Source organism: Enterobacter sp. Ag1 (assembly GCA_000277545.1).
GTDB lineage: Bacteria > Pseudomonadota > Gammaproteobacteria > Enterobacterales > Enterobacteriaceae > Cedecea.
The window spans coordinates 1-226,137 of record AKXM01000034.1 but is presented as its reverse complement, the minus strand read 5'-3'; the positions used below and the strand labels follow the sequence as shown (position 1 = coordinate 226,137).

General features: G+C 56.0%; 211 protein-coding genes and 6 pseudogenes (1 of these 217 only partly in view). 110 read left to right on the top strand and 107 right to left on the bottom strand.

The window, feature by feature from the left end; translation table 11 throughout:
• On the top strand, window positions 1-3,071 hold the 3' portion of the coding sequence (gene hrpA / locus A936_RS14795; protein WP_034809324.1) for an ATP-dependent RNA helicase HrpA. It extends 829 nt beyond the left edge of the window; the window shows 3,071 of its 3,900 coding nt (coding positions 830-3,900); its start codon lies beyond the left edge, outside the window; it ends in the stop codon at window positions 3,069-3,071.
• Window positions 3,072-3,104: 33 nt separating this feature from the next.
• On the opposite strand, the gene A936_RS14790 is transcribed toward hrpA, so the two are convergent.
• Both A936_RS14790 and A936_RS14785 read right to left on the bottom strand, forming a co-directional pair.
• Window positions 3,105-3,761, bottom strand: a complete 657-nt coding sequence (locus A936_RS14790) for an O-methyltransferase (protein ID WP_008459204.1) — start codon at window positions 3,759-3,761, stop codon at window positions 3,105-3,107.
• 66 nt (window positions 3,762-3,827) lie between these two features.
• Complete coding sequence (locus tag A936_RS14785) at window positions 3,828-6,125, bottom strand: FdhF/YdeP family oxidoreductase (protein ID WP_008459202.1); 2,298 nt, start codon at window positions 6,123-6,125, stop codon at window positions 3,828-3,830.
• 186 nt (window positions 6,126-6,311) lie between these two features.
• On the opposite strand from A936_RS14785, the gene A936_RS14780 reads away from it, so the two are divergent.
• The 9 genes and pseudogenes from A936_RS14780 to cybB all read left to right on the top strand — a co-directional run bounded on the left by A936_RS14780 (window position 6,312) and on the right by cybB (window position 13,931).
• Entirely contained in the window at window positions 6,312-6,854 is a 543-nt protein-coding gene (locus A936_RS14780; RefSeq protein WP_008459201.1) for a GNAT family N-acetyltransferase, read from the top strand.
• 397 nt (window positions 6,855-7,251) lie between these two features.
• Complete coding sequence (locus A936_RS14775; RefSeq protein ID WP_008459199.1) at window positions 7,252-7,503, top strand: HTH domain-containing protein; 252 nt, start codon at window positions 7,252-7,254, stop codon at window positions 7,501-7,503.
• 106 nt (window positions 7,504-7,609) lie between these two features.
• A complete protein-coding gene (locus tag A936_RS14770; protein WP_008459197.1) occupies window positions 7,610-9,259 on the top strand; it encodes a putative bifunctional diguanylate cyclase/phosphodiesterase in 1,650 nt (549 codons plus the stop codon).
• 164 nt (window positions 9,260-9,423) lie between these two features.
• Window positions 9,424-11,118 carry a methyl-accepting chemotaxis protein gene (locus tag A936_RS14765; RefSeq protein ID WP_008459195.1) on the top strand — a complete coding sequence of 565 codons (1,695 nt, stop codon included), beginning with the start codon at window positions 9,424-9,426 and terminating at the stop codon, window positions 11,116-11,118.
• 124 nt (window positions 11,119-11,242) lie between these two features.
• The gene (locus tag A936_RS14760) at window positions 11,243-11,521 is read left to right on the top strand and encodes a VF530 family protein (protein ID WP_008459193.1); all 279 of its coding nucleotides are present in this window, start codon (window positions 11,243-11,245) and stop codon (window positions 11,519-11,521) included.
• A gap of 2 nt (window positions 11,522-11,523) precedes the next feature.
• Window positions 11,524-11,922, top strand: a pseudogene (fos, locus tag A936_RS23615) (fosfomycin resistance glutathione transferase); the annotation flags it as partial.
• On the top strand, window positions 11,914-12,369 hold the full coding sequence (locus tag A936_RS23230; protein ID WP_083845857.1) for a GNAT family N-acetyltransferase: 456 nt from the start codon (window positions 11,914-11,916) through the stop codon (window positions 12,367-12,369). The pseudogene fos and the gene A936_RS23230, both read left to right, overlap by 9 nt.
• Window positions 12,370-12,455: 86 nt before the next feature.
• Window positions 12,456-13,250: a YdcF family protein gene (locus A936_RS14750; protein WP_008459188.1), complete on the top strand. Its 795-nt coding sequence runs from the start codon at window positions 12,456-12,458 to the stop codon at window positions 13,248-13,250.
• 144 nt (window positions 13,251-13,394) lie between these two features.
• On the top strand, window positions 13,395-13,931 hold the full coding sequence (cybB, locus tag A936_RS14745; RefSeq protein WP_008459186.1) for a cytochrome b561: 537 nt from the start codon (window positions 13,395-13,397) through the stop codon (window positions 13,929-13,931).
• Between the two features lie 10 nt (window positions 13,932-13,941).
• Here cybB and A936_RS14740 read toward each other — a convergent pair whose 3' ends face one another.
• Window positions 13,942-14,838 (bottom strand): AraC family transcriptional regulator, encoded by an 897-nt coding sequence (locus A936_RS14740; protein ID WP_008459185.1) that lies wholly within the window; start codon window positions 14,836-14,838, stop codon window positions 13,942-13,944.
• A gap of 124 nt (window positions 14,839-14,962) precedes the next feature.
• Between A936_RS14740 and A936_RS14735 the strand changes: the two genes are divergently transcribed.
• Entirely contained in the window at window positions 14,963-15,850 is an 888-nt protein-coding gene (locus A936_RS14735) for an SDR family oxidoreductase (protein WP_008459183.1), read from the top strand.
• A 41-nt stretch (window positions 15,851-15,891) separates the two neighbouring features.
• On the opposite strand, the gene A936_RS14730 is transcribed toward A936_RS14735, so the two are convergent.
• The 5 genes from A936_RS14730 to A936_RS14710 form a co-directional block, all read right to left on the bottom strand.
• Entirely contained in the window at window positions 15,892-18,159 is a 2,268-nt protein-coding gene (locus tag A936_RS14730; protein WP_008459180.1) for a TonB-dependent receptor domain-containing protein, read from the bottom strand.
• A gap of 90 nt (window positions 18,160-18,249) precedes the next feature.
• Window positions 18,250-20,358 carry a S9 family peptidase gene (locus A936_RS14725; protein ID WP_008459178.1) on the bottom strand — a complete coding sequence of 703 codons (2,109 nt, stop codon included), beginning with the start codon at window positions 20,356-20,358 and terminating at the stop codon, window positions 18,250-18,252.
• Between the two features lie 81 nt (window positions 20,359-20,439).
• Window positions 20,440-21,228, bottom strand: a complete 789-nt coding sequence (tolA, locus tag A936_RS14720) for a cell envelope integrity protein TolA (RefSeq protein WP_008459176.1) — start codon at window positions 21,226-21,228, stop codon at window positions 20,440-20,442.
• Window positions 21,229-21,234: 6 nt separating this feature from the next.
• Window positions 21,235-22,107 (bottom strand): ChaN family lipoprotein, encoded by an 873-nt coding sequence (locus A936_RS14715; protein WP_008459175.1) that lies wholly within the window; start codon window positions 22,105-22,107, stop codon window positions 21,235-21,237.
• Window positions 22,108-22,316: 209 nt separating this feature from the next.
• On the bottom strand, window positions 22,317-23,114 hold the full coding sequence (locus A936_RS14710) for an SDR family NAD(P)-dependent oxidoreductase (RefSeq protein WP_008459173.1): 798 nt from the start codon (window positions 23,112-23,114) through the stop codon (window positions 22,317-22,319).
• Window positions 23,115-23,231: 117 nt separating this feature from the next.
• Here A936_RS14710 and A936_RS14705 point away from each other — a divergent pair, with 117 nt between their 5' ends.
• The 4 genes and pseudogenes from A936_RS14705 (at window position 23,232) to A936_RS14695 (ending at window position 25,547) form a co-directional block, all read left to right on the top strand.
• Window positions 23,232-24,176, top strand: coding sequence for a GlxA family transcriptional regulator (locus A936_RS14705; RefSeq protein WP_034809322.1), 945 nt, complete (start codon window positions 23,232-23,234; stop codon window positions 24,174-24,176).
• A gap of 71 nt (window positions 24,177-24,247) precedes the next feature.
• On the top strand, window positions 24,248-24,799 hold the full coding sequence (locus A936_RS14700) for a dihydrofolate reductase family protein (protein WP_008459168.1): 552 nt from the start codon (window positions 24,248-24,250) through the stop codon (window positions 24,797-24,799).
• An 81-nt stretch (window positions 24,800-24,880) separates the two neighbouring features.
• Window positions 24,881-25,072 (top strand): annotated as a pseudogene (locus A936_RS22890) (antitermination protein Q); the annotation flags it as partial.
• A gap of 142 nt (window positions 25,073-25,214) precedes the next feature.
• Window positions 25,215-25,547 carry a hypothetical protein gene (locus tag A936_RS14695; RefSeq protein ID WP_008459166.1) on the top strand — a complete coding sequence of 111 codons (333 nt, stop codon included), beginning with the start codon at window positions 25,215-25,217 and terminating at the stop codon, window positions 25,545-25,547.
• On the opposite strand, the gene A936_RS14690 is transcribed toward A936_RS14695, so the two are convergent.
• The 3 genes and pseudogenes from A936_RS14690 to A936_RS23780 form a co-directional block, all read right to left on the bottom strand.
• Window positions 25,532-26,329, bottom strand: a complete 798-nt coding sequence (locus A936_RS14690) for a DUF4225 domain-containing protein (protein ID WP_008459164.1) — start codon at window positions 26,327-26,329, stop codon at window positions 25,532-25,534. The genes A936_RS14695 and A936_RS14690 overlap by 16 nt on opposite strands.
• Window positions 26,330-26,515: 186 nt before the next feature.
• Window positions 26,516-26,752: pseudogene (locus A936_RS22885) on the bottom strand (integrase core domain-containing protein); the annotation flags it as partial.
• Window positions 26,736-26,864 (bottom strand): annotated as a pseudogene (locus A936_RS23780) (transposase); the annotation flags it as partial. The pseudogenes A936_RS22885 and A936_RS23780, both read right to left, overlap by 17 nt.
• A gap of 190 nt (window positions 26,865-27,054) precedes the next feature.
• On the opposite strand from A936_RS23780, the gene A936_RS14680 reads away from it, so the two are divergent.
• On the top strand, window positions 27,055-27,330 hold the full coding sequence (locus tag A936_RS14680) for a metal/formaldehyde-sensitive transcriptional repressor (protein ID WP_008459160.1): 276 nt from the start codon (window positions 27,055-27,057) through the stop codon (window positions 27,328-27,330).
• A 28-nt stretch (window positions 27,331-27,358) separates the two neighbouring features.
• Complete coding sequence (locus A936_RS14675; protein ID WP_008459158.1) at window positions 27,359-28,477, top strand: S-(hydroxymethyl)glutathione dehydrogenase/class III alcohol dehydrogenase; 1,119 nt, start codon at window positions 27,359-27,361, stop codon at window positions 28,475-28,477.
• Window positions 28,478-28,551: 74 nt separating this feature from the next.
• Here A936_RS14675 and katG read toward each other — a convergent pair whose 3' ends face one another.
• The 3 genes from katG to A936_RS14660 form a co-directional block, all read right to left on the bottom strand.
• Entirely contained in the window at window positions 28,552-30,726 is a 2,175-nt protein-coding gene (katG, locus tag A936_RS14670) for a catalase/peroxidase HPI (protein WP_008459157.1), read from the bottom strand.
• Between the two features lie 264 nt (window positions 30,727-30,990).
• Complete coding sequence (gene speG, locus A936_RS14665) at window positions 30,991-31,548, bottom strand: spermidine N1-acetyltransferase (protein ID WP_008459155.1); 558 nt, start codon at window positions 31,546-31,548, stop codon at window positions 30,991-30,993.
• A 65-nt stretch (window positions 31,549-31,613) separates the two neighbouring features.
• On the bottom strand, window positions 31,614-32,012 hold the full coding sequence (locus tag A936_RS14660; RefSeq protein WP_008459153.1) for a DUF1283 domain-containing protein: 399 nt from the start codon (window positions 32,010-32,012) through the stop codon (window positions 31,614-31,616).
• A gap of 103 nt (window positions 32,013-32,115) precedes the next feature.
• On the opposite strand from A936_RS14660, the gene A936_RS14655 reads away from it, so the two are divergent.
• Window positions 32,116-32,442, top strand: coding sequence for a YnfA family protein (locus A936_RS14655; RefSeq protein ID WP_008459149.1), 327 nt, complete (start codon window positions 32,116-32,118; stop codon window positions 32,440-32,442).
• A gap of 78 nt (window positions 32,443-32,520) precedes the next feature.
• On the opposite strand, the gene ydfG is transcribed toward A936_RS14655, so the two are convergent.
• Complete coding sequence (gene ydfG / locus A936_RS14650; protein ID WP_008459146.1) at window positions 32,521-33,270, bottom strand: bifunctional NADP-dependent 3-hydroxy acid dehydrogenase/3-hydroxypropionate dehydrogenase YdfG; 750 nt, start codon at window positions 33,268-33,270, stop codon at window positions 32,521-32,523.
• A gap of 135 nt (window positions 33,271-33,405) precedes the next feature.
• On the opposite strand from ydfG, the gene dcp reads away from it, so the two are divergent.
• On the top strand, window positions 33,406-35,454 hold the full coding sequence (dcp, locus tag A936_RS14645; protein WP_008459143.1) for a peptidyl-dipeptidase Dcp: 2,049 nt from the start codon (window positions 33,406-33,408) through the stop codon (window positions 35,452-35,454).
• Window positions 35,455-35,687: 233 nt separating this feature from the next.
• Here the strand turns inward: dcp and A936_RS14640 are convergent, their stop codons facing one another.
• Window positions 35,688-36,344, bottom strand: coding sequence for a methyltransferase (locus A936_RS14640; RefSeq protein WP_008459141.1), 657 nt, complete (start codon window positions 36,342-36,344; stop codon window positions 35,688-35,690).
• Between the two features lie 98 nt (window positions 36,345-36,442).
• A complete protein-coding gene (locus A936_RS14635) occupies window positions 36,443-37,111 on the bottom strand; it encodes an epoxyqueuosine reductase QueH (protein WP_008459139.1) in 669 nt (222 codons plus the stop codon).
• Window positions 37,112-37,213: 102 nt separating this feature from the next.
• Here A936_RS14635 and A936_RS14630 point away from each other — a divergent pair, with 102 nt between their 5' ends.
• Complete coding sequence (locus A936_RS14630) at window positions 37,214-37,765, top strand: AAA family ATPase (RefSeq protein WP_034809428.1); 552 nt, start codon at window positions 37,214-37,216, stop codon at window positions 37,763-37,765.
• Window positions 37,766-37,797: 32 nt separating this feature from the next.
• Here the strand turns inward: A936_RS14630 and A936_RS14625 are convergent, their stop codons facing one another.
• On the bottom strand, window positions 37,798-38,187 hold the full coding sequence (locus tag A936_RS14625) for an acyl-CoA thioesterase (RefSeq protein ID WP_008459134.1): 390 nt from the start codon (window positions 38,185-38,187) through the stop codon (window positions 37,798-37,800).
• A 117-nt stretch (window positions 38,188-38,304) separates the two neighbouring features.
• Here A936_RS14625 and A936_RS14620 point away from each other — a divergent pair, with 117 nt between their 5' ends.
• Window positions 38,305-38,493, top strand: a complete 189-nt coding sequence (locus tag A936_RS14620; RefSeq protein ID WP_008459131.1) for a YdiH family protein — start codon at window positions 38,305-38,307, stop codon at window positions 38,491-38,493.
• Between the two features lie 43 nt (window positions 38,494-38,536).
• Here the strand turns inward: A936_RS14620 and A936_RS14615 are convergent, their stop codons facing one another.
• Together A936_RS14615 and A936_RS14610 are read right to left on the bottom strand one after the other, a co-directional pair.
• A complete protein-coding gene (locus A936_RS14615) occupies window positions 38,537-39,160 on the bottom strand; it encodes a LysE family translocator (protein ID WP_008459129.1) in 624 nt (207 codons plus the stop codon).
• A 79-nt stretch (window positions 39,161-39,239) separates the two neighbouring features.
• Complete coding sequence (locus A936_RS14610; RefSeq protein WP_008459127.1) at window positions 39,240-40,103, bottom strand: LysR family transcriptional regulator; 864 nt, start codon at window positions 40,101-40,103, stop codon at window positions 39,240-39,242.
• A gap of 88 nt (window positions 40,104-40,191) precedes the next feature.
• Between A936_RS14610 and A936_RS14605 the strand changes: the two genes are divergently transcribed.
• From A936_RS14605 to A936_RS14595, 3 genes are all read left to right on the top strand, one after another.
• Window positions 40,192-40,647, top strand: coding sequence for a multidrug/biocide efflux PACE transporter (locus A936_RS14605; protein ID WP_008459125.1), 456 nt, complete (start codon window positions 40,192-40,194; stop codon window positions 40,645-40,647).
• Between the two features lie 102 nt (window positions 40,648-40,749).
• Window positions 40,750-42,168: an aldehyde dehydrogenase family protein gene (locus tag A936_RS14600; RefSeq protein WP_008459123.1), complete on the top strand. Its 1,419-nt coding sequence runs from the start codon at window positions 40,750-40,752 to the stop codon at window positions 42,166-42,168.
• A 1-nt stretch (window position 42,169) separates the two neighbouring features.
• On the top strand, window positions 42,170-43,099 hold the full coding sequence (locus A936_RS14595) for an AraC family transcriptional regulator (RefSeq protein ID WP_008459121.1): 930 nt from the start codon (window positions 42,170-42,172) through the stop codon (window positions 43,097-43,099).
• Here A936_RS14595 and tam read toward each other — a convergent pair.
• Window positions 43,096-43,854, bottom strand: a complete 759-nt coding sequence (tam, locus tag A936_RS14590; protein ID WP_008459119.1) for a trans-aconitate 2-methyltransferase — start codon at window positions 43,852-43,854, stop codon at window positions 43,096-43,098. The genes A936_RS14595 and tam overlap by 4 nt on opposite strands.
• A gap of 66 nt (window positions 43,855-43,920) precedes the next feature.
• Here tam and A936_RS14585 point away from each other — a divergent pair, with 66 nt between their 5' ends.
• The gene (locus tag A936_RS14585; protein ID WP_008459118.1) at window positions 43,921-44,211 is read left to right on the top strand and encodes a hypothetical protein; all 291 of its coding nucleotides are present in this window, start codon (window positions 43,921-43,923) and stop codon (window positions 44,209-44,211) included.
• Between the two features lie 39 nt (window positions 44,212-44,250).
• Here the strand turns inward: A936_RS14585 and ydfZ are convergent, their stop codons facing one another.
• The gene (gene ydfZ / locus A936_RS14580; RefSeq protein ID WP_008459116.1) at window positions 44,251-44,454 is read right to left on the bottom strand and encodes a putative selenium delivery protein YdfZ; all 204 of its coding nucleotides are present in this window, start codon (window positions 44,452-44,454) and stop codon (window positions 44,251-44,253) included.
• Window positions 44,455-44,724: 270 nt separating this feature from the next.
• Between ydfZ and A936_RS14575 the strand changes: the two genes are divergently transcribed.
• Together A936_RS14575 and A936_RS14570 are read left to right on the top strand one after the other, a co-directional pair.
• On the top strand, window positions 44,725-45,627 hold the full coding sequence (locus A936_RS14575) for an alpha/beta hydrolase (protein ID WP_008459115.1): 903 nt from the start codon (window positions 44,725-44,727) through the stop codon (window positions 45,625-45,627).
• Window positions 45,628-45,775: 148 nt separating this feature from the next.
• Entirely contained in the window at window positions 45,776-46,033 is a 258-nt protein-coding gene (locus A936_RS14570) for a MafI family immunity protein (RefSeq protein ID WP_008459113.1), read from the top strand.
• A 45-nt stretch (window positions 46,034-46,078) separates the two neighbouring features.
• Here A936_RS14570 and A936_RS14565 read toward each other — a convergent pair whose 3' ends face one another.
• From A936_RS14565 to ftrA, 3 genes are all read right to left on the bottom strand, one after another.
• Entirely contained in the window at window positions 46,079-46,438 is a 360-nt protein-coding gene (locus tag A936_RS14565; RefSeq protein WP_008459111.1) for an RcnB family protein, read from the bottom strand.
• 192 nt (window positions 46,439-46,630) lie between these two features.
• Window positions 46,631-46,726 carry a protein MgtS gene (gene mgtS, locus A936_RS23310; RefSeq protein ID WP_008459108.1) on the bottom strand — a complete coding sequence of 32 codons (96 nt, stop codon included), beginning with the start codon at window positions 46,724-46,726 and terminating at the stop codon, window positions 46,631-46,633.
• 121 nt (window positions 46,727-46,847) lie between these two features.
• On the bottom strand, window positions 46,848-47,852 hold the full coding sequence (gene ftrA / locus A936_RS14555; RefSeq protein ID WP_008459105.1) for a transcriptional regulator FtrA: 1,005 nt from the start codon (window positions 47,850-47,852) through the stop codon (window positions 46,848-46,850).
• Between the two features lie 65 nt (window positions 47,853-47,917).
• Here ftrA and A936_RS14550 point away from each other — a divergent pair, with 65 nt between their 5' ends.
• Window positions 47,918-48,307, top strand: a complete 390-nt coding sequence (locus A936_RS14550) for a rhodanese-like domain-containing protein (protein WP_008459102.1) — start codon at window positions 47,918-47,920, stop codon at window positions 48,305-48,307.
• On the opposite strand, the gene A936_RS14545 is transcribed toward A936_RS14550, so the two are convergent.
• Together A936_RS14545 and A936_RS14540 are read right to left on the bottom strand one after the other, a co-directional pair.
• On the bottom strand, window positions 48,304-49,047 hold the full coding sequence (locus A936_RS14545; RefSeq protein ID WP_008459100.1) for a sulfite exporter TauE/SafE family protein: 744 nt from the start codon (window positions 49,045-49,047) through the stop codon (window positions 48,304-48,306). The genes A936_RS14550 and A936_RS14545 overlap by 4 nt on opposite strands.
• Window positions 49,040-49,399, bottom strand: a complete 360-nt coding sequence (locus A936_RS14540) for an antibiotic biosynthesis monooxygenase family protein (protein WP_008459098.1) — start codon at window positions 49,397-49,399, stop codon at window positions 49,040-49,042. Before A936_RS14540 ends, A936_RS14545 begins: the two co-directional genes overlap by 8 nt.
• A 75-nt stretch (window positions 49,400-49,474) precedes the next feature.
• Here A936_RS14540 and A936_RS14535 point away from each other — a divergent pair, with 75 nt between their 5' ends.
• Window positions 49,475-50,155 carry an ArsR/SmtB family transcription factor gene (locus A936_RS14535; RefSeq protein ID WP_008459096.1) on the top strand — a complete coding sequence of 227 codons (681 nt, stop codon included), beginning with the start codon at window positions 49,475-49,477 and terminating at the stop codon, window positions 50,153-50,155.
• A 103-nt stretch (window positions 50,156-50,258) separates the two neighbouring features.
• Here A936_RS14535 and A936_RS14530 read toward each other — a convergent pair whose 3' ends face one another.
• Together A936_RS14530 and A936_RS14525 are read right to left on the bottom strand one after the other, a co-directional pair.
• Complete coding sequence (locus A936_RS14530; RefSeq protein WP_008459094.1) at window positions 50,259-51,176, bottom strand: bestrophin family protein; 918 nt, start codon at window positions 51,174-51,176, stop codon at window positions 50,259-50,261.
• A gap of 124 nt (window positions 51,177-51,300) precedes the next feature.
• Window positions 51,301-52,839 (bottom strand): methyl-accepting chemotaxis protein, encoded by a 1,539-nt coding sequence (locus tag A936_RS14525; protein WP_008459092.1) that lies wholly within the window; start codon window positions 52,837-52,839, stop codon window positions 51,301-51,303.
• A gap of 194 nt (window positions 52,840-53,033) precedes the next feature.
• On the opposite strand from A936_RS14525, the gene A936_RS14520 reads away from it, so the two are divergent.
• Both A936_RS14520 and A936_RS14515 read left to right on the top strand, forming a co-directional pair.
• A complete protein-coding gene (locus tag A936_RS14520; RefSeq protein ID WP_008459090.1) occupies window positions 53,034-54,371 on the top strand; it encodes an esterase-like activity of phytase family protein in 1,338 nt (445 codons plus the stop codon).
• A gap of 144 nt (window positions 54,372-54,515) precedes the next feature.
• Window positions 54,516-55,274, top strand: coding sequence for an alpha/beta fold hydrolase (locus A936_RS14515; RefSeq protein WP_034809423.1), 759 nt, complete (start codon window positions 54,516-54,518; stop codon window positions 55,272-55,274).
• Window positions 55,275-55,469: 195 nt separating this feature from the next.
• Here A936_RS14515 and A936_RS14510 read toward each other — a convergent pair whose 3' ends face one another.
• From A936_RS14510 to A936_RS14495, 4 genes are all read right to left on the bottom strand, one after another.
• The gene (locus A936_RS14510; protein WP_008459085.1) at window positions 55,470-57,206 is read right to left on the bottom strand and encodes an ABC-F family ATP-binding cassette domain-containing protein; all 1,737 of its coding nucleotides are present in this window, start codon (window positions 57,204-57,206) and stop codon (window positions 55,470-55,472) included.
• Window positions 57,207-57,636: 430 nt separating this feature from the next.
• Entirely contained in the window at window positions 57,637-59,778 is a 2,142-nt protein-coding gene (locus A936_RS14505; protein WP_008459083.1) for a virulence factor SrfC family protein, read from the bottom strand.
• Window positions 59,775-62,747 carry a virulence factor SrfB gene (locus tag A936_RS14500; RefSeq protein ID WP_008459081.1) on the bottom strand — a complete coding sequence of 991 codons (2,973 nt, stop codon included), beginning with the start codon at window positions 62,745-62,747 and terminating at the stop codon, window positions 59,775-59,777. The genes A936_RS14505 and A936_RS14500 overlap by 4 nt, the downstream gene beginning before the upstream one ends.
• A gap of 2 nt (window positions 62,748-62,749) precedes the next feature.
• Complete coding sequence (locus tag A936_RS14495) at window positions 62,750-64,126, bottom strand: SrfA family protein (protein WP_008459079.1); 1,377 nt, start codon at window positions 64,124-64,126, stop codon at window positions 62,750-62,752.
• A 279-nt stretch (window positions 64,127-64,405) separates the two neighbouring features.
• Between A936_RS14495 and A936_RS14490 the strand changes: the two genes are divergently transcribed.
• From A936_RS14490 to A936_RS14475, 4 genes are all read left to right on the top strand, one after another.
• On the top strand, window positions 64,406-64,957 hold the full coding sequence (locus A936_RS14490) for a flavodoxin family protein (RefSeq protein WP_008459077.1): 552 nt from the start codon (window positions 64,406-64,408) through the stop codon (window positions 64,955-64,957).
• A gap of 146 nt (window positions 64,958-65,103) precedes the next feature.
• Window positions 65,104-65,562, top strand: coding sequence for a MarR family winged helix-turn-helix transcriptional regulator (locus A936_RS14485; RefSeq protein WP_008459074.1), 459 nt, complete (start codon window positions 65,104-65,106; stop codon window positions 65,560-65,562).
• Window positions 65,563-65,610: 48 nt separating this feature from the next.
• Complete coding sequence (locus tag A936_RS14480; RefSeq protein WP_008459072.1) at window positions 65,611-66,672, top strand: HlyD family secretion protein; 1,062 nt, start codon at window positions 65,611-65,613, stop codon at window positions 66,670-66,672.
• A complete protein-coding gene (locus tag A936_RS14475) occupies window positions 66,662-67,723 on the top strand; it encodes a DUF2955 domain-containing protein (RefSeq protein ID WP_008459070.1) in 1,062 nt (353 codons plus the stop codon). Before A936_RS14480 ends, A936_RS14475 begins: the two co-directional genes overlap by 11 nt.
• 2 nt (window positions 67,724-67,725) lie before the next feature.
• Here the strand turns inward: A936_RS14475 and A936_RS14470 are convergent, their stop codons facing one another.
• The gene (locus tag A936_RS14470) at window positions 67,726-68,244 is read right to left on the bottom strand and encodes an Lrp/AsnC family transcriptional regulator (protein ID WP_008459067.1); all 519 of its coding nucleotides are present in this window, start codon (window positions 68,242-68,244) and stop codon (window positions 67,726-67,728) included.
• Window positions 68,245-68,334: 90 nt separating this feature from the next.
• Between A936_RS14470 and A936_RS14465 the strand changes: the two genes are divergently transcribed.
• The 14 genes from A936_RS14465 to A936_RS24085 all read left to right on the top strand — a co-directional run bounded on the left by A936_RS14465 (window position 68,335) and on the right by A936_RS24085 (window position 86,763).
• Complete coding sequence (locus tag A936_RS14465) at window positions 68,335-69,534, top strand: MFS transporter (protein WP_008459065.1); 1,200 nt, start codon at window positions 68,335-68,337, stop codon at window positions 69,532-69,534.
• A gap of 89 nt (window positions 69,535-69,623) precedes the next feature.
• On the top strand, window positions 69,624-70,343 hold the full coding sequence (locus A936_RS14460; protein WP_008459063.1) for a glutamine amidotransferase: 720 nt from the start codon (window positions 69,624-69,626) through the stop codon (window positions 70,341-70,343).
• Window positions 70,344-70,478: 135 nt separating this feature from the next.
• Window positions 70,479-72,077: an ABC transporter substrate-binding protein gene (locus A936_RS14455; RefSeq protein WP_008459062.1), complete on the top strand. Its 1,599-nt coding sequence runs from the start codon at window positions 70,479-70,481 to the stop codon at window positions 72,075-72,077.
• A 129-nt stretch (window positions 72,078-72,206) separates the two neighbouring features.
• Complete coding sequence (locus tag A936_RS14450; protein WP_008459060.1) at window positions 72,207-72,440, top strand: DUF2526 family protein; 234 nt, start codon at window positions 72,207-72,209, stop codon at window positions 72,438-72,440.
• Between the two features lie 12 nt (window positions 72,441-72,452).
• The gene (locus A936_RS14445; protein WP_008459058.1) at window positions 72,453-73,325 is read left to right on the top strand and encodes an NAD(P)-dependent oxidoreductase; all 873 of its coding nucleotides are present in this window, start codon (window positions 72,453-72,455) and stop codon (window positions 73,323-73,325) included.
• A gap of 209 nt (window positions 73,326-73,534) precedes the next feature.
• Complete coding sequence (gene atzF, locus A936_RS14440) at window positions 73,535-75,331, top strand: allophanate hydrolase (protein WP_034809313.1); 1,797 nt, start codon at window positions 73,535-73,537, stop codon at window positions 75,329-75,331.
• Window positions 75,332-75,342: 11 nt separating this feature from the next.
• Window positions 75,343-78,963, top strand: a complete 3,621-nt coding sequence (gene uca / locus A936_RS14435; RefSeq protein WP_008459053.1) for an urea carboxylase — start codon at window positions 75,343-75,345, stop codon at window positions 78,961-78,963.
• Window positions 78,964-79,171: 208 nt separating this feature from the next.
• Window positions 79,172-79,852 carry a GntR family transcriptional regulator gene (locus tag A936_RS14430; RefSeq protein WP_008459051.1) on the top strand — a complete coding sequence of 227 codons (681 nt, stop codon included), beginning with the start codon at window positions 79,172-79,174 and terminating at the stop codon, window positions 79,850-79,852.
• A 32-nt stretch (window positions 79,853-79,884) separates the two neighbouring features.
• Entirely contained in the window at window positions 79,885-81,156 is a 1,272-nt protein-coding gene (gene urtA / locus A936_RS14425) for an urea ABC transporter substrate-binding protein (protein WP_008459049.1), read from the top strand.
• 184 nt (window positions 81,157-81,340) lie between these two features.
• Window positions 81,341-82,912 (top strand): urea ABC transporter permease subunit UrtB, encoded by a 1,572-nt coding sequence (gene urtB / locus A936_RS14420; protein WP_008459048.1) that lies wholly within the window; start codon window positions 81,341-81,343, stop codon window positions 82,910-82,912.
• Window positions 82,912-83,985: an urea ABC transporter permease subunit UrtC gene (gene urtC / locus A936_RS14415; RefSeq protein ID WP_008459046.1), complete on the top strand. Its 1,074-nt coding sequence runs from the start codon at window positions 82,912-82,914 to the stop codon at window positions 83,983-83,985. Before urtB ends, urtC begins: the two co-directional genes overlap by 1 nt.
• Entirely contained in the window at window positions 83,985-84,782 is a 798-nt protein-coding gene (gene urtD / locus A936_RS14410; RefSeq protein WP_008459044.1) for an urea ABC transporter ATP-binding protein UrtD, read from the top strand. The genes urtC and urtD overlap by 1 nt, the downstream gene beginning before the upstream one ends.
• A gap of 9 nt (window positions 84,783-84,791) precedes the next feature.
• Window positions 84,792-85,490 carry an urea ABC transporter ATP-binding subunit UrtE gene (gene urtE / locus A936_RS14405; protein WP_008459042.1) on the top strand — a complete coding sequence of 233 codons (699 nt, stop codon included), beginning with the start codon at window positions 84,792-84,794 and terminating at the stop codon, window positions 85,488-85,490.
• A 94-nt stretch (window positions 85,491-85,584) separates the two neighbouring features.
• Window positions 85,585-86,763 (top strand): GNAT family N-acetyltransferase, encoded by a 1,179-nt coding sequence (locus A936_RS24085; protein ID WP_008459039.1) that lies wholly within the window; start codon window positions 85,585-85,587, stop codon window positions 86,761-86,763.
• Between the two features lie 14 nt (window positions 86,764-86,777).
• Here A936_RS24085 and A936_RS14395 read toward each other — a convergent pair whose 3' ends face one another.
• Window positions 86,778-87,989: an MFS transporter gene (locus A936_RS14395; protein ID WP_157141421.1), complete on the bottom strand. Its 1,212-nt coding sequence runs from the start codon at window positions 87,987-87,989 to the stop codon at window positions 86,778-86,780.
• 198 nt (window positions 87,990-88,187) lie between these two features.
• Here A936_RS14395 and eamA point away from each other — a divergent pair, with 198 nt between their 5' ends.
• Window positions 88,188-89,090 (top strand): O-acetylserine/cysteine exporter, encoded by a 903-nt coding sequence (gene eamA / locus A936_RS14390; protein ID WP_008459035.1) that lies wholly within the window; start codon window positions 88,188-88,190, stop codon window positions 89,088-89,090.
• Window positions 89,091-89,133: 43 nt separating this feature from the next.
• Here eamA and marB read toward each other — a convergent pair whose 3' ends face one another.
• The 3 genes from marB to marR are packed head-to-tail and all read right to left on the bottom strand — an operon-like array spanning window position 89,134 to window position 90,232.
• The gene (marB, locus tag A936_RS14385) at window positions 89,134-89,346 is read right to left on the bottom strand and encodes a multiple antibiotic resistance regulatory protein MarB (protein ID WP_008459034.1); all 213 of its coding nucleotides are present in this window, start codon (window positions 89,344-89,346) and stop codon (window positions 89,134-89,136) included.
• 38 nt (window positions 89,347-89,384) lie between these two features.
• Entirely contained in the window at window positions 89,385-89,777 is a 393-nt protein-coding gene (gene marA, locus A936_RS14380) for an MDR efflux pump AcrAB transcriptional activator MarA (RefSeq protein ID WP_008459033.1), read from the bottom strand.
• 20 nt (window positions 89,778-89,797) lie between these two features.
• On the bottom strand, window positions 89,798-90,232 hold the full coding sequence (marR, locus tag A936_RS14375) for a multiple antibiotic resistance transcriptional regulator MarR (RefSeq protein WP_008459031.1): 435 nt from the start codon (window positions 90,230-90,232) through the stop codon (window positions 89,798-89,800).
• Between the two features lie 187 nt (window positions 90,233-90,419).
• Between marR and A936_RS14370 the strand changes: the two genes are divergently transcribed.
• Window positions 90,420-91,088, top strand: coding sequence for a MarC family NAAT transporter (locus A936_RS14370; RefSeq protein ID WP_008459029.1), 669 nt, complete (start codon window positions 90,420-90,422; stop codon window positions 91,086-91,088).
• Between the two features lie 46 nt (window positions 91,089-91,134).
• On the opposite strand, the gene A936_RS14365 is transcribed toward A936_RS14370, so the two are convergent.
• Entirely contained in the window at window positions 91,135-92,334 is a 1,200-nt protein-coding gene (locus A936_RS14365) for a sugar transporter (protein ID WP_008459027.1), read from the bottom strand.
• 196 nt (window positions 92,335-92,530) lie between these two features.
• On the opposite strand from A936_RS14365, the gene A936_RS14360 reads away from it, so the two are divergent.
• Both A936_RS14360 and A936_RS14355 read left to right on the top strand, forming a co-directional pair.
• A complete protein-coding gene (locus tag A936_RS14360) occupies window positions 92,531-93,322 on the top strand; it encodes a PhzF family phenazine biosynthesis protein (RefSeq protein ID WP_008459025.1) in 792 nt (263 codons plus the stop codon).
• A 122-nt stretch (window positions 93,323-93,444) separates the two neighbouring features.
• Entirely contained in the window at window positions 93,445-94,281 is an 837-nt protein-coding gene (locus tag A936_RS14355; protein WP_034809311.1) for an SDR family oxidoreductase, read from the top strand.
• Here the strand turns inward: A936_RS14355 and ptrR are convergent, their stop codons facing one another.
• On the bottom strand, window positions 94,282-95,151 hold the full coding sequence (gene ptrR / locus A936_RS14350) for a putrescine utilization regulator PtrR (protein ID WP_008459022.1): 870 nt from the start codon (window positions 95,149-95,151) through the stop codon (window positions 94,282-94,284).
• A 101-nt stretch (window positions 95,152-95,252) separates the two neighbouring features.
• On the opposite strand from ptrR, the gene sad reads away from it, so the two are divergent.
• The 3 genes from sad (at window position 95,253) to glsB (ending at window position 99,444) form a co-directional block, all read left to right on the top strand.
• Window positions 95,253-96,644 carry a succinate-semialdehyde dehydrogenase gene (gene sad, locus A936_RS14345; protein ID WP_008459020.1) on the top strand — a complete coding sequence of 464 codons (1,392 nt, stop codon included), beginning with the start codon at window positions 95,253-95,255 and terminating at the stop codon, window positions 96,642-96,644.
• 202 nt (window positions 96,645-96,846) lie between these two features.
• Window positions 96,847-98,448, top strand: a complete 1,602-nt coding sequence (locus A936_RS14340) for a methyl-accepting chemotaxis protein (protein WP_008459018.1) — start codon at window positions 96,847-96,849, stop codon at window positions 98,446-98,448.
• 69 nt (window positions 98,449-98,517) lie between these two features.
• Window positions 98,518-99,444 (top strand): glutaminase B, encoded by a 927-nt coding sequence (glsB, locus tag A936_RS14335; protein ID WP_008459016.1) that lies wholly within the window; start codon window positions 98,518-98,520, stop codon window positions 99,442-99,444.
• A gap of 9 nt (window positions 99,445-99,453) precedes the next feature.
• Here the strand turns inward: glsB and A936_RS23920 are convergent, their stop codons facing one another.
• The gene (locus A936_RS23920; protein WP_254902675.1) at window positions 99,454-99,576 is read right to left on the bottom strand and encodes a hypothetical protein; all 123 of its coding nucleotides are present in this window, start codon (window positions 99,574-99,576) and stop codon (window positions 99,454-99,456) included.
• Between the two features lie 316 nt (window positions 99,577-99,892).
• On the opposite strand from A936_RS23920, the gene A936_RS14330 reads away from it, so the two are divergent.
• The 5 genes from A936_RS14330 (at window position 99,893) to A936_RS14310 (ending at window position 104,845) form a co-directional block, all read left to right on the top strand.
• A complete protein-coding gene (locus tag A936_RS14330; RefSeq protein WP_008459015.1) occupies window positions 99,893-101,374 on the top strand; it encodes a GGDEF domain-containing protein in 1,482 nt (493 codons plus the stop codon).
• Window positions 101,375-101,458: 84 nt separating this feature from the next.
• The gene (locus tag A936_RS14325; protein WP_008459013.1) at window positions 101,459-102,511 is read left to right on the top strand and encodes a diguanylate cyclase; all 1,053 of its coding nucleotides are present in this window, start codon (window positions 101,459-101,461) and stop codon (window positions 102,509-102,511) included.
• Window positions 102,512-102,568: 57 nt separating this feature from the next.
• Window positions 102,569-103,036 carry a GGDEF domain-containing protein gene (locus A936_RS14320; RefSeq protein WP_008459011.1) on the top strand — a complete coding sequence of 156 codons (468 nt, stop codon included), beginning with the start codon at window positions 102,569-102,571 and terminating at the stop codon, window positions 103,034-103,036.
• A gap of 257 nt (window positions 103,037-103,293) precedes the next feature.
• Window positions 103,294-103,818 (top strand): GNAT family N-acetyltransferase, encoded by a 525-nt coding sequence (locus tag A936_RS14315; protein ID WP_008459009.1) that lies wholly within the window; start codon window positions 103,294-103,296, stop codon window positions 103,816-103,818.
• Window positions 103,819-103,909: 91 nt separating this feature from the next.
• Window positions 103,910-104,845, top strand: a complete 936-nt coding sequence (locus tag A936_RS14310; protein ID WP_008459006.1) for a zinc-dependent alcohol dehydrogenase family protein — start codon at window positions 103,910-103,912, stop codon at window positions 104,843-104,845.
• A gap of 3 nt (window positions 104,846-104,848) precedes the next feature.
• On the opposite strand, the gene dsbG is transcribed toward A936_RS14310, so the two are convergent.
• The gene (gene dsbG / locus A936_RS14305; RefSeq protein WP_008459005.1) at window positions 104,849-105,613 is read right to left on the bottom strand and encodes a thiol:disulfide interchange protein DsbG; all 765 of its coding nucleotides are present in this window, start codon (window positions 105,611-105,613) and stop codon (window positions 104,849-104,851) included.
• A 110-nt stretch (window positions 105,614-105,723) separates the two neighbouring features.
• On the opposite strand from dsbG, the gene A936_RS14300 reads away from it, so the two are divergent.
• The 3 genes from A936_RS14300 to A936_RS14290 are packed head-to-tail and all read left to right on the top strand — an operon-like array spanning window position 105,724 to window position 107,312.
• Window positions 105,724-106,206: a GNAT family N-acetyltransferase gene (locus A936_RS14300; protein ID WP_008459002.1), complete on the top strand. Its 483-nt coding sequence runs from the start codon at window positions 105,724-105,726 to the stop codon at window positions 106,204-106,206.
• Window positions 106,207-106,217: 11 nt separating this feature from the next.
• Window positions 106,218-106,859 carry an ECs1377 family protein gene (locus tag A936_RS14295; protein WP_008458999.1) on the top strand — a complete coding sequence of 214 codons (642 nt, stop codon included), beginning with the start codon at window positions 106,218-106,220 and terminating at the stop codon, window positions 106,857-106,859.
• A gap of 60 nt (window positions 106,860-106,919) precedes the next feature.
• Window positions 106,920-107,312: a VOC family protein gene (locus tag A936_RS14290; protein ID WP_034809394.1), complete on the top strand. Its 393-nt coding sequence runs from the start codon at window positions 106,920-106,922 to the stop codon at window positions 107,310-107,312.
• A gap of 9 nt (window positions 107,313-107,321) precedes the next feature.
• On the opposite strand, the gene A936_RS14285 is transcribed toward A936_RS14290, so the two are convergent.
• Complete coding sequence (locus A936_RS14285; protein WP_008458996.1) at window positions 107,322-107,792, bottom strand: SRPBCC family protein; 471 nt, start codon at window positions 107,790-107,792, stop codon at window positions 107,322-107,324.
• Window positions 107,793-107,848: 56 nt separating this feature from the next.
• The gene (locus A936_RS14280) at window positions 107,849-109,252 is read right to left on the bottom strand and encodes a DHA2 family efflux MFS transporter permease subunit (RefSeq protein ID WP_008458994.1); all 1,404 of its coding nucleotides are present in this window, start codon (window positions 109,250-109,252) and stop codon (window positions 107,849-107,851) included.
• Window positions 109,253-109,392: 140 nt separating this feature from the next.
• On the opposite strand from A936_RS14280, the gene A936_RS14275 reads away from it, so the two are divergent.
• The 3 genes from A936_RS14275 to A936_RS14265 all read left to right on the top strand — a co-directional run bounded on the left by A936_RS14275 (window position 109,393) and on the right by A936_RS14265 (window position 111,788).
• Window positions 109,393-110,334 (top strand): LysR family transcriptional regulator, encoded by a 942-nt coding sequence (locus A936_RS14275; protein WP_008458992.1) that lies wholly within the window; start codon window positions 109,393-109,395, stop codon window positions 110,332-110,334.
• A gap of 170 nt (window positions 110,335-110,504) precedes the next feature.
• A complete protein-coding gene (locus A936_RS14270) occupies window positions 110,505-110,891 on the top strand; it encodes a VOC family protein (protein ID WP_052154801.1) in 387 nt (128 codons plus the stop codon).
• Between the two features lie 447 nt (window positions 110,892-111,338).
• Complete coding sequence (locus tag A936_RS14265; RefSeq protein ID WP_008458988.1) at window positions 111,339-111,788, top strand: hypothetical protein; 450 nt, start codon at window positions 111,339-111,341, stop codon at window positions 111,786-111,788.
• A 39-nt stretch (window positions 111,789-111,827) separates the two neighbouring features.
• On the opposite strand, the gene A936_RS14260 is transcribed toward A936_RS14265, so the two are convergent.
• From A936_RS14260 to A936_RS14250, 3 genes are all read right to left on the bottom strand, one after another.
• A complete protein-coding gene (locus A936_RS14260) occupies window positions 111,828-112,838 on the bottom strand; it encodes a glycosyltransferase family 9 protein (RefSeq protein WP_008458986.1) in 1,011 nt (336 codons plus the stop codon).
• 286 nt (window positions 112,839-113,124) lie between these two features.
• On the bottom strand, window positions 113,125-113,784 hold the full coding sequence (locus A936_RS14255) for a DUF1345 domain-containing protein (protein ID WP_008458984.1): 660 nt from the start codon (window positions 113,782-113,784) through the stop codon (window positions 113,125-113,127).
• A 287-nt stretch (window positions 113,785-114,071) separates the two neighbouring features.
• Window positions 114,072-115,382 carry a serine hydrolase domain-containing protein gene (locus tag A936_RS14250; protein ID WP_008458982.1) on the bottom strand — a complete coding sequence of 437 codons (1,311 nt, stop codon included), beginning with the start codon at window positions 115,380-115,382 and terminating at the stop codon, window positions 114,072-114,074.
• A 142-nt stretch (window positions 115,383-115,524) separates the two neighbouring features.
• On the opposite strand from A936_RS14250, the gene A936_RS14245 reads away from it, so the two are divergent.
• Window positions 115,525-116,436, top strand: a complete 912-nt coding sequence (locus A936_RS14245) for a LysR family transcriptional regulator (protein ID WP_008458980.1) — start codon at window positions 115,525-115,527, stop codon at window positions 116,434-116,436.
• Window positions 116,437-116,817: 381 nt separating this feature from the next.
• Window positions 116,818-117,711: a LysR family transcriptional regulator gene (locus A936_RS14240; RefSeq protein WP_008458978.1), complete on the top strand. Its 894-nt coding sequence runs from the start codon at window positions 116,818-116,820 to the stop codon at window positions 117,709-117,711.
• A 34-nt stretch (window positions 117,712-117,745) separates the two neighbouring features.
• On the opposite strand, the gene A936_RS14235 is transcribed toward A936_RS14240, so the two are convergent.
• The 3 genes from A936_RS14235 to A936_RS14225 form a co-directional block, all read right to left on the bottom strand.
• The gene (locus A936_RS14235; protein WP_008458976.1) at window positions 117,746-118,735 is read right to left on the bottom strand and encodes an aldo/keto reductase; all 990 of its coding nucleotides are present in this window, start codon (window positions 118,733-118,735) and stop codon (window positions 117,746-117,748) included.
• Window positions 118,736-118,760: 25 nt separating this feature from the next.
• Complete coding sequence (locus A936_RS14230) at window positions 118,761-119,612, bottom strand: aldo/keto reductase (protein ID WP_008458974.1); 852 nt, start codon at window positions 119,610-119,612, stop codon at window positions 118,761-118,763.
• 1,073 nt (window positions 119,613-120,685) lie between these two features.
• Entirely contained in the window at window positions 120,686-121,408 is a 723-nt protein-coding gene (locus tag A936_RS14225; protein ID WP_008458971.1) for a CDP-diacylglycerol pyrophosphatase, read from the bottom strand.
• A 463-nt stretch (window positions 121,409-121,871) separates the two neighbouring features.
• Here A936_RS14225 and A936_RS14220 point away from each other — a divergent pair, with 463 nt between their 5' ends.
• Window positions 121,872-122,150, top strand: a complete 279-nt coding sequence (locus A936_RS14220) for a cystatin family protein (RefSeq protein ID WP_008458969.1) — start codon at window positions 121,872-121,874, stop codon at window positions 122,148-122,150.
• A gap of 69 nt (window positions 122,151-122,219) precedes the next feature.
• Here the strand turns inward: A936_RS14220 and A936_RS14215 are convergent, their stop codons facing one another.
• The 4 genes from A936_RS14215 to leuC are packed head-to-tail and all read right to left on the bottom strand — an operon-like array spanning window position 122,220 to window position 126,144.
• The gene (locus A936_RS14215; RefSeq protein ID WP_008458967.1) at window positions 122,220-123,155 is read right to left on the bottom strand and encodes a LysR substrate-binding domain-containing protein; all 936 of its coding nucleotides are present in this window, start codon (window positions 123,153-123,155) and stop codon (window positions 122,220-122,222) included.
• A gap of 19 nt (window positions 123,156-123,174) precedes the next feature.
• The gene (locus A936_RS14210) at window positions 123,175-124,098 is read right to left on the bottom strand and encodes an alpha/beta fold hydrolase (RefSeq protein WP_008458965.1); all 924 of its coding nucleotides are present in this window, start codon (window positions 124,096-124,098) and stop codon (window positions 123,175-123,177) included.
• Window positions 124,099-124,104: 6 nt separating this feature from the next.
• Complete coding sequence (leuD, locus tag A936_RS14205) at window positions 124,105-124,719, bottom strand: 3-isopropylmalate dehydratase small subunit (RefSeq protein ID WP_008458963.1); 615 nt, start codon at window positions 124,717-124,719, stop codon at window positions 124,105-124,107.
• Window positions 124,720-126,144 carry a 3-isopropylmalate dehydratase large subunit gene (leuC, locus tag A936_RS14200; RefSeq protein WP_008458961.1) on the bottom strand — a complete coding sequence of 475 codons (1,425 nt, stop codon included), beginning with the start codon at window positions 126,142-126,144 and terminating at the stop codon, window positions 124,720-124,722.
• Window positions 126,145-126,447: 303 nt separating this feature from the next.
• Here leuC and A936_RS14195 point away from each other — a divergent pair, with 303 nt between their 5' ends.
• A complete protein-coding gene (locus tag A936_RS14195) occupies window positions 126,448-127,773 on the top strand; it encodes a glycoside hydrolase family 10-like protein (RefSeq protein WP_442892832.1) in 1,326 nt (441 codons plus the stop codon).
• Between the two features lie 50 nt (window positions 127,774-127,823).
• On the opposite strand, the gene A936_RS14190 is transcribed toward A936_RS14195, so the two are convergent.
• The 3 genes from A936_RS14190 to A936_RS14180 form a co-directional block, all read right to left on the bottom strand.
• The gene (locus tag A936_RS14190) at window positions 127,824-128,384 is read right to left on the bottom strand and encodes an RNA polymerase sigma factor (protein ID WP_034809284.1); all 561 of its coding nucleotides are present in this window, start codon (window positions 128,382-128,384) and stop codon (window positions 127,824-127,826) included.
• 5 nt (window positions 128,385-128,389) lie between these two features.
• Window positions 128,390-128,866 (bottom strand): hypothetical protein, encoded by a 477-nt coding sequence (locus A936_RS14185; protein WP_008458955.1) that lies wholly within the window; start codon window positions 128,864-128,866, stop codon window positions 128,390-128,392.
• 79 nt (window positions 128,867-128,945) lie between these two features.
• The gene (locus tag A936_RS14180) at window positions 128,946-129,500 is read right to left on the bottom strand and encodes an NAD(P)H-dependent oxidoreductase (RefSeq protein WP_008458953.1); all 555 of its coding nucleotides are present in this window, start codon (window positions 129,498-129,500) and stop codon (window positions 128,946-128,948) included.
• An 88-nt stretch (window positions 129,501-129,588) separates the two neighbouring features.
• Here A936_RS14180 and A936_RS14175 point away from each other — a divergent pair, with 88 nt between their 5' ends.
• Window positions 129,589-130,476: a LysR family transcriptional regulator gene (locus A936_RS14175; RefSeq protein WP_008458951.1), complete on the top strand. Its 888-nt coding sequence runs from the start codon at window positions 129,589-129,591 to the stop codon at window positions 130,474-130,476.
• Between the two features lie 6 nt (window positions 130,477-130,482).
• On the opposite strand, the gene A936_RS14170 is transcribed toward A936_RS14175, so the two are convergent.
• A complete protein-coding gene (locus tag A936_RS14170; protein ID WP_034809281.1) occupies window positions 130,483-131,538 on the bottom strand; it encodes an NAD(P)H-dependent flavin oxidoreductase in 1,056 nt (351 codons plus the stop codon).
• A gap of 91 nt (window positions 131,539-131,629) precedes the next feature.
• Here A936_RS14170 and A936_RS14165 point away from each other — a divergent pair, with 91 nt between their 5' ends.
• The gene (locus tag A936_RS14165) at window positions 131,630-132,478 is read left to right on the top strand and encodes a LysR family transcriptional regulator (RefSeq protein ID WP_008458946.1); all 849 of its coding nucleotides are present in this window, start codon (window positions 131,630-131,632) and stop codon (window positions 132,476-132,478) included.
• Here A936_RS14165 and A936_RS14160 read toward each other — a convergent pair.
• The gene (locus tag A936_RS14160; protein ID WP_008458945.1) at window positions 132,461-133,636 is read right to left on the bottom strand and encodes a YbfB/YjiJ family MFS transporter; all 1,176 of its coding nucleotides are present in this window, start codon (window positions 133,634-133,636) and stop codon (window positions 132,461-132,463) included. The genes A936_RS14165 and A936_RS14160 overlap by 18 nt on opposite strands.
• Window positions 133,637-133,757: 121 nt before the next feature.
• Window positions 133,758-136,442 carry an ATP-binding protein gene (locus A936_RS14155; RefSeq protein ID WP_083845855.1) on the bottom strand — a complete coding sequence of 895 codons (2,685 nt, stop codon included), beginning with the start codon at window positions 136,440-136,442 and terminating at the stop codon, window positions 133,758-133,760.
• 108 nt (window positions 136,443-136,550) lie between these two features.
• On the opposite strand from A936_RS14155, the gene A936_RS14150 reads away from it, so the two are divergent.
• Window positions 136,551-137,762 (top strand): MFS transporter, encoded by a 1,212-nt coding sequence (locus tag A936_RS14150; RefSeq protein WP_008458940.1) that lies wholly within the window; start codon window positions 136,551-136,553, stop codon window positions 137,760-137,762.
• A gap of 48 nt (window positions 137,763-137,810) precedes the next feature.
• On the opposite strand, the gene A936_RS14145 is transcribed toward A936_RS14150, so the two are convergent.
• Window positions 137,811-138,830, bottom strand: a complete 1,020-nt coding sequence (locus A936_RS14145; RefSeq protein WP_008458937.1) for a Ppx/GppA phosphatase family protein — start codon at window positions 138,828-138,830, stop codon at window positions 137,811-137,813.
• Window positions 138,831-139,007: 177 nt separating this feature from the next.
• Here A936_RS14145 and A936_RS14140 point away from each other — a divergent pair, with 177 nt between their 5' ends.
• Window positions 139,008-139,814, top strand: a complete 807-nt coding sequence (locus A936_RS14140; RefSeq protein ID WP_008458935.1) for a 5'-nucleotidase, lipoprotein e(P4) family — start codon at window positions 139,008-139,010, stop codon at window positions 139,812-139,814.
• 109 nt (window positions 139,815-139,923) lie between these two features.
• On the opposite strand, the gene A936_RS14135 is transcribed toward A936_RS14140, so the two are convergent.
• The gene (locus A936_RS14135; protein ID WP_008458933.1) at window positions 139,924-140,559 is read right to left on the bottom strand and encodes a DUF421 domain-containing protein; all 636 of its coding nucleotides are present in this window, start codon (window positions 140,557-140,559) and stop codon (window positions 139,924-139,926) included.
• A 9-nt stretch (window positions 140,560-140,568) separates the two neighbouring features.
• Window positions 140,569-141,015 carry a DUF3290 domain-containing protein gene (locus A936_RS14130; RefSeq protein ID WP_008458932.1) on the bottom strand — a complete coding sequence of 149 codons (447 nt, stop codon included), beginning with the start codon at window positions 141,013-141,015 and terminating at the stop codon, window positions 140,569-140,571.
• 208 nt (window positions 141,016-141,223) lie between these two features.
• Between A936_RS14130 and A936_RS14125 the strand changes: the two genes are divergently transcribed.
• Genes A936_RS14125 through A936_RS14110 form a run of 4 tightly spaced genes read left to right on the top strand, consistent with a single transcriptional unit; the run spans window position 141,224 to window position 144,257 of the window.
• The gene (locus A936_RS14125) at window positions 141,224-141,613 is read left to right on the top strand and encodes a RidA family protein (RefSeq protein WP_008458929.1); all 390 of its coding nucleotides are present in this window, start codon (window positions 141,224-141,226) and stop codon (window positions 141,611-141,613) included.
• Between the two features lie 23 nt (window positions 141,614-141,636).
• On the top strand, window positions 141,637-142,611 hold the full coding sequence (locus tag A936_RS14120) for a threo-3-hydroxy-L-aspartate ammonia-lyase (RefSeq protein ID WP_008458927.1): 975 nt from the start codon (window positions 141,637-141,639) through the stop codon (window positions 142,609-142,611).
• A 20-nt stretch (window positions 142,612-142,631) separates the two neighbouring features.
• Complete coding sequence (locus tag A936_RS14115; RefSeq protein ID WP_008458926.1) at window positions 142,632-143,279, top strand: helix-turn-helix transcriptional regulator; 648 nt, start codon at window positions 142,632-142,634, stop codon at window positions 143,277-143,279.
• A 33-nt stretch (window positions 143,280-143,312) separates the two neighbouring features.
• Window positions 143,313-144,257 (top strand): dienelactone hydrolase family protein, encoded by a 945-nt coding sequence (locus A936_RS14110; protein ID WP_008458925.1) that lies wholly within the window; start codon window positions 143,313-143,315, stop codon window positions 144,255-144,257.
• Here the strand turns inward: A936_RS14110 and A936_RS22450 are convergent.
• From A936_RS22450 to A936_RS14095, 3 genes are all read right to left on the bottom strand, one after another.
• On the bottom strand, window positions 144,250-145,071 hold the full coding sequence (locus A936_RS22450; RefSeq protein ID WP_008458921.1) for a helix-turn-helix transcriptional regulator: 822 nt from the start codon (window positions 145,069-145,071) through the stop codon (window positions 144,250-144,252). The two genes, A936_RS14110 and A936_RS22450, sit on opposite strands and share 8 nt — an antisense overlap.
• Entirely contained in the window at window positions 145,049-145,618 is a 570-nt protein-coding gene (locus tag A936_RS14100; RefSeq protein ID WP_008458919.1) for a YbhB/YbcL family Raf kinase inhibitor-like protein, read from the bottom strand. Before A936_RS14100 ends, A936_RS22450 begins: the two co-directional genes overlap by 23 nt.
• A gap of 91 nt (window positions 145,619-145,709) precedes the next feature.
• Window positions 145,710-146,624: a LysR family transcriptional regulator gene (locus A936_RS14095; RefSeq protein ID WP_008458916.1), complete on the bottom strand. Its 915-nt coding sequence runs from the start codon at window positions 146,622-146,624 to the stop codon at window positions 145,710-145,712.
• A gap of 124 nt (window positions 146,625-146,748) precedes the next feature.
• On the opposite strand from A936_RS14095, the gene A936_RS14090 reads away from it, so the two are divergent.
• From A936_RS14090 to A936_RS14080, 3 genes are read left to right on the top strand one after another with little or no spacing between them, the layout of a single operon-like run.
• On the top strand, window positions 146,749-147,486 hold the full coding sequence (locus A936_RS14090) for an SDR family oxidoreductase (protein WP_008458914.1): 738 nt from the start codon (window positions 146,749-146,751) through the stop codon (window positions 147,484-147,486).
• A 25-nt stretch (window positions 147,487-147,511) separates the two neighbouring features.
• Complete coding sequence (locus A936_RS14085) at window positions 147,512-148,408, top strand: SDR family NAD(P)-dependent oxidoreductase (protein ID WP_008458912.1); 897 nt, start codon at window positions 147,512-147,514, stop codon at window positions 148,406-148,408.
• A gap of 60 nt (window positions 148,409-148,468) precedes the next feature.
• On the top strand, window positions 148,469-148,729 hold the full coding sequence (locus A936_RS14080) for a hypothetical protein (protein ID WP_008458909.1): 261 nt from the start codon (window positions 148,469-148,471) through the stop codon (window positions 148,727-148,729).
• A 102-nt stretch (window positions 148,730-148,831) separates the two neighbouring features.
• Here the strand turns inward: A936_RS14080 and A936_RS14075 are convergent, their stop codons facing one another.
• Window positions 148,832-149,353 (bottom strand): phospholipase D family nuclease, encoded by a 522-nt coding sequence (locus A936_RS14075; RefSeq protein WP_008458908.1) that lies wholly within the window; start codon window positions 149,351-149,353, stop codon window positions 148,832-148,834.
• Window positions 149,354-149,498: 145 nt separating this feature from the next.
• A complete protein-coding gene (locus tag A936_RS14070) occupies window positions 149,499-150,407 on the bottom strand; it encodes a LysR family transcriptional regulator (protein ID WP_008458905.1) in 909 nt (302 codons plus the stop codon).
• A gap of 110 nt (window positions 150,408-150,517) precedes the next feature.
• On the opposite strand from A936_RS14070, the gene A936_RS14065 reads away from it, so the two are divergent.
• Window positions 150,518-151,732 carry an MFS transporter gene (locus A936_RS14065; RefSeq protein WP_008458904.1) on the top strand — a complete coding sequence of 405 codons (1,215 nt, stop codon included), beginning with the start codon at window positions 150,518-150,520 and terminating at the stop codon, window positions 151,730-151,732.
• Between the two features lie 33 nt (window positions 151,733-151,765).
• Here the strand turns inward: A936_RS14065 and A936_RS14060 are convergent, their stop codons facing one another.
• A complete protein-coding gene (locus tag A936_RS14060; protein WP_008458903.1) occupies window positions 151,766-152,107 on the bottom strand; it encodes a VOC family protein in 342 nt (113 codons plus the stop codon).
• Window positions 152,108-152,267: 160 nt separating this feature from the next.
• Here A936_RS14060 and A936_RS14055 point away from each other — a divergent pair, with 160 nt between their 5' ends.
• The 3 genes from A936_RS14055 (at window position 152,268) to A936_RS14045 (ending at window position 155,188) form a co-directional block, all read left to right on the top strand.
• Entirely contained in the window at window positions 152,268-153,047 is a 780-nt protein-coding gene (locus tag A936_RS14055; protein ID WP_008458901.1) for an alpha/beta fold hydrolase, read from the top strand.
• Between the two features lie 75 nt (window positions 153,048-153,122).
• Window positions 153,123-153,800, top strand: a complete 678-nt coding sequence (locus A936_RS14050) for a heavy metal response regulator transcription factor (protein ID WP_008458900.1) — start codon at window positions 153,123-153,125, stop codon at window positions 153,798-153,800.
• Window positions 153,797-155,188 carry a heavy metal sensor histidine kinase gene (locus tag A936_RS14045; protein ID WP_008458898.1) on the top strand — a complete coding sequence of 464 codons (1,392 nt, stop codon included), beginning with the start codon at window positions 153,797-153,799 and terminating at the stop codon, window positions 155,186-155,188. Before A936_RS14050 ends, A936_RS14045 begins: the two co-directional genes overlap by 4 nt.
• 9 nt (window positions 155,189-155,197) lie before the next feature.
• Here A936_RS14045 and A936_RS14040 read toward each other — a convergent pair whose 3' ends face one another.
• The 6 genes from A936_RS14040 to cscK all read right to left on the bottom strand — a co-directional run bounded on the left by A936_RS14040 (window position 155,198) and on the right by cscK (window position 162,321).
• On the bottom strand, window positions 155,198-155,806 hold the full coding sequence (locus tag A936_RS14040) for a GNAT family N-acetyltransferase (RefSeq protein WP_008458896.1): 609 nt from the start codon (window positions 155,804-155,806) through the stop codon (window positions 155,198-155,200).
• Window positions 155,807-155,843: 37 nt separating this feature from the next.
• Window positions 155,844-156,851, bottom strand: a complete 1,008-nt coding sequence (locus tag A936_RS14035; protein ID WP_008458894.1) for a LacI family DNA-binding transcriptional regulator — start codon at window positions 156,849-156,851, stop codon at window positions 155,844-155,846.
• Between the two features lie 30 nt (window positions 156,852-156,881).
• Entirely contained in the window at window positions 156,882-158,291 is a 1,410-nt protein-coding gene (locus A936_RS14030) for a sucrose-6-phosphate hydrolase (protein ID WP_008458892.1), read from the bottom strand.
• Window positions 158,288-159,661, bottom strand: coding sequence for a sucrose-specific PTS transporter subunit IIBC (locus A936_RS14025; protein WP_008458891.1), 1,374 nt, complete (start codon window positions 159,659-159,661; stop codon window positions 158,288-158,290). Before A936_RS14025 ends, A936_RS14030 begins: the two co-directional genes overlap by 4 nt.
• A gap of 63 nt (window positions 159,662-159,724) precedes the next feature.
• Window positions 159,725-161,242, bottom strand: a complete 1,518-nt coding sequence (locus tag A936_RS14020) for a carbohydrate porin (RefSeq protein WP_008458889.1) — start codon at window positions 161,240-161,242, stop codon at window positions 159,725-159,727.
• A 155-nt stretch (window positions 161,243-161,397) separates the two neighbouring features.
• A complete protein-coding gene (gene cscK / locus A936_RS14015) occupies window positions 161,398-162,321 on the bottom strand; it encodes a fructokinase (protein WP_008458886.1) in 924 nt (307 codons plus the stop codon).
• A 221-nt stretch (window positions 162,322-162,542) separates the two neighbouring features.
• On the opposite strand from cscK, the gene A936_RS14010 reads away from it, so the two are divergent.
• Window positions 162,543-164,240 (top strand): NAD-dependent malic enzyme, encoded by a 1,698-nt coding sequence (locus A936_RS14010; protein WP_008458885.1) that lies wholly within the window; start codon window positions 162,543-162,545, stop codon window positions 164,238-164,240.
• Between the two features lie 52 nt (window positions 164,241-164,292).
• Here the strand turns inward: A936_RS14010 and A936_RS14005 are convergent, their stop codons facing one another.
• Window positions 164,293-165,180 (bottom strand): LysR family transcriptional regulator, encoded by an 888-nt coding sequence (locus A936_RS14005; protein WP_008458883.1) that lies wholly within the window; start codon window positions 165,178-165,180, stop codon window positions 164,293-164,295.
• 109 nt (window positions 165,181-165,289) lie between these two features.
• On the opposite strand from A936_RS14005, the gene A936_RS14000 reads away from it, so the two are divergent.
• Window positions 165,290-166,267 carry a saccharopine dehydrogenase NADP-binding domain-containing protein gene (locus A936_RS14000; RefSeq protein WP_008458882.1) on the top strand — a complete coding sequence of 326 codons (978 nt, stop codon included), beginning with the start codon at window positions 165,290-165,292 and terminating at the stop codon, window positions 166,265-166,267.
• 188 nt (window positions 166,268-166,455) lie between these two features.
• Window positions 166,456-166,908, top strand: a complete 453-nt coding sequence (locus A936_RS13995) for an SgcJ/EcaC family oxidoreductase (protein WP_008458880.1) — start codon at window positions 166,456-166,458, stop codon at window positions 166,906-166,908.
• A 97-nt stretch (window positions 166,909-167,005) separates the two neighbouring features.
• On the opposite strand, the gene A936_RS13990 is transcribed toward A936_RS13995, so the two are convergent.
• Window positions 167,006-168,115, bottom strand: coding sequence for an ABC transporter substrate-binding protein (locus A936_RS13990; protein WP_008458879.1), 1,110 nt, complete (start codon window positions 168,113-168,115; stop codon window positions 167,006-167,008).
• A gap of 246 nt (window positions 168,116-168,361) precedes the next feature.
• Between A936_RS13990 and tyrP the strand changes: the two genes are divergently transcribed.
• The 4 genes from tyrP to A936_RS13970 all read left to right on the top strand — a co-directional run bounded on the left by tyrP (window position 168,362) and on the right by A936_RS13970 (window position 173,606).
• Window positions 168,362-169,573 (top strand): tyrosine transporter TyrP, encoded by a 1,212-nt coding sequence (gene tyrP / locus A936_RS13985; protein ID WP_008458877.1) that lies wholly within the window; start codon window positions 168,362-168,364, stop codon window positions 169,571-169,573.
• 191 nt (window positions 169,574-169,764) lie between these two features.
• Window positions 169,765-171,906 carry a TonB-dependent siderophore receptor gene (locus A936_RS13980; protein ID WP_008458875.1) on the top strand — a complete coding sequence of 714 codons (2,142 nt, stop codon included), beginning with the start codon at window positions 169,765-169,767 and terminating at the stop codon, window positions 171,904-171,906.
• A gap of 1 nt (window position 171,907) precedes the next feature.
• Window positions 171,908-173,005: an ABC transporter substrate-binding protein gene (locus tag A936_RS13975; RefSeq protein WP_008458872.1), complete on the top strand. Its 1,098-nt coding sequence runs from the start codon at window positions 171,908-171,910 to the stop codon at window positions 173,003-173,005.
• A 103-nt stretch (window positions 173,006-173,108) separates the two neighbouring features.
• Window positions 173,109-173,606, top strand: coding sequence for a P-loop nucleotide/nucleoside kinase family protein (locus A936_RS13970; RefSeq protein ID WP_008458870.1), 498 nt, complete (start codon window positions 173,109-173,111; stop codon window positions 173,604-173,606).
• Window positions 173,607-173,633: 27 nt separating this feature from the next.
• On the opposite strand, the gene pptA is transcribed toward A936_RS13970, so the two are convergent.
• The 4 genes from pptA to betI all read right to left on the bottom strand — a co-directional run bounded on the left by pptA (window position 173,634) and on the right by betI (window position 177,755).
• Window positions 173,634-173,864, bottom strand: coding sequence for a tautomerase PptA (pptA, locus tag A936_RS13965; RefSeq protein ID WP_008458868.1), 231 nt, complete (start codon window positions 173,862-173,864; stop codon window positions 173,634-173,636).
• Between the two features lie 102 nt (window positions 173,865-173,966).
• A complete protein-coding gene (gene betA / locus A936_RS13960; RefSeq protein ID WP_008458866.1) occupies window positions 173,967-175,652 on the bottom strand; it encodes a choline dehydrogenase in 1,686 nt (561 codons plus the stop codon).
• A 19-nt stretch (window positions 175,653-175,671) separates the two neighbouring features.
• A complete protein-coding gene (betB, locus tag A936_RS13955; RefSeq protein WP_008458864.1) occupies window positions 175,672-177,144 on the bottom strand; it encodes a betaine-aldehyde dehydrogenase in 1,473 nt (490 codons plus the stop codon).
• Window positions 177,145-177,161: 17 nt separating this feature from the next.
• Complete coding sequence (gene betI, locus A936_RS13950) at window positions 177,162-177,755, bottom strand: transcriptional regulator BetI (RefSeq protein ID WP_008458862.1); 594 nt, start codon at window positions 177,753-177,755, stop codon at window positions 177,162-177,164.
• 291 nt (window positions 177,756-178,046) lie between these two features.
• Between betI and A936_RS13945 the strand changes: the two genes are divergently transcribed.
• Window positions 178,047-180,089, top strand: coding sequence for a choline transporter (locus tag A936_RS13945; protein ID WP_008458860.1), 2,043 nt, complete (start codon window positions 178,047-178,049; stop codon window positions 180,087-180,089).
• 3 nt (window positions 180,090-180,092) lie between these two features.
• Here the strand turns inward: A936_RS13945 and A936_RS13940 are convergent, their stop codons facing one another.
• Entirely contained in the window at window positions 180,093-181,046 is a 954-nt protein-coding gene (locus tag A936_RS13940) for a GlxA family transcriptional regulator (RefSeq protein WP_008458857.1), read from the bottom strand.
• A 113-nt stretch (window positions 181,047-181,159) separates the two neighbouring features.
• Between A936_RS13940 and A936_RS13935 the strand changes: the two genes are divergently transcribed.
• Entirely contained in the window at window positions 181,160-181,801 is a 642-nt protein-coding gene (locus tag A936_RS13935; protein ID WP_008458856.1) for an HD domain-containing protein, read from the top strand.
• A 415-nt stretch (window positions 181,802-182,216) separates the two neighbouring features.
• Here A936_RS13935 and A936_RS13930 read toward each other — a convergent pair whose 3' ends face one another.
• Together A936_RS13930 and A936_RS13925 are read right to left on the bottom strand one after the other, a co-directional pair.
• On the bottom strand, window positions 182,217-183,029 hold the full coding sequence (locus A936_RS13930) for an arylamine N-acetyltransferase family protein (protein WP_008458854.1): 813 nt from the start codon (window positions 183,027-183,029) through the stop codon (window positions 182,217-182,219).
• Window positions 183,030-183,104: 75 nt separating this feature from the next.
• Window positions 183,105-183,722: a glutathione S-transferase family protein gene (locus A936_RS13925; protein WP_008458853.1), complete on the bottom strand. Its 618-nt coding sequence runs from the start codon at window positions 183,720-183,722 to the stop codon at window positions 183,105-183,107.
• Between the two features lie 71 nt (window positions 183,723-183,793).
• Between A936_RS13925 and A936_RS13920 the strand changes: the two genes are divergently transcribed.
• On the top strand, window positions 183,794-184,873 hold the full coding sequence (locus tag A936_RS13920) for a LacI family DNA-binding transcriptional regulator (RefSeq protein WP_008458851.1): 1,080 nt from the start codon (window positions 183,794-183,796) through the stop codon (window positions 184,871-184,873).
• A 110-nt stretch (window positions 184,874-184,983) separates the two neighbouring features.
• Complete coding sequence (locus A936_RS13915; RefSeq protein ID WP_008458849.1) at window positions 184,984-188,055, top strand: beta-galactosidase; 3,072 nt, start codon at window positions 184,984-184,986, stop codon at window positions 188,053-188,055.
• Window positions 188,056-188,148: 93 nt separating this feature from the next.
• Here the strand turns inward: A936_RS13915 and kduD are convergent, their stop codons facing one another.
• The 4 genes from kduD to A936_RS13895 all read right to left on the bottom strand — a co-directional run bounded on the left by kduD (window position 188,149) and on the right by A936_RS13895 (window position 191,790).
• On the bottom strand, window positions 188,149-188,910 hold the full coding sequence (gene kduD / locus A936_RS13910) for a 2-dehydro-3-deoxy-D-gluconate 5-dehydrogenase KduD (protein ID WP_008458846.1): 762 nt from the start codon (window positions 188,908-188,910) through the stop codon (window positions 188,149-188,151).
• Window positions 188,911-188,937: 27 nt separating this feature from the next.
• Window positions 188,938-189,774: a 5-dehydro-4-deoxy-D-glucuronate isomerase gene (gene kduI / locus A936_RS13905; RefSeq protein WP_008458844.1), complete on the bottom strand. Its 837-nt coding sequence runs from the start codon at window positions 189,772-189,774 to the stop codon at window positions 188,938-188,940.
• A 113-nt stretch (window positions 189,775-189,887) separates the two neighbouring features.
• The gene (gene kdgT, locus A936_RS13900; protein WP_008458842.1) at window positions 189,888-190,880 is read right to left on the bottom strand and encodes a 2-keto-3-deoxygluconate transporter; all 993 of its coding nucleotides are present in this window, start codon (window positions 190,878-190,880) and stop codon (window positions 189,888-189,890) included.
• Between the two features lie 112 nt (window positions 190,881-190,992).
• Window positions 190,993-191,790 (bottom strand): IclR family transcriptional regulator, encoded by a 798-nt coding sequence (locus A936_RS13895; protein WP_008458840.1) that lies wholly within the window; start codon window positions 191,788-191,790, stop codon window positions 190,993-190,995.
• A gap of 307 nt (window positions 191,791-192,097) precedes the next feature.
• On the opposite strand from A936_RS13895, the gene A936_RS13890 reads away from it, so the two are divergent.
• Window positions 192,098-192,568, top strand: coding sequence for a NanQ anomerase/TabA/YiaL family protein (locus A936_RS13890; protein ID WP_008458839.1), 471 nt, complete (start codon window positions 192,098-192,100; stop codon window positions 192,566-192,568).
• 45 nt (window positions 192,569-192,613) lie between these two features.
• Here the strand turns inward: A936_RS13890 and A936_RS13885 are convergent, their stop codons facing one another.
• From A936_RS13885 to A936_RS13845, 9 genes are all read right to left on the bottom strand, one after another.
• Entirely contained in the window at window positions 192,614-192,964 is a 351-nt protein-coding gene (locus A936_RS13885; RefSeq protein ID WP_008458837.1) for an MmcQ/YjbR family DNA-binding protein, read from the bottom strand.
• Window positions 192,965-193,047: 83 nt separating this feature from the next.
• Window positions 193,048-193,950 (bottom strand): DMT family transporter, encoded by a 903-nt coding sequence (locus A936_RS13880; protein WP_008458836.1) that lies wholly within the window; start codon window positions 193,948-193,950, stop codon window positions 193,048-193,050.
• 135 nt (window positions 193,951-194,085) lie between these two features.
• On the bottom strand, window positions 194,086-195,456 hold the full coding sequence (gene etsC, locus A936_RS13875) for a macrolide efflux RND transporter outer membrane subunit EtsC (protein WP_008458835.1): 1,371 nt from the start codon (window positions 195,454-195,456) through the stop codon (window positions 194,086-194,088).
• A gap of 3 nt (window positions 195,457-195,459) precedes the next feature.
• Complete coding sequence (locus tag A936_RS13870; RefSeq protein WP_008458834.1) at window positions 195,460-197,400, bottom strand: MacB family efflux pump subunit; 1,941 nt, start codon at window positions 197,398-197,400, stop codon at window positions 195,460-195,462.
• Window positions 197,397-198,584, bottom strand: a complete 1,188-nt coding sequence (etsA, locus tag A936_RS13865; RefSeq protein WP_008458833.1) for a macrolide efflux RND transporter periplasmic adaptor subunit EtsA — start codon at window positions 198,582-198,584, stop codon at window positions 197,397-197,399. Before etsA ends, A936_RS13870 begins: the two co-directional genes overlap by 4 nt.
• A 191-nt stretch (window positions 198,585-198,775) precedes the next feature.
• Window positions 198,776-200,179 (bottom strand): heavy metal sensor histidine kinase, encoded by a 1,404-nt coding sequence (locus tag A936_RS13860; protein WP_008458832.1) that lies wholly within the window; start codon window positions 200,177-200,179, stop codon window positions 198,776-198,778.
• The gene (locus A936_RS13855) at window positions 200,176-200,862 is read right to left on the bottom strand and encodes a heavy metal response regulator transcription factor (RefSeq protein WP_008458831.1); all 687 of its coding nucleotides are present in this window, start codon (window positions 200,860-200,862) and stop codon (window positions 200,176-200,178) included. The genes A936_RS13860 and A936_RS13855 overlap by 4 nt, the downstream gene beginning before the upstream one ends.
• A gap of 2 nt (window positions 200,863-200,864) precedes the next feature.
• Window positions 200,865-203,921 carry an efflux RND transporter permease subunit gene (locus A936_RS13850; protein ID WP_008458830.1) on the bottom strand — a complete coding sequence of 1,019 codons (3,057 nt, stop codon included), beginning with the start codon at window positions 203,919-203,921 and terminating at the stop codon, window positions 200,865-200,867.
• Window positions 203,918-205,045 (bottom strand): efflux RND transporter periplasmic adaptor subunit, encoded by a 1,128-nt coding sequence (locus A936_RS13845; protein ID WP_008458829.1) that lies wholly within the window; start codon window positions 205,043-205,045, stop codon window positions 203,918-203,920. The genes A936_RS13850 and A936_RS13845 overlap by 4 nt, the downstream gene beginning before the upstream one ends.
• A 210-nt stretch (window positions 205,046-205,255) precedes the next feature.
• Here A936_RS13845 and ansP point away from each other — a divergent pair, with 210 nt between their 5' ends.
• The gene (gene ansP, locus A936_RS13840) at window positions 205,256-206,704 is read left to right on the top strand and encodes an L-asparagine permease (RefSeq protein WP_008458826.1); all 1,449 of its coding nucleotides are present in this window, start codon (window positions 205,256-205,258) and stop codon (window positions 206,702-206,704) included.
• An 82-nt stretch (window positions 206,705-206,786) separates the two neighbouring features.
• On the opposite strand, the gene A936_RS13835 is transcribed toward ansP, so the two are convergent.
• The 3 genes from A936_RS13835 to A936_RS13825 are packed head-to-tail and all read right to left on the bottom strand — an operon-like array spanning window position 206,787 to window position 208,601.
• Window positions 206,787-207,446 (bottom strand): anti-sigma factor, encoded by a 660-nt coding sequence (locus tag A936_RS13835; protein WP_008458824.1) that lies wholly within the window; start codon window positions 207,444-207,446, stop codon window positions 206,787-206,789.
• Complete coding sequence (locus A936_RS13830) at window positions 207,443-207,997, bottom strand: RNA polymerase sigma factor (protein WP_008458822.1); 555 nt, start codon at window positions 207,995-207,997, stop codon at window positions 207,443-207,445. The genes A936_RS13835 and A936_RS13830 overlap by 4 nt, the downstream gene beginning before the upstream one ends.
• 43 nt (window positions 207,998-208,040) lie before the next feature.
• Window positions 208,041-208,601 (bottom strand): fasciclin domain-containing protein, encoded by a 561-nt coding sequence (locus A936_RS13825; RefSeq protein WP_008458820.1) that lies wholly within the window; start codon window positions 208,599-208,601, stop codon window positions 208,041-208,043.
• A gap of 227 nt (window positions 208,602-208,828) precedes the next feature.
• Here A936_RS13825 and pqqU point away from each other — a divergent pair, with 227 nt between their 5' ends.
• Complete coding sequence (pqqU, locus tag A936_RS13820) at window positions 208,829-210,976, top strand: TonB-dependent receptor PqqU (RefSeq protein WP_008458818.1); 2,148 nt, start codon at window positions 208,829-208,831, stop codon at window positions 210,974-210,976.
• Window positions 210,977-211,023: 47 nt separating this feature from the next.
• Complete coding sequence (locus A936_RS13815) at window positions 211,024-211,479, top strand: GNAT family N-acetyltransferase (protein WP_008458817.1); 456 nt, start codon at window positions 211,024-211,026, stop codon at window positions 211,477-211,479.
• Here the strand turns inward: A936_RS13815 and A936_RS13810 are convergent.
• Window positions 211,456-212,355, bottom strand: a complete 900-nt coding sequence (locus tag A936_RS13810) for a LysR family transcriptional regulator (RefSeq protein WP_008458812.1) — start codon at window positions 212,353-212,355, stop codon at window positions 211,456-211,458. The two genes, A936_RS13815 and A936_RS13810, sit on opposite strands and share 24 nt — an antisense overlap.
• Window positions 212,356-212,469: 114 nt before the next feature.
• Here A936_RS13810 and A936_RS13805 point away from each other — a divergent pair, with 114 nt between their 5' ends.
• The 3 genes from A936_RS13805 (at window position 212,470) to yidZ (ending at window position 215,320) form a co-directional block, all read left to right on the top strand.
• Window positions 212,470-212,982 (top strand): SRPBCC family protein, encoded by a 513-nt coding sequence (locus tag A936_RS13805; RefSeq protein ID WP_008458810.1) that lies wholly within the window; start codon window positions 212,470-212,472, stop codon window positions 212,980-212,982.
• A gap of 204 nt (window positions 212,983-213,186) precedes the next feature.
• Entirely contained in the window at window positions 213,187-214,371 is a 1,185-nt protein-coding gene (locus tag A936_RS13800; protein ID WP_008458808.1) for an MFS transporter, read from the top strand.
• Window positions 214,340-215,320, top strand: coding sequence for an HTH-type transcriptional regulator YidZ (gene yidZ, locus A936_RS13795; protein ID WP_008458807.1), 981 nt, complete (start codon window positions 214,340-214,342; stop codon window positions 215,318-215,320). Before A936_RS13800 ends, yidZ begins: the two co-directional genes overlap by 32 nt.
• Window positions 215,321-215,394: 74 nt before the next feature.
• Here the strand turns inward: yidZ and A936_RS13790 are convergent, their stop codons facing one another.
• Window positions 215,395-215,970, bottom strand: a complete 576-nt coding sequence (locus A936_RS13790) for a PadR family transcriptional regulator (RefSeq protein WP_008458805.1) — start codon at window positions 215,968-215,970, stop codon at window positions 215,395-215,397.
• Between the two features lie 11 nt (window positions 215,971-215,981).
• Window positions 215,982-216,746 (bottom strand): siderophore-interacting protein, encoded by a 765-nt coding sequence (locus tag A936_RS13785; protein WP_008458804.1) that lies wholly within the window; start codon window positions 216,744-216,746, stop codon window positions 215,982-215,984.
• Between the two features lie 261 nt (window positions 216,747-217,007).
• Between A936_RS13785 and A936_RS13780 the strand changes: the two genes are divergently transcribed.
• The gene (locus tag A936_RS13780) at window positions 217,008-217,229 is read left to right on the top strand and encodes an HP1242/YdcH family protein (protein WP_008458803.1); all 222 of its coding nucleotides are present in this window, start codon (window positions 217,008-217,010) and stop codon (window positions 217,227-217,229) included.
• Window positions 217,230-217,279: 50 nt separating this feature from the next.
• Here A936_RS13780 and A936_RS13775 read toward each other — a convergent pair whose 3' ends face one another.
• The 3 genes from A936_RS13775 to A936_RS13765 all read right to left on the bottom strand — a co-directional run bounded on the left by A936_RS13775 (window position 217,280) and on the right by A936_RS13765 (window position 220,328).
• The gene (locus tag A936_RS13775; RefSeq protein ID WP_008458802.1) at window positions 217,280-218,668 is read right to left on the bottom strand and encodes a hypothetical protein; all 1,389 of its coding nucleotides are present in this window, start codon (window positions 218,666-218,668) and stop codon (window positions 217,280-217,282) included.
• Between the two features lie 106 nt (window positions 218,669-218,774).
• On the bottom strand, window positions 218,775-219,086 hold the full coding sequence (yqfB, locus tag A936_RS13770; protein WP_008458801.1) for a N(4)-acetylcytidine aminohydrolase: 312 nt from the start codon (window positions 219,084-219,086) through the stop codon (window positions 218,775-218,777).
• A gap of 39 nt (window positions 219,087-219,125) precedes the next feature.
• Complete coding sequence (locus tag A936_RS13765) at window positions 219,126-220,328, bottom strand: NAD(P)/FAD-dependent oxidoreductase (protein WP_008458800.1); 1,203 nt, start codon at window positions 220,326-220,328, stop codon at window positions 219,126-219,128.
• A gap of 172 nt (window positions 220,329-220,500) precedes the next feature.
• On the opposite strand from A936_RS13765, the gene A936_RS13760 reads away from it, so the two are divergent.
• From A936_RS13760 to A936_RS13750, 3 genes and pseudogenes are all read left to right on the top strand, one after another.
• Window positions 220,501-221,007 carry an RrF2 family transcriptional regulator gene (locus tag A936_RS13760; protein ID WP_008458799.1) on the top strand — a complete coding sequence of 169 codons (507 nt, stop codon included), beginning with the start codon at window positions 220,501-220,503 and terminating at the stop codon, window positions 221,005-221,007.
• A gap of 265 nt (window positions 221,008-221,272) precedes the next feature.
• Window positions 221,273-222,232: pseudogene (locus tag A936_RS13755) on the top strand (PLP-dependent cysteine synthase family protein); the annotation flags it as partial.
• A 22-nt stretch (window positions 222,233-222,254) separates the two neighbouring features.
• Window positions 222,255-223,397 (top strand): trans-sulfuration enzyme family protein, encoded by a 1,143-nt coding sequence (locus tag A936_RS13750; protein WP_008458797.1) that lies wholly within the window; start codon window positions 222,255-222,257, stop codon window positions 223,395-223,397.
• A gap of 123 nt (window positions 223,398-223,520) precedes the next feature.
• On the opposite strand, the gene A936_RS13745 is transcribed toward A936_RS13750, so the two are convergent.
• A complete protein-coding gene (locus A936_RS13745) occupies window positions 223,521-224,177 on the bottom strand; it encodes a GntR family transcriptional regulator (protein WP_008458796.1) in 657 nt (218 codons plus the stop codon).
• A gap of 184 nt (window positions 224,178-224,361) precedes the next feature.
• Here A936_RS13745 and A936_RS13740 point away from each other — a divergent pair, with 184 nt between their 5' ends.
• Both A936_RS13740 and A936_RS13735 read left to right on the top strand, forming a co-directional pair.
• Window positions 224,362-225,855 (top strand): ABC transporter substrate-binding protein, encoded by a 1,494-nt coding sequence (locus tag A936_RS13740; RefSeq protein WP_008458793.1) that lies wholly within the window; start codon window positions 224,362-224,364, stop codon window positions 225,853-225,855.
• Window positions 225,852-226,137 (top strand): annotated as a pseudogene (locus A936_RS13735) (ABC transporter permease); the annotation flags it as partial. The gene A936_RS13740 and the pseudogene A936_RS13735, both read left to right, overlap by 4 nt.

The following is a 226,137-nucleotide window of genomic DNA, read 5'->3' as shown; positions in this document are numbered from 1 at the left end:
TTTTCGACGCGGTGGATGAGCTGGGCCACGAAAGTTCGGGCGATATCCTGATCTTTATGAGCGGCGAGCGTGAAATTCGCGACACCGCTGATGCGCTAACTAAGCTCAACCTGCCGCATACGGAAATTCTGCCGCTCTATGCACGTCTGTCCAACAGCGAGCAGAACCGCGTTTTCCAGGCGCACGTCGGGCGGCGCATTGTGCTGGCGACCAACGTCGCGGAAACCTCGCTGACGGTGCCGGGGATTAAATACGTTATCGACCCAGGTACGGCACGTATTAGCCGCTACAGCTACCGCACTAAGGTTCAGCGCCTGCCGATTGAGCCCGTGTCTCAGGCTTCGGCCAACCAGCGTAAAGGCCGCTGTGGCCGCGTATCGGAAGGGATCTGTATTCGTCTTTATTCCGAAGATGATTTCCTGTCGCGCCCGGAATTTACCGACCCGGAAATTCTGCGCACCAACCTGGCGTCGGTCATTCTGCAAATGACGGCGCTGGGCCTGGGGGATATTCAGGCGTTTCCGTTCGTAGAGGCGCCGGACAAGCGCAACATTCAGGACGGCGTGCGCCTGCTTGAAGAGCTGGGCGCCATTACCAGCGATGAAGACCATAGCGTTTACAAACTGACGGCCTCTGGCCGCCAGCTTTCGCAGCTGCCTGTCGATCCGCGCCTCGCTAAAATGGTGCTGGAAGCGCAGAAATTTGGCTGCGTGCGTGAGGTGATGATCATTACTTCCGCGCTGTCGATTCAGGATCCGCGCGAGCGGCCGATGGATAAACAGCAGGCATCTGACGAGAAACATCGCCGCTTCCACGACAAAGAGTCTGATTTCCTGGCCTACGTGAATCTGTGGAATTACCTCGGCGAGCAGCAAAAAGCACTCTCTTCGAACCAGTTCCGCCGCCAGTGCAAGCTGGACTTCCTCAACTACCTGCGCGTCCGCGAATGGCAGGATATTTACACCCAGCTGCGCCAGGTGGTGAAAGAGCTTGGCCTGCCGGTGAACAGCGAGCCGGGGGACTTCCGCTCGGTGCACTCGGCGCTGCTGACGGGGCTATTGTCCCACATCGGGCAAAAGGACACGGAAAAGCAGGAATACACAGGGGCGCGCAACGCCAGATTTTCCATCTTCCCTGGCTCGGGCTTATTTAAAAAGCCGCCGAAGTGGACGATGGTAGCCGAGCTGGTGGAAACCAGCCGCCTGTGGGGGCGCATTGCCGCCCGGATAGACCCGGAGTGGATTGAGCCGCTGGCACAGCATCTGATTAAGCGCTCCTACAGCGAACCGCACTGGGAGAAAGCCCAGGGCGCGGTAATGGCGCAGGAAAAAGTGACTCTGTATGGGCTGCCGATTGTGGCGGCGCGGAAAGTGAATTACAGCGATATCGATCCGGCGCTGTGCCGTGAGCTGTTTATTCGTCATGCGCTGGTTGAGGGCGACTGGCAAACTCGTCACGCGTTCTTCCGCGATAACCTCAAGCTGCGGGCAGAAATCGAAGATCTGGAGCATAAATCCCGCCGCCGCGACATCCTGGTGGATGACGAAACGCTGTTTGAGTTTTATGACCAGCGCATCGCCCATGATGTAATTTCCGCACGCCACTTCGACAGCTGGTGGAAAAAGACCAGCCGCGAAACGCCGGATCTGCTGAACTTTGAAAAAAATATGCTGATCAGGGAAGGCGCGGAGCAGGTCAGCAAGCTGGACTATCCGAACTTCTGGCATCAGGGCAACCTCAAGCTGCGGCTGACTTACCAGTTTGAGCCAGGTGCGGACGCCGACGGCGTGACGGTGCATATCCCGCTGCCGCTGCTGAACCAGGTTGAAGAGTCAGGTTTTGAGTGGCAAATCCCCGGCGTGCGCCGGGAGCTGATTATTGCCCTGATCAAATCGCTGCCGAAGCCGGTGCGCCGCAATTTTGTGCCGGCCCCGAACTATGCGGAGGCGTTTTTAGGCCGGGCTACGCCGCTGGAACTGCCGCTGCTGGACAGCCTGGAGCGCGAATTCCGCCGCATGGCGGGCGTCACCATAGACCGGGAAGACTGGCACTGGGATCAGGTACCCGATCACCTAAAAATGACCTTCCGCGTGGTGGACGAGCACAACAAGAAGCTCAAAGAGGGCAAAAACCTCAGCGAGCTGAAAGGCGGCCTGAAGGATAAAGTGCAGCAGACGCTGTCCGCCGTGGCGGATGACGGCATCGAGCAGAGCGGGCTGCACATCTGGAGCTTCGGCTCGCTGCCGGAAAGCTATGAGCAGAAACGCGGCAATTACCGGATGAAAGCCTTCCCGGCGCTGGTGGATGAAAAAGAGAGCGTGGCGATTAAGCTGTTTGATAACCCGCTCGAGCAGCAGCAGGCGATGTGGCGCGGGCTGCGCCGTCTGCTGTTGCTGAACATCCCGTCGCCGGTGAAATATCTGCACGAAAAGCTGCCGAATAAAGCCAAGCTGGGTCTTTATTTTAACCCGTACGGAAAGGTGCTTGAGCTTATCGACGACTGCATTTCCTGCGGTATTGATAAGCTGATTGCGCAAAACGGTGGGCCGGTCTGGAGTGAAGAAGGCTTTGCCGCGCTGCACGAGAAAGTGCGCGCCGAGCTGAACGATACGGTGGTTGAGATTGCCAAACAGGTGGAGCAGATCCTCACCGCGGTCTTTAACATCAACAAACGGCTGAAAGGGCGTGTGGACATGACCATGGCGCTTGGCCTGTCGGATGTTAAGGCGCAGATGAGCGGCCTGGTCTACCGAGGTTTTGTCACCGGCAACGGCTATAAACGCCTGGGCGACACGCTGCGTTACCTGCAGGCAATCGAAAAACGGCTGGAAAAAATGGCTATCGAACCGCACCGCGATCGCGCGCAGATGCTCAAGGTGGAAAGCGTGCAGCAGGCCTGGCAGCAGTGGCTGAACAAGCTGCCGCCGGCCAGCCGCGAAAACGAAGAGGTGCAGGAGGTCCGCTGGATGATCGAGGAGCTGCGCGTCAGTTATTTTGCTCAGCAACTTGGGACCCCGTACCCGATTTCCGATAAGCGTATTTTGCAGGCCATGGAGCAGGTCGCACTTTGAACCCAGGCCCTTTCCTCAGGAAAGGGCCTGCCGCTATTTCACTCTTGCCAGCGTAAAACCATCCCAGCCTTTACTGCCGACCGTTTGGAGTGCGGTGGCAGAAAGGCGCGGGTTGTTGCCCATCAGTTCAATAAAGGTGCGTACACCCTGGACGCGGTCATCAGTGCTTTCGGGGTTGGCAACCTCGCCGTCGCGGACCACGTTATCACCGATGATTAACGTCCCGGGACGCGAATATTTCAATGCCCACTCCAGATAAACCGGGTTGTTCGGCTTATCGGCATCAATAAAAATCACATCGAACGGTGCGTCGTGGCCTAAACCGGCCAGCGTTTCTGCCGCTGGGCCAACATGCAGGCCAATCTGTTTTTCCAGCCCGGCAAGCTGAATGTTCCTTTGCGCAACTTCGGCATGATGAGGGTCGGCTTCAAGGGTGATTAGCTTCCCGTCAGCGGGCAATGCTCTTGCCATCCAGACGGAGCTGTACGCGCCCAGCGTCCCAATTTCCAGAATCTTTCTCGCGCCGGTCATCTCCACCAGCAATTGCAGGAATTTCCCCTGGTTCGGGGCCACATCGTGGGCAGGCAGCCCGGCGGCATGATTATTGGCCAGAATTTGCTGGAAAACAGCATCGGAAGGGATCAGGGAATGAACGAGGTACTCATCAACATCGGACCATTTTTTCTGCATCGCTTACTCCATGTTTAGAGATAACGTTTCCCTCTCGCTTTGCGGGAGAGGGAATGGGATATCCGATCAGGCAATACGCTGCGTATGCTCCGCTTCGCTGCGGGTGATTTTCACCGGCACGGATTTTGACGTCGGCGTGCCCGTACCGTCCCCGACGCTGCCGAGCGGCACCAGCGGGTTGGTTTCCGGGTAATAGGCCGCGAGATTACCGCGCGGGATATCATAGGCCACCAGCTTAAAGCCGCTAACTTTACGGGTGATACCGTCATGCCAGATGGTTTCTATATCGACCTTATCGCCATCGTTCAGACCGAGTTCACCCATATCATCAGGGTGAATAAACAGGATTTCACGCTGGCCGTACACGCCGCGATAACGATCGTCGAGGCCGTAAATCGTGGTGTTGTACTGGTCGTGAGAGCGCATCGTTTGCAGCGTGAACGGGGCTTCCACACCTTGCCACAGCGAATCCGGCAGCGGGGCATTGCTGAACTCAGCCTTGCCGCTTGGCGTATTAAAGCGCAGTTCTGCCGCCGCGTTGCCCAGGTAGAATCCCCCAGGTTCTTCGCAGCGCTGATTGAAATCTTTAAAGCCAGGTAATGTGGCGGCGATGCGATCGCGAATCAGGTTGTAGTCGTCGGCCAGCGCCAGCCAGTCCAGTTTGCTTCTGCCCAGAACGGCATCAGCGATGCTGGCCACAATCGCGGTTTCAGAGCGCTGGGTGTCCGCAATCGGCTTGCCGATGCCTTCGGAGGCGTGAACCATGCTAAAGGAGTCTTCGACGGTGACAAACTGGCGGCCAGAAACCTGCATGTCTTCTTCGGTACGGCCAAGCGTCGGCAGGATCAGCGAGGCTTGACCCGGCACCAGATGGCTGCGGTTCAGCTTGGTGCTGATGAACACGGTCAGGCCGCAGCGGCTGATGGCTTCTTCCGTGCGCGGGCTGTCTGGCGCCGCAGCGGCGAGGTTGCCGCCAAGCGCAATCAGCACTTTGATTTCGTCGCGCAGCATCGCAGCCAGGGCTTCAACGGTATTGTGGCCATGTTCGCGCGGAGGCGTAAAATCAAAGTGTTTGGCCAGGTTATCGAGCAGGCTTACCGGCGGCTTTTCATCGATCCCCATCGTGCGGTTACCCTGCACGTTACTGTGGCCGCGCACGGGGCAAAGGCCCGCACCCGGACGGCCTAAATGGCCGCCCAGCAGCTGCAGGTTAACGATTTCCCGCACGGTATTCAGCGAGTGTTTGTGCTGGGTGATGCCCATAGCCCAGGTGAAAATCACCCGCTTTGAATGCTGCCAGATAGCCGCGGCGTCGCGAAGCTGGAGTTCGCTCAGGCCGGACTGCCGGGTAATTTTCTCCCAGCTGGTTTCATCGATGGCGGTAAACCAGGCTTCAACGCCGTGGGTATGGGCATCGATAAACGCCAGGTCAAACACGCCGTCTTCACCTTCGGTGATGAGGCAACGATGGGTTTCCAGCAGGGCTTTTGCCATGCCGCGTACCGCCGCCATGTCGCCGCCCAGATTTGGCTGGTAGTAGTTGGTGCTGATGGTGCCCGCCAGCGGGGTGATCACTTCCAGCGGTTTTTGCGGATCGGCGAAGCGTTCCAGGCCGCGCTCGCGCAGCGTATTGAAGGTGACTATTTGCGCCCCGTTTTCTGCCGCATGGCGCAGGCTGTGCAGCATTCGCGGGTGGTTGGTGCCGGGATTCTGACCAAACACAAAAATGGCATCGGCTTTGTCGAAATCATCCAGCCGAATAGTGCCTTTCCCGACGCCGATACTGCGTTTTAGCCCGCTGCCGCTAGCTTCATGGCACATGTTTGAGCAATCCGGGAAATTGTTTGTACCCAGCATGCGGCCAAAAAGTTGATAAAGATAAGAGGCCTCATTGCTGGCGCGGCCGGAGGTGTAAAGTTCAATCTGGTTGGGGTTATCCATCGCCTGAATATGTTGCGCAATCAGGCTCAGCGCGCTGGCCCAACTGATAGGCTCGTAGCGATCGGTTTGTGGATTGTAGCTGAGCGGTTCAGTCAGGCGGCCCTGATATTCAAGGAAGTAGTCGCTTTGCTGATAGAGTTTGCTGACGCTGTGCTGGGCAAAAAAATCGCTGTCGATAAAGCGGCGAGTCGCTTCCCAGGTGACTGCTTTGGCGCCATTTTCGCAGAAGCTAAAGGTGCTTTTGTTATCATCCCCCCAGGCGCAGCCCGGGCAATCAAAGCCTTTGGCTTTGTTCATGCGCATCAGGTTGCGCAGGTTTTTCAGGGCATGTTTGCTGTCGATGACGAAGCGGGTGGTCGCTTCGAGAGAACCCCAGCCGCCCGCTGCGGCCTGGTAAGGCTTAATCGCCGATTTGAATTTCATATGGCAGGTGTCACTTGTTATGGTTGATTGCGCAATAACACAGATGAGTTGCTTACCTTTAGTTTACTCCTGATTAACATTTGTGGAAGCGCTAACGTCAATCGGCCATCAACGAAACGGCCAGGATTCACGGCAGCAGGCTGTTAAAATGTCTGGCATTAATGCCAATCAATGAAGGGAATACTGATGTTGTATGCCAGTGATATTAGGGATATTGAAGAGCTGCAGCGCGTTGAGACAGCCGCTGCGCACCGCTTTCTTGCCGTGCCTGAACTGGCTTTTTTAGCCTCCGCTGGGGTAACGAGCAAGCAGACTCACGCCTCTGCCATCGAAAATAAGCTCGCCTGGAAGGTCGTCGGGAGCGACGGCAGGATCCAGGGTTTTTGCTATTGCGAGCGGCACGAGGATTCGCTTTATCTGGCGGAGATATCTACCCACCCGGATTTTCAGCGTCAGGGCGTAGGGGCTATGCTGCTGGCTGAGGTCAAACGCATGGGGCAGGCGCTTGGCGTAAGCCAAATCACGCTGACAACTTACAGAGATGTGAGCTGGAATGGCCCCTGGTATGTACGCCACGGTTTTGTCGTTATAAATGATGCGGAGTTAACGCCGGCGCTTGCTTGCTGCCTTGCGCACCAACGCGAAGAAGGCCTGATGATTTTACCCCGTTGCGCAATGCGGTATTTACTCGGGGAGGGGAAGCCCCCGGTCGGTAAACCATTTTTGTAGCCGCGTGAGCTGGCGGATGTGGTAGCCGATGGCCAATTCTTCGTACAGCGTTGAGGGAGGCGTCAGCGGCGCGACATCGGGTCTGCCGCTCAGGATGGCCCGTCGTGCCTGACGCCAGGCCCGTTGTTTCATCTCAATTTCATCTGGCCTTGTTACCCGATGTTTACTCACGGTCATAGTCTGCCTACTTATTGTGAGGCGCGATTATACCCTGCAAAGCCGTCAATATGTTGTCCGATCTCCACGTGTGTTAATTTTCGTTCAAAAAAATCTAGTCTTGTCATAATGTTGCGTAATAATTACCCAGCAGACGCGCGATATATTCTGTCAATGGCTGACACGACCTGTCATTTGTTCGCGCTAACATTCCTGACACCGACTTGCAGGAGAAACACTCATGACCCCCCCCGAAAAAAGCACGCAGCTTGCCAACAGAATTGCCGGTATTTTTTGTGAAATGCTGAGCTGTGAGCGCGTGTCCCGTCATCAACTGGCCAGTAAATTTGGCGTAAGCGAACGGACGATATACCGGGATCTCCGGCGGCTAAGCAACTATGTTTATCATGTGGGGGACGATCAGTATGCCCTCAGCCTGGAAGTCACTCAGCAACTGGAAAACTATCTGCAACGAGTGAAGCGGGAAAAATGATCGGCTACAGGCGATAACGGGCTTAAAGCTTCGTGGCTCCGACGCCGATAATGCGATAAATTATTCTTTTTATTAACAAAATAACCACAATTAACTCAAGGGTAAGATGCGTACTGAAAGCTTAACTGATATCGCCTATCGTCACTTTGTGGAGAGCGTAAAAGATTACGCTATCTACATGCTGAACGTTGATGGCACCGTAGCCACCTGGAACGAGGGGGCGCTGCGAGCGAAGGGATATCTGCGCGAGGAGATTGTGGGGCAGTTTTTTGGCGTTTTCTACAGCGATGCGGAGCAAAAAAACGGGCTGCCCGAGCGTAATCTGAATATCGCACTTAAAAATGGAAAATTTGAAGGTGAAGGCTGGCGCTATCGCAAGGATGGCAGCCGGTTTTGGGCTCATGTGGTGATTGATGCCATCTATGATGAGCATCACACGTTGTTGGGCTATGCCAAAATTACGCGGGATATTAGCGAGCAGAAGGTCGTGATCGACAAAATCTCGTGGCTTGCTCGCTATGATGCGCTGACCGGGCTCCCTAACCGAGTCGAATTCTTCAGTTTTGTGGAGAAACTGTTCGCTGAGTCTGACTATAACCACATTGCTATTTGCACGGTTGATCTCGATAAATTCAAAGAGATCAACGATACCGAAGGGCATCTGGTGGGTGACCAGCTTTTGCAGCGGGTTTCGTCCTCAGTGCTTAAAGCGATGGAAAAAGATGAGATAGTTGCCCGCTTTGGTGGCGACGAATTTGTCGCCGCGAAGCCTTACAACCACGACGACGAACTGCGTAATTTCACCGAGCGCTTGCACAGCTGTTTTGTCGGCAAACAGATTTTTGCCCACAGCGAAATTACCGTTAGCGCCAGTATCGGCGTGTCGGTTTACCCGGATGACGCCACGGACATCAATACGCTTATCAGCAATTCAGATCTGGCGATGTACCGTGCCAAAGCTAATCTGGATAACAAGATCTGCTGGTATGAAAAAGACATGGACGAAAAAACGCGGCTGCGTAACCTGATGGCCGCGGATATTCGCCGTGGGATCAAAGAAGGGCAGTTCTTCATTCATTACCAGGAGAAACGCTCGCTGAAAGATAAGGCGATTACCGGCTATGAAGCGCTGCTGCGCTGGAATCACCCGGAGCAAGGACTGATTCCACCTGATGAATTTATCCCTATTGCCGAGGAAAGCGGGGCCATTGTTCCGCTGGGCTATTGGGTGATTGAAACGGTATGTAAAGAGTCGCTTGCCAACAAGCTGGACAAAAAAATCTCGATCAATATTTCTCCAGTGCAGCTGCGTAATCTCAGCTTTATCGACAATGTCCGTGACATTCTCATGCGAACGGCGTGGCCAATAACGCTGCTTGAGTTTGAGGTGACGGAGACGGCGTTCATTATTAATAAAAAGCTGACGTTTAATATCCTGCATCAGTTCCAGAAAATGGGGATCAGCATTGCGCTGGATGATTTTGGTACCGGATATTCTTCTTTGAGCACGCTGCGGGAGTTCCATTTTGACGTTATTAAACTGGATCGTAGCTTCCTGACGAACGTTGAAAGTAACTTCCAGGCGCGTTCCTTCGTTCGGGCGATCATTTCGCTCGGCAACTCCATCAATACGCCGCTAATCGCCGAAGGAGTGGAAACCAACGAGCAGCTACGTATTCTGGAGGAAGAAGGGTGTACCGAAATTCAGGGCTTCCTGTTTGGACAGCCGGTTGATATCAAAAATATTCATCGCTGAAAGGGCGGGCAGAATAGCGGCTGGCACAAACCTGTGATCCACTTAACTCTCCGGGACTTCTGTGAGCTTCATTAACGCAAATCTGTGACGTGGCGCGTAATGTTTTTCTGCGCCGGGGCCGATGACCTTTGAAGGGAATTCCCCATACAAAGAGAGTCACGGACATGTCGATAAAAACTCTGACCCCACAAAACGGCGTGCGCTTCTGGCATCACATCCGGCTGGTGCCGCTGTTTTCCTCTATCCTCGGCGGCATTCTGCTGCTGTTTGCGCTATGCATCGGTTTCGCCAGCTATTTTCTCATTCAGAGTGACCGTGCGCTTCAGGACGTCACCGAAGAAATCCAGGTGCGAATGGGGCTGGCGGACAGCGCCAACCACCTGCGTACGGCACGTATCAATCTGATCAACGCCGGAGCCGCAAGCCGCGTGGCGGATATGGATCAGGTTAAGCAGAACGTGGCCAATGCCGAAGGGCTTATCAAACAGGCGCAGGCTGGCTTCAGCGCCTATATGGCCCGCAAGGTAAAAACGCAGGCAGACCAGGCACTGGACAAAGTGCTGCAGGATGACTTTGCCGCCTACCTTGAAAAAGGGATGAAGCCAATGCTGAAGTTCGCCAAAAACGGCATGTTTGAGGCGATCATCACCCATGAAAGCGAAGTGGTGCGCAAGCTGGACGGCGATTACGATGCCAAACTGCAGCAGGCCGTCAATATTCGCACCGACCGCGCAAACGCCCTGAGAGAACAGGCCGACAGCCGCACCCGCACCAGCGTGGCGTTGATGGCCGGGGCCTTTGCGATTGCGTTGTTTATGACCGTGTTCACCTTCATCATGCTACGTCGCGTGGTGATTGGCCCGCTGCAGCGCGCCGCGAAGCGAATCGAGCACATCTCCGGGGGTGATTTGACGCTGCCAGCAGAGGCGACCGGCAACAGCGAAATTGGCAAACTCAGCCAGCACCTGCAGCATATGCAGCAGCAACTGGTCAGCACAGTCAGCACGGTGCGCGAAGGTGCCGAGGCTATCTATCAGGGCTCGAGTGAAATTTCCGCCGGCAATACCGATCTCTCTTCCCGCACCGAGCAGCAGGCGGCGGCCATTGAACAGACCGCCGCCAGCATGGAGCAGTTGACCGCCACGGTGAAACAAAACGCCGACAACGCCCACCACGCGACAAAGCTTGCGGAAGATGCCTCCCAGAAAGCCAGCGACGGCGGGCGTATTGTGTCGGGCGTGGTCAGCACCATGGACAACATTTCAGCCAGTTCGAAGAAAATCTCTGAGATCACCGCGGTGATTAACAGCATCGCTTTCCAGACCAACATTCTGGCGCTGAACGCCGCTGTGGAAGCGGCAAGGGCGGGGGAGCAGGGGCGAGGTTTCGCCGTGGTGGCAAGCGAGGTGAGAACGCTCGCACAGCGTAGCGCCCAGGCGGCAAAAGAGATCGAGGGGCTTATCAGCGAATCCGTGTCGCTGATCGACAGCGGCTCTCGCCAGGTGGCGCAGGCTGGCACCACGGTGACCGGAATTGTGGAGGCCGTCCGCCGCGTGACCGATATTATGCTGGAAATTGCCGCTGCTTCGGATGAGCAAAGCCGAGGCATTCAGCAGGTTGGGCAGGCGATACACGAAATGGATAACGTCACGCAGCAAAATGCCTCACTGGTGGAGGAGGCGTCAGCCGCCGCCGTTTCTCTGGAAGAGCAGGCCGCTCGCCTGACTGAGGCGGTCGGTACCTTCCGGCTGACGACAAGCTACGCCGCTGCGCCGCAAAAACATCCCGTTATTTCTTCCCCAACATCTGCCCCGCCGCGCCCGGCGACGGCGTCTGCCGATAACTGGGAAACCTTCTGATTTACCTCTCGCGGCTCAGCAATGGGCCGCCTCTCACTTCTTTTAGTTTCGCTCCGCACGCTGTTGCGCCATGCCTTTAGAATCAGTAAGGTGTGCGCAAATTGACGAAATAGCCGGAAAAAACATGAGTTCAAAAGATCCGCTGCACGGCGTGACGCTTGAAGCGTTGCTTAACGCTCTGGTCGAACGTTACGGCTGGGCCGAAATGGCGCGGCAGGTAAATATCAACTGCTTTAAAAGCGATCCCACCATTAAGTCCAGCCTGAAGTTCCTGCGCCGTACGCCCTGGGCGCGCAAAGAAGTGGAAGAGATGTACATCGCTTCTCTGGATGAGCCAGAGACCAGAAACGACGCACCGGCGGACAGCCCCTGGGCCAACTGGCAGGCCAAAAATAAGGAATAACCATGCTAACTGGCCTGAATCACTTGACGCTTGCGGTGCGAGACCTGGCGCGGAGTCTGGCGTTTTATCAAAGCCTGCCGGGCATCAGGCTGCATGCGCGCTGGGAGGCCGGGGCTTATCTTTCCTGCGGTGACCTATGGCTGTGTCTTGCTCTGGACGCAAAGGCCGGTGAGCGGCCCGCGCATTATACCCACTACGCGTTCAGCGTGAGCGCAGAGGCCTTGCCCCGAACGGTTAAGGCGCTGGAACAGCAAGGCGCGCGGGTCTGGAAAGACAACCGCAGCGAAGGGCATTCCTTCTACTTTCTTGACCCGGACAACCACCAGCTTGAGCTGCACGTCGGGGATTTAGCCAGTCGGCTTGCGGCCTGTCGGGCAAAACCTTATCAGGGTATGACTTTTCAGGGCGTTAGCCTGACGGTGCGGCATGCCTCGCTGGAGGAGATCCTCGCGCTTTACCACCGCCTGCCCGAATTTGATGATTGTAAAAGCGTGGCGGATCTTCAGACTCGTCTCGCAACGAACCAAACCAGCCAGCTTATCGCCTGTGTCAACGGCGTTCCCGCCGGGTTTAAGCTCGGCTACGCGCTCGGTGAGACGGCGTTTTACAGCTGGCTCGGCGGCGTTTTACCTGAGTTCAGGCGGGACGGCGTCGCTCAGGCTTTACTGGTCGAGCAGGAAAAATGGGCGATGGAACAGGGCTTCTGCACGCTGACCGTGAAAACTCGCAACAAATTTCGCGGCATGCTAATGATGCTGCTTAAAAACGGCTATCAGCTTATTGAGATTGAGCCGAAGGGCGACACGGACGATTACCGCCTGCTGCTGCGCAAGTCGCTGGCAGCCTGAAACAGCCCTTTCAGTCGCATCTGATTGGCGTATAGCCTTGACCGGGCTAGGCTACACGCTGGTTTTTAACCGGGAGGATCCCGCTCATGATGACATCTCCAACCTTGAGTCAGCCGACAATTCAGGCCGTTAATACGCTCGGCCAGTGGCTGGCGCAAAGCGATTTTACAGGCGCGCCGCAGGCACAGGATGCCGATCTGATTATCCTGGCCGGTAACGCCGTGATCCCAACCCTCGAGGCCGCGTGTGAGTTTGCCGCCAACAGTGAAAAACCGCTGCTCATCGCCGGCGGCATAGGCCATTCCACAACATACCTCTACGCGGAAATTGCTCGCCACCCGCGCTACAACACGATTCCAACCACCGGCCGTGCCGAAGCGGAGATCATCCAGGACATTGCCCACCAGTTCTGGAAAGTCCCGAACGAGAAAATTATCACCGAAGAGAAATCGACCAACTGTGGGGAAAACGCGCGGTTTAGCGTGGAGAAAATGGCCGAACATGGCCTGAGCCCCGAGCGTGTGCTGATTATTCAGGATCCGACCATGCAGCGCCGCACCGTGGCGACTTTTGCTCGCGTTTGGCAGGGCGACGCGCAGGCGCCGGAATGGCTAAGCTGGCCCGGTGTGGCTCCTGAATTAGTCGAGGGAGAACAGGGCACTGTTTTTGCCGGAGAAGCTGAAGGTTTATGGCCGATTGAGCGCTACGTTTCGCTGGCGCTGGGTGAGATCCCTCGCTTACGTGACGACGCAACCGGCTATGGCCCGCAGGGGCGGGACTTTATCGTTCACGTCGATATTCCCCCGCAGGTGATGGCCGCCTGGCATGCGCTCCAGCAGGACATGGCGCTAAGCGCATTGATTCGCCAGCGGGGGCTGTAATCCCTCGATCTTGCCCTGATAAACGTTATGGCTAAAAAATCACACGCTGAAACAAATTAACGCCCATAATATGTTGATGTTAATACTCTTTTAATGTTTCTTCGTTATCCTGGCATTCAACGTAATTTCAGGGCAGGGTCTCTCATGCGGACTAAATATACCTCGGTACAGATTTCGATCCACTGGCTGGTTTTTCTGCTGGTCGTGGGGGCTTATTGCGCCATGGAGCTGCGTGGCTTTGCCCCGCGCAGCTACCGGCCACTGATCAACGCCATTCATTTCACCTGCGGCATTTCCGTGCTGGGGTTGATGGTTGCCCGTCTGCTGATGCGCATCAAATACCGCGCCCCGGCCATTGTGCCAAAGCCGCATCCGGCGGTGATCGGCATCTCTCATCTGGTCCACACGATTGTCTATCTGATGTTTATTGCGCTGCCGGTGCTGGGCTTCCTGGCAATGTACTATCGCGGCAGTGACTGGGTGGCCTTTGGGTTAAACATGCCGGTGGCGGCGGTGCCGGACGAAGACATGGAGTTCAGCCTCAAGTCCTGGCATGAACTCCTCGCCAACACCGGCTATTTCGTGATTGGCATCCACGCCTTCGGCGCGCTGTTTCACCATTACGTCTGGAAAGACAATACGCTGCTGCGGATGATGCCCGGCAAGCGCCAGCGGCCCTGAGCGCCAGCCGCTAGCCTTTTGAATACTGCCGGGGTGAGCAGCCCATCACCCGCTTAAAAGCTTTACCGAACGCGCTTTCAGATTCATACCCCAATGCCACCGCAATACGCGCCAGGGAATCACCCGACTGGCGCAGCCTGTCGCAGGCCAGCATCATGCGCCAGCGCGTCAGGTAATCGATAGCGGATGCGCCCGTCACCGCTTTGAACCGGGCGGCAAACGCCGACCGCGACATTCCCACGCGCTCAGCCAGTTTTTCCAGCGTCCAGTTGAAAGCGGGCTCTTTATGCATGCAGGTCAGGGCCAGACTAAGCTGTTTATCCGCCAGCGCATACAGCCAGCCCACGGCGGGTTGCTGAGCTAAGTGCAGCCTCAAAGCCTGAATCAGCAGCATCCACGCAAGCTGCTGAATAATAAGCGCGCTACCGGGGCGAGGCTGGCGGACTTCATCGGACATTTGATCCAGCGCCCAGCGCATGGCGGCCTTACTTTCAGGTTTCTGAATGCAGACCACCGGCGGCAAAGAACTCAGCAGCAGATCGGCCGCTTCCCCGCTCAGCACAAAATGGCCGCCGACCAGGAAACAGCTTTCCTGCTGGCCGGGGACAACGTCAGGCCCCAGCTTGCCCGCCTGGCGCAGCGTGTAGAAATCTACAGGTGCGGCATCAAGCCCGGTCGCGAGGCAAAAAGGCGGCCCCGGCGGCAGGAGATAACAGTCCCCCGCCTGCAGCAGCAGCGGCTCGTTCATACCCTCAACCGAAAGCCAGCAGCGGCCTGACACCACGGCATAACACTTGATGCCGGCATGCTCAGGCCACTGAATGGCCATACCTTCATGCAGCGCCACGCCGCCGGAGGCATAGCTCTGGGGTTTCAGCAGAGAAAGCAGTTCAGACAGCGGATCCATAGCAACTCCAGACGATGAGACCAAAAATGGCGACTTTTGAACATTGTTCGTCTTTCTTCCCCTGTTTACAGTAAATCCCGTCGGACGGCAACTCAGTCCTCAGTGACGGTTTGGGGTAATGACTATGCGTATTTTTGTCACCGGTGCGACCGGTTTTCTTGGCTCGGCCATCGTGCAACGGCTGCTCGCCGCCGGGCATCAGGTACTGGGGTTAACGCGTTCTCAGCGCGGAGCCGAGGCTTTATCAGCCTGGGGCGCAAAAGCACATTATGGCGATCTGGATGACCTCGCCAGCCTGCAGCACGGGGCAGATCTTGCTGATGCCGTGATTCACACTGCGTTTAATCATGATTTCTCTAACTTTGTCGCCAACTGCGAGGCGGACGGGAAAGTGATTACTGCCATGGGGGACGCGCTGGTGGGCTCGGCTCGCCCGGTAGTGATCACCTCTTTTGTGGCAATGGGCGCCACTGAACCGGGCCAACCGGCGACGGAAGCGGGGTATAACCTTCAGACGCCAAACCCACGCAAGGCCACGGAAATTGCCGGTGCCAGCCTGCTTGAGCGAGGCGTTAACGCCTCTTTTGTACGCTTGCCGCAGGTGCATGACACCTTCAGGCAGGGGCTAATTACGCCGCTTATTGAGCTGGCTCGCGACAAAGGCGTGGCGGCATATGTTGACGAAGGCAAAAACCGCTGGTCGGCGGTGCATCTGAGCGATGCTGCCCGTCTGTATGTTCAGGCGGTGGAGAGAGGCGTGGCCGGGGAGCGCTACAACGCCGTGGCGGAAGAAGGGATCGCGACTAAAACGATCGCCGAAACGATCGGGCAGGGGCTTGGTGTGCCGGTACGCAGCATTGCCGCCGACAAAGCCAGCGATCATTTTGGCTGGCTGGGAAATTTTGCCGCCCACGACATGTCGGCCTCCAGCACCATCACGCAGCAGAAAACAGGCTGGCGGCCATCAGGACCCGGTCTGATTGAAGACTTGCAGAAGATGAAATACCGCTAATTACCCATCGCCCGGCCTAAAACCGGGCGATGGGCTGACAATCAGAAGCGAACTTCGCCACCAAAAATCCAGGTTCTGCCGCGGGCGGTATTCGCCCGGCTGGCGTCATCTCCAGGTCCGGGCATCATATTGAGCTTGTTCAGCGCCTCGGAGTAATCCCGGTTCATCAGGTTTTGTACCGTGAGTTTCAGCATCAGATTGCGGTTCACCTCATAAGTGCCGTAGAGGTCGATAATCGTCGGGATCTGCGGTAAATCCTCTTTAACGATGGCCCCGGTACGCTCATCGGTTTCGAAATCAGGCGACAGCCGCCGTGCTTTACCGGTGTACTTCACTATCGTCCCGAGGGTCAGAGCCTTATCGAAGAAGCGCACGCCGGCATCCAGCGTCATGTATTTCCGTGGCAGCTCGGTAATATCCCCCGCGCCAAAGTAGGTGCTGGCGATAGACGTGGGCTGGTCGGTCTGCTGCTGGCTGAAGGAGAGGCGACTAAAGGCGAAGCCTGCGTCGTAGTCCATCTCCAGTTCCACGCCGTGAGCGGTGACGCCGGTGGCCGAGTTCACGTAAATGTACATATTGTCGCTGTACTCGTCGCTGATGTCCGCCCAGTCATTGCCCAGCACCTCGGTCATATTGCATTTTCTACCGCCGGTGCAAACCTGATAAGACTCGCTGAAGATATAGTTCTGGATCCTGCTGCGGTAGGCCAGCGCCTTAAAGCGCAGCGAGTCCTGCTGAACGAGCAGATCTTTGGTGTCGATATTAAATCCGGCCTGCCAGGTTTCCGCGCGTTCAGGTTTTAAGAACGGGTTCATGGATGCGCCGCCGGAGTTGGAGAAAAACATCTCCTGAATATTTGGCGCACGCATCGATTTACTGTAGCCGACAAATGGCTGAAGCCACGGCGTAGCCTGGGCCGACAGCTGGACCGATGGGTTAAAACCGCTTTCTCGTTGGTCAACGTCGTAACTTCCCTGGGGGACGCAGACAACGCGTTCGTCACAGGGCGGCTTATGCCCGGTAATTCGGTTGCGCGTGTAGTTGAGGTTAAGATCTGCCTGCCAGATACCGCGCGTCACCTGCAGTCCGGTGTATAACGCCGAAATATCCTGCCGCCCGGAAGGTGCGAATGGATTGTTTTCTATAGCCTCCTGGTTGGTTTTCTCATCCCCTGCGGCGGCATTAATAAACCTGGTGTAACGGGTGCGCATTAGCTTGCTGCCCAGCGTAAATGCCAGATCGTTATCGCCCAGGCTAAAACGGCTGGTATTGTTTATATCCAGCGCATCGGAACGGTTTTGCGCGGAGGTGCTGTAAAAAGTAAACAACGAATCATCCCGGTATTTCTGATCGCCGCGGCTGGTGCTGGCCGTGACGTTAAAATCAATTAGCTCAGAGAACGGGGCATAGTGATATTTAATATAATAATCGTCGCTGGTGATGTCCCGGCGGGAGAATTTATTTTCATAGGTTCTCGCCGACAGTTCGACACTATTAAATTCGTTGGGCTTAATGTCCATTTTATAAAGCTGGGATTTCGGGTTCTGCTTCATAAATTTATCGTAACCAAACTCTTCACTATTAATGCCTGAGCCGTTCGAGAAATTAGAATAAATAGAACTGCCGCTGATGGCGGCCATTGCGCCAAAGCTCCCGGTATCGCTAAAGGCGTCTGTTCTTCCGGCCGTCGCAATCATCCCGCTGCGCCCGATCCCGTTGCTGCCCACCGAGAAGCGCGACCGCAACCCGTAATCATTCCCCTTAAAAATCACGTCATCGACGCCGAGGGTGCGCATGTTTGCGCTGCCGGCAAGGGCGTTGATTCCCGCGGAACCACTGCTGTCCCCACGCGTAACGTCCACGCCGACCAGGAAATTCGGGTCGATAAGCACCCCGGCCTGGTTGTTAGTGGAGCCGTGAACGGTAGTGCCGGACGTTGTGGTGCCGTAAAAGCTTTGGGTAATGCCGTCCACCATCGTGTTAACCCGGCCAAAACCGCTCATCCCGCGAATGTTCACGCTCACCGTCCCCTGGCCAGGATCGATTTGGGTATAGGTGCCAGGCATACTGCGGAGCGTGGCATCCAGAGATTGCAGGTTTTTATCCGTGGCGCGGGAGCTGGTTGCGCCAGGTTTTTCCAGCGCCTCTTGTTCGCGGGTAATATTTCCGGCGGAAACATTAAGTGGGCTAAATACCGCCGAGCCTTTTTTGTCCCCGTTAGTTATTTCATCACTATTTTTTGCCAATCCGCTGGCGCTGAGCAATAACATGCCCGAGCCGAGAGTTACGGCCAGTTTATTAACGTTCATACGTGTCCTTGAAGTATTGTAATAAAATAAAAGTTATTTTTATTATTATGTTGCCTGAGTAGGCCTTCCCATTAAGGGAAGGCTTCCAGGTTAGTGCTGTTTATCTGCCTCCAGAATAAAACTGTATTCGAGGGCGGTATTCTCCAGGCGTTTTATTCGGCCTGATTTACCGCCGTGCCCGGCCTGCATCTCGGTCATCAGAAGGATTTTGCCGGAGCCCCGCTGGTTTTCACGCAGCTTCGCGACCCACTTCGCTGGCTCCCAGTATTGCACCTGCGAGTCGTTGAGGCCGCTGGTCACCAGCAGATTTGGGTAGTGCGAGGGCTTAACGTTGTCGTAAGGACTCCAGGATTTGAGCCGCAGATAGTCTGTCTTACGGTGCGGGTTGCCCCATTCGTCATATTCTCCCACCGTGAGCGGCAGGGATTCGTCCAGCATGGTTGTCACCACGTCCACAAACGGCACCTGCGCCACCACGGCATTGAAGAGTGTGGGCTGCTGGTTAATCACGTTGCCCATCAGCAAGCCGCCAGCGCTTCCGCCCATGGCGTAAAGTCTGCCAGCCTGCCCGAAGCCCAACTTAACCAGGCCGTGGGTCGCATCGAGAAAATCATTAAAGCTGTTGGGCTTGTTTTCCAGCTTCCCTTGCTGATACCAACGCTGGCCAAGCTCACCCCCGCCGCGAACGTGCACAATAGCGAACACAAAACCGCGGTCCAGAAGGCTGAGTCTGTTGGCGCTGAAGGCCGGATCCATGCTCATTCCGTAGGCACCATAGCCGTAAACCAGCAGCGGGCTGTGGGCCGGTTTGAACATTTTTTTGTTATACACCAGCGAGACAGGCACCTTCACGCCGTCGCGGGCGGCGATCCAGATCCGCTCGCTGTGGTAATTCTCCGGCGAGGTGTTATTGACCTCCTGGCGTTTTAGCAGGGTACGTTCGCCGCTGGCCAGATCCCATTCATAAGCGCTGGTGGGCGTGGTCATCGAAGAGTAGCCATAGCGCAGCTTGCCGGCCTGTGGCTCCGGGTTATAGCCGAGCCAGGCCATATAGCTGGCGTCATCAAACTGTAGCGTCTGCTCACTGTGGTTCAGCCAGTTAATCTTGCGTATCTGGCTCAGCCCGTCCCGGCGTTCAGCCACCACCAGCCAGTCTTTAAACAGGGTGAATCCTTCCACCATTTTATTGGATTGGGGCGCAACCACCGCCTGCCATTTGTCGCCGGGTGCGTGGCTTTTATACAGCCCAAAATTGGCGCTTTCCTGGTTTGCACGCAGGTAGAACTCCCCCTCAAAATGGTCGAGATAATATTCAATCCCCGGCCTGCGGGTGACGAAAAGTACCGGGGGTGTTTCGGGTTTATCCGCATCGATCAGGCGGGCTTCTGATGAGGTGCTGGCACTGAGCGTGATGATTAAATAGCGGTCCGAAGCCGAACGGGAAAGCCCAAGATAATAGCCGCCGTCAGCCTCTTGATAGACCAGCACGTCCTCGGCAACAGGCGTGCCGGGACGATGCCGCCAGACCTGCGAGGGCACCAGGGTTTGTGGATTATTGCGGATATAAAACAGGTAGCGCCCGTCATTAGACCACACCATATTCCCGGAGGTGTTTTCGATCGCATCCGGGAGCCATTTTCCGCTGTTCAAATCGCGCAGCGAGAGGCGATACTGGCGGCGGCCCGTCGTGTCCTCGGCAATCGCCATCATCTGATTGTCCTGACTGACGACCAGGCCATTTAGCTGGTAATAGGCCTGGCCTTTGGCACGCAGGTTGCCGTCCACCAGCGTTTGCCAGTCACCTTCGCCCCCGACGAGCTGCCGCTGGCTGACGGCGTATTCTTGCCCGGCCAGATAAACATCCTGATAGCGATAACCGTTGCGCTGGAAGGGCACAGAGCGGTTTTCCTGGCTCATTCGCGCCACCATTTCCCGATACAGCGTGTCCGTTAACGCTGCGGACGGCTTCAGTACCTCGCGGGCGTAATTATTCTCCTCCTCAAGATGACGCAGCACTTTCGCGTCGCTGCGGCTGTCATCCCTGAGCCAAAAATAGTTATCCACGCGAACATCGCCATGCTCAATAAGCTGGTGGGGAATTTGGGGCGTAGCCGGGGGCTGCGGCGCGTCGGCGATTGCCCAACGGGCAGATAGCGAACAGACGAGGAGCAGCGGGGTGGCTTTCCATAGTTTTTCCATGAGGCGTCCTTAATGTCGGGCGATGGGGCACCCTGCCGAATATTCAGCATAAAGTTAACGTTCAGGTTGTGGGGCTTAGCGCTAGCTTCGGCTAAGTTCCGTCAGGTCGAAATTGATTGGCATCGTGACGTTATACACGCCTCCTTTTAAGCGCTCGACGGGGGGCTTTGGCAGCGGCTGGGCACGTTCTAAAACGGCCACGGCTTCCCGATCAAGCGAGCGCGTTCCCGATGAACCGGTTAGAGAACTGGCAACAATTTTGCCCGCAGAATCCACGGTAAACGTCACCACTGCGATGCCCGTTCTGGCACGCTGACGGGCGTCGCCAGGGTAGCGTTTGAAGCGGTTGAGATGGCCTTTGACCCGGCTCTCCCAGCTATCCTGCTGGCTGTGTTGTTTCTCCGCATCACTGTGGTAAGGCGCGGCAATACGCGAGGACACCACGCTGGGCTGAGGAGCGGCATTGGTCGAGATGGCCGCCTGGCTGCTGTCGCTGGTTTGCTCCCTGACGTTGCGCGGTGGGCGAGGTTTTTTCTTTTCACCTTCGGCAGCTTTTTTCCGACGAGTGACTTCAATCACCGCATCTTTGGCTATCGGCAAAGGCTGCTGTTGCTTGTCTTCAGCCTGCTGCTTTTCTTCTGCTGCCGCTGACTCCTGCTGGGCAATGCCCACCGGAAGCGGGACTGGCGTCGGCGGGGCTTCGATATCGTCGGCCCATTGCAGCATCACTGCGGGCGCAGGCTCCAGGGCAGAGGGCGTGTCAGACACCTGCCAGATTAGCGCTAAAAAAAGGCCTCCGTGGAGAAGCAGAGACAGCGTAAAACCCGTGCCGCTTCTGCCCGCCAGAGAAGGAGTCAACGTGTCTGTCATCGACGGTTACCGTTTTGCCGGAGCAGGCGCAACAAACCACACATAATCAGCCTGATCTGCCGTGATATTCATGCCTTTTTCCGCCAGCATCAGCACTACCGGCTTCGAGGCGGGAGACAAGTCCTCCATATGCAGCGGCACGCCGATGCTCCTGGACGCATGATATCCGCCCGCAATCAGTAAAGCGGGCGTTGGGGCGCTCAGCAACTGTTGGGCCATATAGCGATCGCGCTGCTGCTGAATCGCCAGCATTGACGTCAGCTGTTGGCCTTCGATGCTGCCCCCGTGCATGGCAATAATCGTTTCTTTCAGCGCGGCCTGTACGGCGGGCGCGGTTGATTTTTTCCCTTTCGGGAAGCGCGGGTCTTTATAAAGACGCATTATCTCATCGCGGTTGATATTGGCGTTGAGTAAAGGTGAGGGCGCGCGCAGGGCTTCGGTCACGACGCCGCCATACATCTCCCACGGCCAGCCTTTCTGCCAGTGAAGCAGTTCCTGAATGCGGCTGTCCCGCACCTGCGGCTCCTCTTTGAGCCAGGCCTTCACCTGGGTGACGCGCGGCTGTTGGCTGGCGGTTAGCATCTCCAGCAAGACGCTGCCCTGAGGACGCTCTTTTGGCAGATTCTGCAGCAGCCAAAGCTCAATCTGGTGATGTTCGGCGTTATCGTGCTTTTCGCCGACGATAAGCCGCTGAGCGCTGGCGAGTTTGGCCAGCAGCTGTCGTTCTGTCAGCGTTTCGCCACTTTGTAAATCAATGATTTGCCCATGCGTGACGGCGACATGGCTTGCCGCTTGAGGCGAGGGAGAGGTTTGGCTGCAGGCGCTGAGGCCCAGGCTGGCTAACGCTATCAAAGACGTAAGGATCAATTTTTTATGCATATCTTTTGCCCGGAGGTAGCCTTCACTGGCTGTTAGTCTTGATGTCGATCAATTTACCGCGGGCAGGATGTTAACAAATAAAATATTTAAATGATACTCATTATCATTTAAATATTCTTACAGGCAGGTGATTTGAGCGACAGTTAGCGTTGATAACAGCAAAAATGCCGCCTGATGGCGGCATCTGTAGAGCAAAATAGCGTGATTGATTAGCGAGTGTAACGCGGCGCTGGCTGAGAAGCGCTCAGATGCGAGCTAATCACCCGGCGTTCAGCCTCCCAGTTATCCCATTCGCGGCCATCCTGCAACGAAGGAATGGTCACCTTTTCACCGGCATCAAGGCCGACCAGCGCGGCATCCACCATATCTTCGGTACTCATCACCCAGCTTTGCGGCAGATTTTCGTGCCCGCCCACGCCGGCAATATTCCAGAAATCCGTGGCCGTGGCGCCAGGCAGCACGGCCTGAATGCGCACGCCGGACTCCGCCAGCTCCTGCTGCAAAGAGTGACTCAATGCCAGCACGAACGCTTTACTGGCCCCGTAAACACCGTTCAGCAATTCAGGGGCAATAGCGACGACCGAAGCAATGTTAATAATGGTGCCGTGCCGGCGGGTAGCCATTGCCGGGGCCGCCGCATAGGTAAGGCGAGTTAACGCAGTCACGTTGAGGTCTATCATCGCAGTCATTTCATCCACTCTGGCTTCCAGCACGCTTTCTTTTGAGCCAAAGCCCGCGTTATTCACCAGCAGCGTAATAGACTCGTCGTTTTTTAGCCGCGTTTCGATCTGCAGCAGCTCTGTCGCGTTACCCAGATCGGCGGGAACAACCTCCACCGATTGCCCGCTTTCTTCACGAATGCGCCGGGCGACCTGGTTCAGACGGCCCGTGTTGCGAGCCACCAGAATCAGGTTATAACCGCGTTTAGCCAGGCGGGCCGCGTAGACGGCGCCGATCCCGCCGGATGCCCCGGTGACGAGGGCTGTGCCTGTAGATGTGTTGCTCATTGTGTAGCTCCTGAAAAGGGGGTTAATTGACGAAAGCAACATTAACACTGGCTTTTTGTGTCTCAAATGTCATATAACCGTCTTTTTATGACACCATCAATCACGGCGGTCTGCCACATGCAAAAGGTCGGTTTTGTTGTTACCCCCGGGTATTCCACCATGGGATTCGCCGTCATTACGGCATTTGAAGTGGCTAACCTGATGGCGAGCGAGCCGGTGTATGAGCTGCATTTGCTGTCTGAGCAGGGCGGCGGGGTGCCTACGTCGGCAGGGTTTGAGGTGATGACTGAGTCAATGGCGGATACGCAGTACGATCTCCTGCTGTTCGGCGCCACGATGGAACAGGCTTCCCCCGCGACGATTGATTTTGTTCGCCAGGCGGCGGTCTATGCGCGCCGCGTGGCCGCCGCCTGCCTCGGGACCTTTTTATTGGCCGAAGCCGGGTTGCTGGAGGGCCGGCGGGCCACCACGCACTGGATGTATGCGCGAGATCTGCAGCAGCGTTTTCCGGGCATCAGCGTGGAAGAAGATAAGATTTTTATTTGCGACGGGCCTTACTGGACCTCTGCGGGGATGACGGCGGCCATCGATCTTGCGCTGGCGCTGATTGAAGACGATCTTGGGGCAGATATCGCGCGCACCATCGCCCGGAAGCTGGTGCTCTATCACCGCCGTTCCGGTGGCCAGTCGCAGTTTTCCTCCCTGCTCGAGCTGGAGCCTAAATCGGACCGCATCCAGAAAGTGATGACATACGCCCGCTCGCACCTGGAAAATGCGTTGAGCGTGGAAGAGCTGGCGGCGGTGGCGAATTTATCTCCCCGCCAGTTTAGCCGCAGCTTTCAGGCTGAAACCGGCCAGTCGCCCGCTCGCGCGATCGAACATTTGCGCCTGGAGTCCGCCCGTATGCTGCTTGAAACCAGCGCCCGCTCCATCGACGAAGTGGCCCGGCAAACCGGGTTTGGCGAGCGGGACAGAATGCGCCGGGCGTTTCTTCGCGCCTACGGCCAGCCGCCGCAGGTGATACGCCGCCAGGCGCGAGGAGATGAAGAACCGCAAGCCTAAAATTGGCAGTGGCGATGTGTGTTTATCTCTGTATTATCAGGCGGATAATTGTCTGACAGAGAGAGAAAAGTATGGCCAATTTAGTCTATTACGTCGCCGCGACGCTGGATGGTTACATTGCCGACCAGCAGCATCAGCTGGACTGGCTAATGAACTTCCCGCTGGGGGATGACGCCACGCCATACGATGAGTTCTATCAGACCGTTGGGGCGGTGATCATGGGGGCGGAAACCTACAGCTGGATTCTGGAAAACTCGCCAGAGGCCTGGCCCTATGCCGATGTCCCGGCATTTATCGTCACGCAGCGTTCGCTATCGGTGCCTGAAGGGCAAAATATCACGCGGGTACAGGGCGAAGCCGTCGACATTACCGCGCAAGCCCGCGAAGCCGCCAAAGGCAAAGATGTCTGGCTGGTAGGCGGAGGTAAAACTGCCGCCTGGTTCGCCGAAGCCGGAGAGCTGCAGCGCCTGTTTGTCACCCAGATCCCGGTCGTTATCGGGGCGGGGATCCCGCTGCTGCCGGTGAGCCAGGCGTTGAGTTTTTCTACAGTGAATCAGCGCGTGCTAAAGAGCGGGGCCATCGAGTTTATTGCTGACGTGAAAATAGTATCGGAAGCCATCTAGTCGAAGGGCTTTTTTTTCGATAGAGCCGGCCATTAGGTTGGCGGGACAGAATACGCCGTCGGAGATGATACGCCTTTAGGTGCGGGAAACGGGGTCAGCGTCGTATCGTCAGCTACCGTTCACCGGGCAATACTGAAACGCCTGCCGGATCTTCACCAGTCTTCATGGTCGCGTAACTGGAAGCGGTTTTATGAGGGGCTGGTGAATGTCTGTTGTGTAGAAGAGGAAAAGGCCGAGACCGCTTTTAGGGTTGTGGCGCGATCAGAATTCTGAATTTGCTTTCTGATGCTGCGAAGAATGGAACCCTGCCGCATTACGGAGGTTTTTTGCTGATTAAGTTGCAGTCAAAAACGCTACATTTCATTATAATAACACGTTACTATATAGTGTTATTTTATAAAGGGATATAGCTGTCATGGACAAAGAAGAAATTCGAACTGTTTTATTCTCGCGTGGCTTTACCAAAAAGGAAAGTGCATTTATAGCGCATTGGGTAGAAAAGGAGGGCGTATCTTATATTGTTATATTGAGGCAGTTAAGAAGAGCATTTTTGGGGGGCGTTTTCTTGAGGCTTTTAATTTTAGCCTTCTGTGTTGTTAGTTACATCAATGATGGTGTCGATTCGTTCTATGGGATTATTTTTGTTGGTGTCTTTTCATTTTTTGCTCTTGAGATTTTCGCCCCTTTTAAGGTAGGGGCGAAGATTTTTTTAAATTATAATAAAATTATAAATCAGTTAGATTTATAGCTATCCGCAATTGATTTGAGTGCAACTCCATCACCGGCTCCTTCAATAAGTAATGCGGTTGTGCTCATATTTTTATAGTTTCTTACGAAATCAGACGGTAAATGCCTGAATAATCGCCATGCATCAGCTTTCATGATTTGTCTTGCCAGGCCGTATCCAGACAAGGCCAGATCCATACCGCTGTATGCCAAGAGTCCTGCCTTGTCACTAAATCCCATAAACTCAGCGACTCTTACATAGCCTTTTTTTACTGCACCAGTCGTGTCAGATCGCCCTGTCGAGATATTCGTTACCCCCTCATAAAGTCCATTAACCCCATGTAAAATCAGTAGCGAACCAGCAGTAAGCCCTATCATATTTCCATGAGTTATAGATGCGATAGTGATGCCAGCCCCTGCAATTACCTGAAATCCGCTCAGAACAACCCCAACCCCATTAATCACATAGCCCCACGCATCCAGTTTATTCACCAGTTCTGCGGAAACAACGATTTTAGTGCTACCCATTTTTAGTTCGGTATTTTGTTGCTCGATAAGTCTTTTTTCTTCCCTGATATTAAATAAGCACTCTTTACATTCACGTTCATTCTTTGCAGTTGTTATCTGTTTTATTTGTGCGTCAATAAATTTATCAATTTCATTATTGAAGTTAAGTCGGGGAACTAAGGTTTTAAGATGTAGTGATGAAATCTGTCTGGCGTAGCGCTGGAGGCTATTTGCTTCTCGCTGTGCAAGCATAAGGTAATAGTTGTTAAATCGTTTTTTATCCAGATAGTTATCCATAACGCAAATCCTGTAACATCGTTTGTTTGGAGTTGAAAAAGGTTGCAACGGTATAACACAATGAAAAGGGGAACGGTGCAGTCAAAATGGTTGACTTTGCATAATATTGGCGTGTAGGGTTCAAATTATGGAATGTCTCGCCCGCAGGTAATTAACCTTCGAAACCCTGCTGTAAGCACACCCGTTTTAGTTGATCGCACTTTTTGAGATTTCCGGGTTTTCAGTTATCAGCCGGTATTCTTCCGGCGTCAGGTTATTCAGGGATTAATGAGGGCGCTCGCTGTTATATTCAGCCAGCCAGCGTTCTGTAATTTCCCGTCCTTCATTCAGCGTTCTGAACAGATAAAAATCCAGTATTTCTGTCCTGTACGTGCGGTTGAACCGTTCGATAAAGGCATTCTGCGTGGGCTTGCCAGTTGTAATCCGAGGCTTCAGAGATCCCGGCCTCGCGGCAGATATCCTTAACGGTGCGCCCGGCTTCGATGGACTTCAGAACGGCGATGATCTGGTGTTCGGTGAATCGGGCTTTGCGCATGGCGATCTCCTCCGGGGACATAATCGGTATCCCTGAAGATCTCTAAATGTGAATGGTCCGGTTTGCCGGGATGCCTCCATATGTCTTTTAATGTGAGTCCTTAATTCATTGAAATTTAAATAATATTTAAAATTGTCAATAAGTTAAAAATTACGTTACTATACCCCCCTACAGTATCAGGGAGGCGGTTATGCCACACTCTCCGGAAGATAAAAAACGTATTTTGACCCGCGTCAGGCGCATTCGCGGCCAGGCCGAGGCGCTTGAGCGCGCGCTGGAAAACGGCGATCCGTGCCTCGCCATTTTGCAGCAGATCGCGGCCGTTCGCGGGGCAGCCAACGGCCTGATGGGCGAAATGATGGAAATTCACCTTAAAGACGAGCTGGTCACCGGCGACACCTCCGAAGAGCAGCGCGCGCTGCGGATGGCGGAAGTCGGGAATTTGCTGCGCTCTTATCTAAAATAAAAACACCCCCACCAAAAGGAACAAAACAATGAAATCACGTGCTGCGGTGGCCTTTGGGCCGGGTAAACCTCTAGAAATTGTTGAAATCGACGTTGCGCCCCCGCAAAAAGGTGAGGTGCTGGTGAAAATCACCCACACCGGCGTTTGCCATACCGATGCTTTCACGCTGTCCGGCGACGATCCGGAAGGCGTATTCCCGGCGGTGCTGGGCCACGAAGGCGGCGGCATCGTGGTGGAAGTGGGCGAGGGCGTGACCAGCCTGAAGCCGGGCGACCACGTTATTCCGCTCTACACCGCAGAATGCCGCGAGTGTAAGTTCTGTAAATCCGGCAAAACTAACCTCTGCCAGGCCGTTCGCGCCACGCAGGGCAAAGGCCTGATGCCGGATGGCACCACCCGCTTCTCCTACAACGGCGAGCCAATTTATCACTACATGGGTACCAGCACTTTCAGCGAATACACCGTAGTGGCGGAGATCTCTCTGGCTAAGGTTAATCCTCAGGCGCCGCTGGATAAAGTGTGTCTGCTTGGCTGCGGCGTGACCACCGGCATCGGCGCGGTGCACAACACGGCAAAAGTGAAAGAGGGCGATACCGTGGCGGTATTTGGTCTCGGCGGGATCGGCCTGGCGGTGATTCAGGGCGCGGTGCAGGCTAAGGCCGGGCGAATCATTGCCGTTGATACCAATCCGGAGAAATTCACCCTCGCGCGTGAAATGGGCGCCACCGACTGCATTAACCCGAAAGATCACGAGAAGCCGATTCAGGATGTGATCGTTGAGCTGACCGACGGCGGCGTGGATTACAGCTTCGAATGTATCGGCAACGTGAACGTGATGCGTTCCGCGCTGGAATGCTGCCACAAAGGCTGGGGCGAGAGCGTGATTATCGGCGTGGCCGGGGCGGGGCAGGAAATTAAAACCCGCCCATTCCAGCTGGTGACTGGCCGCGTCTGGCGTGGCTCAGCGTTCGGGGGCGTTAAAGGCCGCACTCAACTGCCGGGCATGGTAGAAGATGCAATGGCGGGCAAAATCAATTTGGATCCGTTCATTACTCACCGCATGCCGCTGAACAAGATCAACGAAGCGTTTGACCTGATGCATGAAGGAAAATCGATTCGCACCGTGATCCACTTCGGCGAAGAGTAAGCAGTAAAAAGGGAAGGCGAAATGCCTTCCCATATAGCGTTAAACCAGGGGAGGCCAAAAGCCTCCCTTTCGTTTTACTGCTGCAGGTCGAAACGGTCGAGATTCATTACCTTTGTCCATGCGGCGATAAAGTCTTTGACGAACTTCTCTTTGGCGTCCTGGCTGGCATACACTTCCGCCAGGGAGCGCAGCACGGCGTTAGAGCCAAAGACCAGATCGGCGCGGGTGCCGGTGTATTTTACTTCTCTGCTAAGGCGATCGCGGCCCTCAAACACTTCGGAGTCCGCATCGGCGGCTTTCCACTCGGTACGCATATCCAGCAGATTGACGAAGAAATCATTCGTCAGCTCACCCGGGCGAGAAGTCAGCACGCCGTGCTGGCTTTCATCGTAGTTAACGCCCAGCGCGCGCAAACCGCCGATTAAGACTGTCAGCTCAGGAGCCGTCAGCGTCAGCTGCTGCGCCTTGTCGATCAGCAGCGCTTCGGTTGAGGTGGCATTCGCAATGCGGCGATAGTTTCGGAAGCCGTCAGCGGCCGGTTTCAGCAGCTCGAAGGACTCGATGTCGGTCTGCTCCTGAGTGGCGTCCACGCGCCCCGGCGTGAACGGTACTTTGCTGTGGCTGGCCTTCTCAATGCCTACCACACCGGCTAGCACGATGATGTCCGCCAGCGACGCTTTGCCGGATGCCTTCTGAATTGCTTCAAGCACAGGCAGAGCACGGGCCGCCACGGCGTTCACTTCCCAGCCGCGCTGCGGAGCAAGTGCCAGCCGCGCCCCGTTGGCACCGCCGCGTTTGTCCCCGCCGCGGAAGGTTGAGGCTGATGCCCATGCCACCGAAACCAGCTCGCTGACGGACAGGCCGGAATCCGCAATCGCTTTTTTCAGCGCGTCGATATCGGCGCTGGACGGCGCGTGGGTAGCTTTCGGCAACGGATCCTGCCAAATCAGATCTTCTTTTGGCACTTCCGGGCCGATGTAGCGCGCTTTTGGCCCCATATCGCGGTGCGTCAGTTTATACCAGGCGCGGGCGAAGGCTTCGTTGAAGGCCTGCGGATCGTTCAGGAAGCGGCGAGAAATTTTCTCGAACTCTGGATCGAAGCGCAGCGTCAGGTCAGTTACCAGCATCGTTGGTTTACGTTTTTTGGACGGATCAAACGGATCGGGAATGATATCCGGGCCGTTGGTCGCCTCAAACTGAATGGCGCCTGCCGGGCTGCGGGTTTGTACCCAGTCGTAGCCGAACAGGTTTTCGAAGAAGTAGTTGCTCCACTGGGTTGGTGTTTGCGTCCAGACCACTTCGAGGCCGGAGGTTATGGCATCCGCGCCGACGCCGCTATTGTAGCTGTTTGCCCAGCCAAGCCCCTGCGCCTCAAGCGGAGCATCTTCCGGGTCTGCGCCAACGTGGGTGGCGGCCGCAGAGCCGTGGGTTTTACCGAGCGTATGGCCCCCGGCAATCAGGGCGACAATCTCTTCGTCGTCCATCCCCATGTTGCCGAAGGTGGCGCGAATAGCAGGCGCTGCGGAAAGCGGGTCGCCGCTGTGCTCAGGGCCTTCCGGGTTGACGTAAATCAGACCCATTTCGGTCGCACCGAGCGGAGCCTGTGCCAGAGATTCCGGGTGGCGGTGCTCAAGCCACTCTTTCTCAGCCCCCCAGTTAACGTCGAGATCTGGTTCCCAGACATCTTCGCGCCCGGCACCAAAGCCGAAGGTGCGGAAGCCCGCATTTTCCAGCGCCACGTTACCGGCGAGAATAATCAGGTCTGCCCAGGAAATTTGCTGACCATATTTTTGTTTAATGGGCCAAAGCAGCCGACGGGATTTATCGAGGCTGACGTTATCCGGCCAGGAGTTAAGAGGCGCAAAACGCTGTTGACCGCGTCCGGAGCCACCGCGACCGTCGCGGGAGCGATAGGTTCCTGCACTGTGCCACGCCATACGGATAAAGAGACCGATATAGCTGCCCCAGTCGGCAGGCCACCAGGATTGAGAATCCGTTAACAGCGCTTTGATGTCGCCTTTCAGGGCGTAATAATCGAGTTTGCTAAATTCTTTGCGGTAGCTGAAGTTTTCATCCAGCGGGTTGGAGCGATTGGAGTGTTGATTCAACAGGTCGACGCGCAACTGGTGCGGCCACCAGTCCTGGTTGCTGGTTCCCTCGCCGGCAATGTCCGTGCTCTGGCCGTGGTTAAATGGGCACTTTCCTGCGCTCGCTGAGGAAGCATTGTGTAAGTCAGTAGAATTGCTCATTTTGCTCTCCGTTATATGTATGCCCGATAACGATAATCTGTACGATCAATAATTAATATCTGGATGGGCCTACGAATTTGATAGCCGTTGCCTTTTAAACGCAAAATTTTACAGCCCTATTATTTTAGTTCTGATTGAGTGGTTTGCAGGAAAAACCCGTCTGATTGTCTGGAAAATAGACGAAGCGGCAAGAAGGCTGGCGGGAGATACAGGAGAAGGACAGATGAACGCTCACGCAGGGCGGCATTCATCTGTGAAAAGCGGTTACTGAGCCGTCGGCTTCAGCAGGGTTTTTTCCGGGGTTTTCTGCGCCAGGAACTGCTGCTGGAAGATGCACATCCGAATGGCGTCGCGGTACTGGCCGTTAATGAAGAACTCGTGGATCAGCTCGCCTTCCACGATAAAGCCCAGTTTTTTATAAATATGTACCGCTTTTTCATTCTCTTTATCGACAATCAGGTAGAGCTTATAGAGATTGAGCACGGTAAAACCGTACTCCATGGCCAGTTTGGCCGCGCGCGAGGCGAGCCCTTTGCCCTGGAACTCCGGCGTGATAATTATCTGAAACTCCGCCCGGCGGTGGATGTGGTCGATTTCGACCAGCTCAACCAGCCCGGCATTCACGCCGTTGCAGTCGATGACAAAGCGGCGCTCGCTCTGATCGTGAATATGTTTGTCATACAGGTCAGACAGCTCCACGAAGGCTTCGTAAGGCTCTTCAAACCAGTAGCGCATGACGCTGGCGTTATTGTCCAGCTGGTGGACGAAGCGGAGATCTTCGCGCTCAAGCGGGCGAAGACGAATAGGCAGTTCGTTACTCATAGCAAATCCTTGCGCTGATGATGGTGAGGCTTCTTAAGCAGAAGCCTCGTTTGAGAGTGGGACTATTATGGATTGATCGCGCGGCCGGTGCGGCGATCCAGGCAGCGCAGGGTGTTCGGCTCCCAGTAGGCGTTCACGTTGGCGCTCTGCTGGCATTTGTCGAAGGTATCTTGGGCGGCATCTTGTTTGGCCCAGTCTTTGTCCCCGCGCGCCGACTCACGGTCGAACACTTTTTCGTTATGGCGGTTGATCTTCTGGCGCAGGGTACGGGTGTCATTCCACTGCTCTTTTTCTTCCGCTGCGCGCTGGCGGGTCAGGGAGTTCTCCTGACCACCGACGCCGTTCGTTCCGCCCGGAACAACGATCACGTTAGTATCGGCCTGGGTTGGCATAGAAACCATGAATGCAGCTCCCAGCAAGGCTAACGGCATCCATGACAAAGACTTACGAAGGATTGAGTTCATTGCGATTTCCTTTTTAGTTTAATAAAACTAATCATATCATTGAGGCTGATTCGCGCCTAATGTCAGAGTTAGTGGGCATCATTATTACTGAAGAAAAGACAATATGATCAAAACAACGTTGCTATTTTTTGCCACCGCTTTGGCGGAGATTATTGGTTGTTTTCTGCCCTGGCTATGGCTTAAACGCAACGGCTCTCCGTTGTTATTGCTGCCAGCGGCGCTGTCGCTGGCGATTTTTGTCTGGCTTTTGACGCTGCATCCGGCGGCCAGCGGGCGCGTCTATGCGGCCTACGGCGGGGTTTATGTGGTGACGGCGTTGCTCTGGCTGCGCGTGGTCGACGGCGTGAAGCTCAGCGTTTACGACTGGACCGGAGCGGCCATTGCTTTCTGTGGGATGCTGATCATCGTTGCTGGCTGGGGCCGGGCCTGATCGCTCCGCATTTTAGCGTGCCGTAAGATGAAAAAACGGGGCTGCAAAGGCCCCGTTTCACTATGACTTTCGCCAGAGTTACCCTTCGCGATGGACACTCAGACCGGCAAACGTCTGGCTGACCGGCATCATTTCCAGGGTGTTGATGTTGACGTGTTTCGGTAACGTCGCCACCCACCAGACGGCTTCGGTAACGTCTTCCGGCGTCAGCGCGTTGGCGTTTTCGTAGGTTTTGCCGGCTTTGTCATCGTCGCCCTTAAAGCGCACGTTGGAAAACTCGGTGCCGCCCACCATGCCCGGTTCGATGTCGGTCACGCGAACGGCCGTTTTATGCAGGTCGGTGCGCAGGTTCAGGCTGAACTGGCGCACGAAGGCTTTGGTCGCCCCGTAGACGTTGCCCCCGGCGTAAGGCCAGCTGCCCGCGGTGGAACCGATGTTAATAATGTGGCCGCGATTGCGCTCGACCATGCCCGGCAGCACGGCGCGGGTCATATAAACTAGGCCTTTGTTGTTGGTGTCGATCATGTTTTCCCAGTCATCGACGTTGGCTTTATGCGCAGGCTCCATGCCCAGCGCCAGCCCGGCGTTGTTGACCAGGATATCAATCTGTTGCCAGTCGGCCGGCAGGGAAGCCAGCGCTTCTTCTATTGCCGCGCGATTGCGCACATCCAGCTGCAGCGTAAACAGGTTGTCACCCAGCTCTTCTTTAAGCTCGAGCAGGCGTTCCTGACGGCGGCCGGTGGCAATAACCTTATGGCCATTCTTAACGAAACGGCGGGTAATGCTTTCACCAAAGCCCGCGGTAGCACCCGTAACCAGTACAATCATCTCTCTGTTCCTCAACGCTTTTGTCCGGCACTACCTTAGCACGCTAACGGGCCACGGTAATCTTAGTTTTTCTTTTAAGAAACGAAGCTAAATGCGCTATAACTAACCCACATTTCAGGTCACCGGGAGTAGAGGATGTTGCAGAGCAACCCGTTTTTCCAGCCGAGTTTATTGCCTTATCAGGCCCCGCATTTCGACGAGATAACTAACGACCATTACCGACCGGCTTTCGATGAAGGTAAGCGCATCAAGCGTGCAGAAGTCGCCGCCATTGCCGGTGATCCGGCTGAGCCTACGTTTGAAAATACTTACCTGGCGCTGGAGAAAACCGGTGCGATGCTGGGCCGCGTGACTACCGTGTTCTACGCCATGACGTCGGCGCACACCAGCGATTTCCTGCAGCAGCTTGATGAAGAGTTCTCCACCGAACTGGCTGAGCTTGCCGATGAAATTCGCCTGAACGATACCTTATTCGCCCGGCTGAATCGCGTTTATCAGCAGCGCCACGACCTCAATCTGGATGCGGAATCCCTGCGGCTGGTGGAGGTGACCTGGCAGTCGTTCAAGCTGGCGGGCGCCACGTTAAGCCAGCAGGATAAAACGCAGCTGAAAGCGCTGAACAAAGAGAGCGCCCAGCTCACCAGCCAGTTCAATAATCGTCTTCATGCGGCGGATAAAGCCGGTGGTCTGGTGGTTGACCACGCTGAGGCGCTTAACGGCCTGACCAGTGCGGAAATTGCGGCTGCGGCGCAGGCTGCGGCTGACAAAGGCCTGCCGGGTAAATGGCTGCTTCCGCTGCTGAATTTTACCCAGCAGCCGGCTTTACAAAGCCTGAGCGACCGCGCCACGCGAGAAGCGCTCTTTGAGGCTGGCTGGACGCGTGCCCAGCGCAACGATGCGAACGATACTCGCGCCATCGTCGCTCGCCTGGCTACGCTGCGGGCTGCACAAGCTCAGCTTTTGGGCTTTGAAAACTACGCGGCCTGGAAAATGGCCGACCAGATGGCGAAAACCCCCGATGCGGCGCTGCGCTTTATGCGGAACATCGTCCCTGCGGCCACCGGGCGGGCGCGCCGCGAACTGAAAGACATTCAGGACGTTATTGATGCCCAGAACGGGGGATTCCAGGCCACGGCATGGGACTGGCAGTTTTACGCCGAGCAGGTGCGTAGTGCGAAGTACGATCTCGATGAAGGGCAGATTAAACCGTATTTTGAACTCAACGGTGTGCTGACTAACGGCGTATTCTGGGCCGCCAGCCAGCTCTTCGGGCTGCGTTTCGTAGAACGTTTTGATATCCCGACTTACCACCCGGATGTGCGCACCTGGGAGATTTTTGATAACGATGGGAGCGGCATGGTGCTGTTCTACGGTGATTTCTTTGCCCGAGACAGCAAAGGCGGCGGGGCGTGGATGGGGAACTTTGTCGATCAATCCACGCTGTTTGACGCCATGCCGGTGATCTACAACGTATGCAACTATACCAAACCGGCCAGCGGCGAGGCTGCCATGATTTCATGGGACGATGTCATAACGCTGTTTCACGAGTTCGGCCATACGCTGCACGGCCTGTTTGCTACCCAGCGCTATGCGAGCCTTTCGGGGACCAACACGCCGCGAGATTTTGTGGAGTTCCCTTCGCAAATTAACGAGCACTGGGCGAGCCATCCCGAGGTCTTTGCCAATTATGCCCGGCATCACCAGACCGGTGAGCCAATGCCGGAGTCGCTCCGCAGCAAACTGTTCCGCGCCGCGCAGTTTAACAAAGGCTATGACATGACCGAGCTGCTGGCGGCGGCGCTGCTGGACATGAACTGGCACAGCCTGGCACCAGACACGGCTATTGACGATGTGGCGCGCTTCGAAGCTGAAGCGCTGGAAAAAGAGCACATCAAGCTGGCCGAGGTGCCGCCTCGCTACCGCAGTAGCTATTTTGCCCATATTTTTGGCGGCGGCTACGCGGCGGGTTATTACGCCTATATCTGGACGCAAATGTTAGCGGACGACGGCTATCAGTGGTTTGTGGAGCAGGGCGGGCTCAGCGCCGCAAACGGCCAGCGCTTCCGGGAAGCGATTCTCTCAAGAGGTAACAGCAGCGATCTGGAAGCGTTGTATCGCGACTGGCGAGGACACGATCCGCACAGCGAACCGATGCTGAAAAACCGCGGGCTGGCGGAGCAATAATGGCAAAGAAAGCGCTCTCACTAGTGTAGCCGCAGTGAAATCGCACTTAACGCAAACTGCAAAGCCCTGATTTGCGTTAAGTGCCTTAAAAATCAAACAGAATATATCCGTGCAATGTCCAGGGTTGCTGGCTATAAATTTCAAACCTGCTCGGGAAAATGCAGGGTACTTCTGGGTTACTTTGAACGATTACGGGGCCTGATCGATGTCGGCAGGCTCCCGGATTTTCCCTCTTAATCGCGGCGTCCGCTGGCGGTAAATAACGCGACTGTACCTTCAATTTTTACGTCGACCCGTTCGAATCTCGCGGTCAAAACATCCCTGAGCAGTCCTGCTGAATCCTGCCGATTAGAAAAGATCCCTTTCTTGTTATAAACGTTCATTAGCTTGCGGCCAAAAGCATTGTGCGCCACGCCTTCACCCAGAATCGTCGCGCCAAAGAGCGTGCCTTCTGTTTTAAGCGCACGGGCAATGTTATCTATCGCCAGCGCTTTGTCGTTTAGCGAGCCGGGCAGGCAATGCAGTAAATAGAAAAGTGAGATGGAGTCAAAACGATCGTGCCAGCTCTGCGGCAGGGGCTTAAAAACGTCATGCTGCAGATGGTCTTTGATTCTGTGGCCCGCTTTCGCCGAGGCCGCCTGCAGGCTGCTGGTGTTCAAATCCATCAGGGAAAGTTCAACGGTAGCAGGCAGGTGAGGCAGGTAATAGCCCGTTCCCACGCCGATATCCAGATGATTTTCGCCGGTGTGGACCTTGAAATGCGGGAGCAAAACGGTGTCTGTCGGGCAACGCCAGGCGTACTGATTTGAGATCTTTAACACCCACCAGTCGTAAAGTTTTAGAGTGATAGGGTTGTAAGCCCTGACGCCAGCGTGAGTATTATTTTGCATAGTTCCCTCTGGTAATAATTTAAAGAGGAAATTAAAACAGCTGCCCTTACTACGGGCAACCGTTAATTAATGCAAAAATGTGTCAACCATTCAGTGGGTTAAGCCTGAGATGACTCGTCGTCCTTGCCATAGAACAGCTTGCCGATTTTAATCATCGGCCGGTTATTGGCTTTCCGGTGCAGGTTGGTGTCGCGCAGGGAATAGACGCAGCCGCAGTATTCCTGCTGGTAGAACTGTTCGCGCTTGCTGATTTCAATCATGCGAGCGGAGCCACCCTGTTTGCGCCAGTTGTAATCCCAATAGCTCATGCCTTCATAAGGCGCGGCGGCGCGGTGCCCGCAGTCGTTAATCTGCTGCATGTTTTTCCAGCGGGAAATCCCCAGCGAACTGCTGATGACATTAAATCCGTGCTCATGGGCGTAAAGTGCTGTACGCTCGAAACGCATATCAAAGCACATGGTGCATCTCACTCCACGCTCCGGCTCCCACTCCATCCCTTTCGCACGCTCAAACCAATTATCGGTATCGTAATCCGCATCCACAAACGGCACGCCGTGCTGTTCCGCAAAGCGAATGTTTTCATCCTTGCGCAGTAAATACTCTTTCTGCGGGTGAATGTTTGGGTTGTAGAAGAACACGGTGTATTCGATACCGGACGCGTGTATGGCCTCCATGACTTCACCCGAGCAGGGGGCGCAGCAGGAGTGCAGCAGCAGTTTCTTCTCGTTGTTAGGCAGGTTCAAAACCGGCCGGATAAATTCTTGCATGCGGGTGATCCTAAGTCTTATTCACTTTTTTGCCAGAGGGTAGCAGGAACGAGGGCGTGGAATCACCATAAATCAGTAAAGAAAATAATGTTTGGGAGGTTTATGAACAATATTCAGGTGAAACGCGTGGTGCTTACCGGCGGGCCAGGTTCCGGGAAAAGTACCCTCATTAATGAGCTCAAGCGCCGGGGTTTTGATTGCCAGCCGGAGGCCGGGAGGAGCATTATTCAGCACCAGCAGCAAATTGGCGGGCACGCCTTACCCTGGCAGGATCCTGCGGCATTTGCTGAGCAGATGCTTGGGTGGGAAATGCGCTCCTGGTATGGCGCAGACGAAAAACAGACTTATTGTTTTTACGATCGCGGCGTGCCGGACATCCTGGGTTATCTCGCCCTGATGCAGTTGCCCATTCCCGATCATCTGTTGGAAGCCGTTAGACGGTTTCCCTACCATTCTGATATTTTCCTGGCACCGCCCTGGAAGGCTATTTATGCCGGGGATGCAGAAAGAAAGCAGAGCTGGGAAGAGGCGGTGCAGACGGCTGCAATCATGGCTGACACTTACGGCAAGCTGGGGTATCGGATAATCGTGTTGCCGGAGGGGAGCGTGGAGTGGAGAACAGATTACATCCTCCAGGCGCTGGAGGAAGGCTAGCGAAGAGCGCGGTTACCCTTCGCTAATCGATGTTAGAGCTGTTCCAGTGCGTTCAGTACGGCTTCCGGCATGGAAGGGCGGCCATTGGCCAGGCAGGTGGCGACAAACGTCGCTTCGGCATAAACCACGCCATCAACTTTGATCTGCTGCGCGAAGTTCACGCGGTTGCGTTTTTCGTTGCGCTCAAGCTGGCAGGTGACCTCAACGTTGTCGCCTTTCTGCAGGCTCTTACGAAAGCGCAGGGAGTATTCCAGTACCATATAGAGTTTGCCCTGGCGGAACTCTTCCTCGATATCAATACCGAGCGCCTCGCGCATGTAGGCGTGGCGCGTCCACTCCATGTAAAACGGATAGTACAGGCCGTCGACTACGCCCTGAAAATCAATATGGCTTTCATCCACTTCATAATGCTTAGAAAACATGTTTCAGTCCTGATGTTGTTATAAAAGTTAAGCGCCAGAAATCCTGCTCTGGCTGTTTTTTGAACAGCGCGTTGGTGGTACAATACTGTCGATTTCACAACCCAACAGAGGATTACCATGGACACCGAGATAACCCCAACCACCTTAGCGTTTGAATTTCTTCGTCGTGAACAAGAGCAGTTAACCCCCGCGCAATTCCTGATCCGCCTGCAGCAGCTCAAGCTGGAGTTTGCCGATCTGCTGGGTTTAACCCACCTCGAACTGCGTGAAGAGATTTTCCATGCGCACCGGTTGGGGATTCACTGATCCCACTCTGTCTGAGCCACCGCTTGCGGTGGCTTTCTGTTTTTTAGCGTGAGAAGAAAATCAGCTTCAGCCCCAAAATCCCCATCACGCCGCCCGCTAAGCGGTCAATCACAGTTTTAAAACGCAGGTAGGCATTGCGCGGTTTCTCGGAAGAGAGCACCAGCGTGACAATTGAATACCATCCCGCATCAATCACAAAGCACAGCACCGGCAGCACGACGTAGTAGAATGCCGGGATCTCGCGCGGCAGCAGCGCGGTAAAAATACTGGCAAACACGACGGCGGTTTTCGGGTTGCTCAACTGGGTGAACAGCCCGTCACGGAAGGTAGCTATCATGCTTTTATCGCTTTTTCCCACGGCGCCCACGTGCAGCGGCTCGCGAGAGTGTTTGATTATCTTATAAGCCAGCCACAGCAGATAAAGCCCGCCGGCTATCTTGATCCCGGTATAGGCCACCGGCACCGCCAGCAGAAAAGCCTGTAAACCCAGCAGCGCCATCAGCGAAAATGCCGCCGCCCCGACGCCGGTTCCCAGCGCGGTCACCAGCCCATGCGCGCGTGAACGCGCTACGGCATTTTGAGCGACATAAACAAAGCTTGGGCCGGGGCTCATGGCGCCCAGCGCGATGGTGGCGGTAATAGCAAAAAGGGGAGTGATAACGCTCATTTACGGGATCCTGTTGGTGGAATAACGTTTTTTAACCTGAAAGCCATGCGGGTGACAACCGCAAGCGTGTGCCGAGTTATTACCGCCGCTCGCGTAGTCGGTCGATCAACCAGCGGCCAGCCGGGCCGGGCGGCGTTTTGTTCGACCAGGCGACATCCACCTCAAGATTTTGCGGCCAGCCTTCCACCTTCAGCGGCTTAAGCACGCCGTGTCCAAATTGGTTAACCAGCCAGCTCGGCAAAATTCCCCAGCCAAAACCCTGTTCCGCCATCTCAAGCAGCAGCAGTAAAGATGGGGACGACCAGATAGGGCCGCGTGCGGCGACCTTACCGGGGCGCACAAAGGTTTTAAGCACCAGTTGCCGCACGGTATGTAGCTCATCCATCCGCACCTCTGTCTGCTTCGCCAGCGGGTGATCGCGATGAAAAAAAATGGTCATTTCTGCACCAACCTGAAGGCGGGCAACGGTGATATCCGGCGGGTAACTCTCCTGAACCCGCAGGACGCCGACGTGGGCGCGGCCAATCTGCAGACTATCAATCACGTCTTCATCCTCAGCAATAATGCATTCAAATTCGATGTCCGGGTAACGCTCGGAAAACTGCTGCAGGATGGATTCGTGGTGGGCGGTTTGCCACATGTCGGAAAGCACAAACGTCAGGCGCGGCTCGACGTTGTCCGCCAGCCTGACGGAAACTTCATCCAGCCGCTCGCTGGCGGCAAAAATAGCCTGTACATAGGGCAAAACGCGCTGCCCGTGCGGGGTAAGCGTGGGCTGCCTGGCGTGGCGATCGAACAGCGTCACGCCAAGGTCAGCTTCCAGGTTGGCAATAGCGCTGCTGATGGTGGACTGGCTCTTTTTCAGCTTGCGTGCGGCGGCGGAAAAAGAACCCGTTTCAACGGCCTGTAAAAAGGCTTCCAGTGATTCCGGGGAGTAACGCATAAACTATCGCTTTTATCGATGGCTGTTAGCTATATTATATCAATAATTGCGATGATAATGGCGACCTTGTGAAAAAGGAGTTATCAAAATGAAATCGCAAAACAACAGAAGCCTGTCTGAGCGCATTGTGCATGCCGTCGGCTTCGAGGCTATCGCCATCGGTATCTGTGCGCCAACCGCCGCCTGGCTAATGAACAAACCGCTTTTCCAGATGGGTGCGCTGGCTATCATGCTGTCCACCGTCGCGATGGTCTGGAACATCATTTACAACGCCGGGTTTGATAAATTTTACCCGCCGTCACTCAAGCGTGGTATGGGCTTGCGCGTTGCGCACGCGCTGGGCTTCGAAGGGGGCTTTATTCTGATTGGCCTGCCGCTTGCCGCCTGGATGCTGAATGTCACGCTGCTGCAGGCGCTGATGGTAGAGATTGGTTTCTTCCTGTTCTTCCTGCCGTACACCGTGGCTTATAACTGGTGCTACGACTGGCTGCGCGCCAGACGCTTTCAAAACGTGGCCAGCAGAGAGATGAAAAAGCAGTCCTGATTTGCAGGATTGTGCAAGCATCAAACAGGATTGCGCTACAGGAAAACGGCCGCGTTCGACGACACTTTAAGCCGTCAGACACAACCCCCTGGAGCGCAATAAATGAAAACCATCGACACCCTATATATTAACGGTCAGCACGTCACGCCCCACGGCACTGAGGTGCTGACCTTAATTCATCCCGTCAGCGAACAACCTGTCGCTCAGGTTCGCCTGGCAGACGAAGAAGACACCCGCCTCGCCATTGCTGCGGCAAAAGCCGCATTTCCGCAAATGCGCCTTTCCAGCCGCGAACAAAGAATGATTTGGCTGCAGCTGCTGCACGACGCCGTGAAAGCGCGTGAAGACGAGCTGGTGGAAACTATGGTGGATGAATACGGCTGCCCGATAGCTTTTGCCCAAAGCACCGTGGCTCGCTCGTACAACAGCTTCCTCCAGGCAATCGATCTGCTGAAAGACTACTCTTTTGAATCTCAGGCGGGGATGGCGAAAGTGGTCATGGAGCCGCTGGGCGTGGTGGGGCTCATTACCCCCTGGAACGCTAACTACGGCTTTATCGCGGGCAAACTGTCGATGGTGATTGCCTCCGGCAGCACAGCGGTTATCAAGCCCAGCGAGCTCAGCGCCCGTCAAACGGAGATCATCACGGAATGCCTGCATGCCGCCGGGCTGCCCGACGGCGTGATTAATATCGTCACCGGCCTGGGCAATGTGGTTGGTGCGGAAATCACGCGCCACCCGGACGTGGCTAAAATCTCGTTCACTGGCTCAACGGCGGTGGGCAAAACGATTGCCCGTGACGGGGCGGCAACCATGAAGCGCGTCACCCTTGAACTGGGCGGCAAGTCTGCCAACGTGCTGCTGGACGATGCCGATCTTGATACCGCTATTCCGCTGGCGCTGCAGGTCATGAGCTGGAACAGCGGCCAGGCCTGTATCGCAGGGACTCGCCTGCTGGTGCCAGAAAGCAGGCTGGCCGAGGTCAAAGCGCAAATTCTCAAACATCTGGCTATTCTGGTACCAGGCAACCCGCGGGATCCGAAAACCAACATCGGGGCCGCCGTGACCGCCCGGCAGTACCAGCGCGTGCAGGAGTATATTCGTAGCGGGATTGCCGAAGGGGTGGAGCTGCTTTGCGGCGGAGAAGGGCGTCCCGAGGGGCTGGCCAGCGGTTACTTTGTGAAACCGACGGTGTTTGTGAACGTGCGCAACGACATGACCATTGCCCAACAGGAAATTTTTGGCCCGGTGCTGTCGGTGATTACCTACCGCGATGACGCCGAAGCAGTGCAGATCGCCAATGATACGGTTTATGGCCTGCAGGCCTACGTTAGCGGGAAAGATACTGTGCGCACGGCGGCCGTTGCCCGGCAGCTTATCGCGGGGCGCGTGTTCGTCAACGGCGTTTATGACGAACCGCTCGCGCCGTTCGGCGGTTTTAAACAGTCCGGTCTTGGCCGCGAATTTGGCACTTACGGGCTGGAAGCGTATCTTGAACCCAAAGCCATCATGGGGCAGTAATATGCAACCAACCGAGCGGCCTTCGGGCCGCATTATTGACGAACTGCACCAGCGTGTCGCCCGTCGTTACCCGGCGGGCGGCGGCGGGGTGAAGGAGCTGAGCTGCGCGCTGCCGTGGCTGAGCTTTATTCGCATCGAACAGCCGACGCTGCTCAATCGCGGGATGCTTTCTCCGTCCATGTGCATGGTGCTGCAGGGCAGCAAAAAAATGCTTATCGGTGACAACGTCACGGAGTACGGTCCCGGCAGCTATTCGCTGGCAGCCGTGGATATGCCGGTGTCCGGGCAGGTGACCCGCGCCAGCGAAGCCGAGCCTTACTACGGCGTGCGCATCGACCTTGACGGGAAAGAAATTGCCGACCTGATCATGAACATGAACGTGGTGCTGCCGGACGGCAACGGGGAGAAAACCGGGGCCTGGGTCGCCGCCGCGGAAGAAGAGCTCCAGGGCGCTTTTCTGCGCCTGGTCACGCTGCTGGACAGCCCGCAGCATCTGCATGCCCTCGCGCCGCTCATCAAGCAAGAAATTCTCTACCGGTTGGTCATCGCTCCCGCCGGGGCTTCATTCTGGAAACAGGCGCTGGGCTGGGCGCAGGGCAAAGGCGTGGGGGAAGCCATTAACTGGATCAAACAGAATTATGCCGAGCCGCTGGTCATTGATGAGCTGGCGAAGCGCGTCGGCATGAGCGCTTCCAGCCTGCATCACCGCTTCAAAGCTCTGACGATCATGAGCCCACTGCAGTACCAAAAACAGCTTCGCCTGCTGGAGGCCCGCCGGCGTTTATTGAGCTGCGAAGGCGATGTGGCCAGCGTCGCCTGGAAGGTGGGCTATGATTCCCCCTCCCAGTTTAACCGGGAGTATCGCCGGGCATTTGGCGCGTCGCCGCTGCAGGACATTGATGCCCTGCGTCAACAGGGCACTTCATTCTAGGCCGTTTTTCGCGCCACAATAAACAGGCGGGGGAACGGCATCAACACGTTGCCGTCATGCTGCTTGCGGTAGGCGCGCTGCAGCAACTGGTGATAGCGCTCAAGAAACGCTTCCTGCTGCATGGCGTCCAGCCCGTGCAGGTAAGGGCGCAGGCCCGTCGAGCTTAACCATTCAATGATGGCGCGGGCAGAAGGCATAACGTGGAAATACGTCGTGCGCCAGATATCCACCGTGCAGCCGCTTTCGGCCAGCAGATCGTAATATTCCTGAGCCGTTAGCAAGGCTTCGCGGCTCGAGCGCGAGATCCCCAGTTCGTCGGCAACCTGGCGCATTAATGTATGCGTGGGCTCCTGCCAGTTATCGGGCATTTGCACCGCCAGCACGCCGCCGTCTGCCAGCTGTGCCGCCAGGTGTGGGAAGACCTGCTTATGGTTGGCTATCCACTGCAGCGAAGCGTTGGCGAAAATCACATCCTGTTTCACGGCGGGCTGCCAGGTGGCGATATCCGCCTCTTCAAAGCGGCAGTCTGGCAGTGCGGCACCGGCTTTGGCGAGCATCGCGGGAGAGTTATCCAGCCCGGTAATCGAAGCTTCTGGCGCCAGATTACGCAGCAGCGCCGTGGAGTTGCCGGGGCCGCAGCCCAAATCGGTAAAGGTGTTTGCGCCAGGGTGGTTAATTCGGGCAACCAACTCAGCGGCCGGGCGGGTACGTTCAGCTTCAAACTGCAAATAGAGCGCGGGGTTCCAGTCCTGCATCGTTTTATCCTCGTTGCTTTGCTAACATTGCCGACAAATTATTTTATACGCTATTGAAGGTAACGCATGGCTAAACATCCGGTTGGCAAATATTTGAGACTAGAGCTCACCCATAACGACAATGATCTGCTGATTTATGTGGTGAAGGGCAGCCGCATCGAAGACATGCCGCCTGACGAGGATGAGGATTATCCGGGGGAAATGCACCTGGCGATGCCGAAAATGAACCGGGAGCTGGACGCCGAGCTGGCGCGTTTGCTGGAGGAAGCATCCGGTGGCGACGTTATCGTGATCATCTGTGCCGCTGACAGCGTGTTTGAGCACGGTTTTTCGCAGGTCAGGGCACTGCGTAAATAGCATCCGTTACCCGGCGGCAGGCCGGGTAACTTTTAGCCATCAGTGTAAGCCCAGGCGGAATAATTCCGTCGGTTCAAATTGCCCTTCACAACCTTCCACTTCCACGCATTTGCTGCGGCGAATTTGCTCGGCATTTTTACCTTCACCGTGAATGGCTTTAATTAGCCCGGTTTTGCCTGTGCCGTTAATCAAAACGCGGCTGCCGGTGGTAATGGAATTCCTGTTGCGGTCCCAGGTCATCATCATGTTGAGCACTCCTCTTAACGAATGAAACAGTTTGACCGGAGCCTATTTAAGGCCGATACGCGGCAGGATTCATTAATCAAAATCAAATTGTATGATGAATTGATTGTTATTTTGCGATGCGTAAAGTGGACAGAATGATTTCCACCAGGCGGTTTTTCTCCATAATTAACTCAAGCGAAACGGCTGGTTACGTATTGCTGGTTTAGAATATGACTTTAGACACACTCTTTTGGCATAGTGATTAACCTGTATTGTCAGGAGTTTACTATGGATCGTCGCCATTTTATTACCTGTGTTACCGCCGGATTGCTCGCGGCTAAAGTGGGCGTCTCGTTTGCTGCATCAGGCGTGAAGCGTTCGGCTATTCCGCTGTGGAAAGGCACGCCACCGGGCGGTGGTGGGCCGACAGGGAGTATTCAGACGTCGGCGCGCGGGGCGCAGAGCAATATTGCGCTCCCGATTCTGACCGTGATTGAACCCGAATCACCTAATGGCCAGGCCGTGCTGGTGGCGGCGGGCGGGGGCTATAAGCGCATTGAAATGGGGTCAGAAGCCTGGCCCGCGGCGGAATGGCTGGTGGCGCGGGGATATACCGCGTATGTGCTGAGCTACCGTTTGCCGTCGGAAGGATGGACTGATGGCAATCTGGTTGCCTTGCAGGACGCGCAGCGCGCGTTAAGAATCGTGCGCGATCGTGAACATAACGTCAGCGTGCTGGGCTTTTCCGCCGGTGGGCATCTGCTTGGCCTGGCCGCCACGCGACCCGATTACCGCTCGTATCCAAAGCAGGATCGTTTAGACGAGAAACCCGCCTTTGCCGACCGTGCGGCGTTAATTTATCCGGTCATTACGCTGGAAAAACCTTATGAGCACACCTCTACGCATAAAATTCTGGTCGGCAAAGATGCTTCATCAGCCGAGAACGCCGCCTGGTCCGTGCAGAATTATGTCACCCCGCATTCGCCGCCGTTTTTCCTGGTCCAGGCCGAAGACGACCCAATTTCCGACCCGCAGAATACGTTAATTATGGCCGCGGCCTGTGAGCAGCAGCATGTGCCGGTAGAAATGCACCGCTACAGCAGCGGCGGCCACGGTTTCGGCATGGGCAAACCTGGCACACCGACCGTGAAATGGCCCGATCATTACGCGAAATGGTTGGCGAAAAGTTAGTGTCGGATCGTTATCTGAAATAAGTATTACGCACGCCCCTCAAGAAATTTCCCCGCAATCCGATATCCATAGGGATGTATTTCGGCAGGATGCCGTTTCCCATTCCCAATGATGGCACGCAAATAACAATTAACTTTACGTGGTCAATATGGATATCAACGAAAAAATCAAAACCTTTGGTGAGGCTCTTAAAAACCGGCTCGATTCGTCACTCATTGACTTCGCGCTGGAATATATCGACTTCTCAGAAAATGTACTGGCTTTTGAAACGCTGTGTGGACATATCGCAAATTATCAGGTGCGTATTAGCCCTGATGAGTACAGGCAGGTACTGGATATTGCGGGGTTACTGGAGATCGACAATCAATATACTGAAATCGATCCCCTGAGAAATTTATTAAATTAAACCCTTTCGCTGTTAAGGATATCCAGCCTCAGGGTTGGATTATCCTTAGTGCTGATAAAATATATCGCCAGCCATTGCCTGAAGGATCTTTCCTTCGGCGTCGGTAATTAAGACATAATTGCCGCCCATGTAGGTCCAGTGGCTACCGGCCTGTGGCGCAGGGAGATGGCGAAGCTGCCAGCTTTTGATGTTATAGGGTTCGGTCCGGTAGATGTCGGGCGCAATGTCGCCGATCTTGTACATTTTGAAATCTGAGGAGAATTCTTTCAGTTCATAGGACTGTGCCGACGTGCCCGGTGCCGTCGCCTTTAGCTGCTTATCACCTGAATAGGCAAAGGCCAGAGAGGGCAGCGCGCCCGCGAGCCATACCGCTGTTAATACCGCTACTTTTGTTGACTTGCGCATAAATTCTCCAGAGTGAATCCAGTCTGCTTTTGTTGATTCCGTATAGGAAGACAACAAATTGTGCCGATTTACTCATTACGCGCTGTATTTTTTTGTTAGCAAATCCTCCACCGCAATGGAGCAGAAATGAAAACGCCTCCCGGAAAGTTTATTTCGCGAGAGGCGTCGTAGGTGGGGGAAGGTCACCGTTCATTAGTCATCCCATTTGTGGCTAAACCAGGCAGCAAGAAAACCGGAAAATAAGATGAATCCCAGTACTGCCATAAATACGTTCATGTTCCCTAACATAGTTAATCCTCCAGATTACTGCATTTCTATAGAAATACCTCGCGTGATAAAAAAGGGTTTACTCAGATGAGTGGAGCTATCATACCGTACACAACTTAAACAATCCCTAACCGCAGGTAAATTATTCGTTTTGTGAAGTAAATGCGTTTCTGTATGTGGCGGGAGACGTTCGAAGATGTTTCCGGAAATGATGACGCAGCGTCGCCGCTGAGCCAAATCCCGTCTGTTCGGCAATATGCTCTATCGGCAGCGTGCTGTTTTCCAGCAGCTCCCGGCAGCGTTTAAGGCGGGTTTGCAGCAGCCAGGCGGCGGGCGTGAGGCCCGTCGCGGCTTCGAAGCGGCGTAAAAAAGTTCTCGTGCTCATGCCGACATAGGCGGCCAGGCTTGCCACGGAGTGCCGCTCGCTTAAATGACGCTGCAGGTGATCAAACAGCGGCGCAAACCGCTCACCTTCGTACTCTACGGGGACTGCTTGTTCGATAAACTGCGCCTGGCCGCCCTCGCGATGAGGCTGCACGACTAAGCGCCGGGCAACGCTGTTGGCCGCTGCGGCACCAAAATCCCGGCGCACCAGATGCAGGGCGAGATCGATGCCCGCCGCGCTGCCCGCCGAGGTCAAAACATCCCCGTTATCCAGATAAAGCACGTCCGGGATCACTTCGATCGCCGGGTAACGCGCCTGCAGCGCTTCCGTGTAGCGCCAGTGGGTGGTTGCCCGCTGGCCATCAAGCAGACCAGTTGCCGCCAGCACAAACACGCCGGAGCAAATGGACATCAGGCGTGCACCGCGCGCATGTGCCGCCCGCAATGCCGCAATAAGTGACTCTGGCACGGATTGATCGATCCCGCGCCAGCCAGGAACCACGATCAAACTGGCTTCAGCCAGCAAATCCAGCCCGCCATCAACCGCCAGGCGAATACCGCCCATCGCCCGCAGTTCGCCGGGCTCAATGCCGGCGACGGCAAAGCGATACCAATTCTCACCCAGCTCGGGGCGCGGCAGGCCGAAAATTTCTACGGCAACGCCGAATTCGAACGTGCAAAGGCCGTCGTAAGCCAGCGTGACGACAAGAGGGTTTTTAGGCAAGGGGGCTAATTTTGTCATGATATTTACGCTAATCGTCATTCGTGCCAGCTGTCAAGCCTCCGTCGCGGCGTCAGAATCAAAGCTCAAACCAAAAGGAGATAAACATGAGCTACGTGACTGACCACCCTGCGGCAGCCTCAGAAACCGTCGCCGCGCATTACCTGCACAAACTGTCGCTTGAAACCGACTGTGCCGACGTCAACGCGGCGATCCAGAGCGGCGATCCAGATTTTGTGCTGCTGCACGTGGTGGGTTCTGATGAAACATTTGCCCGACGGTACCTGCCGGGGGCTATTCATTTACCCCATCGGCTGATCACCGAATCCCGCATGGCCGAATGGCCCGAGGACACGCTGTTTGTGGTGTACTGCGCCGGGCCGCACTGCAACGGTGCCGACCGGGCGGCCCTGAAACTGGCACAGCTCGGCAGGCTAGTGAAGGTGATGCCCGGCGGCATCACCGGCTGGGAAGATGAAGGTTTGCCTTTCGCCTAAATCAGCGCGCGGAGCACCATATCACCGCCAAGCAGAACGAGGCAGATCAGGAAGCCGCGCTTGAAGGCTAATGGGCTGATGCGCCTGCGGATACGCTGGCCTGCAAACAGGCCGATAAGCGCGGCGACAACCGCCATGACGGACGTGCTAATGGCTATTTCCTGCAGCGCGCCGTGCCACCAAAGCCCGGCGGCCAGTGCAAGGGTTGAAAAGGTAAAGGACAGCCCGAGCGCCTGCACCAGTTCATCGCGCTCAAGCCCAAGCGACTGAATATAGGGCACGGCGGGGATCACAAACACGCCCGTGCCACCGGTCAATAAACCGGTGAGGAGGCCGATCAGCGGCGAGAGCCAGCGCTCGTGGCGGGCGGGAAGGTGCAGCGGCCTGGCAAACAACGTCCATAAGGCATAGACGATCAGGGCAATGCCCAGCGCCACGGTGGTTGCATGACTACTGCCCGAGGCCAATAAACTGCTGCTGCCAAGGGTACCCAGCACAATGGTTAGCATCATCGGCCACAGGCGTTGGAGCAATGCCGCCAGGTTGCCCCCTTCATAAAGCTGGAAAATATTGGTCAGGAAAGAGGGTAAAAGCAGCATGCCCGCCGCCGCCACCGGGGAAATCAATGACCCCAGAATCCCCATGGCGACGGTAGGTAACCCCATCCCCGTGACGCCCTTGACGGTGCCAGCGAGAACAAAAGTAGCGGCAATGGCAAGGCTCAGGCTGAGATCATTCATTCGTGTTTTCCTTATGTGCGTTGCGGCTATCCTGCGGAGCCTGTTCGCGCTCAAACATGCCGTAATTGCGGATCACGTCCGCCACCCTGAGCCGGTAATCGCTAAAGACCGAGTGGCGGCCCTGGCGCTGAACGCTGCGGTGTAATTCCTGATTGCGCCATTGCAGCACGGCGGCCTCATCGCGCCAGAACGAAAGCGACAGGATTTTTCCAGGTTCGCTAAGGCTTTGAAAACGTTCAATGGAAATAAACCCATCAATATCGGCAAGCAGGGGTTTTAGCTCTGCCGCCAGTTCAAGATAGCGGCTATAGTGTCCTTCTGCAGGCAGGACTTCAAAGATTACGGCGATCATCAGGTTGCTCCTTATTGTTATCTCCTGCTAACCCTAATCCATCGTCAGACAGGACGCTTCGCTGAGCATCGAAATATGGAAACAGATTTTCTCGAAACCCGGCTTGCCGCCGTTGCCGCCGCCATTGCGGACAAAACACGGGCCAGCATGCTGTGCGCGTTAATGGATGGCCGGGCCTGGACGGCAACTGAACTGAGCATCATGGCTAATGTGGCACCGTCCACGGCCAGCAGCCATCTGGCAAAGTTAATGGAGCAATCGCTGATTGCCTGCGTGCAGCAGGGGCGACATCGTTACTACCGGCTTCACAGCAGCCAAATTGCCGGAGCGCTGGAAGGATTAATGGGGCTGGTTGGCCGCGATGACGCGACTATGCGCACCAAAACCCCCGGCAATCTTCGCTACGCCAGAACCTGCTATGACCATATGGCGGGAGAGATCGCCGTGGCACTCCATGACGCATTATTTCGCCTTCGCTGGCTGGAGGGGGAAGAGTATGTGGTCACCGCCAGGGGGGAAGAACAATTGCTGCTTCTGGGAGTAAACGTGGAAAGCGGGGCCTCGCGCCGGCGCTACGCCTGCGGCTGTCTGGACTGGAGTGAAAGACGCGAACATCTGGGAGGACAGCTAGGCAAAGCGTTGCTGCACACCTGCGAACAAAAAGGGTGGATGCGGCGGGATCTGGTCAGTCGTGAGCTGCACGTGTCCGAGAGCGGGAAGCGTAAGCTGGCAGGATTGTTTGGGGTGGCGTTTTGACAGAGTTTTCACCTCTCCCCAAAGGAAAAGGGAGAAAATAGCCGACGGGGAGCATGAGTGATCCCCTCTCCCTTTGAGGGAGAGGGTTAGGCTGAGGGTAAAATCAGCTCAGCCGATAATGCCTGTTCGGCTGCAGCGCCTCTGGCTTCTCCGCCTCATCGTTCATATCCCGTAAATCACGCTCCATCGCCACGCAAATAGCATCCAGCGGCAGGTCGTTGTCCTCGGTACCAAACGGATCTTCCAGCTCTTCGGCCAGCGAGTCGAGGGAAATAAAGGTATACGACACAAACACGGAAACAAACGGCGTCATGTAGTGGAGGTCGGTCACCAGAGCAAACGGCAGCATGATGCAGAAGATATACACCGTGCGGTGCTGAATCAGGCTATAGGCGAAGGGCATCGGCGTAGTAATAATGCGTTCGCAGCCGCCGGACACCGCCGACAGTTCGTTCAGATGATTGTCCAGGCTGCGCCATAGCACGTCTGAAATCACGCCTTGCTCGCGCTGCTGGTTCAGCCAACTGCCCATCAGCATCAAAATACGGTTACACGGCGCATGACTTGCGCTGACCCAGGCCAGATCCTGCGGGCTAAGGTAACGACTAAGCGTTTCCTGCTGCGGCTTTTTGCGCAACGTCATGCGCAGGCTGTTGCAAAAGGCGACCTGTAAATTCACAAACCGCTGCACCGTTTCGGGCTGATCTCCCGCCAGCGTTTTCACCTCGCGTAACAAAGAGCGCGACGTGATGGCCAACTGGCCCCACAGCAGACGCGCTTCGTTGAAGCGTGCGTAGCAGGCGCTGTTGCGGAACCCGAGAAAAATGGCGATAGCCACGCCGAGAATGCTGAATGGCGCGATGGTGAGCTTGATTCCGAGGGTTTCGTACCACGGCAGGAAAAAAATAACGCTAATAGAAAGCAGCAGATTCAGCAGCAGGCGGGAATAAATCTTTTCCAGCACTGAGCCGTGCCAGACGAAGAGGCGAGCCAACCAGTGTTGATGCGGGCGAACGATCATGATGAGTAACAGACTAGTAACAAGAGACTGTATTTAACGGCAGACTGTGACGCAGATCAATCTTTATCGCTACAGAAACTTAACAAAGGCTACCTCAAAGCGCGTTGAGGTAGCCCCAGGGTTATCAGGCGAGTTTAAACACTGAAACCGACTCATTGAGCCGCTGCGACTGATCTTTTAGGGAATGCGCGGCGGCAGAGGCCTGCTCAACCAGCGCGGCATTTTGCTGGGTGACCACGTCCATTTGCAGCACGGCCTGATTAATCTGCTCAATACCGCGGCTCTGCTCATCGGTAGAAACGGCAATCTCAGCCATCAGCGTGGTGACCTGGGTAATCGACGTAAAGATACGTTTCATGCTTTCCCCGGCCCGGTTGACCAGCTCGCTGCCGTTGGTGACCTGCTGGCCGGACAGCTCTATCAGCTCTTTAATTTCTTTTGCCGCCACGGAAGAACGTTGGGCGAGATTGCGTACCTCCGCTGCGACCACCGCGAAACCGCGACCTTGTTCCCCGGCTCGTGCGGCTTCAACCGCCGCGTTAAGGGCAAGAATATTGGTCTGGAAGGCGATGTCTTCGATGATGGAAATAATGCTGTCGATTTTGCCGGAACTGGTTTCGATATTGCGCATAGAGCCGATGACCTGGTCGACGATTTGCTGACCTTCGCTGGCCGCCGCGCGCATACCGTTAGCCAGCGTATTGGCCTGATGCGAGCTTTCTGAGGTCCGTTTAACCGTGACGGTCAACTGTTCCATGCTGGCCGCCGTTTCACCCAGCGATGCCGCCTGCTCTTCGGTGCGAGCGGACAGGTCGGTATTGCCCGCCGCAATCTCTTCTGATGCATAGCCGACGGTGGTGCTGGACTCGCGTACCTGGCTGATGATTTCGGTGAGCGACAGGCGCATTTGCTCGAGGCTGTGCATCATCTGGCCGATTTCATCATTGGATTTGATATCAATGGAACGGTGCAGCAGGCCGTTGGCAATTTCAGCGCAGTGTGCCTTCGCGGTGTCCAGCTCTTTGAGGACGCGAACTTTCAGCAAAACAAACACGGCGGCAAGAATCGCGATAAACAGCGCGGCAAACAGGCCGATGGCGACAAAACTCGACTGAAAACCTGCCTGTGCGTCGGCGTTGAGCTGGTGTGCGTGTTGCTCCCGGAATGCCAGCAGCTTATCCAGCGTAATTTCGAACCCCCGATCGAGCGCCGGGATGGTACCCGTGACCAGTTCCGCGCTGCGGGCTTTGTCATTGGCCTGGGCGGCCTCTAACAGAGGCAGCAGCCCTCCGTCACGATAGGCGAGCCAGGCGGCTTTATAGTCATCGGCGAGCGCTTGTTCCCCGGACTGCTTCGTCGCTTCAAGATAAGCCTTAAAGCTGGTGTCTGCTTTACCCAGCGCTTCTTTTGCCCCAGCCAGGCTCTGGCTAGCCTGCTCGGCGTTGCCGGATTCCATCTCCTGAATGGCCTGCATGGCGCGAACGCGCATCGTGCGGCTGTGGTTAATGGGGTCAATGACGGATAACACTACGCGTATTTCGCTGTTGACGTCATTGAGGGCATGGTTGCTGCGGGTAAGAGACCAAATATTGGACGCCGTGCTGGCGAGAAAAATAAGCAACAGCGTGCTGAAAACCAAAATCGAAAAACGCCTGACTGACATACTAAATCCTTAAGTCGGTGAAATATTCTTATCCCAGCCGCGCTGAAGAGCATTCAACACTGCTGGCTGTAGGGTTATCGGCAGCTGAAAGGGGATATTTACCGGGCGGGAAATTTAGAGCACAAAGTGTAATCTTACTGTCATCTGGCTATTTTATAACTCCGGTACCTCAACCACCGATATATATAAAAACCATGAAATTAAAAACACTTGCCTTACTTTGCAGTACCGTATTCCCTCTGGCTGGTCACGCTGCGGATGCGCAGGTTGACCGTTACGTTGTCACGTTCCCGCAAGGGGACAGCGTGGCCTACACAGGTGAATACGCCGCTAACTTCCCGCACGGACTGCCGGTAGGCGTTGGCTCGGGCCTGACCTTTATGGGCAAGCAGGGCGACGACCTGATCTTTACTACCGTGACGGATCGCGGGCCCAATGCTGACTCGCCGAAAGCCGGGAAAAAAGAATCCAAGATTTTTGCAAATCCTGACTTCACGCCGCTGCTGATGACCATCCGCGTGAGCAACGGTAAAGCCGAAGCTATCGACGCGAAGCCGCTGCATGATGCGCAGGGGCCGATTAGCGGGCTGCCGCTGCCGGAAGGGCTGATTGGCGCAACCAATGAAATTGCCCTGAGCGATACGCTCCAGAAGTTGAAGAGTGACCAGCGCGGGCTGGACACCGAAGGGATCACGCCGGACGGCAAGGGCGGTTACTGGCTGTGCGACGAGTACGGCCCGTTCGTTATCCATGTGGATGCTGACGGCAAAATCCTGAAAAAATATGGCCCGCAGGCTGAGCACGGTGAACAGGGCGTGGCGGGCGGATTGCCGAATATTGTCAAATGGCGCCAGCCTAACCGTGGGTTCGAAGGCATCACCCGCATGCCGGATGGCCGGATTATTGCGGCGGTGCAGAGCACGTTGGATATTGACGGCAAAACCAAAAACAGCGCGCAGTTCACGCGTCTGGTCAGCCTCGAACCGGCGACCGGTAAAACCGAAATGTACGGCTACCCGATCGACGTGGACGTCTATAAAAAAGCCAAAGATGCCAAAATTGGCGATATCGTGGCGCTGGACAACCACCGCCTGCTGCTGATTGAGCAAGGCGGTGACAAAAACAAACAGATGCGCAACCTGGTCTACGTGGTTGACCTGAACGGCGCGTCCGATCTGGCCGGGTTCGATAAAGAAAAAGCCCCTGAGTTTGATGATGCTGAGCAACTGAAGGCGCGTGGCATCAAGCTGGCGAGCAAAAAAGAGGTTGTCGACCTGCGCAAGCTGGGCTGGCAGCAGGAAAAAGCCGAAGGCATGGCGCTGATTGATAATCAGACGATTGCCGTGATCAACGACAACGATTTTGGCCTGCAGGCCGTGCTGGCGAACGCCGATGACTACCAGGTGGACGGCAAAGGTCACCTGCTGAAAGACGGCGCGGAAGTGGCGACCAAAATTGAGCTGAAGCCGCTGGAAAAACCAGAATCACAAAACGATTTCTGGGTGATTAAGCTGCCCGAACCCCTGAAGTAATTTTTGCCCTTGCTCCTTTGTCGCCTGCGGCAGAGGAGCAAGCCAATGATGCCAGGCGGGCCAGGCGCATTTTAGAGAAAGGAGTGGCAGGAAAATACGGTATACTGTATATAAACACAGTTATTGTAAGAAAAGGGAATGCTGATGCAAAACTTCTTCTCCGCCACGGCGCAATGTCGGGTGCGCTATCTGGATTTACCCGGCGGGGGTGTGCCGCTCCTGTTCATTCATGGTCTTGGCTGCGCTTCCTCTTATGACTATCCCCGCGTGGTCAGCGATCCGGCATGGAGTTCCCGGCGTAGCATTCTCATCGATCTCCCCGGCAGCGGGTACAGCGACAGGCCGCAGTCTTACGGCTACAGCACCCGTGAACAGGCAAGTGTCGTGGGCGAACTGGTGGAACATTTAGGGTTAAATCGCTTTTTTCTTTACGGGCACAGCATGGGCGGCAGCATCGCCATTGAAGTGGCGGCGTCGATGCCGGGGAAAATCGCAGGGTTGATGGTGTCGGAGCTCAATTTCCGCGCCGGCGGCGGGATGTATAGCCGCATGATTGCCGCGCAGACCGAAGACGAATTCGTGGCTCATGGTTACCAAAAAGCAATCGCGGCTAACGCGGAAAATCCGTGGTCCGGCAGCTTGCAAAATAGCGATCCCAGTGCTCTATGGCGCGCCGCCGTTAGTCTGGTAAGCGGCATCGAACCGGACTGGTATCAGCTTTTTGCTCAGCTAAAAATCCCCAAAACGCTTATTTTCGGTGAGCTTTCGCTGCCGGATGAAGATTTTACCGCATTCCAGCAGGCCGGGGTGACGACCACCATCGTACCGAGCGCCGGGCACGCTATGTCCTGGGAAAACCCCGCCGGGCTAGCCAGGGTGCTCGCCGAGCAGTGCAGGGCGTAATAAAAAAGCCATCCCGAAGGATGGCTTTTGGTGACAGACGAAGAGGAAAAAAGCGTGGTTTTTTCCTCTTCGTGGTTATCAGCCGAAAATCAATGAATTGATTTTCCTGTTTCTTTTGACGGATCGTCTGGTATTTCTTCTATTGATAGAGGTTTGTCAGCGGCCTGAAAGCCATCCCGAAGGATGGCTTTGGCTTTAAATCGCTAACTTTTTATTTAACGCCTCAATTTCTTCCCGCCACTGTTTTTGCAGCGCCGGTTTCTGGTGCTTTTCCTTGCGCGTCACGTCCTCCGCCAGCTTTTCCTCCAGCTCGATAAGCCGTTCCAGCAGCGCATCGCTTTCTCTATAGTGCGGTGCTTGCTGGATGACTTGCTCTGGCTGGGATTTCACTTCGGTCAGCGGCAGCCCGCTTTCCTCTGCTGTCAGCAGGGCGTACAGCGCGTCCAGGTCGTGCCATTCGCTCAGCACGCCGTTGTTCACCAGCCAGAAGCGGTTGCAGCCTTTGGCTATCAGCTCGCGGTCGTGGGTCACTAACAGCACGCCACCTTCAAAGGTTTGCAGCGTTTCCGCCAGCGCCTCTTTGCCTTCCATGTCCAGGTGGTTGGTCGGTTCATCCAGCATCAGCAGGGAGTAGCGGGCCAGCGTCAGGCCAACGAACAGCAGACGCGAACGCTCTCCGCCGCTCAGCGTACTGACGGCTTGCTGGTGTCGCAGCCACGGAAATCCGGCGCTGATTAACGCCATTTTCCTGTCCTGCTCGCTGAGCGGGGCAAACGGCTCCAGCGCCTCCAGCAGCGAATCACCGTCGTTAAGCTGATGCAGCGTCTGGTCGTAATACCCCAGATGCACCCGAGGATGCAGGCGAATAGCGTCCTCACGCTCTGACTGCTGGTACTGCTGCCAAAGCAGGCGCAGCAGAGACGACTTGCCGCAGCCGTTCCGGCCTATCACCGCCACGCGGTCGCCGCTTTTCACTCGCTGCAACGGCAGAGTGAATAGAGGTTCACACTCCGGCGCAGGCCGAACGTGAAGCGCTTCCAGCTCCAGCAGCCTGTCGGCAATCAGCGCTTCACCTTTCAGCTTAAGCTGCCACTGGCTACCCGCCGTGAGCTCAGTTTGCTCGTCCTTCAGCCGATCAATGCGCTTTTCCATCTGCTTGGCTTTTCGGGAAAGGTCTTCGTTGTCGTAGACCCGGCCCCAAATTGCCAGCCGTTTGGCGCTGGCGGTAATGCGGTCGATTTCCTTTTGCTCCGCCTGATGGCGGTGGGCATCGGTTCTGTCCCGTTCCTCCAGCGCACTGCGCGCCTGAGAACACGGTAGCGCAAAGAAATGCAGCGAACGATCGCGCAAAATCCAACTGCCGTTGGTGACGTTATCCAGCAGGCTGCGGTCGTGCGAAACCAGCACGAAGCTGCCGCTCCAGCCGCGCAGGAACTGTTCCAGCCACAGCAGCGTGGGCAAGTCCAGGTGGTTACTGGGTTCATCCAGCAGCAGTAAATCTGGCTCACTAATTAGCGCTCGCGCCAGCAGCAGGCGAGTATGCTGCCCGCCGCTCAGCGTGCCGGAAGTCAGTCGCCAGTCCGTTTCGCTAAAGCCCATACTTGCCAGCAAAGCTTCTGCCCGCCAGCATTCACTATCTCGCTGGTTTTCCTCAATTTTCGCCAGCACAGCATCGAGCATGGTCATCGTATTGAGGCTTTCCGGCAGATGCTGTTCAACCCTTGCCATCAGGCAGCTAGCCGCCTGAGTCACCGAGCCGCTGGTGGGCGAAAGAGTGCCGTCCAGCAGTTTCAGCAGGGTGCTTTTGCCACAGCCGTTATGACCGATCAGGCCAATACGGTCGCCTTTTTTCAGGGTAAAAGTGATGGACTCCAGCAGCGAACCGAAAGCGGTGTCGAGGTGCAGAGATTGGGCGGTTAATAAAGTGCTCATATGTGCTTACTCAAGAGTTATGGCGTGCAAACGCCTCGTCGTATAACGCTGACGATAACCCGGTAAGCCCGAGAGAAGGGATTCAGTAAGTTTCTTCGCTCAAGCCGAAGTTATCGCAGCACGGAACCGATAACGCTTGAGCAGAGACGATCGCCAAAAGTATGCGAACGGTTAAAGCGCTCACAAGACATCATGGGGATCCTCCTTATATATATTGAGTGAATGGGTGGGCGGATTGTAGCGGGAAAGTTAATGGGTTGCCACCTGCCAGAATTTGTTACGAATGCATTCGACGGCGACGTCGCTGCTTACCCTCACCCTAACCCTCTCCCTGGAAGGGAGAGGGAATAGATGACCTACTGTTTTGACCTGCTGTTTCTCCCACGCCCCTTGGGGAGAGGGCCGGGGTGAGGGGCTGACGCCCCCAAATTCATCCCAGCAGCTTCACCAGCGTCTGCCGCTGCTTCTCATTAATATCCAGCGGGTTTTGATAGCCGATATTCTCCGTGGCCCGGGTATATAGCGCGACCAGCCAGTCGTACACGTAGCTGGCGTTGCCGCGCGTTGGCTGCTCGCCCAGTTTTGTCAGTCGACGGCTGATATCCGCCTGGGCAGGGGGGGCAAACACGGCCTGGCCTTTATTGACGCGGCTTGCCGGGCGATCGGCAACCGGCATGCTGGCGTAGCCCAGCCAGGCAATAAAATCACCCAGCACCGTGCTGGCACGGGAAATATCCAGCTCAAGCCCGGAGTCGCCGTTTTGCATGCTGCGTTCCAGCCTCATCGGCACATCCAGCCGGTAGCTGGCGACGATCAGCGTGTTGCACAGCGCCTGAAGCTGAACGCTGTCCAGGCCAAACTGGTGTGCGGCTTCCCGACGCTGGCCCAGCAGGCGCAGGTGGTTAACCCAAAGCTGATGCACGGCGCGGGCGTAGCTGATGCCTTCAGTCTGAGGGGCAACATGCTCGGCCGCGTCGGCAAACAAGTCTATCTCCAGCGCAAAGCCTTCCGGTTTAGGCTGATGCTGCTGTTGGTGCTGCAGCCAGATCTGCTGCAGAGCATCCCGGGATGGCACCAGGCTTGCCAGCAAATCACCGTGCTGGGTCGCCCGGGCCTGCAGAGCACGCACCAGATCTTCTGCCTGCTGGCGAGCCTGCTGTGGGGTGGCCTGCTGCGCGTCAATAAAGCGCTGGAACAGTTCGACGGTTTGCGTTTCCAGCTCACCGCGCAGGGCGGCGAGGCGCTGTTCACGGCGGGTGGGATTTAGCGCATCGGTCAACCATTCCAGCAGGCGATGCATGTTTCTGCTGTCCAGCGCCTGCAGCGTGCCCCAGCGCTTGCCCGGGTTGCCAATCAGACGCTGAACGCCGTCGTCCAGGCTGGCACCCAGCGTAAAGCGCGCGTCAAACGGCGTGATGGCCCAGACCAGGCCCGGCAGCGAGCTGTGCCCCGGGCTTTGGGTGCTGTCTACCCACCATGCCAGCGCTTTCCCCGTCGCCTGAACTTCACTGCGTTCGCTGACGGCGTTACACACCAGCAGCGTGTCCGGCTGAAGCCGGGTGGTGTACCAGCTAAGCTGATTCGCCGGGATATCCAGTAAATCCACGTTGCTCAGTGCAGTCGGCTGGCTGAGGGTGAAAATAACCTCGGCGCACAGCAGCGCCAGGTCGTTCTGCGGCAGGCTGAGGTGAGAACCAGGCTGATTTCCCAGCAGTGGGCAAACCATCACATCCGCCTGTTCCGGTGCGTCTTCCGGGCCGGAAGGAATGAGAAAACCTTCGGCAGGCAGCAGGAAACTGTCCACCACGAGGCTTGCCGGAGCCAGAACCTGTTCCACGCAGCCCAAATGCTGCAAGGCCTGCGCCAGCCGCAGCCAGGTTTCCGTCAGGGCGCTATCTTCGCCCCACAGCAGGGCGAACAGCAAGGCGCGATCTTCTGTCGAAAGGTAAGGTGCAAGCTCGGCCATGCGGTAAACCAGGCGCTCATCCAGGTGATGCTGACGGCGCTGGAGGCGGTGGTAGCCGTACAGCAGATCGGCCGTTTGCTCACGGGTTAATCCTGGTGCAGCGGCAGACAGACGGCGGGACTCCAGTTCGGTCAGCCGCAGGGCTACCGCGCTGGACGTTGCCAGACGGGGCGCGTCAGAGGCGTGATACCTGTTGATAAACTGCTGCGCCAGTTCGGCCTCGCTAAACAGCGTCAGCAGCAGCGGGTAATTCTCTACTTCAGGGGGCCGTTGGGCGCTGAAGCGCACCGCCATCGCCGCTGGCGTATGGCCTGGGTTGATGTGCGTCAGGTAGTCCAGCCGTTTATCACCGAGCTGAATATCAATGCGGCTATTCGGGCTGCCCTGCAGGGTATTCAGCAGATGATTTTTGCCGTCCAGGGCGTGACCATAAATGCCTAGCGTCAGCGGAGCGTCCTCCAGCGCGCTGATGCGACGGTGGCGTTCGCTTAGCTGTTGGAGGCGCGCCAAAAGACTGTCCGCTTCATTGTCGAGCAGCAGGGAGAAAGTGCGGGTCATCTGAACCCAGTTCACCAGATGGCTGAGCGTGGTAGTTAGCTGCTTCATTTTTGGTATACGCTCCCGCTGTCTATCCAGTAATGCGTCGCCCCGCTGTAGCTGCCGGCGAGGGTATTCAGTTTAAAACTCAGTTGTTCGAGGGGGACTTTGCTGCCGTCAGACAGCCAGGCTTCGGCAAGGCTGAATGACTCGGCCTCGCGGGTCTGCTTCAGGCGCACGTTCAGCACGCCGTCTCCGGCAATTGATTTCGCCAGCTGCGGCGAGTTGATTGCCAGCGTGTAGAGCGGCGTGGCTGGCCAGCGGGCGTTATCCAACTGACGGAAGCCCAGGCAGGCGTTGCCGCGCAGCGGAAAGTGGACTCGGGTGTCCAGGTTCGCCTGCGGGCTGTCGAGATCGATATCCCGATACCAGACGTTGTCTTCCAGCAGCCGGTCGTTGCCGTCCAGCATGCCCAGGTAGCGCACGGTGGAATAGGCCTGAATATCGGCGGCTTTAAAGTTAAAGCTCGGCAGACGCAGATCCATCGCCAGGCTGCACAGCATTGCGCCCACCGCGGCGGTAGATTTCGGGTTACCGATGCGCCCTTGCTGGCTGAACGGATACCACTCGTGGGTCTGGTAGTTATCGAGCCAGACAATGCGGTTAACCGGTACAGGCTGCAGGTGACGCAGAAGCGCCTGCACGCCAGGCAGACAGCCAGGGCGACCGGTGACTAACAGCACGTCGCAGCAATAATGGTTGATCACTTCGCACAGCGCCTGCAGCGGCGCGGTGAGGGTAAACTGGCCCGCCAGCAGCGCATCCTGCAGCGCGGCAATTTCCGCCTGCAGCGGCACGCTCATGATGTCAAACTGCGGCGCGTCGGCTGGCAGCTCGTGCTGCACGGCCTGCTGAACGTAGTTGATCACGTTGCGGGTTGGCTGCTGGGTCAGTAGCTCGCCGAAGGTTGCTTCCAGCACCGAATCCGGCTCTTCCGGGTCGCTCTCTTCCCAGAAAGAAAGCACCGCATGGCCGAGCGGAATAAACAGCTGGAGCGCAGTTTGCTGGCGTAGCGTGGCGCGGGTGTCCATGCGGCCGGATTCCCCAAACAGCGTGGTCATCAGGCCTGGCGCGTCAGCTACGCCCGCTTTGTGGATGTGGGCCTGCAACGCAGGCAGGACGCAGCGCTGAATCACGTCCAGCAAAATATCGTCCCCGGCGACTTTAAAACCTTCACGGAACAGCAGGCGCGGCGCGATTTTCACGTTGCTGCCCACGCCGTCGTCCAGTTGATACTGGGTGATCGCCATATCGGTTGTGCCGCCGCCGATGTCAATCGACGCCACGCGCAGGGTTTTGCCAACGGGTTCGTCCGGCGTCAGGGCGCGGTCAGGGCGGGCGAGGCTTTCAAAGAAGCGCCCGGTTTGCCCGGCGTAGTTCACCAGCGCCTCGTTATACAGCCAGACCAGCTGGCCGCAGGTGGCTTCGTCCCACTCCATCTGCACTTCCGGTACCGGCACGATACTTTTCTTTTTGTCGCGCTCGAGGGTGAAACCTTCGTCGGTCGGGTGCCAGTCCATCGCTTTCCACACCAGGCCGACCGCCTCCTGCATACGCTGGCGGAACAGCTCGCGTTCCGGTTTTGGCATAGCGGAAGGTAAAGTCAGAATCAGGTTGCGCAGCTGGCGAGGCGAGGTCGGGTGCCCCATGCTCTGGCGGGAGCCAATACTGTTGATTTGCATCAGCGCCTGGGAGAGCAGCTCGCACAGCATCAGAGTCATCAGCGAGCTGCGGCTGTACTGCGGTGAAAACACCGGCAGGCGTTCGTCCATCGGCAGGGCGTACAGCGGCTGGCCGTCGTCGTTCATCAGGTTCATCAGCGGGAAAGCGGTCGCCAGCGGCTCACGCTGGGTTTTCACGCCCATCTGGCTGAAGCGCCAGTCCTGGCTGGCTGGCGTGACGTCCCACAGGTAGCGGCGCGGGCTGGAGATCCCGCTGGCGCCTTCGGTACCCAGGCGAGCGCAGGCCATACGGCGAGCTTCGTCGCCCACGCGGGCAATAGAAGGCCAGACAAAGGCGTCGTCGCGCCCGCTTTCAACGGAGAAATGCTGCTTGCCAAATTTTGCCTCGCTGAACTCCAGGCGGCTGGTAAACATTGCGTCGTTGATCAACTGTGGTTCGCTCAGGGAGCGGATCTGCAGCTCGGCAGTCTGGCGCAGACCGTCGTTTTCTTCGCCGTGATCTTCGATCAGGACGCCGCAGGTGTGGGTGTTCCCCACATCCAGCACCAAATCTACGTCAATCGGCGGGGATTGCAGCGTGGCGGTGACGATCTTCACTTCCGGCACGGCGAGCTGGTTGCCGATAAGCTCCAGAATATTCAGATAGTGAGCCTGATATTCAAAGGCTTTCATAGCGGCGGCGAGCTCACGCTCGGTGCGCTCTTCCACGCGGGTGGCAAACTGGGTGAAGATTTCGCGCAACCAGCCGTCCACCCAGGTCTGGTCGAGAAAATCTTTGATCTCGTGGTTGTGCCAGGCCAGCGCAAAACGGGCACCGTTGCGGACGTCGTTTTCCGTCGGTGCCAGATGCGCGGCGGGGTGATCGTCCGCGTAAATTTTGCTGTCCAGCGCGAGGCTGATACGCACCGTATTCCCGGCGGAATCGGGCGTCTCCAGAACACGCACCTGCACCCGGGCCCAGTTATCCGGTCCACCCACAAAGGTGCGCGGCGGGTTAAAGCGCAGGAACGGCAGCGGCAGCCAGGTTTTGTCCATCACCCGCAGGGAGTGGCCAAGCGTAATGGTGCTTTCGGGTTTCACCACTTCTGGCGCGGTGCCGTTTTCGCCCGGTAGGGTAAATTTCCCGGGCACAACATCGTAATCAAGGCGTAACAGCGGGCCGTTGGCCGTCTGGCGCACAAAGCGCCCGGCGTGGGCGGCGTTAGTCTGCGGCGCAAGGCCAAAGTCCAGGAACTGAATGCCGCTGTCTTTGATGAGCGTGACGCTCGGCTTGTAGTGAAAAAGGGTCGCCAGCATGATCAGTTACTCACTTTTCGGAAGGTGATCGGTATGACTTTGTCGCCTTCATAGCGGCCGGTGCAAACGGCGGCGCCGTTGCTGCCGGTTTTACAGGTCACTTCCGGCATCGGGTAGCGGCTGCCGTCACCGCAGCGCGCGCTGCCGCGGGTTTTAATCATCAGCGCGCCATTTTGATGCAGGCCGGAAAACACCTCGGCTTTACAGACAATGTTATCGCCGTGCACCAGGCGCACCGTGCCTTTGTTGTTGGCTATCTGGTAGCGCAGGCTTGGCGCTTTACCGGTGATCGGGTCACTGAAATCGATCTGTGCTCGCCAGGTGCCGTTGAGGAATTTAGTGGAGCCAATTCTCACGGCTTCTGCCGGTAGAATTAACGCATTTTTCGGCACGTCTGCGGCAACGGTAATTGGCTCAGGATTTTCTTCCGGTGCGGCAACCGGCGCTGGCTCAGGCTTAGGTGGCACCACAACTTCGGCTGGCGTCAGCGGCAGGGTAGTTTTGGCCACATCGACGGCCTGTATTGGCGCTGGCGCAATAGGTTTAGGCGGGACTTCGGCCTGGGCGGTTGCCACCGGCGCGGTCTGGCTCCCGCTAAGCAGCAGATAACCCACCGGGGCCGCAATGGCGACGGCAATCACGGCGGCGACCGGCAGCAGCCAGCGGCGACGCTGTTTCACGGCTACGGCGACAGGTTCAGGGCTCGGGGCCGGTTTTTCTTCTTCGGCTGCGGCTTTTTTCACTGCGGTGAGGCTATAAACCGGAGAATCATCATCCACCTGAACCGCCATCGGGGCTTCAAGCAGCGGCTTTTCTGGCTCGCTAATTTCTACCGGCAGTGGCTCTGGCTCCGGCATCGTTTCTTCAGGGATAAACGCAATTTCAGGCTCGCGCGATTCCACCACCCGCAGGCACTCCAGCACATCGTCCCGTGCGCCCTGGTTAAGATTCACGAACCCCCAGAAGGTGATCACCGGCTTGCCGTTCACCAGGTAGACGTGCTGGCTTCCGGGGAACTGAAGAGCTTTTTCCAGCAGTGCGCCAAAGAGGCGAATCGAGGTTTTCTCCGCCTGCTGGCAGCGCGCGCTGAGCGAGGCTACGTTGGATAAGCAATTATCCAGATAGCGAAGGGCGGTGCGGCGTTCTTCGTCGCTGGCGGCGGCCCAGCTGGTGACGCTGCCTTCCTGAGGCGCATACCAGTCGACGCGGTCGCCTTCGTCGTTGGGCTGGGGAATGGCCAGCGCGTCGGCGACGGCCTGCTGTTTACGAAGGCGTAATGTTTCGCGTATTTGAAACGCGGAATCAAACACTGCCTGACCGTTTTCGCCCAGCGCGAGAAAGTCATCCAGGCATCCGCTGCGCAATAATGTTTTTGCCACGTCATCAATCCTGCTGTTAACGGCTCACCCGAGAGCCATCTTCACGTTTTACAGTTTAACGAAGCGGCCCTAAGTCAAACGGCAGAAGAGACGGCAAAATGGGTAAATTATCTGGCTATTAGACAAAATGGGGCGGTGTGAAGCCGGTGATACTTACCCGGAAGTAAGTCACTTACTGGCAGGTAACTTCTTGACCAGAAAGAAAAAGACAGACACGATGAACCCCGATTTTGCGGCCTTCTGGCCGGGGCTTTCCCTCTAACCATGTCGAGAAAAATTATGGCTAAAATCGTTGTTATTTACTTTTCCGGATACGGTCACACCAAACGTGTGGCAGAGCATGTTGCACAAGGGGCAAACGCCGACCTCGTCGCCGTGGACAGCAATGGCGATATTCAGGAAGCAGACTGGCAAAAACTGAACGACGCCAAAGGGATCATCTTTGGGGCGCCGACCTACATGGGCAACGTGCCGTGGCAGTTCAAAAAGTTTGCCGATGCTTCCTCCAAAGTGTGGTTCACCCGTGGCTGGCAGGACAAAGTGTTCGGCGGTTTCACCAATAGCGCCAGCCTGAACGGCGACAAGCAGGTGAGCCTGCAGTGGATGCAAACGCTGGCCTCTCAGCACGGCGGCATTTGGGTGAGCCTGGGCCAGTTGCCTTCGAATACCCTGGCGGCAACCCGCGAAGACGCGAACAACCTGGGCGGCTCGGTCGGGCTGCTGGTGCAGTCTCCGTCTGACGCAGGCGCCGAACAAATTGCCCAGGGAGACCTGGACACCGCCGTCAAATACGGCGCACGCGTGGCGGATATTGCTGCCCGCCTGAGCTAAAAAATCCTTTCTTTTCTAAAGCGCCTGCGGGCGCTTTGTCTTTGCCACTTCCTCAGTAATTACCCCTGGTTATTGTCAGTTGTATTCACCAAATAAATACTTATCATGATAATTATCATAGTGACTATTTACATGGGGATTACCCGATGCATGACGATAAATACGACATTGTCGATTTTCCCGATCGCCCGCTGGGGATGCGCCTGGCGATGCTGGTGCGCCTGTGGCGTGGCATCGTGGATGACGCCGTGGCGTTTACCGGCCTGACCCAAAGCAGCTGGACGACGCTGATGCAGCTCAGCGTGGCGGGGGAGAAGATCACCGTCACGGATCTGGCCCGGGCGCAGGGCATCGACCTGCCGCCTCTGACGCGCACGTTGGCACAGCTGGAAAAAGGGGGCTATGTCACCCGCACGCCGGACGAAAAAGACAGGCGGGTGAAATTTATCTCGCTGACGCCCGCGGGCCAAAAAGCGATTAAGGCGGTAAGTGATACGGTGGAGCGCTGCCAGGCGCAGGTCGCGCAGGGCATTCCGGCTCAGCAAATAGAACAGTTCAGCCAGACGGTAAACCTGCTGGCCGCCAACATGATCAAAATTCGATAGTTCTTTCACGCCTGGTCTCCCGGCGTGTTTCTCATTTAGCGAGTAGTTATGACCCCTGAACAACGATTTACCCGCTGGGTAAAAGTCACGCTGGCGCTGTTTGCCGCGATGTTTTGCTATTTTCTGGCCGCCGACATCTGGGTGCCGCAAACCCCGGACTCCACCGTGATGCGCGTGGTGACCCCGGTTTCATCACGCGTATCGGGCTACGTGACGCATATCTACGTCAGCAACAACAGCGTGGTGAAGAAAGGGGATGTGCTGTTCGACATCGACAATAAGCCTTACCAGAATCAGCTCGAACGCGCGGAAATTGCTTATCAGCAGGCGATTCTCGACAACCAGCAAATTGACGCCCAAATCAGTGCCGCGCGGGCAAAAATTAAAGCCGCCCAGCTGGATGCCGACAACGCCGGGCGCAGCTATCACCGGTTTAACGGACTTAGCAGCGGTAACCTGATTTCTAAACAGGATCTGGACGGGGCTTTTACGCGCTGGCAAAGCGCGGTGCAAAACGTCAACAACCTCCAGGCCGCGCTGGCACAGCTGGTGATTTCGCGCGGGGAACGCGGGGATCAAAACGTCACGCTGCAAAAATACCGTAACCTGCTGAACGACGCCCGGCTCAATCTGGATTACACCCGCGTGGTTGCCAGCAGCGACGGCATTATCAGCAATTTACAGCTGAAAGAGGGCTGGTATGCCGGGGCGGGTTCCCCCGCGCTGGCGCTGGTTAACGACAAGCTAGATATCGTGGCCGACTTCCGTGAGAAAAGCCTGAGTAAAACCCGCCCAGAAACAATGGCGGATATAGTATTCGACGGGCTGCCGGGGCAGGTTTTCAAAGCCAGAGTCACCAGCAAAGATGCGGGCGTTTTGCCGGGGCAACAGGCTATCAACGGGCAGCTTTCCGCGCCGGAAACGTCAAACCGCTGGGTGAGGGACGCGCAGCGCATGCGTATTCATTTGCTGCTTGAAGACGGGAAAACGCCAGATCTGCCGGCTGGCGCACGGGCCACGGTGCAGCTTTACAATTCGCCTTCCGCTTTCGCGTCGTTTATCGGCGGGATGCAAATCAGGCTGGTGAGCTACCTGCATTATGTTTATTAAATTTATTCTTGGCCCGCTGAAGCGCAATGCACCGACGCCGTTCAGCGGCAATGATTTCCGCCATATGCTGCGCATCGTCATGGCGGGTTGCGTGGGGATGTTTGTCTACAGCTGGGTTAACACGCAGTACGGGGTGTTCTACGTGGTTTACCCCATCATGCTCACCGGGCTGGTGCCCATTTTTAACGGCCATATTGCCCGGCAGATGATCGCTAACGCGCTGCTGAACTGTGTGGAAATGACGCTGCTGTTTGCGGTGCTGGCGAATTACCCGCTGCCAATGACGCTGATTGTGTTCCTGATGTACATGACCCGCTTCTACCTGATGAGCCGGGGGCCGCTCTTTCTGTTTGGCTCGATGGGCGTGGTCTGTTTAAGCGTGATGGCTAATTTCCTGAGCTACCCGACCACCGACATGAGCGACCTGATGTTTTCTAACATCATTGGCAGCCTTTTGGCGGTGGGGTTGTCGGCGCTTAGCTGTTATTTGCTGCCGGACGTAGAGCCGTGCAAGCCGCCGCCTGCGATTCAAAAGGACGGGCCACGGGTGATGCATGAAACACTGCTCGCCTCTTTAACGGCGACTCTCTTATTCACCGTGTTCCAGGTCTATACGCTGAATGACTCCCTGGCCGCGCTGATGGCGGGCATTTTTGCCCTGTTCCCCATGCATTTTCGCGGGGCGATCCTTTCGTCCTGGTGGCGCATTGTCGGGGTGATTGCCGGATGTCTTTACGCGATTCTGGTGCAGCTGGTGATCTATGATTTCAGTCGTCACCTGATCCTGCTGATGCCGCTGATTAGCCTCGGCCTGCTGCTGGCCGCGCGAATTCACGTGTTTGAGAAGGTCGGGCCGGGCGTGGGCTTTTCTATTCTGACCACGCTGGCGCTGATGTTCGGGCAATACATGCACCCTAATCAGGATATCGTTTTTAGCGCGCTGTACCGTATTTCATCGGTGTCGGTGGCGATTGTCGGCACCCTGGCCGTGACCTTTATTATCCATAAGATACTGAATAACTTTGCCTCAACGCGCTATATCGTGAAATGACGTTAGTCCTGTTCCGGCCAGTCGCGGGTAATGCCCGGCTGGACAGGGCGCTCAAAATAGGTGGACAACACGATATACGTCCTGGTCGCCACCACGCCGTTGATCTCATACAGATGCGCCAGCAGGGCCTCAAGCGCCCTTGAATCCTCGGTGCGGACCTTCAACAACATGGACGTGTCCCCGGCGACGGAATGGATCTCTTCCACTTCCGGGTAGGCGGAAATTCGCAGCAGATCCGGCGTTTTTCCCCAGCCTTTGGTATCAATGTGCACGAAGGCCAGCAGGGATTTGCTGATGGCCTTTGGGTCGAGCAAGGCCGCCGTCTGCTGGATCACCCCGGAGCGCTTCAGGCGTTTGACTCTTTCGTGTACCGCCGGGGCGGAAAGCGCGACCTTTTCGCCGAGTTCGGCGTAGCTGATGGTCGCGTCCTCCACCAGCGCGCCTAATATTCTTCGGTCGGCGGCATCGAGAGTTCGCTCTGCCGCACCGTTCTGCTTAATACTGTCTGTTTCTTTTTTCATATTGCCCCTGAGTAATGACGCTGAATTTCATTCGGATAAAATTGGTTTTTATCGAATGTAAGTCAAGTTTAATCCTTGTCAGGAAGAAAAATGAAAAATAGCCAGTGTCTGGAACTTCATCCAGAGCCGTCTCTGTCTCCCGCCAAAGCCGTGTATGTGCTGACCGGCTGCGTCGGCGTTATCGGTGCCAACTCAATGGTGCTGGGGCCTATTGCGCCGGCAGTGGCATCGTCTATAGGCGCGGGAGTGCCGACGGTGATGATGGCCGCGGCGGCTTTTGGCCTGGGCACGGCGGCGAGTGCACTTTTTCTGGCTCGTTTGATCGACTTAGTCGGCTCGGCGCGGATGCTCAAATTCACCATGCTGCTGCTGGGCGCGGCGCTGCTGCTTTGCGCGGCTTCGCCTTCCGTGGCGGTATTTATTGCTGCTCAGCTGATTGCCGGGATGGCTTCCGGTATCGCGCTGCCCGCGATTTACGCCAGCGCGGCCGCCATTGCGGAGCCGGGGCGTGAAAGCCGGACCATCGGCAAGGTGCTGACCGGCTGGACGCTGAGCATGATCGCCGGCGTGTCGTTTTCCGTGGTGCTGACCGAGTTGTTCAGCTGGCGCGCGGTGTATGTGTCCGTGAGCTGTCTGGCGGCCCTGGCGCTGATCGCGCTCGTCAGGTTGAACATGCAGGATCGCCCGGCGGCGGGGATTGCGCCTTCACCGCTGTCTGCCCTGGGGCTGCCAGGCATCAAGTCGTTGCTGGTGGTGTGCGGGGCGTTTATGACGGCGTTTTACGGGATTTATGCTTATTTGGGCGACCATCTTCATCAGGATCTCGGCCTGCCGGTGACGGCCAACGGCGGGGTGGCGATTGCCTATGGGGCGGGATTCGGCTGTGCCGCTTTGCTCAGCGGGATGGTGGATCGGTTTGGCCCTAAACGCCTGATGCCGATGGTGCTTTTGGTGGCAGCCTTTGTTTACCTGGGCCTGGCGATGCTCGGTGGTTCGCTGGTGGGGGTTATCTGCCTGCTGTTTGTGCTTGGCCTGGTGAACCACCTGGGGGTGAACTTACTGATTCAGCGACTGACGGCCATCGACCCGGCCAGGCGCGGCACATTGATGGGATTGAACAGCGCCGTGACTTACCTGGCTGTGTTTGCCGGCAGCAGTAGCTACGGGCCGCTTTATACCGAGCACGGCTTTACTACGATTTCGCTGCTTTCTCTGGCGCTGATGGTCATTGCGGTGCTGACCTGCCTGTGGCGTGATTTTGCCGGGCAGGGCGTGAAGGCTGTGGGCTAAAGCTTCTACGTTATCGCTTTTTTATCTGAGACAAGCCGGGTTGCCTGTGCTAATTCTGAAGCCATTATATGGCTGCAGAGGTCCGAAATATGAGTCAAAGATTGCTGGTTTTGGTGGTGCAAATGGGGCGGCCCCCCGAGGAAATTCAGCAAGCCGTAGGGGATCAGCCGGCCTGGTTTGCGCAGGCGCTAAAGCATCCGGATGTCGAACTTAACATCGTCAGGCCGTTTCTGGGCGAGCCTTTGCCCGCGCCAAAAAGCTTTCAGGCGGCGGTGATTTCGGGTTCATGGTCGATGGTGACGGAGCATGAAGCGTGGAGCGAGCGCACGGCGGAATGGGTTAAAACCGTTGTTGCCGCCGGTACGCCGCTATTTGGCGTGTGCTACGGGCATCAATTGATGGCTTACGCGCTCGGCGGGACAGTGGATTATCACCCGCAGGGCAGTGAGGTCGGGCAACTGCCGGTGGCACTGACAGAGGCAGGGCGAGACGATCCGGCGCTGAGTCATCTGCCTGAGTCGTTCCCGGTCTTTTTAAGCCATGCGCAGAGCGTCCTGGCGCTGCCGCCCGGGGCCGTTTGTCTTGCGTCGTCGGCCCACGATCCTCACCAAATCATCCGCTACACGCCCAATGCGCTGTCGGTGCAGTTTCACCCGGAATTCACCGCCACGGTGATGAACAAAATTCTCGCCAGCCGCAGCGAGCAGGCATCGTTACGGCAAGAAAATAAACAGACATTGTCGAACGATGTCAGCGCTACGCCCGGGGCCAGAGCAATTTTGCAGCGTTTTGTTTTGCCTTCGGTCTGAACGCCCGCCTTAACCGCCACAATTGTATAGAAAGGAAGGGTTTGTCATTTGCTTGTCGCTAAGGGCTGTGCTGTTATTACTGTGAGAAATAATAAGTAGCTCAACCATTTGGCAAGCAAATAAAAGGCAAACACTATGTCTAAAGGGAAAACACTGCTCGGCCTGCTGCTGAGTGCGCTCCTCCCGGCAGGAAGCGCGATGGCGGCAGCCAACAGCACGCTGGTTTACTGCTCCGAAGCCTCTCCTGAATCCTTTAACCCGCAAATTGCCAGCTCTGGCCCAAGCTTTGTTGCCAGCTCGCAAACCCTCTACAACCGCCTGATTGATTTCAGCCTGACCGACAACACGCCGGTGCCGTCGCTGGCGACGGAATGGAAAATCAGTCCCGACGGTAAAACCTATACCTTCACCCTGCGCAAGGGCGTGAAGTTCAACAGCAACAAATTCTTTAAGCCAACGCGCGACTTCAACGCCGACGACGTGGTGTTCTCGGTCATGCGCCAGAAAGACGCCAATAACCCGTATCATAAGGTGTCGCAGGCGAACTACGAATACTTCAACGACGTCGGCCTCGACAAGCTCATCGTGGACGTTAAAAAGCTGGATGACTATCACGTCCAGTTTACCCTGAGCGAGCCGAATGCGGCGTTTCTCGCCGACTGGGGCATGGACTTTGCCTCTATTTTGTCTGCGGAGTACGCGGATGCGATGCTGAAAGCCGGTACGCCGGAGCGGGTGGACAACAATCCGATTGGCACCGGGCCTTACGCGCTGCAGGACTACAAAGTGGATTCCGTGATTCGCTACGTCGCCAACCCGAATTACTGGAAAGGCGAAGTCCCGACCAAACACCTGATCTTCTCCATCACCCCGAACGTACAAACCCGGCTGGCGAAGCTGCAGAAAAATGAATGCCAGATTATCCCTGCACCAAGCCCGGTACAGTTCGACGCCATTAAAGCGGACAAAAACCTGGCGCTGCACAGCATTGATGGCCTGAACGTCGGTTACCTGGCGTTCAACACCAGCAAGAAGCCGTTCGATAACGCGCTGGTGCGCCAGGCGCTGAACTATGCGGTGGACAAAAAAGCCATCGTCAACGCCATCTTTATGGGATCCGGCTCGGTAGCTAAATCGCCGATCCCGCCAACCATGCTGGGCTACGACAAGGATCTGAAAGACTACGGGTACGACCCAGAAAAAGCCAAAGCCTTGCTGAAGCAGGCCGGGCTGGAGAAGGGCTTTGATACCGATCTATGGTCTATGCCAGTGCAGCGGCCGTACAACCCGAACTCGCGGCGAATTGCGGAGATGATCCAGAGTGACTGGGCGAAAGTGGGCGTGAAAGCCAAAATAGTCACCTTCGAATGGGGCGAATACCTGTCCGGGATGCGGAAAGGGGAACACTCCTCGGCGCTGTTTGGCTGGATGTCCGACAACGGCGACCCGGATAACTTTGCCGATACCCTGCTGGGCTGCGGCAGCGTTGCCAACGGCTCGAACGTCGCCCGCTGGTGTGACAAAAGCTACGATTCACTGGTACAGAAAGCGAAGCTGACCAGCGACCCGGTCGCCCGCGCGAAGCTCTACGTCCAGGCGCAGGAAATTTACTATCAGCAGGCGCCGTGGATCGCGCTGGCGAACGGTAAAACCTTCTACGCGACCCGCAGCAACGTGAGCGGTTATACCGTTAGCCTCGCCGGGAGTGATTTCTCCAAAGCGAAGCTGGATTAAATTTTATTAACCCTCACCCCGGCCCTCTCCCTGGAAGGGAGGGGGGAATGCGGACGTCAGTGTTTTTATCCCCTCTCCCCGCTGGGGAGAGGGTTAGGGTGAGGGGCAACACATGATAAGGAACATGCCATGACCCATCTCGCAGACGTTATCAGCCGCGTAGACGACGCCATTGCCAAAGACATCATCATTCCGATGAACGAACTACTGATTGAACTCAGCGACGACGCAGCGCTCACGCGGGAAGACCGCTACGCCCAGCAGCAGCGGCTGCGTATCGCCATTGCCCACAAAGGCAATCACCACACAGAAGAAGCCGAAGAACGCCGCGAGCAGTTGACCCGCAGCGGCACCATTCTCTAGCCGGGAGTTATTATGCGTATTGGATTTATCGGGCTGGGCGGTATGGGCCAGCCAATGGCCGAAAACCTACTGAAAGCCGGGCATCAGGTTGCCGTCTGGAACCGCTCTCCGGCACCGGCTGAAGCCATAAAAGCGAAAGGGGCGACGATACACGCCACGCCAGCCGCTTTCACCGACAGCGAAGTGTTGATCACTATGCTGGCCGACGACGACACCAGCCGCCGCGTGGTAATTGAGCAGGGCGCGCTGGAAGCACTGCCGCAGGGCTCAATCTGGATCAACATGGCCACGGTTTCCGTCGCGTTTACCAATGAGATGGCGGAAAAAGCCAGCGCAACCGGGCATCGGTATATTGCCGCGCCGGTACTGGGGCGTGTGGACGTTGCCGCCGCAGGCAATCTCAATATTCTTACCGCCGGGCCAGCGGAGCTGCTGGACGGCGTGCAGCCGATCTTCGATGTGCTGGGGCAAAAAACCTGGCGCTTTGGCGACAGGCCAGAGCAGGCTGCGGCGGTGAAGCTGGCGGCTAACTTTATGCTCGCCAGCGCCATCGAAGCGATGGGGGAATCTTCTGCGTTGGTGGGGGCCTATGATGTGGCCGCCGGGGATTTCCTCGGTATGCTGACCAGCACGCTGTTTGCCGCACCAGCGTATAAAAACTATGGCGCGATGATCGCCGAATCACGCTACAGCCCGGCCGGGTTTACCATGAAGCTGGGGCTGAAAGACGTGCGCCTGGCGCAGCAGGCGGCGGAAAATAAAAATGTGCCAATGGGTTTTGCGGGCGTGTTGCGGGATAACTACCTCGATGCGCTGGCCCACGGCGATGAACATCTTGACTGGGCGGCATTAGCCACCGTTTCCGCACGCCGCAGCGGGAAATAACCTTATCTGGCGGCGAGGATATTACTTTCGTCGCCAGATATATCCCTCTAAATATTCACCCGCACTAAAATAACGCCCCGTCGCGGTGCTTTAAATATAATAAAATCTTATCTATTAATATAAAGCCATTGATAATAAACAAGTAATATAATCTGGCATCGTAATTGCTTTATCTATTCCATCTTGTATACCAGGTGGGATGCCAGCTTATGTCAGTCGCTTTATTGTCGCAGTGGGTAGCCGATTACCAGCCTCAGCCGGAAAGGTTGTCAGACGCTTATCAGCAATTAATGGCCAATATTTCACGCCAGGATAATGCGTGGATTTATATCGCCAGCGAACAGCAAATTAATGAGCAAATAAAGGCTTTATTGCAGGTCATTAAGGCCGGAGACAAAACGCCGGCGGATTTCCCCTTATTTGGCGTGCCGTTTGCGGTCAAAGACAATATAGACGTGGCCGGGATGCCAACCAGCGCCGCCTGCCCGGTGTTTACTTATCATCCCGCTGATGATGCCACGGTGATTGCACGCCTTCGCGCCGCCGGAGCCATTGTGGTGGGCAAAACTAACCTCGATCAGTTTGCGACCGGCCTGGTTGGCACCCGCTCGCCGTATGGCGCGGTGGTGAATAGCTTCAACCCGGACTACGTGAGCGGGGGCTCGAGTTCAGGCTCCGCATCGGTGGTGGCGCGCGGTTTGGTTGGCTTCTCACTGGGAACGGACACCGCAGGCTCCGGGCGCGTACCCGCCGGGTTCAATAACATCGTTGGCTTAAAACCGACCAAAGGCTGGCTATCGACGACGGGCGTAGTTCCGGCCTGCCGCCTCAACGACTGCGTTTCTGTCTTCGCCCACTCGGCGGCGGATGCTGCCCTCGTCGCCAACGTAGCAGGTGGGTACGATCCGCTCGATCCCTACTCCCGAAGCAACCCTCACACCGCCCCGGCTCGCTTTAGCCCGCGTTTGCGCTTTGCCATTCCAGACCGCCTGACCTTCTTCGGCGACAAACTCAGCGACGAGGCCTTTCAGCTGGCGCTGGACAGGTTAATGGCGATGGGCGCGGAGCTGGTGGCGATAGATTTCAGCGATTTCACCCGGCTGGCCGAGCAGCTGTATAACGGCGCGTGGGTGGCCGAGCGCACCGTTGCGGTGAGAGAGACCCTCGAAAAACATCCTGACGCCATGGATCCTACCGTACGTGGGATCGTCGCCAGCGGGCTGAGCTTCACGGCCTGCGATGCCTGGCAGGCGGAATATACCCGCGCCGAGCTTGCCCGCCGTATTCAGCGGCAGCTTGCCGCATTTGATGCCCTTGTGGTGCCGACGTCGCCGACGATTCACACGCTGGCTGAAATGCGCGACGAGCCGGTGGCCTATAACTCGCAGTTTGGCACCTACACCAACTTCACCAACCTGGCTGACCTGAGCGCGCTGGCGCTTCCGGCGGATTTCCGGGCCGATGGTCTGCCAGCAGGAATAACGCTGATCGCACCCGCCTGGCATGATGCCGCGCTCAGCCATTTTGGTGCGCAGTGGCAGGCGCGACTTGATCTGCCCGCCGGAGCAACGTCCCAGAAAGTGCCCGACCAACAGACCATGGCACCTGCCAGCAGCTTCGTGCGCGTCGCTGTTGTGGGGGCTCATCTGCGCGGGATGCCGCTTAACCACCAGCTAACCGGCCGTAACGCCGTTTTCGTAGAAGCAACCCACACGGCAGAAACCTATCGCCTTTACGCCCTGGCCAACACTCAGCCACCGAAACCGGGCCTGGTACGTGCCGCCGAAGGGCTGTCAATCGCCGTTGAGCTGTGGGATATCCCGCTTGCGCGCTTCGGCGAGTTTGTCGCTGAAATTCCCGCGCCGCTGGGTATCGGCACGTTGACCCTGCAGGACGGACGCAGCGTGAAGGGCTTCATTTGTGAACCGTGTGCGACAGAAGGCGCCACGGACATTACCGCATGGGGCGGCTGGAAAGCCTGGCTTGCTCGTCAATCTGGCGCTTGAGGAGAAGGATTATGTTTAGCAAGGTTTTGATTGCCAACCGCGGTGAAATTGCCTGCCGCGCCATTCGCACGCTGAAGAAAATGCACATCACCAGCGTGGCCGTTTATTCCGATGCGGATGCCAGCGCGCAGCACGTGATTGATGCCGATGAGGCGATAGCGCTCGGCGGAGATAAAGCCAGCGACACTTATCTGAATATCGAAAAAATACTGGCGGCGGCAAAAGAGAGCGGCGCGGAGGCGATTTTCCCCGGTTACGGATTCCTTTCCGAACGCGCGGAATTTGCCGAGGCTTGTGAAGCGGCAGGCGTTGTTTTTATCGGGCCAACGGCGCAGCAAATCAGCGATTTTGGCCTGAAACACCGCGCCCGCGAGCTGGCTTCCGGCGTAGATGTGCCGATGACGCCGGGCACCGGGCTGCTGACATCCCTTGCTGAGGCGCAGCTGGCGGCAGAGGAAATCGGCTATCCGGTGATGCTCAAAACCACGGCGGGCGGAGGCGGGATCGGCCTGACCCGCTGCGACAGCGAACCGGCGCTGCTTGAGGCCTGGGAAAGCGTGAAGCGCATGGGCGCGCAGTTTTTCAGCGACGACGGCGTGTTTATCGAACGTTTTGTCGACAAAGCCCGGCACCTGGAAGTGCAGATCTTTGGCGATGGCAGAGGCAAGGTGGTTGCCTTGGGGGAGCGTGATTGCTCGCTGCAGCGCCGCAACCAAAAAGTGGTCGAGGAAACGCCCGCTCCAAATCTGCCGCAGAGCACGCGTGAAGCGCTGCACCGTGCCGCCGTGGCGCTGGGCGAATCCGTTGATTACCGCAGTGCGGGAACCGTGGAGTTTATCTACGACGCAGCGCGGGATGCATTTTACTTCCTGGAGGTGAACACGCGCCTGCAGGTTGAACACCCGGTAACCGAATGCGTCACGGGGCTGGATCTGATCGAATGCATGGTGCGGGTGGCGGCAGGTGCGTCGCCGGACTGGAAAAAAATGGCCGAAGCGCCTCAGGGGGCGGCGATTGAAGTCCGCATTTATGCCGAGGACGCGCTGAAAAACTTCCAGCCTTCGCCGGGCGTATTAACCGATGTTTATTTTCCTGAGGGCGTGCGGGTTGACGGCTGGGTCAGCACCGGCAGCGAAGTCAGCGCGTTCTACGATCCGATGATCGCCAAGATCATCGTTCACGGCGATGACCGCTTGCAGGCGTTAAGTAAACTGAACGAGGCGCTGGCCGCTACCCGCCTGCACGGGATCGCCACCAATCTGGATTATCTGCGCCAGATCGTCCGCCTGCCGGAGTTCAAAGCTGGCGTAATGTGGACGCGGCTGCTGGATAGCGTGAGCTATCGGGCGCAGGCCGTGGAAGTGCTGGAGCCGGGCACCTGGAGCAGCATTCAGGACAGCCCTGGCCGCCTTGGATATTGGGATATCGGCGTGCCGCCGTCCGGGCCGATGGATGATTTTGCCTTCCGTCTGGCGAACCGTATTGTCGGCAACCATCCGTCGGCCGCCGGGCTGGAATTTACCCTGCAGGGGCCGACGCTGCGCTTCCACAGCGAGGCCACCATCGCGCTGACCGGGGCTCCTTGTCCGGCCACGCTGGATGATCAGCCGGTGACTTTCTGGCAGCCCACAGTAGTGAAAGCCGGGCAGATCCTGACGCTGGGCAGGGCGACCAGTGGGTGTCGTACCTATCTGGCAGTGCGTAACGGTTTTGACGTGCCGGTGTATCTCGGCAGTCGTTCCACTTTTGCCCTTGGTCAGTTTGGCGGCCACGCCGGGCGCACGCTGCGGGTGGCCGATGTGCTGGCTATTTCTCAGCCTTGTCTGCCGGCCTGCACGACGCCGGCGCCGATTAGCCTGCCGCAGGCCCCGGAACCGGCGCTGATCCCGCACTATGGCGAGCTGTGGGAGATAGGCGTGCTGTACGGGCCGCACGGCGCACCAGACTTCTTCACGCCGGAGTCGATGGACACCTTTTTCAACGCCGAGTGGCAGGTTCACTACAACTCTAACCGCCTCGGCGTGCGCCTTGTCGGGCCGAAGCCGGAGTGGACCAGGGCCGACGGCGGCGAAGCGGGGCTGCATCCTTCCAACGTGCACGACTGCGAATATGCTATCGGTGCGGTGAACTTTACCGGTGACTTCCCGGTGATCCTGACGCGCGATGGCCCAAGCCTCGGGGGATTTGTCTGCCCGGTGACGATTGCCAAAGCCGAACTGTGGAAAGTCGGGCAGGTGAAGCCGGGCGACCGGATTCGCTTTCACGCCATCAGCTTTGAGCACGCGCAGTCGCTGGAGATTGCCCAGCAGGTGGCGGTGACCAATCTGTGTGCCGGCACAAGCCTGCCGGATCTGCATCCTTCTATTGCGCCAGGCGCGACGACCAGTGCGGCGATTCTGGCGGAAATCCCCGCTCAGGCTGAGCTTCCGGCTGTGGTTTACCGTCAGGCAGGCGACAACTATGTGCTGATTGAATACGGCGATAACGTGCTCGACCTGGCGCTGCGGCTGCGCATTTATCTGCTGATGAAGGCGATTACCCAGGCGGCGCAGGCGGGCATTGAGGAGCTTTCCCCCGGCGTGCGTTCGTTGCAGATCCGCTATGACAGCCAGCGTATTTCCCAGAGCCAGCTGCTCACGCTGCTGCTGGGCATTGAGCAACAGCTGGGCGATGTGACCCAGCTGAAAATTCCTTCACGCATCGTGCATTTACCGCTGGCCTTCGAAGACAGCGCCACGCTGGCGGCGGTGGAGCGTTATCAGCAAACGGTGCGGGAAGACGCGCCGTGGCTGCCGAACAACGTGGACTTTATTCAGCGCACCAACGGGCTGCAAAGCCGTGACGAGGTGAAGCAGATCCTGTTTGACGCCAGCTATCTGGTGCTCGGCCTGGGAGACGTGTATCTCGGCGCACCTTGCGCCGTGCCGCTCGACCCGCGTCACCGGCTGTTGAGTTCGAAGTACAACCCGGCGCGGACGTGGACGGCAGAAGGCACGGTAGGGATCGGCGGGATGTATATGTGCATCTACGGCATGGATTCGCCGGGGGGCTATCAGCTGGTGGGCCGCACGCTGCCGATCTGGAACAAATTTCTCAAAAACGACCAGTTTGGCGACGAGCCGTGGCTGCTCAAGTTCTTCGATCAGGTGCGTTTCTACCCGGTAAGCGAGGAAGCGTTAACTGCGTTCCGCACGGCGTTCCGGGAAGGGCGTGCGCAGGTTGAGATCGAAGAAGTTGAGTTCGATTTTGCCGAATATAGCCGTTTTCTTGCGGACAACGCCGACGATATTGCCAATTTCCGCAGCCGTCAGCAGGCGGCTTTCCTGAGCGAAGTGGCGCACTGGAAAGAGCAGGAAAGCGCGGCGGTGGAGAGCGCGCTGATGGCGGCGGATCTGCCGGAGGAAGAGCAGGCCGGGCAGCTCGTCAGCGCCGACCTGAACGGCAATATCTGGAAGATTCTGGTTGAGCCGGGGCAAAGCGTGAAGCAGGGCGAGCCGCTGCTCGTCGTTGAGGCGATGAAGATGGAGCTGCTGGTTAGCGCCCCGTGCGACGGCAAGGTGGTGCGGATCCAGTGCCAGCAGGGCCGACCAGTGGGGCCTGGGGATGCGCTGCTGTGGCTGGAGGCGGTGTAGAGGAAATTAGCCCCTCACCCTAGCCCTCTCCCCAGAGGGGAGAGGGAATAAAAACAGAGCCCATATCCCGAACGGGGAGAGGGAATAAAAACAGAGAAACACACTCACTTTTTCCCGCTCCCCCAGAAGGGAGAGGATCTTCATTTTTTCTCCCTCTCCCTTCCAGGGAGAGGGCCGGGGTGAGGGTAAAAACAACACGGAAACCACTATGCCAAAGCGACCAGAAGCCGTAGCCGAGCGCATCTACCAGCAGCTTAAAAAGGAAATTTTCGACTTCCTGCTGCTGCCGGGGGACCGCTTTAGCGAAAACGAAATTGCGGAGCGCATGAGCGCCAGCCGCACGCCGGTTCGCCAGGCGCTTTATGCCCTGCAGCAGGAAGGCTATGTCGATGTACAGCCCCGCAGCGGCTGGCAGATCCGCGCCGTGGATTTCGATCATCTCGAAGCGCTTTACGATCTGCGTATCGTTCTGGAGCTGGAGGCGGTGAAGCGCCTTTGCCTGCGGGCAGACTCCGTTTTCCCGCTGTCGCTGCAGGCGCTGAAACAGTTCTGGCTGGATGAACCACCGCTGGCTGAGGGAATGAACGTCGCGCCGCACGACGAGGCTTTTCATATGACGCTGGTCTCTGCGGCGGGCAATCCTGAAATGGCGAGGGTTCACCGGGAGATCACCGAAAAAATTCGCATTGTGCGCAGGTTGGACTTTACTCGCCAGCCGCGCGTCAGCGCGACGTATGCCGAGCATGGGCAGATCCTGCTCGCCGTCCGGGACCGTAACCTTGAGGAGGCCCAAACCCGACTACACGACCATATCGCCGCCAGTCAGAAAGAGGTTCGTCAGATAACGCTTCATATGCTGCACCAGGCCCGGCAATTCAAGCTGAGCTAATCATTTATTGTTTCTTCAGGGGAGTCAGACTTATGCAACGTCGTACCTTTGTTAAAGCTTTCGCGCTTTCCGCTTCGTTTGTCAGCTTCGGGTGGGCCTTCGCCGCCCAGGCGGCGGACACCATCAAAGTCGGGATCATGCACTCGCTGTCGGGCACCATGGCTATCTCAGAAACGCCGCTGAAAGACGTGGCGTTAATGACCATCGACGACATTAATGCGAAGGGCGGCGTGCTGGGGAAAAAACTTGAGCCGGTGGTGGTTGATCCGGCGTCTAACTGGCCGCTGTTCGCTGAAAAAGCCCGCCAGTTGCTGAGCCAGGACAAAGTGGCCGTGGTTTTTGGCTGCTGGACGTCCGTGTCGCGTAAATCCGTGCTGCCGGTCTTTGAGGAGTTGAACGGCCTGCTGTTCTACCCTGTGCAGTACGAAGGGGAAGAGATGTCGCCGAACGTGTTTTATACAGGGGCGGCACCTAACCAGCAGGCGATCCCGGCGGTGGAATACCTGATGAGCGAAGACGGCGGGGCGGCTAAACGCTTCTTCCTGCTGGGCACGGACTACGTTTATCCGCGCACTACCAACAAGATCCTGCGCGCCTTCCTGCACTCTAAGGGCATCCAGGACAAAGATATCGAAGAGGTCTACACGCCGTTTGGCCATAGCGACTACCAGACCATCGTGGCCAATATCAAAAAATTCTCCGCTGGCGGTAAAACGGCGGTGATCTCCACCATCAACGGCGACTCCAACGTACCGTTCTACAAAGAGCTGGCGAACCAGGGCCTGAAGGCGACCGACGTGCCGGTGGTGGCTTTCTCCGTGGGTGAGGAAGAGCTGCGCGGCATCGACACTAAACCGCTGGTGGGTAACCTCGCGGCCTGGAACTACTTCGAGTCCGTCGATAACCCGACCAACAAACAGTTTGTCAGCGAGTGGAAGGCCTACGCCAAAGCCCACAACCTGCCGAACGCCAATACCGTGGTCACTAACGATCCGATGGAAGCGACTTACGTCGGCATTCATATGTGGGCGCAGGCCGTAGAGAAAGCGGGGACGACTGACGTGGATAAAGTCCGCGCGGCGATGGCCGGACAGACCTTTAAAGCGCCGTCCGGTTTTACCCTGACGATGGACGCCACCAACCACCATCTGCACAAGCCGGTGATGATCGGCGAGATCGAAAGCAACGGCCAGTTCAACGTGGTGTGGCAGACGGATAAGCCGGTGCGCGCCCAGCCGTGGAGCCCGTTTATTCCCGGGAATGATAAGAAATCGGATCTGCCGGTGAAGACTGCCAGCAACTGATGTTCGACCTTCGGCGCATTAACCCTCACCCCGGCCCTCTCCCTGGAAGGGAGAGGGAGAAAGAGGGAAAGCCCTCTCTGAAAAGGAGCTGGGGAAATCTTTTATTCCCTCTCCCCTTTGGGGAAAGGGTTAGGGTGAGGGGCTGGCCGAGGGGCATCAGGGTAAAACCATTCAGGAGAACGCCATGACATTAGCAACACTGGCCCGGCTGCTGCTGGTTGTGGCCGCAATATTGCCGGGACTAGCCGCCGCCGGGGATGCAGAAACGTTTGCGGCGGCAAACCGCACGGCGCAGGCTGACCTGCTGCAAAGCTGGACGCTGGCGCCCGATCCCGCTCGTTTACCGCTGCTCAATGCGCTGCAGCAGGAAACGCTGGTCACCGACGGGCATTCGGCTTTCAACCAGACCGGAGCCGTGCTGACGCCGTTGGGCGACGAAGCCCAACCGCAGGGCGAAACCAAAAAACTCCGACTGACCAACCGGCTGCGCGTTTTGGTCGCCGGAGCGCTGGCCAGCCATCAATTGATAAGTGACAACGTCACCGCTCGTTTAAACGCCGCGAAAGCTTTGCAGAAAGAGGCGCCGCCGGAGCTGCTGCCCGTTTTACAGAAGCGGATGAGCGCAGAAAAAGAGCAAAGCGTACGTGATGCGCTGACGCTGGCCGCCGCCCGCCTTGAGCTAGCCAGCCCGCAGGCCGCCGTGCGCCTGGAGGCGGTTAAGCTGCTCGGCAAGTCCAGCGACCCGGATACCGAAGCGTTACTCAAACCTTTAACCGATGCTGGCGCAGAGACGGATGCCAGCGTGCGCCAGGCCGCCGCTGACGGGCTGCATCAAATCGAACGCCGGCAGATGCTGGGGGATATTCTCGGCCAGGCGTTTATGGGGCTTTCTCTGGGGTCGATTTTGCTGCTGGCCGCGCTGGGGCTGGCGATCACCTATGGCCTGCTGGGCGTGATCAATATGGCGCACGGCGAAATGCTGATGCTGGGCGCGTACTCGGCGTGGGGCGTTCAGGCTGCTTTCCAGCAGTTTGCCCCGGCATGGCTGGCGCTTTATCCCCTGGTTGCGCTGCCGGTGGCTTTTGCGATCACCGCCGGGATTGGCATGGCGCTTGAACGCACGATTATCCGCCATTTGTATGGCCGCCCGCTGGAAACGCTGCTGGCGACATGGGGTATCAGCCTGATGCTGATTCAGATCGTGCGCATGCTGTTTGGGGCGCAGAACGTGGAAGTGGCTAACCCGGCCTGGCTGTCCGGTGGGCTGCAGGTGCTGCCGAACCTGATCCTACCGTGGAACCGCCTGGTGGTGCTGGGCTTTGTGCTACTGGTGCTGCTGTTTACCTGGCTGCTGCTGAATAAAACGCGGCTGGGCATGAACGTGCGAGCCGTGACGCAAAACCGCGCGATGGCGGCCTGCTGCGGTGTTTCGACCGGGCGCGTGGATATGCTCGCGTTCGGGCTTGGCTCCGGCATTGCCGGGTTGGGGGGCGTGGCGCTTTCTCAGCTGGGTAACGTCGGCCCCGAGCTCGGCCAGGGCTATATCATCGACTCCTTCCTGGTGGTGGTGCTGGGCGGCGTCGGGCAGCTTGCCGGGAGCGTGGCGGCGGCGTTCGGGTTGGGCATCTTCAACAAGATCCTCGAACCGCAAATCGGCGCGGTGCTGGGCAAAATTTTGATTCTGGTGCTGATTGTACTGTTCATTCAGAAGCGGCCACAGGGGCTGTTTGCGCTCAAAGGGAGGGTCATTGACTGATGAGTATGCCGCTGACTTTAACGCTCGGACGTAAAGCCCCGCGCCTGACTTTGGTGTTGGGGATGCTGCTGGTGGTTTTGCTGCTGACGCTGCCGTTTCTGGCGCTGTTGCCTGCCAGTAATCCGTTCAGCCTGTCGACCTACACCCTGACGCTGATCGGCAAAATCCTTTGTTATGCCATCGTCGCGGTGGCACTGGATCTGGTCTGGGGCTATGCCGGGTTGCTTTCCCTCGGGCACGGTCTGTTTTTCGCTCTCGGCGGCTACGCCATGGGCATGTACCTGATGCGCCAGGCCGCCGGTGACGGGCTGCCCGGCTTTATGTCGTTTCTCTCCTGGAACGAGCTGCCGTGGTACTGGTCCGGCACACAGTACTTCGCCTGGGCGCTGCTGCTGGCGATGGCGGCCCCGGGGCTGCTGGCGTTTGTGTTCGGCTATTTCGCCTTTCGCTCAAAGATTAAGGGCGTGTACTTCTCGATCATGACGCAGGCGTTGACCTATGCGGGGATGCTGCTGTTTTTCCGCAATGAAACCGGCTTTGGCGGCAATAACGGGTTTACCGGCTTCACCACTCTGCTGGGGATGCCCGTTACAGCGGTCGGGACGCGTATCGGGCTGTTTATCGCTACCGTGCTGCTTTTAGTGGCGAGCATTGGCCTCGGCTTCTGGCTGGCGCGCAGCAAGTTTGGTCGCATTCTGACGGCGGTGCGCGATGCGGAAAACCGCCTGACGTACTGCGGGTATGATCCCCGGGGCTTCAAGCTGCTGGTGTGGACGCTTTCTGCGGTGCTGTGCGGCTTGGCCGGGGCGCTGTACGTGCCGCAGGTGGGCATCATTAACCCGGGCGAAATGTCGCCGACCAACTCTATTGAGGCCGCTATCTGGGTGGCGCTGGGCGGGCGCGGCACGCTGATTGGCCCGGTGCTGGGCGCGGGGCTGGTGAACGGGGCGAAAAGCTACTTCACCATGGCGGTGCCGGAGTACTGGCAGCTGTTCCTTGGCCTGATTTTTATTCTGGTGACGCTGTTTTTACCGCGCGGGGTGATTGGCCTGCTGCGCAAAGGAGAGAAATGATGCAGCCTGCTGAATCTCTGTTTACCCGCCAGTACGCCACGGATCGCTTTCGCGAACAGACCGACCCGGTGCTGGCGCTGGAAAATATCAACGTTAACTTCGATGGGTTTCAGGCGTTAACCAACCTGTCGCTGAACATCGGCGTGGGGGAGCTGCGCTGCGTGATTGGGCCGAACGGTGCAGGAAAAACCACGCTGATGGACGTGATCACCGGCAAGACCAAACCCCAAAGCGGCAAGGCCTTTTACGATCAGTCCATCGACCTGATGCGGCTGGAACCCATTGAAATCGCCCGGCGGGGCATTGGCCGTAAATTTCAAAAGCCCACGGTATTCGAGGCGCTGACGGTCTTCGAGAACCTGGAGATCGCCCAGAAAAACGAGAAGTCGGTATGGGCAAGCCTGCGGGCAAAACTCAGCGGCGAACAGCGCGACCGCATTGATGACATGCTGGTGACGCTGCGGCTGACCGGGGAGCGCCATCGCCGGGCCGGGCTGTTGTCCCACGGGCAAAAGCAGTTCCTCGAAATCGGCATGTTACTGGTCCAGGAGCCGCATTTGCTGCTGCTGGACGAGCCTGCGGCGGGCATGACCGACGCCGAAACCGAATACACGGCGGAGCTGTTTCGCAGCCTGGCGGGGAAACATTCGCTGATGGTGGTTGAGCACGATATGGGTTTTGTGGAAACCATTGCCGACCACGTTACCGTGCTGCATCAGGGGCAGGTGCTGGCGGAAGGTTCCCTGCGCGAAGTGCAGGCGAATGAGCAGGTTATTGAGGTCTACCTTGGCCGTTAAGGAGCAAATATGCTGCAGGTGAATGAGCTTAACCAGTATTACGGCGGCAGCCATATTCTGCGCGGCGTCAGTTTTGAGGTACGCGTGGGGGAAGTGACCTGCCTGCTCGGGCGTAACGGCGTGGGGAAAACCACGCTGCTGAAAAGCCTGATGGGGCTGGTGCCGGTGAAAGGCGGCAGCGTTAGCTGGCAGGGGAAAACCATCACCCAGCGCAAACCACACCAGCGTGTTCAGGCAGGTATTGCCTACGTGCCGCAGGGGCGGGAAATCTTTCCGCGGCTGACGGTGGAAGAAAACCTGCTGATGGGGCTGTCGCGCTTTTCCGGGCGCGAGGCAAAGGCCGTCCCGGACGAGATTTACCAGCTCTTTCCGGTACTAAAAGAGATGAAGCTCAGACGGGGCGGCGATCTCTCCGGCGGGCAGCAGCAACAGCTGGCGATTGGCCGCGCCCTGGCCTGTAAGCCACAGCTGCTGATTCTGGATGAACCGACGGAAGGGATCCAGCCGTCGATCATCAAAGAGATCGGCCAGGTGATTCGCCACCTCGCCGGGCGTGGGGATATGGCAATTCTGCTGGTGGAACAGTTTTACGATTTTGCCGCAGAGCTTGCGGACCAGTATCTGGTGATGTCGCGCGGGGAGATAGTCCAGCGCGGGCACGGCAGCGCCATGGAACAGGAAGGCGTCCGGGGGCTGGTGGCGATATAAGTGGTCTGCCAAAAAATACCGATTGTGGTACTTTTGGCTGAACCTCTGTGCGCCTATAGTTTTCGACATTCACCATCGAATTCCAGAGGTTAGCATGTCTTTTACCGTCAACAGTTTCCAACAGCCGATTGGCTTATCTCTTCCTGACTGGCAGCGCCGCCCGCTGCCGGAACGCGTCACGTTAAACGGACAGTTTTGCCGCCTCGAGCCATTAAGTGCGGCTCGGCACGGGGCGCAGCTTTGGCAGGCCTGGGGGCAGGCTGAAGATGCGCGAGGCTGGACTTATCTCAGCGTTGGACCGTTCGATACCGAAGCCGACTTTATGCAGTACATTGCCGGGGCAGAAACAAGCGCCGATCCTTTTCATTTTGCCGTGGTGGATACCGCCAGCGGCCAGGCGCTGGGCACGCTGTCGCTGATGCGCCTTGACCCTGCGAACGGCAGTATTGAAGTCGGCTTTGTGGTGTTTTCGCCGTTGCTGCAGCGTACCGCTCTGGCCACGGAAGCCCACTTTTTGCTGATGAAGTATGCGTTTGAAACGCTGGGCTACCGCCGCTATGAGTGGAAGTGCGACAGCCTGAACGGGCCATCTCGCCGCGCGGCGCTGCGTCTGGGCTTCCGTTTTGAAGGTGTGTTCCGCCAGATGGGCATCTACAAAGGGCGTACCCGCGATACGGCGTGGTTCTCTATCACCGATGGCGAGTGGCCGCTGGTGAAAAGCGCGTTTGAACGCTGGCTTGCCGCGGACAATATGCCTCACGGCGAACAGCGTGTTGGGTTGGCGGCTATTCGCGACGCACTTAGCCGCCAGAAAAGTGAACCCGCTCGGCAGGTGAATGTCCGCCTGCTAACGGCGGGCGACCGGGCGCAGTGGCAGGCGCTCTGGCAGGGCTATCTGACCTTTTATGATGCCCAAATCAGTGACAGTGTCACCGATTTGACCTGGGAACGTATGCTGGATGCGCAGGAGCCGCTGTGGGGATTCGGGGCTTTTGACGACCAGGGCACTATGCTTGGTTTCACTCACTTTCTCTATCACCGCAGTACCTGGTCAGCAACCAACTACTGCTACCTGGAAGATCTGTTTGCGACGCCGCAGGCGAGGGGCAAAGGCGTTGGTCGGGCGCTAATTGAAGCGGTACGCCAGCATGCTGCAGCCAACAGCAGTTCGCGCCTGTACTGGCATACCCATGAAACCAACGCCACTGCGCAGACGCTGTATGACAAAGTGGCGAAGAAATCCGGCTTTATCAAATACGAAAAAGACGTGTAATCACGAGCGCCTCGTCAGGCCGTTATGGGCTGGCGGGGCGGCGTATTCATGCCGATCACGATGGCGTAGTAAGCCAGTACAATTGTCGCCATCAGTACCACGAACAGCATGTAAGGCGGCAGCCAGCTCAATAACAGCCCGGTGACCAGCGGGTTGCAGGCTCCACCAAGCCAGCCGAGCTGCTGGGCGGCAAAGTAGCTTGATTTCAGCCCCGACGGCGCGATGTTGTCGACAAGCATGTATTCCCCGGGCGCGTAGATCAGCTCCCCAATGGTAAACACCAGCGAAGACAAGCCCCACAGCCACAGATTAGTGCCAGAAATCATAAAGCCGCCGAGGCCGCAGACGAAAAATAGCGTGCCGTAGAACATCATCTTTTTGATGTTATCGGGACGAATGTTTTTACCCAGGAAGTACTGGAAAACGACAACCACAATGGCGTTGACCGACAGCACGACGCTGACCACCTTTTCCGCCAGCCCGGTATCGCCGATAACAATCGCATATTGCGACAGGCAGCCGGCGAACGCGCCGTAAACCATCGAGCCTAAAAATGCCGAGGTCGTGAACCACATCAGCTGTTTGTCGCGCAGCATCATACGCGGCGACGGCAGCACCTTGTCTTCCACTTCCGTAGCGCGGCTGCTCACCGGCTGGCTTTGTACGTAACGGGCAATCATCAGAATCGGCAGCAAAGCGGTCATGGCGGAGAGCCAGAACGGCAGATTGGTGCTGTACATCACCACGAAGGTGCCTATCGGCGGGCCAACCGTCCAGCCAACGTTGACGAAGGTGTAGTTGAGGGAGAAGATTTTGGGCTTCAGGCTGATGTCCAGCGTTTCGGAAAACCAGGCTTTCACCACCACGGAGAACACGGTGTAAGAGCAGTTGATAATCGAGTAAAACAGCACCACCAGCCCGGCGTTGTGCACCAGCGGGATAACCGCAAAACCGCCGAGGAAGATGACGATAGCCAGCAGCATCGCTTTTTTCTTATCAAATTTATCCGCAAGGATGCCAAACCACAGGCTGAAGATCACCCCGGCCACCAGTGCGACGGTAATCGCCAGGCCGATATCCGTCAGCGCCATCTGGTATTCGCGCGAAAGATAAATGGTCATAAATGGCAGCGTCAGACCTCGCCCGATAGTCAGCAGCAGCGAAGAAATAAGTAACACAGTTGTTGCAAGTTGTTTGCCTGCAAACAGATTTCTGAGGGCGGTCATGGCGGCCTGTTTAGTCATCGTGAGGTAAGAGAACAAGAAAGATTTATCACGAAAAATCAGCCTGGTATAGCAACCAAGTCTGACATAAGCACGATACATCACATCTGTACTCCTGACAAAAAGTGGGATCTGTATCTATTTACTCAGGGGGATAAGGTTTATTTTTTTACAAATCGATAATAAATACAGGGCGGGACAATGACGCGTAAAGATGGATTGCTGGCATTGCTGGTGGTGGTGATTTGGGGCGTGAATTTTGTGGTGATTAAGCTGGGGCTGCACAATATGCCGCCGCTGATGCTGGCGGGGCTGCGCTTTTTGCTGGTGGCGTTTCCGGCGCTGCTGTTTGTGGCCCGGCCAAAGCTGCCGTTCCGGCTGCTGGCGGGCTATGCGCTGACCATCAGCTTCGGGCAGTTTGCCTTCCTGTTTACCGCGATCAAGTTTGGCATGCCCGCCGGGCTGGCTTCACTGGTGCTGCAGTCTCAGGCGTTTTTCACCATTATTCTGGGAACGTTTTTCTTTGGCGAGCGGCTGCAGGCTAAGCAGCTGGCCGGGATCACCCTGGCGGTCTTCGGCGTGCTGGTGCTGATTAAGGGCAGTTTCGAAGGCCAGCACGTCGCGCTGCTCGGCTTTATGCTGACGCTGGCGGCGGGCATGAGCTGGGCGTTCGGCAATATCTTTAACAAGATGATCATGCAGCATGAACAGCGCCCGGCGATCATGTCGCTGATTGTCTGGAGTGCGCTGATCCCGGTGCTGCCGTTTTTTGCGGCAAGCTGGCTGCTGGATGGCCCGGCAACGATGCGGCAAAGCCTGGTGAACATCGATACAACGACCATTCTGTCGCTGATCTACCTGGCGTTTATCTCTACCATTGTGGGCTACGGGATCTGGGGCACGCTGCTGGGGCGCTATGAAACCTGGCGCGTAGCTCCACTGTCGCTGCTGGTGCCTGTGGTGGGTATGGCCAGCGCGGCGTTGCTGCTCGGTGAAAAGCTGACGGTAATGCAGTTGCTGGGCGCGATGCTGATTATGGGCGGGCTGTATATCAACGTTTTTGGTCTGCGTTTTGGCCGGTCGGTGAAGCGGGCCTCATCCTGATATTCGCGGCACCCGCCCAGCATCGGGCGGGTCAGCCTTTATCTTACGAACGTGAATGACCGTGGTAGTACGGGGAGCCCAGCTCTTCTGAACGTTCAGCTGCCGTTTGCTGCGGGCCTTTAGACAGTTGACTGCCGGAGCAGGTGATCATGTTGCCGTAGTTGGCCTGGGTGGCGTTGAAGCTGCCGGACTGCTCCGCAAGAGCGTTGGTTGATGCCAGCGCCAGAAGGAGCGCGGCTGCGGAGATGACTTTCATATTTCCTCGGTTACGTCTGTAAATCGGACGGTGATGCGTTAGTTACACAAACTGCAATACTGGTTGTACGGGTGCAGATACTTGCCTTCGCCAGCGAGACGGGTTACGCGGTACTTGTGCGGCGGCACCGAGAAGTAGTTCTTGAAGGTGCGGGTTAACGTCTGCTGCGATTCAAAACCGTAGCGCTCGGCCAGATAAAGGATCGGTTCGTTGCTCTCTTTAAGCTTCAGGGCGATTTCGGTCAGCTTACGGTTGCGGATGTACTGGCCCATTGAGTGGCCGGTTTCTTTTTTAAACATCCGCTGCAGATGCCACTTGGAGTAGCCTGAGCGCTGAGAAACCTTCTCCAGCGAGAGCGGGGTTTCCAGGTTCTCTTCAATCCACCCCAAAATGCTTTGAATTGTGACCGCATCATTGTTGCGTCTGGACATCGTTTCACCTCTTTGCAGGTTTACGGCAATACCTTTTTCAACAGGCGATAAAGCGTATCGACTTCGTCGTCCGTAAGGTTTTTAGTGAGTTCTTTATGGAGGCTAAGCCCCACCAGGTTTCGGCATTCTTCACACAGCGCCACGCCTTCCGGCGTCAGCCTGATCAGAACGCCGCGCTTATCGTTGGGGTTCGGCAAACGCTCGACCCAGCCTTTGCACAGCAGGCGGTCCAGCATTCGGGTTAACGCACCGAGGTCAACGGAAAGCACTTTTTTCAGCTCGACTGGGGTAATACACACTTCATAGTGAATGGAGCACAGCACCTTAAACTGGGTCGCGGTGATATCCAGCGGGGAGAGCGAATCGTTTAACAGGCGATCTTTATGCTGATTCACCATGTGGATCAATCGCCCGAGGGGGATCATTTCGTTAAACAGATCACAGGTGCTTTTCACTATGTTTGCCCAGGCAAGTAGATTAGTCACGGCAGATACTATTGCCGAGGCAAGTATAAGTCAACGTGATGATTCAGCCGATGCCACGAAAAGCTAAAACGCTTCAACAGCGGTCAGTAAACTGCGGGCTGCTATAGTCTAACCTGCGCTATAGCTGTTCAATAAAGGACAAAAAAAGGATAAAAATATGATGGATTTACTCAGGGCTATCGGCCTTGGCCTTGTGGTACTGCTGCCGCTGGCGAACCCGCTCACCACCGTGGCACTGTTCCTTGGGCTTTCCGGGGACATGAACAGCCGGCAGCGCAATCGCACGGCGCTCATAGCTTCGGTGAATGTGTTCGCCATCATGATGGTGGCGTATTACGCCGGGCAGGTGGTGATGAACACCTTCGGGATTTCGATTCCCGGGCTGCGTATTGCCGGGGGCTTGATCGTCGCCTTTATCGGCTTCCGTATGCTGTTCCCGCAGCAGAAAGCACATGAATCCCCGGAGGCGAGAAGCAAGTCGGAAGAGTTAAGCGAAGAGCCGGAAGCCAATATCGCTTTTGTGCCGCTGGCGATGCCGAGCACGGCAGGGCCGGGCACCATCGCGATGATTATCAGCTCCGCGTCTACGGTGCGGGCGGGCTCTGACTTCCCGAGCTGGGTCATTACCGTTGCGCCACCGCTGATTTTCCTGGCCGTGGGCGTGATTCTTTGGGCCAGCCTGCGAAGCTCCGGTGCGATTATGCGTCTGGTGGGTAAAAGCGGCATTGAAGCGATTTCCCGCCTGATGGGCTTCCTGCTGGTATGTATGGGCGTGCAGTTTATTATTAACGGCGTGCTGGAAATTATTAAAACTTATCCCGCCTGATTTGAGCGTGATGGAAAAAAATGCCCTCGTGATGAGGGCATTTTTGTTACTGCGTAGGCTGGGGCCGCTCTTCCAGCGCCACCGGCCAGCGGCGGAACACCAGAATGGACCAGACCAGCGCGATAAGCGCCGGAATCGCGCCGATAAAGCCGATATCTGACATGGAAATATGCAGGCTGACCTGGTTCCCCACCAGCGCGCCCGCGCCAATGCCGATATTAAAGATCCCGGAGAACAGCGACATCGCCACGTCGGTGGCATCCGGCGCCAGGGCCAGGACTTTAACCTGCATCCCCAGGGCCACGATCATAATTGAAATGCCCCAGAACAGGCTGAGCCCGGCAAGGGTGAGTTCGCTTTGCGCGGCGGGCAACAGAAGGACCAGGCAAGCGGCCATCAGCGCAATCGCGCCGGACACCAGCCCCGAAGCGTATTTATTCCCCCATTTGCCAAACAGCACGCTGCCGATGATGCCCGCGCCGCCAAACAGCAGTAAAAGCAGGGTGGCAAAGTTAGCGCTAAGCCCGGCAATTTGCTGGACGAAAGGTTCGATATAGCTGTAGGCGGTGTAATGCGCGGTGACCACCACCGCGATTAAGGCATAGATATTGACCAGCGCCGGGCGGCGGAACAGTTTGGGCACGCTCGACAGCGAGCCAGAATGCTCGCTCGGCAGTTTGGGCAGCAGTTTCATCAGGCAAAACAGCGTGATGGACGCCACGACGCCAATGACGAAGAAGGTGGTACGCCAGCCGAAATATTGCCCGACGATACGCCCGATCGGCAAGCCCAGCACCATTGCCAGCGCCGTGCCGGTGGCGAGCAGGCTTAACGCCTGCGCTTTTTTGCCCGCCGGAGCCATACGAATGGCCAGGGAAGCGGTAATCGACCAGAAAATGGCGTGGGCGAAAGCAATCCCAATGCGGCTGATGACCAGCACGGTAAAGTTCCAGGCGAGGAACGACAGCACGTGGCTGGCAATAAACAGCAGGAAAATGCTAATCAGCAGGCGGCGACGTTCAACCTGGCTGGTCATCAGCATAAAGGGCAGCGACATCAGGGCCACCACCCAGGCGTAGATAGTCAGCATGATCCCGACCTGCGCGGTTTCCATGCCAAAGCTTTGCGCAATGTCGGACAGCAGGCCGACGGGCACAAATTCGGTGGTGTTAAAAATAAAGGCGGCGACGGCGAGAGTGACGACCCGCAGCCACGCCGTTTTGCGCGAAACGGTAGCAATTGTCATAAGGGAATATGCAGGTAAATAAGGGGTAGGAATGGGGCGATCATAAAACCATCAGATCGGCGACACAACCCATTTTGTGATTTATGTCTCATTTGGGGCTAGCGCCTGGGTACGGTAGAAAAAAAACAGCACAGTTCGGGCGAGTATGTCATGGTAGAGGTGAAGAAAATAACAATGAAAAGCAGGAGTAACGCCAATGCAAGCAATTGACTTTTATATGGTAGACGCCTTCGCAGACGCAACGTTTGGCGGCAACGCGGCGGCGGTTTGCCCGCTCAGCGAATGGCTGCCGGATGAAACGCTGCTGAAAATGTCGCAGCAGCATAATCAGTCGGAAACGGCTTTTTTTGTGACCACGGATGAGGGCTTTGAGCTGCGTTGGTTCACCACCCAGGGGGAGATCAACCTTTGCGGGCACGCTACGCTGGCGGCCTCCCACGTTATTTTCGAGCATCTGGATTACCCGGAGGCGACGATCCGTTTCAGCACGCGTTTTGTTGGCCCGCTGACCGTGACGCGTAGCGGTGAGTGGCTGACGCTGGATTTCCCGGCCTGGGAAACGCAGCCGATTACGCCGCTGCCCGAGCTGCTGGCCACGCTGGGTATTAGCGAGTGTAAAGAGATGCGCGTCGGGCGTGATTATATGGTGGTGCTGGAAAGTCAGGCGCAGGTTGAGGCGATTCAGCCCGATATCAGCGCCATGATCCCGCTGGAGAAAATGGTCTGTATTACCGCCGCAGGCGAAAGCGAGTATGACTTTGTCAGCCGCTTCTTTTGCCCGGGAGAATCGGTGCCGGAAGATCCCGTCACCGGCTCCGCTCACAGCATGCTGATCCCTTACTGGGCGGATAAGCTGAATAAAACCCATCTGCTGGCACGGCAGGTCTCTTACCGCGGCGGGGATCTGCGCTGCCAGTACAAGGGCGACCGGGTGTTGATTGGCGGCAAGGCCGTGACCTATCTGGTGGGGAAAGTGCTGCTGCGTTAACTTGCCGGGCAAAATTCCCCGGGATTAATGAATGCAGTTCATAAAGGCTAGCACGTCGGAGGCGATTATTGATGAATCCGGCCGTGCTAGCCTTATTGCATTCCACTATTCAGGAGAAAAACATGCTTTCTTCCCAGGACGTTATCGTTGTTATCGGCAGCGGATCGATTGCTCAGGCGATTGCCCGCCGCGTCGGCACCGGCAAACATATTTTGCTGGCCGATATCACGCCGGAAAATAGCCAGACCGCGCAGCAAACGTTGCAGCAGGCGGGTTTCCGGGTCAGCACCACCGTGGTTGATGTTCGCTCGCGGGAATCGATTCAAAATCTCGTGAGTCTGGCTTGTGGCCACGGAGAAGTGAAGGGCGTGATCCACACCGCCGGGCTTTCACCTTCCCAGGCTGCCGCTCAGGATATTCTCCGGGTCGATCTTTACGGGACGGCAGTGGTGTTTGAGGCGTTTGGGAAGGTTATTGGCGCGGGAGGTTCCGGGGTGGTGATTGGCTCGCAGTCCAGCCACCGGCTGGATGTGGACGCGCTGACGCAGGCCGAGGCCGACGAGCTGGCAACGCTGCCGCCGGAAAAGCTGCTGGAATTACCGCGAGTCAAAGCCATTGACGACAGCCTGTATGCCTACCAGGTGTCAAAACGGGGCAATGCGCTGCGGGTGATGGCCGAGGCGGTAAAATGGGGGCGGCGAGGCGCGAGAATCAACTGCATCAGTGCCGGGATCGTGTATACCCCATTGGCCTATGACGAGCTGAACAGTGTCGAACGCGGGGAGTTCTACCGAAACATGCTGGCGAAATCCCCGGCGGGAAGAGGCGGCACGCCGGACGAAATTGGCGCCCTGGCTGAGTTTCTCTTTGGCCCGAACGGCTCCTATATCAGCGGGAGCGATATCCTGATCGACGGCGGGGTGACCGCCGCTTATAAGTATGGGGATCTCAAGGCTTAGTTAAGGCACCTGCGAAGGCAATTCCAGCAGCGAAATAAAAGCATCCAGCTGGCGGGTTTTGGCGTCTCTGCGCCACAGCAGCCAGGTATCAAGATAGCGCTTATCCTCCGGCAGCGGCCAGGTGCTCACCTGATGGCTGCCCGGCATACTCTCCAGCATACTCCGTGGCATCAGCGCCAGCCCCGCGCCGGCAATCACGCAGGCCAGCATCCCGTGATAAGACTCCATTTCGTGGATCTTGCCCGGCATAGCCTGGCTGTCGTGAAACCAGCTCTCAAAGTGACGGCGATAGGAGCAGTTGGCCCGGAAAGCGTAAATACTCTCGCCGTTCACGTCGGCCCCGCTGAGAATAGGGGCATGATCGGCGGGCGCGACGACGGTCATCTCTTCGCGATACACCGCCAGGCCCTCAAGGGACGGATGCAGCACCGGGCCGTCAACAAAGGCGGCGGCGAGGCGGCCTTCGAGCACGCCGTCAATCTGGTCGCCGGAAGGCCCGGTGGTGAGAGAAAGGTGGATTTTCGGGTAACGCTGGTTAAAGTTTGCCAGTACGCCAGGAATGCGCACCGCCGCCGTACTTTCTAACGAACCCAGCGCCAGCGGGCCCTGAGGTTCATCGCCGGACACCACCATGCGTGCTTCATCCACCAGCGCCAGAATGCGCTTGCTGTAGGCCAGGAAGCTGTGGCCGGACGGGGAGAGCTTCAGGCGCTGGTTCTCGCGAATAAACAGCGCCACGCCTAAATCAGCCTCCAGCTGCTTGATGCGGGTCGTGAGGTTCGACGGGACGCGGTGTACCTGCTGCGCGGCGGCGCTGATGCTGCCGGTTTCAGCGACGGCGTTAAACATTTCCAGTTGAGTGAGGTCCATGGCTTTCTCAAATCGTGAAGGGTTTGCTTAGTATTATTCATTTTTAAACTTTGTGCCTCAAGGCTACTGTTAACATCTCATTCACCTGTCGAGGCACCACCATGCAATCAGTAACCGGGCAAACCCACGCCATTTCACGCAATCCCGCTACCGGTGAGCGGATTGCGGTTTATCCTTTTGAGAACGCCGCCCGGATTGATGCCGCGCTGGCCCGTAACCAGCAGGCTTTTAACGCCTGGCGCGTTACCCCGCTTAACGAACGTGCGCAAAAGCTGCGTGATTTGGGCGCGGCGGTGCGTAAACACGGCGAAGCAATGGCACAAATGATTACCGCCGAGATGGGCAAGCCTATTTTGCAGGCGCGCGCTGAAGTGGCGAAGTCCGCTAACCTTTGCGACTGGTATGCCGAGCACGGCCCGGCCATGCTGGGGGCGGAAGCGACTCAGGTTGAACACAATAAGGCGGTGATTGAATACCGTCCGCTGGGGCCGATCCTGGCGGTAATGCCGTGGAACTTCCCGCTGTGGCAGGTGCTGCGTGGGGCGGTGCCGATTCTGCTGGCCGGTAACAGCTATATTCTGAAACATGCGCCAAACGTGATGGGCTGCGCCGAACTCATTCGCCAGATGTTTGTTGACGCGGGCTTTGTGCCTTCGCTGTTCGAACTGCTTAACGTGACGCCGGAAGGGGTCAGCCAGGCGATTAACGACCCGCGTGTGGCCGCCGTCACCGTGACCGGTAGCGGTAGAGCAGGTGCCGCGATTGGTGCCCAGGCAGGTGCCGCGCTGAAAAAATGCGTGCTGGAGCTGGGCGGGTCCGATCCGTTTATCGTGCTGAATGATGCCGATCTCGACGAAGCCGTGAAGGCCGCCGTGGCAGGGCGCTTCCAGAACACCGGGCAGGTTTGTGCCGCCGCGAAACGCTTTATCGTTGAAGAGGGAATTGCCGCCGCCTTCACCGACCGCTTTATTGCCGAGCTGAAAAACTATGAGGTTGGTACGCCGCAGGAAGAAGCTAATCGCATTGGGCCGATGGCACGCTACGATCTGCGTGATGAACTGCATGAGCAAGTGACAATGTCACTTAAGCAGGGCGCAAAACTGCTGATCGGCGGGGATAAACTGCCTGGCGAGGGCAACTACTATGCGCCGACCGTGCTCACTAATGTCACGCCAGAGATGACCGCGTTCCGCCAGGAGCTGTTTGGCCCGGTGGCCGCGATTACCGTCGCCCGCGACAGCGAACATGCCCTTGAGCTGGCAAACGACAGCGATTATGGCCTGTCCGCAACGGTTTATACCGCGAATGAACAGCTGGCGCTGGAGATGGCGGCACGCCTCGAATGCGGCGGGGTGTTTATCAATGGCTATAGCGCCAGCGATCCGCGCGTGGCGTTTGGCGGGGTGAAAAAGAGCGGGTTTGGCCGCGAGCTTTCCCATTTCGGGCTGCATGAGTTCTGTAATATTCAGACCGTGTGGAAAGACAGGCGCTAGCTTAGCCCGCCTGGCGTCGGTTTGCCGGGGAGGAATAATGCTTGTTTTCTCCGGTAAGGGCAGACGTTATGCTGGTTTATGCCCGCGCAATCAGTAAAAAGTAAGGCCGCCTTGAAGGTGGTCTTGTTTGTCATGAGAATGAAATAATTCTGTCATTTTCGCTCAGTACACTCGCGGCATCGTTGTGTTACTGAAGAAAATCATGAACATAAGTCAAATTTTTCGCCGTTTAAATCCCTTCAGGCTGCTTGCCCGTCGCCCTCGTGAATTCGGGCTGCTGAGCGGGGTGGTTGGCGTTATCGCACTCTTTTCCGTGCTACAAGTTCTCTCCACCGTGTCCCTGTCCAACATCCTGCACGAAACCCGCCAGAGCGTCCTCGAAAATAACCAGCTTCATCAGCAGCAGGTGGTCATGGAGAAGGCGAGAACCTCGCTGCTGATGACCAGTGACCTGCTGAACCGGGCGGGCGTTTACTTTATGCAGGACAAAGAGACCGGGTCGGTCGGCAGCTGGAACAGCCTGGTGGATGAGGCCGACGCCGCCCTGAAAGTTTCGCAGCAGAATTTTGCCGCCTGGCAGCAACTTCACCCGGCGGGCAGCGAGAGCCTGGCCAACAGCTATCAGCTGTTCTTCGGCGGATTGAAAGAACAGCTGGAAGGGATGCAAAAGAAGGCCTCCATCGATGCGTTCTTTGAAGTGCCGATTCAGGCTTTCCAGTCCGATTTCAACGAGCAGTACGCGCGCTATCAGACCGAAGGCGAGAAGCAAACAGCTGCGGCCAGCCACACATTGCTGGACAGCCTGAGTCAGGCGCAAACGCTGTTTATTATCGCGCTGGGTATATTACTGGTCGTGGCGATTGCCGTCTGGCTGGGCGTGGCTCGCTGGGTGATTCGCCCGCTGCGCAGCCTTATCGAACATTTACATATTCTGGCCGCCGGCGATCTGTCGCGGCTCCCCGCTGAGCGAAGACTGGTTAACCGCGAGGTGAAGCAGCTGCACGGCAGCGTACTGGAAATGCAGCAGGGCATTCAGCAACTGGTGCAAGAGGTGCGGGAATCCTCGGCCATTCTGTTAAGCAATATTGGCCAGCTTGCGGAAGGGAATAACGAGCTGTCTACCCACTCTTCACAGCAGGAGCAGGAGCTGGAGAAAGTCACTCTGCATATCACCGAGCTGGAATCCCGCGTACAGGAAAACAGCCAGTACGCTATTCAGGCGAACCAGCGCGCGGACGAAGCGCGTGAGATGGTGGCCGGTGGCGACCAGATGATGCACACGGTGAATACGTCAATGCAGGATATTGTGACCCGTTCCTCTGAGATGCGCGGCATTGTGGCGATGATTGATAACGTTGCTTTCCAGACCAATATCCTGGCGCTAAACGCCGCCATTGAGGCGGCTCATGCGGGCAACCAGGGGCGAGGTTTTGCGGTGGTGGCACGTGAAGTTGGCCTGCTGGCGAAACAGAGTAGTCAGTCGACCAGAAATATTCAGTCGTTGATCAATAACTCGCTGCAGGGTATTGAGCAAGGCAGCGAAGCCGTCTCAGAGCTGGAGGCGCAGTTGAAAAATGTGATTGCCCAGGTGACCCGCCTGAGCGGGCTGCTGAATGAAATTTCCAGCGCCTCCGTTGACCAGGGCGCCAGCGTGCATCACGTCACGGCGCGGATCACCACGCTTAATCAGGCGGTGAGCCAGACCGGGCTGCTGATTAAGGCCTCGGCTAATACCTCAAAACGTTTGCTGGATGAGTCCCAACGCCTTGAAAAAGCTGTCGCTCGCTTTCAAATGACCGCCTGAGTTCGTCTTATTATCGGCCCGTGGCTCTGGTATACTTTCGCCGCTTAACATATGCCTCAGGAGCGCACGGTGCCGGTTCAATTAAACAATCAGTTACTGGAAGAGATCCTCGACCAGGTTCGCCCTTTGCTGGGTCAAGGAAAGGTCGCGAATTATATTCCGGCGCTGGAAGAGGTTTCCGGCAATAAGCTCGGGATTGCTATTTGTACCGTGGACGGAGAGTTCTTCAGCGCCGGGGATGCGTCAGAGCGTTTTTCTATCCAGTCGATTTCTAAAGTGCTGAGCCTGACGCTGGCGATGGGTCGCTACGATGAAGCTGAAATCTGGCAGCGCGTAGGCAAAGAGCCGTCCGGCCAGCCGTTTAACTCTCTGTTACAGCTTGAGCTTGAGCAGGGCAAACCCCGCAATCCGTTTATTAATGCCGGTGCGCTGGTGGTATGTGACATGCTGCAAACCCGCCTCAGCGCGCCCAAACAGCGGATGCTGGAAGTCGTGCGGGCGCTCTCCGGTGCTGACGATTTAGTCTATAACACACGCGTCGCGCGGTCTGAATTTGAGCATTCGGCACGCAATGCCGCGATTGCCTGGCTGATGAAGTCATTTGGTAATTTTGAGAATGATGTCATTACGGTGCTGCAAACCTATTTCCATTACTGTGCGCTGGAAATGAGTTGTCTGGAGTTAGCCAAAACGTTTTTATTTCTGGCCAATCAGGGGCGGGCTCTGCACATTGCTGAACCGGTGATCTCTGCTCAACACGCTCGGCAGATTAATGCGCTGATGATCACCAGCGGCATGTATGACGGCGCGGGAGAATTTGCCTATCGCGTGGGGTTACCGGGGAAATCGGGCGTGGGTGGCGGGATTATCGCCAACGTACCGAATGAAATGTCTATTGCCGTGTGGTGCCCGGAGCTGGATGCTTCCGGTAACTCACTGGCCGGGACGGCCGCGCTGGAAATTCTCTCTCAGCGCATCGGGCGCTCTATTTTTTAACCGACGCAGTTATTGCAGTAATAATAATCCCGGTATGCGCAACCATAGCACGCCAACCAGGCTAACGGTGGCCAGCACGGCCAGCATTATGGCGGTAATGATGAGTCGTTCCGCCCAGGGTGTTTTACGCATTTCAGCTCCGGGAAATCCTACGTTTATGGACTATAAGGCAGCGACGTTAAACATCGGTTAAACCTGAGGCTGCTAATTATTCCCCGGCAATAAGTCTGAATTTTTAGCCACAAAGCCTGCCGTTGACAAAAGGCGGGGGAGAAGGTGGCAAAAATTTAACTTATGGCTAATAGTTCATGCGGAACGCTGGCGAGTTGAGTGAATTTTCTTCTTTCTCTCAATGCCCTGGATTGTTAGCGGGATAAACATGCTAAGCTAATGCTTATTTTCGCAATCACCTGATGGCGCTATTTATTTTCAGCGGTGATGAATAGATATGAACCAGGATAGCATGGTTAATCGACCTAAGTTTTCATTCTTTTCCCCCGATAAAATGCTGTTAAATGCGATCAGTGTTTTTGCGCTTACCACGCTATTTTACTTCTTTGGCGCTTCGCTTCGGCTGGTTAACGATCTTTCGCTATTCTGGCCGCTGAATGCGGTGCTGGCCGCCATCTTTGTGCGTAATCCGTGGCTGAACAAAGCCATTTATTATTTTATTTGCTATGCGGCAATGCTGGTTTATGACGCCTTTACCACCCAGTGGGGCTGGCAGTCGACGATCATCAACTTTTCAAATATGGTGTTTATTGTCACCGCCGCCCGTTTATTGCTGCGCTATTCGCGCAATATGGATGAGAGTAACTGGGCGCTAAATGCGTTTAATATTTTTAACTTTTCGCTGATTGCCGCCATATTATCTTCATTATTTGGCGCGGTAGGATCGCTGGGGATAAGCGGCGATTACCATGAAAAGTTTATGCCGCTCTATGCTGACTGGGTGAGCGAGCAGTTTTCAACCGGCGTCCTGATGCTGCCCTGTTTGCTGACCGCCAGCTGGCCTTCCTGGCGGAAACTGACCGGTATCGTGCCGTCAGACATGTATCCGTTTTTTTCCGTGGTGATTGCAGTCTGCACGGCGATGATTATCGGCGGGGCGGGCAGCCTGGCGTTTCCGCTCCCTGCGCTTATCTGGTGCGCCATTCGCTACCCCCTCCCGGTTACTGCGCTGCTGACGCTGATTACCGGCGGGGTGGAAATTGTGCTGGTGGCCCACGCGGCAATTAATCTCCATTCCGAACAGCCGCTGTTGCTGGTCGATCAGATGTTCTCGGCGCGCCTGGGCATTGCCACTATCGCGATTTGCCCCCTGATTGTTTCCATCAGCGTGGATGCCATTAATCAGCTGATTAAGCAGACTTCGCGGCGTGCCGACTATGATTACCTGACGGGCGTTTATTCCCGCTCCGGGCTGTTTGAAGCACTCAAGCGCAGCGGGCGGCATCAACCAATCCCGCAAGAGCCGCTGCTGTGCGTGATGCTGCTGGATATTGATTTTTTCAAACGAATCAATGACATCTGGGGCCACGAATGTGGGGATACCGTGCTGGCCTCTTTCGCCAGCAGAGTGCTGGACACCGTAGGTGAGCGAGGAATGGTGGCGCGCATCGGCGGGGAAGAGTTTGTGGTGGTGTGCCGGGTTCGGGATAACCAGCAGGGTTTTGAGATTGCCGAGCAGATCCGCAAAACGATTGAAGTCAGTACTTTTCACTACGAAGAACAATCGCTGTTTATCACCGTCAGTATTGGCCTGGCTGAGGCGGCGCTGGGTAATAACACGCTGGAAGCAACCTTTAATCAGCTTATTCCCGAAGCGGATAAGTATTTGTATTTATCGAAGCGGCAGGGGCGCAATAAAACCAGCGCGAGTAACGTCCACGCTGAAGTGTTTCCGGCCTCGCACATGCGTGATTCTTAATAGCCATGTTCACTTCGGATCCTTTATTATCGCGTAGTATGCCCGTGCAGTTTGTCGTGGCTGGTTCGTTTGCCTGAGATAGTTATGCGTACACCCGATCCTCACAAAAATGCCAGAACTCACGGCTCTCGCTTCGTTAATCGCATGTATATCATGCGTATGCTGGGGACGTTTCTGTGCTTCTTGCCCCTCTTTTCGGTACTGAATGAGCAGCAGTCCTCTGTGCCGGTTATGGCGCTGTTGGTCGTTAACGCTTTTGTCTGGCCGCACGTGGCGCTGTTAAAAGCGCGCTTTTCTGCTTCTCCGGTCAGGAGTGAAAAACAAAACCTGGTGATCGACGCGGCAGCCGGGGGCTTCTGGATTGCGATGATATCGCTCAGCGCGCTGCCGTCGGTAGTGATTATCACCATTCTGGTTTCCGACCGGCTGGCCGCCGGGGGAAAACCGCTGATGAAGCGGGCGATGCTGGCAATCTTGCTTGCGTTTGTGCTGACCTGGATAAGCCACGGGATGCCGTTTAGTCCGGCGGTTTCTGCCCGGACAATGTACGCCACGCTGCCGCTGATTGCCGTTTACACTATCGCGCTCAGTATGCTGACGGCTTCGATAGCGCTGCAGCTGCGGGAAAAGAGCCGCGAGCTGGAAAACATTGCCATGATGGATCCCCTGCTGGGGATTGCCAATCGCCGCCTGCTGGAACGAAAAATCAGTAATGAGCTGGCGCGGTTGCGCATTGCCTGCGGCAGCTCGGCGCTGATGTTTATCGACATAGATAATTTCAAAGAAGTGAATGACCGTTTCGGGCATAAAGTGGGGGACGCCATTCTGATGGCGGTGTCCGACGTGCTGCGGATTGTCGCTCGCGCCAGCGACACGCCGGCGCGCCTTGGCGGGGACGAGTTTGTGGTCCTGATGCCGAATACATCCCTGGAGGAAGCCGAAGGTATTGCCCAGCGGATCCTGCTGGAGTCCATTAATGTTCGAGTCCTGCCTGAAAAAAATGCGTTCTGTACCCTGAGTATCGGGATTGCCTGTGCGACAAAACAGATGCCGGATGCCGCCGAATGGTTAAAAGCGGCAGATGATGCACTCTACAACGCTAAACGTGCCGGGAAAAATCGCATTTACGCCGCCTGAGTAATGATCATCTAAACTGTAAGCAGACCCCATGATGAGTCTGCACCGGAGGATGAGATGCTCGATACCACCCTGACCGACGAGCTGACGGGCCTGCTGAACCGTCAAGGCCTTATGTTTTTGGGGCAATACGCCACGGGGAGCGCTAACCGCCGGGCTGAGCCGCTTTCTCTGGTATTTATCCACCTTGACGGGATGGCGCAGATTAACGACAGTTTGGGCCATGAGCAGGGCGATCGTGCGCTGGTCGCTTTCTCAGAACTTATGCGTTCTTCTTTCCGTGAAACGGATCTGATCGCCAGGCCGGGCGGCGATGAGTTTGTTCTGCTTTTTAACGGGACGAATGAAGAAGGGGCATTTATCGCCATGCAGCACCTGCAGGGCAAAGTGACCGATTTTAATCAGCGAGCAGATAATCGCTGGATGCTCTTCTTTCGCTGGGGAAGCGCGGAGTACGACCCCCGGCGACATCTCAGCCTTGAGGATGTGATAGCTGAAGCCAGCCAGGCTGGGATAAAATTATGAAAAGCTACAGACGATCGGTGCAATCATAATTCCTTATGGTGGAAGGGAATTAACACCCTGAGTGGATATCTCTCCTGATGCGCTTTTATTGGCTGCAGCAAGGGGGAGATTCTATTCTGGAACGAAAACCGCATCCCCCCAAACCGCCCATCCATATCTTTTCTGAATAGTGGGTTCCTGAGTTACCGGGTAAGCTGGACTATTCTTATGTCCGGTAATATTCCGACATAACTCTTAACCACTGTTCAGGAGTCGCTGTGCCCGAGTATCGTATTCGTTCCCTGAAGGCCTGTGAATTTTCTGCCGCAACCGCATCATTAACGGATGTACTGATTGATTGTGTGGCTGGTGGGGCTTCGGTCAGCTTTTTACATCCTTTGGCGCCGGAAAAGGCCGCGGCGTTTTGGGGGGAGGTTGGCCAGAGCGTGGCGCGGGGAGAGCGTACGCTGATCGTGGCGGAAGATGGGCAGGGGCGCATTGTGGGCACCGTGCAGCTGATCACCAGCCAGCCGGAAAATCAGCCGCACCGGGCCGATGTGGCCAAACTTCTGGTTCATCGCGTGGCGCGGCGGAAAGGCATTGCCCAGCGCCTGATGGCTTATCTGGAAGCCGTTGCCACCACGCAGGGAAAATCAGTGCTGGTACTGGACACCGCCACCGGCAGCGATGCGGAGATATTCTACCAGGGTATGGGCTGGCAGCGCGTGGGGGATCTCCCGCATTATGCGTTAATGCCGGACGGCAGCCCGTGCTCCACGACGTTTTACTACCGTAATTTATGAGGCAATAGGTGACAATGTCACTTATTCGATGCGTTTATGCTGACTCAGCCGTGATATAGTGCCTGCAATATGGCAGTTGCAGGCATTCAGTATGGAAAACGCAGCCCTCTGGTTCCGGCAGTTTGGCGAACCTGAACAGGTCTTAACCCTCGAACAAACGCCGCTGGCGCCGTTTATCTCCGGCACGCTCCGGGTGCGCATGCACTATGCGCCTGTTAATCCCTCAGATCTTATTCCCGTTACCGGGGCTTATCGCCACCGGGTATTTCCGCCGCGTATTGCCGGGTACGAAGGCGTCGGCATTGTTGCGCAGGCGGATTCTCCGGAGTGGATTGGCAGGCGTGTGCTGCCTCTGCGCGGGGAAGGCACCTGGCAGCGATGGGTTGACTGCCCGATTCAGTGGGCCGTGCCCGTGCCTGACAGCGTGCCGGATGAGCTTGCGGCGCGCGGGTATATCAATCCTCTGGCGGCCTGGTTAATGCTGAAAAAGTGGCCCGTGACGGGAAAAAATGTGCTGGTCACGGCGGCAGGGTCAACGTGTGCTGGTTTACTGGCGCAGTGGGCCAAAAGGCAGGGTGCAACGGAAGTCTATGGTGTTTACCGCTCGGCACAGCGTCTTCCGGCGTTGCTTGAATCCGGCATTATCCCGCTGAGCGGGGATGACGAGCATCACATTGCCGAAGCTGCTGGTAAAGTTGACGTTGTGTTTGACGCCGTGGGCGGTGAGTTAGCCACATTGATGCTCGATCACCTTAATCCGAATGCCGAGTTGGTTTCTTACGGTTTACTGAGCGGGAAGGCGTTCTCTCCGCGCGGGAAGAACATTACCGCGCAGCGATTTCATCTGCGCGATACGCTGGCGGTCACGCCGGTTGCAGAATGGCAGGGCTGGTTTATCTCACTCTGGGAACTGTTGCTACAAACGCAGCAGCCCGATGCGGCGGTGTATGCGCTGGAGGAGTGGCGGCAGGCGCTGGCGCTGTTCCGTGAACCTGGCCGCCAGCGCAAACCGCTGCTGAAGCTATAAGCGTTATTTATCGCCGAGGATGGTATTCAGCGTTTCGGCATCCGGCATGCCCTGATGCTGTTGCAGGCGGCCTTCGGCATTCAGGTAGTATATTGAGGGCGTGGCATTGCCGCCGAGATCGTCCATCAGCGTCAGGTTATCTTTTAGGGCTTCCCCGATAACCGGATCTATTTTCTCCGGTTTTTGCAGCGCCAGCTTACCTTTGCTGTTCTCATAGTCGGCGAGCGTTTTGGCCGGATCTTTCGACATCAGAATTGCCGCCGCTTTTTGACTGCTGTCCGGGCGCAGCATCCCGACGAGCAGCACGCGGAGCTGAACTTTACCCGATTTTATCCAGGGCTGAGCCTGCTCCCAGAACTGGGTGCAGTACGGGCAGTACGGATCGGCAAATACGTAGACAATACGCAGGGCTTTTTCACTCCCGGCGGCGATCCAGCGGTGTTTCTCCAGGTTTTGCCACATGGCTTTGGCCATTGGCGCATAGACAAATTTCTCCACTTCCGCGTCGCTCAGGTTTTTCCCTTCGGCATCGACCATGTTGCCCATAATGGCGTGCTGTTTATCCGGCGTCAGGTATACGATTGTGCCTTGCCCCTGATACTGCATCGCGTACCCCTGCAGGTCGCCCGGTGCTTTAAATTCCCCTTTCAGTTCGAAGCCTTGTTTTTCCAGGGCGGCTATTGGCGCAGGCAGTTTAGCATCAGCGGCAAAGGCCGAAGCGTTAAAAAGCAGGGCCAGCGAAACGGACAGGGCAGATATTTTTTTCATCGAGCGGTCCTTAATTAAATGCTATTTTCTTCAAAGGGTAACATTCCTTTTTGCGTTAAGTCATCAGACTCATTTTCCTTTACGTAACGGAGCATTTCGGAGGTCAGAGAATGACGGTCAGACGAGCCACGCTCAATGAAGCTCAGGCGCTGTGGACAATAAGAAACGAGGCCATTCGCTTTGGCTGTCGGGAAACTTATCCAGAAGATGTGCTGGCCGCATGGACGCCAGATGAGATGCCCGAGGGTTACCGAAATGAAATTATCAATAATCCCTTTTTTGTCGCGGATAATGAAAACGGCGAGCCGGTGGCTACGGGATTTTTGGATCTGAAAAACGGCTCGGTTGAAGCCATTTTTACCCTACCGACATGGACTGGCCGGGGGCTGGCCAAACAGATTCTTCAGGCCATCAAGCAAGAAGCCAGATCAAGGGGAATGAGCCGACTGACGCTTTCTTCCACGCCCAACGCCCGCGACTTTTACCTGACGCAGGGATTTCGCGTGGTGAAAGAGGGGCTTTATCCTATGTCGCGCAGCGGCACACTGCTGCGCTGCTACGAGATGGTTTGCGAGCTGGATCCTGACATGTGAAAGGTGCCTGAATGAACGATCGCATCGATTACCAGATTGAAAAGTACAGTTTCACCGAAACAGAAGCGTCGCCGCGCCTCAGCCGCCAGTGGGAGGAAGTCCAGGAGGAGTTCCAGAGAGAGCCTCAGGATGCGGAGCAGCGCCTGCGCCTGGCGTTGCTGAACGTGGACTACGTGACCAGCTTCGAACTGCCTTTTCGGCTGCTGCTTCTGCGGGCGCCGCAGCTGATCGATAAACTGCGCGCTGAGCTGCAGCTTAACCAGAAGAGCGTGACGATCAATGACAATAAGCGCGGGGAAGTCTACAGCATCAAAGACGATCTCAGCGCCGTGCCGGATGCCTTCCGCTATCGTTTTTCGAATCGCATACGTAGAATCGAACCGGGCGGTACGCCCGCGACGGGCTATCAGCAGATCGCGCTGCAGGTCAGAAACCCGAGAGAGCGGCTGAAAATCGCCCTGGAAGGCGGGCTTCAGGTCAACGCCCTCGATGGTTTGTTTTGGTTTGGGCTGCAGCGCATTGCCGCCGATATCTCAGTGCTGAGGCAGTCCGGGATGCCGATTATCACGACAGAACGCACGGTCTTCGACAGCCTGACGGGAACAACCCGCCCAATTCCTGCCTACAGTTTGTCGCCTGAAATCGCACGGTGAGGAAAATGATGGCAAAGGAATAGCTTTAAGGTTGAGCGAACATCAGAACAGTAAAAAATGATGAACTTCAGCCATATGCGTATTGCCCGTCCGGTGAGCAGTCTTGAAAGAAGCCGGGAGCTGTACTGCGAGGGACTTGGTCTTCAGCAAATAGCGCAATTTAGCGATCACGACGGTTTCAGCGGCGTGATGCTGGGAGGTCCGTCGCTGGGCTGGCATCTGGAATTTACGGTCTGCCAGCATCATCTCATTACCCCACGACCTACCGAAGATGACTTACTGGTGCTTTATGTGCCCGATCGTGTCGAATGGGAGGCCTTCTGCGCCAGAATGGTCGCAGCCGGTTTTACCCGGCTGGATGCATTCAACCCTTATTGGGACGTGAAGGGGGCTACTTTTATCGATCCCGATGGTTATCGGGTGGTTTTGCAGAAGAGCGACTGGTCACTTTAGTCAGTGGTATCAACGCCTCAGGCCTTTGGCGTACTCGACAAGCTGATCGACAACGATATTCCAGCCGATGAAGAAACCCATTTTCTCATGTTCCTGTCGGGCTTCTGGTGTACGGTGGCGGGCGATAGCCGTGTAGCGCGTTTTGTCGTTGTCCGCATCTTCCAGAAGCAGGATCGCCGTCATGAACGGATTTTCAGCAGGCTTCCAGTCTTCGCCGTAGGCATCGGTAAACACCAGCTTTTTACCGTCCACAATATCCAGCCAGACACCGTTATTACGCATTTCATTCCCGTCGACGTTAAACACCGTATTGAAACGTCCGCCAACCCGAAGATCTATGTCACAGGCCGTTACGCTATGAGGCCGGGGCACAAAGAACTGCCTGATATGCTGCGGCTGGGTCCAGCACTCCCAGACAAGCCGCCTGGGAACGTCAATAATGCGCTCTAGTTTTAAATCGGTTTCAGCATCCAGATTCATAGTATTTCCTCGGCGAGTGGGTACCCGTATAGCCTGGCTGAGGATCCTTTCTACGGCTAACTATTTTGCTGTTGTAGCTGCCGGGTACGCAGGCCGCTTAAGCCTACAGCCAGTAATGTCGTTCCGGCGGCCAGCCAAAGATTGAGGGTAATGGCCTGCGACTCAAACGAGGCGGCATTTCCGTAAATCGCCAGCACAATACCGACGATGGCCGCCCCGAGACACTGGCCGAAAGTTCGCATAATGGCCAGTATGCCTGAGGCGTAGCCGCTATTTTCTCGTGAGGCGTTAGCCATCATTTCCCGGTTGTTGGGGCTCTGGAAAATACCGAAGCCAATGCCGCATACCAGGCTCCGTAAACCGATGTCCCATGCCTGAGCGTGGGCGGGCAACAGGGCTAAAAGTATCAGGCCAGCCGCAAACACGCCTAAACCTGTGGTGGCGATAAGCGCCGGCGAATATTTGTCGGCCAGTCGTCCGGCCCGGGGGGCTGCGAGCATTATTCCCACAGGCCAGGGCGTAAAGAGCAGGGCCGATGCAAAGGCGCTGTAGCCATAAACGTTCTGGAATAAAAACGGCAGGGCGACAAATGTGATCCCTTGCCCGATAAACGAAATCAGAGACGTCAGGGCCGCCAGCGAAAATCGCGCGGAGGCGAACAGCGTCAGCGGCAGCAGGGGCTGAGCGGCGCGGCGTTCTCGCCAGATAAATGCCGCGCCCGCCAACAATGCCGTCAGGCTATAAGCCACCGCCTGGGCAATCCCTCCGCTTTTAGTAAAGCTGTCGGCGGCCACGATCAGCGCGCCCAGCAGCAGAGCAGACAGAAACGCACCGGCGTAGTCAAAGGGCTTGGGATGGGTGGCCTTTTCCCCCGGCAGGACGCGGAAGCTGAGCCAAAGCGCCACAATGCCTAACGGTAAATTAACCGCAAAAAGCCATTCCCAGCCTAAGGTCGAAAGAAGCGTTCCCCCAAGGAGCGGCGCTATGGCCGTACTGGTAGCGATTAAGAAGGCGTTCAGACCGAGGATCCTGCCCAGCAGGCGGGTGGGGAAAACCGAACGCAGGATTGCCGGGGAAATGCTCAGTACCGCCGCGCCGCCGATGCCCTGCAATATCCGCATCAAAACCAACATCTCGAGCGAGGTGGAAAGCGCACAGCCCGCGGATGCCAGCGTAAACAGGCTCAGCCCAAAGACGAAAATTTGCCTGAATCCCAGCCGGGTCGCCAGCGCGGCAAAAATCGCCAGCGTCATGGCGGCGGCCAACAGATAGCCATTGGCGACCCAAACCGCGTCGCTGGCGGAAACGTCGAGCGCGCGAGCGATATTTGGCAGCGCGATGTTCACCATTGAGCCATCGAACACCGCCATCGTGACCGTCGTCATCACGGCAAGCATCGCCATCATACGCGGGCGGCCCGGCAGGCCCTCATCCCCCGGTTGGTTTGAAAATAATTCCATCGTTGTTCCTTCCCGCTGCGCGGTCATCAGTCTCAGGTTGTCAGTGCTGCAAATATAGTGATACTTAAAGAGAGGCGGAAGACGCATCATATGCAGATAATAGTTGTACCAGACGCCATATCTCTTTACAGGATGCCTGAATGAATGACCCCGATCTGAATTTGCTGTTGGCGCTGGATACGTTTCTGGCGGAAGGCAGCGTGGCCGGCGCCGCGCGACGCCTCGGACTCAGCGCGTCGGCGATGAGCCGCACGCTGAGCCGCCTGCGGGCTGCAATCGGCGATCCGCTCCTGGTCAGAGCGGGCAGAAATATGGTGCTGACGCCCTATGCCGAAGCGATTCGCGAGCGGGCGAGAAACGCGGCGCTGGAGGCTCGGGCTTTGCTGAGCCCGTCCACGGCAGAGCTAACGCTTTCAACCCTGGAATGCACGTTTATCCTCCGGGCCAACGATGGTTTTATCGAAGCCTTTGCGCCTGCGCTTATCACTGCGGCGGCGGCTGTAGCGCCTCGGGTGCAGCTGTGCTTCATCTCCAAACCTGAAAAAGGTCCCCGGCATCTGCGTGAGGGCCTGGTCGATCTCGAAATCGGCGTCGTGGGTGAAATGGGGCCAGAGATACGGCTCCAGGCGCTATTCCGCGATCGGTTTGTTGGCGTGGTGCGCGTCGGTCATCCTCTGGCCGCTCTGCCTGAGGTTACCGTCGAGCAGTATCTTTCGTACGGGCACGTGGTGGCCTCCCGGCGTCTCCGTTCAACTCGCGGGCCAGTAGACGATGCCCTCGATGAAAGAGGGCTGACGCGCAAAATTGCCGCCATAGTGCCGTCATTTCCTGCGTCGCTAAAGGTCGCGCAGGCGTCCGATCTCATTGCGCTGGTGCCTGCTTCTTTCCTGCTGAATCAGCCGGTTTTGGCGGTTGAGGGAGAGAACGCGAGGCTGGCAATGTTTGAGCTGCCGGTGAAGACGAGAGCCATTACTGTGTCCCAAATGTGGCACCCGCGTTCAGAGGCAGACCTCGCGCACCGCTGGCTTCGGCAGCTGGTACTAAACATCTGCCGACAAAGGGCAGGCGATCTGTCTTCATAGGGGGAACGCCGCGTTTGTCTGCGACATTATTCTCATTAGCGAACGCTGGTGCAGGGTGAGGCTGGCGTTTATGATAAGGGCCACTCTGGCACCGTCCGGCATCAACAAAGAAACGCATGGCTGCGGCACCGTCTGCGCGATGGGCTCGTTTCTTAAATATAAGGATGATTATGCCTTCAGCAGTTGGATTTGGCCGCATTGCAGCGACGTTGCCAGTCAAAAATATGCCTGCCGCACTGGCGTTTTACGTGGGCGTTTTAGGTTTCACGAAGCGTTTCGAGAACGGCGAACCCGTTGGGTTTGTTATCCTCCAGCAGGGGGCAAGTGAGCTGCATCTGACGCTCCAGCCTCAGCATAAGGCCGCACATTTTCCGGTGGCCCATCTTCTGGTTGATGACATCGGGGCGCTGTTTGCTCTCTGTCAGCAGGCAGGGGCCAGGATCGTGAAGGGGCTTCAGGATAAAGAGTACGGCCTGCGGACGTTTGTGTTTGCCGACCCGGACGGGAACCGGATAGACGTCGGGCAGAGAGTCGATAAGCCAGGTCCGGGAGAATAGCCTGAATCAGTCATAAAAAAAGCCGCTGCGGGAGACCGTGAGCGGCTTTTTTATGGGAGCGGATGTGCATCCCGGACACGACTTGATGAATGAAATCCTACCATTCATTAACGATCATCACCGTATCTGCTGAAAGTTTTACTTTAGTTACTTTAGGTGGCATCGGATTAGGAAGTATAGTCATTCTCACGTCGAAATTTCCGCTGACGGACGCCAGAGACATTTTGAAGGGAGTGAAAAGGCACAGCGCCAGGAGAAGTTGTTTCATATTAATACAATTTGTTTACTTTTAATTAAAATCAATGGATTGGTCAAAATTATATCATATATGATGCCGTCGAGGGAACGCCTGCCGCTTTATTAACACTTAAAGCGTGTTTCAGACTGAAAAGTTAAAATTCTATAAATACGATAATTCAATGATATTTAAGGCAAGAGGTGGTTTATATGAGGTTTACGTCGCTACTCGCCAGGCTGTGTCTGGCTTCCTCCCTGATCTGGTCTGGCACTCTGTGGGCCGCCACCGAGCAGGCAATGGACGCGAATTTAGATAAGTTATTCAGCTCGCATGAAAACTATCATGCGTTTTTTGATAATTTTAAAACGCAGATTGCCGCGCAGAATAAAGCGGAAGTGGCAAAGCTAATTTCCTATCTGATAAAGATCGCGCTGGCGGGTAAAAAAGTGCAGATCAAAACGCCGCAGCAGTTCATTAAAAACTATGACGCCATTTTTACGCCGGATCTGGTGGCGGTGGTTAACGCGCAGAAATATCAGGATCTTTTTGCGAATTATCAGGGGCTGGCGATCGGCAAAGGGCAGATTTGGTTCTCCGGTATTTGCCAGGATAATCAATGTAAGAAATCAACCGTGCTGGTTATTGGCATCAATAAATAGCGTGGGGCAGGCCGTCATTCACGGCCAGCTTATCAGACATTACAAGGCAGCCAGATAACGCCGGTAGTTATCCTCTATCGCTTTTAGCAACTCGCTATCTTCGCTCTGGTGGAGGAGCGCCGAGCGCTCAGTACCCAGATCAACGCTTTCACACTGCGGGTAATACGCGGCCCGCAGCGACGGTTTGATGGCGTTAAAATAAGCCGTCGTAGGCACCTCAAAGGCGGCGGCAATATGCAGGGCCGACGAATCACAGGTATAGACTTTACTGGCGTGACGAATAATGGCGATGTAGTCAGACGTTGTCCGGGAATGAGAAGAAAGATCGATGCACTGCGGGTGATCTATTTTTCCAAAGCCTGCCACGGGCAGACCGTGCTGCCGATAGATATGCTCGACTAAATCAACCAGCACGTCAGCCGGGATATCGCGAAGCGGCGTGCTGGCGCGGTGATTGAACAGGACGTAACGACCTTGCAGGGGGGAAGTTTGCTTTGGCATTCCGTCGCGTAGCCAGCGGTTAGCTTTTATCTCTTCGGGTACAGTCTCAGGGGCAATCCCCAGGTGGCGTAAGAAGAAATCGTGCATTTCCTGAGTGGCGAAATCCTCCCGGAAAAGCTGGTTCCCCGCGTCAATCAGCGCATCATATCCCTCCAGGGAAGCCAGTTCCTGAGGCATGAAATGCAGCTCATCGATCATGTTCCCCGCAAGCCGATAAATCTCTTCCACATAAGACTGGCAGGTGTGAGGGCGCAGCACCGTCAGATGAAGTTTGGGATTTATGGCTTTAATAGCGTGCAGCGCCGCAATCCCGATCAGCGAATCGCCGAGCGTGACGCCCATGCCGTTGATAATACAGAGTCGCTGGATCTGGCTATAGTCGAGAGAAAAGGGACGTAAAGCATAGTTAAAAATGCCGGGCTGCCGTAAAGCCTGAAGATGAAGACTGCGCTTCAGCTCAAAAGGCAAAGACTCAAGATCGTAAGAGGCAACTAGCGTTTTATCATCCTGGAGCAAACTTCCGACAAAAGTTTGAAGCGAAGGGTTCATGGGGTTCCTGGGATCTGGCCAGCACGGCGTAAAATATCCCTCTCACCTTAATGAGATTCAACCAGCTGTCAATTTCCTGCCATCGTTTTTTGCAGCAAACCACCGGCATATAAAGCGCATTACCAGGGAATCAGTCCCATTTCATGTAATGCACCCAGAATCAGCGCGATAGACATGCAGGCATCAAAGGGATTAGGCATTGTGTTTCACCTTTACACAGAGCGTCACTGGTTAAATTATAGCCTGTTTTGTGTGCTATTCACGAGATGACAGCCAGTCCCAGGTATTAACTCAGCAACCCGGCGCCCACGTTGACGGAAAGTCCCAGAATCGCCAGGTTGAAGATAAAAGAGATAACTGACTGCAGCAGGGTTATTTTACGCATGCCGGTTGTGCCGGTTGCCACATCAGCTGTTTGTGCGGCCACGGCGATGGTGAAAGAGTAATAAAGGAAATCCCAGTAATCCGGATCTTTCGGTTTATCAGGAAAGATCATCGGGGTTATCTCTTTGCTGCGATGCAAATAATGTTGATGCGCATAGTGCATCGCGAAAACGCTGGGCAGCAACGTCCAGGAGACGACCAGCGTCATTGCCGTCAGTAAAATATGCAGCACAAGCGGGGTTCCGGACAAAGAACGCAGCGACGGAAGTTCGCTCATAATCGCCACGAGGCTGGCCATGCAGGCAAAGATAAGCAGGCTCAACACAAGCGCGGCGCTTTGATCCTGTACCCTGGCTATTCTCGGGATGTCGCAGACTTCCGTTCGCAGCATGCGGAACCAGATAAAAATCAGGTAAAGCCAGGCCAAAACATTCCAGCCGATCAACAGCCGCTGCAGCGTGCCAAGCTGAGCGGGAAGGGCGAAGTAACAAACGACGCCGGCAGCCACTGAAATCAATAACCGAAGGCGGGCGAACAGGTGAGTCCTTAACGAAAAGCTCATGGGGTGATTTATTCGATGAGAATTAGATAAGTTAACTGTAGACGAGGCTAAAGCCATGATGGTCTGCAAGGGCTGATAAGTAGCGATTTCTTGACCATCCATTTGCATTACCTGCGTGAATTCAGATGCACTGGGATGCTGTCAAAAAAGGAATACGGCTTAGACAATCTTCACTTCGCCAACTGAAAAGATGTTGGGCGGTATCCTTTCCCTCCAGAGGATACCCTTATCCCTCACTGAAAACGCCAGAGCTTAAGGTGCATTTCTGGCGTGGTTATCTCCGATGATTAATGCAATGCCTTCGCAATAGCGCTGAACATCAGCGAAGCTTCCAGCGGCTGGGCGCTGAACGACGGTTCCGCCTGCGGCCAGGTTGACCACTGGACGATCACCAGATTTTCCGCACGGTTGACCATGATCATCTGCCCATAAATCCCCAGCGCCCACATGGAGCCTTTCAGCGAATCCTGCGGTGTTGGTTCCACGTTTTTAGCGTTGGCAGGCACTTCGTTATTCCACCACTGATAGCCATACAGCCCCTGTGGATGCGCCGCAGAGACGGAGTTTTTCGCTCTGTTCCAGTCGGCCGACTGGGCAACCCAGTTCTCCGGCAGAACCTGCTTACCGTTCGGCAGGCGGCCATTGTTCAGTACGAATTCGCCGAAACGTCCCCAATCTTCCAGCGTGGCGTTAAAGCCGTGTGCGCCAACATCATGCTGGTTTTTGGTATAGGCATGCCATACACCATCGTTCGCCATACCGTACGGCCGCCAGATATTGTTCTCAAGGTAGGTAGCAAGCGTCATACCCGTTGCGCGCTCCAGCACATCGCCCAGCAGCCATGCACCGCCGGAGGAGTAAGACCACACTTCACCCGCTGGGTGGGCGCGTTTCAGACCAGAAACCAGCGAGCGGACGCAGTCATAGGTACCCGCGTGCGCTTCACACTGCGTGAGTTTGGCGAAGTCAGACTGCGGATTGGCGTAATCTTCATTCCACGCCACGCCAGAGGTGTGTTGAATCAACTGTTTCAGCGTCACGCCGTTCCAGGCGGTGCCTTTCAACTCAGGTTCATACTGCGTGACCAGATCGTCCATTGAGTGGATTTTTCCCTCTTTTAAGGCCACACCCACGAGTGTAGACACCACCGATTTCCCCACAGAACGAGAGGTCCAGAGTGTGGTGTCGGTATTGCCTTCACCAAGATATTTCCAGGCAACTTTACCGTCCTTCAGTACCAGCATACCGCTGACGTTCTGGCGTTTAATATAATCCTGTAGCGTCCACGGTTTGCCGTTGACCTGATAGCGAGCCTGCGTCAGTGGTTTTTCAGCCATCGCTAACGGCACGGATTTGCCGTGGTGGAAAACATCGCCCTGATAATTACGGTAATCGTTACGAAAACCGATAACACGCTCGGCTTGATCCCAGCTCAGCATCGTTTTGGTATCGGGAAGTTTTGCATCAAAAGGGGCCGGGCAGGCGGTGAGTTCGGTGCCTTCACAAGCTGCCATTACGGGAGAGGAGAGGAATGCACCAGCCACCAGACCTGCCAGAAGGCAGTACTTTGCAGGCAAGGATTTATGTTTATTAATCATAGCGTTCTCTATTTAAGTTAAACCCATAGACATGTTGTCCCGGCGGGATGACGGGATGGATGCAGTATAAAAATGACGGCACTATAATAAAAAACGCGTAATGGGGGATAATCCCCCATAAACACGGCAAAAGGAGCCCAACGTGCCGTCATTGTCTTACTCTTTTTCTCAACTGGAAGCCTTCACTGCCGTTGCGGAACACGGCAGTCTGATGAAAGCTGCGATGAAGCTGGAGAAAGATCGCACCACGCTGCGCGATCTTATCGATCTGCTGGAAGATAGCTTTGGCTACCCGCTGTTTGCCCGCCAGGGGCGATCGCTGCAGCTGACAGCAGAAGGCGAACAGCTTCATCGCCAGGCGCACCTGCTGTTGCGTCAGGCAAGAGCATTCGATCAGTTTGCCCGTCAGGTGCCGTCAACGGAGGTTCAGGAGCTGGGCGTCGCCTACGACCCCTTTACACCCCGCCGTTTTTTGAAGGCATTAATTACGCGGATGGCGACGCGGGGGATCCGTCTGAGTCTGAGATGCACCTCGCGCGCGGAAGGCGAAAAAGCGCTGGCGAGCGGGGAGGTCGATCTGGGCTTCTTTCAGGCCAACAATCACAGCGTCGGCAGCGACATGGAGTGGCGTGCGCTCGGGGCCATCGACATGGATTTTTACGCCGCAGAGCCGCTGTTTGAAGAGGCCAAACGTCCGTGTTCACTGCTTGACCTTTCTTTGACGCCACAGGTGGTGATGCACTCCACAAGCGACGTACCAATGGCGCGGCGGCTGCAAATCTCCGGGAATATCATTGTGGCCAATGAGCTTGAAATGCTGCGTAGCCTGATGGAAGCCGGGTGTGGATGGGGATTTTTACCGACTCATTTTGAGGCGGTGCGTTGGAAAAATGTTATGGCTATTCCCACGGTGGTGGGCAATGAAGGTATTAGCCAGACTATGGTGACGATTTGGCGGCCTGGGAGCGAAAAGCGGATGCTGATCGATGATTCGCTGACCTGGTTATCTGCGCTGTGGCGAGAGGTGAGCACGCACAAGGAGTGCGACGTGTAACTTTGAATAGTTCCGGCATCTGAGCCAGGCTCAGCGCTTAACGGTAAAGCAGTACCTAACGTAAGAAAAGGGAGGTATCTCAAAAATCACAATATGCTGATTGTCGTGGCGGCTCCACAGAACCACCAAGTAATAGACCCATGGATTGAATTTAACTATTTTGCGACTGTCGGTTCATGAACTTGACTTTCTAATTTCATGATAAATGTCACGCTTTTCTCTAGGTCTGCTTATCGCTCGCAGCGGACCTTCAGCTCAGGTATCGACGGAAGAGACCCTCCGAAAACTAGTAGTTGTGGCAATAAGGGCTAAAATAATTGTGTCTATGAACACCCTTCATGAGGGTGCGATGAAGGGAATGCCTCCATAAGGAAATCGTCGATGCTAAAAGAAAACTTCAACGAACTGCAAATCTTTCTTGTGGTGGCAAGGGAGCGAAGTTTTACCAAAGCAGCGGGTAAACTGGGGGTTTCTCAGTCTGCACTCAGCCACGCGATAAAGGTCCTGGAGGAAAGGCTGAATATCCGCCTTCTGACCCGCACGACCCGAAGCGTTGCTCCCACAGAAGCCGGGGAGAGAATTATTGCCTGCCTTGAACCCCGCATTGCCGATCTGGAGCAGGAACTGGAATCACTGGTTCAGTTGAACGGCACCGCCTCCGGCAATATCCGTTTATCTGCCGGGGAGCATGCCGCGCGAAGTGTGGTATGGCCGAAGCTAAAACCCTTCCTCAGGGAATATCCAGAAATTAATCTCGAACTGGTGGTTGATAACGGCTTTGTCAATATTGTTGAGGGGCGTTTTGATGCCGGGATACGCCTGGGTGAAAGCGTGGATAAGGACATGATTGCGGTAAGAATTGGGCCGGATATGAGAATGGCTGTGGTAGGGGCGCCGTCTTATTTCGCTGAAAATCCTGCACCTGAAACGCCGCACGAGCTACAAAATCATCGGTGCATCAATATGCGTCTGCCGACAGCCGGTGGGCTTTACCACTGGGAGTTTGAGAAGGAAGGGAAACCGTTACGGGTCAGAGTAGAAGGGCAGGTAACCTTTAATCTGCAGGCGGAACGAATTGATGCGGCGTTATCCGGTTTTGGTATCGCCTGTATACCTGAAGACAGAGTGCAGGAGTATATAAAGGCAGGAGAGCTTATTCAGGTTCTGCAGGACTGGTGTCCATCTTTCCCCGGATATTACCTCTACTACCCGAGCCGTAAGCAGCATCCGCCCGCTTTTGCGCTGATGATTGATGCACTTCGCTACCAGGAATAACGGGGCCGCCAATTTCAGCGGCCCCGTCCGGGTATTAACGGCCCACTCGAGCCTGATGTTCAGGGGAGTATCGTTCGCCGACGATTTTAATGGTTTCAAGCGCCTGCGTTATCTGACGTGAGTCATCCTGCGAAAGAATGATGTCGGCAGCCCCCAGGTTTTCCTCCAGCCGGTGCAGTTTGGTGGTACCAGGGATAGGAACAATCCACGACTTTTGTGCCAGCAGCCATGCCAGCGCGATTTGCGCGGACGTCACGCCTTTCTCTGCCGCCAGCTCACCCAGCAATAAGACCAGCTTTTCATTGGCTTCAATCGCCTGCCCGGCGAAACGCGGCACGGTGCTGCGGTAATCATCCTTAGCAAAAGTGATTCCTGGCTTAATTGATCCCGTCAGGAAGCCTTTGCCTAATGGGCTGAAGGGAACGAAACCAATGCCCAGTTCTTCCAGTAATGGCAGGATCTCCTGCTCAGGCTCGCGCCACCACATTGAGTATTCGCTTTGTAGGGCAGTGACAGGTTGTACGGCATATGCACGACGAATGGTTTGCGCACCGGCTTCGGACAGGCCGAAATGTTTAACTTTGCCTTCAGCGATCAGGTCTTTTACGGTACCTGCAACATCTTCAATTGGGACATCCGGATCGACACGATGCTGATATAGCAGATCAATAACATCAGTCTTGAGACGGCGTAACGATCCTTCCACAGCTTCACGGATATGCTCCGGTCGGCTGTTTAAAATCTGTTGCTTGTTGTCTTCGCCAAAACTAAAACCAAACTTGGTGGCGATAACCACGCGGTTACGAAACGGTTTTAAGGCTTCACCGACAACCTCTTCATTAAGGAAAGGGCCATACACTTCAGCGGTATCGAAGAAGGTGACGCCACGTTCAACCGCAGCGCGAATGAGCTCGATAGCCTGTCGGGTATCGGTCGCCGGGCCGTAGCCGTGGCTTAAGCCCATGCAACCAAGCCCAAGTGCGGAGACTTCGAGTCGGGATTGACCCAGATAACGTTTTTGCATTGAATGAATACCTCTTTATCGCGGCTTAAACATCAAGTTGGCGGCCAGTCAGCCATTCCACCATTGCCGGGTCACGGTGAGAGAAGAAGGCGCTGGTTGCGGTGTCGAGGGCGGAAATTTGCAGCATATCTTCAGCGCTGAGTTCAAAATCGAGAATGTTGATGTTCTCTTCCATACGTTCTTTGCGCACAGACTTCGCCAGTGAAATGATGCTTCTCTGGAAGATCCAACGCAGCACAACCTGGCCCACGCTTTTGCCGTACTTCTGCCCAATTGCCGTTAGAACGGGATGCTGGAACAGACCATTTTTACCCTCAGCAAACGGGGCCCAGGCTTCCGGCTGAATGCCACGGCTTTGATTCCATGGAACGGCATGCAGCTGCTGGTTGAAGGGGTTAACTTCAATCTGGTTCACCGCAGGGATAACTTTGTTGAAGGCGATAAGATCGGCCAGTCGGTCAGGATGGAAGTTGCTGACACCGATAGCGCGAATTTTGCCTGCCTGCTGCAGTTCTTCCATAGCACGCCAGGCTCCATGGACATCGCCGTAAGGCTGGTGAATCAGGTACAGGTCAACGTAATCCAGCTGCAGTCGATTCAGGGAGCGTTCGAATTGGGCTTTAGCGCCTTCGTAATTCGTATCATGTAGCCAGAGTTTGGTTGTGACAAACAGTTCGCTACGGGAGATTCCAGTTTGCTTCAGAGCGTTCCCGACCTGGGTTTCATTCTGGTATGACGCGGCGGTATCGATCAGGCGGTATCCCGTATCGATAGCATCAATAACGGCTCTTTCGCATTCAGCGGCATCAGACATCTGAAACACACCAAAGCCAACCAGGGGCATTTCAATCCCGTTGTTCAGTTTTACCGTTTGCATGACGTAATCCTTCAGCTGTTGTGTTGGAAAAGCATAACGCAAACTGATTTATTCGATTAGATGGGATAATCAGCTAGGGTTTATTAGATGTGTTCATTAAAGAGAACGATCGCCTCAAGAAGCTACTCGCCGAAGCCATGCTGGTAAAGAGGCGCTACAGGTGGCTTTGGGCCGAAAGTACTGACGACAGATCAGAAGCGGGAAGCATAACGTCCGGTAAGTAGAAGATGGGGGATAGGTAAGTGTATGATTAGTCGTGGTCTGTGGCCGGTTATGAACTCAATGAGTAATGAATTGAATTTAACATAATATACATTATGCGCACCATTAAGGCGTTAGAGAGAATCCAGCATTCTGGCACAGGAAAACCCGGCCATCAGGTCTCGGTCCACCAGAACGACTCTGGTGAAGCTGCCTCGCCGGATTAGCTCCAAACCTGTCATCATGACTGCGCGTGTACCGGCAGAGAAAGCACCGAAAAAACCTGTGAATATAAGTAACGTAAATAGCAATATGCAAGCTAATAACAGTTTATATTTATGGGTGTATTTGAGTGTTGTACTGATTATTGCATTGTGTATGCTTGCCTTTATTTACTGGCCATAAGCTTCTTGTCGGCTTTCCAACTTATAACGGCGTTATATTGCCTGCCCAGGATGACATGCGATGGTCTCCCCTCGTGCATGGGGCCTTGACTATTGCTCCATTATTCATTGACATTTTCTTGATGTATCTCTGACATGCTAAGAAAAATTCATATGAGGTGGGAGACGTGCTGATGTATCGAAAATTGATGTTTTGGGTATTAGTATTATGTTCTATAGCTGCGCTAAGCGGCTGCGTATCCCTTTTTTAAGTGCCAGAGAGACTATGAAATCGTTAATTACCCTGATGGTATATTCATCTATTTTTGCACTTACCGGATGCTTGTCCGTTGGCACCCACCTGTTTACTCGATAGCCATCGCGGCGCAGACGTGCTCTTTCTAATGGGATCTAATTATCATGATCCCATTAATGCTTATGCCTTACAACATTCAGGTTGTCCGATCCCGACATTACTCATATGGCACATCAGCGGGAAGATATGGGCGGTAAAATGGCACACTCTTTATCCAGTAGCGCTTCCACCGAGGCCCGGTTATTGCGATCCCAGCCTCGCTTCGTGGTGAGCAAAATAAACCCTTTTTGATCGCCGTAAGCGGTTGGAATGACGGCCACGCCCCACTCTGCCAGCTGTTCCGGCGATAAATGAAAATAGCTGGCGACGCTGTGAACAGGGTCAATTCCCATCACCGTCGGCTGCATCACCCGTCTCGCATACCAGGTGTAGCGCAGGAGTTTATCGGGCAAGGGGCGCCATTCTTCCGTGATAAAGGGACGTTCTGCCAGCATCTGACGCCTGACGTCTTCCCGCAGACAGGTCAGATGAATATGAAGCTGGTTTTGGCTGCGGCCATAAGCCGAGTTAAGCGCCAGGCCAAGTTTATCGTCGGGAATTGGGCCGCCATACTGCCAGTCTAAAAGACGACGCATAAGCCAGGCATAGCCGAAATAGTCCGTGCGCCCCGCTGCTGCCAGCGCCGGGCTTTCAATGCCGGTCATCTTTGCTGTGGGGACAAGAATAAAATGGTAGAGGTAGCGCGGGTTCTGGATAACGCTAAAACCCTGGGCCTTCCCTTCAGGCATATAGATCTGCTGGCACGGCGCCGGGTTGCTAGTATGCTGATAGTTAGTCATGCAAACCTTATCGACCACGCCCCACAGCGCGTCCGAACGCGCGCAGCCCACCAGCATAAAGATCCCTGTCAGGATTGCCCCCCGGAGGAAACCGACATTAACCTTCGCGGCTATTCCATTCATTTGCATCATCTCTGCCCCGCTATGCACGGCCACAACTCGCCGCCGGCGGGGAATCATAACGTTTTATTGCAATGAAAACAGCTCAATATGAAAATAAACAGCTATTATATTTTTTATATTATGTATTAAATAATGCCTGCATATATTTATTAGCCAGACCGCCAGTGAAAATATTAAAAAACTTTAATGCTGAGTGTTTTTTATTTTTAGTTAACTACTTCGTCAATTTAAGGGAGGAAGATATTAAATTGCATAATGGCAATATAACTTGCAGGAAAGGCATCAGGCAGCCATAGATTAACAGGATCAAATGGATTCCAGAAACCAATATAAAATATATGGGGCGACATCCGAAAAGCCAAACGAGTAGGAAATATTTCACTGTTGAGGTATCACTATGTCGGAACAACAAACGCTGCTGCCTGGCGGCTGGACGGCTTATCATCCGCTGACTGCTCAGGACCGAAAAGTGTTCGAAGAGGCGCTCAACGGGCATCTGGGCGTGGATTACGAGCCACAAAAGGTAAAAACCCAGGTCGTGGCCGGAACAAACTACCGCTTCCTTTGTGAGGCTTCGGTCCCGCCGTCTACGGCCGTCTGGGAAGCGATAGTGGAAATTTATGCGCCATTACCGGGACAGGGCGCCCCGCATATTACTCAAATTATCAGAATTTAGTTTCTCGCTTTTTCTACACTCAGCCTGACAACATCAACCTGTTTACTGGCAGGTTGATGTTGAATAATTTCACGCTAGTTTCACCGGTGGAAAGCGCTGGAAATAATCCACCAGAAAATCAATGCAGACCTTTAACTTCGCAGAGCCGCTGGTGCGGTTGGAATAAACCGCCCAAATATTGGCGGGCTGGTGCCAGTCGGGCAAAATCTGCACCAGCTCACCGCGGGCAATATAGCGCTGCACTTCCCATTGGGAACGCAAAATAATGCCGTGACCCTTCAGCGCCCAGCTTAATACCACGCTGCCGTTGTTGGAGGAAAGCTGGCTGCTGACGTGAGCCTGCACGCTTTCCTCGCCGTTGGTTAACGGCCACACACCGAACTGCGCGCTACGCTCCTGAATGACAAGGCATTTATGGGCTTTAAGATCGGCTATGTTTTCTGGCATCCCGTGTTTTACCAGGTAATCCGGGGCGGCGCAGAGTATGCGGTTGTTGGTGGAGAGCTGCCGGGTGATATACAGGTCTTTGATATCGTCACCCACGCGAATTTCTATATCGACGCCCTCTTCTATCAAATCAACGACTCTGTCCGTCAGCGTTAGCTTGATATTTAGCGCCGAATAGCGATCCGCCAGCGCCGAAAGCGCATCCGGCATATACGTTGAGCCAAAACCAAACGAGCAGCTCATCTGAATATTGCCTTCCAGCGTGTCCCGCCAGGCGGCAAGCCCTGAGACAAAATCGCCCATGCTCTCCAGCACCGAAAGCGCACCGCTCAGCGCCTTATGACCGTCGGCCGTTAAATGAATCGCGCGGGCACTGCGGTGGAACAGCCGCATCCCCAGGCTTTTCTCCAGCAGCGCGATGCGTTTGCTGACATAAGACGGAGACAGCCCCAGCTCCGCCGCCGCGTTGGCAAAGCTTTCTTTGCGCACCACGGTGACAAAGACATTCAAATCTTCAACAAGCGGCCAGGCGGCGCGTGGGGTTTCGTTGGGGCTCATCGGTATGCCATCTTCTGCGTCAGGTTAAGAAAGGCATAATAGCGCTCAGCAGCACATCAGGACACTCCTCTTGCGGACTGTGCCCGCAGGGCATGGCCCGCCCACGAACGTCCAGCGCTTTTTCCTGCCAGGTCGCGGGGACATCATACAGCTGGCCCACGGTGCCTTTCTCCCCCCATAACACCAGCAAAGGGCTGGTAATGCGCAGATGCTTGTCGGCTTCATCATCCTCAAGGTCGATAGTGGCCGAGGCGCGGTAATCTTCGCAGATGGCCCGCAGCGTATCGGGATTCTGGTAACAGCGCAGGTACTCGGCAAACGCTGCAGGTTCCGTTGCGCCTGGAGTTTTAAGCTGGCCATCAATATGTTTACGCAGGAAAAACGCCGGATCTGCGGCGATCATTTTTTCCGGCACAGGCGAAGGCTGGATCAGGAAAAACCACCAGAAATAGCGGGTAGCAAAAGTTTTGTCCGTCAGCGCATACATGGTTGCCGTCGGGGCGATATCAATAAAAATGCTGCGCTTAACCTGAGCCGGGTAATCCAGCGCCAGGCGATGCCCGACACGCGCCCCGCGATCGTGCCCCATAAAAGCAAAACCGTCCTGGAAACCGAGCCGCGCCACCAGCAGGACAATATCTTTCGCCATCTCTCGTTTGGAATAGCGGCGGTGAACTTCGTCGCTGGCGGGCTTAGCGCTGTCGCCATAGCCGCGGATGTCCGGCATGATGACGGTGAAATGCTGTGCCAGAACCGGCGCGATTTTACGCCAGGTCACGTGGTTTTGCGGGTGGCCATGCAGTAAAACTAACGGTTCACCCTGTCCTCCCACGGCGGCGCGCAGGGTAATCCCGTTTTCCAGCGCCACGTCCATGAGCTGAAAACCCGGGATAAAGGGTGATTCGCCCCTGTCGCAAATAAAGTCAGCGTTCTCTTTCATCATTGAAAATTAATCCTGAGTCAGTAGCCACGGATGCGCAGCAAAATGGCGCTGTTCAAACTCGCGAATCTCCTGCTGAAACTGCAGCGTGTAGCTGATGGCATCGTGGCCCTCAAGCAGCATATGCTTTTTCAGCTCATCGACCGTAAAGGCAATATCTTTGCCCTCCACGCCGATCTGCTGCCGGGCGAGATCGACAGTAATGCGGTTAGCTTCAGGATTGTTTGCCGCCTGCGCCAGCCGCTCGATATCCTCCGCTGGCAGCGTCAGGGTCAGCACGCCGTTACGCTGGCAGTTGTCGTTGAATATCCCGGCGAAGCTGGTACCGATCAGCGCCCGTATGCCAAGTTGACGTAACCCCCAAACCGCGTGTTCACGGCTGGAGCCGCAGCCAAAGTTAGGGCCAACGATAAGAAACTGCGCGTCCCGCCATGCGGGCTTGTTGAGGATAAACTCAGGATTCGGTGAGCCGTCGGTCAGAAAACGCTGGTCGAAGAACACGCCTCGGTCCAGATTGTTACGATCGATACCTTTCAAAAACTGCTTCGGCATAATCACATCGGTATCAATGTTGGCTGCCATCATCGGTGCAGCCACGCCGGTGACGCGGTTAAAGGGTTCCATTTACGCCTTCCCCTGCTGTAAATACGGACGGACATCGGTGAGATGACCAGCTACTGCCGCCGCCGCGACCATGGCTGGACTCATTAAATGCGTTCTGGCCCCGGCCCCCTGGCGGCCAGCGAAATTACGGTTGGTGCTGGAGGCGCAGCGGTCACCCGGCTGCAGCACATCTTCGTTCATCGCCAGGCACATAGAGCAGCCTGACTGCCGCCATTCAAACCCGGCGTCGATAAAGATTTGAGCTAAACCTTCTTGCTCGGCACGGGCGCGAACCTGCGTTGAGCCCGGCACAATAATTCCCCTCACGCCCGGCGCTATTTTTCTGTCTCGCAGCACCTCGGCAACCGCCCTGAGATCTTCAATTCGCCCGTTGGTGCAGGAGCCAATAAATGCATGGGTAATCGGAATTTGGCTCAGCGGCGTGCCTGGCGTGAGTCCCATGTATCTCAGCGCATTTTCAATGTCACGGCGTTTAGCCGCATTAGATTCACTGGCAGGATCGGGCACATATTCAGTGATGCCGCCGCCCTGGTCCGGGCTGGTACCCCACGTCACACGAGGCGTTAAGTTAGCGCAGTCGAGCACAGCTTCTTTATCAAACACCGCGTCAGCATCGCTGTAGAGCGTTCGCCAGTATTTCAGCGCCTGTTCCCACATCTCGCCTTTGGGTACACGCGGTGCCGGTTTGATGTAGACATAAACTTTTTCATCAGGTGCCATAAAAGCACCCCTTGCTCCGGCTTCGACCGCCATATTACAGATGGTCATCCGCCCTTCCACGCTAAGCGCATCAATGGCGCTGCCGCAGAACTCGATAGCAAAACCGGTCGCGCCGTCGGCACCAATTTCAGCGATCAGCAGCATGACAATATCTTTTGCCGTCGCGGCAAACGGCAGCTCACCGTTGACCGTCACGCGCAGCGTTTTTAGCTTTTTATAAGCTAACGTCTGCGTCGCCAGCATATGCTCAATTTCAGAGGTACCGATGCCGAATCCAAACGCGCCAAACGCGCCGTAAGTGGTGGTATGGCTATCCCCTGCGGCAATCACCATGCCCGGCAGCACGATCCCCTGTTCATGGGCGACGACGTGTTCAATGCCCTGGCGTGGATCCATTACGTCGAACAGCTCAAGGCCAAAATCACGGCTGTTGGACTCAAAGTAGCGAACCTGCAGCTCGCCGCCCGGATCGGTCATTTCTGGCGTACGCTCTGGCCGGGTCGGGTTAACGTGGTCCACGTTGAGCAGGATACTGTTTGGCTGCCAGACCTTGCGGTTGGCGTCACGCAGGCCGCTAAATGCCTGCGGGCTGGTGTATTCGTTGAGGATGGAACGGTCGATATACAGCAGGACATTGCCCTGGTCGTCCAGAGGGCGGATGACGTGGCTATCGATGATTTTATCGTACAGCGTTTTAGGCTTCATGACGGGTCACCTTGTTGCTCTCACAGCATAAAATAACGGCGTGCTGGCACGCAGATAAAAAATGAACAATTTCTACAGGGATAGTAGCAACCGGGTGATTAGGCTGTCAGTAAAGGCATGATGCACAAGCGTAATAGGATAAAACACGAAATGTGTTTTATTTATTGTGATGATAAATAAGGATTTTGATCGTAAGCAAGGTTAGTCCGCATCTGCTTTACTTCACGGCGTTAGAGATTGACTTGATGTCGAATAGTATGAAAATGCTTGTTGTTCACCGACTGGCAAAATCTGGAGCACATCATCGCCACTTCAAGCCGCTTCTTCTCTGCCGCCAGGGGCAAAAAACCTGGCGCGATACTTGCCGCCGCGCTGCTTCTGGCGAGCTGCGCCTCTAAACCGCCGGTTTCTCTCGTCACGCCCTTGCCGGGCACTAAGCCGAATGTGACGACCCCTTCACAACATCATGAGCCGATGCGTGGCGTCTGGCTGGCAACGGTTTCCCGTCTGGACTGGCCGCCGGTTTCATCCGTTAACGGCAGCAGCGCCGCCGTGCGCATCGGCCAGCAGCAGCAGGCGTTAAAAGACAAGCTGGATAAGCTGAAGTCATTGGGCATCAACACGGTATTTTTCCAGGTGAAACCCGACGCCACCGCCCTGTGGCCTTCGAAGATTTTGCCGTGGTCAGATATGCTGACGGGAACAATTGGCGAAGATCCTGGCTACGATCCGCTGCAGTTTATGCTCGATGAGGCGCATAAACGCGGCATGAAGGTACATGCCTGGTTTAACCCCTACCGGGTTTCTACCAACATCACGCCAGGCACAGTTGCCGCCCTGAACCGCACGCTTTCTCTGCAGCCCGCCAGCGTTTATGTGTTACATCGCGACTGGATAAAAACGTCCGGCGACCGCTTCGTGCTTGATCCCGGCATCCCGGAAGTGCGCGACTGGATAACCAGCATCGTCGCCGAAGTTGTTTCAAACTACGCCATCGATGGCGTGCAGTTTGATGATTACTTCTATACCGAATCACCGGGCTCTACGCTCAACGACAGCCAGACTTACAGAACCTACGGCCAGGGCTACGCGTCCAAAGCCGACTGGCGGCGGCACAATACTGAGCAACTTATCGAGCAAGTCGCACGCACCATCAAACAGCTTAAGCCCGGCGTTGAGTTTGGCGTGAGTCCGGCGGGCGTCTGGCGCAACATCTCCCACGATCCGGCCGGGTCTGAAACGCGCGGCGCAGCAGCCTATGACGAGTCCTATGCCGACACGCGTCTCTGGGTACAAAAAGGCCTGCTGGACTATATTGCCCCGCAGATTTATTGGCCTTTCTCCCGCAGTGCCGCCCGCTACGACGTGCTGGCAAACTGGTGGGCTAACGTAGTGAAGCCCACTCACACGCGTCTTTATATTGGGATTGCGCTGTATAAAGTCGGGGAACCTTCGAAGAATGAGCCAGACTGGACGGTGAGCGGCGGCGTGCCGGAGCTGAAAAAGCAGCTCGATTTGAACGACGCCGTGCCGCAAATAAACGGCACCATTTTGTTCCGGGAAAATTATCTTAACCAGCCCCAAACCCAGCAGGCGGTGAATTACATCAAGGAGCGTTGGGGGGAATGATAGGCTAAAAAAACCGGATCGCCCTTCCCTGGGCGGCTCCGGGGGCTGTCTTACTGACCAGCCAGGTCGTCATACACATTGCGCAGCCGGGTGCGCAGATACAGAACGGCTTTGTGTTTGCGGGAGAGCAGCGCCTGCACGGTGTCGCCGCTCTCTGCCGCCAGTTCCTTCACGCTATAGTCTTGCAGCTCGGTTTTGATAAACACCTCACGCTGCGGCGCTGGCAGCTCCGACAGGGCCGTCTCCAGCTCCTCCCACAGCAGTTGTTTCAGGTACTCGTCCTCCGGCGTTTGCGGGATCCCGAACAGCGTTTCGGCCAGCTCATCCTCCGGGTAATCGTCCTCTTCATCTCCGCCAAACCAGCTCGCCAAAGGCAGCTCGCGTTTTTTCCTTGCCCGGTCGGTCATTTCATTTCGGGCGGCACGGAACAGCCAGGCGGCGACGTTCTCCACCGGCTGTTCAACCTTCATAAGCTGGTAGCTGACTTCCTGCAGAATATCGTCGGCGTCTTCACGCCCGGCGGTTCTCCCGCGAATAAACGCTTTCAGTCGGGTGCGGCAGCCGGCCAGCGCTGCCATCAGTAGAGATTCCCCCACTATTCCGGCTTTCATCGTCGTCACTCAGCGTCCGGTTTTTTAGCGCTGTTTTCATCTGGCTGGACTGGCTGCACCGGCGGCTGAGGCTGAGGCTGAGGATGTGGATCCATTTTCTCATCCCAGCGGGAATGCCAGCCGCAGCGGTCGCGGTGACCAAAGCCAAATTTCTCGCGGCGATGCTGCATAAACTCTTCGCGCTGCTCCGGCGTCATTTGCATCCAGCGTTCGTGCATGCGGCGACGGGCTTTGCCAAACATGCCCGGGCGGAAGCCCAGGCCGCCGAACAGAATGCGGCACAACGCCAGCAGGCCTAAAGATTGCCAGAAGCCAATCTCTTTCACGCCCAGCAGGCCAGGCAGCACCGCATTCCACAGCGTCATCACGATCAGGCCGAGTGCGACAAACAATGCCACGCAGAGCAAAATCGGCTTACCCATGCGGTGGCCACAGAATCCACGGCGGCGGTGTTCATGTCGGTGCATATCAAAATCTCTCATTATGTTTACCTCAGTAAAGTCACGGCTAATCACTTGTGATGAGGTAGACGAATCAGCGCGAGAAATATTGCTAAAAAATTCAAAATTTATTTTCACGCCACCGGGTAAGCGCCTGCGCATACGCTTCTGCCTTCGTTTTCAGCCCCGCAGCATCGAGCTTATCGGCAGTGTAGACCACAAACGGGGTATGCCAGGTCAGGCCGCAGCGATTTGCCGTGGCCCGAAGGGGGGCTAACAGAGATTCGAGGGTAAAAAGATTACGGCCTCCGGGACGATAAGCTTCCTCCACGTTACCGGCGGTGACCGCCACATACAGCGGCGTTCCTTCCAGCTTTCGCCCCTCCTCCTCGTAATGCAGGTAGAACATCCGGGTCAGCACCGCGTCCTGCCACTGGCGCATAATGGCTGGCATGGAGTACCAGTGGATCGGGAACTGCAGCACAATGCGGTCGGCGGCAAGTAGCCGGGCCGCTTCGCGCTCGCCGTCGCGGTAAATGTCGATCCCGTCAGGATAAAGCGCCTGGACATCGACCACTTCAACGTGTTCAAGTTTTGCAACTTCTTGCGCCAGCGCGGCGTTGGCGCTGGAACGGGACAAATCCGGATGGAAAAGTAAAATCAGGGTTTTGTTCACGGGGCGTCTCCTTGGGTTGATGAGACGATAATGGCGAGGCCCAGAAAATTACTCCAACAGATAATCAAGATAATCTATTATCTGTTGCATGAATTTAAGAACGCTTGATCTCAACCTTCTGGTGGTGCTGGACGCCCTGCTCGACGAGGCGCACGTCACCCGTGCCGCCGACAGACTTTGCCTGTCGCAATCTGCCACCTCTGCAGCCCTCGCCCGCTGTCGCGATCTTTTTCACGACGAACTGCTGGAGCGTGGCAGAGGCACCATGCGGCTGACGCCCCTTGCTCAGTCTCTTCGTGCCCCGCTGAAATCCGTGCTGGGCGGCATTACTGAACTTATCGACCCGCCGGTGATTCCCCTGCATCAAATTAAGCAGCAACTGCGGATAACCATGGCGGATTTCCCGGCGCTGTTCGTGCTGGTGCCGTTGATGCAAAAACTTCAGCAGTCGGCCCCGGGGATTGACCCCATCGTTCAGGGCTGGGCTGGCGCGGAACAGGCTGAAACAGCGTTGCTTAACGGCACCACGGATATCGCTATTTCGGTCTTTCCTCAGCCTGCCGCGGACATTCACAGCGAACTGTTGATGGACGAGCACTATGTCGTGGCGATGCGTGAGGGACATCCTGCCGCATCCGGGTTTAGCCTTGAGCGCTGGCTCGCCTGGCCGCACATTATCACCTCGGGGAAAGGGGAAAGCGTCACACCGGTGGATGCGGAACTCTCAAGGTTGGGATTACGCCGCCGCGTCGGGCTGGTATTGCCGAATTTCCAGATGGTGCCACAGTTGCTGGCGGCATCGGATATGCTGGCCCTGCTGCCTTCCCGGGTCATACCTTTTACTGAAGGGCTCGTCGCCTTCCCTGCCCCCGTAGAACTACCGGGATTTTCACTGCACCTGGCCTGGCACAAACGCCGAAGCCAGGATGTGGCCCTGCAGCACGTGGCCGCGATTTTAATGGCGTTGTTGAAGTAACCTGTTTCACAACCCGGCTTCGCGCACCAGCGTTTGCAGTAATTCAGCGGCGGGCATTTCGCGGATCAGGTTCACGCCCTGTCCGGCCCAGTGCGCGCTGTAGCCCTGGTGACCGTGGCTTTTTGCAAGGCCGGCAAGCGCTTTACCAATATCGTAGGCCACCGGATAAGCCGGGACGGCATGCTGGCCGACGATTCGCCCGTGGCGGCAATAATCGTTTTCCAGGCTTCTGGCTGCCCTGCCTGAGATAGCGTGGGTCATTTCCGTCTGGTGTAATCGGCTGAATTTCAGCCGCTGCCGGTAGCCATCATCGGCGGCGGACTCTGGGCAAAGCAGAAACGCGGTCCCCAGCTGTACCGCGTCCGCCCCCACGCTTAGCATGGCGTGAATACCGGCTCCGTCCATAATTCCGCCGGCGGCAACAACCGGCAAATCCACCTGTTTTTTCAGCAGTTGCACAAGCGCAAAGGTGCTGAGCTGCGTATCGTGAGCTTTATCGTCGAACATCCCGCGATGCCCGCCCGCTTCAAAGCCCTGCGCCACAATGACATCCACGCCGTTCGCCTGGATCAGCAAAGCCTCTTCGGGCCGGGTGGCGGTGGCAAGCGTCACAATTCCTTTGTCACGGAAGGCCTGAACAACGTCGCGATCGGGCACGCCAAAATGGAAGCTGACCGCGGCCGGAGCCGTCTCCAGCAGCATCTCCAGCATCGCTTCGTGGCCAATAAAGCTTTGATAAATTTCGCTGAGCACTTCCGGCGGCCTGCCGCCAAACTCAGCGAACAGCGGGCGCAGGCTTTCAATCCATGCGCGTTCCAGCGCCTCATCCCGTTTGGCAGGCTGATGGCAAAACAGATTCACGCTGAACGGGCGCGAGGTTAAGGCCTGCGTTTTCAGGATGGCTGTCCTGGCCTGCACGACGTCGCTCGCGCCAATACCCAGCGAACCAAGGCCACCGGCATTGCTGACCGTCGCCGCCAGTTCCGGGGTGGAGACGCCCGCCATAGGGGCCTGTATGATGGGATGGTCTATCGCGAGCATTTGGGAAAGGCTACGAAACATGGCGCTACCTGAGGAAATGAGAGATTGAGGGCTTAACATCTTATTTGGAGATGTTAAGATCAAGATCATTATCATATTGAGAATGAAAAACATGAACCACACCACACTGCAGATGTTCAAAATCGTTGCCGAAGAACAAAGCGTGACGAAAGCAGCCCAAAGGCTCGGCCGCGTGCAGTCGAACATCACCACCCGCATTCAGCAACTGGAAGAAGATCTTGGCGTCGCGTTGTTCGTGCGCGACAGCAAGAAAATGATCCTGTCGCCGGAAGGCGAAAGTTTTCTGTCCTACACAAAAAAAATACTTAGCCTGGCGGAAGAAGCCCGACAGGCGCTGCATCCGGGTAAGCCTGCAGGGGCAATGAATATGGGCTCGATGGAAGCCACCGCAGTCAGCCGCCTGATGCCGGTGTTCCAGCAGTTTCACCACCGGTATCCTGATGTCGCCCTCACCTTAACCACCCAGCCGACGCAGCAGCTGCTGGAGCAGGTTCGCCACGCTTCACTGGACTGCGCGCTGGTGAGCCTGTTACCGGAAGCTGGGGGACAGGTTCACTGCCCCGTAGATCTTGAGTCCATGGACGTGTTCACCGAACGCCTGGTGTTGCTCGTGCCTGAAACCGCCAGCGGCAATCATCCTCGTCTTGCCGCTTTTCCGCGCGGATGTTCCTATCGGGCGCGCGGTGAGGCTTTGCTCAACGCACAAACTCTGGTGGAAGTGCAGGACATCAGCTCTTATCACTCGATGATCGCTTCCGTTGCCGCAGGACGCTGCAGCGGCGTGCTCCCGGAAAGCGTCGCGGCGACGCTGGCTTTGCCGGAAGGAACGCGACAACAGTTTGTGGCCGAAGCCCTCACTCAGCTAGTCTGGCGTAAGGGCTACGGCTCCACCGCGCTTGAGGCGATGAAGCAGATTCTCGCCTCAGCCAGCAACCTTTGAACGCCCCGCTAGCACCAGCCCGCCGGCCAGCAGCAATGCGCCGGTGGCGGCGGCTAACGATCCGTTAAAACTGCCCGTTAAGCCGTACAGCTCCCCGGCAACCAACGGCCCAACAATCTGCCCGATGCCGTAAATAGCGGTCATCGCCGCGATCATATTGAAGTGTACCAGATGCGCCAGCCTCCTGGCTTCCGGTAAGGCTATCGTCACCGTGCCGGTGAACGTAAAGCCCACCAGCACGGCGCTTAACAGGCAAAAAAGCAGCGAGTGGCTAAAGGCCGGAAGCACTACGCCCGCGGCCTGAACCAGAAGATTGGCGGCAAAAGCGCGGCGATAACCATACTTCAAGACGATTTGATGCCAGACAAAACAGGACGGTATCGCGGCCAGGCCAAAGATAGCCCAAAGCTGCACCGGATCCAGCGTACTAAGTGACCCGGAAAGAAAAAGCGGTAAATAGGTGGCCGTAATGATATACCCGAAGCCCGCCAGGCCGTAGATAGCCAGCAGTTTCCACGCCGCTTTAGCATTCTCTGCCGCCGGCTGAAGCTGACTGGAAGCCTGCCTTTGGTAGTCGATCAGATAATCCGGTGGGCTAAGCAGCAGTTTATAAACCAGCATAAACAATAGCAGCGCAGCGATCCCGCACAGCAGCCAGATTTGCTGACTGGTGTAGCCATAAGCTTTACCAAGCGCGATAAATTCCGCAGATAAGAAGATCCCCAGCCCAACCCCGGCATACAGCACCGGCGCGCCGGTATGGTGTTTCATGTGCTGCAGAAGCCACAGTGAAGCCGCAATCAGCGACACGGCGCTCAGTAGGCCGGCAACCCCCCGAACCGCTACCACCGCCCACGGCGATTTCGTCCATGCCAGCAGAAGCAGGCAGCCAATGGTTAACCCGACGGAGGCCATGTTTAACCGCCGCGCGTCGGCAGGCTTAGCTTTCGCCAGCAGTAAGGCACCAATAAGATAACCTGCGTAGTTAGCCGATGCGGCGAGGTTGCCCTGATGCAGCGACAGCAGCCCTTCTTTCAGCATCACCGGCAGAATGCCGGTATAGGAAAAACGCCCGTAGCCCATACCTATCGCCAGCACCACTGCACCCGCAAGCGCCAGCTGTAGCGCACGAATTTCCGGCCTGAAATGCATTGTCATAACCCCCACCTTTAAATCTCTAAATATGAATGTTATTTTTATTTAAATCTTATTTTGAGATTAATATCGGTAAGAGCAACAAGCAAGCGGCTTTTCTGCCGCTTTGCATTTCATCGAAAGATCACAGCTGACGCAGATCGGTTTCTATGCGCTGGATCCAGCCTTTGGCCGTCTGGGTTTGTGCCAGCAGCAGCGCAGATTGCAGCGCCATGCTGAGTTCCAGGCCATATTCTGGTTGGCCGCCGTAACGAATGTGCGCCTGAACCCGCATCAGCTCGGGCAGGTTCCAGAGTGACTGGTTGAAGTCAAGCGCGGACAGCCGCTCGGCGATCATCGCTTCGGCTACCTCTGGCTGGCCTTTTTGCGCCAGCGCGGCGGCGAAATCAGACAGAAAAAGTGAATAAGCGGGATCAAAACCGTTATCCCGCAGCCGGGTAAGCATGGCGAGGATCTGCTGGGGAAGTATCGTTTCAGGCTGCTGGCGAAGCCTGCCCCAAAAGGTAAAAGCGGCCGCATAAAGCCGCCAGAAGCCCAAGCCGTGTTCCAGGGCGATGGCCTCAATCTGCGAGGCTACCTGTAGCACGCCAGCGGTATCTCCGGTGAAGGCCGCCAGCGTGCAGGTGCCTTCCGCGAGGGCCGCACACAGCGAACAGGCATGATCCAGCGCCCGGGCTTCTTCCACCGCCAGCTGCGCCGCTCTTCTGGCTTTCGCCACATCGCCAGTCACCCACAGGGCCCGCACCAGGAAAGCCCAGCCCGCCACGCGCTGATCCAGCCCAAAGCGGAAAGGCGCTCTCTGGCTGTCATCATCCACGGTGCGATCCAACAAAGCCTGAATTTCGCTGAGCGCGGCCTGTTGCTCGCCGGAAAAATGCAGCGCGGTGCCTGCCAGACGACGGGCGGTTAATAGCGCGCCGTAATCACCGGTTTGTGTCGCCAGTTCAGCCATTTTTTTGCCGTTCTCTGCGGCATCGGCGTAACGGCCACTGCGCAGGTGATACAGCCACAGCCCGTACTCGGACTGTAATTGCATTTCCACATCGCCAAGCGTGCTGGCAATCTCCCCGGTTCGCCGCCAGGCCTGGCCGTTTTCTTCAATGGGCCCCTGCGCCCAGCCCAGCGCCGAGCCCAGCGCGGCCTGCATTAGCATCTCTTCGCGCGGCGTGGCCTGACCATTGTGCGAATCGTTAATTGCGGCGGTAATCCGCTGGCGGCACTCGCCGTGGAGCGAAAGCTGGATCCAGAACGGCGTGGCGTTAGCGAGAATACTGCGTCCCAACGGAGCGTTTTGACCCACACCAAAACACCAGTCTGCCGCCGCACGGAGATCGTCAATTAAATAGCCATACTGACGGCGCCACTGCGGACTGGACTCTTCGGCCCAGGCAACTTTTGCCCGCACCATGCTGTCGGCCACAAGTTGTGCATGGCGAAGAAAATACGGGGTGCTATTTGGGGCCAGCGTCCGGCGAGCGTATGTGCGCACAATGTTGAGATAGCGATACCTGGCCGGGCGCGAGCCCGCCTGCAAAACCAGCAGGGATTTCGCCACCATGCTGGCCACCACGTCGCTGACCTCTTGCTGATCTAACAATCCTTTCGCGGCGGCAAGGTCAAATTCACCGGGAAACACCGCCAGGGCATGAAACACTCGCTGTTCTTCAGCCGTAAGTAATCGATAACTCCAGTCCAGCGCCTCGGCCAGCGTTCTGTGCCGGGAAGCCGTCACTCCCGGCGTTTCCGGTAACGTCTCCCGCCCGCTCAGGTCGGCCAGCACGGCATCCGGTCCCAGGTTGGCAACGCGCGCAGCCACAATTTCCAGCGCCAGCGGTACGGCATCCAGCAACCGGCAGAGCGCCAGGATCGGCCCGATATTCTCTTCGCTCAGGCGGAACGCGTAATCCACCGCTTGAATGCGCTGTACCAGAAACTCAACCGCGCTAAAACTTTGCGCCTCGCTGGCGGCCAGTTGCGCTGGCGGCAAAGTCAGCGGCCCAACGCGGTAAACCTGCTCCCCTTCAATCCCCAGCGGAGACTGGCTGGTGAGCAAAATGCTCAGTAATTCGTTTCGCTGTAGTAGATGCTCAATTTCCCTGGCGCAGGCGGCCGACAGATGCTCACAGTTATCAATCACCAGCAGCGCGGGGCGTGGCTGCAACGACCCCGCGCCACGAATACCGGCCAGTGCCGCCCGCAAAACTGGGGCGGGATCTGATCCTGCGTTCAGGCTGGACAGGTCGGCAAAAAAGACGCCATCGGGATAAAGACTGGCAGATTCGCGAGCCACTTCCAGCAATAGCCGGGTTTTGCCGATGCCCGCCGGGCCCGCCAGCGTGCAAATAGTATGCTCGATCAGCCGTTTTCTGATTTCACCCAGTTCTTTTTCGCGCCCTATCAGCGGCGAACGGGGACGAGGTAATGCCGTTGAAGAGGTGATGACAGGCAGAGCCGACGTGGCCGCCTGCAGTTTATTCACCGTGGCGGTAAAGCAGTAGCCCCGGCCAAAAACCGTGGTAATCAAATTGCGGTCGGGACCAAAAATTTTGCGCAAAGCGGAGATTTGCGCCTGCAGATTATTCTCTTCGACGATCTCTTTTGGCCAGACGGTGGCCAGCAGCGTCTCTTTGGTCACCACCTGCCCCGCTTCGCTGACCAGCAGCCGGAGCACGGCCATTGCCCGCTCGCCCGGCTCCAGCCGAACGCCGTCCCTGAGCAGCAATCCCAAATCGGGAAACAGCTGATAGCGGCCAAAGACCACCATGTCGTCATCTCTTTCTGAGCGGAGTTGGGGCTCGTCGGCAGGCATAAGAACGGTCGCTTTTCAGGTGATTTCAGAAGTCTGAAATTCTAGGGCAAAGATTGCGGGCGGACAATCATTCAGCATCAGGACTCGTCATTCCCAGAGAGAAAAATCATGTCGGAGAATCCCCTGAGCATCACCCTGAATCGTCCGCCCGAGGCGGAAAAGAATTCGCCTTTAACCTCCAGTCTGCTGCTGATCATGGCGCTGGCCTGCGGGGTTTTCGTTGCCAATGTCTACTACAACCAGCCGCTGCTGGAACTGCTTCAGCAGGCGTTTCCGGGGCAGCTTGCGCTGGTCAGCCTTGCGCCGACGGCAACGCAGCTTGGGTTTGCCTTTGGTTTGTTCTTGCTTGTACCGCTGGGCGACAAGATTAACCGCCGCACGCTGATCCTTTGCCAGTCTGCGGGGCTGGCGGTAGCGCTGGCGTGCCTGGCCTTAGCGCCCAATGTTGTCACAATTATTATTGCCTCCGCTGCGGTGGGCGTAACCGGCTCCGTGGCCCAGCAAATAGTGCCGTTCGCCGCCGAGCTGGCTAAACCGGAACGCCGTGGACAGGTGGTCGGCACGGTAATGAGCGGCGTGTTGTGCGGCATACTGCTTGGCCGGGCCGTGGGCGGTTTTAGCGGCGATCACTGGGGCTGGCGAGCGACCTTCTGGCTCGGTGCTGTGGCAACTGCTTTCGGCTGGCTGATGCTGTTCTTTACCCTGCCGCACCACACGTCCGGTAATAAACAGAGCTACATGACCCTGATGCGCTCGCTGGTTTCTCTGTGGCGGGAAGAACCGCTGCTGCGTCGGGCGACCTGGATTCAGGCCGCGCTGTTTGGCTCGTTCATCGGCCTGTGGACCATTCTGGCCTTGCAGCTCCATGCCGCGTTTCATCTTGGCGCAGACGTCGCCGGTCTGATGGGCATTGTGGGTGCCGTAGGCATCCTGGTTGCGCCGCTTGCCGGGCGAATTGCCGACCGCCGGGGACCGTATACCGTCATCGGGCTTGGGGCGCTGGTGATGGTTATCTCGTTTGCGGTGCTGGGGCTGTGGACTTCGCTCACCGGGCTGGTGATTGGCATCATCCTGATGGATCTGGGTGAGCAGTCGGCGCTGATCTCTAACCAGCACGTGATCTATGCCCTGAGGCCGGAAGCCCGCAGCCGTATCAATACGGTTTTTATGAGCGGCATGTTTATCGGCGGCGCGCTGGGATCCTGGGGCGCGAGCCTGATGTGGCGACTCGGCGGCTGGGAACTGGCTTCGATGCTGGGCGGTGGGCTTAGCCTTATCGGGCTAATCATTCATCTGATCGGGCAGCAAAAACGCGGTTAGTGCCCCAGGCGGCGGCACGAAAATCGCCGTCGCCTGAAGCATGAGACGTTACTGAATCAGCACGCCCTGAACGAGGTTGGCCTTCACCACGGTCACCTGAGGGATTTTCAGGGCTTCCATATAGCCCTGAACCAGTAGCAGGTTGCTGACGTCCGTGGCCCGGTAATCCCCGCGCAGCTCTGAATCCCCTTTCCAGACCTGGCTGGCGGAAGATTTTTGTAGATCGGCGAGGGTGTAAACCTTTTCATTGAGCTGCTTGCTGACGGAGAAGTCATGCACCCCACCGATACCCACGACGGTACGCTTAGCCAGCGCCTGTTTCATCTCCGGGCTGACGTGAGTGGTGGCATAGAAGCGAACAAAACGCAGCACGCCGTCACGCAGGGAACCAATCGGATTTGGCGAGCTGACATCATGCAAATCTTTGTTTTTCACCACGTCGATGATGTAGTTCTTCAGCGTGACGGAGGCCAGCTTGCCCTGGTAAATCTCCGGCTGCCATTTGTCGTGTTTTTGCAGCCAGGTCGTCATTTGCATCGACCCGCCGCCAATGTCCCAGACCACCATCTGGTCGTCTGGCAGCGGCACGGGCATCGATGCTTTGGCGGACAGGAAGCCCAGCTCGGCCTCTTGTTCCTGAGTAATAATTTTTAGATTCACCGGAGCAGCACGGTTGAAGGCATCGATCGTCTGCTGGGCGTTAGACGCGCTGCGAAAAACAGCGGTAGCCACGCCGTTAAAACGAGCAGGATGATAGCGGGCGGCCTCTGCAGCTAGCTCGCGCAGCGCCGTCTGCCCCTGCTGTTGAATCGCTGGGCTGAGAGTGTTATCTGCAGATTTGGATAAATCTTCGTTAAAACCGATAGGACGCTGATCCTCGAACAACACTTTGTTGATGCGCTGCTGGCAGGTATCCACTTTGGCGACCACCAGCTTGGTGGTGCCGGAGCCCATGTCGATGCCCGCCCTGGTCTCCTCACAGCCAGCTGCGTGGGCCGCAACGCTCACGCCGGGTAATGCCGCTACCACCATCAGGGAAAAAAAATTGCGTCGAAATATTTTTGTCATATTGAGTATCCAGTGTCGATCCATTAAAAAGCTATTGATAACGTAGCTTTAATATTCGGTAAAACACTTTTTAACAATACCTGCTGATTTTGTTAGAAAAAGTCACTGCATTGTTCAGTGCAGAGGCCGGCAGGTATCAATGGCGTTAATGATAAAAGCAAGGGTAAGGACATAAAAATGAAGAAAAGTTTATTGGGTAGCGCGGTGGCGCTGGTGCTTGTCAGCCTGACGGGTTGTGCAAATCAGCAGCAGGCGGCGGATCAAAAACTGGCGAGCCAGACGGTGATGGCGGTGGACTGGTTCCAGCAATCCGGCGAATACCGCGCGCTGGCGTACCAGTCGTTTAACAGCGCTCGCGCCGCGTGGGATCAATCCGCTAAACAGGGTAACGCTATGCGGGCCGTTATCGTCGATCTGGATGAAACCATGCTCGACAATAGCGCCTACAGCGCGTGGCAGGCCAAAAATAACAAAGCGTTTGACGACAAAACCTGGTCCCAGTGGACTCAGGCTCGCCAGGCGCTGGCCGTCCCGGGCGCGGTGGATTTTGCTAACTACGTGAACAGCCACGGCGGCACGATGTTCTATGTGTCCAACCGCGACAGCAAAGACTTTGACGCCACCGTCGCCAACATGAAAGCTCTGGGCTTTACCGGCGTGAGCGACAAAACCGTGCGCCTGAAAACCGACAGCTCCAACAAGCAGGCCCGTTTCGATGCGATCAAAGCTGAAGGCTATGACGTAGTGATGTACATCGGCGACAACCTGAATGACTTTGGCAAAGCGACTTACCACAAGGATCAGTCCCAGCGTCAGCAGTTTGCCAGCGATAACCGCGGCAAGTTTGGCACCCAGTTCATTGTGCTGCCGAACCCAATGTACGGCGACTGGGAAGGTGCTTTAGCGCCAAATTACTACAAGCTGAATACTGCCCAGCAGGCCGAAGCGCGCGAAAACGCACTGCGTACCTGGTCCGGGAAATAAGTTTTCTGGCAACCCCACCCATGCGGTGGGGTTTTTAGAGTGATAGTTAAAGGATGAAACACATTTACTTTATCTATAATCCAGTAGGTAAAGAGCTTGATTTTGGCAACTACTTTTCATATCCGTATAAATTAATCCTGCCGGACAGATACTCGCCCAAATAGACTTCGCTAATTTTATTAAAGCCTTGCTTGATAACTTCATTTTCTAACCAGGCGTTGTCCTTGTTAAGGATTTCGAGTAAATCATGGTTAGCTAAACCATCAACTATAATTGGGTAGCGTATATTCTCATCACCACTTTGTATAATGGTTAATTGCCCATTCTGCTCGAGAACTACTCGCTTCAATTGTTCTATTTCATAAATGCCATTCGCCCTTAACTTGAACATCAAATCATTCGCAGAAACACCATTGCGTAAACACTCCCTAACATTGACACTGCCATTATGTACCAGGGTGATTGGTTTGCCATCAATAATTCTTTTAACTAGCCGATTATTCTCTTTTAAAAACTTAAGGACAAAGACGAGGAAGGTCCATATAATTAACACCAAAACAAACTGCAGTACTGTTATCGATTCATTATAAATTACGCCACCGATAATCCCCCCGAGCACATAGTTTTGAACCTGATCCATTGCGGATGAAGGCGCCAGATTGCCCTTCCCCATGAGATTTATTTGAATAATCAGACACAGTATCCCCAAGCCCAATTTTATCATGATCGGCGTATAAATTATCATTTCTGTTCCTCAGTTTTTTATGATTTCTATGCCTGGGTTTACTAACGACACCTCAACTAAACTATATGTTTTTTGATCCGGGCTTAAATTGACGCGATAGTAAAGATCATTAATTTTAATGATGATGCCATCCGAGAGCTGTACTGAGTTTGAAAATATAGAATCCATACCCACTTCTTTTTCTTTTGATAGCAATTTAACAAAACTCACCATTTGTGATGATTGAGAGTGTATATTTTGACTGTCAGTATAATCTGCATACTGAACACCCGAAATGAAGAGTAAAAATAAAAATACTATAATTGTTAGATCTCGATATTTGGTTTGTAAGCGATGACGCATGTACAGGCTAAAAAAAACGATCAGGATAAATAAAGTACTAAATATAATGATGTATTTTAAATAATCATTAATATTAGACTGCGTTTGTAGATATTCAATGCCATAAAATCTCATATAGTTATAATCCCTAACCCTTAAGACCCCGTTTTTTATTATAGTAACACATTGGCACTTCCCGCCCTAACGGCCGCGATCCGGGCTTTCTCCTCCCTCCCAGTTCACCCCGATCCCCCTTGCTGCTTTCCATGTTGAAAACTTCTTGATCGACATTTAGTCCAAATATAGATTGTTTGTCTAAATCTGACCGCGCTTGAGAGGATACATGGCCCCGAACATTACGCTGCGCAATATCGAACAGGTTCCTGCCCCCGTGGGGCACTATTCCCATACCGCCACTGCAGGCGGTTTGGTGTTTATTTCCGGTCAGCTTCCCGTGGCGGCGGACGGCACGCCTCGCTGCGAAGCGCCCTTCGAAGAACAGGCTCAACTGGTGCTGCAGAATATTGAATCTTGCCTGGCCTGCGCGGGCGTGACAAAACAACATCTTGTCTCTGTAAGGGTGTACATCACTGATATCAACCTCTGGCCGCTGTTTAACAGCATTTATGCGGCGTGGATCGGTCAGCATCGCCCTTCTCGCGCGGTGGCCGGCGTGGCACAACTCCATTACGGCGCGGCGCTCGAAATTGAAGCCGTGGCGCTCTCTGAATAAGACAACCGTTTAAAGGTGGCAAAATGAGTGAATTAGTTCTCCCTGTTTATGAAGATGTGGTCGCGGCGGCTCAGCGCATTGCAGGCCATGCCAACCGCACCCCGGTCATGACGTCCCGTACCGTGAATGAAGAGTTTGGTGCCGAAGTCTTTTTCAAGTGCGAAAACTACCAGCGAATGGGGGCGTTTAAGTTCCGTGGGGCCATGAACGCTCTCGCTCAGTTTACGCCGGAGCAAAAAAAAGCTGGCGTGGTGGCCTTCTCCTCCGGGAACCACGCCCAGGCGATTGCGCTCTCCGCAAGGCTGCTGGGGATCCCGGCCACCATCGTGATGCCGGAAGATGCTCCGGCGGCTAAAATTGCCGCCACGCGCGAATACGGCGGCAAAGTCATTCTCTATAACCGCTACACCGAAGACCGCCAGCAAATCGGCAAAGATCTGGCTGACAAATATGGCCTGACGCTGATCCCGCCTTACGATCACCCGCACGTCATTGCCGGCCAGGGCACCGCGGCGAAAGAGCTGTTCGACGAAGTTGGCGAGCTGGACGCGCTGTTTGTCTGCCTGGGCGGCGGCGGGTTGATTTCCGGCTGTTCGCTGGCGGCGCGCCACCTTTCCCCCAACTGCAAAGTCTACGGCGTGGAGCCGGAAGCCGGGAACGATGCCCAGCAGTCACTCCGGCATCGACAAATTGTGCGGATTGATACGCCCAAAACTATCGCCGACGGCGCACAAACCACCTTCCTCGGGGACTATACCTTCCAGATGATTTGCCAGAACGTGGACGACATTTTCACCGCCACTGATGAAGAGCTGATCGATTCGATGAAGTTTTTCGCCGAGCGGATGAAAATGGTGGTCGAGCCGACGGGCTGCCTTGGCTTTGCCGCCGCGCGCGGAATGAAAGAGAGCCTGCGCGGGAAGCGAATCGGGATTATCATCAGCGGCGGCAACGTCGATATCAGCCGCTACGCTGAGTACCTCGTCGGCGCGCGTTAATTATTAACAGGAGAAATAGAGTGTCAAAATCAGAAAACAGTGCCCTGCTCGACCAGCTCGAAAACATCGCCCAGGGGTTGAGTGAAACCTTCGCGCCTTTTTGCGAGGTGGTGGTGCACGACCTGACGCAGCCCGAGCACTCTATTCTCTCCATCCACAACAACCTGTCTGGCCGCGAGGTTGGCCAGGGCGCCACGGAAATGGGGCTGGCGCGCATCGCCTCCCCTGATTTCCCGGCGGTGATCGCCAATTATGCCAACCAGTTTGCCGACGGACGCCCGGTGAAAAGCACCTCGATTGGGCTGAAAGATGATGCCGGGAACTATGTCGCCGCCCTTTGCCTCAACCTGGATATGACCTTGTTCAGAGGGATGCAAAGCGCACTCGCTCGCTTCACCGACACCAGTCCCGGCCCGGTGGAAGAACATATTGAACCCGCAGGTTCCGAAGCCATCCGGCTGAGAATCGATCGTTATGCGGCTGGCATAGCCACCACGCCGCGCGCGCTGAAAACTTCAGAAAGAATTGAGCTGTTGCAGACGCTGAAAAAAGAAGGATTACTGGATATCCGTAAGTCGATGGAGACCGTGGCGCAGCATCTGGGCGTTTCCCGGGCATCGGTTTATTTGTATGCAAAACAACAGCCGTCCGTTGACGACACGGCATAATTCAACCGCAGTATTTTTTGTCAGGGTAAACAGATGGGTTCTTTGAAGTGGCTGATAGCACCTCTATTTCAGGAGCCACAGCGCTCCGGTTCTTTGTTTCATCTCTTCACCGGGCTGCCGGTTGCGGCACTTCTTCTCAGCGTCAGCGGCTGCAGTTCCGCCAGTAATAACGCTTCATCTTCCCTGAAGCTGGATCGCCAGCTCAATGAGCAGATTGTGATGTTGCCCGTGCAAATAGAGGGTAAAACCGTTGAGCTGGAAACCACGCTGTATAAGCCTCCGGGCAATGGGCCTTTTCCCCTGCTGTTGATGAACCACGGTAAAAATCCGGGCAATGCGCGCACGCAGCCGCGTTCCCGTCACCTGGAGATTGCCTCAGTATTTGTTCATCGGGGATTTGCGGTCGCGATTCCGATGCGGGAAGGTTTTGCGGCCTCCGGCGGCGACTACCCGAAAGACGGATGCGATGTGCGTCGTCACGCGTTTGATGAAGCAGATGGCGTGGCTGCCGCCCTCAAGGAACTGGTCAAACTGCCCTACGTTGACCGCTCACGCATTGTGATTGCCGGCCAGTCTGACGGCGGGCTAGTGACTATGGCGCTGAGTACGCATCCACTCCCCGGCGTGCTGGGCGTGATTAATTTCTCGGGCGGTCTGCGCCAGCCAAAATGTGAAGGCTGGCAGCAAAATCTGGTACGCACCTATGGCGCGATAGGCAAACAGGCTCGCTACCCTTCGGTTTGGTTCTATGGCGATAATGACCAGCTCTGGCCGCAGCCGATGCCGGAGCAAATGTTTAATGCCTACACCCGCAACGCGGAGGGCGACGCCGGGCATGCCCGAATGATCGATATCGGCACCTTCGGCAAAAACTCCCACGACTTTGCCGACAGCAAATCGGGCGTCAATCTCTGGTATCCGCAGGTTAAAGCCTTTGTCGAGTCTCTGGGGCTACCGTTCCAGCCTGTCTCTATTTAGGGCCGTGAATCGCTTTTCTTAGCGCACCGGGCGTTAAGCTATAGCGAAGACGAAACCGACTGATAAAACGGGACAGCGAGGCGTAGCCGACCTGTTCCGCTATTCTCCCCAGGGGCGTATCGGTGGTTTGCACATATTCCATAGCAAGGGAAAGCCGGACGTCCTCCTGGAGCTGACGAAAGCTCTGCCCCTCCGCTTTGATTCGCCGGTTCAGCGTTGAAAGGCTCAGGCCAAGCCGCTGGGCAAAGTGTTCCAGAGTATGGGGCACGGCGGGATCTTCGGCGATGTGGGCCGTTATCTGCTGGCTGAGTGTGAATAACGGCGCTTTGGCTGCAACGCTATAGCCGGCTAGCGCCAGGCGCAGCAGTACCCCTTCTAAATGATAATTCAACAGCGGGGCGGGCTCTCCGACGGACGCGGCGCGGATCAGCCGCTGCCATGCTTCGTGGATGTCTGGACTAAGCGGCACTGGAGCAGTGGTGGTTATTAGTCTACAGGCCGCAGTGACATCCCTGTAGCGGGCGTTAAACTCAGCCAGTGCCGAAGCGGAAAACGAGACAACAAGCGCCTCGTAACCTGAATCATCCGGAATGTGCTGCATGGGAATGTGCTCATGTGGGGCATAAAAGATCAGGCTGTTGCTGCCCGCACTGCATTTCCCGCCGGGCAGATCCATGATCTTTGTGCCCCGGAGCACCAGGCAAAAACCGGGGCGCAAGAAAGTCATATTTCGCAGCGCGTGACGTTGATGGGCATGGTAGCGAGTCAGCTCTATGCCCTTGTCTTGTGGCTTATTTTTTACCGGGAGTACCATACACCGGACGTAGCTCCGTTTTGGCTAATACATGGGCATTAAGCTGATAGCCGACCAGAGCCCCACTGCTTTCGGCAGTCACGGGTAACGTCGGAGTATCCAGAGCCCAGAGAGTAAACAAATACGGGTGTGACTTAAAGCCTGGCGGTGGGCAAGCCCCGCCGAAACTGGCTGAACCGTAGTCGTTGCGTCCCTGTACGGCCCCGGCAGGCAGATTCTGGCCCGACACATTCCCGGCATCTGTTTTCAGCTCGTGAACGTCGGCTGGAATGTTGACCAGCGTCCAGTGCCACCAGCCGCTGACTGACGGCGCAGAGGGATCGTAAACCGTAATGGCGAAGCTGCGGGTACCTTTAGGTGCGCCTTGCCAGGAAAGATCGGGGGAAACGTTGTTCCCGTGGCAGCCAAATGCGTTAAAAACCTGCGCCGGTTTCAGCATCTCGCCGTCGGCAATGGTATGGCTCAGCAGACGAAAGTCGCTGGCCTGTGACTGGGCGGTAAATAAGAGCGTGCTAACGATAAGTGAAGTGCTAAGACATTTGAACATAACCGTTCTCCTGATGTGTTGAGGAGATGAAGCATAGCCCCGGCAGCGCGGCAACGATGTGCGGCAAAATTCAATGTTTGTGCAGAAAATGTCACGCTCTGTTCTCCGGCGGGAAACGCGAGCTGTAAATCTCCTTCAGCCAGTCGATAAACACCCTCACCCGCGGCGAAAGTTGCCGGTTTTGCGTGTACACCGCGGATACCGCGATGGCCGGGCTTTGCCAGTCAGGCATCACTTCTACCAGCCGACCTTCGCTCAGTGCCTGTTCAACGTGGTAGCGCGGGAGCTGAACCAGCCCGCAGCCTCGTAGCGCACAGATCACGTAATTCTCAGCTTCGTTGACCGTCACCCACCCTTTCGGCGAATAAGCCCGGCGCTCGTTATCGATAATGAATTCAAAAGGGTAATTCAGGCCGCCTGTCGTCGAGAAAAAGTTCACGCACTGGTGCTGGTCAAGATCGTCCGGGTGCGCAGGCACGCCAAACGCCGCCAGATAATCCGGGCTGGCGCATACCACCTGCGGGAGATCCGCCAGATGACGGGCGACCAGCGAAGAGTCCTGTAACTTACCGGCGCGCACCACGCAATCTATCCCCTCGCGGATTAAATCCACCAGCCTGTCGCCGCTGCTTATAATCAGTTCGATATCCGGATAACGGCGATGAAACTCGTCCAGGCGCGGCAGAACGATGTGCGAGGCATGCGTTCCCTGCAGGTCAATACGCAGGATACCGCGAGGCCGGGCCACAACCGGGCGCAGCGCGGCTTCGGCATCATTCAACTCAGCAAGAATGTACACACAGCGCTGGTAGTACGCTTTCCCATCCTGAGAGGCTCGCACATGCCGGGTGGTGCGCTCCAGCAAGCGGCAGCCCAGTTGGCTCTCCAGCTCTTTAATCGCATTGCTTGCCGTGGCCCTCGGGATACCAAGCTGGTCGGCGGCCTGGCTGAAACTGCCCAGCTCAACAATGCGGGTGAACAGCTGCAAAGTGTCAAATTTATCCATCTGCTATTGTTAATCAAAACGGAATTATCTAATCAAATTAGCACCATTTATCCCGAAATCAAAAACATTAACAATGCACCCACGCCCACTCGGGGCGATTCACTCACCGCATCTGGAGAACAACATGACGACTGCAAAGAAAACTGCCCTGGTGACCGGCGCTTCCCGTGGAATTGGCCGGGCAATTGCCGAAAGACTGGCCCGCGACGGCTTCACCGTTGTCGTGAACTACGCCGGAAATAAAGCCAGCGCCGATGAAACGGTCCAGGCGATTAAAAACAACGGCGGGAACGCCGTGGCGATTCAGGCCGATGTCTCATCTGAAAGCGATGTCACCCGTCTGTTTGCTGAAGCGAAAGCTCTCCACAACCAGCTGGATGTGGTGGTGCACAGCGCGGGCATTATGCCGATGGTGAAAATTACTCCAGCAGGCCTGGCCGAGTTCGACAAAATCATCAATACAAATCTGCGAGGGGCGTTTATGGTGCTGGCCAACGCCGCAGAGTCTCTGCAGGATGGCGGCCGCATTATCGCCCTTTCAACCAGCGTTATTGCCAAATCATTCCCGGCCTATGGCCCCTACATCGCCTCCAAAGCCGGGGTTGAAGGCCTGGTGCACGTCCTCGCCAACGAACTGCGTGGCCGTAATATCACCGTCAACGCCGTTGCACCGGGGCCAACCGGCACCGATCTGTTCCTGAACGGAAAAACCGAAGAGCAAATTCAGGCCATCGCCAGCCTCGCCCCGTTGGGGCGCATCGGCACGCCAGAGGAAATCGCCAGTATTGTGGCGACATTGGCTGGCCCGGACGGCAGCTGGGTGAATTCTCAGGTGATCCGCGTTAACGGCGGCTTTGCATAAGACTGGTGACCAACAGGAGACAAACATGCAGCAAATTATACTGATAACCGGCGCATCCAGCGGCTTTGGGGCCTTATCCGCGCGCGCCCTCGCCCATGCCGGGCACACCGTTTATGCCAGTATGCGCGATATTTCAGGTCGCAATGCTCCCCAGGTTGAAAGCCTGCAAGAGTATTCGCGGCAACACGGCGTGGATCTTCGCGCCATCGAGCTGGACGTGCAGTCCGAGGCTTCTGCGGAGGCGGCAGTCGCGCATATCATCGCGGAGCAAGGCCGGCTGGACGTCGTAGTACACAATGCCGGGCATATGTCCTTCGGCCCTGCCGAGGCATTTCTGCCGGAGCAGTTCAGCCAGCTATTCGACATTAACGTGCTGGGCACCCAGCGGGTTAATCGGGCGGCGCTGCCTTATCTGCGTCAGCAGAGAAAAGGCCTGGTGCTGTGGGTCGGCAGCAGCAGCACTCGGGGCGGCACTCCGCCTTATCTGGCACCCTATTTTGCCGCCAAAGCCGCAATGGACGCCGTGGCCGTCAGCTATGCCGCCGAACTGAGCCGCTGGGGCATTGAAAGCTCGATTCTGGTGCCGGGGGCTTTTACCAAAGGCACCAACCATTTCCTGCACTCCGGTAAGCCCGCGGACAGCGAACGTGAGCTGGCCTGGACCCAGACTGGCCCAACCGCTGGACTGGAAGATGAAGCGCTGAAAGGCCTGGCGGCCTGTGAACCAGAGGATGCCGATGTTGCCGATGTCGCGGCGGCGATGGTGGATATTGTGAATGCGCCGTATGGCAAACGCCCGTTCCGCGTGCACGTTGATCCCTCTGATGACGGGGCCGAAGTGGTCAACGTCGTGGCCGACCGTATCCGCAAGGAGTTTTTGCAGCGTATTGGTTTAGGCGACCTGCTGACTCCCCGGCAGTAAATCCCCAGCCTGCGGCTTATCTCGCAAAGTTAAGCCGCAGGCCATTTCCTGGAGTGTTTTATGCGAACGTTGTTATTTCTGCTGAGCGGGTTTTTGCTCGCCAGCGGCTGTTACCTGCTTATCCGCCTGTTTAGCCCGGACTACCCGCCGGCTCAGGCAATTATCGCCCGAGGCTTTGCGGTACTGTGGTGCCTGATTGCAGCGGCAAATATGCTGATAGGTGTGATTAAAGCAGGCTACGGCTGGGGCGAAGAGCTGGCCATTTTTGCGGCGATCTTCACCCTGCCGGTGGTGGCGCTTTTGTGGATTGTTGAGCACTAATAGGGGGCGTTCCATCCCTCGTTAAGCCTATTGTTTAGGCAAAAATTGCCCGGCTGCTTTGAGCGAGATGCTGACGTTAAAGGCCGCTAAAGTGAAGAGTGGCTAACCCTGTGTTTTAAGTTCGAAGGGTTCAGATATTGCCCACCGGGAAGCAAAATGTTCCTGATACTGAGACACGGTGTGAGGCATATTTTTAATAACGATGACATTCTCGCTGTTATCGTACTCTGCTGATTTTGCATAATTAAATGAACCTGTTTCTACAGTTGAACCATCAATAATCATCATCTTATCGTGCTGAATATGGTAATGCCCATCAATGCGCAGCTCCACTCCATGGCGAGTAATGTCGCGCATTGCCGCCAGTGATGTACTGCCTCTATTTCGACGTTTATCGATAACGACTTGTACTCTAACGCCTCGCTGTTGGGCTGCATCTAGTGCAGCAGCAATATCGTGGGCCTGAAATGCATATGCAACCATTTCGATAGAGGAGTGCGCTGAATTGATGGTATTTAGCACGAGCTGTTGTGCGCTACCTTCCGGAGAAAATCCCACCTCTATTGAAGGGTCTGCAGAAGCTGCACCAGTAATAATGAGCAGTAAAAAGGCCAATTGTTTCATAGCGGCTGTTCCCAATGAGTCTTCGATAACGTTCAGGAGTCCTCATTACCGGGTCTACTGCTGCAGGAATGAGGACATCGATAATACTCCTGACGTCCGCATTTGGCACGGAGCGGACAGCCTTGCTGGGTTTTGCCTGAGAACGTCAACCCACCAGCCCGCTAACAAAGTTCAGAAATGCTCGTGTTTTCGCCGGCACATGATGCCGGGAGGGGTAATACGCATAGAGCGGGAATCGATGATCTGACCATTCGGGAAACAGCGGCACCAGCCGCCCAGAAGCGATGTATTCCTCACTGCCCAGCTCGAATATTTGCACAACGCCCAGCCCCGAAAGACAGGTACTGAATGCGGTTTCCGCATCATTCACCGTTAACAGGCCGCGCGGCTGGATCATCAGTTTCTTTTTCCCCTGATGAAATTCCCAGCTGAAAGGCTTCCCCGTCAGCGGCTCGCGGAACAATACGCAGCGGTGCGGCTCCTGCTCCAGTTCCTGCGGTGTTTCAGGCCGCCCAAAACGCTGCACGTATTCAGGCGAGGCCATGGCAAATACTCGCGTGTCGAACAGCTTTCTGGCTATCAGCGATGAGGACTGAGGGTGACCAAAGCGCAGCGCCAGATCGAAGCCTTCAGAAATAAGGTCCCCCAGTTCGTCCCGGCTGCGCAGCTCGATTTCAAGCTCAGGGTGTTTATCCATAAACGCGCCGAGGCGTGGCCCTAAAACCTGGCTGGCAAACAGCGGATCAACATTCACCCTCAGTCTGCCACGAATGCTCTGCCCGTCCCCTGCCGCGCCGCCGGTGACTTCGGCCAGGGCGCCAATCAGCGGCATAACCTGCTCGTAGAACTCCCGCCCCTCATCGGTCAGCCGCACTGAACGCGTGGTGCGGTCAAACACGCGAATACCGAGCCGCTTTTCCAGGCGTGCAATCGCCCGGCTGACACCCGACTGCGACATATCGAGCATTTCGGCGGCAGCGCCAAAGCTTAGCGTATCCACTACCGCCGCCATCACGTCCACGCCTTCCAGCAGTTGCGAACTAAATGCTCTCATTATTGATTCTCAGTCATAGGTGATATGCCTTTCATGCTATCGCATTCTGACCTGTACGACGCCACAATTTGCTCGTCATCTCGACCTGTTCACATTTTCAGGATGGTTTTATGCATTCAAGCAGTACAAATATCGCTGCGCCGCAGGGCGCACACGTTTCTCGGGCCCGCAGCATCGCGGCGGTGCTGGCGCTGAGCATGGGCTGTTTCACTTTTGTCAGTACCGAACTGATGCCGGTGGGAGTGCTGCCGGGCATGGCTGCCGGGCTAAACGTTTCCCTCGGCGTGGCAGGTTATCTGGTCACAATTTTTGCCTTCATGGTGGCCCTCACCGCCGCGCCGCTAACCGGGTTACTGGGGCATATTAACCGCAAAACGCTGATGGCTGGGCTGCTGGCGGCCTGCTTTGCCGGCAACCTGATTACCTGGCTGGCGTCTGATTATTTTGTTGTCTTTGTGGGGCGTATTCTGGTGGCCGCGGCTATCGGCGTATTTTGGTCCACGGCGGTGGTGACCGCCGTGCATCTGGTGGCAGCACGCAACGCCGTGCGGGCAACGTCCATTGTTTTTGGGGGCGTTTCGCTGGCAACGGTGCTCGGGGTCCCGGCGGGCACGATGCTGGGCGATTTTTACGGCTGGCGGGAGGTATTTGCCGCTCTGTGCCTCTTGTGCCTGGTGGTTTTCACGCTTATCGCCTGGTCCGTTCCCGCGGTACGAATCGCTAAATCCGCCAGACGCGGCGCTATTTCCGCGGTGTTTAAAAACAGAGCATTGCTGGCTATTCTTGGCATCACCGCGCTGGTGGTGACCGGCAACTTCCTGGCCTATACCTACATTACGCCATTCCTTGAGCAAATGGCCCGCCAGAGCAGCTCGCAAATCAGTATGTTGTTGCTGGTTTACGGTGCGGCAGGCGTTGTCACTAACTTTGCGGTGGGGCCTTTTGCCGCCCGGGCGCCGCGAACCAGTCTGGGCGTGGTGGCCGCGCTGTTTACCGCCAGCCTCGCTTTTCTTAATGCGGCGACCGTCAGCCATACCACAATTTTTATCGCTATCGCCCTGTGGGGCGCAGCTTATGGGGCTCTGCCGGTGTTGCTGCAAACCCTGGTGTTCAAAGAGGCATCCACGCTTGAAGGCGGCCCGGATGCGGCAACCTCGGTCAACGTGTCGGTGTTTAACGCGGCAATTGGCTTCGGCTCACTGGTCGGCGGCGTGCTGATAAACCTGACCGGGCCTCGCCCTATTCCCTACGTGGCCGCCGCTTTTGCGCTGGCCGGTCTGCTGGCGGTGATAGTGACCCGTGAAAGCAAATCCCGTGGTGGCTGATGGCCTTTTTACAACACCTGGCCAATCATGATTTTATGGCCCTGGCGTCGCGACGAGAAATTCGCGCATCCCGTGTGGACGGCTGGCCGGTGGTTGTAAAATGATGGCACCACGCCGGGTAAACTCGGCGTAGAGTGCATCCACGTCATCAACATGCAGATAGCCGAAATAACTGTGATCCCCAAGGGAAGCTGGGGCCAGCGCCTGCGGGCAATGGCCCAGCATCACCTTCACTGTCCCTCGCACCGCTAATTGCCAGCCGTTCGTGCCAGGCCATTCAAGGGTAAAGCCTAACGTATCGCGGAAATAACCTGCAGTGTCATCAAGGTTGTTTACCGCCAGCACAAAGGCAAAAGGCGTAATATTATTAGTCATTTACAATCTCTTCAGGCTGAAAAATTCAGTGTAGAGCCCTTCATCATGAACCGCAAGAATGCCCCGTTTGTCATTTTTTTGTCATTTCCTGGTCAGCAGTTTGTTGGCGCCCGAGAGCTAAATTGGCCCTGACCCCCTTGTTAAATCCTGAGGATAGATCATGAAATTACGCCATCTCTCTGCGCTTGCCACCCTTGTGCTGGCCGCTTTTAGTACCACGGCTGCTCATGCCGATACCACGCCTGCTCCGCAGGAAGTAAAAAACATCGTGCTGGTGCACGGCCTGTTTGCCGATGGATCGAGCTGGGGCAAAGTTATTCCCCTGCTGCAGGCTAAAGGTCTGCACGTCACCGCGGTACAGAACCCGACGACCTCTTTAGATAACGATGTTGCCGCGGTAAAACGCGCGCTGGCGCAGCAAAACGGCCCGGTGATTCTGGTGGCACACTCCTACGGCGGGATGGTGATTAGCCAGGCGGGCGATGAGCCAGAAGTCAAAGGCCTGGTGTATATCGCCGCCCGCGCCCCGGAAGCGGGTGAAGATTACCCGGCGCTCACCAAAAAATACCCGGCGGCACCGGCTTCCGCTGGCCTTAAATGGAACGACGACGGCTACGGCGCGCTGAGCGAGTCGGCATTTATCCACGATTTCGCCGGCGACCTGCCGGAAAGCGAGGCCAAAGCCTATTACGCGGTGCAGCAGCCAATGGGCAAAGCCATCACCATGGCGAAAACCACGGTTGCCGCCTGGCATGACAAGCCGACCTGGTACGCGGTATCGACCGAAGATCGCACGATCAACCCGGATCTGGAGCGGTTTATGGCGAAGCGCATGCACGCGCAAACCATCGAGCTAAAATCCAGCCACGTTTCGCTGATTTCCCAGCCTGAAGCGGTGGCTAATCTGATCATGAAAGCGGCGCACGTGCCTGGCTACTGAGGTTCACGCCTCTTATAATGACGAGACTGGGGCGGTCTCCACGCCCTTTTCTCTCTTTTCGACGGGATCCGCTGCTTGAAAATCCTCATTATTGAAGACGAAGCGAAAACCGCCGCCTACCTGGTGAGCGGACTGAACGAAGCGGGCTATACCGCAGACTGGGCGGCTAACGGCATTGACGGCCTGCATCTGGCCCGGGAAGAAAATTATGACCTGATTCTGCTGGACGTCATGCTGCCGGAAATGAACGGCTGGACGGTAATGGAGCGTTTACGCGCCCACAGCCAGACGCCGGTGCTGTTTCTGAGCGCGCGCGGCACGCTGGAGGACCGTTTACGCGGGCTTGGCCTGGGGGCCGATGAATACCTCGTCAAGCCTTTCTCCTTTGCCGAACTGTTGGCAAGGATCCGCATTATTTTACGCCGCGGCCAGCCGCAGGCCGAAGCCGAAGAAGTGCTGACGATGGCCGATCTGCTGGTGGATGTCGCCAAGTTTCGCTGCGAGCGCGAAGGCAAGCGCATCACGCTGACCAATAAAGAGTTCAAGCTGCTGGTGTGTTTTCTCCAGCATCCGGGGCAAGTTCTGTCGCGAACGTTTCTGGCTTCCCGCGTGTGGGACATGAATTTCGACAGCGACACTAACGTGGTGGACGTCGCGGTGCGCAGGCTGCGGCAAAAAGTGGACGACCCCTTCCCGGTGCGACTAATCCATACCGTGCATGGCGTGGGCTACCGCTGCGAGCCAGAGTCATGAAGCGTAATTCGCTAACCTTCCGCCTTGCCTTGTTGCTGGCCGCCTTTTCCTTTGTGGCGTTTACCGTCATGGGCAGCGCGCTCTATTACGCCCTGCGCCAGCAGCTTTCTATCCGTGATGACGCGGCGCTGGTTTCCCGCGTGGACCAGATCAGTACGCTGCTGCGGGATCTGGATGCGCGGCAGTTGATCCGCGAAAAGCCCCATTTGTTTGCCAATATGCTGGGCAATACGGAATCCCTGCTGGTGATCCGCTATGTGGGCGGTGCCACATTGCTGGAAGTTAACCCCATGCAGCGCGCGCTTCCCACCGTGACGCCGGTTGCCGCCAATCAGCGGCTGACGCTTGAGGCCGTACATCACGCCAATAATGCGGACGGCACGCCGATGGTTTACATGGCGGCAATTAGCCCCTCGGCCAATAATTTACCGCCTCTGGAGATTGTGTCGGCGCGGGTGCTGAGCGACAGAACCCATATTCTCGAAGAGTATCGCAACAAGATTATTCTCTTTGCCTCGATGATGGCGGCCATCTCAGTCGTGCTGGCGGTGATCTTTGCCCGACGTGGCATTTCGCCTTTGCGTCGTCTGGCCGATCGCACGGCGACTATTGGCACCCAAACGCTCTCGTCGAGGCTGGATAAGCAGGATGTGCCGATGGAGCTTGATGCGCTGATTGACCAAATCAACGCGATGCTCGAGCGGCTGGAACGCGGGTTCCAGCAGTTAAAACAGGTCAGTGCCGATATGGCCCATGACCTGCGCACGCCGATAACCACCCTGCTCGGCCAGACAGAAGTTGGCCTCGGCGCGGCGAGGGACAACGCCTATTACCAGCGACTGTTGGGCTCAAACTTTGAAGAGCTGCAGCGTATGTCGCGGATGATAGACAACATGCTGTTTCTGGCCCAGGCGGAACAGCCTGACCAGGAGATCCAGCGGCGTGATATTGACATTGTTGAAGAGACTCACCGCCTCGGTGAGTATTTTGAGGATCTGGCCGCCGAGCGTGAGGTGACGATTCAAACGCACGCCAGCGGCACGGTCAATGCGGATGCCCTGTTGCTGCGCCGGGCGCTGGCGAACCTGCTGTCTAACGCGGTGCGCTATGCCGAGCCCGGCAGTGAGATTGAGATTGCTGCCAGGCCTGAAGCGGAAGGTATGTCCATCGTGGTGATGAACCGTGGGGAGACCATTTCTCCGGCGCACCAGGAAAGGCTTTTCGACCGGTTCTACCGGGCCGACCCTTCCCGCAACGACTCGGCGCACTCCAGCGGACTTGGCTTATCCATCGTGCATTCCATCATGCAGTTGCATAAGGGGCGCTGCTGGGTGGAAAGCCAGTCCGGGGTGACCCGCTTTGGTTTATGGTTCCCTGACCGAAACTAGCCAAACGCCTCAGGCTTTTTTGTCTGCGGCCAACAGTCCAAAAAGCGCTGAGTCAGAAATCACGCCGTTGATTTCCCAACGCTGCCGCAGCAGCCCTTCCTGAGCAAAGCCCAGCTTTTGCAGGGCGGCTGCAGAAGCCTGGTTGCCAGGATCAATTTCAGCTTCGATGCGACGCAGATGAAACACCTTAAAGGCATAGCTAATCAGCGCCTCGGCGGCTTCGTTAACCAGTCCCTTCCCCCAGTGCTCGCGCCCCAGACCAAACCCAATCTCGGCGCGGCGGGAATGAAAGTCAAAGCTGAAAAGCATACATTTTCCCGCCAGCTGGCCCGACTGTTTATCCCGGATGCACAGCGTCAGCGCAGAACGGTCCTGCATCTCTGCCGTTCTGCGGTCGATAAAACGCAGAGCATCGTCAAGGGAGCACCAGGGCGCGGTGTTCCAGTATTTCATCACCTGTGGATCGGAAAAAATGCCGAGCAGTGCCGGGGCATCTTCCGGTGAGGGTGGCGAAAGTATCAGACGCGGAGTTTCAATCACCACGTTGAACGGTGAGGCGTGTTCAGCCTGCTCTTTATCAGCAAGAAGCGTTCCGGCCGGGTAGCAAAAAGTTTGCATAACGTTATTTCCCTATAGCGATGGTGGCAGGCTGTTTTTATGAATGCCGACGTAATATTTTGGCCGGAAGATAGCGCTGCATCGGCGTGGGCGACTGCCCGTCAATCAGCTTGCTGATCAGGTCATAGCAATGAAAAGCCAGCTGGCGGTTATCCTGCTGAATGGTGTCGATGCGCACCGACAGCGAGTCATACAGGTAGTGGTCGTCAAAGCTGGCCAGGTGAATGTCGCTCTCCAGCAGGTTGTGCTGGCTCATGTAGCGCAGCACGCCCTCAAGCAGGCCGCAGGCGGCGGTAAACAGCGCTTTGGGCGGACGTCCAAGCTGCGCGCACAGTGCAGCAAAGGACTCATAGCCCGAGCTCGGATGATAGTTGCCGTGAATGATCCACTCCGGGCGCAGCGTGACGCCCGCCTGAGCCAGGCCCTGGGTAAACCCTTCCAGCCGATCCCGCGTGGGGGAAAGCCTCGGCTGGCCGCCCAAAAAGTAGAATTCATCCGCATGCTGGCGGGCAATCGGGGCGATCAGTTCGGCGGTAGGCTGCACGGAGTCGGTGGCAACCAGCGGCAGCGCGGTGTCGTTCATGTGCCGGTCAAACAGCACCACCGGCAGTTGCTCACTCAGTTTGTGGTAATCCACAGCTGTCAGCATGCTGGAGGCGACAATCAGGCCGTCAACCTGGCGCGCAATCATGTTGCTGACCACCATGTTTTCCTGGCCCGGATTTTCGTCGGTGCAGGAGATAAGTAGCTGAACGCCCGCTTCACGGCAGAGCATTTCCAGTTCGTGGGAGAAAACGGCGAACCCGTAGTTGGTGATTTCCGGGACCACAAGCCCAATGGTATGGCTGCGGTCATCCCGCAGCGAGCGAGCGTGAATGCTCGGCTGGTAGTGCTGCTGTTGCGCAATCGTCATGATGCGTTCGCGGGTGGACTGGGCTACCCTCAGCTCTTTGCCCCGGCCATTGAGGACCAGGCTGGCGGTCGCCTTTGAGACGCCCGCCAGTTCGGCAATATCTTTAATCGTGACGCGTTTGGTTTTTTTCACAGAGCAACCGTGGCAATGAGTCGAAAACCCTCATTGTATCATGCAGGAACGCAGCGGCCAGTAGCGCAACGTGACCGCCGACTCGCCGTTGAAAGAGAGCCGCTCCGAAGGATGCGGGAAATAGCGGCTGCTCATCACGCCTTCCCCCTGATTGATGAAGATCTCAACGCTTGAGCTGTCGCAGAGGATCTGCAGCGAGGCAACCGCGCCATGCCAGTAACGGTGAAGCGGCTCGCCCGTCGCCAGGCTCGGACGCTGAAGCGTAATGCCCTGCCCGGTAACGTCCAGCGTCAGGCCGCCGCCAAAGCGGAGACTGAAGCGACCCGTGGCCTCTATCTGGAGTTCCAGGCGCGTTGCATCCAGCGCCGGAGCCAGGCTGGCTGGCCCTTGCCAGCGCTGTTCTTCTTCACGCAGCAGAGCCAGTTCCGCTATCGGGTTTTGATAAAGCTTGCCGTTGCTAAGCGTAAGCTCCCGCAGGCAGGTCATCTGGTGGATCCAGCCCTGTTCACGGGTTGGCTGCAGCATCTCCTCGCCGTCCGGCACGCCCATCCAGCCGACGAGCAAACGCCGCCCGTCCGGCCCCAGCGCCGTTTGCGGGGCATAGAATTCAAAGCCTGCATCCAGTTCGTTCAAGTCGCCGTGGCTGAATGTCGCCGTGGCGTAATCAAAGTCGCCAACCAGATACGCCGCAGGGTAAACGTTCAGAAAGCGTTCATTTTGACGGGCCAGCCCCTGCGGGCAGCAGAGCAGCACATGTTTACCGTCAAGAGGGAAAAGATCGGGGCATTCCCACATATAGCCTGCGTCAGCCAGCCCGTGGATGCCGTTCCCGGCAATTTCGCCTCTGTTTTCCCAGTCGCGCATATTCGGCGAAGAAAACAGCAATACCTTGCCCCGCTTGTGAAGATCCTGCGCGCCCAGCACCATGTACCAGACGCCCTCGTGCTGCCAGACTTTCGGGTCCCGCACATGCCCGGTGTAGCCCGCAGGCAGCGGTAAAACTGGCCCCATTTTGTCAAAGCCACCGGCGCTGTTTTCCACCGCAAGGCATTGCCAGGCCGTGCGGCTGCCGTCGTCAAACTTAACGTTGCCGGTGTAGCACAGCGTCAGTCTGCCTTCGAGGTCAACGGCGCTGCCGGAGTAGCAGCCGCTGCGGTCGTATTCTTCATCCGGCATCAGCGCCAGCGGCTCGTGTCGCCACTGCACTAAATCAGCCGAACTCCAGTGGCCCCAGCACTTGTATTTATGGTCCGCCGCCAGCGGGTTCCACTGATAAAACAGGTGCCAGCGCCCGGCAAACCAGGTAAATCCGTTCGGATCGTTCATCAACCCGGTCACCGGGGCGTGATGCCACTGCGGATAGTGTTTGTCCTGCAGGGCTTTGGGCTGGCCTGTCATCACGGCCTGCAAAATGGCCGGTAAACGGGAAGCAAGCGTCATGCTTCAGACTCCGCTTTGTATTTCAGTAACAGGGAGAGGATGAACGCCACGCCAAAAGCGATAACCATCCCGATGATGTAGTTCATCAGCGAACTGGCCTGCACAATAGCCATGCCCGGCAGCGCGGTTAAGCCGACCGCCGTCATGTACACATGCACGGAAACCACCCAGGCCCCACCCGCTGCGCCGCCCACTAGCGCCGCAATAAAGGGTTTAACAAACCTGAGGTTGATCCCGAAAATCGCCGCTTCGGTAATGCCCAGCATGGCAGAAAACGCCGAAGGCAGCGTAATTGCTTTGATTTTCGCATCCCGGGTTTTAAACCATACCGCCAGGCAGGCTCCGCCCTGCGCGACGTTTGCCATTGCCCAGATAGGCAGCAGGAAATTAACGCCGATGGCCGGATTGCCAAGCAGCCCGGCCTCAATAGCGTGGAAGCTGTGGTGAATACCCGTGATCACAATGACGGAATACAGCCCGCCAAAAAGCAGCCCGGCGAGCCAGCCCGCGTGGGCAATAAGCGTGCTGAGCACGAATGAGATGCCGTCTCCCAGCGCGCGCCCCGCCGGGCCGATAATCAGCAGCGCGATAAAGCCGGAAATGATGACCGTCAGGAACGGCGTCAGGATAAGATCCAGCGCATCCGGGATCACCCGGCGCAGCTGTTTCTCCACCAGACTCATAAACCACACCGCCAGCAGCACCGGGAAAACCGTCCCCTGGTAGCCAATCATCGCCACTTCCAGCCCAAAGAAGTTCATGGTGTGGAACCCGGCCGCCACGCCCCAGGCGTTGGTTAACGCCGGATGGGTTAAAATTCCGCCCAACGTCGCGCCCAGGTAGGGGTTGCCGCCGAACTCACGGGCGGCGGTGAAACCAATCAGGATAGGCAGAATAATAAACGCCGCCGAGCTGCACATATCCAGCATGATATAGAGTGCGTTATCCGGGCTGACCCAGCCGTAGGTTTTCACCATCCCGAGCAGCCCCATCAGCAAACCTGAGGCCACAATGGCAGGAATGATTGGCACAAAGATGTTCGACAGCAGACGGGCAATGCGCTGGAACGGATTCAGCTTTTTCGCCGCAAGATCTGCGGCTTCGGACTTGCTTGACTCTGCAATGCCTGCGGCCTGAATAAAGGCAGCATACACTTTATTCACTACGCCGGTGCCAAAGATGATTTGCATCTGCCCTGCGTTGCGAAAACACCCTTTCACGCCGTCGACTTTGCCAATCGCCTGTTGGTCTGCCAGCACATCATCCACCAGAACCAACCGCAGCCTCGTTGCGCAGTGGGCCGCGCTGGCGATATTGTCTTTGCCGCCCAGCAGAGGAATCAGCTCTCTGGCAATGTGATTGAAATCCATAGTCACCTCTAAACGCTTTCTTGTTATGTCGTGGCACTCCCGCCGCAGCGGGAGGCCAGTTCGTTAAAACCAGGTTTCCATCTGAACGCCAAAGTTCCATTCCCCACCGGCGTTAAAGCCGCTGCTGCCGAAGGCGTCATTGCTCGCGTATTTGTCCAGTTTGCTGCTCCAGTCCATCCAGGTAGCAAACAGGCGCAGTTCCGGGCGGCTAAAGAAGTCGCCGATGCTGCCGGCCTTCAGCGTTGGGGCAAAGGTCAGCTTGTAGAAGCTGCCGTTGACCGCATTACGGTCTTTGTAACCTTCTGGCCGCAGATCCATGTACTGATAGCTGCCCTCGAACGCCAGAGCAAAGTTCTGGGTGACTTCTTTGATAAGCCGCGCGTTGACCGTGGCCCATTCATAGCTGTCTCCCTTCACGTAGCGATCTTTACTGCTTTGCGCCAGCAGCGCCGGAGCAATATGCCAGCCGCCGCCAATCGGGGTCACGCCAAAGCTGGCAAAGCGCCAGGTATTCGCCTCCGACAGCAGCGCACCGTCCGACCCGATCCCTTTTACTTCGGCGCCAAGACCGTGGCCGTAGAGCAGCGCGGTTTTAGCGCTGCCTTCGCGCAGGCCGTAGAAGCTGTCGTTATGCAGCCCTACCAGAGTATGCACGCCGGTATTGGCGGCTTCTTTTTGAATCAAATCGCCATTGGCATCTTTTCGGTCGTCGTTATCCTTTGCCCGAAGCCCGGTGACCATCAGCTGGAACGGCCCGGCAAAGTGATTCATGGTCAGCATATAGTTCTGGACGGTGTTGCCGGTGTCTTCGAGGTTGCCAAAATTGCGGCCATAGACCGCAAAGTTGCTGCGCAGCCCATCGTTCCATTTCACGTCATACACGCCGCCGCCGGTGCCGGCGAGAAACACCACGTCGGAGTCCAGCCAGTGAATGTCGAAATTGTCACGATCGAAGCGCTTGCCTGCCCACCAGGTACTGCCTTTCAGCGGGCCCTCAAAGCCGGGGAGATTCCCCAGTTCGGCGAAGGCCTGGCGAATATTCAGGTCGCTGCTGTCCGCCGACCAGTCGTTGTAGGTCTTTTGCCCGTCCGCGAGCATAGCTTTAAAGCGGGTAGTGGTGCCATTGTCCAGCGTCTGGCGGTGCTCCAGATTCAGCTCAACGTAGGTATCGGCCTCGTTACCCAGTCGCCCTACTGCCCCCCCGGTTTCCCCGGCGGGCGTTAAGTAAGGGCCGCTTTTACTGCTGGATGCAGAATCATTCATTAACAGGCCGGAACGCGCGTAGCCGTGGAATTCAAAACCAGTTTGCTTATCTGCTTTTGATTCCAGTCGGGCGGTACGGTCGGCCACCGCCTGAGTGGTTGCCTGAGTTTGCTGTTGTTGAGTGGCGAGCAGTTGCGCTTTGCTTTCGGCGGCGCTGGCGCGTTGTTCTGCGGCCTTCGCCCTGCTTTCTGCATCCTGTAAGCGCTGCTCCATCGCGGCAAGGCGTGATTCTATGCTGTTTAAATCCGTGGCGGCCTGCGCGGACGCCGTGCCAATCAGCAAGGCTATCATCACTGCCAGTTTCTTTTTCTTATACATGTTCGTCGTATCCCTGAGAGGCTAATGTCATTTGTTTAGCTAAACCGGTTTAGTTGAAAAAGGGTAACCAGGGCGAAATACCGAAGGCAACGAATTTTGCTAAACCGATTTAGTAAATGTGACAGGCACGACAATCAGAATATATTTTTACCGTATTACAGCGATTGCTCGACCTCTTCCCGGTGAGGCAGCGCGGTCATCGCGCCTTTCGCCGTTGTCGCCAGCGCCCCGCAAAGCTGCGCCTGAGCGATAATCCCGGCCAGGGCTTCTTCGCTGTCGGGTAAGCCCCGGGTCGCCAGGCCGCTGAGCAGCCCGGCAACAAAAGCATCGCCTGCCCCGGTGGTATCCACACAGACCACGGGCCGGGCATCAAAGTGGTAGATCTGACCGTGGTAATACACCAGCACGCCTTCCTTGCCCTGAGTGACCAGCAGAAGTCGCAGAGCAAAGCGGCTGACCAGCTTTTTAATGCCCTCATGGAGATGGGTTTTCCCGCTGATAAAAATCAGCTCTTCGACGGAGAGTTTCACCACATCGGCCAGCAGCAGCGCCCTCGTCAGGCAAGCCTGCAGCTCTGCGACGTCATGCCAAAGATCGGGACGGATATTAGGGTCAAAGCTGACCTGGCCCCCGGCTTTTTTTATCTGCTCCATGGCGGAGAACGTCGTGCTCCGGCTGGGTTCCGCGCTTAAGGCTATCGAGCAGACATGCAGCCACTGACCGTGGCTGAAGGACGGAATATCATCGTATTCAAGGAATAAATCCGCACTGGGGCGAACCATAAAGGTGAACGTGCGTTCGCCGTGTTCATCCAGATCTACCACCACCGTGGAGGTTCTCTGGTTGGCATCCAGCCGCATAAATTCGGTGTTTACTCTTTCTTCCTGCAGCGTGCGTCGCATAAAGCGACCAAAGGGATCGTCCCCCACGCGGCCAATAAATCCGCTGCTGCCGCCGAGGCGCGCAATCCCGACGGCAACATTGGCCGGTGCCCCGCCGGGGCATTGCAGTAACCGGCCATTGCCGTCCGGAAGCAGATCGACGACGGCATCGCCCAGAACCCAAACTTGTACGCTCATGGTGTCTCCATTCGTAAGCTAAATTTTGCTAAACTGGTTTAGCTATTTAAACACACTCACGGAACGCGCTGAAACAAAATTCCTGCCGATTTGAGGACTTGTGTAACCAAAGTTCTTGGCCTGGCGGTGTCGGATGCAAAATCGCTGTGCCATAATATTGCGCGAAAACTTACCGAATGAGCCTTACTGGCAAGACGTTACGTCGAAAAAAGAGTATGCACATGGACATCAAACCAAAAAAACATCGCTCGCTTTACATCCCTTACGCCGGACCCGTTTTACTTGAATTCCCCCTGTTAAATAAAGGCAGCGCTTTCAGCATCGAAGAGCGCCGCAATTTCAACCTGCTCGGCCTGCTGCCGGAAGTGGTTGAAACCATCGAAGAGCAGGCGGAACGCGCCTGGATTCAGTACCAGGGCTTCAAAACCGAAATCGACAAGCACATCTACCTGCGCAACATCCAGGACACCAACGAAACGCTGTTCTACCGCCTGGTTGAAAATCATCTGGAAGAGATGATGCCGGTGATTTACACCCCCACCGTGGGGGCCGCCTGTGAGCGCTTCTCAGAAATCTACCGCCGCTCTCGCGGGGTGTTCATCAACTACGAAAATCGTCACCACATGGACGATATTCTGCAGAACGTGCCGAACCACAACATCAAAGTGATCGTGGTGACCGACGGCGAACGTATTCTCGGCCTGGGCGACCAGGGCATCGGCGGGATGGGCATTCCTATCGGGAAGCTATCGCTGTACACCGCCTGTGGCGGCATCAGCCCGGCTTACACCCTGCCGGTAGTGCTGGACGTCGGCACCAACAACCAGCAGCTGCTGAACGACCCGCTTTATATGGGTTCTCGTCATCCGCGCATTACCGGCGACGACTACTACGAGTTTGTGGACGAGTTTATCCAGGCCGTGCGCCACCGCTGGCCGGACGTGCTGCTGCAGTTCGAAGACTTCGCGCAGAAAAACGCCATGCCGCTGCTGACCCGTTACCGCGACGAGATCTGCTCGTTTAACGATGACATTCAGGGCACCGCCGCCGTGACCGTCGGGACGCTGATCGCCGCCAGCCGCGCGGCAGGCAGCCAGCTCAACCAGCAGAAAATCGTCTTCCTGGGCGCAGGCTCTGCAGGCTGCGGCATCGCCGAGCAAATCATCGCTCAGATGCAGCGCGAAGGCCTGAGTGAAGAAGCCGCACGCAGTAACGTGTTCATGGTTGATCGCTTTGGCCTGCTCACTGACAACATGCCTAACCTGCTCTCCTTCCAGACCAAACTGGTGCAGAGCCGTGAGAGCCTGGCGGAGTGGGATCTGGAAAATGAAGCGATTTCCCTGCTGGATGTGGTGCGTAACGCGAAGCCAAACATTCTTATCGGCGTTTCCGGCCAGACTGGCCTGTTCACCGAAGAGATCATTCGCGAAATGCACAAGCACTGCGCTCGCCCAATTGTGATGCCGCTGTCTAACCCGACTTCCCGCGTGGAAGCCACGCCGCAGGACATCATCACCTGGACCGATGGCGCCGCGCTGGTGGCCACCGGCAGCCCGTTTGATCCGGTGACCTGGAAAGATAAAACGTACCCTATCGCCCAGTGCAACAACGCCTATATTTTCCCTGGCATTGGCCTCGGGGTGATTGCCTCCGGCGCGTCGCGCATTACCGACGAAATGCTGATGGCGGCGAGCGAGTCGCTGGCTCAGCATTCTCCGCTGCTGAACAATGGAGAAGGCATGGTGCTGCCAGAGCTGAAGGACATTCAGAAAGTGTCCCGCGCTATCGCCTTTGCCGTGGCGAAGATTGCCCAGCAGCAAGGCGTAGCGGTAGTGACCTCCGCTGAAGCCCTTAAGCAGGCCATCGACGACAACTTCTGGCTGCCGGAATACCGCGACTATCGCCGGACTTCCATCTAACGAAGCCATTGTGGTACATGTTCAAACCCGCCTTTCGGCGGGTTTTTTATTTTCAGTTTCGCGCCTTAAGAAAGTCCAGAAAAGCGCGGAAAGCGGCGGACGGATGCTTGCGATTCGGGAAATAGAGGTGAAAACCCGGCAGCTCCGGCAGCCAGTCATCCAGCACGGAAATCAGTTTCCCGCTCTGAAGGTGTGGTTCGGCCATCTCCCGCAGCACATAGGCCAGGCCCACGCCGTTAAGCGCCATGTCGAGAGCAATATCCAGGTCGTCCACAACCACGGGCCCACTCACAACGACCTCCTCACGGCTTTCAGCTTGTTCAAAATACCAGCCAAAAGCTTTCCCGCTGGGGTAACGGAATTGAATGCATTTGTGTTCAGTTAACCGCTGTGGCTCTGCCGGGATCCCATGCTGAGCAAAATATGCCGGCGTGGCGACAACCGCGTAGCGTACCGGCGGACCGACAGGAATAGCTTTCATATCCTTCTCTATGACCCGGTTCAGCCTCACGCCTGCATCAAGCTGCACCTTCACGATATCGACCAGCCGGTCATCCATCTGCACTTCAACCTGAATATCAGGGTACTGACGGGTAAAGTCGGCAATCAGCGGCGCAAGCTGAAGCCTGCCGCCCTGGCGCACAACATTGAGCCGAATAATGCCCATCGGCGTATCGCGATAAAGGTTGAGTTCGTCGAGCGTGAGGCTGATGTCATCAAAAGCCGGGGCAACCTTCTCATACAGTTTTCTTCCCGCCTCGGTGAGCGACACGCTGCGCGTCGTCCGGTTGAACAGCCTGACTTTAAGCCGCTCCTCCAGTTGGCGAATGGAATGGCTTACGGCCGAGGGCGTTAGCCCAACCTCTTCCGCCGCCTGACGAAAACTGCGGTACTTCGCCACGATCACGAAATAGCTGAAATCCACCAGCTTGATGCTCATTAGTGAATATTCCTCACTTCCCCAAGAAAATTCATGATCTTTATTACACACCAGACGGGGGATAAAGTCTCGCTATCGCAATAGATATCCCTGATAACGAGGTTTTAAGATGAAAAACATTAAATTAGAAAAAGTCTTCATCGCCGGTGGCTACGGCATGATTGGGTCAGCTATTGCCCGCCAGATTCGTGAGCATTTTCCTGCGGTTGAACTGGTGATTGCTGGTCGCAGTCCGGCAAAAGGCGCGAAGTTAATCGAGCAACTGGGGTTCGCGCACCCGGCGTTTATCGACCTCACCGGAGCGGAAGTGCCTGAGCATGCCGCTAACGCGCAGCTTATTATTGCCGCCGCGCCGGACCCTAAGAACCTGCTGGCGGAGTTTGCTATCAAAAATAACATCGCCTTCATAAATATTACTCAGGCAACGGGTGACGCCATTTTGCCGCTGCTGAATTTAACTCAGCGCTATCAGCTGACTCAGCCCGTCGTGCCGCTGGGCTATTACGAAGCGGGCCTGTTTTTACCGTTGGTTAGCCTGCTTGCCGCTGATTTTAGCGTTATTGATAGCGTGCAGCTTTCCGCGCTTCATGACCCGGCGGATCCGTTGGGAGAACTTTCCAGCAGCGAATTAGGCAATGAACTTGCTTCGGCTCTGATTCGGGAGTCAGGAAGCTGGACGCATTCATCCACTCCCCGGGATATCACTCTCCAGAATGGTGAAGTGGTTCAGGGCGTGCCGTTCAGCATACTCGATACCACCGCGGTGGCCGCTATAACCAGCGCGAATTCGGTCAGGCTGGATATCGCGGCGGGTACGTCAATGGGTATGCATCAGCATGGCAAGCCGTCTATTGACCTGTACGTTGATATTGCCGGCACGGATTATGCTGGCGAGCATGTCAGAAAGCGCGTGATTGCCTCTGACCCACACGGGCAGGCGCATATGACCGCTTTTGGCGTACTGACGGTGATTAAGGCGATGCTAGACAGTGAAAAAGGAGGCCTGGTTGCCGCTGAAATGCTGCTGGATATGGCTGCGGCGCTGCAGCAAATGAAAGACGCCGGGATCGCCATTTCCCGCGAATAAGAAAATATCAATGCAGGGTCCTGCATTATATTCATCACGTTAATGAAGAAAGACTCACCTATAAACGATTCAGGCCGTAGGCATCAATATAAGTAAATATATGTAACTATATACAATGATCATTGTTGCGAATTGGAATTATTGATACTTTCCCGGCAGTTTAACCACACTCAAAAAAGGGAAATGTTATGAGGAAAGTGTCAGCTTTTATCGGTTCATTACTGCTGGTTTCTGGTTCCACATGGGCCGCGCCCGCTAAGGATTGTGTGAAAGTGGACAAAGCCGCGATAGAAGGCTTGTTCGACCGCTGGAATGACTCGCTAAAGACTGGAGATGCTAAAAAAGTCGCTGATACGTATCTTACCGATGCGGTGTTATTGCCTACTGTGTCAAACCAGGTACGTCTGACGGACGCCGAACGTGTGGATTATTTTGAACATTTTCTGGCGAAAAAGCCGGTGGGTAAAATTGACAGCAGAACGGTTAGAATTGGCTGCAATAAAGCGATTGATGTAGGGACCTATACCTTTACCTTTGAGGATAAAACGACGGTTTCTGCACGATACACTTTCACCTACGCCTGGGATGGCAGCGACTGGAAAATCTCTTCACACCACTCTTCCGCGATGCCTGAAGTTTAATTAATAAAGGCGGTGACGTTTGTCACCGCCTTTATTGGCTTGTCTGAATACCAACAGGGCCACTTTAATCGTGCGCGTTTCGTTTCTTGAAAAGCGATTATGGCTTTTTGTAGGCGTAACTCAGCAGAATAGGATCGTCAGGGATCTGCGTGAACTGCGTGATTATCTGGTGGTAGTCCGCCGTTGGGTCAAGATCCTGCAGTTTTTGCGGGTACAGGTCTTTGGCTAAGATTTCCATCCCGATAATGTTGTACGGGTGATTATAGAAGTGGTGATACACGCCGTAGACCTTGCCTTCTTTCACCGGCTCGATGTTCTGGAACGTGTTACGGGCCAGCAGTTTACTGAAGGTGGCGTTCACTTCCTGCGGCGTACCGCCGTAGCCAAACGGCAACACGCTCGGATTCGGGCGTTTAGAGCCGGACATAATATAGACGTCAGGCTTCATGGCGATGATCTGCTCCATAGAGACAAATCCGGCGCTGCCAGGCAGCAGCTTAGAACCAATGTTCTTCCCGCCTACCGCCTCCACCAGCGCGCCCCAGCCGTTGTGCCCGTGGGTGAAGCAGCAGTTCTCGGTGTTACCGGCAATCGGCTCAATAAACACCGTAGGTTTGTTTTTAACATCGGCCGCCACCTGCTGAATGCGGGCCAGGTGCTGCTGGTAATAGTCAGTGTACTCTTTGGCGCGTTTCTCCTGATTAAGCACGGTACCCAGCAGCTTCACGCTGTTGGCGGTGTTCTCAACCGGGTGCAGCTCATAGTCAACGAACACCACCGGAATATTGAGTTTTTTAAGGGACTTAATAACGCCGGTTTGCTCCAGCGCAGGCTTGGCCCGCAGTTGCGCAATCATGATGTCCGGCTGCTGCGCCAGCACGCTCTCAAGGTTGACTTCGCCCTGATCGCTAAAGCCCATATCAATAATTTTGGTGGCTTCAGGCCATTTGCCCTTCAGCACATCCCAGGTTTGGGTGTCCTGTTTTTTCGGCAGGTTATTCCAGGCTACAACGCGTTTGAACGGATCTTCACGGTCAAGCAGCGCAAGCGACAAAATGTCTCGCCCATCCTGCAGGATCACATGCTGCGGTTCTTTTTCGATAGTAATACGCTGGTTATCCATGTCGGTAACCGTGATGGGGTAAGTGGTGGCGCCGCACCCAGCTGAAGCGAGCAGTAACCCTGTCAGGACAAAATTTGCTTTCATTGATTGATGCTCTCCATGAGAAAGAGATTAGTTATTATTACTATTTATATTAATAAAGCCTTAATTTCCCACGGTATGGCAAGCACTGATTGGTTTAATTTTATTACGTGACAATGTCACAAAAACTTAATCAAAATCGTAAACATATGAATACACCTCCCGTAACCCTCATTTGACGCATCTACGCTTTTCCCTTACCCTGCGCGGCATAAATGTATACAGCTCTTCGTAAATGCAGAGGAAAGCGTGAAGAACAGGACTCTTGGCAGTGTTTTTATCGTGGCGGGAACCACAATTGGCGCAGGCATGCTGGCGATGCCGCTGGCATCTGCTGGCGTAGGGTTTAGCGTCACGCTGCTGATGCTCGTCGGCCTTTGGGGATTAATGTGCTACACCGCACTCTTGCTGGTAGAGGTTTATCAGCACGTTCCGGCGGACACCGGTCTGGGTACCCTCGCCCGGCGCTACCTTGGCCGCCCCGGGCAGTGGTTAACGGGGTTCAGTATGCTGTTCCTGATGTATGCCCTGACGGCGGCTTACATTAGCGGCGCCGGTGAACTGCTGGCGGCAAGCCTTAGCCAGTGGCTGTCCACTTCTATCTCCGCCACTTCTGGCGTGCTGTTGTTTACCGTTGTGGCGGGCGGGATTGTCTGCATCGGCACTCACATGGTCGATATGTTTAACCGCGTGCTGTTCAGCGCCAAAATCATTCTGCTGGTGGTAATGCTCGCCCTGATGATGCCGCATATCCACCACACCAACCTGCTCACGCTGCCGATTGAGAAAGGCCTCGCGCTTTCCGCCATCCCGGTCATCTTTACCTCGTTTGGCTTCCACGGCAGCGTGCCGAGCATTGTCAGCTACATGAACGGCAATATTCGCAAGCTGCGCTGGGTGTTTATCGTCGGCAGCGCCATTCCACTGGTGGCCTATATCTTCTGGCAGCTCGCCACCCTCGGCGCCATTGACTCGTCAACCTTTACCGGTCTGATGGCGGAGCATTCCGGGCTGAACGGCTTCCTGCAGGTTGTTCGTCAGGTGGTGGCCACCCCTCACGTTGAGCTGGCGATTCATCTGTTCGCCGACTTCGCGCTGGCCACCTCGTTCCTCGGCGTTTCCCTGGGCCTGTTCGACTACCTCGGCGATCTTTTTGCCCGCAGCCGGAAAGCCTCTGGCCGCCTGCAAACCGGCCTGATGACGTTCCTGCCGCCGCTGGTGTTTGCCCTGTTCTACCCGCAGGGGTTTGTGAAGGCGCTGGGCTATGCGGGCGTTGCGCTGGCGGTGCTTGCCCTGCTGGTGCCGTCGATGCTGGTGTGGCAAAGCCGCAAACAGCATGCGGAGGCGACGTGGCGCGTGGCGGGCGGTAAGCCGCTTCTGGGGCTGGTCTTTGCCTGCGGGATCGCGGTGATTGTTATTCAGTTCCTGATTACCGTCGGCCTGCTGCCGGAAGTCGGTTAACGCTCTCGATATTCACGCGGGGCATTCGTCCCGCGTTCTTCATTTTTTCTGCTAATTCCCCGCTAAATCATCAGGATTTTGGACATAAAACCAGTAATTATGTAAGCAGAGTTAATATTGTAAATGCTAATTATTGTTATTATCATCTCAATTCCCATTATAAAATCGCTTCAGTTCAGATAAACAACATCATGAATCGCATTCCTTTTGGTTCTACTTTCGTTCGCCAGGCACTTGTTAATTCAAAATTATTAATCATTTCAACCTTCATTGTTGGGGCTCCGGCTTTCGCCGCCGACAAACCGAAGGAAGACACCTTAACCGTGGTCGCTACCGCTAACCCGGACGGCTCACCAACCAGCTATACCCAGGATGACTCCTCCATCGCCTCCCGCAGCAAAACGCCGCGCAGCGAAATCCCGCAGTCCGTTAGCGTGGTCACGCCGCAGGTGATTGACGACTACGCTGTGACCTCGGTCAATGACGCGATGAAGTTCGTCAGCGGCGTCACGCAGAGTAATACTCTCGGCGGCATCGAGGACGGTTTTGTCAAACGCGGGTTCGGCTCGAACAGCGACGGCTCCGTGTTTATTGACGGGGTGCGCAGCAACCAGGGCCTGGCGATGGATTCCAGCATCGACCATGTTGAGGTGCTGAAAGGCTCGGCCTCCCTGCTCTATGGCATCCTGAACCCTGGCGGCGTGATTAACCTAGTCAGCAAGAAACCGCAGTACAGCTGGAACACCCACGTCAGCGGCACCAGCAGCAGCAACGGCGGTGGCTCCGGCATGGTTGACGTCACCGGCCCGCTCGGCAACGGCTTCGCCTTCCGCCTGGTCGCCGAACGCCAGCATGAGGATTACTGGCGCAATTTCGGCACCGACGAACACACGCTGATTGCCCCGTCGCTCAGCTGGTACGGTGACAAAGCCTCTTTCAATATCAGCTACGTAGAATATAAGTTTGATATTCCGTATGACCGCGGCACGGCGTTTATCAACGGCAAACCGCTCAACATTCCTTACGACCGCCGCATTGACGATTACGCCAACCATGCCTGGGGCAAAAACAAACGCCTGACGACCAACTACTCGTACAAGCTGGATGACACCTGGGAAACGAACCTGAACTACGCCTGGATGCAGCGCCGCTACGACAGTAACGAAGTGCGTGCCACGGCGGTCGATCCTAACAGCGGCCTGGTTTCCCGTCGCGCGGATGCTAACCGTGGCTTTAACCACCAGACGGATTACGCGTCCTGGGACATCAGCGGCAGCCCTGAACTACTGGGCATGACCCACGACATCACGCTGGGCGCGGATTACGAGCAAAACGAAACCTACAAGAAGTATTCGTACCGTGGGAAGGTGACGAAAACCTTCAATATGTATAACCCGGTGTACGGCGTCTCGCCGGTCACCAACGGCAGCACCTATAGCGATTCCAACAGCAACCTGCGCACTAATCTCTACAGCCGCTCCGTGTTTGCGAAAGACAGCATTCATCTGACCGACCAGTGGATTGCCGTATTGGGTGGCCGCCTGCAGCGCTATACCCAGACCTCCAGCGCCGGTTGGGTAAACCCGCAAACCACGCTGGAGGACCGGGGCAATGCCTTCCTGCCGCAGCTGGGCCTGGTGTACAAAATCGTGCCTGACGTGTCGCTGTACGGCAGCTACAGCAAGTCGTTCACCCCTTCCACGCAAACGGACGACAACGGCAACGTAGCGTCCACCGAAAAAGGGACGACATGGGAAGTGGGCGCGAAATGGCAGATGGCACCTCGCCTGACCAGCAGCCTGGCGCTCTACCGCATTGATGAAAAAGACATGTCGGTCTTTATCAACGGCGTGACCCGCAACATCCCGAAAGCGCGTTCTACAGGCGCGGAACTGGAGCTTAACGGCGAAATTGCACAGGACTGGAACCTGACGGCGAACTACAGCTATGACAAAACTGAGATCGTGGAAGATAACGTCAATCCGGTGAACGTCGGCAACCGCCTGGTAAATGCCCCGACGACCATGGGCGGACTTTACCTCAGCCACACCCTGCGTTTCTCCTGGCTGCCGGGTGAATTACGCCTGGGCGGCGGCGGGCGTTACGTCGGCAGCCGCGCGGGTGACCCGGAAAACAGCTTCACCATGCCGGCTTACACCGTGGCTGATGCGTTTGTGGCCTGGGACAGCAAGCTGCTGGGCAAAAATACCGAGCTGAAGCTGAACGTCAAAAACCTGTTCAACCGCGAGTACTATGAATCCAGCGCCGGTAACCTGCGCGTTATCGAAGGTGAACCGCGCACCGCTTATCTCTCCGCCAGCGTGGACTTCTGAGATGAAAAAGTCGCTGTTGCTCGCGGCCCTGCTGGCGCTTAGCGCCGGCAGTCATGCCAAAACGATAACCGATATTCTGCAGCGTAAAGTTGAGGTGCCGGATAACCCGCAGCGCCTGGTCGTCGGCGAAAGCCGGATGATTTACACCCTCGCTTTGGTGGAGGACGGTAACCCGGCGAAGCGCGTCGTCGGCTGGCCTGCGGATCTGCAGCGTCTGGATCCGCAGACCTGGAACCGCTACACCGAAGCGTTCCCGGCTATCAAAGACATCCCGACTATCGGCAACAATAACTTCTCGCAGATAAGCGTGGAGAAGGTTATCGCCCTGCATCCAGACCTGGTGATTCTGCCGATCTACGCCAAAAAAGAGAGCAATCACGACAGCTTTCTTACCCAGCTGACGCAGGCGCATATTCCGGTGATTTACGTTGATTTCCGCGTCGATCAGCTGAATAACACCGTTCCCAGCCTGCGTATTCTGGGCGAAGCGCTAAACGACCAGCCGAAAACGGAAAAGTTTATCGCCTTCTATCAGCAGCACATGGCGAAAATTGCCCAACGCCTGGCTGAGGCTAAACCCGTGAAGCCGACGGTAAAGTTGCAGCTGCATTTAGGGGATAAAAGCGACTGTTGCACCACCGTCGGGCGCGGCAACCTGGCGGATCTGCTGGCCTTTGCCGGTGGGGATAACATTGCCGTGAGCCGCTTCCCCGGCGTGTATGGCAAGATTTCCCCGGAAGCGCTGCTGACGGTGAACCCGGATATTTACATCGCCACCGGCAGCGCCGGGCCGGATCAAACAGACCGGTTGAAATTGGGGTCGGAAGTCACAGCCGTTCAGGCGCAGCAAAGCTTTACGCAGGTGCTTAGCCAGCAGAAAGTGATTTCTAACCTGAACGCTATCCAGAACGACAAAGCCTGGGCGGTCTGGCATAACTTCTACCTCTCGCCGTGGCATTTACTGGACGTTGAGTTCTTTGCCAAAACTTTCCACCCGCAGCTGTTTGCGGATATGGATCCGCAGCAAACGCTGGATGAGATGAACCAGCAGTTCCTGGTGGTGAAAGAAACAGGAACTTACTGGACGAAACTGAAGTAATCTGTGTGCGGGTCAGGCGCTCTGACCCGCCAATTTTACTAGTTGTATCTTTCATTCCTCTGGTAGACAGTAGTGAAAATCTGTTTCTTTCCATGAGGTGTCAATGTCAGACTCGTCCCCCGCTAAGCCCACGCTTCATCTTCTCTGCGGCAAAATTGCTGCCGGTAAATCCACCCTGAGCGCAAAGCTGATGGAAACGCCCGATACTATTCTGGTCAGCGAAGACAGCTGGCTCGCGGCGCTTTACGGCGAGCAAATGCAAAGCGTGGCGGATTATGTCGCCTGCTCAGGCAAACTGAAAAAAGCGCTAACGCCGCATCTTGTTTCCCTGCTGAGGAACGGGCTTTCGGTGGTGCTCGATTTCCCGGCGAATACGCTGGCGAACCGCCAGTGGATGAAGTCGATTGCGGATGAAGCCGGGGTAGATAATCGCCTGCACTATCTGGACGTGCCCGATGACGTTTGCCGGGAGAGATTACGCGCCCGCAACAGCAGCGGAACTCATGATTTTGCCGCTACGGACGCGCAGTTTGATTTGATTACCCGCTACTTCGTTGCGCCCGATGAACGCGAAGGGTTGACGATAATCCGCTACCCATAAGGTGACATTGTCACCTTTTAAAATTGACTAAAGGCTGTAACCCGGCTTTTTCAGCAGCGAATCCATCTCTGGCGCAATCTGCTTATCCCACACTTCGGCTCTCCAGTTCGCCTGATCGATCATTTTCAGCGCCACGGACAGCGACTCGTCCTTCGAGCCGAAGTGCTTTTTCAGCACATCACACATTTCGCTGGCCACGGCCTGTTTTTGCTCTTCGGTCAGCTCACGAGGGAAACATTTGATTTCGATATGCGGCACGGTGATTCTCCTTTTTGTTGTTGAACAGTAGTTTTACTGCTTCACAGGGGGATCGGGCAAGGGGCGGGTAAAAGAAAGGCCAGTTTCACTGGCCTTGAAGGGTTACTGGATTTTTCGCGCCGGCGCTTTTCTGACCGGCGACTGTTCCGCTTTGTAATAGCTGGCGGTGCTGCGCGGCAGCGGCGCTTTGCCGCGAATCGCATCGGCAATTTTTTCACCGATCATAATGGTGGTGGCGTTCAGGTTGCCGGTAATGATCTGCGGCATGATGGAAGCATCCACCACGCGCAGCCCCTGCAGGCCGTGAACCCGGCCCTGCTCGTCCACCACGGACATTTCATCGTGCCCCATTTTACAGCTGCCGCACGGGTGAAAAGCGGTTTCCGCATGGTTACGCACAAACTCATCCAGCTGTTCGTCCGTCTGGCAGTCAACGCCGGGGCTGATTTCGCGGCCACGGTATTTATCCAGGGCGGGCTGCTGCATGATCTCACGAGTAATACGAATCGCGTCGCGGAACTCCTGCCAGTCCTGTTCGTGAGACATATAGTTGAACAGAATACTCGGGTGCTCGTGAGGGTCGCGCGATTTCAGCTTCACGCGGCCCCGGCTTGGGGAACGCATAGAGCCGACGTGGCACTGGAAACCGTGCTCTTTCACCGCGTTTGAGCCGTTGTAGTTAATCGCCACCGGCAGGAAGTGATACTGAATATTAGGCCAGCTAAATTCTTCGCGGCTGCGGATAAAGCCCCCCGCTTCAAACTGGTTACTCGCGCCTACGCCGGTGCCGTTGAACAGCCACTCTGCACCGATTTTTGGCTGGTTGTACCATTGCAGCGCCGGGTAAAGCGACACCGGTTCTTTGCATTCGTATTGCAGGTACATTTCCAGATGATCCTGCAGGTTTTCGCCCACGCCCGGCAGGTCATGAACAACAGGGATCTCAAGGCTTGCCAGGAATTCTGCATCGCCCACCCCAGAGCGCTGCAGAATTTGTGGCGAAGCAATCGCGCCGGCGCTCAACAAAACTTCTTTGCGCGCTTTGGCCACGGAATGCACCGGGCTATCGTTCACCAGGTATTCCACCCCAACCGCCCGCAAATTATCAAAGATAATGCGGTCAGTGGTTGCATGGGTCACGATGGTCAGGTTTTCACGCCGCTTTGCATCATCGAGATAACCACGGGCAGTACTGGCGCGGCGGCCTTTCGGCGTTACGGTACGGTCCATCGGGCCAAAGCCTTCCTGCTGATAGCCGTTCAGATCGTCCGTTCGCGGATAGCCCGCCTCAACGCCCGCTTCGATCATCGCGTGAAACAGCGGGTTGTTGCCCTGCTTCGGCGTCGTAACGGACACCGGGCCTTCGCCGCCGTGATAATCGTTGGGGCCGATATCGCGGGTTTCCGCTTTGCGGTAGTACGGCAGGCAGTCCAGATAGCTCCAGTTCTCCAGGCCCGGCATCGATGCCCAGTTGTCGAGATCCATCGCGTTTCCACGGATGTAACACATGCCGTTGATCAGGGATGAGCCGCCGAGCCCTTTGCCTCGCCCGCACTCCATACGGCGGTTGTTCATATACGGCTCGGGGTCGGTTTCATAGGCCCAGTTGTAGCGCTTGCCCTGCAGCGGGAACGCCAGTGCCGCGGGCATTTGGGTTCGGAAATCAAAGCGGTAGTCCGGGCCGCCTGCCTCAAGCAGCAGGACGGTGGTATCGGGATCTTCCGTTAAACGTGCAGCTAAAACATTACCTGCGGAACCCGCTCCAATAATGATGTAATCAAATTCCATTCATCCTCCTCAGGTGGGGTTAAAAGATTGAGTGATAGGTGCCCATCTCCAGTTGGATTGACTTAACTTGCGTATAGCTTTGCAGCGTCATCAGGCCATTTTCGCGACCAATGCCGGAATGCTTGTAGCCGCCCACCGGCATTTCCGCCGCCGACTCTCCCCAGGTATTAATCCAGCAAATCCCGGCCTCAAGCTGGTGAATTACGCGGTGCGCACGAGTGAGGTCGTTCGTGACTACGCCCGCCGCCAGGCCATAATCCGTGTCGTTAGCGCGGCGAATCACTTCCTCTTCTGATTCGTAGCTAAGGATCGACATTACCGGCCCGAAGATTTCTTCGCGGACGATAGTCATCTCATCCCGGCAGTCGGTGAATACCGTGGGCGCAACCCAGGCACCGTTATCAAACCCATCTCCGCGCAGCTTGTCGCCACCGCACAGCAGCGTCGCGCCTTCTTCACGGCCGGATTCGATGTAGCGCAGGACGTTTTCGCGGTGCGGGAAGCTGACCAGCGGCCCAAAGTTGGTGTGCGGGTCCATTACGTCACCGGCACGAATGCGGCCCACGCGCGCCACAATTTTCTGCTCAAACTCGGCTTTCAGCGCCGCAGGGATGAAAACGCGAGTACCGTTGGTACAGACCTGGCCGGAGCTGTAGAAGTTGGCCATCATCGCGATGTCCGCCGCCAGGTTGAGATCGGCGTCATCAAAGATAACCAGCGGAGATTTACCGCCCAGCTCCATCGTGACCTGTTTCAGCGTGGTACCGGCGGCATTCGCCATCACCTTTTTGCCGCTGGCTACGCCGCCGGTGAAGGAAACTTTGGCAATGCCAGGGTGTTCCGTCAGCAGTTGGCCCGTTTCTGCGCCAACGCCTGGTAGCACGCAAAAGACGCCGTCCGGCAGCCCGGCTTCGGTATAAATTTCTGCCAGCTTAAGTGCGGTAAGCGGCGTCACTTCGCTTGGTTTGAAGATCATCGCGTTGCCAGCCGCCAGCGCAGGGGCAGACTTCCAAAGCGCAATCTGAATCGGGTAATTCCATGCGCCGATCCCGGCCACAACGCCCAACGGCTCCCGGCGGGTGTAGACGAATGAGGTATCCCGCAGCGGGATCTGCTGGCCTTCCAGGGTGGTTGTCAGCCCGGCATAATATTCCAGCACGTCTGCACCAGTGACGATATCGACGGCGGAGGTTTCGCTGAAGGCTTTGCCAGTGTCTAGCGTTTCCAGTTCGGCCAACTCATCGTTACGCTCGCGCAGAATGTCGACCGCGCGGCGCAAAATGCGTGCACGCTCAACGGGCGTTTTTGCTGCCCATATTTTCTGCCCTTTCTTCGCCGCAGCCACGGCGCGGTCAACGTCTTCCCGGCCAGCAGCCTGAACGACCGCCAGCACTTCGCCGTTAGCCGGGTTGATGGTTTCGAACGTTTTACCGCTGAGCGCATTCACGTAAGCGCCGTCGATATAGAGCTTTTGTTCACCCAATCGGGACATGATTTTTCCTCGCTAAATTAGCTTTTCACCGCAATAAGATGCTGGTTGATGAATTGCGTGGTCAGTACGCTCGCCGCTTTGCGGTCAAACGGTTTGCCGCTTAGGGCCGCCCGCAGCCAAAGGCCGTCTATCAGCGCCGCGAGGCCATAGCCCGCCAGCCGGGCTTCCTCCTGCGGCAGCTCGCGCCTGAACTCGGCGGTGAGCGTGGATAACAGGCGGCGGCTGCTCACCTGCTGTAACCGGTAGAGCATCGGCTGGTGCATGCTGCTGGCCCAAAATGCCAGCCAGGCTTTCATCGCCGCGCTGTGCGTTTGTGTCTCGTCAAAATTTCCGTCCACGATGGCGCACAGCCGCCGTTCGGCAGAAGCGCCAGGTAAAGCTTTCAGTCGCCCCACCACCGCATCGCGGAGCTGGGCGGTGACGTCCCGCATGGTGGCCTCCAGCAGGCCGTTTTTATCCTGGAAGTAGTGGCTGATGATGCCGGTCGAGACCCCGGCCCGGCGGGCAATTTGCGCCACCGTGGCATCATGCATGCCGACCTCATTTATGGCGTTTAATGTGGCGTCGATCAGCTGTCTTCGCCTTATCGGCTGCATACCTTTTTTTGGCATCGCCCCGCTCCATTCATCAATAATTGTTATCTATTTAAGCGTTTATTGATTGAACGTTCAATATAAAATGTGTATTAATTGTTACGCAATGGCGTGAAAACAGAGAAGCACTCGCGTTCCAGACAATAAAAACGAGGATTTTATTTGAATAAATTCAATGAATTAAATTTAATCATCAATGTAAGACCATAAATTGATTATGGAATTGTTAAAAAGCAATCTCACCTGCATTCACAAGAAAAACTTAACTGCTCATCTGAGTAGTCACCGTTACTTAACCTGAGGTAATCGATGACGAGTCCCGTTACTGCTCCTGCTACCAGTGAAAAAGACAAAATCAACCCGGTGGTGTTCTACACGTCCGCCGGGCTGATTTTGTGCTTTTCCCTGATGACCATTTTTTATAGCGATTTCTCTGCGAATCTGATTAGCCACACGCTAAGCTGGGTCTCCTCCCGCTTCGGCTGGTACTACCTGCTTGCCGCCACGCTCTACATCGTGTTTGTGGTGTTTATCGCCTGCTCGCGCTTCGGTTCTATAAAGCTCGGGCCGGAACAGTCCAAGCCCGAATTCAGCGTGCTGAGCTGGGCGGCGATGCTGTTTGCCGCCGGGATAGGTATCGACCTGATGTTCTTCTCCGTTGCCGAGCCGGTGACGCAATATATGCAGCCGCCGGAAGGTGCCGGACAAACCATTGAGGCGGCGCGCCAGGCGATGGTCTGGACGCTGTTCCACTACGGCCTGACCGGCTGGTCGATGTATGCGCTGATGGGCATCGCGCTGGGCTATTTCAGCTACCGCTATAATCTGCCGCTGACGATTCGCTCGGCGCTGTACCCGATCTTCGGCAAGAAAATTAACGGCCCGATTGGGCACACGGTGGATATCGCGGCGGTGATCGGCACGATTTTCGGTATTGCCACCACGCTGGGGATCGGCGTTGTGCAGCTGAACTACGGGCTGAGCGTGCTGTTTGACATCCCGGACAGCCTGGGGGCTAAAGCGGCATTGATCGTTCTGTCGGTGATTATCGCCACTATTTCGGTCACCTCCGGCGTGGATAAAGGTATTCGCGTGCTTTCCGAACTGAACGTGGCGCTGGCGCTGGGCCTAATCCTGTTCGTGCTGTTTATGGGCAATACCGAATTTCTGCTCAACGCGCTGGTGCTGAACGTGGGCGATTACATCAATCGCTTTATGGGCATGACGCTAAACAGCTTTGCGTTCGACCGCCCGGTGGAATGGATGAACAACTGGACCCTGTTCTTCTGGGCCTGGTGGGTGGCGTGGTCGCCGTTTGTCGGCCTGTTCCTGGCGCGTATTTCACGTGGCCGTACCATTCGTGAGTTCGTGTTAGGCACGCTGATTATTCCGTTTACCTTTACGCTGCTGTGGCTTTCGGTGTTCGGCAACAGCGCGCTGTACGAAATCATTCACGGCGACGGCACCTTTGCCCAGGAAGCGATGGCGCACCCGGAGCGCGGCTTCTACAGCCTGCTGGCGCAGTATCCCGGCTTCACCTTTAGCGCTTCGGTGGCGACGATCACCGGCCTGTTGTTCTACGTCACGTCGGCGGATTCCGGCGCGCTGGTGCTGGGGAACTTCACCTCTAAGCTGAAGGACATTAACAGCGATGCGCCCAACTGGCTGCGTATCTTCTGGTCCATTGCGATTGGCCTGCTGACAATGGGGATGCTGATGACCAACGGCATTTCCGCGCTGCAGAACATGACGGTGATTATGGGCCTGCCCTTCAGCTTCGTGATCTTCTTCGTGATGGCTGGGCTGTATAAATCGCTAAAAATTGAAGATTACCGCCGCGTTAGCGCCAGTCGCGACACCGCGCCGTATATGATGACCGCGCAGGATCGTCTTGGCTGGAAAAAACGCCTCTCCCGGCTGATGAACTACCCCGGCACGCGTTATACGCAGAAGATGATGGATACCGTTTGCTACCCGGCGATGGAAGAGGTTTCTCAGGAACTGGAACTGCGCGGCGCGAAGGTCGAACTTTCCGTTGAGCCGCCGCTGCCGGATGAGAAGCTGGGGCACCTTGAACTGCGGGTGCATATGGGCGACGAACAAAACTTTGTCTACCAGATTTGGCCGCAGAAGTATTCGGTGCCGGGCTTTACCTACCGTGCCCGCAGCGGGAAGTCGACCTATTACCGGCTGGAAACTTTCCTGCTGGAAGGCAGCCAGGGCAATGACCTGATGGACTACAGCAAAGAACAGGTGATCATCGACATTCTCGATCAGTACGAACGCCACCTGAACTTTATCCACCTGCACCGCGAGGCGCCGGGGAACAGCATTACGTTCCCGAACGTGTAGCGGTTAGCACATCTTCTTATACGCGGCGGGCGTAATGCCCATTCGACGCACGAAGGCCCGCCGCAGCGTATCCACTCCGGAAAATCCGCTGGCGGCGGGTATCGCTTTTACCGGCAGCTCGCCGGACTCCAGCAACTGCCTCGCCTTTGCCACTTTTTCGGCCTCCAGCCACTCGCCCGGCGTGATCTGTATTTCCTGATGAAACAGGCGCGTTAAATGCCGCACGCTGAGGTGAATATGTACCGCCATCTGCTGGACCGTGGTCACCTCCGCTATGTTGGCGAGGGTCCAGCGCTGGAGATCCTGCAGCGCGCTGCGGCCGCTGAGCGAGGTCTTTTGCTCGCGGATGAAGTGGTTCTGGTTTACTGGCCGCTTGAAGAACATCACCAGATTAGCCGCTACGTCCTGCGCGACTTCCCGGCCCAGATCCTCTTCCACCAGCCTTAACGCGAGATCCAGCCCGGATGTCACGCCTGCCGCCGTGCGTAACGCCCCATCCATGATGTACAGCGCGTCGGCGCTGACTTCCGTTTCGGGGTAACGGGCGGCTAAAAGCGATGCAGCTGACCAGTGGGTAGTGACTTTCCTGCCTTTTAATAAGCCCGTTTGTGCCAATAAAAGTGCGCCGGTACAGACGGAGCCAAAGCGGCGGCTCTGGGTACAAAGCGCGATAATTTTTTTGCCCTGTTCGGCGCTAAGCGTTCTGTCTGCCGCATCCGGCGCACCGGCGACCAGAAATGTGGTTTCCCGCCCGCCCGCCGCGCTTTCCAGCACATCGTCAGCCAGCAGTTTAACCCCGGATGAAGCGACAATTGTCGGGGCTTCCAGCGCAACAATTCGTGAGTGATAAACCTCGCGGCACAGCACGCGGTTTGCTTCGGCAAACACGTCCAGCGGCCCGGAAACATCCAACAGTTGAACGCCCGGCACCGCCAGGATCAGGATTTGATGCGCCATTGTCTTCTCCACGTCGCGAACTGCGGCATAAGTCTTAAATCGTCGTTATGCGACTATTCAAGACATTTCAACGGAGGCCTATGCTACTCCAACACCAACATGAGGAGAAAGAGATGAGCTTAAAAATTAACGGTATCGCCATGCCTGACACCAAAATGGCGCGTGAAGCTACCCAACTGGTCCGCGACACCGAATCAGATTTACTTTTCCACCACTCCAGCCGGGTTTACTACTGGGCGGCGCTGGCCGGGCAGCGACGTGAATTTAAGGTTGATCATGAGCTGCTGTACATCGGCTGTATGTTCCACGATATGGGGCTGACCCACGAACACTGCAGCTGCGACAGGCGTTTTGAAGTGGACGGCGCGTTTGCCGCGCAGGATTTTATGCGTCAGTACGGCGTTAGCCAGGCGGATATCGACAAAGTGTGGACGGCGATTGCCCTGCACACGACACCGGGTATTCCTGAGTTTATGGCGCCCGAAATTGCGCTGGTCACGGCTGGCGTGGAAATGGATGTGCTTGGGATTGATTACGACAAATTCAGCGCGGAACATCGCGAGCAGGTGGTGAAACTACATCCTCGCCCTGCGGCATTCAAGGAAGAAATTATTCAGGCATTTTACGACGGGATTAAAAACAAACCAGCCACCACGTTTGGTAACGTGAAGGCCGATGTCATTCGGGATAAAGAGCCTGCGTTCGAGCCGCTGAACTTCTGCAGTATTATTCGCGCTTCCCGCTGGGCGGGTTAAGCAACGTCAGGCGGGTGGCTTAGGGGTCACCTGCCCTGCACGGCGGCAAGCGAATCAAGCCCGGTGCCAGGCTGCGGATCGTGAGCAAAAGCGCCAATAACCATAAGAGAAAGGATAATTGCCAGAAAGATGTTTTTCATAACCTGTATTAACCGCTGAGCCGCCTGATGAGAACCGCCGATATGCTAAAAGAAAAAGGCTCAAATTGATAAAGGAAATTTTCAAAGTAACGTCAATTTTTGAATATTCCTCATATTATTCGGCCTTTTACCCTTGCCTTGGTTTTGAAACAAGATATATCCGCTATCTACGCGCGTACCGTTGCTATTTTATTTTGAGTTTTGGGGTGTAACTTTACGATCCAGGCGGATCGCCGCAGCGCGCTGGCACGAACTGCGGCGTCAAAGTGGACAGGTCAGGCTGGTTTTATCACGCCAATCCGTACCAGCATCGCCGAAAACTCTTCGAGACTGATGCCATGGCGCGGATGGTCGAAGCGCAAATTGAAGTTTTTCTGCAGCAGGTCATAAACGTCTTGTGCACGGGTAAAGACCGGTGCGTTTTCCCCGGCGCTGTAGAGCGTATTTTTTTCGCCATTGGCCTTGTACAAACTCAGCGTCAGGCAGTGACGGAAGTGCGACTGCGGCCACGTTGCCACGTAGTGGTTCCCGGCTTCGTAATCAGAGTCGTACTGCGGTTCGAGGCTAAAACGATACAGGTTAATCACCTTGTCGGCGTCATGAAATTTCAGCAGCCAGTCGTGGTCAACACGTTCGAAACTGTACACGCCATGCGTCGTCTGCTGCATTTCACCGGCCACCAGACGAACCGGTTCAGGCAGCGTTTTACCGCCGAAGCCGACGTCAGCGATCCAGTCCTGGCCGTCGACGGTCACTTTCGTGAGGCGATGCGTCCTCGCGGGCATCTGCGGCGGGTTGGCCAGCAGCACGCGGGCCGCTAAGTTCTCCACCTCAAAGCCAAGCTCGGCGAGAACATTGCGAAACAGGCCATTTTGCTCAAAACACCAGCCGCCGCGCCCGGCCACGACCAGCTTTTCAAAGACGCTTTCGTCGTCGATATGGAGCGTTCTGCCGAGCAAAACGTCCAGATTCTCAAACGGAATAGTGCAGGCGTGCGCCAGATGCAGCGCACGTAACGTTTCTACGGTGGCGCTGCGCGGCCCGTGATAGTTAATACGGTCGAAATAAAGCCCCAAATCTAATGCCATTTTGCTGATTCCCTGCTGCGAATGAATGGCCTCACTATAAATGCGGAGGCCGGCAGGCAGATGATCGTTCGTGCTTTAAAGCATGCCGTTTCTGCCCAACACTTTATTGAGCTGCGGCAGCGCACGAACCTGATTCGCCACGGCGGCAAGCTTAGGCGTGTGTTGGTCAAACCAGGCCTGCCGGGGCCGCCAGCGGGTCATCGCCGGCAGATACAAATCCAGCAGCGTCAGCCGTTCGCCAAAAATATAGGGGCCAGCACCGAGCTGCGTTTCAAACCACAGCCACAGCGACTCGCGGTAGCGGTAAAGGTTTTCGGTGAGGACCGTGGCCTCTTCTTCTACCCAGCGTTCACCGTAATCGCCGTAGGTGAAGGTGGGATAAACGTTGGCCACAATCCAGATAAGCAGGCGGTAAAACTGCTGCCGCTCAGGCGTGCCAATGGGCGGGGCATACTGCGGGTGACGATCGAGGATCCAGAGCGCGATGGCCGCGCTTTCGGTCAGCACTTCTCCGTTTTCCAGCACAAGGGTTGGCACCTGCGCCAGCGGGTTAATCTCCAGCAGCCGATCCCGCATTGGCCCCGCTGTATCAAACCCATCAACGTCGATGAATTTGTAAGGTTCCTCAACCAGCGTTAGCATCAATTCAGTAATGGCCGACCCAAAACTCGACACGCCATACAATTTGTACATAAGTTTCTCCCGGCTTTCGCGTTATGTGTAGAATAGCCGCCCTACCAGCGTCTGCGAGAAGGAAGCCTGCAATGAAAGCGAAATCTGTGACACTGTACGATGTTGCCGAGCTGGCAGGCGTGTCGTATCAAACCGTTTCGCGAGTGATCAATCAGGCTTCGCACGTTTCGGCGAAAACGCGGCAAAAAGTTGAAGCCGCGATGAAAGCACTGAACTATGTGCCTAATCGCGTGGCGCAGCAGCTGGCGGGGAAACTCAGCCAGACGCTTGGCCTGGCGACCACCACCCTTTCCCTGCATGCCCCTTCGCAGATTGCGGCGGCGATAAAATCCAAAGCCGGTGAGCTGCAGTTCAACGTAATGATTTCGATGGTTGAACAGCCCGGTGTGGACGCGGCCTGCGCCGCCGTGAATAGCCTGCTTGCCCAGCGCGTTGACGGGCTGATTGTGAACATTCCGCTGGAAGCGGCGGAGGTGGCAGCCGTGCAGGCGGCCTGCGGCGATGTTCCCGTGTTGTTCCTTGATGTTTCGCCGGAGGTTTCGGCTAATCATATTGTTACCGACGCCGCTTCAGGCGCCGATCTTGCTGTGGAACATCTGGTCACACTGGGGCATCGCCATATTGCCTTGCTTGCTGGCCCTGAAAACTCGGTCTCAGCCCGGCTGCGGCTTGAAGGCTGGCAGCGAACGCTAGCGGAGCATCAGCTTGCGCCTGCGGCCTTTCTGCGTGGGGACTGGAGTTCTCTGTCAGGCTACCAGCAGGTTAGCCAGCTTTTACGCGACGGGCAGAAGCCGACGGCAATTCTTGTGGCTAACGATCAAATGGCGCTGGGCACCCTGCGTGCCATTCACGAAGCCGGGTTCGTGGTGCCGCAGGACATTTCCGTTATTGGTTTTGATGACACCGAAGATAGCGCCTGTTTTCTTCCCCCGCTGACGACCATCCGGCAGGACTTCCGGCTGCTAGGCGAAGCCAGCGTGAACGGCATGGTGGCGCTTATTCATCAGGGAGGTGAATTAGCGGCGCTGCAGCCTGTCAGCCTCGTAGAACGCAAAACGACAGCCGCACCGGGTAGCCTGATGCAGCCCACGGCGGCACAGCTGGCCGATGAGCTTTCCCGCCTCGCGCAGCAGATTTCGCGCCTGAAATAAAACCGGGGTTCTTTGTGAGGCCCATCACCGAATACGGCGTGATGGCTTTACTCCTGAACAACTCACGCTAAATTGTGAGCGAATAACAATAACCTCGCAGGTGCATTACTATGACTAATATTTCACCTTCGCTCCATGCCACGCTGGCCCGCCGCGACTGGGAATCCCCCGGCGTGACCCAGCTTAACTCGCTGGCGGCTCATCCCCCGTTTTCCAGCTGGCGTTCGCTGGAAGATGCCAGAGATGATAAGTGCTCACCGTCGCGGCGATCCCTTAACGGTGAATGGGCGTTTAGCTATTTCCCTCGCCCCGAAGCGGTGCCGGAGAGCTGGCTCAGCGAAGACCTTCCTGAAGCCGACGCTATTCTCGTCCCGTCGAACTGGCAAATGCTGGGCTACGATGCGCCTGTTTATACCAATATCACCTACCCGATTCCGGTCAACCCGCCTTTTGTACCGCAAGAGAACCCCACCGGTTGTTACTCGCTCACATTTGAAGTCGATGAAACCTGGCTGACGAGCGGGCAAACGAGGATTATTTTTGATGGCGTAAACTCCGCCTTTCATCTGTGGTGCAACGGCATCTGGATCGGCTACGCCCAGGACAGCCGTCTGCCCTCCGAATTTGATCTCAGCGCCGGGCTAAAACCCGGCTGCAACCGTATTGCGGTGATGGTGCTTCGCTGGAGCGACGGCACGTATCTGGAAGATCAGGATATGTGGCGCATGAGCGGTATTTTCCGCGATGTTTCGCTGCTGCATAAGCCGGAAACTCGCCTTGCCGACGTGCAGTTGCAGACCGATATTAACGAAGATTTTTCACGCGGCGAGCTGCGGGCGTTAGTCAAACTTGAAGGTCAGAACATCAGCGCCTGCGAAGTGCTGGTACAGCTCTGGCGCGGCGAGACATTGCTGGCGGCGAAACAGCAGGCTATCGGCAGTGAGATTATTGACGAACGAGGGGCTTATCACGACCGCACTACCCTGCATCTGCCGGTTGAACAGCCGCTGTTGTGGAGTGCGGAAGTGCCGAATCTCTATCGCGCCGTGGTTGTCCTGCAGCAAGGCAATGCGCTTATCGAAGCCGAAAGCTATGACGTTGGCTTCCGTAAAGTGGAGATTACCGGCGGGCTGCTGAAGCTCAACGGCAAACCGCTGCTTTTGCGCGGCACTAACCGGCACGAGCATCACCCGGTCAACGGCCAGGTGATGGAGGAAGAAACAATGCGGCGCGATATCCTGCTGATGATGCAGAATAACTTCAACGCCGTGCGCTGCTCGCATTATCCCAATCACCCGCTGTGGTACAGGTTGTGCGACTTTTACGGCCTTTATGTTGTGGATGAAGCCAATATTGAAACCCACGGCATGGTGCCGATGAACCGCCTGAGCGACGATCCGACGTGGCTGCCAGCAATGGTCGAGCGCGTGACGCGCATGGTGCAGCGCGATCGCAATCATCCGTCCATTATCATTTGGTCGCTCGGCAACGAGTCCGGGCACGGCAGCAATCACGATGCCCTCTACCGCTGGATAAAATCCAACGATCCCACGCGGCCAGTGCAGTATGAAGGCGGCGGCGCGGACACGGCGGCCACCGACATTATCTGCCCGATGTATGCCCGGGTGGATCAGGATCAGCCCTTCCCGCAGGTGCCAAAGTGGTCAATAAAGAAATGGCTGGGGCTGCCTGAAGAAAGCCGCCCGCTGATTCTGTGCGAATACGCCCACGCGATGGGCAACAGCCTGGGCGGGTTCAGTAAGTACTGGGAGGCATTTCGCCAGCACCCCAGGCTGCAGGGCGGTTTTGTCTGGGACTGGGTCGATCAGTCGCTGATGAAACATGATGAAAGCGGCCAGCCCTGGGCCGCCTACGGCGGTGATTTTGGCGACACGCCAAACGATCGGCAGTTCTGCATGAACGGCCTGATTTTTGCCGATCGCACCCCGCATCCGGCATTACATGAAGCGAAACATGCGCAGCAGTTCTTCCAGTTCCGCCTGTTGGCGGACAACGGACTGGAAGTTACCAGCGAGTACCTGTTCCGCCATAGTGATAACGAACGGCTGGTCTGGACGCTGAAACTCGAGGGTGAAGTGCTCGCCAGCGGTGAACTGGCGCTGGACCTGGCCCCAGAACAAACCCGCGTGCTTCAGCTTCCGCTGCCGGAGATTACGCGCCCCGGTGCTGTCTGGCTCAATGTCGACGTACGGCAGGTACAAGCCACCTCATGGAGTGAGGCCGGGCATTGTTGCGCTCGGGCGCAGTGGCAGTTGCCGTCCACGTTAGTCCGGCCCACAACTCTCCCCGGCGGTTCAGCGCCGTTGCTGCAAATGGACGACAGGCACGCCGATGTGTTCCACGGCGATCAGCACTGGCGCTTTGAGCGTAGAAGCGGCCTGCTTTGCCAGTGGTTTAGCCATCAGCAGCCTACGCTCCTCCGGCCGCTACAGGATAATTTCACACGGGCACCGCTGGATAATGACATCGGCATCAGCGAGGCCGCGCATATCGACCCTAATGCCTGGGTGGAGCGCTGGAAGGCCGCAGGTATGTACGACCTGACGCCGGAACTGCTGAGTTTCGACGTTGACAGGCTGGGCAACGCGGTGCTGGTTCGCACCGTCCACAGCTGGCAGGGCAACGGTAAAACGCTGTTTATCAGCCGCAAAAGCTATCTCATCGACAGCGAGGGCGTGCTGCATATTACGGTGGATGTGGACATTGCCTTCGGCACGCCAGCCCCGGCGCGCATTGGCCTTTGCTGTCAGCTCGCGGATATTGAATCTGAGGTGAACTGGTTTGGCCGCGGCCCGCACGAGAACTATCCCGACCGCAAAAGCTCAGCGCTGATGGACCGTTGGACGCTGCCGCTGGCGGACATGTACACGCCCTACGTTTTCCCGAGTGAAAATGGCCTGCGCTGCGATACCTCGTCGCTTGAATACGGCAGCCACCGCTGGCGTGGGGCGTTTCACTTCAATCTCAGCCGCTACGGCCAGAAACAGCTGCAGGAAGCCACGCACCGGCATTTATTGAGAGAAGAAGAAGGCAGTTGGCTGAATATAGACGGCTATCATATGGGCGTGGGCGGGGACGATTCCTGGAGCCCGAGCGTCTCGCCGGAGTTTCTGCTCTCCGGGTCGCATTATCACTACGCGGTTAGCTGGCAGAAAAAGTAGTCGAAAAGGCCGCCTGTTGTGCAGGCGGTCTTTACGCGTTCACATAACCACGAAGAGGGAAAAACCACGCTTTTTCCCTCTTCGTCAGCAACGTTAACGTGCCAGCCAGCCGCCGTCGACGGCAACGGTGTAGCCGTTCACGTAGTCTGACGCCGGTGACGCCAGGAACACAACCGGCCCCATCAGATCCGATGGGAGCCCCCAGCGCCCGGCCGGGATGCGATCCAGAATCTCACTACTGCGATCCGCATCCGCTCTTAACTGCGCGGTGTTGTTGGTGGACATATAGCCCGGCGCAATCGCATTGACGTTGATATTGTGTTTCGCCCATTCGTTCGCCATCAGGCGGGTGACGCCCATGACGCCGCTTTTGGACGCGGTATAAGAAGGCACGCGGATCCCGCCCTGGAAAGAGAGCATCGACGCAATATTGATGATTTTCCCCCCGCTTTTCTGCTTAATAAACTGCTTCGCCACCGCCTGAGAAAGGAAGAAAACCGTTTTGAGGTTCACGTTCATCACGTCGTCCCAGTCCTGCTCCGAAAACGCAAGGGCATCCTGGCGGCGAATAATCCCGGCATTGTTCACCAGAATATCTATCCGCCCAAAAACGGCGGCGGCGTCATCGGCCACGTTTTGCAGATTCTCATAGCGACTCAGGTCGGCTGAGATATTCACAAAACGCCGCCCCAGCGCTTCAATTTGCTGGCGGGTTTCCGCCGGTTCTGCAATGTTAACGCCAATAATATCGCAGCCCGCCTGCGCCAGGCCAACCGCCATGCCCTGCCCCAGCCCGGTATTACAGCCGGTAACCAGCGCCACTTTTCCTGTTAATGCAAACTGTTCTAAAACCATTGTGTTCTCCTTGTGAGCGCTAGCGATTCAGCGGTTATCTTTCATGGCAATGTGGTCCATGTCGTCGAAGGTTAAATTTTCGCCGATCATGCCCCAAATAAAGGTGTAGCGTTTGGTTCCGACGCCCGAGTGAATGGACCAGCTCGGCGAGATCACCGCCTGCTCGTTGTGCAGGACGACGTGTCGAGTTTCCTGGGGTTTGCCCATCATGTGGAAGATGATGGTGTCTTCGTCCATGTCGAAGTAGAAGTAGACTTCCATGCGGCGTTCATGGGTGTGGGTGGGCATTGAATTCCAGTTACTGCCCTCTTCAAGCCGGGTCATGCCCATGCTGAGCTGGCAGGTGTCGAGTATCTCCGGCACCAGATACTTGCGAATGGTGCGCTTATTGCAGCTTTCCAGGCTGCCTAACGGCGCGGCCACCGTATCTGCGGCGGTAATGGTTCTTGTTGGATACGCGTGGTGGGCTGGCGCGCTGTTGTAGTAGAGTTTGGCCGGCGTTGCGCTGTCCACGCTTGCGAACGCCACATGCCTGGCGCCTTTCCCGATATACATCGCTTCTTCTTTTTCTACGCGGTATTCGGTGCCATCGACGGTAATCACGGCGGCCCCGCCTATATTAATCAGCCCCAGCTCACGGCGTTCGAGAAAATAGTTCACGCCAAACTGCTTACCAACTTCTTCGCCAATTGAAACGCTTTTATTTACCGGCATAATGCCGCCAATCACGATGCGATCGATATGGCTGTAGACCATCGTGTATTTATCGGCTTCGAAAATCTTTTCAACTAAAAACTCTTTTCTAATCCCGGCGGTGTCCAGCGTTTTAGCGTGATCGCTGTGAATACTTTGTCTGATATCCATACATGACTCCTTAGTCTATATTGAATTTAACGCGAGTAAGTCCCTGGCGGGTATATGCCATAAAGGGAATAAGTTATTTAATCTGAATCTCAGGTATATATTTAGCTAAACAATTAAGGTGCGGGTTGTCTGGCGACAACAACCTCCTGGTTGGTCTTGCCTTTTTTAGCCTGCTTTGCCCAAAGCGCGGTCAGAATCGGGACAAGGAGAGAAGTGACAATCACGCTGGTGGCCACCAGGGCGGTAGCTGCCGGTGCCGCTGGCGCAAATTCTGGCACCATCTGAGCAATTAATACCGGCGTAGCCACGGCGGCACCCGCCGTGCTTGAGGCCGCTATGCCCGCCGTGCCATCGCCGCCGCCGATGAATTTATCCGCAAGAATCAGTGGGATCCCGGTGACCACAATAACCACGAGACCCAGCAGGATCCCGGCAAGGCCGGTTTCAAAAATGACCTGCAGCTTAATGGTATTGCCGAGCGCAAAGGCGAAGAACGGAATCAGCGTTTGTACCGCGCCACCGAACATTTTACGCAGATCGGGATCAAGGTTACCCAGCACAAATCCTACCAGGAAAGGCAGCACGGCCCCGACAAACAGCTGCGGCTCGAAGGAGGCAATCCCGGCGGTGCCCAGTATCACCATTGTCATCAGCGGCCCGGACTCCAGCGACATCAGGACAAAGGCTCCGGCCTCTTCTTTGGAGCCGTACTGATTCATCAGCGCGGCATATAGCCCGCCGTTGGTCATGTCCATCGCGGCCACCAGCGCCAGGGTGGAGATACCTGCAAAGAGGCCGGCTTCAACGCCGCTCAACGGCAGAAACGACCCGACGGCCATGGCGACAACCCAGGCGGTAGCAATCTTGGTCACCACCAGTACGCCGGATTTTTTCAGCATCGTCCCCGTGGCTTTGAGCTCAATCGACGCCCCCATACAAAAGAACCAAACGGCAAGGATCGGCACCGTGCCGGTAATCAACCCGTTGGTAAATGAGCCAAGGTATTTGCCGGTGCCGGGAGCAAAGGTGTTACACAGGGCGCCTAAAAATAGCGGCACCAGCATTAATCCCCCGGGGATTTTATCTATTGCCTTCTTAATTTGCATATCTGTTTCCTCGATGAAAGAGTTAATCAATGGATTTTTTATTGCAAAACCCCAGACGTAAACCTCCGAGAATAATCCTCGGATAATTTATGACCTGGTTAATACAGGTTTACTATTTAATTATGGGGCTGGACTTCAGGCCAAAGTTTAATGCATTTGATATTCTCTCAGTGGTTGCCAGCAAATGGCTTAAATACTCTTCTTTTTTACCATTGGTGAATTGTGAAACCATGCCCGTTAACCCGATGGCGCAAAGTACATTGCCTTTAACGTCAAATACCGGGGCGGAAATACAGCGAATTTCATTGATATTCTCGCCATCGTCGTAGGCCCAGCCCTGCTGTTTCACCAGGGCGAGATGCTCTATAAAGTGCGTCTTGTCGGTGATGGTAGACTCTGTTTTCTTCACGAAAGTGGCCTTCGCCAGAATCTGTTCAACCTGCTCGATGGGCCGCCAGGCCAGCAGGATTTTCCCCAATGAGGTACTGTGCAGCCGAATGCGCTTCCCTTCCCAGGAGGTTAAAATAATCGCCTGTGGCGACTGAATTTTGCTGAGGAAAAAGGCTTCATCACCTTCCATAATGCCCTGGTGGCAGGTCAGCCCGGTGAGTTCGACCAGCTCATGCAGGTAAGGAATGGCCTCGAGACGAATATCCAGCCCGCTTGCCGCCAGGCCCCCCAGCTCAAACAGATGCAGCCCGAGAGCGTAACGCCCGTCGACGCGCAGACGGAGCAGGTGCGTGGCGGACAGCACCTCCAGCAAATGGTGGGTGCTGCTTTTCGGGATAGCCAGTTGGGTACTGATTTCGCTAAAACTGGCGCTGCCTTTTTCCGCAATAAAATCAAGAATAGCCACCAGTCTGACGGCTGCCGGCGCTTTACTCTCTTTTAAATTCTCGGGAATATGCATATTTATTTCCATTCAGCGATTCGTTTTATATATAGAACGCTTTTTGTTTTATATATCGAACCTATTTCATAACGTGTTTTACGCTGCTTTTGTTTCATATATAGAACCTAGGGATTCATATGTGAAACGATATACAAAAATTAGCCTAAAAAACGTTATGTGATGCAACTTATTATTCTTGCCTGTTATTTATAACTTAAATGCGTGAAGCGGATCACAGTTCGTTATTTTACTGATATCTTTGTCTCCCGAGGGTGGCTATTTAATAAAAAAGACGTTCCCTCCCGCATTGAATAAAGGATGTTATATGATTGTTGGAAATATTAATGAATTAGGTTTGAATCCGTGGCTGCCGCCGAAAATAACCGAGGCATTGGATTATGTTTTGCAGAACATCAACGCTGAGTCTCATGCAGGGAAATACAATGTTGCGGGAGAGAACGTGTGGGTGATGGTCATGGAAGGGAATACCCGGTTAGCCGCTGAAGCCCTACCGGAATATCATGAGAAATACCTTGACGTGCAAATTGTTTTGGCCGGACAGGAAGGTATGGCGTTTAGCCTCAAACCGCCGCATACGGAAGTCATGGAAGATAAACTGGCGGGGAGTGATATTGCTTTTATTAGAACGCCGGATGATGAAACTATGATTACTATGAATGCCGGGGACTTTATTATTTTCTATCCCGGCGAAGTACACAAGCCACTCTGCATGCTTAATGGCAATGCCGCTGCAGTCAAAAAAGCGGTCATTAAAATAGCGAAAAATTATTTGTAATATGCCCCGGACATTCTGTTCCATGCAATGTCCGGGGGAATGAAATTAACGCGTCAGGCTAAAACTTTCGTCAATAAGGGCCAGGATTAATTCATCTGGTACCTTGTCAATTAATACCGTGACCCAATGCTCTTTGTTCATGTGATATGCCGGTAAAATTCCCGGCTGCATTCTCAGCGAGCCCACGGCGCCAGGCATCACTTTGACGTTGAGAATATCGACGACTTCATCGCTTTCCAGCCCCAGCTTTGCGGCGGAAATACTCAGCACCACGCCAAACCATTTCCGCTTGTAGCGATGGCGCAGCACGGCGTAGTCCTTAAACTTGTCCCACGGGTAGTCGGGCTCAACCTGATACCGGTCAAATACCACAGTGAACAGCGCTTCTCGTTGCATTGTTTTTCCTTCACGGCGTAGCCCGGAAACCTTATCCGGCTCGCGGCTAGTATAACCACAATTATTCGCAACCGGTGCCAGGGTTAACTTTTTGCGGTGAGCGTTTTCTTGTCCGGGCTTATCACCAGCCAGACGGAGAAACAAACAATGACAGCCCCGATGATAAACGCTTCGCTAATGGTTTCATGCAAAATGAGGTAGCCCCACAACACGCCGAAAGGGGGAATGAGAAAAGTCACCGTGAGGCTGCGTAACGGCCCGATATCGGCAATTAAGCGGAAGTAAAAAATATAGGCCACGGCGGTACAGAGGATCCCCAGACCCAGCACGCTGAGCCAGACATCGCCCTGCAGCCAGTTTATTGCCGGACCGGTCGCCACGCTCCAGGCAAAGAACGGTAACAGGAAAAGCGTGGCCCCGATTTGGCTGCCGAAGGCAACGATTTTAGGGTCAAGCCCGCCTTTATTGGAGATCCAGCGGCGGGTTAAAAAGCCTGCCACACCGTAGCAACTCGTGGCCACCAGGCAGGCGATAATTCCGGCGATCTTCTCCCCGCTGGAGTGCGCATCCCCGACCGAAGTAATCACCATTATCCCTGCCAGGCCCAGCACTACGCCCAGCCATTTTCGCGCCGTTAATTTCTCACTAAAGAAGGAGAAGCCAATAATGGCGCCCATAAGCGGCGTGGTAGCGTTTAAAATGGCGGAGTATCCGGCAGGTAACCATTTTGCGGCGAGACAATACATAAAAAAGGGCAGCCCGGAGTTAATTGCGCCCAGAATAAGCGCCGAACGGAATTTCCCCTCAAAGCGGAAGGATGATCTCAGGGTGAAAAGAATCACCGCCAGCCCTGTACAGCCAAAAAACACCCTTAAAAAGGCCGTATTTACCGACCCGAACTCTGGTGCCGCTATTTTCATAAAAAGGAAGCTGGCTCCCCACACCGCGGCAAGAAATAATAGCCGGAAATAATCTGACACACGCATGCCTTCACCCTTCCCCATAAAATAAACGGTTGTTTATTATTTTGCTGGCTGAACCCCGTTCAGCCAGCAAAACTTTAAACGAGCATCCGCGAAAGAAAAACCGTTTTCTGTTTGGGGAGAATTAGTTAGCAAGATTTAGGGGAAAGCAGACGACCCGCCAAACTCGAGATAAATTTTTGCCAGATTCTGGAACTGGTTGAAGCGATTTTCATCCAGCAATAGCTCTGCCTGGCGGCGTTTCTCTTGGGCATCTAGCCAGAATGAGATACGCGCGGCGCCCTGGCGGTAACGTACCTCATTCAAGCGCTCAGACTTACGCGCAAGATCCAGCCCCTCCCGGAGTCTTATCTCCTGAGCCAGAAGCTGATCGCGCAGGGAGAGTTCGTCTTCAAGGCTGCTCATCGCCTTATAAAGCGACTGTTTAAACGCCAGCACCCGCTGTTCGTAATCGTTACGGGCAATTTTCACCTCCACGCCCCGCTGCCGCCATTCCAGGAACGGCAGCGTCAGACTTGCGCCAACGGAAGCGATGGGATTATGCAGCACGTTTAGCAGCGAGCTACTGCCGGTACCAAGCGATCCCGTCAGGGTGAATGCGGGATAGTATTCGGTGCGCCGTATATCAACATTGGCCAGGGCTTCACGCACCCGCCACTCTTGCGCGCTGATATCGGGCCGATGCATCAGTACGCTGGCAGGAATGTTCGCGTTAACCTGCGGCAGAGGGCCGTCGGGCAGTTTTGTAGGCTCAACCACTGAGCTGCCCGGAGCGGTACCCAGCAAAACGGCCTGCTGATTCAGAACCTGCAGGCGCTCTCGCTGCAATCCAGTGAGCCGATTTTCCTGCGCGAGTAAACTTTGCTGCGCGTCCACAACATCCAGCGCGGAAGCACCTCCTGCACGATAACGAGCCCCGGCAAGGCGAAGCGTTTCTTTTGCATAGCCGATGCTCTGCAGGAGGACATTGATTTGTTGGTTCACAAAGCCAATGCGCCAGTAATTATTGCTGGCCTCTGAAAGCAGCGTCAGGCGTGCGGCGCGTAAATCTTCTTCGCTGGCATGAGTTGCCCGCTGCGCCGCATCGCGCTGGCGGGCTATTTTGCCCCAGAGATCAAGCTCATAGCTGGTGCTGAGACTCGCGGAGCTGCTTTTTGTCCAGCCTGACGAGTTATTGAGCTGATTTTTCCCGTCTACGCCCAGTGAACCTCTGAGCCCGGGATCGTTGGTGATACCGACTCTTTCCGCGTCGAGTCTCGCCCTATACACCCGCAGTACGGCAATCGCGACATCGTTATTGCTGGCCATAACCTGGCGCAGCCAGTTATCCAGGTGGGGATCGTTAAACGCCTGCCAGTCAAACGGGGCCAGGTCGCGGGTAGCATCGCTCTTGTCCCAGCTGGCGGGATAGCGTACTTCCGGAGCGTGATAGTCGCTTTTAAGCGTATTTGCGCAGCCTGCGCTCAGCGCGGCAGCCAGGCACAAAGCCAAAGGTGATAAAAATTTCATAGGTTACTCGCTGGCCAGTGAAACGACCGGGTCCATCCTTGCCGCCTTGCGGGCGGGGAGATAACCGAAGATCATGCCGATTAATGTTGAACAGAAAAACGCGGCGGCGGCGGCCTGCCACGAATAAATAGCCGTGAACATCCCGCCGGCCAGGGCGGTAAATAGCGCTCCGGCGGCATACGACAGCGCAATACCTAACGCGCCGCCAATCAGGCAGACCAATACGGCCTCAATCATAAACTGCTGCATGATGTCGCTCCGCCGGGCGCCTACCGCCATTCGTACGCCGATTTCATGGGTTCGTTCGGTGACCGACACCAGCATGATGTTCATCACGCCGATACTGCCGATCATCAGCGAGATGCAGGCAACCATCAGAATTAAAATGCTGAAGGTCATCGAGGTACGCTCGATAGATTTTCTGATCTGTTCGAAGTTATAGAGCTGGAAATCTTTTACGCCGTGGCGCTGAGTAAGTAGCTGGGAGATAGCGCTCACCGCCGCTTCGTTTGCCACATTGTCTTTCAGCCGGACGCTGATGCTGGTCAGCACCGGCTTGCCTACCATGCGGTACATCACCGTGCTGTAGGGCATCCACACGGTAATGCGGTTTGGCGCGTAGCTCCGGTTATTGCTTTGGGCAATGCCCACCACCCGTGCCGGCACGGAACCAAGAAAAACAATTTGCCCCAGCGCCTGTAATCCGGCGGCGTCGAACAGCGCTTTGCGGGCATTTTCATCAATAATGACCTCCTGCAGGGCGGTACGGTCGTCCCTGAAGGTGGTTCCTTCCAGAAGCTGAATGCCATTAACGCGGAAGTGATCTCGCCCTACGCCGTTGATAGACGCGGTTGCAGACTTACCCAGAAAACGAATGTTGTCTGAGGCACTTACCTCCGGGCTTACGCTATCGACAAATCCCTGCTTTGCCAGCGCCTCCGCGTCAGCCGGCACCAGAGTACGAATGCCCTCAATACTGTCATCAAAGAAATCTCGCCCGGGATAGATACTCACCACGTTGGTGCCCAGATCTTTAATATTCTCCAGCGTCTTTTGCTTGGCGCCCTCGCCCAGTGCCACGACGGTCACAACGGCGGCAATACCGAAAATGATCCCGGTCATGGTGAGCGTGGTGCGTAAACGATGCGCGTTCATCGCTTTGAGCGCCATTTGCAGCGATTCACGCGTGCGGTCGAGCATACTTTGCCAGCGGCTTTGGCGGGTACGGTTAGGCGGCGGCAAAGTTTGCGTGGCGGTGACCTTACTGCCGCTATCGGCGATAATTTCACCGTCTCGCAGTTCGATAATGCGCTGAGCGTGCTGGGCCACCTTCATGTCGTGGGTCACCATCACGACCGTATGACCACGCTGGTTAAGTTCGCTCAGGATGGCTAAGACCTCCTGGCCTGACTGAGAATCCAGCGCGCCGGTTGGCTCATCGGCCAGAATAATTTCCCCGCCATTGATCAACGAACGGGCAATACTGACGCGCTGCTGCTGGCCGCCAGAAAGCTCGCCGGGTTTATGATGCTCACGGCCTTCCAGGCCCAGTCTGCCAAGCAGTGCGGCGGCACGCAGCCGGCGCTTGTCACGCTCGGTGTTGGCATAAATAGCGGGGATCTCAACGTTGCCCAGCGCGCTAAGGTCGGGCATCAGATGGTAGCGCTGGAAGATAAAGCCGATATGCTCCCGCCGAACCCGGGCCAGTTCATCCGGCGAAAGCTGGGCGGCATTTTGCCCGCCAATGTAATAATCGCCGCTGTCGGGCACGTCGAGACAGCCCATGATATTCATCAGGGTCGACTTACCCGATCCTGATGCACCGATGATCGCCACCATTTCCCCGGCGGCGATGGTCAAATTGATATTTTTCAGCACGGTCAGCGCCTGACCGCCGTTACCGTAGGTCCGGCTAATGCCCTTCAGCTCGATGATGTTACTCACAGCACAAACCCTTCCCCAGGCGCTTTCTCACCCGGCTGTGACAGCACGACATTTTCCCCGACTTTTAGCCCTTCGAGGATCTGAATATCGACGCTGTTGGTGATCCCGGTTTTCACTTCTCGGGCTTCCAGCCTGCCGTCAGCCAGCAGCACCTGCACCTCCTGCTTATTCCCTTCAGCTTTACGCACGGCCTGAATCGGGACCAGCAGCGCATCTTTGGCTTCACCGGCCAGCAGCGTGACCTGTGCCGTCATCGCGATACGCAGGCGATTGTCTGGGTTAGGCACGTCGAGCAGCGCGTTATAGTAAACGGAAGCATTTGAGGTGCCAGACCCTGATGCCGAACTGCTCCCGGCAAGAGAGTCATCTTTCATTACCGACTCTGGCGCCAGTTCAACGGTGCGCAGCGTCGCGTCATAGTGCTTGTCCGGCTCAGAGAAAATCGTGAAGCGGGCCTTTTGTCCCGGAGAAATACGGGTGATATCGGCCTCAGAGATCTGTGCTTTGATGGTCATCACATCGAGACGAGCCAGCTTGATAATCGTCGGCGCACTCTGGCTGGAGTTCACCGTCTGCCCCTGCTGCGTGACCACGGCAATAACTACGCCGTCCATTGGCGCAACGACTCGGGTATAACCCAGATCGACGGTTTTCTTATCTACTTCGATTTGCGCCTGGACAAGCCTGGCATTCAGTGAGAGTAATTCCGCCCGTGTAGTGGCGAGCGTAGCCTCCGCAGACTCAAAATCCTCGCGCGAACTGGCGTCCTCGCTCAGCATTTGCCGCTGGCGTTTGAACCGCAATTCAGACTGTTTCAGGAGCGCTTGCTTAGCCTGCAGTTCGGCTTTGACCACATTGAGTGCGGCTTCGGCGTTACGCAGGTCGTTACGCTGGGGCACATCATCAATGTCGGCAATGGACTGCCCTTTGGTGACATGGTCGCCCAGCTTCACTTTGAGCGACTTGACCTGGCCTGAAACCTGTGCCCCGACGTTAACGCGTTCGATAGCATCGATTCGCCCGGTTGCCAGGACAGAGTTTTCGATATCGCCCTTGCGTACAGGAGCCGTGACATAATCAGGCGTATCGGGGCTTCTGAGGAAGAAGAACAGAGCGATGGTGAGGGCAATTATCAGCGCCACGGCCACGGCAATGGCACGGCGAGAAAAGTGTTTCAATAGCATTGGGCAGGTTTTCCATAACAATAAAAGCGATGATCCCAGAAACTCATAGTGAACGCCCCAGTCTCTACTGGAGCTAAACACGTTTCATCTGTTTGGATTTTAGTCAGGTCGGCACAAAAGGCTACCTGTTAAGTCACTGAGACTCATGCCGCGTAATATTGTTCCTGCCAGAAGAGATTATTCTGCGGTACTCAGGCTTTGTCGTGCAGCGGCAATGACAGCGTAAACGTGCTGCCGCGCCCAGGCTCACTGACCACGCTGATTTTGCCGCCATGCAGTTCCGCAATGGTTTTCACAATCGCCAGCCCCAGTCCGGTGTTTTCCGTGGCGCTGCGGGAGGCTTCTCCCCGGAAAAAGCGATCAAAAATCAGCGGCAGATGTTCGGGTTTGATGCCTTCGCCATTATCACTCACGCTCAATACCACCCGTTCATCGGCAATTTTTGCGCTGAGCGTGATATGTCCCTTTTCTGGCGTGTGGCGCAGCGCATTAGAGAGCAGGTTGGAAAGCGCGCGCTGGATAAGCTGCGGGTCAGCATAGAATGAAACGTCTCCCCGGCTTTCGAGGGTGATCTCTTTTTCTTCTGCCAGAATGTCGTAGAAACCAATCAGTTTTTCGAATTCATGGGCGCTGCTGAGCCATTCGGCATTCAGCACTTCGCGGCTGTTGTCCGCCCTGGCAAGGAACAGCATAGAGGAGATCATGCGCGACAGAAGTTCGCCCTCTTCAATGATTGCCGCCAGCGTGTCCTGATACTCTTCGGCGCTGCGATCCTTTGTCTGAATGACGCTGGCGGCCGAGATCAGGTTATTTATCGGCCCGCGCAGCTCGTGGGCAATGTCCGAGGAAAAGCGATTTAACTGATGGAACGAGGCTTCAAGGCGCATCATCATGCGGTCAAACGACGCCGCCAGCGCGTTCAGCTCCGGCGGCCAGCGCTGATCCAGGATCCGGGTATGCAGATCGTTGGCGTGAATTTTCTCAATTTCAGTGGTGATCGTGCGCAGCGGCGCTAATCCCCTTCGGGCAAGCCACCAGCCAAAGGCGGCAAACAGCAGAATCGCCAACGCGGCGAAAAACTGCATTCGCTTGTAATAGGTGTTGATAATTTCGTTGTTGCCGGAGACGTTGAGCGCCGCCTGCACCAGCCATTTCTGGTTATTTTTGAGGGTGAACAGCGTGGAGGTAATTAAGTATTTTTGCCGGATATTCTCTGCGCGATAATGCCATTCCCGGTAGCTAAACCCGGGGCCCGGCAGCGGAAAGTCCTGCTCCGGGATAACCATATTGTTGGATTGCGCGTACACCTTACCTTCCGGGCTGAAGATGCGCAGCGACAGGCGCTCCTGCCGCACCACAGACTCCAGCAGCTCGGTTTGCCACTCTTCTCCGTTGTCCTGGCGCTCGCCAATCGCCGTGGCAATTTCCTGCTGGAACTGGATAGAACTTTGCAGCTCCAGCTCATCTTTATGGTTGAGCTGCTGGCGCATGGTCGAATAAAGCACGCCGGACACGCTGTAAAGCACGATGGCCATCGTGACGGAGAAGTAGAGCGTCAGGCGCGCCGTGATCGACAAATGCGACAGTTTTATCATCCGCGTAATTCCAGCACGTACCCCGCGCCGCGCAGGGTGTGGAGTAATTTATCCTCAAAACCGTCGTCAATTTTGTTGCGCAAACGGCGGATGGCGACGTCTATGACGTTCGTTTCCGGATCAAAATTCATGTCCCACACCTGCTCGGCAATCACCGTGCGGGAGAGCACTTCACCCGAGCGGCGCATCAGCAGGCTTAGCAGCAAAAATTCTTTTTGCGTCAGCTCTATTCGCACCCCGGCGCGGGACACTTTGTGCCGCAGAAAATCGAGCTTCAGATCGCCCACCTGCAGCAGATTTTCTTCAAGAATGGCGGTGGGTGGCGCGGAGCGGCGCAGAATCACCCGCGCACGCGCCAACAGCTCGCTAAAGGAAAAGGGCTTGATCAGATAATCTTCCGCGCCCAGTTCGAGGCCATGGACTCTGTCCTCCACATCATCCCGCGCGGTCAGAAACATGATGGGCGTCTGTTTTCCGGCCTGCCGCGCCATTTCAATGATCTTCCAGCCGTCAATACCGGGCAGCATCACGTCGAGGATCGCCAGGTCATAGTCAGTGGTCAGGAGATAATGCAGGCCGTCGATACCGTTCCCGGCGACGTCGACCACGAAGTCGTTCTCGCGCAGCCCTTTGGCAATGTACTCCGAGGCCATTTTCTGATCTTCCACCAGCAGAATTTTCATCGTCACTCCTTCGTTCCTTGTGGGTTGCCGTCAAACAGCAGGAACAGAACCGGCGTAATAAACAAGGTGATCAGCTGCGAGAACAGCAGCCCCCCGACAATCGCCACGCCCATCGGCTGGCGCAGCTCGGCCCCGGCCCCCAGGCCAAGCGCAATGGGGATCGCCCCCATGATAGCGCAAAGCGTGGTCATCATAATCGGGCGGAACCGCTGCAAGCAGGCCTGCATAATGGCATCATGCGGCGTCATGCCGTGTTCACGCTGCGCCACTAACGCGAAATCTATCATCATGATAGCGTTCTTTTTGACAATACCTATCAGCAGCAGAATACCAATCATCGCGATAAACGTAAGATCGAGATTGAACAGCCTGAGCGCCAGCAGCGCGCCCACTGCCGCCGACGGCAGGCCAAGCAGAATGGTCAGCGGGTGGATCCAGCTTTCATACAGCACGCCGAGAATCACGTAAATCACCGCCAGCGCCAGCACAATCAGCCAGATCTGGCTGCTCTGGGACTGCTGAAACAGCGCCGCCTGCCCGGCGTAGGTGCCAAACACCGAAGACGGCAGATGAATCGCCTGCTGGGCCTGGGCAATGGCCGCCGTCGCATCCGACAGCGATTTCCCCGGCGCAAGGTCGAACGAAAGCGTAATCGCCGGCAACTGCCCCTGGTGGTTGACCGCCGTCACGCCCTGGGTGCGCGAAATCGTTGTAAAGGTGGTGATGGGCAGTAGCGCCCCACTTGATGACCGGACATAGATTTTCGACAAATCACTTTCGTCCTGTCGGAACGGCTCCTGCACTTCCATGATCACTTCATAGCTGTCTTCCGGGGCATAAATTGTCGACACCTGGTAAGTCCCGAAGGCGTCATACAGCGTGTCGCGAATCTGCTGAATATCCACGCCCATCAGCGAAGCTTTGTTTCTGTCGATGACCAACTGCGCCTGTAGCCCGTTGAGCTGGGCGTCGGTATTCAGGCCGACAAACACCCCGCTTTTTTGCATCTCTGCCATCAGCCGGTTGGCCCAGTCGTTGAGGCTGGTATCGCCGCTGCTGACCGCCTGCAGCGTGTACTGGTAGCTGCTTTTCGCACTGCGGCCGCCCACGCGCAGGTTTTGCACCGGGCTAAAGTAAACTTTAATGCCCGGCAAATAGCCGGTTTCCGAACGCAATTGTTTCAGCACCGCGTCCAACGGCGGGCGCTGGCCTTGATCTTTTAGCGTCAGGCTTAGCTGCGTGGTGTCGTGGTCAACGCGGGTCAGTACGTCGCTGACGCTCGGTTCTTTCATCAGCGTTTTGCCCAACTGCTGCGCCACGCCCAGCCGACCGAGATAGGACATATCCTGCGGCGCATCAATGCTGGCGGTGATCTGCCCGATATCTTCCTGCGGGAAGAAGCCTTTCGGTGAAAACCAGTACAGGCCGATGGTCAGCGCAATCGTGCTGAGCGCGACGCCGATCATAATCACGCGATGAGACACGGCCCATTCCAGCCCGTTCCCGTACTGGCGGCGCAGCGCTTCGAACCCACGCTCAAAGACCTGGCTCCAGCGCGGTTCAGGTTTGTCTTCCGGCGTGTGCTCGCGGATAAGTTTAGGGACCAACAAAGGAATAATGGTCAACGATGCCGCAGCCGAAACCAGAATCGTCAGCGACACCACATAGGCAAACTCGTGGAACAGCAGGCCAATCGTCCCCGGCATAAAGAAGATCGGAATAAACACCGCCACCAGGGAAAGCGAAATGGAGATAACAGTGAATGCTACCTCTTTCACCCCTTTCAGCGCGGCGCGATACGGCGTTTCCCCTTCTTCCATGTAGCGCATGATGTTCTCCAGCACCACAATCGCGTCGTCCACCACCAGGCCTACGGCAATGGTCAACCCCATCAGCGAGATATTGTCCAGGCTCAGGCCAAAGGCGTACATCAGGCCAAAGGCGCCGAGCAGAGAAATGGGCAGGCTGAGCGCAGGAATGATCGTCGCCCGAATATGGCGCAGGAACATCAGGATCACCATCACCACCAGGGCGATGGTCAACAGCAGAGTTAACGTCACGTCATGAATCGCCGCGCGGATCGACAGCGAACGGTCGTTCAGAAACTTCACGCTCACCGACGACGGCATCTGCGCCTGCAGTTTAGGCATCAGTTGGCGAATGGCATCGATGGTGGAAACAATGTTCGCGCCGGGCTGACGCTGCACGCTGAGTACAATCGCGCGGTTACCGTTCACAGCGCTGTAGCTCAGCGTATTTTCAATGCTGTCCTGCACGGTGGCCACATCTGATAGCCTGACCGGCTGGCCGTTTCGCGTGGCGACAATGACTTTGGCGAAGTCTGCAGCGTTGCGCAAATCGCCGCTGGTTTGCAGCATCACCATCTGGCGTTTACCGTCCAGTTCGCCTATCGGTGAGTTGTCGTTGGCGGCCGCGAGCGCGGTATGTACATCTTCCAGCGTAAGATTTGTCGCCGCCAGCTTGTCCGGGTTGACCTCCACGCGCACGGCATAGCGTTTCTGCCCCAGCACCGTCACCTGCGCCACGCCGTTCAGGGTGGAAAGCGCCGGTGAGATCAGGTCATCCGAGAAGCGGTTCAGGTCAGACAGCGCCATCGACGGGGAATCGATGCCAATTTGAATGATCGGCGCATCCGCCGGGTTAATTTTGCGGAATGACGGCGGCGTGGTCATCTGCGACGGCAGCTGTTTTAACGCCTGGTACAGCGCGGACTGCACGTCCACCGCCGCCGAATCAATATCCCGGGACGGATCGAACTCAATGACGATAGTCGTCGCGCCCTCGAGGCTGTTGGAGGTCATGTTCACCACGCCGGGAATGGTCGACAGCTTTTTCTCCAGCGGCGTCGCCACCGACGAAGCCATGGTTTCAGGGCTGGCACCGGAAAGCGAAGCGCTGACCTGAATCGTCGGCGTGTCGTAGTTGGGCAGCGCGGCAATGGGCAGTTTAAACCAGCACACCGCGCCGGCGACCATCACCGCCAGCCACAGCAGCATCACGGCAATTGGCCGTTTCAGGCATTGTTCGGCAAATGTCATGATGCAGACCCCGCTGGCGCGTTAACCACCTTCACGGCCATTCCCGGACGCAGGGCGTTGGCCCCTTCCAGCACCACTTTCATGCCGGGCTGAATGCCGCTCACCACCGCCATTTGCTGCTGGATGCGCAACAATGTGACCGGTTGCGTTGTGGCGTGCATTTGGGCGTCGATAACGTAGACAAAATGCCCGTCGGGGCCGTCCTGCACGGCCTGAGGCGGTAAAACAACGACATTCGGCGTGCTGCCCGCGCTGACCGTAATGTTCTGATAGGCCCCCGGCCAGAGCTGGTTTTCACCGTTCGCAAAGCGGGCTTTAAAGTTCACCGTGCCGCTGTCCTGGCTGACGGTGTTATCAATGAAACTGAGCGTGCCGGTCACCGGTTTTCCGCTGGCGTCGGTCACTTGCACCTCCACCGGCCCCTGATGCTGCGCGGCGACCACCGCGTTGAGATCCTGCTCCGGCAGGGTAAATTCTGCGCCAATCGGGTCAAACTGATTAATACTGACCATCGGTAGCGTGCTGCCCGGCTGCGCAAGGCTGCCGATATGCACGTTCAATGCGCCTGTTTTGCCGCTAACAGGCGCGTAAATGCGGGTATAGGCGAGCTGCGCCTGGGCGGTGTGTATATCATCCTGGGCGGACTTGTACTGCGCCGCCGCCTGCTGTTGCGCGCTGACCAGCGCATCCCAGTCTGAAGACGAAATGTAGTGAGTTTTCAGCAGCGGCTGGCCACGGCTGAGGTCGCGAGCGGCTTTATCCAGCTCGGCTTTAATGATCCCCAACTGGGCCTGGGCGTGACCCAGCGCGGCCTGCTCTTCGGCATCATCCAGCACAAACAACAGCTGCCCTTGCTTAACAAAATCCCCTTCGTGGAAGGCAACCTGGCTTACCGGGCTGGTGATTTGCGCGCGAATATCCACCTCATTGAGCGACACGAGATGCCCCTGGGTGGAGAACGTTAGCGGCAGCGTTTGGCTGGCCGCGGCTATCAGGCTAACTTTCGGAAGCGCCGTTTTCTTTTGCGTTGCCGGCGATGAAGCCTGGGAGTACAGCCAAAGTCCTGCCACCCCTGCCAGCACGCAGGCCATCGCCAGCCCTTTTTTTGACCATTTTATGTTCATGATGCAGCGCTTCTCTGAGTCCCGGTATAGCAGGAATGTTACGCCCGTCACACCAACAGAACGCCGCCACTAAAATGACAAGTTTGTAATTTTGCTTCTCATTCAATTTTCTGCCAGGATTCCTCGCCCTCTTTTTCACGGCCTCCGCAGCCAGAATTAACGGGCGGAAAAGGACGGCGCTTTTTAACTCAAAGGCAGACAGGAATCTCAATGAAAACAAAGACTGAAGCGGAACACCGCGCCGCCAAACGGCGCTGGTTGAATTCTCAGGACTCGGGGTATCACCAGGCGATGGGCAATCGCCACGTGCAGATGATTGCTATCGGCGGTGCCATCGGTACCGGCCTGTTCCTCGGCGCAGGTGCGCGCCTGCAGGCAGCAGGGCCCGCGCTGGCGTTAATTTATCTGGTTTGCGGCATTTTCTCTTTCTTCATCCTCCGCGCTTTGGGCGAGCTGGTTATCCATCGCCCGTCCAGCGGCAGTTTCGTCTCCTACACCCGTGAATTCCTCGGTGAAAAAGCCGCCTACGTTTGCGGCTGGATGTATTTCGTCAACTGGGCGATGACCGGTATCGTGGACATCACCGCCGTGGCGCTCTACATGCATTACTGGGGCGCGTTCGGCGATGTGCCGCAGTGGGTCTTCGCCCTCGGCGCGCTCGCCGTGGTTGCGGCGATGAACATGATTGGCGTGAAATGGTTCGCCGAGATGGAGTTCTGGTTTGCGCTGGTCAAAGTGTTGGCTATCGTCGCCTTCCTGATCGTCGGCACCATTTTCCTCGGCACCGGGAAACCGATTGACGGTAACAGCACCGGGTTCCATCTGATAACCGATAACGGCGGTCTCTTCCCCCACGGTCTGCTGCCTGCGCTGGTACTGATTCAGGGCGTAGTGTTCGCCTTCGCCTCTATCGAATTGGTAGGTACCGCCGCCGGGGAATGTAAAGACCCGAAAACCATGGTGCCGAAGGCCATTAACAGCGTTATCTGGCGTATCGGCCTGTTCTATGTTGGCTCCGTGGTGCTGCTGGTTCTGCTGCTGCCGTGGAACGCCTATCAGGCGGGACAAAGCCCGTTCGTGACCTTCTTCTCGAAGCTCGGCGTGCCTTACATCGGCGACGTGATGAATATCGTGGTGTTAACCGCCGCGCTCTCCAGCCTGAACTCCGGCCTGTACTGCACCGGGCGTATTCTGCGTTCGATGTCGATGGGCGGTTCCGCGCCACAGTTCATGTCGAAAATGAGCAAGAATCAGGTGCCGTATGCCGGGATTCTGGTCACCAGCGGCGTGTACGTGCTTGGCGTGTTCCTCAACTATCTGGTGCCTTCGCAGGTGTTTGAGATCGTGCTGAATATGGCGTCTCTGGGCATCATCACCTCCTGGGCGTTTATCGTGCTGTGCCAGATTCGCCTGCGCAAGGCGATTAAAGAAGGGAAAGCGGACGACGTGAGCTTCAAGCTGCCGGGCGCGCCGTTTACTTCCTGGCTGACGCTGCTGTTCCTGCTTGGCGTGCTGGTCTTGATGGCGATGGATTACCCGAACGGGACGTTCACGATTGCTTCTATTCCGGTGCTGGCGATTCTGCTGACGCTGGGCTGGTTTGGCGCTCGTAAGCGCGTGCATGAAGTGGCTCAGCAGGTCCACGATCACCACGAGTAGTGCCCCTCACCCTAACCCTCTCCCCACCGGGGAGAGGGGACACGTATCCCCTTCATCGCCATCACATTCGCAGTAAACTTATTCACAACACCCCGCTATACACTACCGGCCCCGTTGGCTGCCCGGTTGGCGAACCGCCTTGCGGCTCCAGGCTGATGGCGATCGTCACACCTCGTGACAATGTCACGTTTCCGTTACCCACCTGGGTCACCGATTTACTGTCCAAAAGCCCAAGCGAGACGGGCTTCGCGCCAACCGGGATAGCCCACAGCTGCAGGCTATTGCTGGCGGAGACGGAGGCCAGCTGCAGCGGCGTCATGCGCAGCGTTTTACGGTCGCTGTCGGCGCTCACCAGCCACTGCCCCTGCTGGCTGGCACCGTTAAGCACCATAAGCGGTGCCAGCTCCGGTGCTTTGCTACTGAAGTATGGCACCAGCGCAACTGCAGCAAGCCCGGCGGCGAGCGCCCAGCCAAGATAGTTCCAGTTCCAACGCGAGCGCACGACGGCATTCCGCTCGGGCGGCAGGCTAAGCTGAATTTTCTTCCACACCGTTTCCGGCGGAAGCTGCGGCTGGGTCTGGCTGTCCAGGCCACCAAGCAGGGTTTGCCAGCGGCCCACGAGCGCGGCGAGATCCGGCTCGGCATGGAGACGTTTTTCGAAGCGCAACCGGGCACTCCCGCGCAGCGTGCCCAGCGCGTATTCAGAGGCCAGGGCGTTATCTATTTCTTGGCTGCTGTTCATAGTCCGACGCAATCCTTAAGGTGATCCAGCGCCCGCCGAATCCAACTTTTCACCGTGCCGAGGGGCTGCTGTAGCCAGTCGGCGATATCGCCGTGGGACATCCCCTGGTAGTAGGCCAGCACCACGCTCTGCCGCTGCTCGCTGGTCAAATTGTCCAGGCAACCGCGCAGGCGGCCTGCCTGCTGTTCATCGCCCCAGCCGTTGTCCCCTTCACTTTCTATTTCCGCAGCATTGTCGCTGAGTTCGTCTTCCTGATTTGCCGCGCGGGACTGGCCGCTGCGCAGCCAGTCGATACAGCGGTTGCGAACGATGTGGGTCAGCCAGGTCACGGGGGCGCTGATGGCCGGATCGTAGCCTGAGGCTTTATTCCATACCGTGAGAAAAGCATCGTGCAGAATCTCTTCGGCCAACGCCCGGCGCTGCACGGTACGCAGCGCCACGGCAAACAAATGGGGGGACGTCAAGCGATAGAGTTGTTCAAATGCGCGGCGGTCGCCTTCAGCAACCGCCCGCATCAGTTTTACCTGCTGTTCTACCAGAGTTTTATCCATAATTTTCTCGACCAGGCGACGGGCCTGGATCGAGTATAGACACTCACTTCGGCATCAGTACGGTATCAATCACGTCTATCACGCCATTTTTCTGGTTCACGTCATAGGTGCTGATATTGGCGATGTTGCCTTTCCCGTCTTTAATCTGAATATTGTGCGGGCCATTGTTCATGATCCACAGCGGCTGGCCGTTCACCGTTTTTAATTCTGCGCTGCCGCCACCCTGCTGGATTTTTTTCTCCAGCGCTTTCATGTCGTATTTCCCTGCCACCACGTGGTACGTCAGGATGCTGGTCAACGTGGCTTTATTTTCTGGTTTCACCAGGTTGCTGACCGTGCCTGCCGGCAGTTTGGCAAACGCGGCATCAGTTGGGGCAAAGACGGTAAACGGCCCTTTGCTCTCCAGCGTATCCACTAAACCTGCGGCCTTCACCGCCGCAACCAGCGTGGTGTGATCTTTAGAATTCACGGCGTTCTCAACAATATTTTTTGACGGGTACATCGCAGCCCCGCCGACCATTACGGAATCGTTCGTCATTGAGGCAATGCTCAGCGTACTGAAGAAAGCAGAGGCGCACACGGCGGAGGTAAAATACTTGTTCATGTTGAATTCCTCAATTGTAGGGAGCAAGAGAGTTGCTCACAGTCTGATATACGATTGAGGGTGCGCCGCTGGATGCAGAAAAAATTAAAAATATTTCGCCGTTAATTTCATCAGTCATAACTTATTGTTAACGTTACGTGCGCTAATAATTTTCAAAACTTACACACAGGAACTAACATATACAGTTCACAATTCTGACAATTGCGCATACCGTAAAACACTCCCCGATGAAGAAACCCCAGAAAAAAACGCTCCACACGCATAAAACCGCCCTTTCCCTTCTCCTGATCCCGGCTTTCACTCCCGGTTTTACACAAGCCGCTGACACACAGCCCAAAGACGAATCTACGCTGCTGGTCACCGCTAAACCGACAACCGTTTCTGAGCTCGATACGCCAGCTGCGGTCAGCGTGGTGTATGGCGATGATTTGCGCCAGGCTGCTCCCCGGATAAACCTGTCGGAAAACCTCGGCAGCGTGCCGGGCCTGCAAATTCAAAACCGCCAAAACTATGCTCAGGATTTACAGCTTTCCGTGCGCGGTTTTGGTTCACGCTCGACGTACGGCGTGCGCGGCGTGCGCATGTATGTGGACGGCATTCCGGCCACCATGCCGGATGGCCAGGGGCAAACGTCCAATATTGATTTGAACAGCGTGGACAGCGTGGAAGTGCTTCGCGGCCCGTTCTCCGCGCTCTACGGCAACTCGTCCGGCGGTGTGGTTAATGTCAAAACGGAAACAGGCCGACAGCCGCCAACCGTTGAGGCCAGTAGTTACTACGGCAGCTTTGGCAGCTGGCGCAACAGCGTGAAAGCCACCGGCTCCACCGGCGACGGCACGCAGGCCGGGGATGTGGACTATGCAATTTCTGCCTCGCGCTTTACCACTCACGGCTACCGTGACCACAGTAGCGCACAGAAGAATCTTGGGAATGCGAAACTCGGCGTCCGCCTGAACGATGTCAGCAAGCTGACATTGCTGTTCAACAGCGTGGATATTGACGCCAACGATCCCGGCGGCCTGACCGAGCAAGAGTGGCGCGATAACCCAACGCAGGCACCCCGCGCCGATCAGTACAATACGCGAAAAACAACGAAGCAAACCCAGGGCGGCCTGCGCTACGACCGGCAGCTCAGCGAGCACGATGACCTGAGCGTGATGATGTACGCGGGCGTGCGCGAAACTACGCAGTTTCAGTCCATTCCTGAATCAGCGCAGAAAAACCCAACGCATCCGGGGGGCGTGATCCAACTGGCAAGGCATTACCAGGGCATTGATACCCGCTGGACGCACAACGGCGAACTCGGCAGCGTGCCGGTCAGCTTCACCACCGGGCTGGACTACGAGACGATGACCGAGAAGCGCAAAGGCTACGAGAATTTCGTGACGGTGAACGGCGCCACGGTGCTCGGCGAACAGGGCAATCTGCGCCGCAACGAACGCAACCTGATGTGGAACCTCGACCCGTACCTGCAAACCACGTGGCAGCTTACCGACAAACTCAGCCTGGATGCGGGCATGCGCTTCAGCTCGGTCTATTTTGATTCCAACGATTATTACATCGTCGGGACAAACGGCGACGACAGCGGCAGCGCCAGCTATCACAAGTGGCTGCCTGCGGCGTCGCTGAAATATGCCGTCACCGACGGCTGGAATATTTACACTTCCGCTGGCCGTGGGTTTGAAACGCCGACCATTAACGAGCTTTCTTACCGCGACAACGGCGCGGCCGGGCTTAACTTTGCTCTGCAGCCGTCCACCAGCACAACGGTAGAAGTAGGCAGCAAAAACCGCGTTGGCAATGGCCTGTTTACCGCCGCCCTGTTCCAGACCGACACCGATAATGAGATCGTGGTTGATCAAAGCAGTGGCGGGCGTACCACCTATAAAAATGCCGGCGAAACTCGCCGCCGTGGGCTGGAACTTTCTCTCGATCAGCAGTTTGCCGCCGACTGGCGACTGAAAATGGCCTGGACGTACCTGGAGGCGACCTACCGCACCAACGTATGCGGGGCAAATGACTGCCGCGGTAACCGAATGCCGGGCATCGCCCGCAACATGGGTTACGCGTCGTTTGGCTACGCGCCTGAAGATGGCTGGTATGCGGGCGCGGATGTTCATTACATGAGCGATATCCAGGCGAATGACCAGAATAGCGCCAAAGCCCCGACCTGGACCACCGTGGGATGGAATACCGGCTACAAGCTTCACGTGCGGCAAAACTGGCTGCTGGACATCTGGGGACGAGTTGATAATCTGTTCGACCGCGATTACGTCGGGTCGGTGATTGTCAATGAAGGCAATGGCCGCTATTTCGAGCCAGCGCCAGGGCGTAACTATGGCGTGGGCGTCAACGTCAGCTACAGCTTCCAGTAAGCTTTTTCCCCTCCGGCTTTTGTCGGGGGAGATTAAAAAGGAATTTTATGTCACCTAATCTCACCCTTCGGGATGCCACCCTGGCGGACATCGAGACTATTTTCACCATCCGCACCAGCGTCAAAGAGAATCATCTGTCGCGCGAAGAAATGGCCGAAATGGGCATCACACCGCAGACTATTGCCGATATTATTGCCGAATCGCCGTGTATCTGGCTGGCAGACGTGGAGGGTGAGCCGGCCGGTTTCTCGATGGCGATTGCCGAAGAAGCCTGCCTGTTTGCCATGTTCGTTCTGCCTCAGTTTGAAGGCCAGGGCGTCGGCAGACTGCTGCTGGAAAAAGCCGAGGCGTTTCTCTTTGCTCAGCAGCCCACTATCTGGCTTGAAACGGCGGCAGCCAGCCGCGCCGCTGCGTTTTATCAGCGCCACGGCTGGCTGGCTGTGGGTGAGCAAGGTGGGGAAGATATTCGCTTCGAAAAATCACGCCCCGCAGCTGCGAAATAACAACTCCCTTACCCATCGGTGCGCGCTGTCGTGATGCGTGCGCTCATGCCATGCGGCGACTTTGGTAAAACCAGGGATCGCCAGCGGCGGCTGATGGCTGACGATATTCGCTTGTCCGGCAATAAGCCTCGCGGGTACCACGGCCATCAGATCGCTGGTTTTTAAAATCTCGGTTAAAAATAAGAAGCTCTGCACTGACAGGCTAACCCGCCTCGAACGCTTTATTTTTTGCAAAGCGCTGTCGGTCACGCCGCTAAACTCCCCACCGCTCCACGACACCAGCGCATGATCGCAGGCACAAAACTGATCCAGGGTGATCGCCCGCTGCCGGGCCAGGCTATGCTGCTGCCCCATCGCACAAACGTAATGCTCCTCATACAGAGTGTGAACGTGGAGGTCAGCCGACAGCGAAAAAGTCGTCATGATGGAAAGGTCCAGCTCGCCGCTTTCCAGCATCGGCTGAAGCTGCCCGTCAACCGGCGGGCGCACCGAGACGCGCATATTCGGCGCTTCACGCCGGAGTGCATTAATAAAAGGCAGCACGATGGCCTGCAGCGCATAGTCCGTGGCCGCGAGGGTAAACGTCAGCGTAGACGTTTTAGGGTCGAACTCAGCCGGGCGCAGCAGCAGTTCAACTTCGTGCAGGATGCGTTTCACTTGCTGCTCGAGCTGTAACGCTCGCTCCGTTGGCACGATGCCCCGCTGGCTGCGGATAAACAGCGGATCGTCGAAGCTTTCGCGCAGCCGCGTCAACATCCCGCTGACGGCAGGCTGCGTCAGAGACAGGCGCGAGGCGGCGCGAGTTACGCTGCGCTCCTGCAGCAAAGCATCGAAGGTTTTCAGTAAGTTAAGATCCAGACTGCGTAAATCGCGCATCGCCTGCCTCCAGATATAAAATTACATTATATCTGAGATTAAATTTGACGATTGGTTTTATATCCAGCGTGTCGATATTCTCGCCTCACAGCAACGAAACGTGAGGAATCCAAGATGCATTCAATTCATTGGCCGCAGGGCTTTATCCCCGGTTTTAGCGATAACTTCGCTTCTAACGAAATCATTATGATCGGGCTGGACGCCAGCGAAGTCTGGCGCTGGCTGACGCAAACCTCGGCCTGGGAACGCTATTACAGCAACGTGTCCGATATTGTGTTTCATGATGCCAGCGGGCCGACGTTAACGGCAGGGTCGCGCTTCCGCTTTACGACCTTTAGTTTCCCGGTTGAAGCCGAAGTGGTGGAGTTTGTCGCCCCGCAGGGGGAAATCCCAGGCCGTCTCGCCTGGCACGGCTGGGTTGGCAGCGAAGCGTCCCCAGAGCTGGACGTGCGTCACGCCTGGCTGATTGAGAATCTATCGTCTGGCCGGGTACGCATCTTGACTCAGGAAACGCAAAACGGGCAGCCCGCGCGTGACCTGGCGAGGACGTTGCCTAACCCTATGCTAAACGCACATCAGGAGTGGATTTGCGGCCTGGCAAATTATGCGCTGAGCCACAAGAAATAGCGTTAAGGTTTTTGCCCCGCCGTCTGTGCCGTCTGCCAGCGTTATAAAATACCCACCATGTAGCGCTGTTCCTCATCGGCCAGCGCTCTCCCCGACCGTATCGCGTGTTGATTTCCTCACAGGAAAAGAGTGTTGTCCAGATGGCAATTCGTATCTGCAGGATTCTCCCCTTATGCTGAGCGTCGCTATTACACTGAGGACGCCATGACACGCTTTCTAATCTGCAGTTTTGCCCTGATTTTGCTCTACCCTGCGGGCATTGATATGTATCTGGTCGGTTTACCGCGTATTGCGGCCGATCTTAACGCCAGCGAGGCGCAGCTGCATATTGCCTTCTCCGTTTATCTTGCCGGAATGGCCTGTTCCATGCTTTTTGCCGGCCGCGTGGCGGACCGCTCGGGGCGTAAGCCGGTGGCAATATTCGGTTCGGTAATTTTTATTGCCGCCTCCCTGATATGCGCCTCGGCGCAGCACAGCACGCTGTTTCTGGCGGGCCGGCTGGGTCAGGGGATCGGGGCGGGAGCCTGCTACGTGGTCGCTTTTGCAATTCTGCGGGATGCCCTGGATGAGCGACGCAGAACCAAAGTGCTCTCGTTAATGAACGGAATCACCTGCATCGTGCCGGTGATGGCGCCGGTGCTGGGGCATCTGATTATGCTTATTTTCCCGTGGCAAAGTTTGTTCTATACCCTGACCGGAATGGGGCTCGCGGTATTGCTGCTTTCCCTGCTGGTACTGAAAGAGACGAGGCCAGCAGCCAACGGTGCCAGCTCATTGGTTTCTTTGCCGAAAGCCGAGTCGTTGATTAACCGTTTCTTCCTCAGTCGGCTGGCCATAACAACCCTTAGCGTAACGGTCATCCTCACCTTCGTTAACACCTCCCCCGTGTTATTGATGGAGGGGCTGGGCTTAGCTCGCGGGGAATACGCCACCACAATGGCGTTAACGGCCGTCGTCAGCATGAGCGTTTCATTCTCTACTCCGTTTGCCCTGAGCATATTTCAGCCCCGCACAATGATGATAACGTCTCAGACGCTGTTTCTGGCGGCGGGTCTGCTCCTGAGCATGGCCGATTCAAACTTGCTCACGCTGGTCGGACTCACGCTTGTGTGCGCAGGTTTCTCCGTCGGATTTGGCGTGGCCATGAGCCAGGCGCTGGGGCCATTTTCACTTCGGGCAGGGGTAGCCAGCTCAACGCTCGGAGTGGCACAGGTGTGTGGTTCATCATTGTGGATATGGCTGGCCGCCATTTTGCGTATCGATGCGCTGAATATGCTGATCGGAATTCTGATTGGCTGTAGCATTGTCAGCCTTTTACTGATTTTCCTTGTCGCCTCTCCCAGAGCCGTAGTTGAGTATGAAGAAAACAATCAACAGCCTCGATCTTAATTTGCTGCTCTGCCTGCAGTTGCTGATGCAGGAGCGCAGCGTCACCCGCACGGCAAAACGGCTGAGCGTCACGCCTTCGGCGATCAGCAAATCGCTGGCAAAACTGCGGGCGTGGTTTGATGATTCATTATTTGTAAATACTCCTCAGGGACTCGTCCCTACGCCACTGATGGTAAGCATGGCGCAGGAACTGGCGGACTGGATGCAAATGAGCCATCAGCTGCTGGATAACGCTCACCATGAGACGCCGAGCGGACTGAAGTTTGAGCTTGTGGTTGAATTACCGCTGATGATGATCATGTTCAATGCCCTGTCGCAGCAGATTTATCAGCGCTATCCTCAGGCGACTATCAGGCTGCATCACTGGGATTACGACGCGCTGGACGCCATTACGAGTGGAAGTGTGGATGTTGGTTTCACCGGTCGTGAGAGCTATCCGCGTTCTCAAGGGCAGCTGAATCTGCCGTTGTCTATCGACTGTGAAGTGCTCTTTTATGACTCTCCCTGTGTCTGGCTGAGAGAAGATCATCCGGCTCTCCAGGAAGAGTGGAACCTGGACACTTTTTTGCGCTATCCCCATATCAGCATTTATTGGGAACAAAGCGATACCTGGGCGCTGGATGATATCCTGAGAGAAATGGGGCGCAAGCGGGATATTGCGTTGAGCCTGCCGGGATTCGAGCAGTCTCTGTTTATGGCCGCTCAGCCCGGGCACTCTCTGCTGACGACCGCTCCGGGCTACTGCCGGCATTACGGCCAGCTTCACCACCTGCCGCTGGTCTCCCGTCCCCTGCCGTTTGATGCCGGGCTTCTGCAAAAATTCCGGGCACCCTATATGATGATCTGGCACAAACGTAACCGCCATAACCCGAAAATTATCTGGCTCAGGCAGGCGATTAAGGCGCTTTATGCCGATCTCGTTATCGCCGGTAAAACAGCCAATGTCTAAACGTTTTCCAGCTAAGCAAGGCCGATAGAATCCCGGCGCGACTGAATGTTTCTTCTCCCGCGCCAGGGCAGGCTCTAGCTGCGTTCGATGTCTTTTGCCGCCTGATCCAGCGTGTCGATAATCTTATACAGCGTCTCTTTCGACAGCTCGGCGCTGCCCAGTTTGGCGTGCAGCGCCGTTTTAAAATTATGAATAGCCCGCTGCACTTCGGGCAAACGGCGGTTGTCGCCGAGAACGCCAAGGGTAGCGAGTCGAGTGGTCACCGCTTCCAGTTCGAGCTGCTGCTCTTCAAGCGAGGTTTGTCCTTCCGCCGTCAGCGTGAAGGATTTTTTCCCACTTTGCCCTTCGCCCACCGTAATAAAGCCCATCTCCTCCATCAGCGTCAGGTTCGGGTAAATAATACCGGGGCTCGGCACATATTCCCCTTTCGCCATCCCTTCGATGGATTTGATCAGTTCGTAGCCGTGGGCCGGGCCATTTGCCAGCAGATGCAGGATCAGCAGGCGGATATCGTTGGCGTCAAACAGACGTTCGCGGCGATGGCGAGCGCGCCCCTCCGGGTGGCTTTGCTCATGGCGGCCATGACCGCCCCTGCCGCGATGCTGTTCGTGGCGCTCGCATTTGTGCTGTCTCAGATGATGAATACGCATAGTTTGGGACCTTATTTGTCATGCCAGTAGGCGACGGCGCGTACCAGGTCGGCGTCCAGGGCGCGGACTTCCAGCAGGTAATCTCCCAGCGCTTTAGCCTCTTTGCCTTCGCCAACAATCCAGATGTAATAGTCGTCGGCAGGGATCTCAATCTGCTTCAGGTACCCGGCGATCTCCGCGTGAGTTAACGCCCGCACATTTACCGCAGGGAATTCGTTCAGATAGCCCAGGCTGTCGGAATGGTGGCAGTTAACCAGGACTTCGACCTGAACATCCTGACTCAGCGACTGCAGACGGCGGCGCACCGCAGGCAGCCCGCTTTCATCGGTCACGTACAGCTGCCAGTGATAATCCGTTGGGGTGACCAGAGAGCCCCGTGGGCCACCGATGAACAGCTTGTCACCCGGCTGCGCATCTTTCGCCCAGCTGCTGGCTACGCCGCCGTCGTGCAAATAGAAATCCAGGGTTAATTCACCGCGTTCGGCATTGAAATCCAGCGGCGTATAGTCACGCGACTGTGGGCGAGCCCCCTCTCCCCAGACAATGCCCTCGCTGGTGACCTGCGGCGGAGTGAATTCGCCATTTTCAGCCGGGAAGAAGACTTTGATGTGGTCGTCAAATCCCTGGGAAGAGAAATCCGCCAGCTGCGGGCTGATGAAGACCAGACGGTAAAACGTATTGGCAATCAGCGTTTTCGTTTTAACCGTTAATTCACGAAACTTCAGTTCGTTACGAACCCGAACCGGCACTTTTTTAGCGTTATTTTGCGTTGTCATAGCGTACCTTTTAGGTGTGTAAGATATATCATAGACATATCTTAGAGCACGACACAGCGGCTGTCTTTATCATTTTGCGGCGTTATCACCAGGTTTAAACAATGAGAATGACATCCATTCCGGCAAGGTGCTGCCGGGATCGCAAATTGACAAAACGATGCTTTTTTGTACTTTCCCTTATCGCAAATTCGGTTCTAAACTGAAGTTGGCATCAGCCAGTTGTTAATCCACTCACCAACCTACTGACCAGGGAGGCCTGACATGTTTCCTGAGTACCGTGATTTGATTACCCACCTGAAGTCCGAAAACCCCCGCTTTCTCAGCCTGTTTAACAAACACAACCGTCTTGATAGCGAGATTTTGCGCAAGGAGGGGCCGCAAGGGACGGGATACAACGATGAAGTTGTGCAGATGAAGAAAGAAAAACTGAGGGTAAAACAAGAGCTTTACCAGATGTTGAAACAGGCCAGCCAACCGGCCTGATAGCATTGAAACCGGGGAAGGGGTTGCCCTTCCCTTGTTGTCTCCAGAGGTTACAGCGCCACACCCAGCGCCCGCAGTATGCTAATCATTTTCCCAGCCCCCAAATAGTTCAGGTGATCGCCGTCGCGGAAATCTTCGCGTGCAAAAGCGGGATGTTCTGAGAGATCGATAAAACGCGAATGCGCCCCTTCAAGGTCTGCAAAATATTGGCGATGCGTCTGTTTCATCTCAGCATCAAGATTGTCCACGTAGTCTGACGGGAAAGACGGCGTTAGCCAGATAACCTTTTTGCCTTTTGTCGCCAACTGAACGCTCATCTCAGCCACGCGGGGTTTATTCTCTGCAAGCGTTGTCTGGTGCTTCACTGATTTCGAGTGAGAGATCCCCCGCTTCTGGGCTTCCTCTTTCTGCTGCATGGCAGGGAGTGAGTCGCTGCGGGCAAAAACAAGGCGTGCGGACTCACAAATTTGCGCCCTGGCATTATTATCCTCGAGTCCATTTATCGCTTGCCCTTGCACCGGCGTCGGCATCACCAGCCGGCTAAACGCCTGCATGCCGTCGGCGGTTATCCCTTCTTCCGGCTTTATCCTGTAATGGCTATTGAGCTGGCTCCAGGCGTGGATGATTTGCTGGTTAAAGTCATCTTTTGTTTTTAACAGGTCGCTGTACAGATCAAAGAAGCCCAGGCAATACACAAAGTTTTGCACGTGCGGATAACGCTCAATAATATGCGCCGTTAATTGCTGGGCCTGCTTCAGCCCCAGGCTGTGGGTAGAAAGATTTATGCTGTGTTCAAACAGCGCGTCAGGGAAGCCATAAAAACTGTAGGAGTTACCTATAATGACTGTTCTGACGTTTGGATTAGCCAGCGCGGCATATTGCTGCGCCAGCAAATGCGTGTACTGAGTAGCTGTTGTGCTTAAGGGAATGAAATTATCAATCAGCAAATCGTACAACGAAATACAGCCTATGGCCTGAGGATGTTCAACCGCAAAGGCCAGCTTTAGTCCCTGCGGATCGTAGAGAATAAAAGGGGCCGTGCTGGCGGCAATTTTGTTATGAAAAGCGGTGATTTCCTGATGATTTGTCTCTTCATAACTGAGGTAATAGAGGTTATTGATGGCCGAATCTCTAAAGCGCGATCCGAGCATTTGCAGCTTGTTCAGCTCGCCAAAATAAAAAATATCGATACCGTTGCGCGCCAGCGCGCTCAGCCAGAAAAGATAGAGTGACAGGTAGAGTTGATTCAGGTTTTGCTGTTTACCTTCCAGCCAGTCACTCAGGGCATTAATCAAATCGAGCGTAATATTGCTTTCATCCAGGCACGCCTGGTTTGAGAAAAGATAATCGGCGAGCCTCTGAGGAACCTGAGCCGCCTGCTCAGCTTTTTCTATATCCCTCAGAAAATGCTGGAGCTGTTTTAAAAAGTCATTTTGCATAATGTCTTGTTGTATTTGCGCAAGAAGTATCGCTGATACTACCAGTCACCAATACAAGCAAACGCACGATTACCCCCCTTCCATCATGCTAATCTCGGGCGAAGGTTCACTTCACCAGCCGGAACGAAATCTCGTACAACGCATTCAATCCCGGATAGATTTCACCAATCACCTGTTTAAGCTCTGCCAGCGTCATGTTCTCCTGGCGGGCGTGCTCCTCGTCCAAATCATCAAGCAGCACCGGCGTCACGCCGATCACGTCGATCGTACAGAAATAGACGTCATCTTCGTAGCGGCCCACGCGCAAACGCTGGCCGGGCTGAAAATGAGATTCGCTGCTGTCGCGCAGCGTAATCGTTTTTAGCCCGGCGATAATGTCGTGCTCAAAGCGGCGGAAAAAAGTGATATCGTTAGCCATGCTACCTCCTGATAAACATTCGGCAGCATGATAAATCCCTTAGACGAACGGCGCTAACGGATCCGCCGTTTCAAAGGCGATTTTTCTGTCTGCCACCGGCGGGTAAATGAGTTCCTGAGTAATCGACAACTTAATTTTCTTCGCTTCCTCGCGCACGTGCGTCACTTTTTGCTCCCAGCCTTCGGTAAACACCGCGCCCCAGCCGCCGAGATCGAGACAGGTGACATAGTTAATCTGGCGGTATGGCAGTGGCGTGACGTCCAGCAGACTTGCCGCCACGTTATAGCCCACAAAGCGGCCCAGCATGATGGCGTGCTGGCAGGTCATTAGCGCGAGGTTGCCCTGTTCATCCGTCTCGGCACGCGCCACATCCCCCGTCGCGAAAATAGCTGGCTGCCCTTCCACCCGCAAAAAGGCATCCACGTGCAGACGGCCTTGCTTATCACGCGGGGCATTAATCTGCGCGGTTAGCGGGCTGGCCTGCACGCCTGCGGTCAGAATTACCGTGCTGGAGGCGATGCGTTCGCCGTCGGCCAGTACAATGCCGTTCGCATCAATTTCGCGGACGTCGGTATTCAGTCGCCACTCCACGCCCAGCTCTTCGCTGGCGGTAGCAATCACATCCCGCAGTTCGCGGCTGTAGCGACCGCCGATTTTATCGCCCCGTTCCACCACAATAACGCGAGCATTTGTTTCTTTGCCCAGTACCGCGCGCAATCTGCCCGGCAGTTCGGTCGCCATTTCAATGCCTGTAAAGCCGCCGCCACAGACAATGACCGTGTTGCGGGCTTCGCTTTCCGGCTGCTGCGCTAAGTCTGAAATGTGCTGCTCCAGTCTCAGGGCGCTCTCGAGCTGGTCGAGGTCGAAAGCATGCTCTGCCGCGCCGTCGATCAGGTCGCGCTTGAGGTTGCTGCCGGTAGCCAGAACAAGCCGATCGTACTGTCGCGGTGTGCTGTTGCCCTGCTGGTCACGGTACCAGACGCACTGATTGACGCTGTCGATACGCTGCGCCTCGCCTTTCACAAAAGTCACGCCGGTGACGTCGAACAGCGGCTGAAGAGGAGCGACCAGCGAAGCCACCTCGGTTTCGTAAAAACGTGGGCGAACGCGCAGCTCAGGCTGGGGAGCCAGCACGGCGATCTCAATGTCGTCACGGTTATGCATCGCCACCAGTCTGGCCGCGCTCAGGGCCGCCCACATACCGGCAAAGCCGGCGCCAAGGATCAGGATCTTCTGTTGCATGGTTCTACTCCGGTAAAGGCCCTCAGTGGCCAACGACTGCGACTATACTTGTCGCAGTTAACTACGACAAGATCTTTCGGAGTTTATTTTTAATCCTCTGTTTTCGGGGTTACAGATTGCATCGCGTGAGTAAAATCCCTACATTACCTGGATTAAATGAGTCGGAGGCAGCATGGCGTTTTACAGTTCGGGCGTGGAGTACGGCATTCATAGCCTGATATGCATGGTGGATGGCAAAGGCGAAGGCCGCGAAATGAACGTGCGCGAAATCGCCGAACTGCAGGGCGTGCCCTACGACTATCTCGGTAAAATTTTCACCAAACTTTCCAGGGCGGGGCTGGTCATCAGCAGCGAAGGTAAAGGCGGGGGGTTTATCCTTTCTCGCCCGCCGGACCAAATCAGCGTGCTGGACATTGTGGCAGCCATCGACGGTGAGAAAAGTATTTTCGACTGCAAAGAGATTCGACAGCGGCTGGCCGTCTTTGAAGCAACGCCGCCCGAATGGGCCTGCGAAGGGATTTGCGGCGTGCGCGCGGTAATGAACATTGCCCAGCAGCGTATGGAAGAAGCGCTAGCCCAGCATACCGTACTGGATCTGGCCCGCCGCATGTACCGCAAGGCACCGGATGAATTTGTTATCGAAGTCCAGGACTGGATCCGCGACCGGCGGAGCAATTAGCCTTTCGCTTAGTACAATTTCGCAAATTCAAAGCCAGCCAGCGCATAAGCCGCTGGCTTTTTTGTGTAAAAAACAGGCTTAAACCGGCAAAAGACGGCTCGTTTAGCCATCCCCCATTCCGGACATCCGAACGGCTTTCCTTCCCTACCGCCAGAGCAGCACATTATATTACTTTCCGATCTAAACCACGGGTTTATGTTCTTTAGAAGCGTCAATTCGCCGCCCTATCATTCCATACATGAACACTTTTCATGTTGAGAGAACGATGATTGCCGATTCCGTCCTGGACCTGATAGGCCACACCCCGCTGCTGCGGCTCAATCACCTTGATACCGGCCGCTGCGAGCTGCTGCTTAAGCTGGAAAACCAAAACCCCGGCGGTTCAATTAAAGACCGCGTTGCCCTGTCGATGATCGAACACGCCGAGCGCAGCGGTAAGCTGCAGCCGGGGGGCACGATTATTGAAGCCACAGCGGGCAACACCGGGCTGGGGCTGGCGCTGATTGCCACGCAAAAAGGCTACCCGCTGATTCTGGTGGTGCCGGACAAAATGAGCCAGGAAAAGATTTTCCACCTGCGAGCGCTGGGCGTGGACGTGCGCCTGACCCGCTCGGACGTCACTAAAGGCCACCCGGAATATTACCAGGATTACGCCCTGCGGCTGGCGGCAGATATCCCGGGCAGTTATTACATCGATCAATTCTCTAACGCCGCAAACCCGCTGGCCCACACCAGCGGCACGGCCGTTGAGCTTTGGGAGCAAACCGGGGGCCACATTGACGCCATCGTCGTTGGCGTCGGCTCCGGCGGCACGCTGGGCGGCCTGCAGCAGTTTTTCCACCAGCATTCCCCGCAAACCGAGTTTGTGCTGGCCGATCCCTGCGGCTCCATTCTTGCCGATGTGGTTGAGCACGGTAGATATGGCGAAGTGGGCAGCTGGTTGGTGGAAGGCATCGGTGAAGACTTTGTGCCATCGCTTGCCGACTTTGAGCGCGTCCAGCACGCATACCGGATCAGCGACCGCGAAGCGTTTTCCACGGCCCGTGAATTGCTAACCCACGAAGGCATCCTGGCGGGTTCTTCAACTGGCACCCTGCTCGCCGCCGCCTTGCGCTATTGCCAGGCACAGAACACGCCGAAACGCGTGGTCACCTTCGCCTGCGATAGCGGTAACAAATATTTATCAAAAATGTTTAACGATCAATGGCTCAGCCAGCAAAACCTGGCGTAACTATTAAGGAAAATTCATGAATAAATTTGCTACCCAGAGCGTGCACAGCGGTACTTTCGAGGATGCACACGGCGCGGTGATGCCACCGATTTATGCCACATCGACTTTTGCCCAACCGGCACCTGGCCAGCATACCGGTTTTGAATACTCGCGCAGCGGCAACCCCACCCGCCAGGCGCTGGAAACGGCGATTGCCGAACTCGAAGGCGGCCAGCGGGGTTACGCGTTTGCTTCTGGCCTCGCGGCTATCTCAACCGTGCTCGAGCTGCTGGACAGCGGCAGCCATATTATCGCCGTTGACGACGTGTACGGCGGCACCTGGCGACTGATTGAAAACGTGCGCAAACGCAGCGCCGCGCTCCAGGTAAGCTGGGTAAAGCCTGACGATCTCGACGGGCTGCAGGCGGCCATTCGGCCTGAAACGCGCATGATTTGGGTGGAAACCCCCACCAACCCGCTGCTTAAGCTGGCAGACCTGGCGGCGATTGCGGATATCGCCAAACGCCATCGCCTGATAAGCGTGGCCGACAACACCTTCGCTTCGCCTGCGCTTCAGCGCCCGCTGGAGTCCGGGTTCGATATCGTGGTGCACTCGGCCACCAAATACCTGAACGGCCATTCTGATGTTGTCGCCGGGCTGGCGGTGGTCGGCGCTAATGACGACCTGGCGCAGCAGCTTGGTTATTTGCAAAATGCGGTCGGCGGCGTGCTCGACCCGTTCAGCAGTTTCCTGACGCTGCGGGGCATTCGGACTCTGGCGCTGCGCATGGAACGCCACAGCAGCAACGCGCTCCAGCTGGCAGAGTGGCTCCAGACGCATCCTGAGGTAGAAAAAGTCTATTTCCCATGGCTGGAGACTCACCCGCAGCATCAGCTTGCACGCCAGCAAATGTCGCAGCCTGGCGGCATGATTTCTATTGTGGTTCGCGGGAATGAAAAGCGGGCCGAGGAAGTGATCCGCAGGCTGAAGCTGTTTACGCTCGCCGAAAGCCTGGGCGGCGTGGAAAGCCTGGTCAGCCAGCCCTTCAGCATGACCCATGCTTCTATCCCGCTCGAACAGCGTTTAAGTAACGGCATTGTGCCGCAGCTAATTAGATTGTCAGTGGGGATTGAAGATGCCGGAGATTTGCAGGCCGATCTCGCACAGGCGCTGAGTTAGCCGAACGCCAATTAATGCTGCCATAAATATAAATGATGGCCTTTTGCTGGCTCTGAGCACATCCAGAGTAATACAAAAGGCCATTTATTTGCTGTGCGTTAATAAATTAAAGACGTTTAGTCTTTAACCAAAGTACTGTCGGCGTAAAATATCTGCCCCGTCGTCTATCGCTTTATGAATTGCTTTCACGCTGCGCTTTTCATCTTTTTCGGCCAGGGCTTCCAGCAGATCGTCGTAATTATGATGCCCCTGAGTCATTTCTTCCGACTGCGGGTACAGATAATTAAAACATGGTCCAATGCGCACCCAAAGCTGCTCAATTAATACGGTAAGCGTTGGCATCTCGGCGTACTCAAACAGCTGGAAACGAAACTCCCGATTGGCCTGCAGCGCCGCCTCAACGCTGATATGTTTCGCTTCAAGAAACGCATCGCAAAGCTGCTGCAAACGGGAGAGTTTGGTTTTATCCATGTAACGCGCCGCCTGCTCTACCGCCATACCCTCCAGATTTTTACGGATGGTTGTAATTTCGTGGTAGCGCCCCAGAGAAATTTCAGGCACCAAAAAAGCCTGCGCCGGCGTCGCGTCCAGTGCGCCAGAAGAAACAAGACGCAACAGCGCTTCACGCACCGGCGTAATGCTGGTGCCAAGCTGCTCTGCAATCTCTTTGGTCACTAATCTTGCGCCGGGTTTTAAGGTTCCCACGATCAACGCACTCTTTAACCTGCCCTCGACTTGCATGGTTAAACTCATTCTTTGCGCTTTTTCTAAGTCAAGCATGTTTATTTCCTATAGCAAAATAACTACTTTGTATTTGCAGTTTAATAACTGGCTTGTCATCAATGGAGTATATAGGATATATCATGTACTCTTACCACAAATTTATACCACCATGCGAATTAACCTGACGAAACATTCGATATCCGTCAATAATTTAGACGGTAACGTATAGGGATTGACTACAATGAAAGCATCTGGCCGTAAGCTCGCAACTCTGGCTGTATTAATTAGCCTGGTAACCCCCTTTAGCTACGCAAGTGAATTAGTTATAGCCCAACCGGCTTCCGCCACCGCGATGGATCCCGGTTTTCTTAAAGAAGCCGCCACCCTGGTGGACAATATTTTCGATACGCTGGTCCTGCGCGATAAAAACATGCAGCTCCAGCCCGGTCTTGCCACCTCCTGGAAAGCGCTGGATGACACGACCTGGCAATTCGACCTGCGCCCCGGCGTTACTTTCACCAACGGTGAACCCGTTAACGCGGCGGCAGTGAAATTCTCTATTGACCGCATTCTGGACCCGGCCAACCACGCGCCAACCATCTCTTACATCCGCACCATCAAGTCGGTAGAAGTGACCGGCGACTATCAGGTTCGCATTCACACTGACGGCCCTGACCCGCTGCTGACAACCCGTATGAGCCGTTATCCGACCTACATCGTGCCGCCTGCCTATGTAAGTAAAGTCGGTGCTGCGGAATTTGCACGAAAACCTATTGGTAGTGGAGCATATACATTAAAAGAATTTATACCAGATGAACGTGTCGTTATGCAGGCTAATCCACATTATTGGCGTGGAAAACCTACAATTGACCAGGTGACATGGCGCCCAATCCCGGAAGCGACTGCCCGCATTACCGCCCTGTTAACAGGAGAAGTACAGCTGGTTGACAGCGTCCCTGCTGACCTCGTTTCTACGCTGAAAAATAAACCGGGCATTCATCTTGAGCAGGTGAAAGGCGGCGGATTGACTATTTATCTCGGCCTGAAGAATGGTGAGAAACCTTTAAGTGATGCGCGGGTTCGCCAGGCGCTGTCGCTGGCGCTGAATCGTCAAGCCTATACCACCCAGCTGCTGCACGGTTTTGGTACGCCAACCGGTACCATGGCTGGCGCCAAGGACTTTGGTTACCTCAATGTTCCGGCCCCTGAGCAGGACATCGCCAAAGCTAAAGCCTTGCTTAAGGAAGCGGGTTACCCGGACGGCTTCACGCTGAAGTTCCAGGCGCCACGTCGCTATATCGCCAGCGCCGAAGTGGCTCAGGCGATTGTGCAGGACTTGGCCGCCATCGGCGTGAAGGCGCAGCTTGAGGTGCCTGAGTGGTCCGTCTATACCCAGCAGGTGGCTTCCGGTAAACAGGCGGAAATGTACATGCTGGCGTGGGGCTCAACCCAAACCCTGGATGCCGATGCCGCGCTGTACCCTATCCTGCACTCCGGCGAGCCTTACTCCACGGTCAGCAACCCTGAACTGGATAAACTGCTGAACGCCAGCCGCGCAACGGTAGATGCGAAGAAGCGTGAAGTTATCCTGCAGGATATCCAGAAAGTTGTCGCCAAAGAGCAGCCGCTGATCCCGCTGTACCGTGAGGATTCTCTGTATGCCAACAGCGACAGCCTGAACTTTACCGGTCGCGCCGACGCCCGCATCCCGCTGTATGATTTGAGGCTGAAATGATTTTTCCCGGACGCGCCCTGACCCGTCGCCCTCGCCGCCTGATCTCAGGTGACGGGGCGCTGGGGGGCTTATTGCTTGGCATCGTGATCCTGCTGGCACTGGTGGCCCCGTGGCTGCCCTTGCCCGACCCGTTAACCAACAACCTGGCGGATACCTTCCTGCCGCCGGGCAGCGAAACGGCAAGCGGGATGCACTGGCTCGGCACCGATCAGCTCGGGCGCGATTTGCTGGCAAGGATCCTGGCGGGTACCCGCCTATCCCTGACGGTGGTGTTACTGGCGG

What these genes read in the sequence shown, in the direction of transcription:
- A936_RS14790 (WP_008459204.1), bottom strand. Translation starts at nt 3,761, where the DNA reads ATGCAGAAAAAATGGTCCGATGTTGATGAGTACCTCGTTCATTCCCTG.
- A936_RS14785 (WP_008459202.1), bottom strand. Translation starts at nt 6,125, where the DNA reads ATGAAATTCAAATCGGCGATTAAGCCTTACCAGGCCGCAGCGGGCGGC.
- A936_RS14780 (WP_008459201.1), top strand. Translation starts at nt 6,312, where the DNA reads ATGTTGTATGCCAGTGATATTAGGGATATTGAAGAGCTGCAGCGCGTT.
- A936_RS14775 (WP_008459199.1), top strand. Translation starts at nt 7,252, where the DNA reads ATGACCCCCCCCGAAAAAAGCACGCAGCTTGCCAACAGAATTGCCGGT.
- A936_RS14770 (WP_008459197.1), top strand. Translation starts at nt 7,610, where the DNA reads ATGCGTACTGAAAGCTTAACTGATATCGCCTATCGTCACTTTGTGGAG.
- A936_RS14765 (WP_008459195.1), top strand. Translation starts at nt 9,424, where the DNA reads ATGTCGATAAAAACTCTGACCCCACAAAACGGCGTGCGCTTCTGGCAT.
- A936_RS14760 (WP_008459193.1), top strand. Translation starts at nt 11,243, where the DNA reads ATGAGTTCAAAAGATCCGCTGCACGGCGTGACGCTTGAAGCGTTGCTT.
- A936_RS23230 (WP_083845857.1), top strand. Translation starts at nt 11,914, where the DNA reads ATGACTTTTCAGGGCGTTAGCCTGACGGTGCGGCATGCCTCGCTGGAG.
- A936_RS14750 (WP_008459188.1), top strand. Translation starts at nt 12,456, where the DNA reads ATGATGACATCTCCAACCTTGAGTCAGCCGACAATTCAGGCCGTTAAT.
- cybB (WP_008459186.1), top strand. Translation starts at nt 13,395, where the DNA reads ATGCGGACTAAATATACCTCGGTACAGATTTCGATCCACTGGCTGGTT.
- A936_RS14740 (WP_008459185.1), bottom strand. Translation starts at nt 14,838, where the DNA reads ATGGATCCGCTGTCTGAACTGCTTTCTCTGCTGAAACCCCAGAGCTAT.
- A936_RS14735 (WP_008459183.1), top strand. Translation starts at nt 14,963, where the DNA reads ATGCGTATTTTTGTCACCGGTGCGACCGGTTTTCTTGGCTCGGCCATC.
- A936_RS14730 (WP_008459180.1), bottom strand. Translation starts at nt 18,159, where the DNA reads ATGAACGTTAATAAACTGGCCGTAACTCTCGGCTCGGGCATGTTATTG.
- A936_RS14725 (WP_008459178.1), bottom strand. Translation starts at nt 20,358, where the DNA reads ATGGAAAAACTATGGAAAGCCACCCCGCTGCTCCTCGTCTGTTCGCTA.
- tolA (WP_008459176.1), bottom strand. Translation starts at nt 21,228, where the DNA reads ATGACAGACACGTTGACTCCTTCTCTGGCGGGCAGAAGCGGCACGGGT.
- A936_RS14715 (WP_008459175.1), bottom strand. Translation starts at nt 22,107, where the DNA reads ATGCATAAAAAATTGATCCTTACGTCTTTGATAGCGTTAGCCAGCCTG.
- A936_RS14710 (WP_008459173.1), bottom strand. Translation starts at nt 23,114, where the DNA reads ATGAGCAACACATCTACAGGCACAGCCCTCGTCACCGGGGCATCCGGC.
- A936_RS14705 (WP_034809322.1), top strand. Translation starts at nt 23,232, where the DNA reads ATGCAAAAGGTCGGTTTTGTTGTTACCCCCGGGTATTCCACCATGGGA.
- A936_RS14700 (WP_008459168.1), top strand. Translation starts at nt 24,248, where the DNA reads ATGGCCAATTTAGTCTATTACGTCGCCGCGACGCTGGATGGTTACATT.
- A936_RS14695 (WP_008459166.1), top strand. Translation starts at nt 25,215, where the DNA reads ATGGACAAAGAAGAAATTCGAACTGTTTTATTCTCGCGTGGCTTTACC.
- A936_RS14690 (WP_008459164.1), bottom strand. Translation starts at nt 26,329, where the DNA reads ATGGATAACTATCTGGATAAAAAACGATTTAACAACTATTACCTTATG.
- A936_RS14680 (WP_008459160.1), top strand. Translation starts at nt 27,055, where the DNA reads ATGCCACACTCTCCGGAAGATAAAAAACGTATTTTGACCCGCGTCAGG.
- A936_RS14675 (WP_008459158.1), top strand. Translation starts at nt 27,359, where the DNA reads ATGAAATCACGTGCTGCGGTGGCCTTTGGGCCGGGTAAACCTCTAGAA.
- katG (WP_008459157.1), bottom strand. Translation starts at nt 30,726, where the DNA reads ATGAGCAATTCTACTGACTTACACAATGCTTCCTCAGCGAGCGCAGGA.
- speG (WP_008459155.1), bottom strand. Translation starts at nt 31,548, where the DNA reads ATGAGTAACGAACTGCCTATTCGTCTTCGCCCGCTTGAGCGCGAAGAT.
- A936_RS14660 (WP_008459153.1), bottom strand. Translation starts at nt 32,012, where the DNA reads ATGAACTCAATCCTTCGTAAGTCTTTGTCATGGATGCCGTTAGCCTTG.
- A936_RS14655 (WP_008459149.1), top strand. Translation starts at nt 32,116, where the DNA reads ATGATCAAAACAACGTTGCTATTTTTTGCCACCGCTTTGGCGGAGATT.
- ydfG (WP_008459146.1), bottom strand. Translation starts at nt 33,270, where the DNA reads ATGATTGTACTGGTTACGGGTGCTACCGCGGGCTTTGGTGAAAGCATT.
- dcp (WP_008459143.1), top strand. Translation starts at nt 33,406, where the DNA reads ATGTTGCAGAGCAACCCGTTTTTCCAGCCGAGTTTATTGCCTTATCAG.
- A936_RS14640 (WP_008459141.1), bottom strand. Translation starts at nt 36,344, where the DNA reads ATGCAAAATAATACTCACGCTGGCGTCAGGGCTTACAACCCTATCACT.
- A936_RS14635 (WP_008459139.1), bottom strand. Translation starts at nt 37,111, where the DNA reads ATGCAAGAATTTATCCGGCCGGTTTTGAACCTGCCTAACAACGAGAAG.
- A936_RS14630 (WP_034809428.1), top strand. Translation starts at nt 37,214, where the DNA reads ATGAACAATATTCAGGTGAAACGCGTGGTGCTTACCGGCGGGCCAGGT.
- A936_RS14625 (WP_008459134.1), bottom strand. Translation starts at nt 38,187, where the DNA reads ATGTTTTCTAAGCATTATGAAGTGGATGAAAGCCATATTGATTTTCAG.
- A936_RS14620 (WP_008459131.1), top strand. Translation starts at nt 38,305, where the DNA reads ATGGACACCGAGATAACCCCAACCACCTTAGCGTTTGAATTTCTTCGT.
- A936_RS14615 (WP_008459129.1), bottom strand. Translation starts at nt 39,160, where the DNA reads ATGAGCGTTATCACTCCCCTTTTTGCTATTACCGCCACCATCGCGCTG.
- A936_RS14610 (WP_008459127.1), bottom strand. Translation starts at nt 40,103, where the DNA reads ATGCGTTACTCCCCGGAATCACTGGAAGCCTTTTTACAGGCCGTTGAA.
- A936_RS14605 (WP_008459125.1), top strand. Translation starts at nt 40,192, where the DNA reads ATGAAATCGCAAAACAACAGAAGCCTGTCTGAGCGCATTGTGCATGCC.
- A936_RS14600 (WP_008459123.1), top strand. Translation starts at nt 40,750, where the DNA reads ATGAAAACCATCGACACCCTATATATTAACGGTCAGCACGTCACGCCC.
- A936_RS14595 (WP_008459121.1), top strand. Translation starts at nt 42,170, where the DNA reads ATGCAACCAACCGAGCGGCCTTCGGGCCGCATTATTGACGAACTGCAC.
- tam (WP_008459119.1), bottom strand. Translation starts at nt 43,854, where the DNA reads ATGCAGGACTGGAACCCCGCGCTCTATTTGCAGTTTGAAGCTGAACGT.
- A936_RS14585 (WP_008459118.1), top strand. Translation starts at nt 43,921, where the DNA reads ATGGCTAAACATCCGGTTGGCAAATATTTGAGACTAGAGCTCACCCAT.
- ydfZ (WP_008459116.1), bottom strand. Translation starts at nt 44,454, where the DNA reads ATGATGACCTGGGACCGCAACAGGAATTCCATTACCACCGGCAGCCGC.
- A936_RS14575 (WP_008459115.1), top strand. Translation starts at nt 44,725, where the DNA reads ATGGATCGTCGCCATTTTATTACCTGTGTTACCGCCGGATTGCTCGCG.
- A936_RS14570 (WP_008459113.1), top strand. Translation starts at nt 45,776, where the DNA reads ATGGATATCAACGAAAAAATCAAAACCTTTGGTGAGGCTCTTAAAAAC.
- A936_RS14565 (WP_008459111.1), bottom strand. Translation starts at nt 46,438, where the DNA reads ATGCGCAAGTCAACAAAAGTAGCGGTATTAACAGCGGTATGGCTCGCG.
- mgtS (WP_008459108.1), bottom strand. Translation starts at nt 46,726, where the DNA reads ATGTTAGGGAACATGAACGTATTTATGGCAGTACTGGGATTCATCTTA.
- ftrA (WP_008459105.1), bottom strand. Translation starts at nt 47,852, where the DNA reads ATGACGATTAGCGTAAATATCATGACAAAATTAGCCCCCTTGCCTAAA.
- A936_RS14550 (WP_008459102.1), top strand. Translation starts at nt 47,918, where the DNA reads ATGAGCTACGTGACTGACCACCCTGCGGCAGCCTCAGAAACCGTCGCC.
- A936_RS14545 (WP_008459100.1), bottom strand. Translation starts at nt 49,047, where the DNA reads ATGAATGATCTCAGCCTGAGCCTTGCCATTGCCGCTACTTTTGTTCTC.
- A936_RS14540 (WP_008459098.1), bottom strand. Translation starts at nt 49,399, where the DNA reads ATGATCGCCGTAATCTTTGAAGTCCTGCCTGCAGAAGGACACTATAGC.
- A936_RS14535 (WP_008459096.1), top strand. Translation starts at nt 49,475, where the DNA reads ATGGAAACAGATTTTCTCGAAACCCGGCTTGCCGCCGTTGCCGCCGCC.
- A936_RS14530 (WP_008459094.1), bottom strand. Translation starts at nt 51,176, where the DNA reads ATGATCGTTCGCCCGCATCAACACTGGTTGGCTCGCCTCTTCGTCTGG.
- A936_RS14525 (WP_008459092.1), bottom strand. Translation starts at nt 52,839, where the DNA reads ATGTCAGTCAGGCGTTTTTCGATTTTGGTTTTCAGCACGCTGTTGCTT.
- A936_RS14520 (WP_008459090.1), top strand. Translation starts at nt 53,034, where the DNA reads ATGAAATTAAAAACACTTGCCTTACTTTGCAGTACCGTATTCCCTCTG.
- A936_RS14515 (WP_034809423.1), top strand. Translation starts at nt 54,516, where the DNA reads ATGCAAAACTTCTTCTCCGCCACGGCGCAATGTCGGGTGCGCTATCTG.
- A936_RS14510 (WP_008459085.1), bottom strand. Translation starts at nt 57,206, where the DNA reads ATGAGCACTTTATTAACCGCCCAATCTCTGCACCTCGACACCGCTTTC.
- A936_RS14505 (WP_008459083.1), bottom strand. Translation starts at nt 59,778, where the DNA reads ATGAAGCAGCTAACTACCACGCTCAGCCATCTGGTGAACTGGGTTCAG.
- A936_RS14500 (WP_008459081.1), bottom strand. Translation starts at nt 62,747, where the DNA reads ATGCTGGCGACCCTTTTTCACTACAAGCCGAGCGTCACGCTCATCAAA.
- A936_RS14490 (WP_008459077.1), top strand. Translation starts at nt 64,406, where the DNA reads ATGGCTAAAATCGTTGTTATTTACTTTTCCGGATACGGTCACACCAAA.
- A936_RS14485 (WP_008459074.1), top strand. Translation starts at nt 65,104, where the DNA reads ATGCATGACGATAAATACGACATTGTCGATTTTCCCGATCGCCCGCTG.
- A936_RS14480 (WP_008459072.1), top strand. Translation starts at nt 65,611, where the DNA reads ATGACCCCTGAACAACGATTTACCCGCTGGGTAAAAGTCACGCTGGCG.
- A936_RS14475 (WP_008459070.1), top strand. Translation starts at nt 66,662, where the DNA reads ATGTTTATTAAATTTATTCTTGGCCCGCTGAAGCGCAATGCACCGACG.
- A936_RS14470 (WP_008459067.1), bottom strand. Translation starts at nt 68,244, where the DNA reads ATGAAAAAAGAAACAGACAGTATTAAGCAGAACGGTGCGGCAGAGCGA.
- A936_RS14465 (WP_008459065.1), top strand. Translation starts at nt 68,335, where the DNA reads ATGAAAAATAGCCAGTGTCTGGAACTTCATCCAGAGCCGTCTCTGTCT.
- A936_RS14460 (WP_008459063.1), top strand. Translation starts at nt 69,624, where the DNA reads ATGAGTCAAAGATTGCTGGTTTTGGTGGTGCAAATGGGGCGGCCCCCC.
- A936_RS14455 (WP_008459062.1), top strand. Translation starts at nt 70,479, where the DNA reads ATGTCTAAAGGGAAAACACTGCTCGGCCTGCTGCTGAGTGCGCTCCTC.
- A936_RS14450 (WP_008459060.1), top strand. Translation starts at nt 72,207, where the DNA reads ATGACCCATCTCGCAGACGTTATCAGCCGCGTAGACGACGCCATTGCC.
- A936_RS14445 (WP_008459058.1), top strand. Translation starts at nt 72,453, where the DNA reads ATGCGTATTGGATTTATCGGGCTGGGCGGTATGGGCCAGCCAATGGCC.
- atzF (WP_034809313.1), top strand. Translation starts at nt 73,535, where the DNA reads ATGTCAGTCGCTTTATTGTCGCAGTGGGTAGCCGATTACCAGCCTCAG.
- uca (WP_008459053.1), top strand. Translation starts at nt 75,343, where the DNA reads ATGTTTAGCAAGGTTTTGATTGCCAACCGCGGTGAAATTGCCTGCCGC.
- A936_RS14430 (WP_008459051.1), top strand. Translation starts at nt 79,172, where the DNA reads ATGCCAAAGCGACCAGAAGCCGTAGCCGAGCGCATCTACCAGCAGCTT.
- urtA (WP_008459049.1), top strand. Translation starts at nt 79,885, where the DNA reads ATGCAACGTCGTACCTTTGTTAAAGCTTTCGCGCTTTCCGCTTCGTTT.
- urtB (WP_008459048.1), top strand. Translation starts at nt 81,341, where the DNA reads ATGACATTAGCAACACTGGCCCGGCTGCTGCTGGTTGTGGCCGCAATA.
- urtC (WP_008459046.1), top strand. Translation starts at nt 82,912, where the DNA reads ATGAGTATGCCGCTGACTTTAACGCTCGGACGTAAAGCCCCGCGCCTG.
- urtD (WP_008459044.1), top strand. Translation starts at nt 83,985, where the DNA reads ATGCAGCCTGCTGAATCTCTGTTTACCCGCCAGTACGCCACGGATCGC.
- urtE (WP_008459042.1), top strand. Translation starts at nt 84,792, where the DNA reads ATGCTGCAGGTGAATGAGCTTAACCAGTATTACGGCGGCAGCCATATT.
- A936_RS24085 (WP_008459039.1), top strand. Translation starts at nt 85,585, where the DNA reads ATGTCTTTTACCGTCAACAGTTTCCAACAGCCGATTGGCTTATCTCTT.
- A936_RS14395 (WP_157141421.1), bottom strand. Translation starts at nt 87,989, where the DNA reads ATGACCGCCCTCAGAAATCTGTTTGCAGGCAAACAACTTGCAACAACT.
- eamA (WP_008459035.1), top strand. Translation starts at nt 88,188, where the DNA reads ATGACGCGTAAAGATGGATTGCTGGCATTGCTGGTGGTGGTGATTTGG.
- marB (WP_008459034.1), bottom strand. Translation starts at nt 89,346, where the DNA reads ATGAAAGTCATCTCCGCAGCCGCGCTCCTTCTGGCGCTGGCATCAACC.
- marA (WP_008459033.1), bottom strand. Translation starts at nt 89,777, where the DNA reads ATGTCCAGACGCAACAATGATGCGGTCACAATTCAAAGCATTTTGGGG.
- A936_RS14370 (WP_008459029.1), top strand. Translation starts at nt 90,420, where the DNA reads ATGATGGATTTACTCAGGGCTATCGGCCTTGGCCTTGTGGTACTGCTG.
- A936_RS14365 (WP_008459027.1), bottom strand. Translation starts at nt 92,334, where the DNA reads ATGACAATTGCTACCGTTTCGCGCAAAACGGCGTGGCTGCGGGTCGTC.
- A936_RS14360 (WP_008459025.1), top strand. Translation starts at nt 92,531, where the DNA reads ATGCAAGCAATTGACTTTTATATGGTAGACGCCTTCGCAGACGCAACG.
- A936_RS14355 (WP_034809311.1), top strand. Translation starts at nt 93,445, where the DNA reads ATGCTTTCTTCCCAGGACGTTATCGTTGTTATCGGCAGCGGATCGATT.
- ptrR (WP_008459022.1), bottom strand. Translation starts at nt 95,151, where the DNA reads ATGGACCTCACTCAACTGGAAATGTTTAACGCCGTCGCTGAAACCGGC.
- sad (WP_008459020.1), top strand. Translation starts at nt 95,253, where the DNA reads ATGCAATCAGTAACCGGGCAAACCCACGCCATTTCACGCAATCCCGCT.
- A936_RS14340 (WP_008459018.1), top strand. Translation starts at nt 96,847, where the DNA reads ATGAACATAAGTCAAATTTTTCGCCGTTTAAATCCCTTCAGGCTGCTT.
- A936_RS23920 (WP_254902675.1), bottom strand. Translation starts at nt 99,576, where the DNA reads ATGCGTAAAACACCCTGGGCGGAACGACTCATCATTACCGCCATAATG.
- A936_RS14330 (WP_008459015.1), top strand. Translation starts at nt 99,893, where the DNA reads ATGAACCAGGATAGCATGGTTAATCGACCTAAGTTTTCATTCTTTTCC.
- A936_RS14325 (WP_008459013.1), top strand. Translation starts at nt 101,459, where the DNA reads ATGCGTACACCCGATCCTCACAAAAATGCCAGAACTCACGGCTCTCGC.
- A936_RS14320 (WP_008459011.1), top strand. Translation starts at nt 102,569, where the DNA reads ATGCTCGATACCACCCTGACCGACGAGCTGACGGGCCTGCTGAACCGT.
- A936_RS14310 (WP_008459006.1), top strand. Translation starts at nt 103,910, where the DNA reads ATGGAAAACGCAGCCCTCTGGTTCCGGCAGTTTGGCGAACCTGAACAG.
- dsbG (WP_008459005.1), bottom strand. Translation starts at nt 105,613, where the DNA reads ATGAAAAAAATATCTGCCCTGTCCGTTTCGCTGGCCCTGCTTTTTAAC.
- A936_RS14300 (WP_008459002.1), top strand. Translation starts at nt 105,724, where the DNA reads ATGACGGTCAGACGAGCCACGCTCAATGAAGCTCAGGCGCTGTGGACA.
- A936_RS14295 (WP_008458999.1), top strand. Translation starts at nt 106,218, where the DNA reads ATGAACGATCGCATCGATTACCAGATTGAAAAGTACAGTTTCACCGAA.
- A936_RS14290 (WP_034809394.1), top strand. Translation starts at nt 106,920, where the DNA reads ATGAACTTCAGCCATATGCGTATTGCCCGTCCGGTGAGCAGTCTTGAA.
- A936_RS14285 (WP_008458996.1), bottom strand. Translation starts at nt 107,792, where the DNA reads ATGAATCTGGATGCTGAAACCGATTTAAAACTAGAGCGCATTATTGAC.
- A936_RS14280 (WP_008458994.1), bottom strand. Translation starts at nt 109,252, where the DNA reads ATGGAATTATTTTCAAACCAACCGGGGGATGAGGGCCTGCCGGGCCGC.
- A936_RS14275 (WP_008458992.1), top strand. Translation starts at nt 109,393, where the DNA reads ATGAATGACCCCGATCTGAATTTGCTGTTGGCGCTGGATACGTTTCTG.
- A936_RS14270 (WP_052154801.1), top strand. Translation starts at nt 110,505, where the DNA reads ATGCCTTCAGCAGTTGGATTTGGCCGCATTGCAGCGACGTTGCCAGTC.
- A936_RS14265 (WP_008458988.1), top strand. Translation starts at nt 111,339, where the DNA reads ATGAGGTTTACGTCGCTACTCGCCAGGCTGTGTCTGGCTTCCTCCCTG.
- A936_RS14260 (WP_008458986.1), bottom strand. Translation starts at nt 112,838, where the DNA reads ATGAACCCTTCGCTTCAAACTTTTGTCGGAAGTTTGCTCCAGGATGAT.
- A936_RS14255 (WP_008458984.1), bottom strand. Translation starts at nt 113,784, where the DNA reads ATGAGCTTTTCGTTAAGGACTCACCTGTTCGCCCGCCTTCGGTTATTG.
- A936_RS14250 (WP_008458982.1), bottom strand. Translation starts at nt 115,382, where the DNA reads ATGATTAATAAACATAAATCCTTGCCTGCAAAGTACTGCCTTCTGGCA.
- A936_RS14240 (WP_008458978.1), top strand. Translation starts at nt 116,818, where the DNA reads ATGCTAAAAGAAAACTTCAACGAACTGCAAATCTTTCTTGTGGTGGCA.
- A936_RS14235 (WP_008458976.1), bottom strand. Translation starts at nt 118,735, where the DNA reads ATGCAAAAACGTTATCTGGGTCAATCCCGACTCGAAGTCTCCGCACTT.
- A936_RS14230 (WP_008458974.1), bottom strand. Translation starts at nt 119,612, where the DNA reads ATGCAAACGGTAAAACTGAACAACGGGATTGAAATGCCCCTGGTTGGC.
- A936_RS14225 (WP_008458971.1), bottom strand. Translation starts at nt 121,408, where the DNA reads ATGCTGGTGGGCTGCGCGCGTTCGGACGCGCTGTGGGGCGTGGTCGAT.
- A936_RS14220 (WP_008458969.1), top strand. Translation starts at nt 121,872, where the DNA reads ATGTCGGAACAACAAACGCTGCTGCCTGGCGGCTGGACGGCTTATCAT.
- A936_RS14215 (WP_008458967.1), bottom strand. Translation starts at nt 123,155, where the DNA reads ATGAGCCCCAACGAAACCCCACGCGCCGCCTGGCCGCTTGTTGAAGAT.
- A936_RS14210 (WP_008458965.1), bottom strand. Translation starts at nt 124,098, where the DNA reads ATGATGAAAGAGAACGCTGACTTTATTTGCGACAGGGGCGAATCACCC.
- leuD (WP_008458963.1), bottom strand. Translation starts at nt 124,719, where the DNA reads ATGGAACCCTTTAACCGCGTCACCGGCGTGGCTGCACCGATGATGGCA.
- leuC (WP_008458961.1), bottom strand. Translation starts at nt 126,144, where the DNA reads ATGAAGCCTAAAACGCTGTACGATAAAATCATCGATAGCCACGTCATC.
- A936_RS14190 (WP_034809284.1), bottom strand. Translation starts at nt 128,384, where the DNA reads ATGAAAGCCGGAATAGTGGGGGAATCTCTACTGATGGCAGCGCTGGCC.
- A936_RS14185 (WP_008458955.1), bottom strand. Translation starts at nt 128,866, where the DNA reads ATGAGAGATTTTGATATGCACCGACATGAACACCGCCGCCGTGGATTC.
- A936_RS14175 (WP_008458951.1), top strand. Translation starts at nt 129,589, where the DNA reads ATGAATTTAAGAACGCTTGATCTCAACCTTCTGGTGGTGCTGGACGCC.
- A936_RS14170 (WP_034809281.1), bottom strand. Translation starts at nt 131,538, where the DNA reads ATGTTTCGTAGCCTTTCCCAAATGCTCGCGATAGACCATCCCATCATA.
- A936_RS14165 (WP_008458946.1), top strand. Translation starts at nt 131,630, where the DNA reads ATGAACCACACCACACTGCAGATGTTCAAAATCGTTGCCGAAGAACAA.
- A936_RS14160 (WP_008458945.1), bottom strand. Translation starts at nt 133,636, where the DNA reads ATGACAATGCATTTCAGGCCGGAAATTCGTGCGCTACAGCTGGCGCTT.
- A936_RS14155 (WP_083845855.1), bottom strand. Translation starts at nt 136,442, where the DNA reads ATGCCTGCCGACGAGCCCCAACTCCGCTCAGAAAGAGATGACGACATG.
- A936_RS14150 (WP_008458940.1), top strand. Translation starts at nt 136,551, where the DNA reads ATGTCGGAGAATCCCCTGAGCATCACCCTGAATCGTCCGCCCGAGGCG.
- A936_RS14145 (WP_008458937.1), bottom strand. Translation starts at nt 138,830, where the DNA reads ATGACAAAAATATTTCGACGCAATTTTTTTTCCCTGATGGTGGTAGCG.
- A936_RS14140 (WP_008458935.1), top strand. Translation starts at nt 139,008, where the DNA reads ATGAAGAAAAGTTTATTGGGTAGCGCGGTGGCGCTGGTGCTTGTCAGC.
- A936_RS14135 (WP_008458933.1), bottom strand. Translation starts at nt 140,559, where the DNA reads ATGATAATTTATACGCCGATCATGATAAAATTGGGCTTGGGGATACTG.
- A936_RS14130 (WP_008458932.1), bottom strand. Translation starts at nt 141,015, where the DNA reads ATGAGATTTTATGGCATTGAATATCTACAAACGCAGTCTAATATTAAT.
- A936_RS14125 (WP_008458929.1), top strand. Translation starts at nt 141,224, where the DNA reads ATGGCCCCGAACATTACGCTGCGCAATATCGAACAGGTTCCTGCCCCC.
- A936_RS14120 (WP_008458927.1), top strand. Translation starts at nt 141,637, where the DNA reads ATGAGTGAATTAGTTCTCCCTGTTTATGAAGATGTGGTCGCGGCGGCT.
- A936_RS14110 (WP_008458925.1), top strand. Translation starts at nt 143,313, where the DNA reads ATGGGTTCTTTGAAGTGGCTGATAGCACCTCTATTTCAGGAGCCACAG.
- A936_RS22450 (WP_008458921.1), bottom strand. Translation starts at nt 145,071, where the DNA reads ATGGTACTCCCGGTAAAAAATAAGCCACAAGACAAGGGCATAGAGCTG.
- A936_RS14100 (WP_008458919.1), bottom strand. Translation starts at nt 145,618, where the DNA reads ATGTTCAAATGTCTTAGCACTTCACTTATCGTTAGCACGCTCTTATTT.
- A936_RS14095 (WP_008458916.1), bottom strand. Translation starts at nt 146,624, where the DNA reads ATGGATAAATTTGACACTTTGCAGCTGTTCACCCGCATTGTTGAGCTG.
- A936_RS14090 (WP_008458914.1), top strand. Translation starts at nt 146,749, where the DNA reads ATGACGACTGCAAAGAAAACTGCCCTGGTGACCGGCGCTTCCCGTGGA.
- A936_RS14085 (WP_008458912.1), top strand. Translation starts at nt 147,512, where the DNA reads ATGCAGCAAATTATACTGATAACCGGCGCATCCAGCGGCTTTGGGGCC.
- A936_RS14080 (WP_008458909.1), top strand. Translation starts at nt 148,469, where the DNA reads ATGCGAACGTTGTTATTTCTGCTGAGCGGGTTTTTGCTCGCCAGCGGC.
- A936_RS14075 (WP_008458908.1), bottom strand. Translation starts at nt 149,353, where the DNA reads ATGAAACAATTGGCCTTTTTACTGCTCATTATTACTGGTGCAGCTTCT.
- A936_RS14070 (WP_008458905.1), bottom strand. Translation starts at nt 150,407, where the DNA reads ATGAGAGCATTTAGTTCGCAACTGCTGGAAGGCGTGGACGTGATGGCG.
- A936_RS14065 (WP_008458904.1), top strand. Translation starts at nt 150,518, where the DNA reads ATGCATTCAAGCAGTACAAATATCGCTGCGCCGCAGGGCGCACACGTT.
- A936_RS14060 (WP_008458903.1), bottom strand. Translation starts at nt 152,107, where the DNA reads ATGACTAATAATATTACGCCTTTTGCCTTTGTGCTGGCGGTAAACAAC.
- A936_RS14055 (WP_008458901.1), top strand. Translation starts at nt 152,268, where the DNA reads ATGAAATTACGCCATCTCTCTGCGCTTGCCACCCTTGTGCTGGCCGCT.
- A936_RS14045 (WP_008458898.1), top strand. Translation starts at nt 153,797, where the DNA reads ATGAAGCGTAATTCGCTAACCTTCCGCCTTGCCTTGTTGCTGGCCGCC.
- A936_RS14040 (WP_008458896.1), bottom strand. Translation starts at nt 155,806, where the DNA reads ATGCAAACTTTTTGCTACCCGGCCGGAACGCTTCTTGCTGATAAAGAG.
- A936_RS14030 (WP_008458892.1), bottom strand. Translation starts at nt 158,291, where the DNA reads ATGACGCTTGCTTCCCGTTTACCGGCCATTTTGCAGGCCGTGATGACA.
- A936_RS14025 (WP_008458891.1), bottom strand. Translation starts at nt 159,661, where the DNA reads ATGGATTTCAATCACATTGCCAGAGAGCTGATTCCTCTGCTGGGCGGC.
- A936_RS14020 (WP_008458889.1), bottom strand. Translation starts at nt 161,242, where the DNA reads ATGTATAAGAAAAAGAAACTGGCAGTGATGATAGCCTTGCTGATTGGC.
- cscK (WP_008458886.1), bottom strand. Translation starts at nt 162,321, where the DNA reads ATGAGCGTACAAGTTTGGGTTCTGGGCGATGCCGTCGTCGATCTGCTT.
- A936_RS14010 (WP_008458885.1), top strand. Translation starts at nt 162,543, where the DNA reads ATGGACATCAAACCAAAAAAACATCGCTCGCTTTACATCCCTTACGCC.
- A936_RS14005 (WP_008458883.1), bottom strand. Translation starts at nt 165,180, where the DNA reads ATGAGCATCAAGCTGGTGGATTTCAGCTATTTCGTGATCGTGGCGAAG.
- A936_RS14000 (WP_008458882.1), top strand. Translation starts at nt 165,290, where the DNA reads ATGAAAAACATTAAATTAGAAAAAGTCTTCATCGCCGGTGGCTACGGC.
- A936_RS13995 (WP_008458880.1), top strand. Translation starts at nt 166,456, where the DNA reads ATGAGGAAAGTGTCAGCTTTTATCGGTTCATTACTGCTGGTTTCTGGT.
- A936_RS13990 (WP_008458879.1), bottom strand. Translation starts at nt 168,115, where the DNA reads ATGAAAGCAAATTTTGTCCTGACAGGGTTACTGCTCGCTTCAGCTGGG.
- A936_RS13980 (WP_008458875.1), top strand. Translation starts at nt 169,765, where the DNA reads ATGAATCGCATTCCTTTTGGTTCTACTTTCGTTCGCCAGGCACTTGTT.
- A936_RS13975 (WP_008458872.1), top strand. Translation starts at nt 171,908, where the DNA reads ATGAAAAAGTCGCTGTTGCTCGCGGCCCTGCTGGCGCTTAGCGCCGGC.
- A936_RS13970 (WP_008458870.1), top strand. Translation starts at nt 173,109, where the DNA reads ATGTCAGACTCGTCCCCCGCTAAGCCCACGCTTCATCTTCTCTGCGGC.
- betA (WP_008458866.1), bottom strand. Translation starts at nt 175,652, where the DNA reads ATGGAATTTGATTACATCATTATTGGAGCGGGTTCCGCAGGTAATGTT.
- betB (WP_008458864.1), bottom strand. Translation starts at nt 177,144, where the DNA reads ATGTCCCGATTGGGTGAACAAAAGCTCTATATCGACGGCGCTTACGTG.
- betI (WP_008458862.1), bottom strand. Translation starts at nt 177,755, where the DNA reads ATGCCAAAAAAAGGTATGCAGCCGATAAGGCGAAGACAGCTGATCGAC.
- A936_RS13945 (WP_008458860.1), top strand. Translation starts at nt 178,047, where the DNA reads ATGACGAGTCCCGTTACTGCTCCTGCTACCAGTGAAAAAGACAAAATC.
- A936_RS13940 (WP_008458857.1), bottom strand. Translation starts at nt 181,046, where the DNA reads ATGGCGCATCAAATCCTGATCCTGGCGGTGCCGGGCGTTCAACTGTTG.
- A936_RS13935 (WP_008458856.1), top strand. Translation starts at nt 181,160, where the DNA reads ATGAGCTTAAAAATTAACGGTATCGCCATGCCTGACACCAAAATGGCG.
- A936_RS13930 (WP_008458854.1), bottom strand. Translation starts at nt 183,029, where the DNA reads ATGGCATTAGATTTGGGGCTTTATTTCGACCGTATTAACTATCACGGG.
- A936_RS13925 (WP_008458853.1), bottom strand. Translation starts at nt 183,722, where the DNA reads ATGTACAAATTGTATGGCGTGTCGAGTTTTGGGTCGGCCATTACTGAA.
- A936_RS13920 (WP_008458851.1), top strand. Translation starts at nt 183,794, where the DNA reads ATGAAAGCGAAATCTGTGACACTGTACGATGTTGCCGAGCTGGCAGGC.
- A936_RS13915 (WP_008458849.1), top strand. Translation starts at nt 184,984, where the DNA reads ATGACTAATATTTCACCTTCGCTCCATGCCACGCTGGCCCGCCGCGAC.
- kduD (WP_008458846.1), bottom strand. Translation starts at nt 188,910, where the DNA reads ATGGTTTTAGAACAGTTTGCATTAACAGGAAAAGTGGCGCTGGTTACC.
- kduI (WP_008458844.1), bottom strand. Translation starts at nt 189,774, where the DNA reads ATGGATATCAGACAAAGTATTCACAGCGATCACGCTAAAACGCTGGAC.
- kdgT (WP_008458842.1), bottom strand. Translation starts at nt 190,880, where the DNA reads ATGCAAATTAAGAAGGCAATAGATAAAATCCCCGGGGGATTAATGCTG.
- A936_RS13895 (WP_008458840.1), bottom strand. Translation starts at nt 191,790, where the DNA reads ATGCATATTCCCGAGAATTTAAAAGAGAGTAAAGCGCCGGCAGCCGTC.
- A936_RS13890 (WP_008458839.1), top strand. Translation starts at nt 192,098, where the DNA reads ATGATTGTTGGAAATATTAATGAATTAGGTTTGAATCCGTGGCTGCCG.
- A936_RS13885 (WP_008458837.1), bottom strand. Translation starts at nt 192,964, where the DNA reads ATGCAACGAGAAGCGCTGTTCACTGTGGTATTTGACCGGTATCAGGTT.
- A936_RS13880 (WP_008458836.1), bottom strand. Translation starts at nt 193,950, where the DNA reads ATGCGTGTGTCAGATTATTTCCGGCTATTATTTCTTGCCGCGGTGTGG.
- etsC (WP_008458835.1), bottom strand. Translation starts at nt 195,456, where the DNA reads ATGAAATTTTTATCACCTTTGGCTTTGTGCCTGGCTGCCGCGCTGAGC.
- etsA (WP_008458833.1), bottom strand. Translation starts at nt 198,584, where the DNA reads ATGCTATTGAAACACTTTTCTCGCCGTGCCATTGCCGTGGCCGTGGCG.
- A936_RS13860 (WP_008458832.1), bottom strand. Translation starts at nt 200,179, where the DNA reads ATGATAAAACTGTCGCATTTGTCGATCACGGCGCGCCTGACGCTCTAC.
- A936_RS13855 (WP_008458831.1), bottom strand. Translation starts at nt 200,862, where the DNA reads ATGAAAATTCTGCTGGTGGAAGATCAGAAAATGGCCTCGGAGTACATT.
- A936_RS13850 (WP_008458830.1), bottom strand. Translation starts at nt 203,921, where the DNA reads ATGACATTTGCCGAACAATGCCTGAAACGGCCAATTGCCGTGATGCTG.
- A936_RS13845 (WP_008458829.1), bottom strand. Translation starts at nt 205,045, where the DNA reads ATGAACATAAAATGGTCAAAAAAAGGGCTGGCGATGGCCTGCGTGCTG.
- ansP (WP_008458826.1), top strand. Translation starts at nt 205,256, where the DNA reads ATGAAAACAAAGACTGAAGCGGAACACCGCGCCGCCAAACGGCGCTGG.
- A936_RS13835 (WP_008458824.1), bottom strand. Translation starts at nt 207,446, where the DNA reads ATGAACAGCAGCCAAGAAATAGATAACGCCCTGGCCTCTGAATACGCG.
- A936_RS13830 (WP_008458822.1), bottom strand. Translation starts at nt 207,997, where the DNA reads ATGGATAAAACTCTGGTAGAACAGCAGGTAAAACTGATGCGGGCGGTT.
- A936_RS13825 (WP_008458820.1), bottom strand. Translation starts at nt 208,601, where the DNA reads ATGAACAAGTATTTTACCTCCGCCGTGTGCGCCTCTGCTTTCTTCAGT.
- pqqU (WP_008458818.1), top strand. Translation starts at nt 208,829, where the DNA reads ATGAAGAAACCCCAGAAAAAAACGCTCCACACGCATAAAACCGCCCTT.
- A936_RS13815 (WP_008458817.1), top strand. Translation starts at nt 211,024, where the DNA reads ATGTCACCTAATCTCACCCTTCGGGATGCCACCCTGGCGGACATCGAG.
- A936_RS13810 (WP_008458812.1), bottom strand. Translation starts at nt 212,355, where the DNA reads ATGCGCGATTTACGCAGTCTGGATCTTAACTTACTGAAAACCTTCGAT.
- A936_RS13805 (WP_008458810.1), top strand. Translation starts at nt 212,470, where the DNA reads ATGCATTCAATTCATTGGCCGCAGGGCTTTATCCCCGGTTTTAGCGAT.
- A936_RS13800 (WP_008458808.1), top strand. Translation starts at nt 213,187, where the DNA reads ATGACACGCTTTCTAATCTGCAGTTTTGCCCTGATTTTGCTCTACCCT.
- yidZ (WP_008458807.1), top strand. Translation starts at nt 214,340, where the DNA reads ATGAAGAAAACAATCAACAGCCTCGATCTTAATTTGCTGCTCTGCCTG.
- A936_RS13790 (WP_008458805.1), bottom strand. Translation starts at nt 215,970, where the DNA reads ATGCGTATTCATCATCTGAGACAGCACAAATGCGAGCGCCACGAACAG.
- A936_RS13785 (WP_008458804.1), bottom strand. Translation starts at nt 216,746, where the DNA reads ATGACAACGCAAAATAACGCTAAAAAAGTGCCGGTTCGGGTTCGTAAC.
- A936_RS13780 (WP_008458803.1), top strand. Translation starts at nt 217,008, where the DNA reads ATGTTTCCTGAGTACCGTGATTTGATTACCCACCTGAAGTCCGAAAAC.
- A936_RS13775 (WP_008458802.1), bottom strand. Translation starts at nt 218,668, where the DNA reads ATGCAAAATGACTTTTTAAAACAGCTCCAGCATTTTCTGAGGGATATA.
- yqfB (WP_008458801.1), bottom strand. Translation starts at nt 219,086, where the DNA reads ATGGCTAACGATATCACTTTTTTCCGCCGCTTTGAGCACGACATTATC.
- A936_RS13765 (WP_008458800.1), bottom strand. Translation starts at nt 220,328, where the DNA reads ATGCAACAGAAGATCCTGATCCTTGGCGCCGGCTTTGCCGGTATGTGG.
- A936_RS13760 (WP_008458799.1), top strand. Translation starts at nt 220,501, where the DNA reads ATGGCGTTTTACAGTTCGGGCGTGGAGTACGGCATTCATAGCCTGATA.
- A936_RS13750 (WP_008458797.1), top strand. Translation starts at nt 222,255, where the DNA reads ATGAATAAATTTGCTACCCAGAGCGTGCACAGCGGTACTTTCGAGGAT.
- A936_RS13745 (WP_008458796.1), bottom strand. Translation starts at nt 224,177, where the DNA reads ATGCTTGACTTAGAAAAAGCGCAAAGAATGAGTTTAACCATGCAAGTC.
- A936_RS13740 (WP_008458793.1), top strand. Translation starts at nt 224,362, where the DNA reads ATGAAAGCATCTGGCCGTAAGCTCGCAACTCTGGCTGTATTAATTAGC.